This is a genomic window from Flavobacterium dankookense (assembly GCF_004362665.1).
Classification (GTDB): domain Bacteria; phylum Bacteroidota; class Bacteroidia; order Flavobacteriales; family Flavobacteriaceae; genus Flavobacterium; species Flavobacterium dankookense.
On record NZ_SNXR01000012.1, the window covers coordinates 1 to 230,686 of the forward strand.

The following is a 230,686-nucleotide window of genomic DNA, read 5'->3' on the forward strand; positions in this document are numbered from 1 at the left end:
TGGGATGGAAGTTACAACGGTCAACCACTACCATCAACTGATTACTGGTTTAGTGTACAGTATTTAGAACAAAATGTAAGTAAGGAGTTTAAGGCCCATTTCTCAATAAAAAGATAGAAATCCAAATTTTTAATTTTATTTATACAACGAAAACAATATTTTTATAAATTCGTCGTATATTCCTATAAAATTAAAAATAAATGATTGAAAAAATAAACCTCAACAACATTCTTTTTCTCGATATAGAAACTGTTCCGCAAGAAGAACATTTTAATAATTTGGATAGCGAACTAAAAGAACTTTGGGAACAAAAAACCCAATACCAACGTAGAGAAGATTTTACTCCTGAAGAGTTTTATGATCGAGCCGGAATTTGGGCTGAATTTGGAAAAATCATCTGTATTTCAGTGGGTTATTTTGTCAATAAAAGTGATATTCGAAACTTTAGAGTAACTTCATTTTTTGGCGATGAAAAAAAGATTTTAATAGACTTTTCAAATTTATTGGATACACATTTTAATCAACCACAACATATTTTATGCGGTCATAATGCTAAAGAATTTGATATTCCGTTTATTGCCCGAAGAATGATTATCAACCAAATTGCAATTCCACAAAAACTGAATTTATTTGGGAAAAAACCATGGGAAATTCCACATTTGGACACGTTAGAACTATGGAAGTTTGGCGATTACAAACATTTTACTTCTCTAAAACTACTGACTAAAATTCTCGGGATTCCTTCTCCAAAAGGTGATATCGATGGAAGTCAAGTGGGTCACGTTTTTTATGTAGAAAAAGATATTGACCGAATTATTACCTACTGCGAAAAAGATACCATTGCCGTGGCACAAATATTTTTACGTCTTAGAAGAGAAGATTTATTAATTGAAGATGAAATAATTCATGTTTAAATTTTAGACCTGACAGGTTTTTAAAAACCTGTCAGGTCTTTTTATTACTTTTACAAAAAAACAAATCATGGTTCTCAGTAGATTTTGGCTCGTAATTTTCATTTCGTCAATTGTTTTTATCGTTTTTGGTTTTTTTATCGGAAACAGTTATTCCGTTGATTATGTGTTAAACGGGAAAAAAGACGATCCCATTTTAATTTCGGAAAAATACTTAAATGAAATTCCTAAATTCATTCAAGATAGTATTCAAAAAAACGAGGAAAAAACATTTGTCATCAATCGTGATACCATTAATGCCGATACAACTTACGTTTATAAAAATCAAACTGTAAAAATTTATAGCGGCGTTCAAAAAACCGATGGTTTACTACCAACATGCAAAAGCAGTTTGTTTGATTTAATCCTACCGTTAATGGCCTATCTTGCCTTTTTCTGTGGATTAATGGAGTTACTTATTATTTCGGGTGCTGCCGAAAAATTAGCCAAAAAACTAAGTCCTGTTTTTGCTCAAGTATTTCCTTCAGTACCAAAAAATCACGAATCAATCTCGTATATGACGCTGAATTTTGCTGCCAATTTCCTTGGATTGGATTCTGCAGCAACTCCATTTGGATTGAAAGCCATGCAAAGTTTACAAGAAATCAATCCCGAAAAAGACAAAGCGAGTGATGCGCAAATTATGTTTATGTGTTTGCACGCTGCGGGTTTAACTTTAATACCTACATCAATTATTGGTTATCGTGCCGCCGAAAATGCCGCCAATCCAGCTGATGTGATGTTACCATGTATAGTTACTTCGTTCATTGGAACAATTGCTGCAATGATAATTGTTGGCATTCGACAAAAAATCAACTTTTTAAGCGCGACATTACTCGTTGCTTTAATGACGGTAATCGCAGCAATTGTTGGATTATTATTTTATATAAACGGATTAGATTTGGTTGGAAAAAACTTTTTCACTGCCAATCTTTCTGGATTAATGTTAGTAGCCATTATTGGTTTTACATTGGTTTTTTCTTTTATCAATGAGAAGAAATTTAGCGAAAAAAGCACAACTGTCTTTGATGCTTTTGTATCTGGAGCCAATAACGGATTGCAAACCGGAGTTAAAATTTTCCCTTATGTAATGGGAATGTTAGTAGCGATTTCTTTTTTCAGGAATAGTGGTTTATTTGAAATTATGTCCGATGGAATTTCGTTTGCTTTTTCGAACATTGGCGTAAGCAAACAAATTACAGATTCGCTTCCTGTTGCTATGCTTAGACCATTCAGTTCTGGTGGTTCACGTGGATTTATGATTGATGCGATGCGAAATTTTGGTCCCGATTCATTCACTGGAAGATTGAGTTGTATTTTCCAATGTAGTGCTGAAACAACCTTTTATGTAATTGCCGTTTATTTTGGTTCAGTAAATATCAAAAACACTCGCTATACATTAGGAACAATGCTTTTGGTAGATTTAATTTGTGTGATTACAGCGATTTTTGTGGCGAGTTGGTTTTTTTAAAACTTTCCTGCATAATCTTTTTTGACTTTGAGGATATAAATGTTAAAACTACGATAAACTAATTCACTAGGTTTTGGAAACCTTGCAGGTTATACTTAACTTTACATTTCAATAAACAAACAACAAAATGGACTTCATATATCAAGATCCGTATCCGATTTTAAAAGACGATACACAGTACAAAAAACTTACTTCTGACTTCGTTAAAGTTGAAAAACTAGGTGAAAGAGAAATACTTACCGTTGATGCAAAAGGATTAGAACTTTTGGCACAAGAAGCGATGATTGATGTATCGTTCATGTTGCGAACATCGCATTTAAAAAAATTAGAAAATATTCTTCACGATCCAGAAGCAACGGACAACGACAGATTTGTAGCTTATAATTTGTTGCAAAATGCCGCTGTTGCTGTTGAAGGCGAATTACCTTCTTGTCAAGATACTGGAACTGCAATTGTCATGGCAAAAAAAGGCGAAAATATTTTTACAGGAGTTGATGATGCCGAATGGTTATCCAAAGGGATTTTTAATTCCTACCAAATAAAAAACCTTCGTTATTCGCAAATTGTTCCAATTTCGATGTTTGAAGAGAAAAATTCAGGTTCCAATCTTCCAGCACAAATTGATATTTATGCCAAAAAAGGAAACAGCTATGAGTTTTTATTTTTAGCCAAAGGTGGTGGAAGTGCTAATAAAACATTCTTATACCAAAAAACAAAATCACTTTTAAACGAAAAATCATTAGACGAATTCGTTCGTGAAAAAATAAAAGATTTAGGAACATCGGCTTGTCCGCCATATCATTTGGCGTTAGTAATTGGTGGAACATCTGCTGAAGCCAACCTTGCTGCCGTGAAAAAAGCATCTGCAGGATATTTTGACGAACTTCCAACTACAGGAAATATGGCTGGTCAAGCATTTCGTGATTTAGAATGGGAGAAACGAGTATTACAAATTTGTCAAGAAAGTGCCATTGGAGCACAATTTGGCGGAAAATATTTTGCTCATGATGTTCGCGTAATTCGTTTACCGCGACATGCTGCTTCTTGTCCAGTTGGACTAGGCGTTTCGTGTTCGGCAGATAGAAATATCAAAGGAAAAATCACAAAAGACGGTATCTTTTTGGAACAATTAGAAACCAATCCGAAGCAGTTTTTACCCGAAGTTCCTCCACATTTAGAAGAACCAGTTATTGTAGATTTAAATCGTCCGATGGCTGAAATTTTGGCTGAATTATCAAAATATCCCGTTACCACTCGATTGAAATTAAACGGAACGGTTATCGTAGCACGAGATATTGCCCATGCTAAAATTAAAGAATTACTTGATTCAGGAAAACCAATGCCAGAATATTTCAAAAATCATCCAGTATATTATGCTGGACCAGCAAAAACACCAGAAGGAATGCCATCAGGAAGTTTTGGACCAACAACTGCAGGACGAATGGATGTGTATGTGGATGAATTCCAAAGTCATGGTGGAAGCATGATTATGCTTGCTAAAGGTAACAGAACACAAGCGGTAACTGATGCTTGTAAAAAATTCGGAGGCTTTTATCTAGGCTCAATTGGTGGACCAGCAGCTATTCTAGCGAAAGAAAATATACTTTCTGTTGAAGTAGTTGACTTTGAAGATTTAGGAATGGAAGCTGTTAGAAAAATTACTGTGAAAGATTTTCCTGCATTCATTATTACTGACGATAAAGGGAATGATTTCTTTGCTAACTTATAATTTTATCTTAAAACTAGTACATTAGTGGATTATAATTCGTAATTTATAGATTAATAAAAATTTATAAAAATTATGAAATCTATTATTTACTTATTTGTGTCGTTATTTATTCTAACTTCTTGTGCTACAAAAGCAAAATTTCCTGTTTCGAATATTGCTCCAGCTGCTGATATTTCAGCAAAGAAAAAAAAGGATAAAAATAAAAACATCACACTTGAGATTAAAGCAGAAAATTTAGCAAGTCCAGACCGACTTAATCCATCTGGAAATAACTACAGCGTTTGGGTGGTTACAAAAGAATATGGAATTAAAAATGTTGGACAAATAAATGTTAAAAACGGTAAAAAAACTGAATTTAAAACTGTTACTCCATTCGATTTTGATGAAGTATTCATAACTGTTGAAAATCAAGGAGATTTGAAATATCCAGTTGGGAGAGAAATTTCTAGGACAAAAATTTAAACCAAACAGCTTACAAATGATATAGAAAATATCCATTTGTTAGTTAATCAAAAGCAACCGCAAATCGACATACATTTAATTTGCGGTTGTTTTTTTAATAGAATATGATAAACATGCTTTTTACAGAAACATTTTCAGCGTTTTACACTAGAGTAAAAAACAGCTTAGATGATGGAACATTTGCCAAATTAACTTTAGCAAAAACTATTGGAAATACGGATTTAATGAATATTTATGTTCGTCCGATTATAGATGAAAACACTTTAAAATTGGAATTGAAATTCAAATTTCAGCAAGAAGAATTATTTGAAATTCATACAATCGAAAGTGCTTTTCCGAGATTATTGGAGTTTATAAACAATCCTTTTTTATCGGCTATTCTTTTTACAACCGAGTTTGATTTAACTTATAAATTAAATAAGAAAAGAGCCGTTTCAGTAATTGAACAATTTCCGAGTTTTACTCATGCTTCGCCTGTAATTCTGGACTATTTCGAGAGTAAAAATAGTTAGTTAAGATTCATCTCAGGAATTTCTCCTTCTATAATCAAATCCGCTTCTGTAGAATCTATTATATGTTCTACTGAAATTCCTGGCGCACGTTCTAAAAGTTTAAATCCGTTTGGTGTGATTTCTAAAACGGCTAACTCGGTAACTACTTTTTTTACGCAGCCAACTCCTGTTAAAGGTAAACTACATTTTTTTAGAATTTTACTTTCGCCCGCTTTGTTGACATGCATCATTGCAACGATGATGTTTTCAGCAGAAGCTACTAAATCCATTGCTCCACCCATTCCTTTTACCATTTTTCCTGGAATTTTCCAGTTGGCAATATCGCCATTCTCCGAAACTTCCATTGCACCAAGAATGGTTAGATCAACTTTTTGACTTCTAATCATCCCGAAACTAAAAGCAGAATCAAAAAAACTTGCTCCAGCTAAAGTGGTTATCGTTTGCTTTCCAGCATTGATGATGTCTGCGTCTTCTTCGCCTTCAAATGGAAATGGTCCCATTCCTAGAACGCCATTTTCTGATTGAAACTCTACTGAAATATCGGTTCGAACATAATTAGCCACTAAGGTTGGAATACCAATTCCTAAATTTACATAATAACCGTCTTTTACTTCTTTGGCTATACGTTTTGCTATATCGTTTTTGTCTAACATAAAAACATTTTTTAAACCATTAAGTTATTAAAGTTCATTAAGTTTTATTTTAACTGAACACTTAATACTGAATACTGATTACTTTTTTCTAACTGTGCGTTGTTCAATTCGTTTTTCGAATTTTTCCCCTTGAAAAATGCGTTGCACCATAATTCCTGGAATGTGAATTTGGTTTGGATCTAATGAACCAACTGGCAACAACTCTTCTACCTCAGCAATGGTTATTTTTCCTGCTCCAGCCATACAAGCATTAAAATTTCGCGCAGTTCCTTTGAAAATTAAATTCCCAGCTTCGTCACCTTTCCATGCTTTAACTATTGAAAAATCAGCTTTATAGGCTAATTCCATGATGTGCATTTTCCCGTTGAACTCTCTAGTTTCTTTTCCTTCTGCTACTTCGGTTCCAAATCCTGCTGGTGTAAAAAAAGCAGGAATTCCAGCTTGTGCAGCACGGCATTTTTCGGCTAAAGTTCCTTGTGGTGTTAGTTCTACATCAAGTTCGCCAGAAAGCATTTGGCGTTCGAATTCGGCATTTTCTCCCACATAGGATGAAATCATTTTTTTGATTTGCTTTTTTTGAAGAAGTAATCCTAATCCAAAATCGTCAACTCCAGCATTATTAGAAATACAGGTTAGTCCTGTGATATTTTTTGAAACTAGTTCGGCAATACTGTTTTCTGGTATTCCGCAAAGTCCGAAACCGCCAAGCATGATTGTCATGTTGTCTTCAATTCCTTGAAGTGCTTCTTTAACGGAGTTTACTTTTTTGTTAATCATATTTTAGTTTGTTTGTTTTCTATTCCGAAGCGTCGGAACTGATGGAAGCGGCATCCTTTTTTGTTTTTTTCTAGAAAAATGCCCTTCGACTACACTCAGGGTGACAAAAAAAACAAAAAAGATTGCTTCGCCAGTTCGCTGAGCTCGTGTTAGCGGACAGCAGGAATCAGCTCCTAAAAAAATTATAATCCAAATTCTTCTTCGTTTTGTAATTCTTCTTCGGGAGCAACTATTGTTGTATCTATTACTTTTTTAGCTTCCCAACAATCAACTTTTATGGATAAGTCTGATGGTCTTTCGAAAGGATCTTTTGAAACTAATAAATCTTTGTCTTCGTAGCATTTTTTCATAAAATATCCCCAAACAGGTAATGCTGCTGTTGCGCCTTGTCCATAAGTTATGCTTTTAAATCGAGCGGAACGATCTTCGCAACCAACCCAAACACCTGTTACAAGATTTGGTACCATTCCAATAAACCAACCATCGGATTGATTTTGAGATGTACCTGTTTTTCCTGCTATAGGATTTGTAAAGCCATATGGATATCCAGTCCATCTGTTATCGCCACTTCCGCCACCTTCTGTTCTTAGTCTTACACCTGAACCACTTTCGGTTACGCCTTCAAGAAGTTTTACTACTGCATAAGCGATATCTTTATTTAAAACGTCGCGAGAGTCAGGAACTGGTTCGTATAAAACCACGCCATTTTTATCTTCTATTCTTGAAATAAATTGTGGTTTTACATAAACGCCTTGATTAGCAAATGTGCTGTAGGCAGCAACCATATCTTCTACTGTGATTTCTACTGCTCCGAGCGCAATAGATGGTTGAACTGGAATTTCTGAGTTAACTCCTAATTTTTTTGTTAGACTCACTACTGCTTCTGGACCAGTTTTGTCAATTAGTTTTGCAGAAACTGTATTTATGGATAATGCTAAAGCGCGTTTTAGCGTAACCATTCCGCGATATTGTCGGTCAGAATTTTTTGGTTCCCAATCGGCAGTAACGTGATGTCTTCCTTTGTGAATCATAAACGGACTATCTATTATAGAATCACATGGTGACATTCCTAATTGCTCAATAGCTGTGGCATAGACAAACGGTTTAAAGGTTGAACCTACTTGTCTTGCACCTTGACCAACGTGATCGTATTGGAAATATTTGTAATCGATTCCGCCAACCCAAGCTTTGATATGACCTGTTTGTGGTTCGAGTGACATTAAACCTGCTTGAAGAAAATGTTTATAATAGCGAATAGAATCTTTTGGAGTCATTAGCGTATCGATTTCGCCTTTCCAAGAGAAGATTTTCATTTTAGTTTTTACGTCAAAAGAAGCAATGATTTCTTCTTCAGATTTGTCTAATTCTTTCATTACTCGCCAACGCTCAGAATTTTTCATAGCATTGGTCATGATGCGATTTGTTTCGGCATCGGTAATGTTGATAAATGGTGCGTTTTTATTGTCTTTTTGTTGGATAAAAAATTCTTGTTGAAGATTTTTCATGTGAGCTTGAACCGCTTCTTCAGCATGTTCTTGCATTTTGGAATCGATGGTTGTGTAAATTTTAAGTCCATCAGTATAGATGTCGTAATCTTCTCCATCTGGTTTTTTGTTTTCTTTTACCCATTTTTTCATGTATTCGCGAAGGTATTCACGGAAATAGGTTGCGATTCCTTCTTTGTGCGTTTGGAGTTTGAAATCCAATTTTATAGGTAAATTGCTTAAACTTTCTTTTTGAGACTGCGTAATAATTTTAGAACGTAGCATTTGAGAAAGTACAACATTCCTCCTATTCTTCACTCCTTGCGGATTTCTAACTGGATTATAAAGCGAAGAATTTTTGAACATTCCAACTAAAATTGCTGATTCGTCAATGGTTAAATCTTTCGGTTCTTTAGAAAAATAGGTTTTTGATGCGGAACGAATTCCAATAGCATAATTATTGAAATCGTATACGTTGAAATACATAGCAATGATTTCATTTTTAGTATATTGTCTTTCAAGTTTGATGGCAATAATCCATTCTTTTACTTTCTGAATTATTCTAAAAAGTTTAAAACTTGAACCTTCGCCGTGGAATAATTGTTTGGCTAATTGCTGAGAAATTGTACTTGCACCACCGTCAGCACCTAATTTTAAAGCGGCTCCAAAAGTTCTTCGAGCATCAATTCCTGAATGTTCATAAAAACGTTCATCTTCAGTTGCTACTAATGCTTTAACCAAATGTGGCGGAAGATCTTCAAATTTGATAGGTGTTCTGTTTTCGTTGTAAAACTTTCCAATTGTTACACCATCAGAAGAGATGATTTCGGTTGCTAAGTTAGATTCTGGATTTTCTAGGTCTTCAAAAGAAGGCATTTTGCCAAAAAATCCCCATGATGCTAGCAAGAAAAAAAGTACTGCCGCACCAGAACTGTAAAAGAATAATTTCCAAAACTTCTTTTTATAGTATTTGATGTCTTTTACGGTAGTAGTATTATTTTTTTGAGCCATAACTAATTATTCTTTTGATTCTATTCTAAATCCAACATCTGAAATTCCTTCTAACTTTTCAACGCCAGTTATTTTTCCCGTTTGCCTTACGGCTTGTTTGATGCTGATTTTATATATTCCTTTTTGATTGAACTTTTCGTTTTTTTTGTAAACCAATTTATTCTCTTTAATATCGGCAAAACCTTCTCCAAGAAGTGTGCCGTCTGGATTTGCCATTACATATTCAAGTGTATCGACTTTTACTTTTCTATTTGGTTGTTCTAATGAAACAATTAAAAAAAGATTGCTAAACGGATACGCATTATTATCTCTTACATTGACGAACAAATCGTAGCTTTTATTTGCATCTAATTGTGGCAAATCAAAAGAAACTATACTGTCTTTGTGCCAAAATTTTCCAACAGATTTATATTCGTCAAAAACTCTTTTTTTGTCACATGAAAATAAAATAAAGCATACTAAAATAAGTGCTAAACTATTTTTTTTGTTCATTTTTTTTGTTCATTTTTTTTACTAATTATTGGCTTTTTATTTTGTCTGTTTTGATTTGGGTTTGGATTGGGGTTTTGGTTTTGGTTTGAATTCTGGTTCGGATTTGAGTTAGAATTCGTATTTGGTTTTCTTTTTTTGTTATTGTTGTTTTTCTTTTTTCTTGGTTGATCAAAACGCGTTAAACTTTCTTGACCCATTGCGTTATTGAAGTTTGCTTCAGGTTCTGCAACTATTTCTATTGCATAATCTTCTAGCGCAGAAACTCTGATTTTTTGTTTATTTTGCTCAACAATTTCCTTGACTTGGTCAATTTTTAACACATGCCAATTGGCAAAATTATCTGTATAAGCAAACCACATTAATCCTTTAAAAATGTCTTGTTTTTGGCAAATTGCATCACCTTTTTCGGTGTATAACTTGGTTTCAAAATCAGGAAATCCTTTTAATGCGTCGAGATAAGTATCCAATTCGTAGTTTAAACAACATTTCAATTTTCCGCATTGACCAGCTAACTTTTGTGGATTTAAAGAAAGTTGTTGGTAACGAGCTGCTGATGTGTTGACGCTTCTAAAATCGGTTAGCCAAGTAGAACAACATAATTCTCGTCCACAAGAGCCAATTCCTCCAAGACGCGATGCTTCTTGACGAAAACCAACTTGTTTCATCTCAATTCTTGTTTTGAAAACTTGAGCAAATTCTTTGATTAATTGACGAAAATCAACTCTATCTTCGGCAGTATAGTAAAAAATCGCTTTTGAACCGTCACCTTGAAACTCGATGTCGGAAATTTTCATTTGTAACTTTAAAGCAATCGCAATTTCACGTGCTTTTACCTTCATTGGTTCTTCTTTGTCGCGAGAATCACTCCAAATATCAATATCTTTCTGAGAAGCTTTTCGATAGATTTTTTGAATTTCGGCTGAATCAGGATTTACTCCTTTTTTCTTCATTTGGATTTTCACCAATTCACCTGTAAGGGTAACAATACCTATATCGTGTCCTGGCGAAGCTTCAGTAGCTACAATATCGCCAATGCTTAGTGTTAATTTTTCTGTGTTTCGATAAAACTCCTTTCTTCCATTTTTGAAACGAACTTCAATACAGTCAAAAGGTGTTTCACCATTAGCAGGACTCATATTGGAAAGCCAATCAAAAACTGTTAATTTGTTGCAGCTATCGGTGCCGCAAGTCCCATTATTTTTGCATCCTCTAGGCGAACTGCCATCAGACGTTGAACAACTTGTACATGCCATAATTTGAATATATATTGGTCATCTCGATGTATAACCGAGACTACTTATCATAGATAACGTTAAAAGTGTAAAGATAGTATTTTTTAAATTTCAAAAAATGGTTTTATTTTTATTCTTTTATAGTAAAAATCTTTTGTTTTAATATGATTTTCTATATTTGATAATTATTAATTTAAATTAAATTTATGAAAATCTTAAAACTATCCGTTGTGGTTGCATTAATCACATTGTCATTTTCGTGTTCATCAGATGATGGACCAACTACTTCAGGAGAATTAACTGGAAAATGGTATTATAAAGAGTATAAAGTTGCTGGGCAAACTATTCCATATGATGATCATGAAGCTTGTGGAAAAGATTATATTCAATTCAATGCCGATGGAACTGGTGCTAATGTAGATATTTGGGATTGTGAAATTGATGCAGCACCATATACTTATACAAGAACGGGTAACAATATTACCGTTAGTTCGGATGGAGAATCAGATACTGCCCAAATCACTGAGCTTTCATCAACAACATTAAAAATAAAAGTGGTTTATGATTTTTATGATGATGGGAATGATCAAACCGTAATTGAAGTTTATACAAGAAACTAACTTATAAAACGCTGATTTTAAATCGGCGTTTTTTATTCTTGTTAATTTATTTCTACTGAATAATTTAGCATATTTCGATTGGTTTCATCAAGATTTTTTCGAGATTTAAAAACGTTTTTTAGCAGCGTAAAATTCCAATTATTTCGTTTTTTCCAAGTTGCAAAAGTTTCGTTTTTCCAATCGAAATCGTCTTTCCAAAAATATTTTGGCGAAACATAACAATAGGTGTATGGAATAAGATAAGAACTATCGTTTTGCGTTTTTACCTTTAGCGATTGAGTTTCGTTTCTATAAATCGATTGCGGATATAGTAGTGTTATTTTTCTTTTTTGGGTTTCGGTTTTTAGAAAATTAGCCACTTCAAAATAATCGCTTTCAATTTTCTTTAAGCTAAATTCGTTATAGGTTGTTTCTCCAATTTTATCAATTGGTCGTAGCTGAATAATATCGATTGCATACTCATCATAAACTTTGAAAAAATCTTTTAATTCGTGAAAATTATCTTGGTTGAACGTATAATTGATACGTAAACGAAGTTTTGGATTGACCTTTTTTTGATCGGTTATGAACTTCAAAATATCATGAAATTTTTCATAAATTCCTTTGTCCATCAAGTCTTCATAGGTTTCTTTAGTAACGCCATGCATCGACAAAATAAACTCGTCCAAACCTGCATTGGAAAAACTTTCTACATCTTCTTTTTCAAGTAAATTACCATTGGTAATCATACTAATATATGGAACATGATGTTTTTTTGCAACTTCAATTAGCTTTGTGTTGTGTTTAAAAAGTGTCGGTTCAGCGCCGCAACCGATTTGTAATTTCAAAGCATTTTTAAAAATAGCATCGGCAATTTCGTCAATGTTTTCTTCTTTAAAAATGCCTTTCATGTTTTTTCTAACATAGTCATCATCTGTAAAATAACACATTTTACAACGAAGATTGCAAGCTAAAACCGGATCCAATTGAATGGCCAAATACCTTTTGTTCAAAACAGAAAGCAACCAAAGTCCAAGAAATTTAACTCGGTGATTTTTTATGGCGTTATTGAACTTTAGTATTTTGTAAATATCCATTTAAAACTTGATTAGGAATCTAATTTATATAATTTATCTGATAATCTTACTCTAAACGGCACTTCGAATGTTATTTTGTCTCCCACTTTTGCAGATGAATTATCACTTCCGTTGACGAACATTTTTTCTAAAACCAATTCCTGATTTCCAGTTGTTGGTCCAGAAATTAAGATTTTATCACCAAGTTGTACTTCATTTTTTTCTAGAATAAAAAGTGCAACTTGAGCTTTTACAAAGTAATGTTCGGCTTTGCCAAGTAGTGATTTCTTAACTTTTATTTTTTGACGAATGTCTGTAGTGTTTTTTGTTTTTGCTAAAGCAATATCAGAAAGTTCGCCAGAATGTTTGAATTTCAAATTTTCTGATTTTCCTTTTCTGAAAACTTTATTACCCACTTGTTTTCCTCTTCGAAGTTTAACTTGTTCTGCTAATGGCAAATGTGTGATTTCTAAACATTCGGTTGAACAACAATTTTCCATTGCTGCTTTACATTCATCACATTGAATGAATAATATATGACAACCATCATTTAAACAGTTGGTGTGATTATCGCAAGGTTTTCCACATTGATGGCATTGCGAAACGATATCGTCTGTAATTCTTTCCCCTAATCGATGATCAAAAACGAAATTCTTTCCTATAAATTTACTTTCTAAGTTTTCTTCCTTGATTTGTTTAGCATAATTGATAATTCCGCCTTCAAGCTGAAACACATTTTTAAAACCTTGGTGTTTAAAATAGGCTGATGCTTTCTCACATCGAATTCCGCCAGTGCAATACATCACTAAGTTTTTATCTTCTTTAAAGTCTTTTAATTGTTCGTTGATGATTGGTAAACTTTCTCTAAAAGTTTCTACATCTGGCGTAATCGCACCTTTAAAATGACCAATCTCACTTTCGTAATGATTTCTAAAATCTACTACAATGGTGTTTGGATCTTCTAATATTTGGTTGAATTCCTTTGCTTTCAAATGCACTCCAATATTGGTAACATCAAATGTTTCATCATTCAAACCGTCGGCTACAATTTTGTCGCGAACTTTTACAGTCAATTTCAAAAACGAATGATCGTCATGTTCTACGGCAACATTCAAGCGAATGTTTTTCATGAAATCATAGGCTTCTAAAGTTTCTCTAAAAGCTTCGATATTCTCGGCTGGAATACTCATTTGAGCATTGATTCCTTCCTTGGCTACATAGGTTCGACCAAGAGCATCGAGTTTATTCCATTGGACAAATAAATCGTCGCGAAATTTTTTGGGCTCTTCAATTTTGGCGTACGCATAGAAAGATAATGTAAGACGTTGTTGTCCGGCTTCATCAATAAGTTGAGCTCTTTCTTCTGCGCTTAAGGTGTTATACAGTTGCATGCTATAAACGTTTAAGTGAGAAATAGGTATTGAACTCTAAATGGAAGAATTCGAGGCAAATTTACATCTTTTTTCAAATAAAAAAACCCTAACAATTTTTCAATTGAAAGGGTTTCTTTTTCATAGCAATTCTTAATTTTTAATTTATAACCACACAATCACCGTTTACGCATTCTACAGAAGTTGGCGGTAATTCAACAGCACAATCTGATACGGCATTAGTTTGGATGTTGTATTGATGATCCATTTCATTGAACTCTGTAACCATTTGTTGTAATTGAGTAAGATTTACCGAACTTGGAAAAAGCAAATATTCTTTTGGTCCACCACATGGTTTGCTTCCAAAAGCAATGTAGTTACAACTTCCTGAGCAATCAAAACTGTTTATGTAATTGATTATTTCAGCTTTTTTTGCATCCAATATTGGTTGCGTAATTACTTCATCATTTAAGACTGAGTTATCATCAGAGCCAGAACATTGAAATGATAAAAATGCGACTAAAAGTACGAATGTTTTAAAAAGAGTTTTCATCGGTTTTTGGGTTAGGTCAAACAATTTCAAAGCAATTTTTATTATTAGATATAAAAACTACAAAAAGGTTGCGTTAAAAATGAAAAAATCCTTTCAGTTGAAAGGATTTTATTTTTTTAGCAAAATTCTGAGTAAGCATCTTTAAGGTTTTCTGCTATCATTTCAGCAGGACGACCTTCAATATGATGACGTTCTAACATGTGAACCAATTCGCCATTTTTGAACAAAGCCATACTTGGTGATGATGGAGGAAAAGGAAACATTTCTTCTCTTGCAGCATCAACTGCTTCTTTATCAACTCCTGCAAAAACAGTCACTAAATGATCTGGCTTTTTAGCTCCATCCAAACTCATTTTTGCTCCTGGACGAGCATTTCTTGCAGCGCAACCACAAACCGAATTTACAACTACTAGTGTTGTTCCCTCAGCTTTGATAGCGTTTTTCACTTCTTCTGAATTATATAAATTTTGAAAACCTGCATCTGTTAATTCAGCACGCATTGGTTTTACCATTTCTTCTGGATACATAATTTTAATATTAGATTTTAGATATATGATATTAGATTTTAAAAATCTTGTACAAAGGTAATGAGAATTCTAATTTTTCGAATAGTTGTTTTCATAAAGATTTGTTATAGTTTAATCAGATTAACAAATCTACTTATTGATTCTTTGGAAACACCATTTTCATTCAAATGTTTTATAAAAGCACTTCCAATAATTGCGCCTGAACCGAATTCGCAAACCGTTTCAAACGTCTTTTTATCATGAACTCCAAAACCGATTAAGTGTGGATTTTGTAACTTCATGTTCTGAATGCGTTGGTAATAATCCGTTTGAAAAGTAATCGCATTGGTGCTTCCTGTAATGCTATTGGACGAAACCAAATAAATAAATCCAGAGGAATAACTGTCCAATTGTTTAATGCGTTCTTCCGAAGTTTCTGGCGTTATTAACAGCACATTTGAAACTTGGTGTTGTTCACACAATTCTTTAAAATTGGAGAGGTAATAATGCAAAGGCATATCGGGAATTATAATTCCGTCAACACCAACTTGTGCACATTTTTCTATGAATTCTTTTTCTCCAAATTGCAAAACCACATTCAAATAACCCATCAATATAATTGGTTTTTGAGTGATATTTCGTAGCGATTGCAATTGTTCGAATAAAAGATGTAATGTCATTCCGTTTTCAATCGCTTGACCACTACTTTCTTGAATAACTGGTCCATCTGCTAATGGATCAGAATACGGAAATCCAATTTCAATCATATCAACATCACTTTCATCTAAATGTTTTAAAATAGTTAGCGTATCGTTCAAATTTGGAAATCCTGCTGTAAAATAGAGTGACAAAATGTTCTCTTTTTTAGTTTCAAATAAAGATTGAATTCTATTGTTCATCGTTTCTGTAATTTTGTAGTGTTGCCAAATCTTTGTCACCTCTTCCCGATAAATTCACGACCACAACATCGGTAGTTTTCAATTTCATTTTATGCAAATAAGCCAAAGCATGTGCCGATTCAATAGCCGGAATAATTCCTTCTATTCGAGACAAATCGTAAGCAGCTTGCATCGCTTCATCATCAGTAATCGAAACTACTTCTGCTTTATTAGTATCATGCAAATACGAGTGAATCGGACCAATTCCGGGATAATCCAATCCTGCCGAAATCGAATGTGGTTCTACAATTTGTCCATCATCGGTTTGAATTAAATAAGTTTTACTTCCGTGAATGATTCCTTTTTTACCCAAAGCAATTGTTGCTGCAGTTTTTCCAGAATGAATGCCCAAACCTCCAGCTTCAACAGCGATTAATTGAGTTTTTCCATTGTCAATAAAATGATAAAAAGCGCCAATGGCATTACTTCCGCCACCAAGGCAAGCCACAACATAATCCGGATTTTCATCGCCTGTTTTTTCCTTTAATTGGATTTTGATTTCTTCGCTGATAACCGATTGGAATTGCGCCACCAAATCGGGATACGGATGCGGACCAACCACGGAACCAATAATATAATGTGTTCCAACTGGATCATTTATCCAAGCTCTGATAGCTTCATTTGTTGCATCTTTCAAGGTTTTACTTCCGCTCGTTGCAGGTTGAATTTTTGCACCTAAAAGACGCATGCGTTCTACATTTGGTTTTTGGCGTTCGATGTCAATTTCACCCATGTAAATCGTGCAATCCAAACCTAATAATGCACAAGCAGTAGCAGTCGCAACTCCATGTTGTCCAGCGCCAGTTTCAGCAATAATTCGTTTTTTATTGAGTCGTTTGGCTAACAAAACCTGACCAATTGCATTGTTTATTTTGTGTGCGCCTGTGTGATTTAAATCTTCTCTTTTCAAATAAATTTGCGCTTGGAATTGATCGGATAAATTCTTCGAAAAATACAATGGCGTTGGTCGTCCAACATAATCTTTCAATAGTAATTTGAATTCGTTTTGAAAGTCTTCGGTTGCTATGATTTGCAAATAATTTTGTTGCAATTCCAATACATTTGGATACAACATTTCGGGTACAAATGCACCGCCGAATTCGCCATAAAATCCGTTTTCATCTGGTTGTAAAGTCGTTTTCATCATCTTCTTATTTTTTCTATTAATTCGCTCACTTCCTCCGTGATTTTTTTAGTATTTGTATCTTCTAATCTGCTATTGAAATCCAATCCAGCTAACGTCGGATAATTTTTAAATTTAATCTTACCAATATTATGAATACTTAATCCGCCACTCAAAAAAAAGGGTTTTGATAAAGTATATTTTTCTAATAATTCCCAATCAAATGATTGCCCGCTTCCGCCATATTTCGGAGTTTTGGTATCAAATAAAAAATAATCGCAAACAGATTGATACAATTCTAAAACATTAAAATCAAAGTTTTCGTCAACAGAAAATACTTTGATAATTTTGATGTTATTTTCTTTTAAAATTTCACATTCAGCAACCGTTTCATTTCCATGTAATTGAATAAAATCAAACGAAAATTGCTTTTGAATTTCAATAATTCGATTAACATCTTCATTTACAAAAACCGCTACTTTTTGTATCGTTGATGGTAGTTTTTCTATGGCTGTAATCGAAAAATTATCGCCTACAAATCGCTTTGATTTTGGATAAAAAATAAATCCCATAAAATCTGGTTGCAAAGCTCCTATTTCAAGTATGTTTTTTGGAAATTTCATTCCGCAAATTTTAATCTTCATCCCTTCAATTTTTGAATTAGTTCATAACATTTTAAAGCAGGTCGTTCTTCTTTCATAAAATATTCTCCAATCAAAAAACCATCAAATCCATTGGCTTTTAAAAGTTGAATTGTTTCCAAAGATTGAATGCCACTTTCTGCAATTTTAACACTAGATTTTGGAAGTAATTGCGCCAATCTAATGCTGTTTTCAACCGAAACTTCAAACGAATTTAAATTGCGATTGTTGATTCCGATTAAATCAAAATTCAAATCAAGATTATCTAAAATTTCAGCTTCGTTTTGGGTTTCCAGAAATACTTCTAATCCTAGTTCGTGAGCCAAATTGGTATACGACTGCAATTGTTTTTTGGTCAAAATTTTTGCAATCAATAAAATAACATCTGCGCCCATTGCTTTTGATTGAAATAATTGATATTCATCTACAATAAAATCTTTTCTCAAAATAGAAATGGCGTTATTTTGTCGCGCCAATTCAAAATCGGTTGGTTTTGCTCCGAAAAAATTTTCATCGCTCAAAACCGATAAACCCGACACCAATGCTTCGGTATAACCTTGCGTAACTTCAACCACATTGGCATCTAAATTGATGTTTCCTTTGGCAGGTGATTTCCGTTTGAATTCGGCTATAATTCCGCCAGTAACAGAACTTGTAATGGCTTTTTTTAACGAACGTGTAGCAGATTGAAACAAAGGAAATTGCTCTAGTTCAGCTATGGAAATTCTCGATTTTAAGGCAGTAACTTCCTCTAATTTTTTGGCTTTTATAGTATCTAAAATAGTCATCGGATTTCAGTTAAAATGTTTAATGATTGCTTGGCTTTTTGTTCAAATAAGGAGATTTTTGCTAGTTCAAATGCTTCTTGAAAATCTAAATTTTGATGATAGGTTTGAATGGCCAAAGCGGCGTTCGACAACACTACATTATTTTGTGATGTTGTTCCTTTTCCATTAATGATGGTCGTAAAAATTTCTGTAGCTTCGGCAACGGTATTTCCGCCAAATAATTGATCGTAATTTACTTTAGGCAATTGAAAATGGGATGCATTTAAAATGTGTTCACCATCATTTTGAATTATTTTCACGCTATCCGTTAAAGTGATTTCATCAAAACCATCCAAACCATAAATAATACTATAATTGGAATTATTATTTTGCAAAATGTAATGGTACATTCGAGCCAATTCTAAACTAAAAACACCACTCATTTGTACTTTTGGTTCTGCAGGATTAACCAATGGACCTAACATATTGAAGAAGGTTTTTACTCCTAATTCTTTTCGGATTGGTCCAACAGTTTTCATTGCTGGATGAAACAATGGAGCGTGTAAAAAAGTGATATTCGCTTCTTTAATTTGGTTTTCTATTACGGCATTATCGGTTGGAAATGCAACGCCCAAACTTTCTAAAACATTAGACGAACCAGAAACCGATGAAACACCATAATTTCCGTGTTTGGCAACAGGAATTCCTGCTCCAGCAACGACAAAAGAAGTTAAAGTTGAAATGTTAAACGTGTTTTTCCCATCGCCACCAGTACCGCAAACATCCATCGGATTGTAAGTTGATAAATCTACTTTATGACACAACGAAAGTAATGCTTCTCTAAAACCAATTAGTTCGTCAAGCGTGATATTTCGCATGATAAAAACCGTCAAAAAAGAAGCAATTTGACTTGAATTGTATTTTCCTAAAGCTATATTTTCTAGAACTTCTTTGGCTTCTTCTTTAGAAAATGTTTTGTGTGCGTATAAGTAATCTAATATATTTTTCATTTGTTTATAGTATATTTTAATGATGTAACAAATGTAATCGCCGTTTAATTTTTCTCACCAGCATTGGCAATCTGCAGGTAAGAGGCGATTTCATAACTAATTCTTTAACCAATTGTTGATAATTTGCGCTCCGTGTTCTGTCAAAACGGACTCGGGATGAAATTGTACACCACGCCAATTGAATGTTTTGTGTTTGATTGCCATAATATTTTGATTTTCATCTTTGGCTAATACTTCAAAATCGGCGGTGTTTGAAGGTGCTACAACCCATGAATGATAATGACCAACTTTGAAATTTTTCGGAATATTTTCAAACAAATAATCGTCTTTTTCGATAGAAATGGTAGAGGCAATTCCGTGTAAAGGTTCGCTTAAATTGTGTAAAAATCCACCTGAAAATTCGGCAATAGCTTGATGACCTAAACAAACTCCGAGTATAGCAACCGATTTATTTTTTTCTAAAACTTCCATCATTTTTCCAGCATTTACTGGAATTCCTGGACCAGGAGAAAGCACTATTTTATCATACAAATGAAAGGTTTTAAAATTTATTTTATCATTTTTCACCACATCGATTGTGGCATCAACCAAATTATGCATCATACAAACTAAATTGTACACAAACGAGTCGTAATTGTCTATAACTAATACTTTCATAACTTATATTATTTGCGCCAAATCAATTGCTTTTCGCAATGCCGTTAGCTTGTTATTTACTTCATTAAGTTCCGATTGCGCATCCGATTTTGTTACAATTCCACATCCAGCTTGATAAGTCAATTCGTTTTTATAACTCAAAAAAGAGCGAATAAAAATGGCGTGATTGAAGGTTTTATCTAATCCAATAATTCCAATCGCACCACCATAAAAACCGCGACTATCAGGTTCGTTTTCGTCAATAATTTGCATCGCTCTATGTTTTGGCGCACCCGATAAAGTTCCTGCTGGATACGTATCACCAAGAATTTTAATAGGATTAAAATTGTCTTTAAGTTGTGCACTAACTTTAGAAACCATATGAATTACGTGCGAATACAATTCGATTTCCTTAAATCGTTCAACAGTTACTTCAGTACTGTTTTTACTCAAATCGTTTCGTGCCAAATCGACCAACATGATGTGTTCGGCATTTTCTTTTGGATCCATTTGTAAAGCTTCCGACAACATTTTATCATCGTCTGAATTTCCAGTTCTTTTAAACGTTCCTGCAATTGGGTTGATAATGGCTTTTTGATTGTTTATAGTCAATTGTGCTTCGGGCGAAGAACCAAAAATTTTAAAATTTCCATAATCGAAGTAAAATAAATAAGGCGATGGATTTATGGAACGCAAAGCTCTGTAAACATTGAATTCATCGCCTTGAAATTGTTGTTTGAATTTTCGCGAAAGCACTACTTGAAATACGTCACCTTGAAAACAATGTTGCTGACCAATGGCAATTTTTTCTAAAAATTCTTCATCATTGAAATTAGACGTTTCGCCGTTTATTTTCTTAAAATGAAAGGTTGTTACCGCACGATTGGCTACCAAATCAACGAGTTCGGATAAATTTGATTTTTGATCGGGCAAAAGATTTTCTAGGATAAATAACTCGTTATTAAAATGATTAAAAACAATGGTAAATCGGAACAAATGATACTGCATTAACGGTAAATCAAACGATTGATTTTTAAATTCAATGTCTTCAAATAACGGAATAGCATCATAAGAAGTATAGCCAAATAAACCGTTGGTGACAAATCCCAAATTCAAATCTTCCGACTGAAAAGAAGTGGTGAATTGATGTAATTCTGAAGCAATTTCAACAGCATTAGTTGGTTTTACTTGACTAGTTCCATCAGGAAAATCAAGTGTTGCCGTTTCTTTTTTTACCACAAACGAAGCTATTGGTTGAAAACACAAGTAGGAAAAACTGTTTTCTTTGCTTTTATAATCAGAGCTTTCCAGCAAAAAACTTGTTGGAAATTTATCGCGCAACTTCAAGTACAATTCCACTGGTGTGTGTGTATCGCTTAGCGTTTTTTTAAATTTTGTTTGAAAAGAATACATATATTTTAAATTGTTTTGGAAAAATTAGACATAAAAAAAACCCGCTTGGAAAAGCGGGTTTGAAGATATTGTAGAAAATTACAAATAGCAGTTACCAACCGATTCCAAGAACGGAGTTAGTCATGTGCCACCAATTTGTATTTTGTATTTTGTTCATCATAATCGGTACAAACATATTGAATTATTTTATTGCAATTGCATTATTTTTTAAATTTTAACATTTGTTATATGAAATTATTTCTTCATCCTGCGCATCAATTCTTGTTCTATATCATTTAATTTCATGTTTTTAGCTTGAAGTAAAATCAAATAATGAAACAATAAATCGGCAGCTTCACCAATAAACAAATCTTTATTGTCATCTTTGGCTTCGATTACCAATTCAACTGCTTCTTCACCAACTTTTTGGGCCATTTTGTTGATGCCTTTTTGATAAAGTGAAGCAACATACGATGCTGAACTTGGGTTCGAAATGCGGTTTTCAATGACGTTTTCCAATTCGTTTAAAAACTGAATTTTAGGTTCTGTAGCAAAACATGAAGTAGTTCCGTTGTGGCATGTTGGTCCGTTTAGAATGACTTGAATCAGCAATGCATCTTGATCGCAATCTTCTTTTATGGAAACTACTTTTAGAAAATTTCCAGACGTTTCACCTTTGGTCCAAAGTCTCTTTTTACTTCTACTAAAGAACGTTACCACATTTTCAGTTTGTGTTTTTTGTACCGCTTCTTCGTTCATGTAACCCAACATTAATACCTGTTGCGTTTCATTATTTTGGATAATTACTGGAATTAATCCGTTGTTTTTTGAGAAATCTAATTTCATCTGATGGGAATATTTTGAGTTTTTAAAATGTTTTTTAATTCGGAAATCGGCACTTCATTAAAGTGGAAAATACTCGCTGCTAATCCGGCGCTGACTTCGGTTTTGGTAAATAAATCTATAAAATGCTGCGAATTTCCTGCGCCACCAGAAGCGATAACTGGAATAGAAACGGCTTTACTAATTTCATTTGTAATTTCTAGTGCAAATCCGTTTTTCGAACCATCGTTGTTCATTGAAGTAATTAATAATTCGCCTGCACCTAATTTTTCGACTTTTTTTGCCCAATCTATAGCTAAAATTCCAGTTGATTCTGTTCCGCCTTTGATGAAAACAAACCAATCATTTTCCACTTTTTTGATGTCGATAGCAACGACTAAACTCTGACTTCCAAATGCATCTGAAATTTGCGTAATTAACTCAGGATTTAAAACGGCAGCCGAATTAATACTTACTTTATCAGCACCAGATTGTAGCAATAATCGCGCATCATCAACCGATTGAATACCGCCACCAACCGTAAACGGAATATTGATTTCTTTTGATAATTGCGTTACCATTTCAGCCAATGTTTTTCGCTTTTCCAATGTTGCAGAAATGTCTAAAAACACCAATTCGTCCGCACCATTTTTAGAGTAAAACGAAGCCAATTCTACAGGATTTCCTGCGTCTTTTAATTCCAAAAATTGAACGCCTTTTACAACGCGTCCATCTTTAATATCCAAACACGGAATAATTCTTTTCTTTAACATAATTCGCGTAGATTTTCGATTTTGATTGTGCCTTCGTATAATGCTTTTCCGATGATGGCACCTTCACAACCTATCGTTTTTAAAAGTTCTAAATCGGAAATAGTTGTAACGCCACCACTAGCAATTAAATTCACTTTTGTTTTTTCTAAAATATTCTGATACAATTCATTAGACGTTCCTTGAAGCATTCCGTCTTTTGAAATGTCTGTACAAATTACTGTCGAAATTCCTTTTGAAACGTAATCAGAAATATAATCGACGACATCAATTTCGGATGTTTCTAACCAACCATGAGTAGCAATTTTTCTATTCAAACAATCGGCGCCCAAAATGATTTTTTCACTTCCAAATTCAGTTAACCAATCTAAAAATTCGATTGGATTTTTGGCTGCAATGCTTCCGCCAGTAATTTGATTAGCTCCATTTTCAAAAGCGATTTCTAGGTCTTTTCGTTGTTTCAATCCGCCACCAAAATCAATTTTCAAATTAGTTTTTGTTGCAATTTGATACAAGACTTTGTGGTTGACAATTTGGTTTGATTTTGCGCCATCCAAATCCACTAAATGCAAGTATTGTATGCCGTTATCTTCAAAATATTTGGCAACTTCCAACGGATTTTCGTTATATATTTTTTGTGTGGCATAATCGCCTTTGGTCAATCGGACGCATTTTCCGTTGATGATGTCTATGGCTGGAATAATTCTCATAATTTTTTTACCATTTAATTTTTTTTAAAACCATTAAGTGATTTAAGAAAATTAAGTATGAATCTGAAGGAAACTTAATATCTTAATGGTTAAATTTTTTGCGTATTTATAATTTCAAAAAGTTTAATAATAATCGTTCGCCAACACTAGATGATTTTTCAGGATGAAATTGTGTAGCATAGAAATTATCCTTTTGCATCGAAGCACTAAACGGAACGATATAATCGCAAACCGCTGTGGTTTCTTCACTTATTTCGGCATAAAAACTGTGTACAAAATAGAAATTTTCATCGGCTGAAATTCCGTTATACAATTCAGAATTTAACTTTGAAATGTTATTCCAACCCATGTGTGGCACTTTTAATTTGGGTTCAAATTTCTTTACAGTTGCTTCAAAAATTCCTAAACATTCTGTGTTGCCTTCTTCTGAAAATTGGCACATCAACTGTTGCCCAAGGCAAATTCCTAGAACTGGTTGTTTGAGGTTTTTTATGACTTCATCCAAACCTTTTTCTTTAAGATAATTCATCGCCGAACTAGCTTCGCCAACACCAGGAAAAATCACTTTTTCGGCTAACTTCAAAATCGTTTCATCATCGGTAACAATGCACGAATAACCCAATCGTTCGATGGCATTTTTCACCGAAGTGATGTTGCCTGCGTTATATTTTACAATAGCTATCATAATATTCCTTTGGTGCTTGGTATGCCGTTTGTACCGTCTTTTTGAACTGCCATTTTGATCGCTTTCGCAAATGCTTTGAAAATAGCTTCTATTTTGTGGTGCTCGTTTTCGCCCTCACATTTAATATTCAAATTGCATTTGGCACCATCGCAAAACGATTTGAAAAAGTGCGAGAACATTTCGGTGGGCATTTCTCCAATTTTTTCTCTGTTGAATTTGGCATTCCAAACCAACCAAGAACGACCACCAAAATCTAAAGCAACTTGCGACAAACAATCATCCATTGGAAGTAAAAATCCATAACGTGTAATGCCCTTTTTAGAACCCAATGCTTGCGCAAAAACATCACCCAAAGCAATTCCGACATCTTCAATCGTGTGGTGTTCGTCTACATACAAATCACCTTTTACGTTGATGTTCAAATCGATGTTTCCGTGTTTAGCAATTTGGTCTAACATGTGATCAAAAAAACCTAAACCGGTGCTGATGTTGCTTTTTCCGTTACCATCTAAATTGATTTCGACAGCAATTTCGGTTTCTTTAGTTTTTCTAATTAATTCAGCTACTCGTGGTTGTTCCTTTAAAAATTGATATATTTTTTCCCAAGAAGTCGTTGATAAAACCGCTCGTTCATTGGCTGTAGCCGAAATAAAAATCGCCTGACTTCCTAAGTTTTCTGCTAGTTGAATATCGGTAATTCTATCACCAATAACGAACGAGTTTTTCAAATCGTAATTGCCTTTGATGTACTGTTGCAATAATGCCGTTCCAGGTTTTCTAGTTGGCAAATTTTGCTCTGGAAAAGACACATCAATAATCACATCCGAAAATTGAATGCCCTCGTTTTCGAAAGCTTTGATCATCTTATTTTGTGCTGGCCAAAACGTATTTTCCGGAAACGAATTAGTTCCCATTCCGTCTTGATTGGTCACTATAACCAACTCATAATCCAATTCTTTAGCAATGCGTGACAAATACTGAAAAACTTCGGGATAGAACTCCAATTTTTCCAAACTATCAACTTGTAAATCAATTGGCGGTTCGATGATTAACGTGCCATCTCTATCTATAAATAATACTTTTTTCATGATGTAACTAATTGAAGTGCATAAATTAATTGTTGGTTTTCTCTTGGTGTTCCGATGGTAATTCGAATGGTGTTTTCAACTACCGAACTTCGATTGCGTGTGATGATTTGTTGTTCGATTAAACTATTGTAAATGGCAGTGGCATTTTCCATTTCGACTAGTAAAAAATTGGCATCTGAAGGATAAATTTTAGTCACAAAATCCAATGCTAAAAGTGATTGTTTCAATATTTCTCGTTCAGAAATAATAAGTTGTATTTTCGATTTAAAATCATCATCACTAGCTAGTGATTTTACCGCTGCTTCTTGGTTTAACTGACTGACATTATACGGCGGTTTTACTTTATTTATCATCGAAATAATGGTCTCGTTGGCATAAGCAATTCCAATACGAACTGCCGCTAAACCTCGAGCTTTACTAAAAGTTTGTGAAACTATTAAATTTGGAAATTGTTTGATTTTGGAAACCAAAGAAGGTTGTTCACTAAAGTCAATATAAGCTTCGTCTAAAAACACAATTCCGTTGAAATTTTCAATGATGTATTCTAGATTTTCTAATGAATTTCCAGTTGGATTGTTGGGCGAACACAAGTACAAAACTTTGGCATTTTGCGCTAAAATTGCTTCCGAATTCAACTGAAAATCTTCGGTTAGTGGAATGGAAATAATTTCTAGATTATTAATATTTCCGTAAACTTCATACATGCCATACGTTGGCGGACAAATGATTATTTTATCTTCGTTGGGTTCGCAAAAAACACGCTGGACTAAATCAATAATTTCATCACTTCCATTTCCAATTAATATGTTTTCAATTCCGACTTTTTTCTGACTGCTTAAAATTTGCTTCAAGCGCCATTGGTATGGATCAGGATAACGATTTAAATTTCCAAACGGATTTTCATTGGCATCCAAAAAGATACCTTGATTGCTTTTGTACTCGTCGCGCGCACTCGAATAAGGCGTAAGCGAGAGAATATTTTTTCGAATTAAATTGGTGATATTATCCATTTTGTATTTTTTTTAATCGGATGGAAACGGCGTTTTTGTGTGCGTCTAATTGTTCGGCTGCAGCCATAATTTCGATAGTTGGTCCGAGGTTTTGTATGCCTTGCGAAGTCAGTTTTTGAATCGTAATTTTCTTTACAAAACTGTCTAATGAAACGCCGCTGTAATTTTTAGCATAACCATTTGTCGGTAAAGTGTGATTGGTTCCGCTGGCGTAATCTCCGGCACTTTCGCAACTATAATTTCCGATGAAAATCGAACCAGCATTTTCGATTAAATTGATTTTATCTTCAGCATTTTCAATAGCCAAAATCAAATGTTCTGGTGCGTAAAAATTACTGAATTCAATTGCTATTTGAATGTCTTCAAATATTATAGCACGACTGTTTTCTAATGCTTTTTCAACGGTGGCTTGACGTGGTAAAATAGCTTTCTGATTTTCGATTGCTTCACTAACTTTAGATACAATTTCTTGTGAATTTGTAACTAAAATTACTTGACTATCACCACCATGTTCGGCTTGTGAAAGTAAATCGGAAGCTACGAATTCTGGATCACAACTTGAGTCGGCAATTACTAATAACTCACTTGGTCCAGCTGGCATATCGATAGCTAATCCTAATTGTTGCGCATATTGTTTTGCAGCCGTCACGTATTGATTTCCTGGTCCGAATATTTTGGAAACTTTCGGAATTTCATCGGTTCCAAAAGTTAATGCTGCAATTGCTTGAATACCTCCAACTTTATACATTTGCGTTACGCCTGTCAATTGTGCTGCATATAAAATTGCTGGATTGATGTTGCCGTTTTTATCTGGTGGTGAACATAGAATTATGTTCTTGCAACCTGCTAATTTTGCTGGAATTGCCAACATTAAAACGGTTGAAAAAAGTGGCGCCGTTCCGCCAGGAATATAAATTCCGATGGTATCGATGGCACGACTTTCTCTCCAACAAAAAACTCCTGGAGTAGTTTCAATTTTGGTCGGAATTTCTTTTTGAGAACTGTGAAATTTCGAAATATTATCTGCGGCAACTTGAATAGCGTTTTTCAATTCGGATGGAATTTGGGCAACCGCATTTTCAATTTCTGATGCAGTTACTGCGAAATTTTCTATCGATACGCCATCAAAATAACTCGTGTATTTTTTTACGGCTTTGCTTCCGTTTTTTTGAATGTCATTAAAAACAGCTTTCACGGTTTCTTTTAAATCGGCTGTGGCAACGGTTTTGCGTTTTGCTAATTCATTCCATTGTTCTGCATTTGGATTTATGTAAGTTTTCATATTAAATTAAAGTTTAGATTTTTTTGTCATTTCGACGAAGGAGAAATCACATAATGTGAGTAACTAATGTGATTCTTCGTTCCTCAGAATGACAAAAAGCTTCTATTATCGAATCATTTTTTCTATCGGAATAATCAAAATTCCTTCGGCTCCGAGATTTTTGAGTTGTTCAATAATTTCCCAATAATCGTCTTCTTTGATAACCGAATGTAAACTGCTCCAATCTTTGTTGACTAGTGGTAAAATAGTTGGTGATTTCATTCCGGGTAATAACGAACAAATTTTTTCGATGGCTGAATTGGGTGCATTTAGCAAAATATATTTGTTCTGTTTTCCTTGACGAACGGCTTGCATTCGGAACAATAATTTATCTAAAATAGCTTGATTTTCTGGTGTTAGATTTGGATTTGAAATTAAAACGGCTTCGCTTTTAGTAACGGTTGCAACTTCTTTTAAACCATTCATTAAAAGAGTACTTCCGGTGCTAACAATATCAAAAACAGCATCGGCTAGACCAATACTTGTAGCGATTTCTACACTTCCGCTGATTTCTTCGATAAAAACTGAAATGTTGTTTTTTGTGAAAAAGTCAGTTAGAATTTTAGGATAACTTGTGGCAATTCGCTTGCCTTCGAAATAATTTAAATCGGTATAAACCTCATCTTTCGGGATTGCTAATGACATTCGGCAACCAGCAAAACCTAATTGTTGGATGATTTTAACTTCTTTGTCTTTTTCCCACACTTCATTTTCGCCAAGAATTCCGATATCGGCAACGCCTTGTTCTACATATTGTGGAATATCGTCATCACGCAAGAATAAAATTTCGACTGGAAAGTTTTGGGCAACCGCTTTTAGTTTTCGTTCGCCATTAGAAATTTTGATACCGCATTCTTCTAGAAGTTGTAGTGATTTTTCACTCAGTCGGCCACTTTTTTGAACTGCAATTTTTAAAGTACTCATTTTTTAATTTTGGATAAAATCTGAATGTACTGCGAAGGGCTGAAAAACAAAAAACCGTCTAAGTACACTCAGACGGTTTTTAATTATGTTGATTTGATTAGATACAATACATCATTAACTCGCCTGGTTGCAAGAATGATGATGATGTAATTGTGCAATAATCGTGTTCATTGTTTTATTTTGATGGGACAAAACTAGACATAACTTTTTTAAGAAATGGTGTTTTTTATAAAGTTTAACATTTGTAGAAGTATTCATTAACTAAATAATCTTCCCAATAATGCTCTTACAAAAAGTCCTTTCGGGCATTTCCAAATCACTTGTAAATCTTCCCAAAACGAGGTTTCTTCATCTAAAAATTTGAAAATTAAGGTTGGATTTCCTTTTTTAAATAAAGCCGAAAACACGGTTGAACCTAAGTCATTTCTTCGGAATAAAACATCAATAAAGAGTAAATCATACAACCAAAACTTATCTTTTTTATGGAATTTTCTAAAATCGGTTTCTTTCGATAAAAATTGAATTAATGCTTTTGATTTTTTTATGGTATTGGCAAAAGTATATCCAGTGCTGGCTTTTGTCCATCCACCAGCAGAACCAATATTGACAATGTTTTTAGTGTTGTGTTTCCAGAAAGCATAACATGTCATTGGGATGTTTCCTTGTTCTTTTTCGATGATTTTGTAGTTAGTAATTCCTAGTTTTTTGATGTAATCTTGAATTTCGTTTTCGTATGCTGATTTAGTAAGCAAGTCTTTTGAAAACAAAGTATATTCCAATAAAGCTTCAGTTTCGGAAGTTGGCAAGACATACATAAATCGGGTATTTCCTTTTTGTTCCACAGAAAAATCCATAAAAGTTGCCTTGGCTGGAATGAAAACTTTTTCTTCGGATTGTATAAACCAACCGATAAAATGCTGTTGCAACAACGGATATTTCGATTGATTTTTTACAATTTGTGGGTTGTAAATAGAATTAAAAATCTTGTTGCAAGTATAGTTCTGCGTTTCTGTTTTTACCACACAATGATTGCCAAGTTCTTCAAAATCAATTACTTTTTCGTTTGCAAATCGGATATTTTTTTGCTTTGAAATTAAATCGAAAACCAGATTGTAAAAATCCAATCCGCGAATCATTTTATATTTATTCGGATGCAAATCTAAATCTCTTCGAAAGTTTTCATCAGCAAAAAGTGCCACATCCCATTTTTTGGATACTATTTCATCAAAAGATTGTTTCTCATCCCAAAAACACCAAGTTCTGTCGTTGTTTTTTTTTGGGTTTTGATCAAGTATTAGAATGGATTTATCGTTAAATTTTTTTGATAAAATCATTTCATAAACCGTCATCAATGCGGATAAACCTGAACCTGTAAATATGTAATGATAGTGTTGCATGGTTCAAAAATAAGCAATCTAAAGGAATTTGAAATCAAACAAATGTTAATCAATATGATATCGAAATCCTAGAAAAAATCGAATTCCTTGATTTGGTCCATAAGCATAGGTTGGATCAAATGTCAAACCATATGGATTATCAGCAGTTGGAACCGCATTTCCATTCATATCAAATTGTACATTTTGATCAAACGGATCATTGGCACGGGCAATTAAAAACGGATTTCCACGATTGGGTGTCCAATCAAAAAGATTTTTTACACCCGAATAAATTTCTAAATCGTGAATTTTTTTATATGTGATTTGAATATTCTGAATGCTGAACGGAAGCGAATATTCACGTCTTGGATCGAGTTCACCTAGCAAAGGTAAACGCATACTTCCAGTGAGATTTCCTGTGTAATCAAACGATATAAACCAATTTGGAATTTCATAGTTTATTGCCCAATTTAAAGTATATTTTTCGGTGAAAAGCGGCGTGAATTTTCGGTTGTCTTGCCTCGTTTTGGCATCAAAAAAACTGGCGCCAACGATTGCTTTTAACCCAAAAGGCGTAATCCAATCGGCATTAGTGCTTAGTCCGAAAATTTTGGAATAACCGTTCAAATTATCGTAAACAATTTGATTGGGATTGACATCATAATCGGCAAAAATCTTGTTGGTAAAATAGGTATGCCAAGCTGAAAATTCAAGATTGATGATGCCAGAATTATTCAAAACATATTTTTTTAAGTAATTCAAATTCAAATTATAGGATGTTTCAGGCTTTAGATTTTCGGTTAAAATTACTTCTCGCGAACCCGATAAAGCTTGATGATCTTCGGTAAATAAATTTACAATTCTAAAACCGGTTCCAAAGTTCAATCGCAAAATATCATTGGTGGTTGGTTTCCATTTTACAGCCAATCTTGGAGTAAAAATCGAACCGTGAGCCGAATTATAATCGTATCGTGAACCCAATAAAATACTCGATTTTTCAGAAAATTGAATTTCGTCTTGAGCAAACAAGCTATAAATTTCGGACGAATTACTCGAATTGGTTGCTGGCGTATTGTCGTTGTAATATTGATATCGAAACGCTGCGCCAAAAAGCAACGAATGATTTTTCAGGTTTTTATCCCAAAGGTATTGTCCGAATGCAATTTTTTGATTGGCGAGATAAAACGAATTCCCATACACCGAATTTTGGTCGTGACCAATGAATGAAAATTGAAGAAACATTTTTTCAGCTGTTGGCAATTGATATCTTCCTAAAAGTTCCCAACGTGAAGTGTAAATGCTTTCGGCATAAATTTCGCTTCCACCTCGAAAACTTTTATTCCATTGCATTTCGCCGCCCCAACGATCTTCATATAAATAGCGTGAAACTAGACTAAATTCTTTTTCTGATTTTCGGTTGAAGTTCCATTTACTAAAAACAGACACGCGGTTTTGCAGCGACATATCTGTAAAATTATCATTGTTGTTGTCAATTGGATGATTGTAATTGAAATAATTAATGCCGATTAGAGCATCCAAATTTTTACCAAAAGATGCTCTGTAGCCCAAATCGATATTGTTTTCGAGCCAAGAAGTTGAGAAAACATCTGCAGTAAATTGCGGAACAGCTTTTGGTCTTTTGGTAATGATGTTAATCAATCCGCCAACGGCTTCGCTACCGTATAAAGTGGAAGCAGCACCTTTTATGACTTCAATTCTTTCTATCATCGAATTTGGAATTCCAGACAAACCATAAACGCTTCCCAACGCACTAACAATCGGCATTCCGTCAATCGTTACCATTGTATATGGACCATCAAGTCCGTTAATTCTAATGTCGCCAGTATTGCAAACATTGCAGTTGTTTTGTGGACGCAAGCCGTTTACATTTTGCAAAGCATCAAATACATTCGAAGTTGGATTTTGTTTTAAAAAAGTTGCCGTAATAACTTCCACTGGAACAGGATTTTCCAATCTTTTTACCGCTTTCAAAGTGCCAGAAATAACCACTTCTTCGAGTTGGTTTTCAGTTTTATTAGGAATGGTGTCGTTCTCTTGGGAATATCCAAAAAAAGTCAAAAGCAACAGAAATATCCATGTGTTTTTCATCTATCAAAATAAAAATTTAGACAAAACTAAAAATAATATTTATAAATGCAAAAATATAATTCTATATTTGTCTTAAATAAATTTTACGATGACCATTTCAGAAGAGAATTACATTAAAGTTATTTATCATCTATCACAAGTTTCACCAAAAGGAGTGAATACCAATGCTATTGCCGGAATGCTAGATACCAAAGCCTCTTCGGTTACCGATATGTTGAAAAAACTTTCAGACAAAGATTTAGTTTCCTATCAAAAGTATCAAGGTGTTACCTTAACTGAAAATGGTTTTCGTTCTGCCAAAATGATTGTGCGGAAGCACCGTTTGTGGGAAGTTTTTTTGGTAGAAAAATTGGGTTTCGCTTGGGATGAAGTTCATGATATTGCCGAAGAATTGGAACACATAAAATCGGAAACTTTGATTAATAAATTGGATGAATACTTGGATTTTCCTGCGTTTGATCCGCATGGCGATCCAATTCCTGATGTTAATGGAGTGATTAAAAAAGTAAACAAATTGTTGCTCTCAGAAGTAGAATTACGCAAAGAATACCAATGTGTTGGTGTAAAACATTCTTCATCTGAATTTTTGCAATATCTTGACAAACAAAAAATTGCATTAGGTTCAAAAATCATTGTCAAAGAGAAAGAAAGTTTTGATGATACTTTACTTGTCGAAGTCAATTCAAAAGAAATTACGATATCCAATAAAATTGCTAATAACTTATACGTTCACTAATTATGTTTGAAACAATAATAGACTATTTCGAAAGTATAAATCCGGTTTTGGCTGCATTGTATGCTACTTTATTTACATGGTTTTTAACGGCACTTGGAGCGTCATTTGTGTTCTTTTTCAAAAATATGAACCGCGTTGTTCTTGATGGAATGCTTGGTTTTACTGGTGGCGTAATGGTTGCTGCTAGTTTTTGGAGTTTGTTAGCGCCAGCCATTGAAATGAGTAAAGGTGAAGGTTTTGTAAAAGTAATTCCTGCTGCAGTTGGGTTTTTAATGGGCGCACTTTTCATTTTTGCATTAGACAAAACATTACCTCATTTACACATCAATTTCAAAGAAACAGAAGGAATAAAATCGCCTTGGCAACGTACAACTTTACTCGTTTTAGCGATTACTTTACATAATATCCCCGAAGGTTTGGCGGTTGGAGTTTTGTTTGGTGGTGTTGCTGCAGGCATTCCCGAAGCATCGATTGCTGGAGCAGTGACTTTGGCAATTGGAATTGGAATTCAAAATTTTCCAGAAGGAATTGCGGTTTCAATGCCGTTGCGACGAATGGGAATGAGCCGAAGAAAGAGTTTTATGTACGGACAAGCATCAGCTATTGTTGAGCCAATTGCAGGAGTTTTAGGTGCGGTTGCTGTGATGTTCTTTATTCCAATCTTACCTTATGCTTTGGCCTTTGCCGCTGGCGCGATGATATTTGTAGTTGTTGAAGAAGTAATTCCCGAAACGCAACAAGACAAAAATACCGATATTGCAACTCTCGGATTTATCGGCGGATTTATTGTAATGATGACGTTGGATGTAGCTTTGGGTTAGTGACAACCGCAATCGGTATCACATTTTCCTTTTTTGCTTTTAGGTTTAATAACAAATTTTCTAAGTAGAAAAACGATTGCTACTGCCAAAACTATATAAACCAAAATTTCTTGAAAATCCATAATACAAAAGTAAAAAGGTTCTCCTATTTTGAGAACCTTTATTTGTTAAAGTTTAGCACCAACTGAAATGTAAAATGTTCTGCCTTCTCCTGGCAAAATTCCTGGTCCAGGATAACCGCCAGCTCTACGAGTAGCATAATCTTCATTAAATAAATTATTAATTCCAGCTCTAATGTTGTAATTATTTAAGAATTTATATTCTGTTGATAAATCAAATACGCTGTATTTGTCTAGCAAACCTGTAACACCGTTTGCTGAAGGTGCTATAGTATTGTTTGCATCGGTAAAAATTCTTCCAGACATTTTATACTGAGCTGTAGCCGAAATATTGTTATTGCTCCAAGAAATTCCAAAGTTGTGAATGTATCTTGGTGCATTTTCTACTCTATTTCCAGATAAATTGGTTTCAGATATTGTTATGTTTGGTGTCGTTCCCGAAGTAGTATATATTGAAAAATCTGAGTATCTACTATCGATGAAACTTACTGTTGCAAAAGCATCTAAGTTTCCATAAGGCTTTTCTATTTCAAATAATTTGGTAACGTTTACATTGAAAAATCCTTCAATTCCTTTATTTACGGTTTCACCTAGATTTGTTCTATAAATAAATGTTCCCTGTGTTGAATCATTATTTATAAATTGTCTAACTCCTCCAATTCTGTTGTTATAACTTAAATAAAATAAACTAAAATCAAAGTTTAAAAAGTTTTTATAAGTTCCTCTAAAACCTAAATCTGCATTGAACCCATTTGCATCTTCTAATTTTGGATCAATTACATCAGTTACCGCTGGAGGTGTTAAATCTGAAAACAATACTGGTCTGTATGCCTGAGTTATATTAGCATAAATATTCGTCGTTCTGAACTTATATTCTAGTCCAAGTCCAAATAATGGTTGGCTTCTTGAAATGGTTTTGTTTGGAAAAATCACATCATTTCCGCTACTAATTCCAAATCTTCCTTCTCCAGTGTTTTTTATATATTCGTAACGAACCCCAGGAGTTACACTGAATTTTTCGCTAACTTTAAATTGATTTTCAGCGAAAACGGCAATATTCTCTGTGGTAAAATCTAAATCACGAGCAAATTTACCATCGATTGATAAATCAAAATCGGAACCTGTTGTTCCTCGACCTTCTTGAGCACGTCTTGTATCAGCTTTGTATAAACGAACACCGAAGGCAAGATTATTGTCAATTTTACCTAATTTATATTTGAAAATATTCCGATTTTCTATTCCATAATTTTCATAAAAATCCCTGTCAACTCTCCTATTTGCATAATCATTAGTTGCAGGATTAATAATATCTTCTACATTTGGTGTAGCCGTAAAACCAACGCTATTTCGCTCTCCAATAAGTCCAAAAAACTTTGTATTGGAGGTAAAACGTTCACTAATTTTTGTATCAAAATTGACTGAAATCACATTCCAAGGTGTTCCAAACCAATTTCGTTCTCTCGACGATTGTCTTGAGTTATCATTAAATTGCTCATCTGTTAAACCTCCAGCTTGTTGCATAGAATAATCCATATTGGTATATTCTGCGGAAACTTTTGTGTTTTTTGTAAAACGATATTCCACAAAAGCATGTGTGTTTCTTACTGTATATTCACTATTTTTTCTCCAACCATCAGCACTTCTAGAATGATTGTAAACATAATAAGAAAACTTTTCAAAATTTCCACCAATAGCATTGTAGCTACTCATTAATCCATAACTTCCAACGGTGTTTTGTGTTTCAAAAGAAAATTTCTTTTTAGTTTCTCTTTTTAATTTATAGTTTAACATTCCTCCAAATTGTGGACCAAACTGTAAAGATGAACCACCACGAACCAATTCAATCGTTTCAACTGCCTCTAAAGGTGGATTGTAATAGGCTTCTGGATAGCCAAAAACATCAGATGAAATATCGTAACCGTTTTGCCTAGTATTTAACTCCCAACTTCTGTTAGGGCTTAAACCACGTACACCAACGTTGATTTGAATTCCTGAACCTTCGTTTTCCCAAATAGTAACTCCTGGAACTCTTGAAAAAATTTCTCTTGCATTATTAGTGGTGAAATTTCCATTGATATTAGAAAGTTTCAGTACTTCGTTTTTCTTCCCTGAAAATAGAATATTTTCTTTTATTTCAGGCATTCTTTCAGGGCTTTGTTGTTTTGCTGTAACAACTACTTGAGAAAGTTTTTTAATAGTATCATTAAATGCTAAATCATTTTCTTGAGCACAAATAACTAAACTAAAACTGGCGAATAATAGCGATAAAGTAAATTTCATTTTTATTTAGATTAAATCTATGCTGCAAAAATACTATCTAATATTTATTTAGACAAATTATAAATAATAAAAATTTAATCTGTTTTGTAATGAATTGATAATCAAAATAAAATTTAAAATATTTAACTTTTGTTTAGTTATTTCAAAAGCTGATAAGCAACAAAAGCGGTGAAATAAGCAAATCCGCTCATGAAAATAAGTTGAAATATTGGCCATTTCCAAGAATTAGTTTCTTTTTTTACAATAGCTAAAGTTGAAATACATTGCATGGCAAAAGCATAAAAAAGTAGTAACGAAACGCCTGTTGCAAAATTAAAAATTTTGGTTCCATCAGCACGAACCTCAGCATTCATGCGGTTTTTTATAGTAGCCTCTTCTTCACTTTGACTACCTACGCTATATATTGTTGCTAATGTTCCAACAAAAACTTCTCGAGCTGCAAATGATGTTACAACTGCTATTCCAATTTTCCAATCATAACCAAGTGGTTGGATTGTTGGTTCGATAAATTTTCCAGCATAACCAATATAGGAATGCTCCAATTTATACTCTGCTACTCTATCTGAAATTAGCGTTGGATTTATATTGTTTGTGCTAGAATACAACTCTTTTTCAATAATTTTTTCAGCATTCTTAAATTTATCGTTTGGACCATGAGAAGCCAAAAACCAAAGTATTACAGATAATGCTAAAATTATTTTTCCTGCTCCAAAAACAAACGATTTGGTTTTTTCTATTACATTAATTACAATGTTTTTAAATAATGGGATTTTATAGCTTGGCATTTCAACTACAAAATAAGATTTGGTTGAAATTTTCAACGTTTTGTTTAAAACAAAAGCTGAAAAAATAGCCATTCCAAAACCTAAAAGGTACAGTATCATTAAAGTTGCTCCCTGTAAACTAAATATCCCGAACAATCTTTTTTCAGGAATAATTAAAGCAATTAAAATAGCATAAACCGGCAATCGTGCAGAACAAGTTATAAATGGAGTTACTAAAATAGTGATTAGTCTTTCTTTCCAGTTTTCAATGTTTCTAGCACTCATAATGGCTGGAATTGAACAAGCTGTTCCCGAAATTAATGGAACTACACTTTTTCCAGAAAGACCAAATTTTCGCATTATTTTATCCATCAAAAAAACCACTCGACTCATATAACCGCTTTCTTCTAAAATGGAAATGAAAAGAAATAAAATTGCGATTTGTGGAATAAAAATAACAACTCCACCTATTCCGGGAATGATTCCCTCAGCAATTAAATCTGTAAAAATGCCAGCTGGAAGTTGCTCTTTTGTATAAGAGGCGAAATTTGCAAAAGTACTATCAATAAAATCCATTGGAATACTGGACCAATCAAAAATAGATTGAAAAATCAAAAATAATATTCCGAAGAAAATCAGATAACCATATATTTTATGAGTAAGTACTTTATCTAATTTTGCGCGAATATCAGTGGCTTTTTCAGTGTCAATTTTTAAACCAATTTTGAGCGTTTCATTAATAAATTGATACCGTTTTATAGTTTCTTTTTGTTGAAGTTTTTTTAATTCAGCTTGCGTTTTTGTGTATGCATTCCTGATTTCATTTCGGTCTAAGTTAGCAAAATTAACGTCTTGCGTAATAACCAACCATAATTTATACAACAATTGATTTGGAAAAGTATTTCGTAACTTGTTAAAATATTCAACATCAATGCTCGAAGCATTTAAACAAGGTTCAGAAGATATGTTTTTATAATTACTAATCGTTTCTTTCAAAACATCTATTCCAATATTTTTCCTCGCACTTACCAAAACAATTTTAGTTTTAAGTTGTTCTTCTAAATGAGCTATATCAAGAGAAATTCCCTTAATTTTCATTCTATCAGACATATTAATGACTAAAATTGTTGGTATTTCTAAGTCTTTAATTTGAGTAAAAAGTAATAAATTCCGTTTTAGGTTTTCAACATCAGTAACGACAACGGCAACATCAGGATAGAGTTTATCATTTTTGTTTAAAAGCAATTCGATAACTACATTTTCATCCATCGAACTAGCGTTTAAACTATATGTTCCAGGTAAATCTAAAATGTTTGCTTTTATATTATTGGGTAATTTACAAAAACCTAATTTTTTATCCACCGTAATTCCCGGATAGTTTCCTACTTGTTGATTTAACCCAGTAAGGTGATTAAAAACTGAAGTTTTTCCTGTATTTGGATTGCCTATCAAGGCTACATTGATTTGTTGAATACTCATGTAATTTTTGTGGATTAAATTTCAACTTCAATTTCACGAGCGGTTTCAATTCTAATTGCTAAATGACTTCCATTATTTATGTTTAAATAAATTGGATCGCCCAATGGTGCAATTTGCAAAACCTCTACTTCATTGCCAGGCAAACAACCCATTTCTAATAATTTTAATGGGATTTTTTCAACATCCAAATTAATAATGGTTGCTTTTTGTCCTATTTTCAGTAAATCTATGGTAGTCATCAACGCTTATTTAGATTGAATTAAAATTCAAAGGTAGAAAATACAAAAGGAAAAAGAATGATAATTATCAATTTTGGCAAATTAATCTTGTTCCAATAACCAATTGATATCTTCAATCAATCGCTGAACGTCTTCTTTTTTTGTTCCGTCGTAAAAACCGCGAACTCTTCGTTTTGTATCAACTAAAACAAAGTTTTCGGTATGAACCATATCATACATTTCTTCAGGTTTTCCCGTTTTTACTGCTAAATAGGATTTTCTTGCAATGTAATAAATGTCCTTTTTATCGCCAGTAACCATATTCCATTTGCTATCATCAACACCTTGTTTCAAGGCATATTTTTTCAAAACCGGAACACTGTCAATTTCGGGTGTAACGGTATGTGATAAAATCATCACGTTCGGATTGTTGCTAAATGCTTTTTGAACTTCAGTCATGTTTGTCGTCATTATTGGACAAATCGTTTGACAAGTAGTAAAGAAAAAATCAGCCACATAAATCTTCCCTTCATAGTCTTTCTGAGTAACCGTTTTTCCGTTTTGATTGGTGAAAGAAAAATCGGCTATCTTATGATATTTTCCAACATGTTGAACTGTGCTATCAACCAATTCAGGATTTACCTCAGCTGGATTAAAAATAGGCAACTCTTTTTCTGGTTTCAAAGCATTATAAAATAAAGAAATGGTTACTACCGAAAAAAGAAAAAGTCCGAGGAAGAAAAGCCTATATTTTTTAAAAAATGAAAGCATATTATTTTTTTTGCAAAAGTACAAAAGCCTAATTTCAAAATGGAACTTTTACTTGTTTATCAAGTCATATAATTTTGTTAAAAATGATAAAATCGCATTATTATCGGTAAATTTGTGAAAACCTCAATTATTGAATTATGAAAATAACAACTACTAAACTTTCATTAGCATTGTTAATTGCTTTTGGTATTAAGGATGCAAATGCACAGCAAAACCATTCGGGAATTAACACATCGCTTATGGATAAATCTGTAAAACCAAGCGATGATTTTTTCCGTTTTGTAAATGGAACTTGGTTAGACAATACCGAAATTCCTGCCGATAGAACACGTTGGGGAAGTTTTGATGAGCTACGTCAAAAGACCGATATCGATGCATTACGAATTTTGGATGAAGCATCAAAAGATCCAAAATATACTTCGGCTACTGATCAAGGAAAAGCAGTAAATCTATACAAAACTATTATGGATACCATTGCCAGAAATAAAGCGGGAATAAAACCGTTAAAACCTTATTTGGCAAAAATCAATGCAGTAAAAAATGTTGCTGATTTACAAAAATTAATGATCGAAATGGCACCACAAGGAGGAATTGGTTTTTTTGGTGTTGGTGTTGGAACAGATGCAAAAGACAGCAACAAAAATGTGGTAAACGTTGGTCCAGGTTCGGTTGGTCTACCCGATAGAGATTATTATGTTTCTGACGATGCTGATTCTAAAGAAAAACGTGAAAAATATGTAAAACACGTAGCTAGAATGCTAGAATTTATTGGCGATAAACCAGCGGTTGCTCAAAAAAATGCAGAGAAAATTTTGGCTTTAGAAATTGCTATGTCTAAACCACGCTTTGACCGAGTAGAACGTCGTGATAGAAGAAAATCATACAATCCGATGACAATTGCCGATTTACAAAAATTGACAAATTCAGTGAATTGGGAAAAATACATCACCGGAATTGGTTTGCCAAAAGTGGATACGTTAATTGTTGCGCAACCTAAATACATGCAAGCTTTAGAAACTCTTTTTGTAGAAAATAAAGTTGAAGATTGGAAAGCGTATATGCGCTGGACATTGCTAAACAGTTCGTCAAGCCGACTTTCGACTGAAATTGAAAAAGCCAATTGGGATTTCTACAGCAAAACACTAAGCGGAGCAATCAAACAAAGACCAAGAAACGAAAATGCTTTGCAAGTAGTAAATGGTCCAACTGGAGAAGCTTTGGGTAAATTATATGTAGAAAAAATGTTCCCAGCAGAAGCCAAAGCCAAAGCCGAAAAAATGATTAAAAACGTTATTCGAGCATACGAAATCCGTATCAATAATTTGCCTTGGATGTCTGAAGCTACCAAAAAACAAGCCATTGAAAAATTAAATAAAATGACTGTAAAAATTGGTTATCCAGACAAATGGAAAGACTATTCAGCATTAACAATCAAAAGTCCAGCAGAAGGCGGAACTTATTTTGACAATTCAACTGCAATTGCTAACTGGAATTTCAAGAAAAATATAGAAAAATTAGGCAAACCAGTTGACAAAACCGAATGGGGAATGTCGCCACAAACTGTTAACGCTTATTTCAATCCGTCAAACAATGAAATTGTGTTTCCAGCAGCCATTTTACAACCGCCATTTTATGATTACAAAGCTGATGAAGCTGTGAATTATGGTGGAATTGGAGCTGTAATTGGTCACGAAATCTCACACGGATTTGACGATTCAGGTTCACGATACAATGCCGATGGAAACTTGGTCAACTGGTGGACAGACGAAGATTTAAAACAATTCACAGCACTTGGAACTGCTTTAGCTGACCAATATTCTGCTTTAGAACCATTACCGGGAACAAAAGTTGACGGAAAATTTACGTTAGGTGAAAATATTGGTGATTTAGGTGGAATTAATGCTGCTTACGATGGTTTACAACTGTATTTAAAAGAAAACGGAAACCCAGGATTAATCGATGGATTTACTCCAGAACAAAGACTTTTCATTTCATGGGCAACGATTTGGAGAAGCAAAATGCGTGACGAAGCTATCAAAAATCAAGTAAAAACCGATCCGCATTCACCAGGAATGTATCGCGCTTATGTGCCATTGTTGAACTTGGAAACATTCCACCAAACGTTCAATATACAACCTGGCGATGGCATGTATTTAGCTCCAGAAAAACGAGTGAAAATTTGGTAAAAAATTAATTTAGAAGCGAAACGAATGGGTTTTTCAGTTATCGTAATTCCTGCTTTTCGTTTCAATCTGTCATTGCGAGGGACGAAGCAATCTCATAAACTACTTCTACTTTCGCAATGACAGGATTTCCACTACAATCAGGGCTAAATGAACTACGAATTGCCTTTTTTGGAAACAAATTAAACCTGACAGATTTTAAAAACCTGTCAGGTTTTTTTATTACAATTCAGGTTTCTGAAATGCATATTCTAAAACCGACGACACTTTTTCCGAAGAAATAATTTTTCCAACCGAAGGTTTACTTTCGTCAAATTTTGGCAATGGTAAATCAAGTTCTTGTGCTATTTTAGAATAATACACTTTTCGTGAAGGATGAAATGGTGCAACAGCATTAAAAATTTCGTCAAAACAATTTTTTTCCAAAACATCTTCAATAATTCCGATGCAATCCACTTGATGAATTAAATTAATTGGTGCTTCAGGATTTTCAAGATTTTCTCTCCCAGCTAAAAACTTTATTGGATGTCTATCTTCTCCAATCAATCCTCCAAAACGAATGACAGTAGTTGTAAAATTGGAATTATTTTGCAATACTTTTTCGGCTTCCAAAAGTTGTTTTCCGCTTTCTGTATCAGGATTTGGAATGGTCTTTTCAGTTATTAAATCTATTGAAATAGCATCGGAATAAACCGAAGTCGAACTCACAAAAATCACTTTTTCAACCGATGATTTTTCTATAAACGGTATGAGATTTTGAATTTTAGCAACAAACGTCATGCTGAGCGCAGTCGAAGTATCATTAGAATTTCCTCTTAATTTCGGTGGAATATCAATAATTAAAATTTGGGAATTGGAAAGAAAATTATCAATATCATTTGAATTATTTTGCCCTTCGACAGCGCTCAGGGTGACAAAATGTGGAAAAATTCCAGCATTTTCCAAAACCGACATTTTCTCCAAAGTTGTCGTTGAACCTTTTACCAAAAACCCTTTTTTCAAAAGTGATTTTGCCAAAGGAAAACCCAACCAACCGCAACCTAAAATTGAAATTTGTTTCATTATTGTAAACTGTCAACATTTACCGTTGTTGTTATACCATTTTTATCAATTTTTCTCCAAACTAAAACACGTTTTTCCTCAATTGTTTTTAGTGTTGGTTTTATTTTTTGACGAATAACAATCGCGTTATTTAAAACAAAAGGCGTTGAAATCATCCAATCTTTTCTTTTAGTAACCGTAAACTGCGGATTGGTTAGCAAATCAAACGAACTTTCTACCAAATTCAAATCGAGTTTGTCTTCTTTTGAAATGGAAAAACTCAAAACCAAAGGTTCATTATTAACCACATAATAACTCAAAATTTTACCTGAATTACTTCCGCTGATGTTGCTTTTGAAATCAATTGCTTTTGCACCATTAGCAACTAAATTATGAAGCGTTACTTCATTAGCATTGAAAATATCATAACGGTTAACAGCACGATTTGGCGTAATTTTTATTTGATACAAACGTTGGTTTCCTTTCAACGTATCACGAAGAAATTCAATCGTTGGTTGTGCAATATTTTTGTTTGGTGCTTCGCTCATGAATGTGAATTCCGAACCATATTTACTGTACAATTTATTGGTATTCAAAATTTTGGCGTTTTTAGGATTTTCGCCTAAATAACCTTTTGTCCATTCGTCTAAATTCAAATCATACGTTGTCCAATAGGATTTTTTGGTATCAGCATCGTGAAGATAAACCAAGCTGTTTGGTTTTGGTCGTTCAATTGTATAATCCGAAGCTTGATGTGCTTTCACAAATAAACCAATGCTCACCAAAAAGAAAACCGCTGACCAAATTCCTTTTCGTGGAAACGAACCCACTATCGGAATCAATAATCCGAAAGTTAAAACAGTTAAAATAGCACTTCCATAAAGGATTTTTAAACCCAAACCAACAGGAAACATTTGAATAAATGGCGAAAGAATTACTAAAGTTGGAATGGCTAAAATGCAATTGATTAACCCATTTGATTTTTGTGTTAAAACATAAACTCCTAGCATCAATGCGCTAGAAATTACTGGAATGATTAAAAATCCTGCACCTTTTAAGAAAATTGCAATTCCAACATTTAGAAGCAACCAAAGAAATAATGGTGCGAAAAACTGGTTCATTTCGGCATTTCGTTTTCCTGAATTTTGATAAAAAAGAAAACAAATCGCTATCGATAAACTCGTGAAAGCATGAATATAATCGTGTCCGTTATAAGTAAATTTGTGAAGAATGTCTTGATACTGTGGATAAAATTCAAGTAATAATTTCCATCCGATAAACGTAATTCCACCAGCAACAAAAAGCGATAACAATAGCGGAACGAAACCTTTCAACACTTCATCAATTCGCAAAACGTGTTTTCCTAAACCAATGAATAAAAAGATAAAAATCAATCCGAAAGCAACGATTACCATTGGAATAATCCATGAAAACGGATAGTTTACAAAACCAAATGGAACGTTGAAGTACACATTATCATCCTCCGAATTTAAATTGGACAAATCTGCATTTGAAAAATAATTCAACAACGGAAAAAGATAACTTCCTTGATGTGCTAATGTTTTTGGACTAAGATTTTCAAAATTATCTCTTTCAGTATGGTAGTTAAAATGGCTATCGATAAATGCAAAATTGAAACCTTGAATTTTTCCTTGTTCTCTAAAAACGGTTAAATCGGTATCGTTTGGCAACATTTTGTAAATGCTGTACATCAGTGAATTAGAAACAGGATATTTCGTTTTTCCGTCAGTAAACGCTTTTACCATTGCAGCATTTCCTCTGTTGGTTTCCATCAACATATAACTTGGACCAGAACTGCCACGCGCTTCAAAATTTAAAACTACGCCAACTTCCTTTGCCAATTTATGTTGGGTTACAAAAAGTGCTGCACCATTCAAACCTAATTCTTCCGCATCAGAGAAAAGAATGATAATGTCGTTTTTGTGTTGCGTTTTAGTATTTAAAAAAGCACGAACACTTTCAAGAATTGTTGCAACTCCAGAAGCATCGTCACTTGCGCCTGGCGAAAACGAATGTGGTGCAGAATCATAATGTGAAAGTAAAAGCAAAGCTTTATTGCTTGAACTACCTTTTATCTTGGCAATAATATTTTTAGATTTTACTAATGTTCCACCATCAGAAAGTGTAAAACCTTCTTGAATTGTAGGCGATAAACCTAAATTTTTTAATTCTTTGATGAGGTATTGAGCAACAACTTCGTGATTTTTTGAGCCAACAAAATGAGGTTTTTGGCTGATGGCTTTTACTTTTTCTAAAGCACGTTTGGTAGAAAATTCAGAAAGCGATGCTTCATTTTGGTCATAATCTTGAGGCATCATAAAATAGAAAACACCAAAAATCACTAGTAAAAGAAAAAAGAAAGATAGAATGGGTTTTTGGTTGGTTTTCATATGTTTAAAATTTATTTTTTAGCGGTAACATATGGTATCGCATTTTTTAATCATTGGTGTTTGTTTGCACAAACTTGTTGTTAATTGCGATTTCATAGCAGTGAATTTAATCTTTTTTTACCAACATATAAAAATCGTTGTCTAGAAGCATATATCCTTGGTCGTAAACAAAATAATAGGTATTACCTGTTTTGGTCGTTAGAATATTGGTAAAATACTCAAACGAAAAACCTTTGGATAATAACTTGGCTTTGGTGGCTTTTGCTTTTCCTTCTACATTTATTTCAGAAAGAATACGGTAATTTTTGCGAAGCTTGTTATTGATATTTCGCATAATATTAGTAGAATCTTTGTTCATTCTATTGTTGTAGTTGTTACGACAACCATCGCTGCAAAACTTCTTGTCTTCGCGTCCGAGGATTTTATCGTTACATTCTAAACAATTTCTCATAGGAAAAGTTATGATTTATTGGCTCTATTTGACGAAATTAATAAAAAAAAGTACCCGTTTTGAAAGAAATAAAAAATTAGCTTGTTTTATTAGTTTCCATTACAGATTTGACTGCAATTCAACAGGTTCAAATTCATTCAGTTTGTGATGCTCAACAATGGAACCTTTACCATTTGGATCTTCATAAAAAGCTGGTTTGAACTTGGCACCAAAAATGACTTCTTCATGCGTGTAGCTTGTTCGTTTGACAACTGTGCTCGAAAAATCTTCATCATAAGCACGAACATAAACCAGAATTTCTAAATCTTTATTTGTCATTTCGTCAAAATTCATTTTCCACAACGGACTTTGCTCATCAATTGGGTGAACGATTGTCCAAGTGGTTACAAAAGTATCGAGTGTATTTATTTGAAGTGGTAAGTTGAAAAACTTATTGATTAATTTACCGTTTTCTTTGAGCATCAAACTAACGGTAACTCTAACCATCATGTTGCTAAGCGATGCGTTTTTGATTGGTGCTAACCGAAACATTAGTGCGGTATTTTCTTTGAATGGTGCAATGATGGCATTGTGACTAAATTTCAAATGTGCTTTTGGTTTTACAAATCTTCCATAAAGCAAACCCGTATTAATAGCTAACGTTAAAATACCAATTAGTGCTTCAGATGCTGCAATGGTATTGGTAAAAATGCCGACTGGACTTATTCTTCCATAGCCAACTGTGGTGAGTGTTTGTGCGCTAAAAAAATAGACTTCTTGAAAATTTTGCCAATTAGAACCCTGAATTAACCCCATCAAATTTGGGATGCAAAAGAAATAGTAAATCAATGCGAAAACAAAATTGATAAAAAAGTAAAATATGAATACAAGTGCCAAAAATTTCCACCATGAAATATTGATTAACTTGCTGTATAAACTGTTTCGTTCTTTTAGTGGTCGACCAACGTGAATTACATTGTGAGAACCGTCTTTGTTGATAAACCGAGCGTATTTTTCAGTAACGGAAGTGCCAAACCCCGAATTGTCTATATTTTTATCCATTGGCTTTATTTGGTTTTTGGGTAAAATAAATTATTTGGAAAACACAATGTATTATATCAAATATACGAATTGTAGGTTTTAGGAAGATTTTATTTTGTGGTTTGAGTGAAAATTAAAATTACAAAACGTTTGGCGGCTTTAAGAAGTGGCAATGATCCAAGACCAAGCCTTTACAAATATAACAAAACATTCCATTGAGCAGCGGATTTTCAGTAGGAAAAACAAGAAGTAGCCATTGAAGCAAACCACTGCTAACAGTAGGTTTAATGTAAAGTTACAGTTTCATATTTTGATTGACACCAATCAATAATTTCTCCAGCTTTATTTAATTCAACAGTGTAATATTTTCCGCTGTTTTGATATTTTTCGTGTACAATAACAAAAATTCTGTTTTCATATACTTTTGGATAATGAACAAATAGCTTTGGAAAATTTCCACGATTAAATTTTCGGATTTTAAATTTCTTTTTATCAACATTTGTTAAATCGAGTTCCAATCTCATATCTTCAAATCTCATCCAATATTTTGAATATTCTAACTTTTCAATATTTTTCCCATAATTTGGAAGCTTTGTCTTTAAGCAATCAGATGGAACATAATAAATTTCTTCACCAGAATCATAGTTAAGAGATTTAAACACAATTATTTTCCTTTCAACAGGATATATTTCAAGGATAGTGTCTTTGTAGAAATTAAAAGCTAATTGTTCGTAGAAAGGATATTCTGATTGTGAAAAACAATTCACATTTATTATCAAGAAAAAAATAATTGTATTTAAAATTCTATTGTTCATTTTATGCAGATTTTCAAAATTTACCGCTAACGTTCCGCCGCTTCTCGTCAGTTGCGAACTTCGGAACTTAATATTTTCCGTTAAAGATAAAAATTCTTGCGAAACGTGAACGTGAACTTACTACAAAATTCGCAATTGCGAGAAACGGCTGTTAGGCGCAGATTTTTTAGCTATTATAAACTTCCGTTATAATTTTCATTGCTTCATCTTTGGCAACTTCCACATTTTCAAACTTCCGTGAATAAAAGTAAAACAATGCTATGCCAAACTTTGGTAGTTCTAAAAATATGAAATCATTTAGGTGATGAAAAAAGTAAAAACTTTCATTTTTTGTTTTAAATATTACTAAAGAATTTTGATTACTAACTTTAGATTTTTCAGTCACTTTTTTCTGCGCAGTTCTAATTTGAGTTACTGCTTTACTTGGCGAATAATCAATGTTTGCTCGCATTATTGAAACAGGAATATCTCTTAAATATTCAATATATTGAGATGAGTTTGATTTAATGAATTTTCTCCGAATTTCTAATAATTGAAATTTATATTCAATGATTTCTAACCAACGAATTATGTTTTGTAATTGTTCATCATTAAAAAAAGAGGTTGATAAATCAGTATTATTAAAAATAGAAATGATATAACTTTCAATACTTCCTAACAAATTGTTATTACAATTTGCGCAAACTGGGATTGTTGTTTTGTTATATGTTTGTTCACTTCCATTTATGTCAGTAACAAAGGATTTTTTAGTGCAGTTTTCGAATGTCCATTTTGGTAAAACATGCTCTTTTGTCAAATTATCTTTATTTGCACAAAAAACACAAATTTCTTTTTTTGATTTGTCTTTTGAACTTATTCTCGGCACATGCCTTTCCAAAACATCATCCATAATTTCTTTTGAATTTTGTCTCAATTTGACTCGAAGATTTCTTAGTTTAATGTCAATCTCCATAAGATGTATTTTCTGGATTATGCGTTCTGAAATTTGCGCCTAACTCATTTATATCCGCAATATACCAAAAAAATAATCTCATTTTACAAAAATCACAAACAACTGAAAATCAACAATAAAAACAACAACAAACGCTTACAAACGAAAGTAAACGACTAACAACCGAATAACGTTTTACACTTGTCACAACTTTGCATCGTCGGAAGGAAACAATTTCAATAGCAATTTCAAAAATCAAATGCAATGACTTTGTGAATTTCAACAAGACAAAATATTTTAACAATAACATTTAAATTTTAAACGCCATGAATGCAATGAAAAACAAAGTACAATTAATTGGACACGTAGGACAAGAACCAGAAGTAAAAACTTTAGGAGAAGGAAAAAAAGTAGCTAACATCACTATCGCTACGAATGATTATTACATCAATGCCAAAGGTGAGAAAGTAGAAGACACGCAATGGCACAAAGTCAAAGCTTGGGGAAAAGTAGCTGACATTATTGAAAAATATGTTACCAAAGGAAAAGAGATTTGCATTGAAGGAAAACTAACGTACAGCGATTATCTAGACAAAGATGGAGTTAAACGTTATGTTACAGAAATTGTAGCGAATGATATTCTTTTGTTTGGGAAATAGAAAATAAAAAATCCTTAACTAATAAAGCGACAAGGCATTTACTTTGTCGCTTTTTATTTGTGATTTTCATAAAAATTTAACCTAAATATAATAAAGTTGTCAACACGAAAACGTTTTCGAAGAATGAATTATTTTTTAGCTAACCAAAATTTAATAATTTAGCTACATTAGAAATAATAAACCTGTCAATAAAAACCTAAACAATGAATAAATTAAAATTTTTATTGATTTTAGTTGTAGCCTTTTGCGCTACTGATTTTGGTTTTGCGCAAGTTGGTATTAATACGACAACGCCTTTAAGCACTCTAGATATCAATGGGAATTTGAATGTAAAAGAAATTGGTATCATAAATTCCAATGTGTCAGGTTCTGCAGTTTTAAATGGCGGACCATCTGGAGCGGCAACAGCAATTAATGACGGTGTTTATATTTCACTCACACCTACTATGGGTAATGTAGAATTTATTTTGCCCAACGCAGTAAATGTTCCAGGCAGAATTTACATTCTTAGAAATATTTCAGATACAGTAACCGCTCAATTATACACTTTTGGCGGATTATTTTTTTCAAAGGGTTCAAATATGAATACTGCTTCACCATTAACTTTGCCTCCAAACGCAATAGGAAAGTCTATAATAATTATTAGCGATGGTGCTAATTGGACTTTTTTCAACTAAATATAGCACTTGCCACTCGATAGGTATTGGCATGTGCTTCAATAATGGTTTTGATATCTGGAGAATATCCGCCACCCATACTAACTTGTACAGGAATTTGATTTTTAAAACAGTGCGAAAGTACTATTTCGTCCCTTTTTTTACAACCTTCAATAGTACAGGAAAGTTTACCTAATTTATCCGTTTCCAGTATATCTATACCAGCAAGATAAAATATAAAATCAGGTTGCAAAGATTCTATAAGTTGTGGTAAATGATACTTAATACAATTCAAATAATCTACATCGGAAGTGTTATCTTCTAGAGCAATATCCAAATTTGAAATTTCTTTTTTGAACGGATAATTTGATTTTCCATGAACCGAAAATGTATAAACGGAAGCGTTATTTTTAAAAATTTCGGCTGTACCATTTCCTTGATGGACGTCTAAATCTACAATCAATATCTTTTTAAAACGATAGGTATTTAATAAATATTGAGCTCCAATTGCTTGGTCGTTTAATAAACAAAATGCTTCGCCACGATTAGTATAAGCATGATGCGTTCCGCCAGCTATATTAAATGAAATACCATTTTGAAGAGCAAATTCTGTTCCGAGAATAGTACCGTTCGCTATTCGAAGTTCGCGTTCAACCAATGCTGATGACAATGGGAAACCTATTTTTCTAGCTGCTTTTGGATCAAGAGTCAATTGCAATAAATCATCAACATATTCCTTTTTATGAACAGCAAGCACAACATCTAGATTAGGAAGTGATGGTTCGAAAAAATCTTCTTGAAGCGCAGTACCTTCATGAACTAATTGTTGTGGCAATAATTCATATTTTATCATTGGGAAACGATGTCCTTCGGGCAATGGATGTTTATAAAGAGGATGATATGCAATTTTTATCATAAAAAAACCCTCATTTTATTGAGGGATTTAAGGAATTAATTATTTTTTAAAAAGGTCAAACATTGGACAACGCGAACATCGTTTGTTTTCACTTTTCTTATATTTTTCACAACATTTGGACTTGCAATTTTCAGCAACCTTAATTTTTTTTAAGGCTTCTTTCTTGTCCTTTTTCTTCTTATCTTTTTCTTTTTTGCTCAAAACAAACAAATTATATTTCGTTACAAATATAATTATTTTTAAGCAATCTAAATAAAAATATTAAATATTTTGGTTCAAAGAGATAGAACTTGTAACCACAATTTGTTGAATATCTCTATCAAACAAATACAATCCGCCACGATCTTCGCCTATTAAATTGATTTTATCCAAAATGGTTTTTGCTTGCGCTTCTTCTTCTATTTGTTCAGCAACATACCATTGCAAGAAATTGTGTGTTGAATAATCTTTTTCACCCAAAGTAATGTGAACCAATTCGTTTATTGAATTCGAAACAAATAATTCGTGCTGATACAATTCTTCAAACATTTCTTTGAAAGTTCCAAACGTAGTTTTTGGTGCTTTTAGTTCCGTAATTTTTGCATGCGAACCTCTTTCGTTAACATATTTTACTAATTTCAGCATGTGCTGACGTTCTTCATCAGATTGTTTATACATAAATTGAGCAACACCTTCAAGTCCTTGTACTTCAGCCCAACATGCCATTGATAAATAGATTTGAGAAGATTCTGCTTCGATTCGAATTTGATTATTTAGCGCTTGTTCGATACTTTTTTGTAACATAATAATTCTTTTTTTGTAAAGTTAAGAAATTTATTCGTTCATCAATTGTTGAAATAACGTTAAAAATTGCCCAACATGAAATCCGTCCATTAATCCGTGGTGAACATGAATTGCAATAGCCATTGATTTTTTGCCATTTTCATCAGTCATTTTACCGTATGATATTTTCGGACAACTATCAGGCCAAGAAAAACTTCTTGCATGAGAATAAGATGTGAAATCAATCCACGGAACTGCCGAAAAATGTATCAAATTGATATCAAAATCTCGAGTAATTAATCCGGTTGTGTTTTGAATTCGTTCGATTTCTTTTTTAGTGATTTCGGCAAAAACAGTCAAGTTTTCATCATATTCCATCAATGAAAAACCAAATGTTTTGTCTTCTCTAAGAATAGTTGCCGAGGCATTAATTTGATCAAAAATATAAACTTCATCATTAATAATTCGGTAACGAAATGGTTCCAAACTATTTACGGCAACCAGCGTTTTATGAAGATAGTAAGTAAAAAACGAAACGCTGAGTTGCTTTGCTTTTTCATACGCTTTGGTACAATCAATTCGGGTTGTCATACCAAAAAATGGTTCTTCCATTTGTTTAAAAAACTCGAAATGTTCTTTTCTATTCCAAGTGTCGAGGTTTAATTTTTGTTTCATCTTGCAATTTAAAATTTAAACCATTTTTAAGTTTTAAACCATTAAGCGATTAAGAATCATTAAGTGTTAATCTCTTAATGTTAGAAAATTAATTATGTACATTATTTTAATAAAATAGCTAAAACATCAGTAATGTTTTCTAGCGATTTGAAGTTGTCGTGTTCTATTTCAAAATCAATTTTTTCGTATTCCCAAGTGGTATGATAAGCAACATGATAACCGTGTCCGCCAATATTTAAAACTGGTAAAACATCCGATTTTAAAGAGTTTCCAATCATGATAAAATTATCGGGTTTGGTGTCCAAACGACCAAGCATTTTTTCATAATCCAATTCTTTTTTATCGCTCATCACTTCAATATGATGAAAATAATGTCCAATTCCAGAATCGTGTAATTTTCTATGTTGGTCTTTCAAATCTCCTTTGGTTGCGACTACCAACTTGTATTTTCCTTTTAACTGCTGTAAAACATCTTCTACTTCGGATAAAAGTTCAACCGGTTTTTGAAGCAAATCTCTACCAATATCAATAATTTTTTGAATGCCTTGTCCCGATATTTGATGATTGGTTAATTCCAAAGCAGAGTCAATCATAGAAAGTGTAAACGCTTTAATTCCAAACCCATACAACGGAAGATTTTTCACTTGATGACTTAAAATCAATTGTAAAATCTCTTGCTTGGATGCGTAATCAGCAAAAAGTTCACAAAACTTGGCTTGCGCTTCATCAAAATAAGGTTCGTTGTGCCAAAGTGTATCGTCGGCATCGAAAGCGATTATTTTTGGGTTCATATATTTATTTTTTAAACACAAATTTCACAGATTTACACAAATTAAATCTGTGCTAATCTGTGAAATCTGTGTTTTATTTTTCTTTTAAGAAATCAACGCTCCATTTTTTACTCCATCAGCATCTGGATTTACAAAAACCAATTTGCCTTCAGCATTATTCGTCATCAAAATCATTCCTTGACTTTCAACGCCACGCAATGCTCTTGGTGCTAAATTTACCAAAACAGTCACGCGTTTTCCAACTACTTCTTCTGGCGAAAAATGTTCTGCGATTCCAGAAACTATTGTTCTTACATCGATGCCTGTATCAACTTTCAATACTAATAGTTTGTTGGCTTTTGGCATTTTCTCAGCCTCAATAATGGTTCCAACACGTAAATCTAGTTTTGAAAAATCTTCAAATGTTGACGTTTCTTTTTGTGGTTCTACAATTTGACTTTCCATAACATTTGCTTTTTTAGTAGCTTCCAGTTTATCTATCTGTTTTTGAATTTCGGCATCTTCTATTTGAGAGAATAATATTTCTGCTTCACCAATTTTGTGACCCGATTTTAATAATTCTGAAGTTTCGGACATTAATTTCCAATTAAAATGAGATTGCTTCGCCAGTTCGCTATCGCTCGTGTCCTCCTTCGTCGGAATGACAAGAATACGAGATAATTTACTTGCGGTAAAGGGTAAAAATGGTTCGCATAAAATTTGTAGAGCAGCCGCAATTTGCAACGCCACATACATTTGAGTTTTTACTCGTTCTGGATCGGTTTTTACCATTTTCCATGGTTCTTCGTCTGCCAAATATTTGTTTCCTAAACGAGCGACATTCATCATTTCACCTTGCGCTTCTCTAAATCGGTATCGTTCAATTGAAGACGAAATTACCGCTGGATACGCTTTTAATTCGGCCAAAGTTTGATTATCAACATCACTAAATTCGTTTGGAGCAGGTACAATTCCGTCGTAATATTTGTTAGTTAAAACAACCACACGATTGATGAAATTTCCAAAAACAGCCGCTAATTCGTTATTATTTCTCGCCTGAAAATCTTTCCAAGTAAAGTCGTTGTCCTTAGTTTCTGGAGCATTCGATGTCAATGCATAACGCAAAGAATCTTGCTTATCTGGAAAATCTTGTAAATATTCGTGCAACCAAACTGCCCAGTTTTTAGAAGTTGAAAGTTTGTTTCCTTCCAAATTCAAAAATTCATTCGCTGGAACATTATCGGGTAAAATAAAACTTCCTTCGGCTTTCAACATCGCTGGAAAAATGATGCAATGAAAAACAATATTGTCTTTTCCTATAAAGTGAACCAGTTTTGTATCGTCTTTTTTCCAGTAATCTTCCCAGTTTTTTCCTTCTCTTGCAGCCCATTCTTTGGTTGCTGAAATGTATCCAATTGGTGCGTCAAACCATACATATAATTTCTTTCCTTCTGCGCCATCAACCGGAACATCAATTCCCCAATCTAAATCTCGGGTTACTGCACGAGGTTTCAATCCGTCGTCCAACCAAGATTTTACCTGACCTAAAACATTTGTTTTCCAGTCTTTTGCATGATCTACCAAAATCCATTTCTGTAAAAAATCTTGGTATCTATCCAAAGGTAAAAACCAATGTTTTGTAGATTTTAAAATTGGAGTTTCACCAGTAATTGTCGATTTCGGATTAATTAAATCGGTTGCATTCAACGTCGAACCACATTTTTCACACTGATCGCCATACGCTTCTTCGTTGCCGCATTTCGGACAAGTTCCAATCACAAATCTATCTGCTAGAAACTGATCGGCTTTAGCATCATACAATTGCTCGGTAACTTCTTCTATAAAATCGTTATTGTCGAATAATTTTTTGAAAAATTCCTGCGCCGTATCGTGATGAATTTTAGAAGAAGTTCTAGAATAATTATCAAACGAAATTCCGAAATCTATGAATGATTTTCTAATAATTCCATCGTATTTATCAATTACTTCTTGTGGAGTAATGCCTTCTTTTTTGGCCTTCATCGAAATAGCCACGCCATGTTCATCGCTGCCACACATAAACGCAACATCCTTTCCTTGCAAACGCAAATAGCGCGCATAAATATCAGACGGAACATAAACACCAGCCAAATGACCGATGTGAATTGGACCATTTGTATAAGGCAACGCAGCTGTAATTGTATATCTTTTTGGGTTTTCTAACATTGTAAATTCAAAATATGTTTTGCAAAAATAAGCATTACAATCGATTGTTTATAAGTTTTATTAAAAGCAATTTCCAGCTTTCCATTTCAAGATTTTTTCCCAAAAAGCTATTTTTCAAATTTTTTTAAAAAGAGCTTCCGTTGGTCGCTTTTTTAAAAAAGAAAAATGTGCTTGTTGATTCAAAATGCTTTCCATTGCAATCTGGGCTAAAAGGCCAGCAAAATGGAAACGATAGTAATTAGTAAAAACGGTAGTTAGAGTGTTTTGTGGAGAGATAATGTTTTAACTTATTCATAAATGCTAGCTCCAATCAAGATGTCTGAAAAAATTTTCCAATCTGCTTTTTCGGAATTTATTTCCTGTTTTGTATTGTCATAATAACTCTGTATATCTTCAGTATATCTTTCTAAAGCTTCTAAATAATCTGGAATAGTTTTATTTTCCCAATTCTCATTATTCTGTTCGAAATCTATTCTTAATTTTTTTATGCTTTTAATGAATTCATCTTTTGTCATTTTCAATAATTTATGAATTAAATAATTATATTTTATTCAATTTACAATATTCATTAAACTCATCTATTTGGTTGCCAATTAAACTTCTAATTTTTTTGTTTTTCTTTTCAAAGTCATTGATTTTAGATTTAACTGTAAAACAAATTTCAATAGCAGAACAAAAAGTGCGAAATGGAATTTCAATCTCAACTCTGAAATTTTCAAATTCAGTATTTTTGAGTTTAGAATCTATTTCTTCTAATATATCAATGTAATTTCTCATTTCATATTTTCAAGATAGTGAAAAAGGTTGCTACACAAAGTTTTTAATTTAATAAATAAGAGTTCCTGAATACATTTTTTTCGCAAATTCCATGTCTATTATTACAATTGTGTCTATTGTGAAATCAGGAATGGCTTTTCCTTCGACTGTAGCATTGAATATTTTTTCTGCTAATTTATAGTCTGGCGGATATATGATGAGCCCATCAAAGGGATAATTGACATAGAAATCATGATCTAAATCAAAGCGAATGTTTTTATTTACTTTTAACAAATCGCTCATCTTATTGCCAATCCCAAATTCCATAAAAAGTTTTCCTTTATATCCATTTCGGCAAGTCATTGAAACAATTTTACCGGTTAGTAAATCAATATCTACTTCAAATTCTTTTCCTTCAGAACTTAAACTCATATAAATGTTTTTATTATGGATTTCATGCATGATTTTAGTTTTATGATTATCAAACAAACTTGCGGTTATAACTGATTCAAAATCTGTAATAGTATTTTTAAAACTAATATTACCAGCACCATTTCCAGGAACAATGTCGGCTTCAAGATTAAATTCTTGAATTCCTGTAATATCTTTAATATTTATTCTGGCTTTCATACATGTCTTCTACTGCGTTTTAATGCGCAACAGTTTCTACAAATGTATATTTTTTTAATAAATGGTTGTTACATCTAACTTACTTGGTCTTTATAACCAATAAAGTTGGTTTTTTTGGGTAACTTTATTAGTTATTTTAACCAATAAACTTAGTTGTCATACATAATTTAATTGGTCTTTTTACATAACTTACTTGGTTGTTATAACCAATAAAGTTGGTTATTATACATAATTTACTTGGTTATAAAAACCAAGTTACTTGGTCTTTATAACCAACAGATTTATCTAACTCATTGATTTACTGAATAAAAAGCGTTCGTTTGAGTGTTTTTTGCGTAGCGAAACGAAACAAAAAGTGTATCGAGAACTTGATTTTAGTGGAATTTACCATGTTATCAATATGTTTTTTTTCAAAAATCGCTTCAGCGGACGAAAAAATTTCATCAAAAACAAATCACACACAAGGGGTTAATTCTATATTTGTGCTACTATTTTATTAAAACCCAAAAGTGAAAAAGTCTATTCTCTATATTCTATTTTCTTTATTTTTTCATAATCTTCATTCACAAAAAAAGATGATTACACCACCATTTTTGCAACAAGGCGATACCGTTGCCATAGTTTCTACTGCTCGAAAAAACGTTGAAGACAATTTAAAACCAACTATTGACATGCTTGAAGGTTGGGGTTTGAAAGTGAAAATTGGTAAAACAATTGGTTTATTTCACCATCAACTAGCCGGAACCGATGAACAACGTGCGGAAGATTTTCAAGAACAATTGGACAATCCTAATATCAAAGCCATTTGGTGTGTTCGTGGCGGTTATGGAACCGTTCGAATTATAGACAAACTCGATTTTACCAAATTCAAGCAAAATCCAAAATGGATAATTGGTTTTAGCGATGTAACCGTTTTGCACAGTCATTTAAACCGAATGGGTTTTCAATCCATCCACGGAATTATGCCAGTAAGTGTGGCAAGAGCAACCGATGATGCCAAGAATTCACTTTGCACGGCTTTGTTTGGAGATAAATTAGCATACGAATTGGATTGCGATGCTTTAAATCATGTTGGTAAAGCCAAAGGCGAATTAGTTGGCGGCAATTTATCTATTTTATACAGTTTGTTGGGTTCAGATTCTGCTATTGACTGCGAAGACAAAATTCTTTTTATCGAAGATTTAGACGAATACATGTATCATATCGACCGAATGATGATGAACTTAAAACGAAACGGTTGTTTAAGCAGTTTAAAAGGAATCATTGTCGGAGGAATGACCGATATGAAAGACAACGAAATTCCATGGGGAAAAAATGCTCTCGAAATTATTGAAGAAACCATCAAAGGATTAAATATTCCTGTGATTTATAATTTTCCTGCCGGACATATTCGAGACAATCGCGCTTTGATTTTCGGGAAACAAATCACGATGGAAGTAACTGTAGAGAAAAGTAAAGTAACTTTTGAATAGACATTTTAGACTGGCTTAGACATTTTAGATTTTTAGATAATCTAGAAGTCTAACAATCTAACTATCTAAGAAGTCTAACAATCTAAAAATGGCTGAACACAACGAATTAGGAAAACTTGGAGAAGAACTGGCTGTAGAATTTCTGCAAAAAAGTGGCTATGATATTCTAGAAACCAATTGGGTTTTTCAAAAAGCGGAAATCGATATTATTGCCCAAAAAGAAAATATCCTTGCCGTCGTTGAAGTAAAAACGCGTTCAAATATTGATTTTGGATTACCACAAGATTTTGTAAAACCCTCAAAAATCCAATTGTTAGTAAAAGCCGTAAATGAATATGTAATTTCAAATGACTTGGATGTTGAAATTCGATTTGATATTATTGCCATTCACAAAGAAGGAAAAAATTACAAAATCGAACACATAGATGATGCTTTCTATCATTTTTGATTGAACAATTCATAAAAAAATTAATAGAAATCCAATTTTTTAACTATTTTGAATAATTTTACTTAAAGCCTCAAATTCTATGAAAAGAAACCTACTCGTATTACTCTCAATTTTTTCGTTTTCTGTATTTGGTCAAAACCAAGTTGCAAAACAAATTGCAACGCTTCAAAATGTAAAAACCAACTTCAAAAAAGTTTCTGTTTTAACACCAAATGCAACTATTATTTCTTCAGATGTTGAAAAAGTAGTAGATAATGCTACATTAGCAAAAATTAACTTGTCTTCTGTAAATCAAGTTTTTACAACTAAAGAAAATTACATAGAATTAGAAATCCCGTATGAAAATGAATTGATTTCTGTTTTGTTGTATAAAGTAAATCCATTCACTGAAGATTTTCAAATAGACACTGATAAACAAAAAAACATAGCTTATCAAAAAGGGGTTTACTACAGAGGTATTGTTAAAAATGATGTTCATTCGATTTCGTCTTTCAATTTTTTTAATGGTGAATTTAACGGAATTATTTCAAGTGAGTCGCTAGGGAATTTAGTCATTGGGAAATTGGATAAAAAAGACAATCAACTGGATTATATTGTTTATTCTGATGCTAAAATGAAAGTTCTCAATGATTTTAGTTGTTCTACAAAAGACGAAGATATCATAGAACCAAATGATAATTTTCAAAACAGAGAAGCCAATACTTTGAAGTGTGTTACTTTTTATTTTGAAGTTGACAACACTCTATACAATCTTAATAATCAAAATATTACAACCACAACAAATTGGATGACTTCTGTTTTTAATAATGTTCAAACCTTATTTACTAATGACGGAATAACAACTGCTATAAAATCAATTTTTGTATGGACTTCGCCCGATATTTATGAAGGAATTGGTGATAGCTCTGGTGATTATCTTAATGCTTTTGCCCAAAATCGTCCAATATTCAATGGTGATGTTGGTATGTTGGTTGGTATTGATCCCGGAGGTTTGGGTGGTGTTGCGGCTTTAAACTCTATTTGTGGTCAATTTAATTATGCTTATTCTGATGTAAATTTTAATTATTCTTCTGTTCCAACTTATTCTTGGACAGTTAATGTAATCACTCACGAATTTGGTCATTCTTTAGGTTCGCCACATACCCATTCTTGCTCTTGGAACGGAAATGGAACTGCTATTGATGGTTGTGGTCCATCAGCTGGATATCCTGAAGGAAGTTGTGCTCAAGCTCCAATTCCTATTGATGGAACAATCATGAGTTATTGTCACTTAGTTTCTGGTGTTGGCGTTAATTTTGCCAATGGTTTTGGACCTCAACCTGCAGCTTTAATGCAAAATAGGGTAAATAGTAAAAGTTGTCTAAGTTCCGATTGTGTCAATACTTGTATTAGCTCTATTGTCGATATCCAAGGAATTAATGTTACTGAAACTAGTGCAACAATAACATGGACAGATTTAAACACGGAAGCAACTTCTTGGCAAATTTCAGTAACATTGCCTAATGCAAACTCTGTTTGGAATACGGTTACAACAAATAGTTATTCCGTTTCAGGACTTATTGCTAACACTTATTATGAAGCTAGAATTAGACCTATTTGTTCTGGAATAACCCCAATTTCAAGAGAAAATATTTTTGCAACTGCAGGAGATTATTGTGGCGGAATGCTATTTACAGATTCTGGTGGAGAATTTAATCAACATACCAATTTTGAATCGTTTACAAGAACTATGATTCCCAATTTACCTAATCAAAAACTAACCGCAACGTTTACTTCTTTTAGTTTAGAATTGGATTACGATTACTTATACATTTATAATGGTTCAGACGAAACTTTCCCGGAATTTCAAACTGGTGGTTACACTGGAGTAGATTCTCCGGGAACAATAACCTCATCGGCAGTTGATGGTTCGTTGACATTTAGATTTTTTTCAGACCAGTTTGTAACTGATGAAGGATGGACAGCCAACATTTCTTGTTCTCCTTCGCTTGGAATTTCTAATAATGATTTTATTGATTTTAGATACTATCCAAATCCAACAACAGGAACATTGAATATAAAATCAAACACTGCTATTTCTGAAATAACGGTTTTCAATATTGAAGGTCGACGATTGTTTTTTAATAAAACTTTGGATGCGTTAGAGACATCGGTTGATATTTCTCAGTTTGCCACAGGAAGTTATTTCTTTAAACTTAAATTTGGCGAAAAAGAAGCCAATTTCAAAGTGTTAAAAATGTAGTTTTAGCATAAGAATTCAATAAAAACAGCCGTAAATCATTTTATATTTACGGCTTTTTTGAAGTAAATCTATGTTTTCTATTCTAACATTTGCATTAATTCCAATGCTTTATTAATCGATTTTACATTTTCAAAAGTCAACAACAATCGCAAACCGTTTTTAGTTTCTTTCTCTTTCATTTTGCAAAGGTTTCCGTGTTGTTGTACAAACCTTAGAACATTAGTAAATCGTTTTGAAGTATAATAATCCGATTGTTGGTCAGCAATGAAATAACCAATCAATTTACCTTGTTTCATTACAATTCTTTCAATACCAATTTTTGTTGCAATCCATTTGATGCGAATGCTATTTAGCAATGCTTTTGCTTGTTTTGGTAACGGACCAAAACGGTCAATCAATTTGTTTTCATATGAAACAAGTTCTTCTTCTGTTTTGCAAGTACCTAGTTCGTTATAAAGCGCTAATCGTTCCGTAACGTTGTTGATGTATTCATCTGGGAAAAGCAATTCAAAATCAGTATCGATTTGTAAATCTTTTACATATTCTTTGGTTTCAACATCGGTATCGGTTTCATACAAGTCTTTGAACTCGTTTTCTTTAAGTTCTTCTATGGCTTCGTTCATGATTTTTTGATAGGTTTCAAAGCCAATTTCATTGATAAAACCACTTTGTTCTCCACCTAACAAATCACCAGCACCACGAATTTCCAAATCTTTCATAGCGATGTTAAATCCGCTTCCCAGTTCGTTGTATTGTTCCAACGCTTGAATACGTTTTCGAGCATCATCTGTCATAACAGAATAGGGCGGACAAATGAAATAACAAAACGCTTTTTTATTGCTTCGACCAACACGACCTCGCATTTGATGCAAATCGGAAAGTCCAAAATTGTTAGCATTATTAATGAAAATCGTATTGGCATTTGGTACATCCAAACCACTTTCGATAATCGTTGTTGCTACTAAAACATCAAAATCACCATTCATAAAACTCAACATGATTTCTTCGAGTTTGCTTCCTTCCATTTGACCGTGTCCAATTCCAACGCGTGCATCGGGAACCAATCGCTGAATCATTCCTGCAATTTCTTTGATATTTTCAATTCGATTATTGATGAAAAAAACCTGTCCGTTTCGTTGTATTTCATACGAAATAGCATCTCTAATAATTTCTTCGTTAAATCCAACTACTTGTGTTTCTATCGGATAACGATTTGGCGGTGGCGTTGTTATTACCGATAAATCTCTAGCTGCCATCAACGAAAACTGCAATGTCCTCGGAATTGGAGTTGCGGTTAAAGTCAACGTATCCACATTGGCAGCAATTGTTTTCAGTTTATCTTTTACGTTGACACCAAACTTTTGTTCTTCGTCAACGATTAACAATCCTAAATTTTTAAACTTTACATTTTTATTGACCAATTGGTGCGTTCCGATAAGAATATCCAGTTTCCCAGATTCTAAATCTTCCAGCGTTTGGGCTTTTTGTTTGGCGGTTCTAAAACGATTCAAATAGCCAATAGTTACTGGCATTTCTTTTAATCGTTCGCTAAATGTTCGGTAATGCTGATACGCCAAAATGGTTGTTGGCACCAAAACGGCTACTTGTTTACTATTATCAACGGCTTTGAATGCCGCTCGAATAGCGACTTCTGTTTTCCCGAAACCAACATCGCCACAAACCAATCTATCCATCGGACGATCTTTTTCCATATCGGCTTTTACGTCAGCTGTTGCTGTGATTTGGTCTGGCGTATCTTCGTAGATAAACGAACTTTCCAATTCTTTTTGCAAATAACTATCGGGCGCAAATTGAAATCCTTTTTCCAATCTTCGCTTGGCATACAACTGAATTAAATTGAAAGCTATATGTTTTACTCGTGCTTTTGTCTTTTGTTTTAAAACTTTCCAAGCATTAGAACCCAACTTATAAATCTTTGGTGGCGTTCCGTCTTTGCCATTGTATTTGGATATTTTGTGTAGCGAATGAATGCTTACATATACAATGTCGTTATCGGCATAAACCAATTTTATGGCTTCTTGCGTTTTGCCTTCCACCTGAATTTTTTGCAATCCACCAAATTTCCCAATTCCGTGATCGATATGCGTTACATAATCGCCTACAGAGAGTGAATTGAGTTCTTTTAGCGTAATAGTTTGTTTTTTAGAATATCCATTTTTGATGGAAAACTTATGATAACGTTCAAAAATTTGATGGTCAGTATAACAAGCTACTTGATGTTCTTCGTCAATAAAACCTTGGTACAAAGGTTGTACAATGGTATGATATTGTTTACGGATGTCTTCACTGTTTTCTTCGTCTAAACTTTCAAAAATATCATGAAAACGGTTCGCTTGATTTTCATTGGAACAAAACAAATAATTAGTAATTCCGTTGAAATGATTGTCACTCAAATTGTTCAGCAATAAATCAAATTGCTTGTTGAACGACGGTTGTGGTTGTAAGTGAAATTCATATGTTTTTGTGGTCTTGAACAACGGTTTATTCGTCAATTCTACGATAGAAAAATCCAATGCTTTGCGCAAAAACCCTTCCTGATTTAAGAATAAATGTTCTGGCGAAGCATGTTTGATATCTTTCGAAAGTTTGTCAAAAGTTTCAGTAGCCTTTTCGAATAATTTATCCAATTGTGCCAAAACCATTTCAGTGTTTTCTATCCAAAGAATGGTTTTGTCGTTGATATAATCTAAAAAGCTTTCGCGGTTTTCTTTGATAAACTTGTTTTCTAGATTGGGAATAATGGTTATCTTGTTTTGTTTATCAACAGAAAGTTGCGACTCTACGTCAAACGTTCGGATGCTATCGACTTCATTGCCAAAAAACTCAATACGATACGGATTGTCATTGGAAAACGAAAACACATCGACGATTCCGCCACGAACCGAAAACTCTCCAGGTTCAGTGATAAAATCCACGCGTTTGAATTCGTATTCGAACAACACTTCGTTGATGAAATCAATAGAAATGTTATCACCAACAGCAACTTTTAGTGTGTTTTTATCCAATTCTTTTTTGGTCACTACTTTTTCAAAAAGCGCTTCGGGATAGGTAACAATTATCGAAGGTTTTTTTCTGGAATTGATACGGTTCAATACTTCGGAACGCAATAAAACATTGGCGTTGTCGGTTTCTTCAATTTGATATGGACGACGATACGAACTTGGATAAAACAATACATCGTTTTGTCCTAACATCTGCTCCAAATCGTTCAAATAATAAGCTGCTTCTTCTTTTTCGTTAAAAACCAACAGAAAAGGTTGTTCAGCTTTCTTGAACACTGACTGAATGATGATAGAAACGACTGAACCCGAAAGTCCTTTGCAATGGATTTTGTTTTGTGGAATAGCAAGACTTTCCACAATATGCTTTATTTTATTGGAACGTTCGTAAGTAGAAAAAAGCGATGACTGGCTCAAGATTATTTTGTTGGAATATAGGGTTTGCGTTTTATAATTCCTCCTAATCTACTTGAGGAATTTGTGGCAGCTTCTGGTTTTTCAACCGAAATGGCACGAGTTGTATCTAACATTCTAATCATGTCCGCTTCACCATCTTCAATCTTAATTTGGCTCTTTTTATCTATTTCGGCAAACTGAAATTGTAGTGATTGGATTTCTTGATTGATTTCAGGAATGAGTTTTACAATCTTTTGGTCTGGAATTGACTGCAAGTTGATGTATAGATTGAGCGTATTTATTTTAGTAGCAATTGTAGCTATTCTACTTTTCACTTCTGGTTTGTTATACGCCAAAGGAATATTGTTATTAAGCTCTAATGCTTTCTTAGATAATGTTTTTGCCTTTTTTTGAAAAGCACCGATACTGGTTTTAGGCTTCACCGAAATCTCTTTCAAGAAGTTTCTCCATTCAGCCCAACTTTGATTTAAAGACTGCGAACTAGCATTTAGAGGCATACCATTTAAACTCCAGTTTTTATTAATAGTATTGAAGATAACTTCTTGCTTCTTTATTTCTTTTTGTTGTTCAATGAGTAATAGCGATTCGTCCTTTTTACAGGAAATAAAAAGGGACAAACCGATAAGCATTAAAATTAATTTGTTTTTCATAAGTCGAAAAAAAAAGGCTTTGCAAAAATACAAAGGTAATTGTAATAAGTTGTCAAAAATATACTTTAAGATTTGTTTAATTTCTTAATAAACCACTTTGCGAAAACGTTATCTTTGCATCAACAAACACAAACTTCATTATGACTACAAAAATCCTTATCATTGGTGCGTGCGGACAAATTGGCACCGAGTTAACCAAGAAACTAAGAAGCATTTATGGCGCTGACAATGTGATTGCTTCCGATATTAGAAAGCTAAACATTGATGTGGTTAATGATGGAATTTTTGAAGTGGTTAATGCTTTAGATTTTAATCAAATTGAGCACCTAGTAGAACAATATAACATCACGGATGTCTATTTAATGGCAGCCTTACTTTCGGCTACAGCCGAAAAAAACCCAGCCTTTGCATGGGATTTGAATATGAATTCGTTGTTCCACGTGTTGAATTTGGCGAAAGCCGGAAAAATAAAAAAGATATTCTGGCCATCGAGTATAGCTGTTTTTGGACCAACAACACCACGATACAATACACCACAATATACCATCATGGAACCTTCAACGGTTTATGGCATTTCAAAACAATCGGGTGAACGTTGGTGTGAATACTATCATACTATTTATGGTGTTGATATTCGTAGCATACGTTATCCTGGCTTAATTTCTTGGTCTACTGAACCTGGTGGAGGAACAACGGATTATGCTGTAGATATTTATCATAAAGCATTGGAAAAAGGAACTTTTGAGTGTTTCCTTTCTGAAGAAACCGCTTTGCCAATGATGTATATGGACGATGCCATTCGTGCTACGGTCGAAATCATGCAGGCACCAACTGAGCGCATCAAAATACGTTCGTCTTATAATTTAGGTGGTGTTAGTTTTACACCTAAAGAAGTGGCACAATCCATCCAAAAACACATTCCTGATTTCACAATTACCTACAAACCTGACTTCCGTCAAAAGATTGCAGACAGTTGGCCTGCTTCTATTGATGATAGTTGTGCTAACCAAGACTGGAACTGGAAACACGAATTTGATTTGGACTCTATGACGTTAGAAATGCTTGAGAATTTAAAAAGATAAAGCGCTACTAAACTAGTAACGCTTTACCAAAAACAAATAAACAAACCTATTTATCTTAACACTAATTTGGGTCTTGAACAATTGGGTCGCGCAATGATTCTAGCACGGCAACCACTTCATTAATAACCGCTGTATCCGTTACACCGTTTAATCCGGCTGACTGACCAACGTAGCCAATGAATTTAGTATAATCAGCATTAGTAGATTTTACACCCATTCTTGGGTTTTGTGCTGGATCGTGAGCTGCAACCATTCCAAGACCTGTGTACGTATTTGTTGCGCCACCGCCAGTATTCGCTGAGAAGAAGTCGGTTAAGTTTTTACTCAACACAGCTACATTGGTTGTATTTCCTGAAACCACTTCGCCCACAATTGGTGCAAAATGTTCTCCAAGATTCCCATTAGAACCAGCAACAATATCTGCTACGATAAGTACAATGGTACTATCAACTACTGAACGATAACTCAATCGTCCTTTTTCTATCATCTGACCTGGATTATTTGGGTCACTTACCTTTGCGGTTCCACCTAATTTTTGATACAAACTCAATTGTGCAGGTGTATCATTATCATCATCACTGCACGCAACAAAACCTAACGCGGTTGTTGCCAATAATAGGCATATAGCCAGTTTTTCAAACTTTTTCATAGTGTATAGTTATTAGAATTAATTAAATAAGCGTTGAATTCCTCTAGAAAACTTAAAGCTAAAGCTGTCTTCTGCCATAACAGGACAAACTTTCTTTTGTGCTAGTTCGTTGGAGATGATGAACGGTTTGGCTTTGTAGTTTCCTTTAGCCATCAGTTGTTCATACACTCTTTTGGAGTTGGTAATTTTATTGTCATGAAAGTAAACCACAACGCCTTTTTCCATGTTAATGCGGTCGTTCTTTACGCCGGGAATGGATTTTAGGTTGCGGTGGATTTCTTTGGCTTTCGCCGAATCAATAGCTTCTTCGAAGTCTATTCTACTAATTTGAAGCGTTGCATTATCATATACAACTGGTTTTGCGGTGGCGATATGCACAACCAAAACCACGAATAGCAGTACTACTACACCGAGTACACTGCCAACTAGAACTTTAATTTTTTTGATGCTCATAACCAAGATGTTTTTTGTTTTCTCTATCATTTACGAGAACAAAAGCAACTTGGTTTTAAAGAATAGTATATTTTTTTATTTTTTTGCCTTGAGGTCTTTAATCAATTGATCTTCTATTTGGGTTTTGATCTTGATTACGGCATTAGAATCATCATTTGGAATAGTCATCGAAAGAACATAATGTTTGATTTTCCAACCTTCGTTTGTCTTTACTACAACTCCTGAACCACGACAGATTTTCATTTGTGTATCTAATAATTCATCGAACCAAGCGATTTTATTATCGGGATTGAAGTAGATGTTACGTTCAAGGGTTTTGAAGTTCCAGGCTTTTCCTTTGTCGAAATAAGGTTTGGCAAAGGCTTGGAATTCCGTTTTGTTCCAGTTTTCGGTAGCATCGGTGCCAATGAAGATAGCGTCTTCGGTCATGGCTTCAAAGTAGTTGTTGAAGTTGGTTTCGGCTGCTGCTTTGTGCCAATTGTTTAGTAGGAGATTGACTTTGTCGGTTTCTGTTAGTGGTTTGTCTTTTTTGGAACTACAAGATGTTAGGGAAACTATGAAAAGGAGGAATAGGTATTTTTTCATGGTAATGGATTTTTTATAAAGGTATAAAAAAAGAGTAATTGGTTTCTTCTTTTGTCTTGAAACAAAAGAAACAAAAATTCAAGCCTGAATAGTCTTAGCTTGAAAACTACCTTGAATTTCACGTCGCAACCCGAGTCGCTCGTCGTTCCTCCTCGACTATGTGGGTTGCTTTGTTTCAATTCTTCGTTGTTTTCTACGCTAATGCTATTAGTGCGATTGGGATGTGTAGTAAAGAAATAGTTTGGTTTTCTTTTTGGGAATTCTTTTCTTTTGTCTTGAAACAAAAGAAACAAAAATTCAAGCCTGAATAGTCTTAGCTTGAAAACTACCTTGAATTTCACGTCGCAACCCGAGTCGCTCGTCGTACCTCCTCGACTATGTGGGTTGCTTTGTTTCAATTCTTCGTTGTTTTCTATGCTAATGCTATTAGGGCGATTTAACGAATGTCAAAATAGGAATGATGATTATTTTGTATTAACCATTCAAGGTGTTAGATATCATTAAGCAATTTTAGACTTAATGAATCTTAAGTTCTTAATGGTTCAATTTGTTTTTTAAAACTTTTCTCCGTGTTGGGAAAGGTCTAATCCTATGCTTTCTGACTCTTCTGAGACGCGGATTGGGATGATGATGTTGGTTAGTTTGAACAACAAATAGCTACCACCAAAAGTAAACACAGAAACCAAAACCAAAGCCATCATATGATGTCCAAACACCGAAAACCCACCATGCAACAAACTAGCGTTTTCTCCTTGGGCAAAAATAGCGGTTAGTATCATACCCATAATTCCGCCAACGCCGTGACAGGCAAATACGTCTAGCGTATCGTCTATTTGTTTTAGCTTTTTCCAGTACACCATTTTGTTAGAAACTATTGCGCCGATGAACCCAAAGAACATACTTTGTGGAATGGTTACAAATCCTGCGGATGGTGTGATGACTACTAGTCCAACGACTGCTCCAATACAGGCTCCGAGTGCTGAAACTTTTCTACCGTTTAGTCTGTCGAAGAAAACCCAAGTTAGCATGGCAGAAGCGGAAGCTATAGTAGTAGTTGCAAATGCCATCGCTGCGGTAGCATTGGCTGCTAGAGCTGAACCTGCATTGAACCCAAACCACCCGAACCACAACATTCCCGTTCCTAATAATACAAACGGAATATTGGTTGGAATGTGTTCGCTGTTTTTTCTTTTTCCTAAAACGATAACGCCTGCCAAGGCGGCAAAACCAGCACTCATGTGGACTACTGTTCCACCGGCAAAATCTTTTACGCCAAAGTAACTGCCCAACAAACCATTTGGATGCCAAATCATGTGGCACAAAGGTGTATAAATGAATAAGGTGAACAAACAAATGAATAGTAAAAAGGATATGAAACGAATACGTTCTGCCAAAGCACCGGTGATGATGGCTGGCGTGATGATGGCAAACTTCATTTGAAAGAGTGCATAGAGTATAAAAGGAATAGATGAACCAAGCACTTTGTGTGGCTCGGTTTCTACTTGGTCAAAAAACGCAAATTGGAACGGATTGCCGATAATGCCATAGGTTTTTCCATCTATAGTAATGCCTATGCTATCACCGAAGGACAGACTGAAACCTACTACAACCCACAACAAACTGATAACACCCAGACAGATAAAACTCTTGAGCATGGTAGAAATGACGTTTTTCTTGCCGACCATACCACCGTAGAAAAAAGACAATCCTGGTGTCATTAGTAATACCAAGCAGGAAGCGGTTAATAGCCAAGCGACATCAGCAAAGTTGATGCTTTCCTCTGTATTGAAAGCGACGCCAGTGGCAGGTTGGTGTTCCCAAAACAATCCTGTTATGGCAAGTATGGTAATGATGATAAAGGCAACTATCCAGCGTTTTTCGTTTTTCATTGTTGTATCTTTTGATATTAACCCCTGTTTTTATAGGGCAAATATAAATAATATTGAAAATAAACAACAATTACTGATAAAAAAATAGGGGTTGTTTTGTAAAATTTGTAAAAAATGAATTGCTCTTGTTGTTTTTGATGATTGAGTAAAAAACAAGTTGCTTGTTGGGGTTTGTTGCACTATAGAAACCCTTGTGGCAATCTTGCCGCAAGTATATGGCAAGTATACCGCACTTAGATGGCAATCTAACCGCACTCTAGAGGTTTTGGGGAAAGGGGTATTATTTTAGGAAAATTGTATTTTTATGAATTCTTTTTGAAAGATGATTTTTTAAAGATCTGATTAGATCAATAAATTATTTGATACAAGAAATAAATATTGAAAGAGAAAAAGCTTTAAAAAAACTATACTTCCTATATTATCTGTGTTATACCTAATCTACTCGAGTAACTGCTATATTCGACCTGCATTTCAGAAAGTAATTCTTTATTAAAAATTTTCACATTTCTGAACTTATTAATAAATATGTCAAATGGTACTGAAAAGCTATAACGGAAATCAAACAATAAAGTAACGTCGTTATCGTTTTCATCAAAATATAAATGATCATATATTTTTATAGAGTCCATTGGGGTTGGTATATCTAGTTTACCATTAGTTTTTCTCACAGGGTTTTTAATAATTAAACCACTTAATAATTTTAGGTTTTTTCCATACTTTTTTTGAGCAATGTCACAAGGTCTGGAAATCAGAAGAACTATATCTTCAATTTGCCTCCCATCTTCGATTTGCTTTTTTAAAAAAACTTCAATTTTAGAATCATCTTTAATAGAGTATAATTTTTTAAAGAAACTATGGTTGTTAATTGCGATTAATCCCGGAGTTATAAGACTAGGTGAAATTTCATTCCCAAGTTTAAAATGAAACCAGCTATTTAATTCTTTATCCGTTGTACTATCCTCGACATCTTGAAGGTTATAAAGATTTTGATTATTTAATTCACTAATTTCACCATCAATATTTTTCTTAGTATTTGAAATTAACACTGTATCTAAAGCATCAAATAATATGGATCTTTTATAAATATTATCTTCACTTTCTTTAATGGACGTACCTCCGTGTGCAATTATAATTTTTTTTAGTTTATTGACTACGTTATTGGGAGTTTTAGTAAGATTTCCAATAATTTCATTTGATGAATATTTTACTGTTTTTTTCCAATGAAGTATTTCTTCTAAAGAATGAGTAGAGTTTAAATCTGTATTAAGCTGTTCAAATAACTCAGAAAAGTTATATCCTTGCTCAACTTGATAATCTGTTTTACTTTTAATTAAAGTAATGAAAGGAATAACCATATGTGTTCTTAATAATTCGGAAACTTGTTCTGCTTTACTTACATCTTTGGACCACATCACTAAAATGTAAAAAGATCTAGGTTTAACTATATGCCTTATCCAAGTTGAACAAATTTCAGCATCAAATTGTTCTGAATAATGAAGATCTAAAAAAATAATATTTGTATCAGAATATGTTTTTTGCGGATAGTCATCTCCATAAATTAAATCAGGATTAAATACTTTACATCCTATACCTTTCGCAACATAGTAATCGTAAATACCTTGAATTTCCTCTCTTTTATCATCGATAATAATTACATTAGGTTCTAAAAAATTTATCATAATTGATTTTTATTAAAAATTAATTTCACTACTGCTCCTGTATATTTTTCGGGAATACCTAAATCACTTAACTCCGTACTCTCAATAATATCAAATTTCCCGTATTTAAGCATAATAGTATCTACAAGATACAATCCTACACCTATACCATCTGATTTGCGTGAAAAGAAAGGCCTTATTATCTCAGAAATATCATCTTTAAAACCTGGTCCATTATCAGCTATAAATATTATAACACTATTTTCTTCTTTAACAGCTTTCAAATAAATTCCTTTATTTTCTTTATAAACTGTATCAAGCCAGTAAATACTGTTATCAATTAAATTCATTAAAACTGTGATAAAAAATCTTTTGTCACAGTTTATTGTCTCTACATTATTTGCTATATCTACTGTATAATTTATTTTTCTGTCGGATAATTTCAATTTGTAATTGTTGAAGGCTCTATTTACTGCTTCTGTAACATTTACAGGTTTATCTCCACCTTTTCGTAACACAGAAATAATTCCATCGGTATATTGTTTCAATTCTTCTACCTGATCAGTAATAATATCCGTTTTAATAGGTAAGGTTTTGACTGTTTCTTCCATCCTAGGAACCAGTTTTTCTATTTCATGTAAAGCAACAGAAGCTGTCATTCCAACACCTGCCGGAATTAAAAGGATTTTTTTGTCTTCTTCATATTTCTTTTCTATATTTTCGGCTTCTTCGAGAATCTTTTTCTTTTTTTCATCATTGTTAAGGTCAGCGTTTTCTAATAAGCTTTTAAAAAGACTAATTCTATCATCAAAAAGTATTCTAGTCTCTCGTTTATTAAATTTTAGCCATCTTTCCCTATCTTTCAATCTTTCTGATTTAAATTGATACAAGATGTAGTCTAAAAGGTATTTAAACAAAATGAAAGACTGATTTTCTACAAACCCTTCTCTATTGGTCTTTTCTACTAAATTTCCAGATGCCTCAGGATCAAGGTAAACAAACCCCATAACAAGGTTATTAGAAAACCAACTTGTATCCTGAACCCTTTTTAAGTCAATTCCTAACCAATCATTTCCTTTTTCTCCATAATCAAAAACACGTAAATCACCTTTATAAACTTTTATCCCAGAGTTCTCTTTCAGAATTTTTCTAGTTAATGGAGGTTCAACAGAATAATCCTTCAATGACTCAGAATCTAAATCAAAAGTATTTAATTCAAACATAAATCCACCAAAAGGTAACTTATCAGATTCGTCGTAACTTTTTAGCAAACTTTCAATAACTTCTTTAGGATACTCTTTTGATTCTAATTCTCTTCTTATATATGGTCTTATATCACCCTTTATATTTCTTTCATAAAGTTTAGGATTATCGACTGCATCAATTTTCCTTGTTCCAATTTCTTTATTATTTTCCAATGAAAATTTATATTCAAATGTCAAATTATAATTTTCATCAACTATTGCAAAAAGTTTGAATGGAGCTTCATCAATTATTCTATCTACAGTTGGAAAATCAGATAACCACTGGTTATCAAAGTTAAGGTTAATCTTAAAGCTGTTTTCTTTTACTCTAGGAGATAACATAGAAAGAGTGTGACCTTTTAAATCTCTAGCCATTCCTTTTGTCCAAGTTTCTTTTAATCCACTTAGATGTATGTAAGTCCCGCTTTTTTCTTTAAATCGAAAGGCAGATTGGTCTTTTCTTAATTTCCATCTGATAGGGATGTCAGATAAATGTTTAGACTGATTAAAATCTTTCCAATTTATATATAATTCAATCTCATAATCTGCCAAATATTTATCAATTATTTCTGTTTTATCTTCATTATATTTTAATATTAATGGCCGAGAAATCAGTAGTATTTTTGTCCCTAATTTATGTACCGCAAAACGACCAACACCCTTTTCTCCCATAGGAATGCGTTTATAAATAGTGGATTTTATAATCTGTCTTACTCCATTTATAACGGGCTTTCTAAAATCAGAACCTGGTTCCAACCAGACATCTTCAACAATTTCAGAAGTCATTCCTATTCCATCATCTTCAATAACAATAGCTGCCATCTCTATGTTATCAACATCTCTAAAATAAACATCCACTTTGTTAGCATCTGCATCATAGCTGTTTTTTACAAGCTCATAAATAGCCATTACCGGATTTTTAATTAATTCCTCTCCAAGTAATGTTAATATATGTGCTTTTGGCTTAAAGTGTTTTTCTTTTATTTCTTCTGACATAATAATTCTTTCATTTTTTTAGCAATAGCATTCGCCATTAATGGCGGAACAGCATTACCTATTTGTTTAAATGCGGCCGAACGTGAACCTTCAAAATAAAAATCATCAGGAAATGATTGTAATCTAGCGGCTTCACGAACTGAGATAGAACGACATTGTGTTTCATCAGGATGTATGTAGTAATGACCATCTTTAGCAATATGAGCAACGACAGTATGAGCAACACCAAGTCCGTCAACTACCTTGTATCTATCCGTAAAAGAAGTTTCGTTCTTGTGTGTTTTTAGTTCATCTGGTAAATCAGGATATTTTAAACGTTCCTTTCCTTTGTTCCATTTTTGAATTGCCGTTTTGTATATTGCTAAATCTCTTGTGTTATGTGGTCTTGAAATATGTTGCGTTACAAAATCAACACCGTTTCGCAATTCAAATTTTTGCAAATACTCATTTTTACTTTGAGTGTAATCTGTTTTTTTAAACCCTTCTCCAGGTTTCAACTTAGGTAAATCAGCAAAAGCATCATTAACCGTGTATTGTTTAACTATCTTTTCAAATTCAGGAAAACCAAAATCCTTCTCTTTTTTCCAACCTACAATTATAATTCTTTTTCGAGCTTGTACAACTCCATAGTCAGCAGCATTAAGCGTGTCATGATACACTTCATAACCAATTCTTCTGAAATAAGCTTTAAGGTTTTTAAAATGTTGTCCTTTATTTGCGCTCAACATTCCGGGAACGTTTTCAAAAACAAACGCCTTTGGTTTAAATTCATTTAAGAATCTTCCGTACTGGATATAAAGTTTATTTCTTGGGTCATTTTCAATATCTTCTTGATGCCTTCCTAAAAGAGAATAGGCTTGACAAGGCGGACCGCCTATGATTAAATCAATTTTTTTTCCTGATTTTTTTATTTTCTCAAAAATACCAGAAATAGTATCATCGTTTATCTCAATATTAATAACTGAGTCGAGAATTTGACTTGGAATTGCATTAAAAAAAACATCTTGTGATGTTTCTCCTTTGATATATTGGTAATATAAATCTAGATTTTTTTGAGATTTTAGATAGTGGTAGGCAGCTCTTGTTTTAATCGTTTGACATGCTTCAGAGTTCATTTCAATATGAGCTACGGCTTCAAAGCCTTCTCTGATAAAGCCTTCCGACATTCCAGAAGCACCCGCAAAGAGGTCGATATAGTTAAGTTTTTCGGCCATACGGAATTTTAATTATTAACAAAAGTATTGATAAAAACCTGTTAAATTACAAAATTTTAAATAAAAAAATGGGACATCAAAAAAAGTTGTTTTTAAAATACTATTACAAATCAGCTAAATCACACTTATTGTGTGTAATCATTTGATTTAGATCAAATTACACTTGCATAATCAAAATAATGATCTAATATTTGCAACAAATCCAAGTGCATGAATACCTCATTTGAACGTTGCGAGAACACCAAAGTAGAATGGCTTACACCGCCACAATTGGTCAAACAATTGGGCGATTTCGATTTAGATCCTTGTTGTCCAGTAGAGGCGCCATTTTACCACGCAAAAAAACATTACACCATTATAGATGACGGTTTGAGTAAAGAATGGAAAGGAAGAGTCTATCTCAATCCGCCTTATGGCAGAGGAATGGAATTGTGGTTAGAAAAACTAAAACACCACGGCAACGGGATAGCCTTAATTTTTGCGAGAACTGAAACTAAATGTTTCTTTGAACACATCTGGCATGATGCCGATGCAATCCTATTTGTAAAAGGGAGAATTAAATTTTATCATGTTTCGGGTGTTCAAGGCGGAACTCCCGGAGCACCAAGCGTATTTATCGCCTACGGAAAAGAAAATGTAATCGCGTTACAAAACAGCGGTATTGAAGGACGGTTTTTGTCATTGAAGTAATCAATTAGGCTTAGCTAATTTCATAACAAATGAACTCGGCTATATTAAACTCTGCATCAATAATCCATTCGTTTTCTAATAATAATTTTTTCAGGGCTTCGTTTTCATTTGCAACTTCTTCAACAATACCTATAACTTGCATGTTTTCCACCTCGTCACCGTTTGGTGATGTGGTGTTGCCCTCGGGTGTTATGAATATAAACTTTTTCATTATTACATTTTCTTATACGTTCCTCTTCCATTAAACTCAATGATTCCTCTATCTCTTAAAAACTGAAGTTGCTGTCTGATTTTGTCTTTAATAAAGTTATTGTTTGGATACTTTACTTTCAAATCACTTTCAAATTTATAAATTTCATTTAATGTAAAATCTTTATTGGGTATTTTTTCAATACAACTTAATATGTCTAATATCCATCCTTTTGCGTCAGCATTTTTATTTCTTAAAAAGGTAGTTTTAGAAAAAGCCGTTTGAACAACATTAGGTTGAATAATTTTTGACTTTTCAACCAAGAAAATTTTTCCTAATTCAGAGACTTTAGAAATATCAATATTACAACCTGTCCATCCAGCTCTTCTAGCTGTATCCGACAAAGGTTTTCTTTTAATAATGATATCCGGAGTGAAAAACTGCTTTGGTATAATTAAAAAATTATCAACTTTTAACTCTTTACTATACGTTAAAAAGAAAAAATTTGGATTGGTATCAGAGGTAATCCTTTGAATCATGGTATCGTAAGCGCCATCTGTTATAGTAGTGCCTAACTTACCGCCTTTGCTTTTCAATTCAAATTCTTCCTGACACTTTATACAATAAAAATCAGCAACAGGTCTGTTGTTTTCATAATCATTTAATGGGTTTTCTCCACAGTTTGGACAATAGGAGTTTTGCTTCACCCAACCTTCAGTTAAAACCCTAGCAATTTGAGAATTACTTGTATATCCTTTTATTAGCTCTTTATTAAAATGTAAATCCACTGACCTTCTTCATTATATAAGTATTGGGTAAATATAATACTAATTACAATTCATATCTCAAGACTATTTTAAAAATGGTTTTGCTCGCATAAAAATGGTGTGTTTCCGTAAAAATAATAAAATTGGATTTTAAAATTTGGCAAGACAAGAGTACTTATAAACAAAATAAAAGGACCTATCACAATTCACTAACATGTTTAAATTGATTTAAAACTATACAACACTATCAATCCCTTTAGGGATGCTATTTTGGTAGGGATGTATTTTAATGCATCCCAATAAAAACAAATCAAAAAAGAAATCTCATCTCGTGAATTCTAAATTGGTTCGTTGAAAATATAGCGTTCGTCATAATCAATCTCAAACAATTTTAGAAAATCTAAATATTCTTCTCTAAAAGGTTTGGTACTATGATGTTCTTCCTGCTTTTCGATATATTTAATAACCGCGTCAACATGCGATTTTGAATAGGAAAATGCACCATAGCCTTCTTGCCATTCAAATTTTACTTTTAAAAATTGTTTTTCGTTAATCCATTTTGACGAATTTCCTTTGATGTCTTGCATTAAATCGGATATGGTTTGTGTTGGTCGCATTCCTATAAATATATGAACATGGTCTGGCATTCCATTTATGGCTAACAATTTATGGTTGTGATGCTTAATTATACCTGAAATATATTGGTATAACTCTTTTTGAAAAGCTGGATGTATTAATCCGTCGCGGTATTTGACTGCGAAGACGAATTGGATGTGGATTTGTGTGTAGGTATTTGCCATTTTTATTTTTTATGTTCAACGGATTGAAATCCGTTGTTACCGAAATATCATCCCTAACGGGATTTTGATGTTTTTGTTTGTATTAACGGATATAATCCGTATTATTTTGATATCCACGGATTGAAACCCCGTATTATTATTTATAACAACGGGTTGAAACCCGTTGCTACCGAAATATCATCCCTAACGGGATTTTGATGTTTTTATTTGTATTAACGGGTATAATCCGTATTATTTTTGATATCCACGGGTAAAACCCGTTGCTACCGAAATATCATCCCTGACGGGATTAGATAATTTCATGACAGATGAATTCGGCTATATTGAACTCTGTATCAAAAATCCAATCGTTTTCTAGTAGCAATTTTTTTAGGGCTTCGTTTTCATCTGCTACTTCTTCAACAATACCGATTACCTGCATGTTTTCGACTTCATCACCGTTTGGTGCTGTGGTATTGCCTTCTGGTGTTATGAAGATGTATTTTTTCATGCAGATGATTTTTTTCAATTAAAAAGAAAAGGAATTGTACTAGCTTTTCGTAAAAATAATAAAATTGGATTTTAAAATTTGGCAAGACACGAGTACTTATAAACATTTTTTACTAAGGCTTGGTATTCAATTCCATCGTTATCAATGACAATTGTTTTCCATGTATTCGTTAGTTCTTACTTCGAAGACTCGCGTTCAATAATGCTCGTAGAAAGCTCTACTGTTCGAGGCGTGAAAGGTTTACCATCTTTACGGGCATTCATTTCTTCAAGGAGTAGCTCAAAGGATTTGGCACCCATTTCGTAACTTGGTTGATCGACAGTGCTGAGTTTTGGTGTGATGACTTGCGACATGAACCAGTTGCTAAATCCGATGATTTTTATTTGTTGTGGAATGGGAACATTGACTTCGTTGCAATGGGCTAATACGCCAACGGCTACTAAATCAGTAATGGCAAAGATGCCATCCACATCGGGATGGTCGGCAAGGATTTGTTTGGCAAATGTTTTTCCTTCTTCAAAAGTTACGTTTTGGCAGGTGTACACCAATTTGGAATCGAAAGGAATTTGGTTTTGTTCGAGTGCTTTCTTGTAGCCCAAAAAACGGTCAATAGCGTTTTGCGGATTTACTGGTCCGCGAATGTGGGCTATTTTTTTGCATCCTTTTTTTATAAGATGTTCAGTAGCTTCAAAAGCGGCTTTTTGGTCGTTGATGATTACTTTGGAACTTGGAATTAGTTTGGCGATTTTATCAAATTGCACAAAAGGTATTTCGCGGCGCATGATTTCTTTGATATGTTCGTCGCCATTGGACTCGTTGGACAAGGAAATGATGATACCATCCACACGTTTGTTCAACAAGAGTTCTACTTGTTTTTTTTCGAGCTCCATCGACTCATTCGATTGAAGGATGATGACGAGATAGCCTTGCTTTTCCGCTTCGGCTATGATACCGTTAATTACATTGGAAAAAAAATGGTGTACCACTTCGGGAATAATTAATCCGATGGTTCTGGATTCTTTGGTTCTGAGGTTAACGGCAAACGAATTGGGTGTGTATTGAAGATTTTTAGCAAGCTCTAAAACGGCATTACGTGTTTTAGCACTAACATCGGGATAGTTTTTTAAGGCTTTGGAAACCGTTGTAATAGAGATTCCTAATGTTTCGGCTATTTGTTTTAAAGTTGTCTCTTTCATTTAACAAATATGATAAAAATTTCTCAAAAGACAATCGAAAACGTTTTCGGTGTTTTCGAAAACGTTTTCGATATATATTTGATAAAAAATAGTGGTTAAAAAATATAATTTCGGAATTAAATCCATTAAAATTTATTAACCAAACAATTTTACAAAAATGAAAAAAACTACCTTATTACAACGCAAGTTGTCTTTTTTATTGGTCTTTTTTGTCTATCAGTTTGCTTTTTCGCAGTCAGGAAGCTTGACGGGAAAAGTAACCGATGCGAAAGGTCAGCCCATTATTGGCGCCAATATTAGTGTTGACTCTAGTTCAAAAGCTACTATTAGTGATGCCGATGGTAATTATACTATTGGCGGTTTAACCAACGGTGAAGTATCAGTAACAGCTTCAAGCATTGGCTATGCTACTCAAAAAAACAAAGTAACCATTTCAGGAGCAACTACCTTAAACTTCGAATTAGCTGAAGAAGCTAACGCACTAGAAGAAGTAGTAGTAACAGGAGTTGTAAACCCAAGAGCAAAAATCAAATCGAGTGTTTCTATTACAACGCTGGATGTGAAACAAGTAGAGCAATCAGCACCACGCTCAACAGCAGAGATTTTTAGAACTATTCCTGGTATTCGTTCTGAATCATCAGGTGGTGAAGGAAATGCTAATATATCGGTTCGTGGAGTTCCTATTTCATCTGGAGGTTCTAAATATTTACAATTGCAAGAAGACGGATTGCCTGTATTATTATTTGGTGATATTGCTTTTGCTACTGCCGATATCTTTACTCGTTTTGACCGCAATATTGCAAAAGTGGAGGCTATTCGTGGTGGTTCTGCCTCAGTATTATCGTCTAACTCGCCAGGTGGTATCATTAACTTTATCAGCAAAACTGGAAAGACAGAAGGTGGAAGTATGGTGACAAGTTTTGGTTTGGATTATAACGATTTTAGAACCGATATTGAATATGGTGCTCGAATTGGAGACGGATTGTATTTTCACGCTGGTGGATTTTACAGAACTGGTGAAGGCGTTAGAAGTCCTGGTTTTTCAGCCAACAATGGTGGACAATTTAAAATGAATATTACTAAAGAATTTGAAAGTGGTTCGGTAACGGTTTATACTAAATTCTTAAACGACAGAGCAGCAGCTTATATGCCAATGCCTGTTCAAGTAACAGGAACTAATGCTAGTCCAAACTGGAGCAGCGTTAGAGGATATGATGCTACATCGGGTGCTTTGCAATCGGTTTATTTAAAACACAATGTTGGTCTTGGTCCTGATGGAAACGTTAGAAGAGGTGATGTGGCTGATGGTATGAATCCTGTTTCTAAAACCATTGGTGTATCGGCTAATTTTGATTTAGGCGAAGGATGGAAAGTAACTAATAACGGTCGTTTTTCTTCTAACAGTGGACAATTTATTGCTCCATTCCCAGCAGAAGTTGCTTCGGCTAGTACGATTGCCAATTCATTTGGTGCAGGTTCTACTTTGTCTTATGCAAACAATGGTGCTGCGTTTAACACTGCAAACGGATTGGTGGCACGAATTCACATGTTTGACACGCAACTGAATAATTTTAATAACTTTATGAATGATTTGAGAGTTACTAAAAAGTTTGATAAAGTGGGTGTTACAGCAGGTTATTTTAAATCGATTCAAAACATTTCGATGTCGTGGTTGTGGAATTCGTATCTACAAGAAGTATCAGACAACAATCCAAGATTAATTAATGTTACCGATGCTAGTGGTACTTTATTATCTGATAACGGATTGTATGCTTATGGAACACCATTTTGGGGTAACCTTGCTAGAAATTATGACACGCAACATGGCGTATCAGCACCTTATGCTAATATTACTTTTGATGCTACCGATGCTTTATCGCTTGAAGGAGGAATTCGTTATGACATGGGACAAGTAAATGGTTCGTTTGCTGGTGGAACATCAAGTGCGTTTGATATCAACAATGATGGTTCGCTTTCTGCACCAGAACAAAACGTTTTTGCGGTAAATACTACTAGTACAACTGCTGTTGATTATGACTATGATTATGTTTCTTACTCTATTGGTGCTAACTATTTGTTGGATGCTCAACAATCGGTTTTTGCTCGTTATAGTAAAGGTGCTTCTGCTAAAGCCGATAGAATTTTATTCTCAGGATTAGACTATTTGGATGGAGATAAAATCAACTCTCTTGACTTTTTAGCACAAGCTGAGATTGGATACAAAAGAAAATTCGCTAAAGGTTATGTATATGCTACATTCTTTACTTCTACTACTACAGAAGAAGGTGGATATGAAGCTACATCAAACAGCATAATCGAAAACGATTATAAATCATTAGGTTTAGAGGTTGAATCGTCTTATAATGTAAACGAAGATTTAAATTTAAGAGGTGCATTTACGTACACAAAAGCTGAAGTAACATCGGGTGCAAATAATGGAAATGAGCCAAGAAGACAACCAAAAATGATGTATAACTTTATTCCAACGTATAAATTTGGAAAAAGTGATAACACTTTAGGATTGAGCTTTATTGGACAAACCAAATCGTATGCACAAGACAATAATGAGTTGGTTATGAATGGATTTGTTGTTGTAAATGGATTTGTAGAATTCGGAATTACAAAAGGATTATCATTAAATGTTGCCGGAAATAACTTGTTCAACACCTTAGCTATTACTGAGGCAGAAGAAGGAAGTATTACGGATAACACCACCAATATTGTAAGAGCAAGACCATTGCCAGGAAGATCATTATCTATGGCATTGTCTTATAAGTTCTAAGAAAAAGTTTCATGTTAGTTTGAATAATTCCTGTATCATAAATTTATGGTATGGGAATTATTTTTAAAGTAAAGAGTACTATTGCAATAAGTAAAAAGTATCAAAAATGAGTGAAAAGAAAGCATTATCGTTTTGGCAGATTTGGAATATGAATTTTGGATTTTTTGGAATACAATTCAGTTTTGGATTGCAACAAAGCAACATGAGCGCCATCTATAAATATCTTGGTGCTGACGAAAGTAGTTTACCAATGCTTTGGCTTGCTGGACCTATTACGGGATTGATTGTTCAGCCCATAGTAGGTGCAATAAGCGATGGCACTTGGTCACCACGATTTGGCAGAAGAAAACCATTTTTTCTTATTGGTGCTTTAATTTCTAGTCTTTGTTTGTTGCTTATGCCCTATTCTAGTACGCTGTTTATGGCGGCTAGTTTGTTGTGGATATTGGATGCTGCAAACAATATTGCTATGGAACCGTATCGTGCATTTGTTGCTGATAAGTTAAACGAAAAACAAATGTCGCTAGGTTTCTTAATGCAAAGCTTTTTTACCGGTTTTGGAATTACGTTGGCTAATTTTACTCCTGCTATATTAGTATCGCTGAGTTTTTTATCTATTACTGATAAAATGGAAAATGGGATTCCAACTTATACTTATTGGGCATTTTTTATTGGTGCCTTTGCCTCTATTTCTTCCGTTTTACTTTCTGTAATTACCACCAAAGAATATCCACCAACAGTAGAAGAGTTAACGCTTATTGAAGAAAAGAAGAAAGAATCTATTTTTAAAACGGTTAAAAATGACATCGTTGAAGCCTTTCAAACTATGCCGTTGACGATGAAACAATTGATACCTGTGAAATTCTTTACTTGGTATGCTATGTTTTGTTATTGGCAATACATCACTTCTTCGCTTTCCTTATCCTTATTTGGCACTACAGACCAAGCTACTGAAGCATTTTCGAAAGCACAACTGTTGACAGGTAGCTTGAATGGAACGTACAATATCATATGCTTTTTAGTGGCTTTCTTGTTGGTTCCATTAGCGATGAAAATTGGTGCTAAAGGCGTTCATTTTTTTGCTCTAACGCTCGGCGGAATAGGTTTATTGTCCATTCCATTATTGAACAATACGGATATCTTATTTACTATGTATAATCCGTTTGGGGAATCGATACCTGTAACCACTATTTTTCTATACTCTTTTGGATTAGGAATTTCTTGGGCTTCTACTATGGCTATGCCTTATCAGCTTTTAGCAGGTTCTATACCTAAAGAAAAAACAGGCGTTTATATGGGTATTTTTAATATGTTTATTGTAATACCCATGGCGATTCAAATACTAACCATGCAGTATTTTGTTTATGATTTATTGGGCAACAATCCGATGAATGTTATCAAATTAGCTGGTGTGTTTTTGGTTCTTGCTGGAATTTTGACCTTATTTATCACCGTAAAAAATAAAAATCAAATCGTAAAAAGTGAATAAAATAGCCTATCAAAAAGCAATTGATTTATTGCATCGTGTATCCAGTCCAAATGGATTTTTAGCTAGTGCAGAAAACACAACTAACTACAACAGGGTTTGGGCTCGTGATGGTGTTATTTGTGGTTTGGCCGCATTGGCTTCTGGTGATGAAAAGCTAATCGCTACTTTTAAAAACACTTTGGAAACCTTGGCAGAACACCAACACGTGATGGGAACAATTCCTTCTAATGTGTTAGTAAAAGAAACCTCAACCGAGGTGAGTTATGGTGGATTAGCCGGAAGAGTTGATGCCGTTACTTGGTATATCATTGGTGTTTGTCAATATGCCTATTCGCAGGATGAACCATCGTTTATTATTGAACACAACACTGCTATTGAAAAAGTTTTTGAATTATTAGAAGCTTGGGAATTTAATAATAAACACTTATTGTATGTGCCGTTATCTGGAAACTGGGCAGACGAATACATCACCGATGGCTATGTTTTATACGATCAATTATTGCGCATTTGGGCTTTAAAGAGTTATAACTATTTTGCAAAAAGTGACATTATTGCTCAAAAAATTGAAAATTGTACCCAGCAAGTGCTACTCAATTTTATGCCCAATACCGAAGGCGAAAAATTCCATCCACGCGCTTATGAAATGGTAGATTTTAAACCGTATATGCCTTGTTCTTTCTCGCCTGCTGGCTATAAAACGCAATTGGATGCTTTTGCCAATTCACTTGTTTTATTATTAAAAATTGGCAACATTGATTTTCAAAAAAAACTAAGTGATTTCCTTTTTAGTTTGGCTTCAGAAATGCCTTTGGGTTTAATTCCTGCTTTTTGGCCGCCTGTTTTTGAAACCGATGAACATTGGAATTTATTAAAGAATAATTGCAAATACGAGTTCCGAAATCATCCGTATGAATTTCATAACGGTGGCAGTTGGTCTATGGTCAATGGTTTTTTTGGATTGGCACTTTCACAAAGAAAAGAAAACACCAAAGCAGAAACCATTTTAACAAAAATTAATGAAGCTAACGCCTTTGACGATTATTCGTTTTATGAAAATTTCAATACAGCAACAAAAGAACCAAATGGTGTTGCGTATTGTGCTTGGAGTGCGGCAGCAAGCGTTTTAGTTCACCAAACATTACATACTAATTTTAAATTATTACTATAAATTGAAACCTATAGATATTATTTGCATCGGAGAAGTACTCATTGATTTTATTGGTCATGAAGTCAATACCTCCATCAATAGAACCAAAGACTATCATCGTTTTCTTGGCGGTTCGCCTACTAATGTTGCGGTTAATAGTTCGCGACTGGGTTTGCATTCCATTTTAGTGGCTTCGTGTGGTCAAGACGGTTTGGGCGATTATGTCATTAGAAAGTTAAAAGCTAATAATGTCAACACCGATTTTATTGGAAAATCAGATACTGTTCCAACTTCAGTCATATTTGTTTCTAAATCGACCGAAACTCCCGATTTTATTCCTTATCGTCAAGCCGATTGCGAAATCTTTGAAAATCAACTACCCGATGAAATCATAGCCAATGCTAAAATATTTCACACCACTTGTTTTGCTTTGAGCAAAAATCCAGCAAGGCAAACTATTTTAAATAGAGCCAAAAAAGCAGCTGAATTGGGTTTAAAATTAAGCATTGATATTAATTTTTCTGAACGCATTTGGCCTGACAGAGAAGAAGCAAAACAAGTTCTTAGCGAATATCTTTCTAATGATCCTTTAGTGAAATTAAGTGAAGATGATTGTTATCGTCTTTTTGCTAGCGTAAAATCAGAAGAATTTATTTTTGATTATTTTCATAAAATGGGTGTGTCAACTATCTGCTTAACTAAAGGTAAAAACGGTGTTGTTGTTTCTGATATTGAAAAAGGTTTATTTTTTCAAAAAGCCATCCCAATCGAAGAAATAAAAGATACTACTGGTGCAGGCGATGCTTTTTGGACTGGTTTCTTGTTTGCACAACTAAGACAATATGATTTGAATACGAGCATTACTATTGCCCAAAAATTAGCTTCTATCAAACTTCAAAATGTTGGTCGATTACCCGATGATATTAATATAAACGAATTGGTTACTTAATAAAAAACCCAACAGTAGTGTTGGGTTTTTTATTTAAGACAAGAACTGCTTCTACCAGAAAATAGTGTACAACGCCGCTAAGATGGATAAGATAATCAACATCCCGACGGTAAAGCTTGGCGACATCTTGAACATGGTTTTATCTACTTCTAAACCATTGGTTTGAACACCTCTTTTAGTTTCATAGCTACTAATAAAATACATTCCGATAACGCAAATTAAGAACACAAATCCCATACGGTCAATAAACGGAATTTCATAAACGCCATCCGCATTTGGCACTGCAAATCCCATTGGGCTTAAAAATGATAAATCGATAAACGCAGGCAGGAATTTGAAAATAATAGAGAACATAAAACCGCCAATGGTGGCAAACAAAGCTGCATTGGAAGTAGTTTTTTTCCAGAAAAAACCTAGGATGAACATGGCAAAAATTCCTGGACTAACAAATCCTGTATATTCCTGAATGTATTGGAAGCCTCCTTTTTTGTCAATTCCTAAAAATGGTGCAACTACTACCGCAATTAGCATGGCTGCAACAATAGTTAGTTTTCCGATGTTGACTAATTTCTTTTCGGAAGCTTCGGTATTGATTTTTTCTTTATAAACATCGAGCGTGAAAATGGTCGCAATACTGTTGGCTTTTCCAGCTAGTGAAGCTACGATGGCAGCGGTTAGTGCAGCAAAAGACAATCCTTTTAAACCGGTTGGTAATAAATTCAACAGAATTGGGTAAGCTCTATCTGGATTTACTGTTCCGTCTTGAAGCATTTCTGTTTGAAAGTGTCCGTTTTGGTATAAAACGTAAGCCGCAATTCCAGGAAGAACAACTATAATAGGCATTAAAAGTTTTAGAAAAGCGGCAAAAAGAATTCCGCCACGCGCTGTTTTTAAATCAGCACCCAAAGCACGCTGTGTGATGTATTGGTTACAACCCCAATAATTTAGATTGATGATTAACATTCCACCTATTAGCACAGAAAGTCCAGGCAAATCCATATAATTGGGATTTGTAGTGTCGAAAATCATGTGGAAATGGTCATCGGCTTTTTCACGCATGAGGTTAAATCCGCTGATGGCACCTTCGGAACCAAATTCAGTTGCGACTAAATTTAGTGCCAAATAGGTAGTTACTAATCCGCCAAGAATAAGGAAAAACACTTGTATCACATCGGTATATCCAATTACTTTCATTCCGCCAAGGGTAATCATAATGGCAAAAATGGCTAAGAAAATCATACAAAAAGTGATGTTTAAGCCTGAAATACTGCTGATGGCTAAAGCACCTAGATAGAGTATTGACGTTAGGTTTACTAGAACGTAAAGCAACAACCAAAACACCGCCATAATCATAGCTACATTGCCGTTGTACCGTTGTTTTAGGTATTGTGGCATGGTGAAAATCTTGTTCTTCAGATAAACGGGCATGAAAAATACGGCAACGATAATCAGGGTCAATGCTGCCATCCATTCATAGGTGGCAATGGCTAATCCCATTTTGAAACCGCTTCCGCTCATTCCGATAAATTGTTCAGCACTGATGTTACTTGCGATAAGCGAAGCACCAATTGCCCACCAAGTGAGCGAACCTTCAGCCAGAAAATAATCGTTACTATTGGTTTGTGCTTTCTTCTTTCGGTTGTATATCCACAATCCATATCCTACGATAATGATAAAGTAGAGGAAGAAAACGATATAATCGTTGGTGGTTAAAGTTTGCATATTATTGGTTTTTGGTTTTGTAATGTTGGTTTGGTAACTCTCTTAAAATCTTCGCGCTTTGTTCGGGTGAAATGTCGCGTTGTGCTTCGCCTAGCATTTCATAACCTACCATGAATTTCTTTACTGTGGCACTTCGCAATAATGGCGGATAAAAATGCATGTGAAAATGCCACTCTGGATGCGAAACTCTATCAGTTGGTGTTTGATGAATTCCAGACGAATATGGAAAAGAAGTGTTGAAAAGATTATCGTATTTGACGGTTATGGCTTTTATCATTTCGGCGAAAGCCGTTGTTTCTTCTTTACTCATAGCGATGATACTTCCAAAATGTCTTTTGCTAATAATCATCGTTTCATAAGGCCATGTTGCCCAAAAAGGAACCACAACCGCAAAGTGATTGTTTTCGATAACCACTCTGTCGCCTGATTTCAATTCTTGGTCCAAATAGTCTTTTAGTAAACTGGTTTTGTTTTTGTCGTAGTACGCTCGAAGATTTTTTTGTGTTTTCTCTACTTGCGTTGGCAGTGACGATTGCGCCCAAATTTGTCCGTGTGGATGTGGATTGCTACAACCCATAACACTTCCTTTGTTTTCAAATATTTGGACATAATTGATAAAATCTTGATTGCCTAATTCGATGTATTGTTCTGCCCAAGTTTGCACCACTTTTTCAATGTCGGAAACTTCCATTTCGGGTAAGGTTAGGTTGTGTTTTGGTGAAAAACACACTACTTTATTAATACCGCGTTCGGGTTTTAGTTGAAACAATGATTTGTTTTTTGTTTCGTATAAAACATCGTCTTTTAATAGGGCTGAAAAGTCATTTTCAAACACATAGCTATTGGTGTAGTCTTCGTTTTTTATACCATTAGCACGAACATTTCCAGCGCATAAATAACAGGTTTCGTCGTGCTCTGGTCTATTGTCTTCAGGAAGGGTTTCGTTTTGTCCTTGCCATGGTCGTTTGGCGCGATGTGGTGAAACTAATATCCATTCGTCTAGTAAGGGATTGTATCTTCGGTGTGGATGTTCGTTATGGTTGAAGTGTTGCATGTTATTTTTTTATTCAACAGATAGTTTTTATTTTTAAAACATTAAGAAATTAAGATTCATTAAGTATTGATTTCGAAATTGTTTCTGTTTTTAATCCTGACAGGTTTAATTAATTAATATATTCTGATGTTCCTTTGGATATTTTTACTTTGTATGCTTTTAATTCGATTCCAAATTGGGAACGATATTGCGCTGAAATCTTTTCGATTAAGTCTTTTTCTGAACCTTTTTCGACTAAATTTATGGAACAACCACCAAATCCTCCGCCCATCATTCGTGCGCCTAAAACCGAAGTTTCATTAGCTACAGCATCAACTAAAAAATCCAATTCCTCACAACTCACTTCATATTCTTTAGATAAACCGTGATGTGTTTCGGTCATTAACTTTCCTAATTGGACAAAATCATCATTAGATAAGGCTTTAACAGCATCTTGAACTCGTTTTATTTCTTTAACTACAAAACGACATCGCTTGTATAGGATTTCGCCTAATTCTTCTTTTAGACCTAAAACCATGATTTCTGTACAATCACGAAACGTTTTTACTTCAGGGAAATGCGTTTTTATAATTGCCAATCCTTGTTCCACTTCGTTTCTTCTGTCGTTGTATCCCGAAGTTAAGTGCGTGTGTTTTACACAACTATCCAATAAAAGTAAGGAATATTTTTTGAAATCGGCTTTATGATATTCGTAATCTAATGTATTGCAATCGAGTTTAATCACTTTGTTTTTCTTTCCAAAAACCGATGCAAATTGGTCCATGATACCGCAATTGACACCAACAAAAGTATGTTCCGATTTTTGTCCGATGAGTGCAATTTGTTCTTTAGACAATCCTAAATCAAATAGCTTATTCATGATGTATCCGATACCACATTCCAATGCTGCCGATGACGAAAGTCCTGCGCCCATTGGGATTGTACTGCTAAAAACGATGTTGATACCTTGGTTTACTCCTTTGTTTTTTAATTGATGTAAAACGCCAAGTATATAATTTACCCACATTTTATCGACCGGTTGCAAGTTGTCGTTTAAATCAAATTTATAAACTTCGTTTAGGTCTTTGGCAATAATGGCACATTCGGTTGTGGTGTTTTTAGACACAGCAAAACAGATGTATTTGTTTATGGCAGCTGGTAATACGAAACCATCATTATAATCAACGTGTTCGCCAATAATGTTAATTCTTCCTGGTGAAAGGAAAATGTGTTCTGGTGCTTTTTGAAAGGATTTTTCAAAAAAATCGGTGGTATGTTGGATTAATTTTTTCTTCATGTTTTATGTTCCTGCAAGGTTTCCAATACCTTGTAAGTTTTTAAGATTTTATGGTTTTCAATTTATACCTACAAGGTTTTGAAAACCTTGCAGGTAGTCGGGTGTCTTATTTCTTTTGATTTATTTCTACTGCAGCCGAACGCAATCCATTGGATTTTACTTCTAATTTCAAATCGCCAACTGTTTTTCCTGCTTGGATAATTACTTGACATTTTCCATTGAAAGCACTTCTTTGCCAAGCGCCATCAGTACATTTATCAGCTTCGTGCGAACTTGGATCACCATTACCAACGCCAATAATTTTGGCATCGCCAGTTAATTTGAAATAAATCATATTATTTGCATTTGGCACTTCACGACCTTTGTCATCCACTATTGAAATATTGACAACGGTTCCATCTTTACCATCGGCTAAAACTGTGGATTTATCAGCTACAGCATTTACTTTTACAGGATGAGTTGTTGTTTCTACTTTGGCAGTAAGTCGTTTTCCGTTTTTAAAAGCGATTGCTTCCAACGTTCCAGGTTCGTAGTTTACTTGCCATTTTAAATGACTGTTTCTTGGCATGGTTTTCTTCCCTAAAGATTTTCCGTTAAGGAATAATTCTACCTCATCGGCATTGGTGTTTACCCAAACCTCAACAGGTTGACCTATTTTTTCTGACCAATTCCAATGAGGTGAAATGTGCAAAATATCTTCGTTTGTCCACCAACTTTTATAGTAGTAATAAATGTTTTTTGGGAAACCACAAACATCTAAAATTCCAAAATGCGAACTGATGTTTGGCCATTTGTAAGGTGTTGGTTCGCCGCGATAATCAAATCCTGTCCAAACAAAACCTCCAAGCCAGTAATCATTTTCAGCAGCTAATTTCCACCACGTTTCGGCTTTGCTTGCCCACCAAGGATGCGTGATGTCTTGGTCGGGAACATAGGCGCGAATTTCATCTTTTTCATAAATTCCTCTGGTTGTTACTGTACTTCCCATTTCGGTTCCGAGTAAAGGTTGGTTGGGATGATCGCGATGATAATCGGCAACGGCAAATTCGCGATAATTAAATCCACGAATTGGAATGACTTCGTTTACGCCTTTGAATTCGTTAGCCATATCGGCAGCATAGGTTGAAGTTCTCGTTGGATCTAATGCTGACTGAATGGCTAAAAGTGTTTGTGCAATTCGTTTTCCATACTCGTTTCCTTGGATGTTTTGCTCTTCATTTCCGATAGACCATAAAAAAACGGAAGCGTGATTTCTATCGCGTTTAATTAATCGTTTGAATTGGTCAATGTATTCTGGACTGCTGTTGAGTAAACGTTGTTCGTCAACTACTAACATTCCCAAGCTATCGCAAGCTTCCAGAAGTTCTGGTGTTGGTGCGTTGTGACTTGCTCGATAGGAATTGGAACCCATTTCTTTCAATAATTTTACACGATAATATTGCATAAAATCAGGAATGGCACTTCCAATTCCGGCGTGGTCTTGATGGTTGTTTGTTCCTTGAATTTTAAGGTGTTTACCGTTTAAGAAAAATCCTTTTTTAGCATCAAATGTTACCGTTTTTATTCCGAAGCGAGTTTTGGTTTGGTGTACGATTTGATTGTTTTGCTTTACCACTGAAATAACTTTGTACAAATAGGGATTTTCTAATGACCAAAGCATAACGTTACTAAGGTTCACGTTTTGTTTAATTGTCGTTTTTTCGTTTACCGAAAGTGCTACTTTTTGTTCTGAAGTTTTGCCGAGTTGTTTACCGTTTCTATCAGTAATTATGGAATAAACAACTGCGTTGGAAGGTCGTAAATTTTTATTTTCAACTTCGGTTTCTATAGTTACAGTGGCGTTTTTACCTTTTATTTTTGAATGTACAAAAACGCCATCACTAGGGATGAAAACTTTATCGGTTACATTCAACCAAACGTGGCGATAAATTCCGGCGCCTTCATAAAACCAACCTTCATATTGCGTGGCATCTACCCGAATTACAATGACATTATCGCCTTCAAAATTTACATAATCAGAAACATCATAGGAATTGCCAACGTAACCACTAAAATTAGTTCCGACATAAAATCCGTTAAACCAAATTTCGGCATTTCTGTAAATTCCATCAAATTGAAGCTCGAAACGCTTTCCATCGTCTTTTTTATCTACAGAAAAATGTTTGCGATACCAACCAATACTCGTTTCTGGATAAGCTCCGCCAACAGGTTTGTAACCGTGACTGTCCATTTCAACTTGGTCTGATTTTACAAAAGGAAGTTCGACAACCCAATCGTGTGGCACGTTGATTTTCTTCCAAGTAGTATCGACAAATTTTGGATTTACTATGGTCGTTGCAAACACATTTGATTTATGAAGCAAGGCTGTTTTTCCATAATCGAAATCTTTGGAAACATCGGCAGCATTTCCGAAATGAAATCTCCAATCTTCGTCTAAACTGATTTTCTTTTGTGCATTTGCTTGAAATCCAACGAATAAAAAAGAAATTAGAAAAGCGATTTTTGTTGGATGAAATATTGAGATTTTAGTCATAGTTTTTATTTTTTGCCACAGATTTTCACAGATTAAACGGATTTTTATTCTTTAAAAGCATCTAAAGCAGGAGAAGGTTTTCCGTCAGCTTGCCAAGCACTTAATGCGTAATGGCTCCAACTTCTTGCACCTTGTGGTTCCCAATACATTACGCCTAAACCACGATTATTTGGCACTTTTTTAACGGCTTCAATAGTAGCTTTTAATAGTTCGTAGGTGTTTTGAACTTTATCGTCTTCGCCTCCAACTTCTACAATCATCACGTCTTTATTGTAGCGTTTTACCATATCGTTTAAGTTGAATTCTAAATCGGCAATGGTTTCTGAATAATCTTTTTTAATCCAATACGGATAATACGACAATCCGATGATGTCATAACGTACTTTTTGAGCAGTAGCATTATCAAAGAATGTTCTGAATTTTGCGTTGTTGTTTCCTTCATCAACATGAACAATCACTTTGATGTTTTGGTCCACAGCTTTGACTGCATCATAACCTTTATTTAGTAATTGTCCGAGTTGTTTCCAGTTGTCAGTACTTCCATCTGGCCAAAGCATTCCACCAGGAATTTCGTTACCTACTTGAACCCATTCTGGTGTTACGCCTGCTTTTTTTAGAGACGAAATCACATCAAAAGTATGGTTGTAAACATCGTCCAAAAGTTCTGGAAACGAATGTTTTTCCCAAGCTTTTGGTTTGAATTGCTTGGCAGGATCAGCCCAGGAGTCGGAATAATGGAAATTAATCATTACTCGCATTCCCATTTTTTTCGCACGCAATGCCATGATGATGGTTTCTTCTTTACTACAATGTCCGCTAGCTTTGTCGTCATTTGGATTTACCCAAACACGAAGACGAATGGAGTTCATTCCTCTGTCTTTTAGCAATTGTAAACAGTCGGTTTCTTTACCATCTTGGTCATAAAATTTATAACCTGTGGCTTCCATTTGAGGCAACCAACCTACGTCAGCACCTTTTGAAAAAACAGTTTGAGCTTTTGCCAAACTGAAATGGAATATTGAAAGTACTATTGCCCATTTTAATGACAAAACGTATTGATTTGTTCTCATATTTATTCTTTGCTAAATGCTTCCATCGCTGGAAGTGCGTTAAAATTAAAATCCCAAAGCGCTTGGTTTTCCCACGAAGAACCGTTCGTAGACTCGTTTCCACGAAAGGCTACCCATTCTGAACCCCAATAGCAAAAACCAATACCGTTTGTAGTATCTTTTACAAGATTTTTTATAGCCAAAAGATAGCTTTTTTGACCTGCTGGAGTTGCAGGATAAGTAGTAATTAGTTGGCTTTCTAATCCCATAATGTTGTTGGTCCAATCGTTCCAACCCAGTGTAAAAGGATAAGCAGTTTCAGCTAAAATGACTTTTTTATTGTGCGTTGCGCTTAACGAATTGATGGTGTTTTTTACGACATTCAAATCTTTTCCGTGCCAAATTGGATAGTATGACAAGCCGATGTAATCATAATCCACAGAAGCTACTTTATTGAAAAACCAATCAGAACCAGAAGTTCCTGCAAAATGAAGCATTATCTTGGTGGTTGATGATTTGCTTCTAACCGCTGCAACAGCACTTTGAACAAGCTGTACATATTGACTTTCGTTGGTAGTAATTTTGCCTTCTGGCCAAAGCATACCATCGTTAGTTTCGTTCCCAATTTGAATAATGTCTGGATTGATTTCGGTCATGATTTGCGTGGTATAGTTAGCCACTTCCGTTTTTAAATTGGTGAAATTCAAACTAGCCCATTCTGCTGGTTTTTCTTGATTAGCTGGATCAGCCCAAGTATCCGAGTAGTGAACTGTAAGCCAAACTTTCATTCCTGCTTGTTTGATGCGTTGTGCAAACGTTTTCACTTCGTTAAATCCAGAATGTGCATTGATTGGATTTTTCCAAAGACGAACTCTAATGGTATTGCAACCTGCATTTTTTAGCGTTGTTAATGCGTTTTCAGAAATGTTGTTGTTTTTATAAACAGTTCCTTCGCTTTCTATCAAAGGCAAATAAGACATGTCTGCCGCTCGAATGAAGTTGTCTTCAACAATTGGTTCTGTTTCGTCTTTGCTGTCGGAAGAGCAAGAGCAAAAAGTAATTGCAAAAAGTAGTACGATTAAATTTTTCATAGCGTTTCAAATTTAAATAATGTTTGGTGATAATATTTTTCGTCTTTTCTCAAAATTGCATTTGGAAAATGACTGTGGTTTGGCGCATCTGGGAAATTTTGCGTTTCAAAACATATGCCACTTTTGGTGTTGTAATCGATATTGTTTTTCCCTTTGATTTGGTTGAAACAATTTCCACCTATATAAATGTGAACCGAAGGTTGATTGGAAAAAACGGTCATTTTTATATTGGACGTTTCGCTTAACAAACTTCCAACTTCATTTTCTTTGGACACAAAAGTAGTGTCTATAATTTCAGGACAGTTTTTGAACTCTTTGAAATCAAATTCATGATTGTCTAAAGGTGTAAAATTTCCTGTTGGTATGAGTTCGTCGTTGGTCTCAAGAATTAAATTAGAATTTATTTTTAGTTTGTGATTGAGAATATCGCTTGCATTTCCGTTGAGATTAAAATAACTGTGTTGTGTTAAATTGATGATAGTGTCTTCCGTAGTTGTCGCTAAAAAAGTGACTTTTAGTTCATTATTTTCAGTTAAAAGATACGTAACTTGAACGGTCAATTCTCCTGGATAATTATCATCGGTTGATAAACTTACACATTCAAAACAAACTGAATTTTCGTCTTGATTTTTCATTCTCCAGATGACTTTGCTCAATCCTTTTTTTCCACCATGAAGATGATTTTCGCCGTGATTTTTTGCTAACTGGTAGTTGTTTTCAATGATAGAAAAACTTCCTTTGTTAATTCGTCCAGCATATCGTCCAACTACTGTTCCAAAATATGGCGCGCTTGGTAAATCGAAAGAATTTATATAATCTTCGAGTTTTTCAAAACCCAAAACCACATCTATTTTCTCACCTTTTGGCATCGGAATTTTTAAAGATGAAATCGTTGCGCCAAAATCAATTGCGGTCAATTCCATTCCTTTTGAATTGCGAATGGTGTGACTAAATACTTCTTTCACTTCGGTAATAAAACCATAGGATTTCGTATTTATTACCGGTTCAATTTGTGAAAAATGATTTTTTTGCATAGCTATTTTATCAATGTGTTAACAAAAATAGGATTTAATGTTATTTAACCATACTACTACCTACCAGTTTATTCGTATCTTGCCACCAGTTATATCGTTTTCGTAATTGGAATAGTAATTAAAAAGATGAAAATAATTTCGATAAATCAGCAGTCCAATCAGCCGAAGTACAAGCAAATAGTACTTTCGGTAGAAATTGCCATAGCCGAAAAAAGGTTGCAGCGCAACGACAAATTACCATCGGTGAATAAAGTAAGTTTAGAGTTCTCCATTTCGCGAGATACGGTTTTATTGGCGTATGAAGAATTAAAAAAACGCGGTATTATTTATGCCATTTTAGGAAAAGGATATTATGTAAAAAGTGTGGAATTTAGTTTTGAGCAACGCATATTTTTGCTTTTTGATGAGCTGAATGCTTTTAAAGAAGATATTTATAATTCGTTTTTGGAAGTGATGGACAACAAGGCACAAGTTGATATTTTCTTTCATCATTTTAATATCGAAATGTTCAAGAAATTGATTTATGAAAGCAACGGAAACTATTCAAAATATATCATTATGCCTACCAATTTGGTTGGTTCTGCTGCAATTATAAAAATGTTACCTAAACAAGATGTTTATATTTTGGATCAAACCAATGCAGAATTACACGATTTCCCATCTGTGCATCAGCATTTTATAAAAGACATGTATGATGGTTTAATGAAAGGAAAATCGTTATTGGAAAAATATAGTAAACTGGTGTTGATTTTCCCAGGAAATAAAGAACCTATTGGAATGGTTGATGGCTTCAATCAATTTTGTGTTGAACATCATTTTGAACATCAAATCATTACTTCGTTTGAAGAACAACTGATTGCAAAAGGTGATGTTTATATTATTCCAACGGATAGACATTTGGTGAATGTCATCGAACAATCCAAGAGGCAAAATTTAGAAATTGGAAAAGATTTTGGCATCATTTCCTATAATGATACACCTTTGAAAAAGGTGGTTGAAAACGGCATTACAACAATCTCAACCGATTTTAAAGCGATGGGAAAAACATTGGCGAAAATGCTACTTCACTCGAGTAAAGAACAAATCGAAAACCCTTCGGATTTGATTATTAGGAAGTCGTTGTAAATAAAAAAGCGCAACCATAAAGTTGCGCTTTTAGTTTATTCTAAAAATGTATTACCAAATTTTCACTCGTTTCTCTGGAGCCAAATACAATTTGTTAGTTGGTTTTACATCAAATGCTTCGTAAAATTCTGGAATGTTACGAACGGTTCCATTCACACGGAATTTTCCTGGCGAATGTGGATCGGAAGTGATTTGGTTTCGCAATGATTCGTCACGCATTTTTTCTTTCCAAACTTGTCCCCAACCTAAAAATACACGTTGAATTCCAGTATAACCATCTAAAACTTCGGCTTCTTTTCCGTTTAGTGATGCTTTATATGCTTTTATAGCAATACTTAATCCACCTAAATCACCAATATTTTCTCCTAAAGTAAATGCGCCATTTACATTAAGACCAGGCAATGCTTCGAAGCTATTGTATTGTTCAATCAAGGCGCTAGTTTTTGTTTTAAAAGCAGCTAAATCTTTTTCTGTCCACCAATTTCTCATAACACCATCGCCATCAAAAGTACTTCCTTGATCGTCAAAACCGTGACCAATTTCATGACCAATAACCGCTCCAATTCCACCATAATTTACAGCATCATCTGCATTCAAATCAAAAAATGGTGGTTGTAAAATAGCTGCTGGAAATACGATTTCGTTTACGGTTGGATTATAATACGCATTTACGGTTTGAGGAGTCATTCCCCATTCAGTTTTGTCAACAGGTTTTCCCAGTTTGGCTAAATTTCTATTGTATTCAAATTCGCCAGCGCGTCGAAGATTACCAACTAAATCTTTTCTATCAATTTTTACACTGCTGTAATCTTTCCATTTATCAGGATAACCAATTTTTACAATGAATTTATCAACTTTTTTCAACGCTTCTTTTTTGGTAGCTTCACTCATCCAATCTAATGTTTTGATGCTTTCACCATAGGCTTTGAGTAGATTTTTAACCATAACTGTCATGCGTTCTTTAGCTTCTGGTTTGAAATGTTTTTCTACATATAGTTTGCCAATCATTTCGCCTAAACCATTGCTAACCGTTGCTACAGCGCGTTTCCAATCTTCGCGTTGTTTTTCTGTTCCATTGAGGATTTTTCCATTGAATTCAAATTGTTGATTGTCCAATTCCGTTGTTAGATAAGCAGAAGAAGCATTTATAACACTCCATTTTAGGAATGTTTTCCAAGTGTCGATTGGTGTTTTTTGGATAATTCCATCAAGATTTTTTTGATAATTTACTTGAGCAATAATGGCTGATTTCTCTTTTCCAACACCCGCTTTTTCCATCATAGCTGCCCAATTGAAATTTGGCATCAATGTTTTAAAATCTTCCACTTTATACGGATTATAAAGTTTTGTCATGTCGCGGTTGTCTTCTTTGCGTTGGTGAATTGTTGCAATTTCGGTTTCCAAAGCGAAGATTTTTGCTGCACTTTCTGTTGGATTAGCAACTCCCGAAAGTTGTAGCATTTTCTCCAAATGTGTTTTATAAGCCGTTCTAATTTTGACCATTGCTGCATCATTAGAAAGATAATAATCTCTATCTGGTAATGAAATTCCACCTTGCCAAGTTACTAATGAGTATTTGTTTGGATCTTTGAAGTCATTGTACACCGAGAATTGAAAAGGAATGTTGTATCCGTTTCTGTTAGCATAACCAAAATAGCTCGCTAAACTATTATAATCGGTAATCGCATCGATGGCAACGAATTCTTTTTGAAGAGGTTTCAACCCAATGGCGTCACGTTCTTTTCTATCCATATAGGAAGCAAAGAAATCACCAATTTTTTGAGCATCAGAACCTTCAGGGTTATTTCCTTTGGCAGCTTCTTCGATGATGGCTTTTACATCTTTCTCCGATTTATCCAATAGCATGTCGAATGCGCCATAGGAAGATTTATCCGCAGGGATTTTGGTGTTTTTGTTCCAATTCCCGTTTACATAAGCATCGAAATCATCGCCTGGATTGACTAATGTATCCATATCTTTTTTAGATATGCCCGATGCTATTTCTTTTTGGCTACAACTGCTTATTAGTAAGCAAAGTACTGCCGTTGATAGAAGAGATTTTTTCATTGAAGTTTGTTTATTTGAATTAGCTAATTTAGTTCAAAATTATTTGTCTTCAATACTAAAATTATGTTACAGTTATTGTTAAAGTGTATAATTCAAATTAACACTCCATCGATAATTGGCTCTTACTCTATCGTCATTTAGATTTTGATTGATTGGCAACATCGTATTGGCACCAAATGACCATCTGTTTTTGCCGATTTCAAAACCAATTTTACTTAAAAGAATATCGCCTGCTGTTCCTCTTACTTTTTGATTGTATTGATAATTATTGTCATATATTTCGCCTGCAATTCCGAGTTGTGGTACAAAAGTAAATTTGGAAGTTTCTACTAAATAGAAGAAAGTTCCAGCGTAATTGGTTTGATTTCCAAAGCGATAGTTTTTATCATTTTCAGTTTTGATGACATAATTCAGCATGGCGTTCAACCCGAATTGTTTTCTTTTAATTACATATTCCGTTGCTAGAATATAATCCCAACTTCCGGTTCCAACTTGGTAACTAGGATTTATGCTACCGTTATTGGCTTCGTCAAATTTTCCAAATGGAATTTTTAAACCACCACCAAAATGTAAAGTATGACTAAAAACGGCACTGTCCTTTTTGGTCTTAAAAACTTCATACATTCCGAGTAAAGTTGCATCGCCAATTCCGCTGATGTTTTGTTTTCCATTAGCTGATTCTCGATTGTGGAAATGATATGGAAGCAAAGCCGAAATCTGTATTTTTTTAGTAATTGGAATTCTTCCCCAAACTTGAATGGTATTGAAATTTTCTTCATACCAAGGTGAATTGCTATACAAACCATCAGTGCTTTTATACGATTGATTAAAATAGCGAACGCCAATAAAATTTGGATTTAAAATAGAAGCAAAACCCATACTTCCGCCACTAGCCGAACAACCGCAAGCATCGCAAAGAATTTCTTTTGCATCTAAAATATGATTAAACGATGAAAACTTTGGTGGATTGGTTGCATTTCCATTTCCAGAAGCGGTTGCTAATTGGAATGCAATTAAAATAAGGAAACTATATTTTTTCATTTATTTTTTACTTAAAACGAGGATTATTTAAAAATTCCTCATCGGTTAACGTTTTTAGAAAAGCTATTAGATTATTCTTTTCTGTTTGGGATAAAGGAATTCCCAGCGTATTGTTTTGGTTTAATTGTGAAGCCAGTGAAGGTGAGTTTTTTACTCCAAAACGGTAATGGTCTATTACTTCTTCTAATGTTGAAAAACGACCATCGTGCATGTATGGTGCCGTTTTTTCTATATTTCGAAGTGTTGGTGTTTTGAATTTTCCCAAATCATTGATGTCATTCGTTACACGGAATCTACCTTGGAAAATCCCTTCAAAAGCAGTATTTGAAAAATCATCATCCAAACCATTATTATGATATTGGTTATCCGTTAATAAAGGTGTTTGATGACATGAAAAACAAAATTGCTCTGCTAAAGCTAAGCCATCTAATTCTGCATCATTTAAAATTCCATCAGCTTCATTGCGGACAAATTTGTCGTATTTTGAATTTCCAGAAACTAAAGTTCGTTGAAACTGCGCTAATGCTTTAACAATTCCCGTTTGAGATACAGGTTGTCCGAATGCTTTTTGAAATAGTGTTACATATTCTGGTTTTGCTTCAAGTTCTTGAATTAATTGGTTTAAATTTTGAAACATTTCATCAGGATGCGATAACGGTGCAAATGCTTGCGATTCTAAATTGGTTGAACCACCATCCCAAAAAAGACCGTTGGTTGCCCAAGCTAAATTGATTAATGCTGGAGCATTTCTGTGCAATTGATTGCCCGAAACACCAACATTAGAAAGCGCAACACCATCAGAAAAAGCAAGTTCTGGCAAATGACAACTGGCACAAGACACATTGTTATTTCCTGATAATGCTTTGTCATAAAATAATTTTTTACCTAATGCAATACCTGATTCCGACAAAGGATTAGTTTGACTATCAATAAACGAAGGAAAATTATCAGGAACTTCCACCAACGGTTTTGGTTCCTGATAATCATCATCACCAGAGCAACTTATGAATGCAAAAGTCAGTAAACTGAGAAATCCGCATTGTATTTTATTGAACTGGTTATTTTTCATTATTCAACGCTTTTTACACTGAATACTTTATCTCTAAAGTTGTTAGCTACAGCCGTCATAACTGTTGGTGTTGAAGCAGAAACAGTTGGTGTTGCTGCTAAATCAATTCCGTCAACAATTTTAGCCACATCTACATTCAACCCTAAAGTATTTACTTGATTTGCTTTTACTTCAAATGGAGTTGCTAATGTAATTTCAACCGTTCTGTAATTTGCATTTAAACCTGTTTCTACAGTTATAGCTTGGTTAGAAGCCGTATTTTTTCCTTTCAATGAAGAGAAAATATAGCTAGTGTGCCACATCCAAGAAATGTTTGTCATTCCGTTTAATTGAGAAAGTTCTCCAGCTTGTAAACTTAAATTATCGTTATAAACTGCGTCAACTCCAACTGTAAAACGGATTTTTGTATAATTTCCAACAGGAAGATTATTTAAACCAAACGTTTCTCTCTTTTTGGCAGGATAAGTAAAATCACCTTCTTGAACAGCAACTGCTTTGGTTTCTTCCATAAGAAAATAGCTGTCTTCAAATGCTACTGTTTCGTTGTTAGCATTTACAAATTCAACATTTCCAATCCAATATCTTAATCCATCAAATTGGTATGAAGTTCCGTTGATTGTATAAGGTGTGTCTAAAGCGAAATCGGCACTACCAACTCTTGCATCAAAAGTTACATTAGCATTAGCTTTTGCCGTTGAAGTATTGTTATCATCATCGCTTGAACAAGCGAAAAATAAAGTTGAAGATAAAAGAGTTAAAGCGATATTTTTAAATGTTTTCATTTTTGTTATTTTGTTAATTATTAATTTTCTGAAAATTTAGGATTAGTTAAAAAATCCTCGTCTGTTAATGTTTTTAAAAAAGCAATTATTTTTGTTTTTTCGGCAGCTGTTAGTGGAATACCTGTAGAACCATTTTGTTTTAATAATGGATCGAGCGTTGGCATATCAACAACTTGCGATGCATAGTGATCTAAAACGGCTTCAAGGGTAAACAATCTACCATCGTGCATATAAGGTTTTGTTTTTTCTATGTTACGCATACTTGGCACTTTGAATTTGTACTTATCCGTTTCCGATTGTGTTACGTTAAAGCGACCTTTATCATCAATTTGTGGATTAGGTTGTAATCCATTGTTTCTAAAAGTATTATCGGTAAACAAATCGGTAGCATGACAAGAAGCACATTTTTGATTAAAAAGTTGATAACCTTCTAATTCAACTGCTGTTAGATTTCCTCCGGTTTCATTTCTTCTGTATTTATCAAATTTAGAATTGGATGAAACCATAGTTACCATAAATTGTCCCAATGCTTTGAGCATGTGTTCGGTATCAATAGGTTTGTTAGGAAATGCTCTGGCAAACATCGATTTGTATTGCGCATCACTATTCAGCATAGCCACAATGGTATTTAAATTTCCATCCATTTCAATTGGACTACTAATAGGAATTAGTGACAATGCGTTTAAATCATCAGTTGCTCCATCCCACATGAAATTGTTTTGAAAAGCCATGTTTTGAACAGGTGGTGCATTTCTGGTACCAATACCTTCGCCTACGCCATGACTAAATGTATGACCATGATGTGTAAACGCATCATCTTGTATGTGGCAAAAACCACATGAAATTATACCATCACTGGATAATCTACCATCATAGAAGAGTTTTTTACCTAGTTCAACTCCAGCTTTTGACAATGGATAACCGTTTAGGTCATACATTACCTCTGGAAAATTGGATGGTTTTTCAAATACAATTGGCACATCGGTATATTCATCGTCATCGCTATTACAAGCAATAGAGAGAAAACCTATGGCAACCAGTAAGAAAAAGTTCTTGCTGTTCATTTTCATAACTGTTTTAATCGTTATGTACATGATCAACCGTAAACATATTGCTTAGGTTTTGTGTCATTAGCGACATTTTTACACCACCATGAATTGATGCACCTTCTGAAAGATTGATTTTATTAGTTCCATCCAAAATATGTGACAAGTCTGCCATAATATGGATTTGAGGATTGTTGTTTCCTCTAACTAAAGCGTTTTCTCCTTCATGAAAATTCAACGCAATTTCAGTGTAGTTGTAATTCTCTGCTGAACGACCAGTATGCGCTTGAAATTGAGCAGCAGTTGCGTTGCTTGGCGTAGTAAAAGTTCCTTCAAGATTTACGTATTTGTAACCTGCTGTCCAACCCCATTCCATTTCAGTAGCTTGCGCTTCAGCCCAAAAATTAGCTTGTGCTTCAACACCTTGTTGCCAACGCGCTTGGTCAACACCAATGCCAAACTTAATGGATTTATAATCTGCAACAGGAATATTGTTTAAAACTAATTCTGTGCTTTCTGAATTGGATTCATCTACAATAAAGTAACTATCATTTTTTGGGTAAACAAAAGTAGTTCCATCTGTTTTTGTTAAAACGATATTGCTAACAATATATTTTGCTGTGGTAACTTTTACTTTTTCACCATTAGAATTTGTATATTCTGTATTAAAAGCAAAATTGGCAGCTTTGTAAACATTATCAAATTCTACCACGAGTTTTCCTGTTGTTTCTGAGTTACTGTCATCGCTAGAACAAGATGTAAAAGCTATAGCAAAACTCATTACAACAAAAATTCTTTTTAATTGTAATTTCATTTTTTGAATTATTTATAAGTGATACTATGCTTGAAAAATAATTTTCAAACAATCGTTTTGGAAAATAAGAATTCCTGCAATTCATTAAAAATAAATTGCTTATAAAAATTTATGAAACTACAGCTGGTGGATGAAAAATAGAAAAACTAGTCTTATAGCTATAAAGATTAGAATAGTTGTCAATAACCGTATTTAGGTTCTGAACTCTAGTTTGATTGGAAACCAATGATTTGATTTCGGTGTAAAAAAGGACTTCGATGTTTTTGTGATTTTCCTTTTTATCGGATGAATTTGATTTGTCGTTTGCTGATTCTTCTTCGGCGGCTTTTGCCATTTCTTTCATCAACTGACATTTACCATTACACTGAAGTTCTGGTTTTTCTTTGTTTTCACAAAGTTCTTTAACGATGTAATCATAATTAATAATATAATCAATAACCGGAATGATTGGTTTTGATATGAATAGTAAAGCAATTATGATTACAAATTTTTTCACGGTGCAAAAATACAAAAACAATAATAACTTTACCTTTCAAATTTCCTTTTTTCTTTAAACTATTTGCAATAAATACTATATTTACTCTTCAATTTTCAATATGAAAAATCAAAACATCAAAATACTTCATTTAGATAGTAATCATCCGTTACTTTGGGAACAATTGGAACAAGCTGGATTTCAAAACGAGGCGGATTTTACTTCATCTAAAGCAGAAATTGAAGACAAAATTCAAAATTATCATGGAATTGTAATTCGAAGTCGATTTAAAATCGATAAAGCGTTTATTGATAAAGCTGCTAATTTGAAATTTATTGCCCGAGTTGGTGCTGGATTGGAAAGTATCGATTGTGAGTATGCCGAAACCAAACAAATTCAACTTATTGCTGCGCCAGAAGGCAATCGAAATGCGGTTGGCGAACATGCTTTGGGAATGTTATTGTCGTTGATGAATAAATTAAATCGTGCTGATAAATTGGTTCGAGAAGGCAAATGGATTCGAGAAGGAAATCGAGGTTATGAATTGGATGGAAAAACCGTTGGCATTATTGGTTATGGAAATATGGGAAAATCACTTGCCAAAAAACTTAAAGGATTTGATGTGACTGTTTTGTGTTATGACCTTCAAAATGATGTTGCCGATGAAAATGCAAGACAAGTTTCATTAACAGAATTAAAGCAAAAAAGTGATGTGTTGAGTTTGCATATTCCTTGGACACCAGAAACTGACAAGTTACTAAACGCTGATTTTATCAATCAATTTGCAAAACCGTTTTGGTTCATCAATACTTCACGAGGTAAAAATGTAGTGACTGATGATTTAGTAGAAGCCTTACAATCGGGTAAAATTCTTGGCGCAGGATTAGACGTTTTGGAATATGAAAAATTGTCTTTCGAAAATTTATTTATTGACAACGAAAAACCGAGAGCTTTTGAATATTTACTTCAAGCGGAAAATGTTTTATTAACGCCACATATTGCTGGTTGGACATTTGAAAGTCATGAAAAATTAGCGCAAACCATCGTTGATAAAATTATTATGCTATTTGAATAAAATTGTTACTTTTATAAAAACTTAATTAATAAAACCATGGAACAAACACGACCAACCGAAGATTGGAACAAACCTCAACAACAACCACAGCAAGAAAATAAAAAAATTGTTGCTGGAATTTTTGCCTTATTATTAGGTTCTTTAGGTATTCATAAATTTTATTTGGGATATACTCAAGAAGGCGTTATACAAATTGTTATTAGTGTAATAACTTGTGGAATAGGTGGAATTATTCCATTTATTGAAGGAATCTTATATTTAGTTAAAAGCGATGAAGAATTTTATCAAACCTATCAAGTAGGCAAAAAAGGTTGGTTTTAATTCTAAAAAAAGACTTCAATGTATTGGTACAAAAAAGTAGTTTTTGAAAATTATGCTAATTTTAATGGTAGAGCAAGACGAACGGAATATTGGTATTTTACTTTGTTTAATATTATTTTCACTTCAATTTTAAAAATACTAGATAGTTTACTATTTGATGATATTGAAATAATAGGTAGTATTTATGGTTTAGCTATATTTATTCCAGGATTAGCAGTGTCGGTTAGACGATTTCACGATATTGGGAAAAGTGGTTGGCAGTTACTTATTGCTTATGTATTAGTAATCGCAATTGCTGGATTAATGATAATAGGTAGTTTTGCTGGTATTGACGATGGAATTTCAGAATGGATAATAATACCTGCTGGACTAATTCTAGTGATAGCCGTTTGGCTTTTAGTAATGTTTTGCACCGAAGGTGATAATTTTACCAATAAATATGGTCCAAACCCAAAAGCTGATGATGACGAAATCAATCAAATCGGTATGAAAGAATAAAAAAAAGCTCCAAAATTTTGGAGCTTTTTTGTTTTATCTAACTAATGCGGGTTCAACCCATTTGAATATTTTTGTTTCCTCTGGCAAAACCAATCGTTCCGAAATTTTCGCCATTCGTTCTGGCAATTTCATTAAATAGTCTCTTGCTTTTTCGGCTTCGGCAGTAAGATTTGTCATTTTGCCTATTTCCCATTTCTCATTTAATTTTTGAAGAATATCCACGTAATCAAAAGCGGTGTAAACTCCCATTTTTTGTGCTGAATTTGAAAACTCTTCAAATGCGGTACTTATTCTTTCTCCTGACTCTCTCAAAAAGTGAGCTGGCATTGTGATTTTTTGCTTCATCATATATTGAAACGCCAACATCATTTCGCTAGGATCAACTTTAAAAATTTGATTTACAAATTCCGAATACGCATGATGATGACGCATTTCGTCGCCAGCAATCATTTTGCACATTTTTGACAATTTATTATCACCAAATTTTTTAGCAATTTGAGAAACTCTATTGTGCGAAATGTATGTTGCTAATTCTTGAAAACTGGTGTAGACAAAGTTTTTATATGGATCTTTTCCAGTTCCAATATCAAAACCATCGTTGATTAAATGTTGTGTTGTTACCTCAACTTCACGCATGTTCACTCGACCAGATAAATACAAATATTTATTCAATAAATCGCCATGACGATTTTCTTCGCCAGTCCATTGACGAACCCATTTTGACCAACCATTTCTTCCTTCATTGTCAACACCTTCCACTTCCATTAGCCAAGATTCGTAGGTTGGCAAAGCTTCTTCTGTAATGGTATCTCCAACCATCACAACCCAAAAATCATACGGTAAATCTTTGGCTATTTCTCTTAATTCTTTTACTTCATCAAAAAAAGTTTCTTTTTCTGAATTGGGTAAAAAATCTGTTGGTTGCCATATTTTTTCTACTGGAATCAAAAATTGTTCGACAAAACTGTCTACTTTTTTTTCCAATAATTGCATTACTTCTAATCGAATATTATGTGCTGACATAATCTAATTTTTTATTGATTGCACTACTGCCGTTTCTGTTTTCTCCATTATTTCTTCAAATGTATTTTCCTCAACCGAAATTGGTTCGTGAATTATAAATTTGATTTTTGTTCCCAAACCCATCGGAAACGCACCAAATTTAACCATTTTCCACGAATTATTTATAGTAATTGGCACAACATAAGCATTTGGAGCATATTTACATAAGATTTTTAAACCGCTTTGCGCAAATTCTTTTGGTTTTCCATCCTTGCTTCTTGTTCCTTCCGGAAAAATAACAGCCGAACGATTGTTCATTTGAATGTACTCCGACAAACCTTTAATCAGAGGAATGGCTTGCTTTGGATCTTTTCTATCGATCAGAATTGAACCACCATGACGTAAATTATAAGAAACACTCGGAATGCCTTTTCCTAGTTCTTTTTTACTAACAAACTTTGCGTGAAATCGTCTTAAAAACCAAATTATTCCGATAATGTCGTATAAACTTTGATGGTTGGCTACAAAAATTATTGGAACTCCTTTTGGAATGCTTTCTCTATTTTCAAATGAATAAGTAGTTCCGAGAATATTGGTACATTTGGTTAAACAAAAGTTTAAATAATCCACACTTTTTTTATGTGCTTGATAACCAAAAACATTGAAACAAACCCATTGAATGGGATGAAAAATCACCAATGTTAATCCAAAACACAAATAATAAATGACTGATATCGGATAGGATATAATTTTCTCCATTACTAAAAAAATAGAGTGTAAAAGTAAAGAATAAATTTTTCTTAAAGATTGTTTATAATTCTTAAATTTCAAATGCTAAGTCATCAAAAAAACTATTATTTTTATGCCAATTAATTTTATAAAAAAATGAGTTCAGAAAAAGAAGCCAAATTAAAAGCATTACAACTAACATTAGATAAACTAGACAAAGCTTACGGTAAAGGAACTGTTATGAAAATGGGCGATAAAGCCGTTGAAGAAGTAGAAGTTATTTCCTCAGGTTCGCTTGGTCTAGATTTAGCATTAGGTGTAAATGGTTACCCAAAAGGAAGAGTTATTGAAATATATGGTCCGGAATCATCAGGGAAAACAACATTAACATTACATGCTATAGCCGAAGCTCAAAAAGCTGGTGGAATTGCTGCTTTTATTGATGCCGAACATGCATTTGATAGAAATTATGCCGAAAAATTAGGGGTAGATATTGAAAACCTTATCATTTCACAACCTGATAATGGTGAACAAGCATTAGAAATTGCTGAAAATCTTATCCGTTCTGGAGCTATAGATATTGTTGTAATTGACTCGGTTGCTGCCCTAACGCCAAAAAGTGAAATCGAAGGCGAAATGGGCGATTCTAAAATGGGATTACACGCTCGTTTAATGTCACAAGCGCTAAGAAAACTTACTGGAACGATCAGCAAAACACATTGTACTGTTTTCTTTATCAATCAGTTGAGAGAGAAAATTGGCGTTATGTTTGGGAATCCAGAAACAACAACAGGTGGAAATGCATTGAAATTTTATGCTTCCGTTCGTTTGGATATTCGTCGTGCTACACAAATAAAAGAAGGCGACAATGTCATAGGAAATAGAACTAAAGTTAAAGTAGTAAAAAATAAAGTTGCACCACCATTTAAAACTGCTGAATTTGATATTATGTATGGTGAAGGTGTTTCAAAAACAGGAGAAATTTTAGACTTAGCTGTAGAATTTGAAATTATTAAAAAAGCAGGTTCATGGTTTAGTTATGGTGAAACAAAACTAGGTCAAGGTCGAGATGCGGTTAAATCACTAATAAAAGATAATCCAGAATTGGCAGACGAATTAGAACTTAAAATTAAAGAGCTAATCAAAGAGAATAACGCTTAAAAAAAATAAAATCCTGCTAACAGCGGGATTTTTTTATCTAAAACACGCAACCTTTAAATAAAAAAGGCATCTAACAAAAAATGAAAAAATAATGAAACAGGTTATATTTATAGTATTAAGCAGTTTGCTTCTTTTCTCTTGTTCTTTAGATGGAGAAGAGCAACAGTTAAATTTAGAAATTGTTCCTATTAGTCAAGTTGAAATGCCCACTGCATTTAAAGTAGATAGTATTACTGAAATTCCTATAACGTACATAAGACCAACATCTTGTCACAACTTTGCTAATTTCTATTATAATAGCTTAGGAAATGAAAGAACAGTTGCTGTATATTGTACAAAAATAAATTCAACAGAATGTGTTCCTGGTCAAGGAAATGATTATATTTTAACTGTACCGTTGAGTTTTAAACCGAAATCAGTAGGAACATATCATTTTAGATTTTGGACAGGTGTTGACGCTAATGGTGCTGACCAGTACATAGAATATGAAGCTGTAGTAAATAATTAATTATTTTCGCTTGAGTATAGAACAACTCATAGATGATTGCAAAAAGAATAACATAAAAGCACAAGAACAATTATATAGACAGTATGCTCCTAAATTGTTTTCTGTCTGCTTGAAATATTCTCGTAACTATACTGAAGCGCAAGATAATTTACAAGAAGGGTTTTTATTAATTTTTGAAAAAATACATTTATATTCTTTCAAAGGTTCATTTGACGGTTGGATTAGAAGAGTAATGGTTAATTATATTCTTCAACAATATAGAAAAGAAACTTTTTTGAGTTTAGTAAAAGATGATGTTCCTGAGGATATTGATGTTGAAGTTGAAAATGAAGACGAAATATCCGTTGAATATCTAACAAAAATTATTCAAGAATTGCCCGATAGATACAGACTGGTTTTCAATCTTTATGTAGTTGATGGCTATTCTCACCAAGAAATTGCAGATATGCTTTCGATAAATATAGGAACATCAAAATCAAATTTGTCAAGAGCAAAAATGATTTTAAAAGAAAAAATAGAACAAAATACAGGTAATAAAAATATACCTTCAATACAATGAGTGAAAGAAAAAAAATAGATCAACTCTTTCAGGAAAAATTTCAAGATTTTGAAGTTACTCCGCCAGAAATTGTTTGGTCAACTATTGAAGAAAGGCTAAAAGAAAAGAAAAAACGAAGAGTTATTCCTTTTTGGTGGTGGACTTCTGGAGTTGCAGCACTTTTCGTTATTGGCCTTTTTATATGGAATTCCAATGATGACGTAGTTATCAATCCTAACAACAATGTTGTGATTGATAGTAAAAACGATACGTCTAATGAAAAAGACAATACCATTTCGGTAGAAAAAAAGAATTCTGAAATCAATAGTTCACTAGAAAAATCGAAAGAGACACAAGTTACAGAAGATGCCATTGTTGCAACTGATTCTGATTTAAAAACAAAAGAAAATTTAAACTCAGAAAAAGACAAAGAGCAAAATCCAACTGGAAAATCTTCTAGAAAAACGAAAAGATCAATCAATTCATTTGAAAAAAATGTTTCAGATGAAGCGACAGTAGCTAATCATAATAAGCATAAACAAAAAATAAAAAATACTGGTACTGAAGCATTTGTTAATCAAAATTCAGAAAGAAATTCAAATAATAGTCTCGCCGAAAACAAAATAACTGAAGACGAAAAAATTATAAAAAACAATTTCAATTCGCCAGAAAAACAAAACGAATTGAAAACAGAAAACAATATCAGCATTGATAAAATTGCTATGAAAAATCAAGAAGATATTGCTATAAAAGGTGAAAATAATGCTGCCAAAGATTCTACAGCAATTGCTACTGTAGAAACAAACAAATTGGAAGAATTGCTTAATGAAAAAGAAAAACAGATTGCCAAAGAACAAAAATTAAATAGGTGGCAAGTTACACCTAATCTTGCTCCTATTTATTTTGGTTCGTTCTCTGATGGTTCGCCTCTTGATGAAAATCTTGATGAAAACACTAAAGCATACAATACCAATTTAAGTTATGGTGTTGCTGTGAATTATGCTGTGAATAAAAAAATAAAAGTTAGAACAGGTATCAATGCTTTTACCGTTGATTATAACACTAACGATATTGTTTTTTTTCAAAACAGTAATGCAAGGATGATGAAAAATGTTGAGCCAACTTTACAAGGTTCTTTAATTGAAATTATACCAATTAAAAATTTAAATACAACATCATTTAATAAATTACAAACAGAACAAAATGATGGCGTTTTAAATCAAAGAATGGGTTTCATCGAACTGCCTTTGGAACTTTCATATAAAGTAGTTGACAGTAAATTTGGAATAGAAATTCTTGGCGGAATGAGTACAATGTTTCTAAGCAATAATGAAGTTTTTCTTGAAGCTGATGGCATGAGAATGAAACTTGGAGAAGCTACCAACTTAAACACTGTTCATTTTAGTACTAATCTTGGTTTGGGTTTGAATTATAAGTTTTATAAACAATTTCAAGCTAGAATTGAACCGACATTTAAATATCAAATCAATACATTCTCAAGAGATTCTGAGAATTTCAAGCCATACATTATTGGAATTTATTCTGGTATTAGTTACAGTTTTTAGTTTGTTAAAAGTTTAAAAAAATTAGTTAAGTGGTGTTATTGGCTTTCGAGCAATAACTAAAAAGAGTTCCTAATCAAGGAACTCTTTTTTATTTCAAATCGTTTTGTAATTCGGTTAAAATTATTTTTCTAACCTCTTCCTTTACAATTTTTTTATACTCTGGGTTTTGGTTTTTTGTTTCAAAAAAACGATGCACTTTTGCTCTCATTAATCCTGGATTTCCACTTAAAAAAGTATAGGAAAAATGACGTTTGTTATCATAAAAAGTCAAAGGTACAATTGGCAATTGATGCTCAATCGCTAATCGAAATGCACCATCTTTAAAGTCGTCTAAAAGAACACTTTCATCTGGAACGCCACCTTCGGGGAAAATACAAATACTCAATCCTTGATTAATTCTAGTTTGTGCTCTATTAAATACTTCCATTCTGCTTTTAGAACTACTTCTGTCAACCAAAATACATGTTCGTTTGTAGAAAAATCCAAACAAAGGAATTTTCGAAAGTTCTTTTTTCCCAACAAATACAAAAGGATTTTTCACAATTGAAAGCATCAACATAATATCGGTCATCGAAGTATGATTGGCAACAAACATATAGCTTTTCCCTTCTTCGATTTCTTGTTCAAAAGTAACTCTAGTTGGGAAACCCATTCCGAAAAGAATACATTTTGCCCAAATTCTGGCCATCACAAAAAAATAAGGATACCATTTTTCCGAAAGTATCGAAATGAACAAAAACGGAAACATCACTATTATTGGAATCGCCATTAGGATATAAAACCAAACTCGATATAATGTCCAAAAAATAATTTTTACTGCTCTCATGTGGTCAAATGTAATAAAACGTATGCAATTTTTGTAACAAACGATTAACTTTGCGGTAAAATCAATTTCGATACTGAAATAAATTCAGCAAACTATGTCAAGAATATTAACCGGAGTACAAAGTACAGGAACGCCACATTTAGGAAATTTATTAGGAGCAATTATTCCAGCCATTGAGTTATCAAAAGACGAAAAGAACGAAACTTTTCTTTTTATCGCCGATTTGCATTCGATTACTCAAATTAAAGATGGCGAAACGCTTCGAGCAAATACTTACAGTGTTGCGGCAACATGGCTTGCTTGTGGTTTGGATGTAAACAAAGTGGTTTTCTATCGCCAAAGCGACGTAGCACAAACGGCTGAATTATCTTGGTATTTGAGCTGTTTTTTCCCATTTCAACGCTTGACTTTAGCACATTCTTTTAAAGATAAAGCCGATAGATTAGCCGATGTCAATGCGGGATTGTTTTCCTATCCAATGTTGATGGCTGCGGATATTTTGTTGTATGATATCGATTTTGTTCCAGTTGGAAAAGACCAAATGCAACACATTGAAATTACTCGTGATGTTGCTTCAAAATTCAACAATCAAATGGGTGAAACTTTTGTACTTCCCGAAGGAAAAGTACAAGAAGAAACCATGTACATTCCTGGCACAGATGGACACAAAATGAGTAAATCTCGTGGTAATATCATCAACATTTTCCTAGATGACAAAGCATTGCGTAAGCAAATCATGAGCATTGAAACTGATAGTACACCGCTTGAAGAACCGAAAAATCCAGATACGTGCAAAATTTTTGCGATTTATAAATTAGTTGCAACTACTGAACAAATTGCCGAAATGAAGTTAAAATACCAAAATGTTAATCGTGATTTTGGTTATGGTCATGCGAAACAAGCCTTGTTTGAACTTATCGTGGAACGTTTTAAAACCGAAAGAGAAAAATACAATTACTATATTAACAATCTAGATGAAGTGGATCAACTTTTAAAAGAAGGCGCCAAAAAAGCTTCAATTGTAGCTGATGGGGTTTTGAATAAAGTTAGAGAAAAATTGGGGTTTGAAAAAGCTAAATAGCCTCAAATAATTTTCCAGGCAAAGGTCTAATCACACCTTTCAATTCCATATTCAGCAATATTGAAGAAATTTTAAATATTGGAAATTCACAATCGAGAGCAATTACATCCAGTAGTTGCTTTCCGTTTTTTTGGAGATAATCATAAATTTTTTGCTCATCATTATCTAAAGAAACAAAAAGTTGTTTTTGTATTGTTTTGGCATTATTTGAAGTTGTTGATTGCTCCAATTCCCAATTTAAAATATAAGCCAAATCTGCCGCTGAAGTCATTAAGTTGGCTCGTTGAGTTTTTATCAAATCATTACATCCTTGACTTAACTTATCTGTCGTTCTTCCAGGAACAGCAAAAACATCTCGATTATAATCATTTGCCAAGTTAGCCGTAATTAATGAACCTCCTTTTTCAGCACTTTCAATTACGATTGTGGCTTCACTCATTCCGGCAACAATTCTATTACGACGGACAAAATTTTCTTTATCCGGATTAGAACTACTCCAAAATTCGGTTAAAAAACCTCCATTTTGTTCCATTTTAGCTACATACTTTTTATGTGTTTTGGGATAAATTTGATTCAATCCATGTGCTAAAACACCAACCGTTTGAAGGTTGTTTTCCATAGCTGCTTGATGCGCAACAATATCAACACCATAAGCAAATCCACTGACAATGACTGGATTGAAAACGGCTAAATCTTCTATAAGTTTTTTGCAAAATTCAGTACCATAGGAAGTGATTTGTCTTGTTCCAACAATGCTAATCATCCTGCGATTTTGGAAATCCAAATTGCCCGACGCAAATAATACTATTGGACCATCGATACAGTGTTTTAACCTGTCAGGATAGTTGTAATCTTTGTAATAAAGACAATCAATCTTCTCATTTTGGATAAATCCAACTTCTTCTTCCGCTTTTGTGAGTACTGTTTTATCTTTAAGATTTTTAATCAAAATATCACCAACACCATCGATGCTTTTGAGATGTGATGGCTTTGCATCAAATACTTCTTTGGCAGAACCACAGTGATTAATGAGTTTTTTGGCAACAACATCGCCAACACCTTCTACTTTTTGCAAAGCCAACACATAATGTAAATCTTCTAAAACCATCCTTATTATTTGTGGGGCAATTTATACAATTTTTTATTGCGATTGTTAATAAATTCTGTGAATATTTTTTTGCCAAAAGCATTGTTTATCTAAATTTGTTGCCATGAAGATTGAACAATATATTTCCCAATTACTTTACCGTTATCAATGCGTTACCGTTCCGGGTTTTGGTGCTTTTTTGACCGAAAACCAATCGGCACGAATAGATGAAAATACAAATTCGTTTTTTCCTCCTTCCAAATTGATTTCATTCAATCCTTATATTAAAAATAACGACGGATTGCTTGCTAATCATTTGGCGCAAGCAGAAAAAATATCATACGAAGTTGCTATCACTATCATTCAAAACGAAGTGACGGTTTGGAAAGAGAAAATTCAAGAAATTGGACAATTTTCAATCAAAAACATTGGTGGATTTCGTTTAAATTCTGAAAAAAATATTGTTTTCATTCCTGCTGAACAAATCAATTATTTGAAAGAATCGTTCGGATTGAGTAATTATATCTCGCCGTCAGTTCAAAGAGAAACACTTCGTGAAGTGTATAAAGAACAAGCGGAAGCCATAGAAGAAATTGTACCGATTGCTATTACTCCAGAAAGAAGAAATAATAAAAATTGGTTAAAATATGCCGCTGTATTTTTACTAACAGCTGGAATTTCTGGTGTTGTAGGCTTTAAACTTTATGAAAATTACGAAAACCGAATTGCACAAGAAACGCTTTTGGTTGAAACTAATGTTCAGAAAAAGGTAAATCAAAAAATACAAGAAGCAACTTTTTTTATTGAAAATCCTTTACCAAGTGTGACTTTAACAGTTCCATCAAGCGAAGAAAAACAACCTTATCATGTTGTTGCTGGTGCTTTTAGAATTGAAAATAATGCCGAAAACGCTTATAAAACGTTGTTGCGATTAGGATTTAAAGCAAAAAGATTACCGCCTAATAAACATGGTTTACATCCGGTTCTTTATGGAAGTTTTTCGTCTTACTCTGAAGCACATAATGCTATGAAAGACATCAAAAAGCTGGACAACAAAGATGCTTGGTTGCTTATTGAAGAATTATAAAATATATCCTGAGAAATCAGGATTTTTTATTTGCAGTAATTACCTTTGCAAAAAAAGTATGAGCCCAAAACATCCTTCAGAATCGTTGACGATCTTAACCGATTTGGTTTTGCCAAGTGAAACCAATCCTTTGAACAATTTATTTGGTGGCGAATTATTAGCTAGAATGGACAGAGCTGCAAGCATTGCTGCAAGAAGACATTCGCGCAGAATTACGGTTACTGCCTCTGTAAATCACGTGGCGTTTAACAAATCAATTCCTTTGGGAAGTGTGGTTACCGTTGAAGCCAAAGTTTCTCGCGCTTTTACATCATCAATGGAAATCTATCTAGATGTTTGGATAGAAGATAGAGAATCAGGAATTAGAACGAAAGCTAATGAAGCCATTTATACTTTTGTTGCCGTTAACGAAACGGGGAATCCTGTTCCTGTGCCGCAACTTATTCCTGAAACCGAAGAAGAAAAAGCACGATTTGATGCTGCTTTGCGCAGAAAACAATTGAGTTTGGTTTTAGCGGGGAAAATGAATCCTCACGATGCTACTGAATTGAAAGCATTGTTTGTATAATTAAAAAGTCCCAATTAAAATCGGGACTTTTTTTTTATCTAGCAGACAACCAAAGTTTCGGGTTGAAATAGGTTGTGTTTTGAGAAATAATGAATTTCAGAATTGTTCTTCCATCACCATCGGTTCTAATTCTTCCAAGAGTTTGTTTTATAGACACTTTATCACCTGCTTGAACAGAAACGGTACTTAAGTTTTGATATACCGTAAAAAAGTCTCCATGTTTTACAACGACTGCTTTCTTTAGTGGCGTTAATACTTGGACTTGTGTTACTTCTCCAGCAAAAACAGCTCTTGCGTTTGAACCACTATCGGTTGTGATTTCAATTCCACTGTTGTGAACTGTTAGCGATTTGAAAACAGGATGTGGCTGATCACCATAACCAAGGGTAATAGCACCATTTTCAACTGGCCAAGGCAATCTGCCTTTATTGGATTTAAAATTATCTGAAACAATTTTACCTTCTGGAGTTAAGACAATTTTAGTTGAAGATTCTATTGCTTTTTTCTCAGCTGCTGTTGTTTTTGGATTTGATTTCAAGTTGGCAGCAGCAGTTTTCTTGTTCGCTGCAGCAATCGCATCACGTATCAATTTCTTGATTTGTGCATCAATTTTTTTGGTTTCGGCTTGTTTTTTCTTGATTTCTGCCGAAATCTTTCCTTTTTCTTTTTGTATTTGTTTGGCTAATTTTTCTTGTTCTTTTCTTTCTTTCTCTAGTTCTATTTTTTCCTTTTCATTTTCAGCAATTAGCTTTTCTTTTTCACTTTTCTGTGCACCAATTTTCTCGTTGTAAGCAATTAATTGAGTTGACTTTTGCTTGATTTCTTCGCCTTGCATTTTTCGATAACTCGCATATTGCTTCATGTATTGTGCTCGTTTGTAGGCTTGAAGAAAATTTTCTGAAGATAACAAAAACATGGCGCGACTTTGTTCTGAACGGCTTTTGTAGGATTTGCGAATCATCTCGGCATAATCTTCTCTAAGCTGAACTAAATCTCTATTTAACTGGTTTATTTTAAGCTGATTGGTATAAATATCATCACTTAATAACTTGGTTTGTTTTTCAGTAGTTCGGATGAGTTTTTCTTTTAAACCAATTTTTTCTTTTTGAATTAGCAATTGGCTTACTACTGATTTCTCTTTGCTTTTAACAGACTTCAAAAGTTCTTGTTTCTCTTGAATTTCTTGTTGAATTTTTAATTTTCGTTCCTCGAGTTGTTCTTGCGTTGGCGGTTGACTCCACAAAAGTGAAGTGAAACAAAAGAATAATAAACTTAAAACGTATTTTGACATAGTATTGTTTTAAAAAGCAAATCTAATTAATTGAAATTCTCTCATAACCATCAGGAACATTATAAGGGAATGATAATTCCTCATTTACTTTGATGGATTTATATTCAACTTCGATGGCTGTTTTTCCTTTTTTTTGTATTGCAAATATATTCAAACTAGATGGTAAAATCAATGTAGAAATATCTTGAAAACTTGGATAAATTACCGTTAGTGTCCTTTCTTTTTCTGGCTGATTTACTTCTTGTTTTTTTAATAAAAACCGTTCTGATTCAAATGAAAAACTCTTTTCGTTTTTAGAATTAAGCGTTGATAGTTTGTATAATTTTTCTACTATTTCTGCTTTATATTTTTCATTTTCTAAATTATCCATGGCTTGACCTAAAAGCATGTTTTGCACTTTTTGATAATCTAATTCTGTTCCAAGCCATTGACTTAACGACTCGTAATTTCCTTCAAAATAGCTGCCGTTTATGACTTCATAGTACATCACTTCCTCTGGCGTAATTAATGCTTTTGCCATTGTAATTCCCAAAAAACGAATGCTTACTAGAATTTTTTCGTCTTTTTTTATTCGAATATCAGCCGAAACGTTTTGCGTTTGTTTAGCATCTTCATATCTAGCCGATGATTTTATGTATAACGTTTTAAAATCTAATTTATTGTTATAATGACTTTGAATTATTGACTCAGCACTCAAAACATCGTCTGCCTTTCCTTCAGCAAGCACCGCTTTTGACTTACAAGAAATCATAAATAAAAACAGAAGAACAACTGGAGCAATTTTCTTTATCATTATTTTTTTTGCTTTTTTATTAAATCGTTTGCTTTAGAAAAATAGGTTTCTTTTTTCTTCATATCGCCTAATCTGTTGAACGCTTCACCGAGTTGAACATAAAAATTAATTTCAAGTGATTCATCATTTACAACAAAGTCCAAACCGGTTTCTAATGCGTCTTTTGCTTTTTTATAATTTGGTAATTGATTGTTAGCCAAACCTAAGTAATAATAAAATTCTGGTTGCGTTGGATAAAACTGAGTTAATTCTTCTGCTCTTTTAGCAACATTTTCAAATTGCGATAACTCTACATTGGTTTGAAGTAAAAGCACCTGACTTTCAATATCTTCGGATGTAGTTTTTAGATGCATTTCAAAGTATTTTTGGGCTTTATCCCATTGTTTTTTTGAATAATAAAATTTTGCAATTTCTTTTGAAACTCTAACCTCTTTGTCATCACTAAAATAGCTAATTGCTTTATCCAAATCATTCTCAAATTGAGGATTCGTTTTGGTGAAAATCAAAAATTCGTTCAAAATTCTATGTTTTATTCTAGAGTCTATTTTTCTACTCGATAGTACAATGTTCATTGCTTTTACAGCTTTTTCACCTTCATTATTATTCAAATGAAACTTAAATAAACTTACTTGTGCCCAATCGGAAGTTGGAATTTCTTTTTCTAATTTTTGAGCAATTTCCAATGCTTTTTCTTCCTGATTACTTTGCGAATACATATAAATCAGTTCAATATAATTGGACTCTTCTTTTGGGAATTTTTTAATTTGATCTAAAAGATTGTTTTTTTCAGCACTTTGATATTTGGCATCCTTCAGAATATCCGCTTTGTATAAATCTCGCTTGTCTGATTTACCAACTTTTTCGTTTAACTCGTTTATAAGTTCTAACGCTTTGTCATGCTGTTGCGTATTCATATAAAGTGAAACCAAATCTTCTTTATAATCTTCTTTGAATTCTATTAATTTTTCAACGATTATAATTGCTTGATTGTAATCTTTCGTTTCATAGCAAACGTCATACATTCCAACCCAAGCCCAACGATTTTGTGGTTCAATTTTGGTTACTTTTTCGAAATTATCATAGGCTTGTTTATAGTTTCTTTGGGCTAAATAATTTTTGCCTAATTCGAAAAAAACAACCGGATTATTAGGTTCTAAAGTCAAGCATTTTTCTAAAGAAAGAATAGCTTTGTCATAGTTTTCAATTCCTTTTTGTTTTAGCGACTCATAATAATTGTCTTGAAACTCACTAGAAACCGCAGCAACATCTTCGGGTTCGGTTTGAGCCAAAAGCGTGTTTGGAATAAAAATTATTCCTAAAAGAAAACTATAAAAAAGACTTTTTTTCATTAATTATTTTTATTCTAAAACGGAATAATCTCCGATGCTGATGCTTTTGAAACTACCATCAAAAGTAGCGTGATTTCCAATCATAGCATTGTCTAAATTGGCGTTTTTGATGTTAGAATGCGTTTGCACCAAACTGTTTTTTATTGTACTATTAACAACGTGACAACCTTTTCCAAGGGAAACATTTGGTCCAACGGTTGCATTTATTAAAACTACATCTTCTCCAATATAACACGGTGGAATAATCGTTGAATTTTCTAACTTCACATCATAATCTACCAAATGTTCTCCATCATTATGTAAAAAGCCTAACATTCTGTTGTTTGTGTCAACTGTAACGTCTTTGTTTCCGCAATCCATCCATTCATCTACTTTTCCTGGTACAAATTTCATGCCTTTTTGCATCATTTGCTTAATTCCGTCGTTAATTTGGTATTCGCCACCGTGAATAATGTTATTATCCAAAACAGCTTGTAACTCATTTTTCAAAACCGCAACGTCTTTAAAATAGTAAATTCCTATGACAGCTAAATCAGAAACGAATTCTTTTGGTTTTTCAACTAATTCGATTATTTCTCCATTAGCATTTAGGTTTACTACACCAAAAGCTTCGGGTTGATCAACTTGTTTTACCCAAATAACGCTATCGGCTGATGTATCTAAATCGAAATCGGCACGAATTAATGTATCCGCATAAGCGATAACTGCTGAACCGCTTAACGAATCTTTGGCGCACATAATAGCATGACCAGTTCCTAAAGCTTCATTTTGATAATAAATGGTTCCTTTTGCTCCTAATTTTTGAGCGATGGCAACTAATTCTTCTTCCACTTTTTTGCCAAAACTTTCGTGAATGATAAACGCAACTTCTTCAATCGGTTGATTTAAAACACCTGCGATATCTTCAACCAAACGGTGAACGATTGGTTTTCCTGCAATTGGAATTAATGGTTTTGGAATTGTTAATGTGTGTGGTCTTAATCTGGAACCACGACCAGCCATTGGTACTATTATTTTCATTTTTTTGTCATTGCGAGGAACGAAGTAATCTCATCCTCAAATTAGTTTTATTTTTTTACTGTAAAGTTTTTAACCACAAAGTTCACAAAGATTTACGTAAAGTTCACAAGGGTTTTATTTTTTTCTTATCACTCCTCACAAAACTTCGGGATGAAAACTGCTTACTACTTCACTCCTGTGCTTCCAAATCCGCCTTCACCACGAGATGTTTCGGTTAATTCTTGAACTTCTATCCATTCGGCGCGTTCGTGTTTGGCGATGATTAGTTGTGCTATTCGTTCCCCGTTTTCGATAACGAAATCTTCTTGGGATAAATTTACTAAAATCACGCCAATTTCGCCACGATAATCGGCATCGACTGTTCCTGGTGAATTGAGAACGGTAATTCCTTTTTTGGCAGCTAAACCACTTCTTGGACGAACTTGTGCTTCATAACCGATTGGCAATTCAATGAAAAGTCCTGTTTTTACAATGGTTCTTTCTAGTGATTTCAAGGTTATTGGTTCTTGAATATTGGCGCGTAAATCCATTCCTGCTGAGGCAATGGTTTCGTAATTGGGTAAATCGTGGTTTGATTTATTGATGATTTTTATGGTCATTCTTGCAATTGCTAAATTATAAGTTGCTAAGATAATAAGGTTTTTAGTTTTTGGGGAATTTTTTAGCGTTTTAGTATCTAGCCGTGATGGGAATGGAAATCCTTTTTTATGAAAGCTTTTAGATTTTCTTAAGCTAAAAAAGCGACCAAAGGAAGCTCTTTTTAGTATTAGAAAATCTTAGCTTTGAATAAAAAGATTACTTCACAGAAAATAATTTTAATTGGTGTTCAGTGAACCTTGTTTGAAATGTACAGCGCGATTGGCTTCTGAACTATTTTCTTTTTAGAATTCGTAAAAGTGTTGCTTTTTCGTTGTGGTAAATAAAGTATAAAAATAGTGAAAGCAACAGTATTTTAACAACATAATTTTCTCTTAAAATGGGAATGTAGAACGAAATTGCGGAAAAGAAAACTGTAATTCCTAGATATTTCAAAATAACATTCATTTCGTAGGGAATTGGATATTTTTTTTGTCCCATTTGATAGGAAATAATCATCATGGTTCCATAAGCCGCAATGGTTGCAATGGCTGAACCGATATAGCTGTATTTTTGGATTAGGATGAAGTTTAAAGCTAAAGTTACTATGGCGCCAACAATGGAGATGTATGCGCCGATTTTGGTTTTGTCCATCAATTTGTACCAAACGGATAAATTGGTATAAATTCCGAGGAAAAAATTGGCCAAAACGATTAGCGGAACGACTTCTAATGCGTACCAATATTCAGGCTTTGGAACTAAAATATATTTTAATACATCGACAAAAACGATAACAAACAAGCATATGAACGAACCAAAAATGACAAAATATTTGGTTATAGTTGCATAGGTTTGTGGTGCGTTTTCATTGTTAGCATAGCTAAAAAAGAACGGTTCAATGCCCAGTGTATAGGCTGTTCGGAATAAGACCATGAACATTCCAATCTTATAACAAGCCGAATAAGCACCTATATCTGACTTTGAAACGCCTAATTTTTCCAATAGGATTTTATCTAAATGTTCGTTGATGGCAAAAGCAATTCCGGCAATTAAAATTGGGAAAGCATAGCGGAACATTTTTTTCCATAAAACGGAATCAAACTTCCAGCTTATGCTGAAATAATCGGGAGAAAGAATGATAAAGGTTACTAAACTTGAAATTAAACCAGCAACAAAAACATAGCCAACTTCAAAATTTTCGTAGTACAACATTTTTAACCAGGAATAGTTTGGATTTTGAACCCATTTTGGTAAAAAAATCAAAAAGAAAACGTTGAGTAGAAGATTTATGGTGACATTAAATATTTTAATGATGGCATATTGCATTGGTCTTTTTTCGGCTCTTAATCGCGAAAACGGAATAATAACCAACGCATCCAAAACCAATATCCATATCGCATAAGTGATGTTTTCAATGTTGATATTGGTCCAATCGGCTACGGTTTTTCGGAAAAGTAAACCAATGAATAAAAACGCAATCGAAGACCAAAACAACGAAACCATCGCAGTTGAAATGACGGATTTCTTATTTTCTTCTTTGTTGTAAAACCTAAAAAAAGCAGTTTCCATTCCATAAGCAAGAATGACATTGAAAAAAACCAAATAAGCGAAAATCAATGCTACATCGCCATTCGCAGCTCTATCGGGTAAATATTTTACAAATAAAGGATTGAGAATAAAACTAATTATCCTTGGTAAAACCGTTGCTAATCCGTAGATAGCCGTTTGTTTGAAAAGCGATTTAGATAAACTCAAAGTGTGTTATAATAGAAAGAACAAAAATAGGTATTAAATTGAATGAAAGATTAAAAGATTAAAATTGTTGGAGGTTTTTAAATGAGATTATACTTTTTTAAATGCAAGAAAATAAGAACTAGAATAAGAAATATTAACATAAAATAAAATCTCAGCGTTGTCATTTTCTCATAAATGTTGTCATCATAATTCACAAAAGGCTTTTTATATTTTACATGATAGTAAATGAGCCCAATTAATATTAAAACACAAATAATTAATCCTATAGTTGCCATTTAATTTTTAAAATTCTTTTTACATTTTATTATTACAATTATTTAATAGTCTTCAAAGTATTATTTATGGTTCTAATCTCCGCTTCTTACTTTAAAACAAATCTAACAAAAAAAAGAGCCAACAAATGTTGGCTCTTTTTATATTTTTAAAACTACCGTTTTCTTATCCTTTCAAAGCTTCGCATTTTTAGGATTTGAAAAACTACCGTTTTTCTTATCCTTTCAAAGCTTCTGCTCCACCAACGATTTCTAAAATTTCATTAGTAATTGCCGCTTGACGTGCTTTATTATAAGTCAATTTTAATTGGTTTCTCAATTCAGTAGCGTTATCAGTTGCTTTGTGCATAGCAGTCATTCGAGCACCATGTTCAGAAGCAAAAGAATCTCTGATTGATTTATACAACTGTGTTTTTAACGATTTTGGAATTAACGTTAATACAATTTCTTCTTTTGAAGGCTCAAAAATATAATCTCCAGCAGAAACAGGTTTATCTGATTTTACAGGAGCTAAAGGTAAAAACTGCTCAGTTTGAACAATTTGTGTCGCAGCATTTTTGAATTGATTGTAAACAATTTCAATTTTATCGTATTCGCCAGAAGTAAACTTTTTTGTTAATACTTCGGCGATTTCGGCAACATTATCAAAAGTCAAGTTGTCAAATACTTCGCTTTTGTTTTCAATAACCGTATTTGCTTTTCTGAAAGCATCGTTTCCTTTTTTACCAATAGCAAAAAAATCTACTTGTTTCCCAGCATAACTATCAGCAACAATTTTTGATTGTTTGATTACATTTGAATTAAATGCACCACACAAACCACGGTTTGAAGTGATTACCACAACTAAGACTTTATTTACTTCACGCTGTGCTGTAAATTGTCCGCCTGCATCACCTTCAAGAGTTGCGCTAACACTTTGTAATAATTCCGTTAATTTTTCGGCATAAGGACGCATTGCTGTAATCGCATCTTGTGCTTTTTTCAACTTTGCTGCAGAAACCATTTTCATCGCCGATGTAATCTGCATCGTTGACTGAACGGAAGTAATTCTATTACGGATTTCCTTTAAGTTTGCCATTTTTTATAAATTGTATATTGTAAAAATTTGTATAATGTATACTGTATCTGATTTTCACATACTACAGTATACAATTATACAATATACTTTTTTTAGTTATATTTCGCTCCTATTTCTTTAGCTGCTTTTTCTAAAACGTCAGTAATGTTATCGTCTAACTTACCTGCTTTTAAAGCATTTAAAGTATCTCTGTGCTTATTGTTTAAGTAATCGATATAATCTCTTTCGAATTCTTTTACTTTATTTACAGGAACATTTCTCAACAAGTTTTTAGAACCAGCATAGATAATTGCTACTTGGTCTTCTACTGTATAAGGATCGTTTACGGCTTGTTTCAAGATTTCAACGTTTCTCTTTCCTTTTTCGATTACGTTTAAAGTAACGGCATCAAGGTCAGAACCAAATTTAGCAAACGCTTCCAATTCACGGAATTGAGCTTGGTCTAATTTTAATGTTCCAGAAACTTTTTTCATCGATTTAATTTGAGCATTTCCTCCAACACGTGAAACCGAAATACCTACGTTAATTGCTGGACGAACTCCAGAGTTAAACAAATCTCCATCAAGGAAAATCTGTCCGTCAGTAATCGAAATTACGTTAGTTGGAATATATGCAGAAACGTCACCTGCTTGTGTTTCGATAATTGGTAAAGCTGTTAAAGAACCGCCACCTTTTACGATTGGTTTCAATGAATCTGGTAAATCATTCATGTTTCTTGCAATATCGTCATCAGCAATCACTTTACAAGCTCTCTCTAATAAACGAGAGTGAAGATAGAAAACGTCTCCAGGATAAGCTTCACGTCCTGGTGGTCTTCTTAATAAAAGAGAAACCTCACGGTAAGCTACTGCTTGTTTTGATAAATCATCATAGATAATTAAAGCTGGACGACCAGAGTCGCGGAAATATTCTCCAATTGCAGCTCCAGCCATTGGCGCATAAACTTGCATTGGCGCTGGATCCGAGGCATTAGCAGCAACAATTGTTGTATAAGCCATTGCTCCTTTTTCTTCTAATGTTTTTGCAATTCCTGCAACAGTTGACGCTTTTTGTCCAATTGCTACATAGATACAAAATACAGGTTGACCTGCATCGTAGAATTCTTTTTGGTTTAAGATAGTATCGATACAAACTGTTGTTTTACCTGTTTGACGGTCACCAATCACTAACTCACGTTGTCCACGTCCAACAGGAATCATTGCGTCGATTGACTTAATACCTGTTTGTAATGGTTCTGTTACTGGTTGACGGAAGATAACTCCAGGAGCTTTTCTTTCTAATGGCATTTCATATAAATCACCACCAATTGGACCTTTACCGTCGATTGGGTTACCTAATGTATCAACAACACGACCAACAATTCCTTCACCTACTTTTAATGAAGCAATACGTTGTGTTCTTTTTACAGTTGAACCTTCTCTAATTCCAGTTGATGGTCCTAAAAGTACAACACCAACGTTGTCTTCTTCTAAGTTCAATACGATAGCTTCCAATCCGTTTTCGAATTGTACTAACTCACCATATTGTGCATTTGATAAACCATAAACACGAGCGATACCATCACCTACTTGAAGTACTGATCCAACTTCTTCTAAAGTTGCACCAGATTGAAATCCTTCTAATTGTTTTTTTAATATTGCTGAAATTTCAGCAGCTTTAATTTCCGCCATTTTGATATATCTTTAATGGTATTAATTACTAAATTCTCTTCTTAGTTCTTGTAATCTGTTTGCAACAGACGCATTATATTGATTGTCACCGATTCTCAAAATAAATCCACCAATAATTGATGAATCTACTATGTTTTCGATAGTTATCTTTTTGTTTGAAATGGTGGCAATCTTTGCCAATACTTTGCTTTCTAAATCTGCAGTGATTGGGAAAGCCGTTGTTACTTTGGCAACTTGAACACCATTCATTTCGTCAAATAACAAATTGAATTGTGAAGCAATTGCTGCTAAAATTTCAAATCTTTTGTTTTCTTGTAGCAATCTGAAAAGTGATTTCGTTTCTGGTTGAACAGCAGCAAATACTTCTGATAAAGCGCTCATTTTCAATTCTGAAGAAATGATTGGGCTTGACAAAAATTCACTCAATTCAGCACTTCCAGCAACCGAAGCAACGATTGACAACATATCATCGTTTACTTTAACTGTATTTCCGCTTGAAACCGCAGTTTCTAAAATTGCTTTCGCATATCTAATCGCAGCTCTTGACATAACGATTAATTTAATTTTACATCACCCAACATTTTCTCAACCAATTTGGTTTGAGCTTCTTTGTTAGATAATTCATCTTTTAATAATTTTTCAGCAATGTCTAATGATAAAGTCGAAACTTGAGCTTTTAATTCAGCCAAAGCTGCATTTTTCTCACTTTCGATTGAAGCTTTTGCTTGCTCAATCATTTTTTGACCAGCAGTTTGCGCTTCCGTTTTAGCATCGTTAATCATTTTCTCTTTGATTTCACGAGCTTCTTTCATCATAGTATCACGCTCTAATCTTGCTTCAGCTAATAATTTCTCATTATCTGACTTAAGATTTTGCATTTCTTTCTTAGCATTTTCAGCAGAAAGTAATGCGTTTTTAATTCCTTCTTCTCTTTCGTTTACCGCATCAAGAATTGGTTTCCAAGCGAATTTTTTCAATAAGAAAATCAACGCAACGAAGATGACAAGCATCCAGAAAAATAAGCCAAGTGAAAATTGTTCTAATAATTTTTCCATTATATATAAATTCTGTTTTAGAAATTTTTTTTTAAAAACAACAGTTACAACCAACCGTTGCAACTGTTGTTAATTTTTTTAGATTAAGATGCGAATAACGCAGCGAAACCAATACCTTCAATCAAAGCAGCAGCAATAAGCATAGCTGTTTGGATTTTTCCAGATGCTTCTGGTTGACGAGCAATAGCGTCCATAGCTGAACCACCAATTTTACCGATACCTAAACCAGCACCAATAACGATCAAACCTGCTCCTACAATAGTTGGAATTTGCATAATGTATATATATTTAATTAAACATTCAATTTATTAATGATGAGCATCATCGTGATGATGTTCTTCATTAGCTGCACCAAAATATAGTGCTGATAACATAGTGAAAATATAAGCCTGTAAAGCGGCAACTAAAATCTCTAATAATGATAATGCAAAAGCAAGTACGAAAGATAAACTACTTCCTAACCAATTTTTGAAAATAAACATCAATCCTATTATACTCATTAATACAACGTGTCCTGCAACTATGTTTGCATAGAGACGTATCATCAATGAGAAAGGCTTAATGATTGTACCTAGTAATTCAATTGGCGCTAAAACTAATTTCATTGGCGCTGGAACTCCAGGCATCCAGAAAATGTGTCCCCAATAATTTTTATTAGCTGTAAAAGTTGTAATCAAATAAGTTATCAATGCTAAACCTGCTGTAATAGCAATATTTCCTGTAACGTTTACTCCTAGTGGTGTTAATCCGAAAATATTAAGAAACCAAACGAAGAAGAAAATTGTCAACAAATAACTCATGTATTTTTTGTGATTTTTTCCAATGTTTGGAATTGCAATATCATCTCTAATGTAAAGAATGATTGGCTCAAAGAAACGACCAGCACCTTTAGCAATTCCACCGTTTTTTGCATATGATTTTGCCAAACTTGTAAATAATAAGAACATGATTATCGAAACCACCAACATCATGAATACGTTTTTAGTTATAGAAAAATCAAATGGCTTTTCATTTGTTGCATGATGTTTTGCATCAACAGCAACTTGCTCTTCAGCATTGGCAACTTTGTAAATTTTTCCGTGAAATAATCTATAGAAATTTCCGTTACTTTCTGCAGCGCTTTCTCCATGGTGGAATTTTGAAGAAGAAAACAAATGCAAACCATTATCCCAAAGAATAACTGGTAATGGGAAACCAATGTGGTGTTCTACTTCTGCATCATCTTTATAAGAAAACAAATGAAAATCATAAGAGTCTTGTAAGTGATGATTAATAAATTCTTTAATCTCGGTTTTTAAGTCTTTCGATTCTTCTTCGTGATGTACAGTAGTTGTCTCAGTAGTAACAGAAGTGTGCTCAACAATTGTTGAGTCGTTTGTAGGATTTGCAACCGTTACTAATGGCAAAAATGCTACTAATGTTGCAACTATAAAATGGAGTGGTTTTTTTGAAATCACCATATCTGATTTTATCTAAAATTTTATTTCTTCAAATTTGGTGCAAAAGTACAATTTTAATTAATATGAAAAAGTATAACTTTTGTTTTTTTAATTGAATTGTCAATTTTTATTCCATTTATTGCTTATTGTTTAAAATTCTGATGGTTAAAAGTGTTTCTATTGCCAAAAACCAAATGAAAACAATGAAAAAGTTTATTTTTTCAGTTGCATTATCATCGGTTGTTGTGGCTAAAATTGGTCGTAATAAAAAATAAGCCACTCCCATTTTTATCGAGGTTACTATTAAATAGGTATAACCAACGTTATCTAAGTTTTTTGTTCTAACGAATAAAAGCAAACTCATTATTACAACTGAAAATAAAAAAAACAATACATATAAATAGACTATTGAATATGTCCACTTTTTTAATTCCAGCTTTGGAACAACATTTTCTACCAGAAAAAAATTGATTACAAAAGCGATTATTGAAATTATAAAAAGGTGTAAAAAGGTTTTGAAAGCCATTATGAATTTGGGAGCATTATTCGTTTTTATTGATTTCTTTCAATTGTCGATTGATGTTGTAAAAGGCAACGGCTACTCCAAAAATTACAAGGATTTTGACATACCAATCGTTTTTATTTGGATATTTTTCATCGAGCCAATCGCCCAAAGCGGCAAACAGAAATATGATTATTCCCATTTGGATAGGAATATTAATGAGTTGCAACCATTTGTTAGCTTGCTTTTTCTTCTGTTGATTGTCCATCGTGTGGAAGGTTTTTTACTTGTGGTTTCATGACACAAGTGGCACTAAATTCGGCTCCAGGTTCAACAGAAAGTTTTCCGCAAATCACTTCGCCCTTGATATGTGCTTTTGATTTAATATTTAAAATTTCAAGCACTTGTATTTTTCCTTCAAAAACTCCTTCAATATCGGCATTTTTACAAATCACATCGCCTTTTACCATTCCGGCTGGACCAATTACAAGTTTGCCTTTAGATTGAAAATTTCCAATTAAATGTCCATCCAAACGAAAATCAGCAGGTGAAGAAATGTTTCCCTGAATGATTGTTCCTTCGACGATTCTATTGGTTTTTCCCAATAAATCGGTGTATGATTTTGGACTTTTTTCAAACATAATTTATCTTTTCTTTTCTGTTCCCTGCATTCCTGGTGTTGGTGGCAATCCGAAATTTTCTTCTTCCTTTTGTATATTTGATTTGTTACTGCTTTTTTGTTTATCTTTTAACAAATCATTCTTCATGTTTTTTATATCAGCTTTATTTCTAGATTGCTCTTCTTGTTGTGGTTGTGGTTTTTCTTCTTGTTGAACAACAACTCTTTCAATGGTTCCATCCCAATTTGGTTGTTGTGGATTTTCAACAAGTTTTCCCGCTAAATAATCTTCGAGATTTTTCTTGATTTGAACAACCGTATAGTTTTCTGCACACATTATAATAGGTGTGTCTTGTACTTTATATTCCTTAAATTCTTTTAGAATGGATGCAATTCCTTTGGCATATTCTTCCGATTTCATTCCATGAATAACTACAAAATTATCCGTCATCGTATAAATATCTAATGAAACAAACATTTTATCTAATGTTCTTTCTTTAATAAATTTTGCAATTTTGTCGCGAAGTGTTTTTGTGTTTTTATCTTCAAAATCTTTAGTACTGTAAAGAATTTTCCAATTCGTAGAAGGATATTTTCCTAATTGCAGCGCTTCAAGTTTTGGAATACTAACAGCTAATAAATTTTCTGCTTTTTTCCCTTCTTCTACATTTGGATAGTTGAGTGCTACAAAATTGAGTGCTTTTTTATATTCTTCTAATCCGGTTAATTTTCCAATTAAATGAGCTTTCAATAACTCAAATTTTGGCACCATTTCGTCACCTGTAAATCGGTCAATTGCTAAATTTGTCTGTGTTAAAACGGTTTTGAATTCACCATTTTGGTATTGATCATATAAATTTTCATAAACTACATTTGGTGAATCGCTTGCTGCTTCAACTTCAATTGAAGGATTTAATAAAATTTGTGCATATCTCGATTCTGGATATTGTGCAATGATTTTTGCTTTCATTGCTGCGGCTTTTTCTTTGTCAATTATTTCATAAATCTTATAAAGATTATACATTGATGGTAGCACTAATCTTTCTTCTGGATTGTATGTTAATAGTTTTTCTAGTTTGTTTGCCGCTAATTGATATTCTTTGAACTTTTCTTTATAAATAGAACCTAATTGATAATAAGCAAAATTTCTTTCTTTCCCTAAACTATCAATCACAGTTTGCGAAGTTGGCAATTGACTTGTGTAAAACTTCGTATCATATCTTTCTTCTTCGGTTGCTGATTTTGTCTTCTTACTATCCTCATTTTCAGCAACAGTTTTATCATCTTCTTTTGAATTTGAAGCTGAAGTAACTGTTCTCCAATTGTCTTGTAAGCTTCTTCTTCCCCAAATTTTAGTAAACTCAATTTTACCATATTCGAGTGTTGCTGTGTTATAGAAATAAAATTTACTCTCTTTTTGATTTCCTTTTTCAATTGAATTTTTAATTGAAATATTGGATTTTTTTTGCGAATCACTTCCATCTACAGCAGTTGGAGCATTTTGATTTCTTTCTTCGTTTTCTCTAACAATTTCCTGTTTTTCTAATTCTTTTTTTAGCTTTTCGTCTTCAATTTTTAGCTTATCAATGTGTTTTTGAAAAAAAGCAGTTCTGTCGTTTTCAGACATATTTACCAAAGAAAGAATACTATCATTTCGCTGAGCAATTCCTTCATATTTAATTACGTCTTCAAGATTTTCGCGTTTCTTTTTAATGGCAAGAAACTCACGGGTTCTTGGTTTTAAGTTGACCAATGTACTATCAAAATATTTTCCTGCTGTTACATACTTTGCACTATTAAAATAAATATCAGCTAAATTTCTATAATTGGAAGCTGTAAGATAAGTATCAGCAGATTTCTTTTTTAAAGAGACATTATAATATTTTTTTGCTTGCACAAAATTTTTCTTCTTATCATAAAACAAAGCCATTTGGTGATTTAAAACATCAAGATAAGGTCTGTTTTCTCTGTCTTCGAGAAGGTCATTATATTTTTCTAGAAAGGCAATTGTATCTCCTTTTTCATAGTCAAAATACTTGGCTTGTTTTTCGTGAGCATGAATTACATATTGTCTTGCGGCTTTTCTATTCATATCAATAACCGCTTGATAACTAGCGTTTGCACTATCTTTTAATCCCATTTCATCATATAACTGACCTAGTATAAAATGATATCTCGAAACTTCTTCGTTAGATTTTGTGAATTCTTTTGCTATTTTTAATTTAGCAACTGCACTGTCTTTTTCTTCAAGATTTAAAAATGCTTGGGCCAAAGTTGCATTTGCATCAGCAAAAATCTGGTCTTTAAATTTAATTTCTTTTAATAATTTTCGAAGATTATTTACCGCCAAAGCATCATTTTCTAGACGCATATTGGTTTTTTCTCTCCAAATTTTTACTTCATAAATCTTATCACTGCTCGGATATTTGTACAAAACATAATTAAAAGCTTCCAATGCTGGAACAAAACGTTGATCATAGTAACGTGCTTTTCCTAACATCAAATGTGCTTCATCCATTTGTGGATTTTTTTCAGAACCTTGAATGTTCATTGAATGCTTTTGAATGGCTTTGATGGCTTTGGTTTCTGCTCTTTCAAAATTGGCATTTTTGGTTTCGCCAGGAAGAATTTTTTCTTCGGAAATTTGCATTCTTTCAACAGGAAGTCGTTCCCAAAAATTATCTTGATACTGCGTTTTTAAATCAACTAAACCTTTATCAAGTGCTAAACCACCGTTGTATAAAATGTTGTATTTTGTGCTTAGCGCGTGAGAATTTCTGGATAGAAAAGTATTCTTTTTAGTAGAACAAGCTATCAAAAAAAAGAGAAATCCAAGTATGAGTATATATTTTGTTTGCTTTGTTTTCAATGTGAAACGTTTGATTTATAACGTAAAAATGTACTATTTAGTATAACTAACTGGTAAAAATACGTTTCTTTTTGATATGGCAAAAAAATAGCTGTATGTTTTTTACAACAAACAGCTATTATACTTTTTTATCTATTGAATTATACTGCGAAAAACGCCTCTAATTCTTTCAATGTTTCTGGCGATGTTTGAATGTCTTTTACAATTTCACCTTTGTTTAATGCTACAATTCGGTTGCAAACCTCAACCGTGTGAACCAAATCATGACTAGAAACTAGAACAGTTGTATTAGTATCATCGGCTAATTCTTTGATAATTTTTTTTAAACGATTTACAGTTGTTGGATCAAGATTAGCAAATGGTTCGTCAAGAATTACCACTTCTGGATTTCCAATTAAAGCTGCTATAATTCCAACTTTTTTCATGTTTCCTTTTGATAAATCGCGAAGGTATTTTTTGCTTTTTAAAATTTCGCCATTGAAAAACTCTTCATGTTTTGCCAATAAAGTGTCAACATCGGCTTTATTTTGATTGCGTAATTCGCCAATGAAATAAAAATATTCTTCGGCTGTTAAATAACCTATCAAGAAACTTTCATCGATGAAAGCTGCGGTGAAAGGTTTCCATGCTTCGCTGGTGTTTACTTGAACATTGTTGTTGATAATATGGCCAGAACTTGGTTGAATTAAATCTAATAGTAAACTGAAAAAAGTGGTTTTTCCTGCACCATTATTTCCAACCAAACCAAAGCTTTGTCCTTTTGGAATTTCTAGCGATTCAACGTTTAATACTTTAACTCCGTTGTTATATGTTTTTGAAAGATTATGTACTTGTATCATTTTGAAAATAGTTTAAAAGTTTATGGTTTATGAGTTTTTAGGTTTCGATAACTGAATACTAAAAACTGTCCCGACGCTTCGGGACTGAATACTAATTTTTTTGTTTGTAAGCGGCGATGGTTGCATATTTTTCGGATTTGTAGATTTTTTCGATTTTAGAAAATACATAATCTCTAAATAAAAAACCAATAACTCCAGCTAATGCTACGAAAAGTAACCCAATATTTGGTGAAAAAAGATAATAACCTGCTGCATATAAAACCATTGGTAAAGCCATTTTTGGAATAGCAATCAGCATTGTTTTTACGTTAAAAGCTTGTTTGTCTCCAAATGCTTGTTTGCTCGTGGTTAAATCGATTGGTGTTTTTACAAAAGCGCCACCAAGCATTACCAAGTGTGAATTTACTCCGATGTTGAAAATAGCTGCAACGACAACGATTAAATAAGTGTGAATTCCAAAATAAAGATAGAATGATGCTAAAAGTGTTGAAATTACTGTTCCAATAACCATCAACCACCATTTTGATTTGATGTATTCTTTGTAAGGAATGTTTTGGCTCATTAATAGTTGATAATAAGCACTATCCCAACTTGGAATAAATTGTCCAAACGTGAACAAAAATCCACCTGAAACAAAAATTCCTGCAAAGACTTTCATTGCTGGATTATCATAAGCTTCAATCGAACTAGTAAAAAATAATAATCCATAGAAAACAAACACAACACTCATAATCAAAGTCGTTTTTGAGCGTTTATTTCTTCTCAATAATCGGATATCGTTTTTTAAAAAAGTTCCTAATGTTCCAAATTGTTCTAACCAAGTATAATTTTCAGTTTGAGCTACTTCACTTTTCTTAGCCAAACCTTCGTCCAAATTTAGATTGCTTTTGAAAAATTGGAACGAAAAATAATAAGCCGCAATTAAGAAAAGTACTGGAAGTAAAAACAAATAATTGGTGTCATACATTCCTTGAAAAAACGGTTGTGTATAAGCTGTAATATCAAAAATATTGTAATAGTGTGTCAATCCCAATCCAGCAAAAACAGCCAAAACACTATAGAAAACAGCATCTTTATTGTTGATAAGAATATTGATAAAATTATTGAAATACACCAAAGCAAACATGGCAATATTCCACAAAATGGCTTGATAACCATAACCTTTTATCAATAAAACTATCGTAAACGGAATGAAAAACAATGCGTGTGTCCAATTGAAAAAAGACAAAGCTGTTTTTCCTAATGAAAAATGCACAATCGTTCCTTTCTTGATGGGTAAAGTTAGCAATGGACGAATGTTCATTACCGGCATTTTTTGCAGAAAATAACGGATTAGTAAATCTACTGCAAAATAATAAATCATAAATTTATTTACGGTTTGCAGAGGTTCAAAGCCTTCTTTATCTAAAATAAAGTAGACTGTAGTTCCAAGTATTGCAAAACAAGCTAAGAAATACAATGCTACTAATCCCATGATGATTTTCATGGCTAAATTAGTGCCGAATGATGCTGACCGCAGAAAAGATTTCCACTCGAGCCAAATAAAATGTTTGAACATAGATTTTTGTTTTTGGTTGTAAAAGTTAGTTTCTAAAGATAGGAATTTGTTACAAATACTGTAAAAAATTCGTCAATTCGAGTATTTTTTGGTTCGGTTCTCGATACTTTTTCTTCCAGAAAAAACTCGAACTGACGAACCAAAAAGTGTATCGAGAACACGAATTTTAATTTGCAATTTTATATTCAGGATAGGTTTCTTTCAAAAAATCTTCGGCTTTTGACGGAATTAAAACCAGCATGATATATTCGGTTAAACCTAATAAAATCAATAGAAAACTAAACAATAACAGCAATCCATCATGATAATTTTCGCCTTTTAAATGAAGTGCAAATTGTATCGGTAAATTAATCAATCCAGCCGAAGAACTGTAGCCAAACATGATTTCTTTCAGCAACCATTTTTTACCGTTTTGCTTGTTTCTCTTCTTATTTCTTTGCATCAAAATTGCTATTCCTAAAAAATAGAGTACAACCAATATAAAAAATAAGCTTTGCACAACCAATGCGCCCAACGTTATCGATTTTATAAAATAAAATACAATTCCAATAGCAGCGACTGTTCCGATGATTTTTGGAACCGAAAAAAAAGTTTTTAATTCGCTTAAAACCAATTTATTGTACTTTTTATTCAATACTGATTGTCTTTGTTCAACCACATCCATAAACCCAAAAACACCAAATTTTTTGAACTCAATTTGTAACGCTTCTTCAAAAGATAATTTTGGATTTTGTTGCCATTGTTCTTCAATAGCATTGGCTAAATGATCAACCAATTCGGTTTGCAAATCATAGTATTCCACGTAATGTTGACGTGTGAATTTGTATAATCTTTCTATTTGTTCTTGAGATAACTTCATTTATTGTGTCAATTGAAACTGTTTTTGGTTAAATTTTCTAAGTTGTTGGATAAAATAAATAACATATCCAATAATCAAGTAGCTGAATATTGTTAAAGTAACTTCTGAAACATTTTTTCTTCCAAAAATCGGTAAGAAAAAAATCTTAAACCAATAGATAACATTTATTATAACAACACTGCTTTCAATGCTGTAAAATTTCTTTTTTAAATAAAAATCAAAATAACCAATTTGAAATAAAGCAATTGAAATAAAAAGTAAAAAAAATAAATTATTAACTGTAAAATCTTTATTAAAATATGAATTAAAATCTACACTCTTATAAAAAACAAAAAGTAAAAGAGCTATTGTCAATTGATATGGTTTTACTAAAAAAAATAAAAATTGCTTGATGGTATCCCATGAATAATTATATCTGCTTTTATTGTTTTTTAAGATGGCTTTTTTGTGAACTACCATGTAATCTTTAAAAGCATTATAAAAGTCGATGTTGTTTTTCTCCATCATTTCTTCAACGCCAGTGGCAATGTGGTCAATCATTTCATAGCGAATGTCAATATAAACCACATCCGAATTTTCTAAATAAGTGTCAATAAATTGAATGTTTTCTTTAGTAGCTTTCATTCTAAGTCAATTTAGGATTTACAATACTTTGCATATTTCTAATAAATTCTTCTAGTTCTGCTAATCGATTTATGGTTTCAGAAGTTCCTTTTTCAGTGAGTTTATAATATTTACGCAGTCGATTGTCCACGTTTTCAATTTCTACTTCAAGAACGCCTTCGGCTTCCAGTTTATGCAACGCTGGATACAATGCACCTTCTGTGATTTTCAATTCGCCTTTGGTAATTTCTTTTACTTTTTGGGTAATTTCATATCCATACATTCTGCCGTTTTCTTCCAATAGTTTCATCACTATCGTGGTCAAACTTCCTTTATATAATTGCGAGTTTTTCATATCATTGCGGATTTATGAAGCAATCTTACGTTTGCAACAGTACAAATATACATAAGTCTTTTATATACCTAAGATTTCTATGTATAAAATTTTGATTTGAAGATATAGTGTTACAAATTACCCATTGTTAGTCATTCCGAAAGAATCTGACAATATAAATTATCAACAATTGTCAAGTGGGATTCCTACGGAATGAGAATAGCGACGATTAAATTTACATTGAAGTTGAAGTTGATTTTTGAAATTGATTTTTGAACTTGATATTCTTACCTTTGTAAAAAAAAATCTATGTCCTCATTCTATAAATTACATATCAAAGAAGTAAAACGCGAAACTGTCAATTCAATTTCTGTTTCTTTTTCTATCCCTAACGAACTACAATCGGCTTATCAATTTGTTGCTGGTCAATACATTAATTTAAAATTGACGCTTGATGGACAAGAAATTCGTCGTGCTTATTCGATTTGTTCCTCGCCAAATAGTGGTGAACTTCGCATTGCTATTAAATCCGTTCAAAACGGTCATTTTTCGAAATTTGCGAACGACAATTTAAAAGTTGGTGATATTATTGAAGTAAGCCAACCTGAAGGAAGATTTACTTTTGAACCTAGTGCTGATAGACAAAAAAATTATGCAGGTTTCGCTGCCGGAAGCGGAATTACGCCAGTCATGTCTATCTTGAAATCGGTTTTAGAAAGCGAACCTAACAGTACTTTCGTTTTGGTTTATGGAAATAAAAATGCAGAAGAAACTATATTCCACCAAGAACTTCATGACTTACAATTGCAATATGTTGGACGCTTTTTTGTTCATTATGTTTACAGTCAAATTAAAGTAGAAAACGAACTTTTTGGTCGAATAGACAAATCGGCTGTGAATTTTATTCTTAACAATAAGCACAAAGAAAAAGAGTTTGACAAATTCTACCTTTGCGGACCAGAAGAAATGATTAATCTGGTTACCAATGTTTTAAAAGAACATAATGTAGCCGATAAAAATATTAAATTCGAATTGTTTTCTACTTCTTCAGACGAAAATTCGAAAGCAAGTTCACATGAAGGCCATACCAAAATTACGGTAATGGTGGACGATGAAGAAACTACTTTCGAAATGTCACAAAAACAAACCGTTCTTGAAGCGGCTTTAAAACAAGGAATTGATGCGCCTTACTCTTGTCAAGGTGGCATTTGCAGTTCGTGTTTAGCACGAATTACAAACGGTTCAGCCGAAATGAAAAAGAATTCCATTTTAACCGATGGCGAAGTTGCCGAAGGTTTGATTTTAACGTGTCAAGCACATCCAACATCGGCAGAAATTTATGTGGATTTTGATGATGTTTAGTCAGTTGACAGTGTTCAGATTTTAGTGTTCAGTTGAATAGAGTGTTGAAATTAATTAAAATAAAATGAATGACTTGTTATTTTATTTATTTGGATTTGTTTTTCTATTCTTATTTGGATTTTTAGTTTCTAAATTCAATAACAAATATTCTAATAATTTATCTTCGGAATTAGATCCAACTTTAATAAAAATTCTTGGAAAAAAATGTTCCGTAAAGAAGATTAATTCATCTGATATTGTTGACAAACGCTTTACATTTGATAACTGTAACCTATTTGTATCAGATAAGTTCATTGCCTTTCAAGGCATACAAAATATAACATTTAAACAAATACTTGTCAATATTATTTTCTGCGAAAACCAATCAGAAATAAAACTTTTAAAATGGGATGTTGTTAAACCTATTTCAGTAGAATTATCAAAAAATGAGAATGAGATAAAAGTTGTTTTTAAACCTACTAAATCAATTAGTTCTTCAGATTATTCACTGATTATTAAAGACTTAAGCGTTTTAGAGTTTAAAAATTTAAGTAAAATAGTCACTTATTCTATTGTATAAACCATGAAAAACAAACTAGAGATATTTAAAAAAGCTCCTGATCTTTTGGATGAACCCGAAGTTCAGGAGCTTTTGGATTATTGCGAACGATTGGAAGACGAGTTAGTTGACTTAAAATTTGAAAAAGAAAAAAGCAAAGAACTCATTATGCTTGACATGATTAAGGAAGTCATAAATGGTTGTAATGCTATTGAAAAAGAACAGTTGGAACACGAACGATTTGGATATGAAGCACCGAATTATCAAGCTACAATTTCCAATCTAAAAAGCTATATTGTAGAGATTTGCAGAATAAATAAGATTTATTTGTGACTTTTTAAACCATTAAGAAATTAAGAAAAGTTAAGGCAAATCTTAATGAAACTTAATTTCTTAATGGTTCAATTCCAAATTAACTTTTTCCACAACACTTTCCACCGAAATACTTCGCATTATCTCTTCATATCCTGCGACTTTTTTATTTCCATAAACCGAAGTTGGCAATAACGGATATTGATTTCTATCAGCAGTTAGACAATTTTCGAGCGGTTGATTGAATGGTGCAAATCCAGCAAAAGGGTGTGTTGCACCCCAAAGTGTGATGACTTTTATACCTAACATTGAGGCAATATGAGCATTTCCACTATCCATAGAAAGCATTACATCAAGATTAGAAATGAACTGTAATTCTTGATTGAATTTTAGTTTTCCGGCTACAACGATACAGTTTTCTCTTTGCTTTGCTAAAATATTTAGTTTCTCTATTTCTTCATTTCCACCACCAAAAAGGAAGATTTTATATTGAGTATTTTCCGCTAATAAATCAATTACTTTTTGCATCAAATCCAAAGGATATACTTTACTTTCATATTGAGCAAATGGTGCAATTCCAATCCATTTAAAATTATCTTTTTTGCCTGAAATACTCAAAATTTCTTCAGATAAAATAGCTTTTTCAGGGAAATTTGGTAAAGATAAATCAACAGAAAAACCTAGTTTTTTAAACGTTTCAACATGTCTTTCAACCATCGTTTTTACGGGTTGAAAAACTTTATTTTCGGCACGAGTTAGTGCTTTTTTTTCGGCTCTGCCTTTGTCGGTTGCTGCCACTTTTTTTCCTGACAATGAAAATAAGGTTCGTATGATTTGGGAACGTAAAACATTATGCAAATCGGCAACAGCATCGATGTTTAATTGTTGCAAATCAGAATATAATTTCAACAATCCGAAGAAACCTTTGTGTCGTTTTTTTACGTCAACTGCAAAAAATTCTACATTGGGAATCCCGTCAAAAAAAGGTTTGAAAAACGGTCGAGAAACGACTGTGATTTTTACGGTTAAATGCTGTTCAACCATTGCTCGAATAACTGGAACTGTCATAGCAACATCGCCCATTGCTGAGAGACGAATTACGGCGATATGTTGAATTGGTTTTGACAAAATTTAAGAGTAAAATTGTCATTCCGAGGAACGAGGAATCTCATGATGTTGATGTGATTTCTCCTTCATCGAAATGACAAAAAGAAGTTTATTTCTTATTCTGATACAACACAGGATTCAAATCATCATCGTTGTACATTTTCATTTGTTTGTACACTTTCATGAACTTATCACCATTTTCAATATCCGTTAGTAAATCATTGATTGAGGTAAACATGTCGCTTTTTTGATCCAACAAAACGTTTAATTTTTCTTGGCATTTTGCTCTGTGTTCTGCTGTTGCATCAACACGAGTTGCTTCTTCATTCATGTGGTAAATTTTTAGAGCTAAAATCGATAATCTATCAATTGCCCAAGCTGGACTTTCGGTATTGATTTTGGCATTTGGTTTTACTTGAACCGAAGCATATTTTTGAAGAAAATAACTGTCAATATATTCTACCATATCCGTACGAACTTGATTGGAAGCGTCAATTTTTCGTTTTAAATCTAAAGCTGCTAATGGATCAATCTGAGGATCACGAATGATGTCTTCATAATGCCATTGAACGGTATCAACCCAATTCTTTGCATACAAAAGATACTCTATGCTTCCTTTTTCATAAGGATTTACTGTTGGTTGATATACATCATTAATTATGTGATAATCCTTGATGCTTTGTTCAAATATTGGAAAGGCAAACTGTGAAAACATAATAGTAAAATTTTATTGCAAAGATAGTTTTTATACTTTTACCCAAACATACAAATTTTTGGCATTATGCACATTCATTATATTTCGGAACAAAACAGTATTCTAAACCATTTTCTAGCACAAATTCGTGATGTTTCTATCCAAAAAGACAGCATGCGTTTTAGGAAAAACATTGAACGTATTGGCGAAATTATGGCGTATGAACTCAGCAAAACTTTAGATTATAAAGCAATTGATGTGCAAACTCCGCTTGGCATAAAACATACGACAACCGTTGCCGAACCTGTAGTTTTGTGTTCTATTCTTCGTGCTGGATTGGCTTTGCATACTGGTTTTATGAACTTTTTTGACGATGCCGAAAACGGATTTGTTTCAGCCTATCGACATCATTATGACAACGATGATAAATTTGAAATTCTGGTCGAATATCAAGCTGCGCCTTCATTTGAAGGGAAAAATTTAATTCTAATTGATCCAATGTTAGCAACAGGACAATCGATTGTTGCTGTTTTGCATAAATTACATTTGGAACAAAAACCAAAAGAAATTCACATTGCAGTCGTTATTGCTGCGCCAGAAGGAATTGCTTATTTAGAAGAAAATCTTCCGAAAAACTGTCATCTTTGGGTTGCTGCTTTGGATGAAAAACTAAACGAGAAAAATTATATAATTCCTGGTCTTGGCGATGCTGGAGATTTAGCTTATGGAAGTAAATTATAGCTGAAAGAAAAAGCACGTTATTGTTGCAATGGCAACGGTAAATAATACAATTTCTTGATAGGTTTTGTTGTGCGAATACTCTATGTTGTTTGTACACAAAACAGATAATGGTAAAAATGTAAATACTAAAATCGCATTACTTTTTTCGGGAGAAAAAAGGAAAATTACTATCCCAACAAAGAAACTAAAAATCATCTTTTTATAAGAAGCTTGAAGCACTAATGGTTTATTTCCCAATGTAAAAATCATCGAAAAAACGAAATAAATACTAGTTAGAGCAAAAATAGTTAAGGCCACTTTTTTATAATTATTTACAAAATAATCCCATTGAAAATTCATCTGAGTTTGACTAATAATTTGTGAAATCCAAGTAACATCAAACAGTAATGAAAATAGAATAAAAATTACTGCCGAAGCACCAAATGCAATAAATGGAACTAACCAGTTTCTATAATCTCTTGAAACATGAAAAACAATTGAAACATACACAATAAATAAAAAAAGTATACACCAAAAGTGAAACAAACAAGCAAAAAATATCCAAAGTGAAGCGTCAAAAATCTTTTCTTTTGGAGCTTTTAAAGTCTGTAATGAAATAATTCTTCGAGTAGCGAGAAGAATAAAAAAATTAGCTAGAATAAGTTTTAGATTATTTAAAATTGATGGGAATAAAACCAAAAAAAGTAAAAAAAACAAAATCGCATAACTACTGTTTTTGGTCAATCCGTTTTTCTTAACAATAAAATTTACAACAAAAAATGATGCCAACAATAATACCAAAATAATTGATTTTTCTACAATTGAAGAAACTTCTTTACTTGTATTAATCTGATTAATTTGAGCAAAAGAAAAAAAGAAAAGTAGCAGCAATACAACTAATGTATAATTTAAAAAGGTAGATTTTTTAAAAATGCTTGTTATCATAAGGATATTTTATACTTTTGTGACTGTAAATATAATACTTGTTTAAAAATGAAAGCATTTTTCGAAGCAATACAATCACTTTTTGTTGATTTTCTTTTCAAACCACTAGATTGGTTACGATCTCTAGAGATTGATGGTTATTGGGGTTGGTGGTTGGCTAACGCTGTTAGCTGGACTATGATAATTGTTTGTATTAAATATATGGTTTATTGGTGTAAAGAATTACAAAAGCACCAAGACAACAACGAAGAAAACCAAGATACAACGGCACATTCGTTCTTAAAATAAGTCGAAACCGATATCTTTTCTAAAATACATCTTATCAAAATGTAGCTTGTCTATGTTTTGATAAGATTTTTTTATGGCTTCTTGAAAGCTTTCGCCAAATGATGTAACGGCAATTACACGACCACCATTGGTTACCACTTTTCCATTTTCCAATTTTGTACCAGCGTGAAAAGTAATTGAATCTTCGATGTTTTCTAATCCTGTAATTTCAAATCCTTTTCCATAATCTTCAGGATATCCGCCAGAAACTACCATGATTGTTGTGGCACTTCTTTCGTCTATTTCTAAAGAAACTTCGTTTAATGTTTGATTGCCAACCGCTTGAAAAAGTTCTACTAAATCGCTTTTCAACCTCGGAATAACAACTTCAGTTTCAGGATCACCCATTCGAACATTGTATTCAATTACAATTGGTTCGCCTTTTACATTTATCAATCCGATGAAAACAAAACCCTTATATTCAATTCCGTCGCTTTGCAAACCTGTAATTGTTGGTTTTACAATTCGAGTTTCGATTTTTTCTAACAAAGTTGCATCTGCAAATGGAACCGGAGAAACTGCTCCCATTCCGCCAGTGTTTAGACCTGTATCGCCTTCGCCAATTCGTTTATAATCTTTTGCTGTTGGAAGAATTTTGTAATTTTTTCCGTCGGTCAATACAAAACAACTTAATTCAATTCCGTCAAGAAATTCTTCAATCACGACTTTTGCACTTGCCGTTCCAAATTTTTCATGAACCAACATGTTTCGTAATTCCGACTTAGCTTCTTCTAAATCTTGAATGATTAAAACTCCTTTTCCTGCTGCCAATCCATCGGCTTTTAAAACGTATGGAGGTTGTAGCGTTTCTAAAAAATCACATCCTTTTTCAACCGTTTCTTTTGTAAAACTGTCATAAGCTGCGGTTGGAATTTTATGTTTTACCAAAAATTCTTTAGCAAATTCTTTACTTCCTTCTAATTGCGCGCCAACTTTTGACGGACCAATTACAGGAATATGATTTAAATTAGCGTCATTTTTGAAAAAATCATAAATTCCGTGAACTAATGGATCTTCTGGACCAACAACAACCATAGCAACATTTTCAGCTAAAGCAAATGTTTTTATAGCTTCAAAATCTAAAATATTTAATGAAACATTTGTTGCAATTTGTGATGTTCCAGCGTTTCCTGGCGCTACAAAAAGTTTAGAGCATTTGTCTGATTGTATCATTTTCCAAGCCAAAGCATGTTCTCGTCCGCCTGATCCAAGTAGTAAAATTATCATTGTGTGTGTTGTTTAGTTGTGGTGCAAAAATAGTTTGTTTATAAAAGATTCTGAAGCATATCACAAATAAAGTTTGTGTTTTGTTATTTTTGAAGAAAATAAACAACGTTTTGTTCCACCTTTTCAATTTATCGCTCAAGTTAAACGGTTTTCCTATGAAGGAAGCAACGGCTGAATTTGAAAAAATTCAATCGATTTCTGATGCTGATTATAATGAGTATATCCATTCTAAACGAAAAGAAATTGTTGATTATCATTTGAAAAGCAATAAATCATATCAAGAATTCATTGGGAAATCTAGCTTCAATCCTGAAACTTTTAATTGGAATGACCTTCCAATAATGACTAAAAAAGATTTTCAAAAACCTTTATCAGAAAGGCTTTCTAACGGATTTACTACAAAAAATGTTTATGTAAATAAAACTTCAGGTTCTAGTGGTGATCCTTTTATTTTTGCAAAAGATAAATTTTGTCATGCATTGACTTGGGCAAATATCATTAATAGATTTGGATGGTTTGGAATTGATTTTAATACCTCTAAACAAGCTCGATTTTATGGAATTCCGCTTGATTTTATTGGAAATAAAAAAGAACGATTAAAAGATTTTTTTAAGAACAGTTATCGCTTCACCATTTTTGATTTATCGGATGAAATTCTTGAAAAAGTATTACTGAAATTTCAGAATAAAAAATTTGATTACATCAACGGTTATACTTCTTCCATAGTTTTATTTGCTAAATTTCTTCAAAAGAAAAACATTGTTTTAACTTCGGTTTGTCCAACGTTGAAATGTTGTGTTGTTACTTCCGAAATGTTATTTGAAGAAGATAAAAATTTGATGGAAAGACAATTTGGAGTTCCAATTATCAATGAATACGGAGCTTCTGAACTCGATTTAATTGCTTTTCAATCCCGAAGTGTCGGGACAAGTAATGAATGGCAAGTAAATTCGGAAACCTTATTTGTAGAAATTTTAGACGAAAATAATACTGTTCTTCCTTACGGAAAAGAAGGTCGAATTGTGATAACGTCGCTTTACAACAAGGCACATCCATTCATTAGATATGATATTGGCGACATTGGAATTCTTGATGAAAAAAGCACATTAAAAAAACCTATTCTGAAAAAATTAATTGGACGAACTAATGATATTGCTATTCTTCCAAGTGGAAAAAAAGCACCTGGATTGACATTTTACTACGTAACCAAAAGCATTATTGAAGACGATGGAAATGTAAAAGAATTTGTAATTAAACAAACAAAAATTGATACTTTTGAAGTGGAATATGTAAGTGAAAATGCATTAACCGAAAGTCAAATTCTAACTATAGAAAAAGCAATTACCACTTATTTAGAGAGCGGTTTAAACTTTACCTTTATTAGAAAAGAAAATCTACAACGAAGCAAAAGCGGAAAATTGAAGCAGTTTGTTTCATTAATAAAATAAAATGAAAATAACCATAATAGCTGGAGCAAGACCAAATTTTATTAAAATCGCACCTATTATAAAAGCGATTGAAAAACAGCAATCTGGAGGAAAAGCCATTTCCTATAGATTAGTTCATACAGGTCAACATTATGATAAAAACCTCAGCGATACTTTTTTTGAAGAGTTGAATATTCCGCATCCAAACGCTAATTTGGAAGTTAAAAGTGGTTCGCAAGCTGAACAAACTGGAGCAATAATGGTTGCTTTTGAAAAAGAATTACTTCAAAATCCTTGTGATTTGGTTTTGGTTGTTGGCGATGTCAATTCGACTATGGCTTGCGCGATTGTAGCCAAGAAAATGAATATAAAAGTAGCTCATGTTGAAGCAGGAATTCGTTCTGGAGATATGACCATGCCTGAAGAAATCAATAGAATTGTAACCGATAGTATTACCGATTATTTCTTTACAACATCAACCTCAGCCTCAGAAAACTTATTGAAAAATGGAATTTCATCAGCAAATGTTCATTTTGTTGGAAATGTGATGATTGATACTTTACATCAGAATTTAAATCGAATTTCAGCACCAAGTTTTTGGAAGGATTTTGGTCTAGAAACAGGAAATTATGTCATTTTAACTTTGCATCGACCATCCAATGTTGATGAAGAACAATCGTTGATTACTTTATTGGAAGGTATTGATAAAATGGTTGGCGATAAAAAAATAATTTTTCCAATTCATCCTCGAACTAAAGCTATTTTAGGTGAAACCAATTTAGATTTAAAAAATATAATATTCGTAGAACCGCAAGGCTACTTGAATTTTATGTATTTGATAAAAAATAGCTTTGCTGTGATTACCGACTCAGGTGGAATTTCTGAGGAAACTACGGTTTTAGGAATTCCATGTTTTACTATGCGAACCACAACAGAAAGACCAGAAACAATTGAAATTGGAACCAATAATTTAGTTGGAATTTCTATTGAAAATTTGACTTTAGAGTTTACAAAATTTTTAGAAAATGGCTTGTCAAAAAGAGGAATTCCTGAACTTTGGGACGGAAAAGCATCGGAACGAATTGTTGCTATTTTGCTTTCAAAATAATGAAAGAAATCCTAATCATATCCAATTATTATCCGCCAGAAAAAGGTGCTGCTGCTAATAGAATTGAGCAGTTGGCGTTGAAGCTGCATCAAAATAATTATAAAGTTTCTGTCATTTGTCCGTTAGGAAATTATCCAAAAGGCGAATTGTTTCCTGAGTATAAAGGCAAATTTTCGGTTACTGAAAATCGGGATGATATAATTATAAAAAGGCTTTGGATTTACCCAAGTGTAAGTAAAAATTTGGTTATTCGAATTATTTCTGTTTTGTCTTTTTCATTGAGCTTATTTTTTTATTTATTGTTTAAAAAAACACCTGAAAAAGTAGTGGTGCAATCGCCACCATTATTATTATCATATATTTCAGTATTCGTTTTATCGTTAAAGAATAAAAAGATAATTCTCAACATTTCAGACCTATGGCCATTAGCTGCCATTGAATTGAAAGCATTGAAGGAAAACTCGTTTTCACATAAATTCTCTTTGTTTTTAGAACGCTATATTTATAAAAAAGCAACATTAATTTTGGGTCAATCTAATGAAATTATCACGCACGTAAAATCATTGTTTCCAGATAAAAAATGTTTTTTATATCGAAATTTTCCGAATCATAAAATTGAAGAATTTGATTTGACATTGGAGGAAAATCAGCCTATAAAAATCTTTTATGCTGGACTTTTAGGAATTGCTCAAGGCGTTTTAGAGCTGTGTGAAAAAATAGATGTTACATCCTTACAGGATGACAAAATAGAATTACACCTTTTTGGTGATGGTGCCGAAAAAAGTCAAATTGAAACTTTATTGTCCACGAAAAAAGGCAAAAACATTTTCTTTCATGGTATGATGGAACGAAATGAATTGCATGAAAAACTCAAAACTTTTGATGTTGCAATTGTTCCGTTAAAAGTTAGAATTTATGGTTCGGTTCCTTCAAAGATTTTTGAATATGGATCGCTTGGATTTCCTATTTTATATTTTGGTGGTGGCGAAGGTGAAAGTATTGTGGAAGAAAATAATTTGGGTTGGGTTGCAAGTGTAGAAAACTATACTGAATTGAACAACAAAATACAATTAATTTCAAAAATGAGTAAATTGGAATTATTTGAAATGAAAAAAAGAATATTTGAAGAAAGTAAAAAAGTATTCAATCTAGATAATCAAATGAAGTATTTGATAGAAAGAGACGTTTTTTAATAGGCTTTCTCCTCGCCTTTAAAAATGTTCACAACCGTCTGGATAATAATTTTGATATCCATTACAATTGACCAATTTTCGATGTAGAAAACGTCAAATTTGATACGGTTAATCATATCATCATCCGTTTCTATTTCACCTCGAAATCCTTTCACTTGAGCTAATCCAGTTACTCCAGGTTTTACATAATGACGAACCATATATTTTTTAATTCTGTTAGCGTATGCTTTATTTTGAGACCATAAATGAGGTCTTGGTCCAACTACTGACATATCGCCAAATAAAACATTAAAAAATTGAGGTAATTCATCAATACTTGTTTTTCTCATGAATTTACCCATTTTAGTAACTCTTGGGTCGTTTTTTGATGCTTCTTTTTCTGTAAAACCATTAACTTGCATCGAACGAAATTTATAACAAAAAAACTCTTGTTCATCCAATCCTGGTCTTCCTTGCTTGAAAAAAACTGGTCCTTTTGATTCTAATTTTATTAAAATTGCTAAAATTGGAATTAGCCATGATAATAAAAGTGTAATTACTAAAAGAGAAAAGACAATATCGAAAGCTCTTTTAATTCCTTTAATTAATGGGTTGTGAAGTTCTGTTTTTTGAAGTGATAAAACTGGGAATAATTCATAGTAATCTATCTTTAAATTCTTAGAATAAATTTCCTTGGTGTCAGGAATAAATTTTATTGTTTTGCCATTTTCATCAGCAAAATCAACTAAATCCTTGAGCTTTTCATTAGAAATTTCATTTAAAGAACAATATATTTCATCCGTGCGATTTTCAATGACAAAGCTTTTTAAATCTTCTATTTTTCCTAAAACTTCGGGGTTTTGTTTTTTATCTGAAAAATATCCTTGGAAACGATAACCATAATCTTGTCTATTATCAAAAACTTCTTTTAATCGTATAGCTTCAGGTGTATAGCCTATTATTACTGCATTTCTAAAATTATTTTTAGTTAGTATTCTGTATTTTTTAAGGTAAAAAAACATAAAATACTTGAACGCTACAATAATTGCAAAGCTAATTGTCATAAAAATGGCAATAGCCTTTCCGCTAAAAATTGCAGTTTTTGCAAAGGGAAAAAAAGCAATAACAACGAGTAGAAATATACTAAACTGTTTCACTAATTTGGTGATGATTTCAACAGGAGTTGTAAATCTAAAGACCTCATAGTATTTAACGATGATTGCAATTAATATCCATGTAAAAGACTGATAAACAACATAATAACTAAAATTAAGTTTTAACTCTTGAAAAAAGAATAAACTTAATATAGTAATTACCATTAGATCAAATAAAATATTTATTGGTCTAATGTATTTTGAATATCTTCCTTTTTGTCTTGCAACCATGTATTAATGGATGTATCCTTTAAAATCTTTGTGTTCTTCTTTTAATAACTCATCAGAAGATAGTGATTTGAAATAAGCATATGTTAATTTCATTCCTTCTTCCCTTTTCACTTTTGCTTCCCAACCTAGCAATGCTTTTGCTTTTGTAGTATCCGGTTGTCGTTGCATCGGATCATTTATTGGCAAAGGGTGATATACAACTTTTTGATTTGTTCCTGTTAATTTTATAATTTCTTCGGCAAAATCTTTGATAGTAATTTCATCTGGATTTCCAATATTTACTGGGTAAACATAATCAGAATGTAGCAATCTAAAAATTCCCTCTACTTGATCGGTTACATAACAAAACGAGCGTGTTTGACTTCCGTCACCAAAAATGGTTAAATCTTCTCCGCGAAGTGCTTGACCAATAAAAGCAGGAATTACACGACCATCATTCAATCGCATTCTCGGTCCATAGGTGTTAAAAATTCTAACAATTCTAGTTTCTACACCATGAAATGTGTGATAAGCCATTGTTATCGACTCTTGAAAACGCTTTGCTTCATCATAAACTCCGCGTGGACCAATGGTATTTACGTTTCCATAGTATTCTTCTGTTTGTGGATGAACTAATGGATCACCATAAACTTCTGATGTTGAAGCTATGAGAATTCTAGCTTTTTTTACGCGCGCTAAACCTAATAAATTGTGTGTTCCAAGTGAACCTACTTTTAAGGTTTGAATTGGAATTTTCAAATAATCAATAGGACTTGCTGGTGATGCAAAATGAAGAATATAGTCTAGTTTTCCAGGAATGTGAACAAATTTTGTAACATCGTGATGGTAGAATTCAAAATTCTTATCTTTAAATAAATGCTCTATATTTTTTAAATCTCCCGTAATCAAGTTATCCATTCCGATAACAAAATAACCCTCGTTTATAAAGCGGTCACATAAATGTGAACCCAGAAAACCTGCAGCACCAGTTATTAATATTCTTTTCATTTATAGCAATTTATTTTATTCTGTTTTGGAATTGTTTTTTAAACTTCCAAAATTAAAAATACAATACATAATCGTGAAAAACACAACTCCGCGTTGTCTCCATAAAAATGATTCTGTCAAAAATAAACTTATCATTAGAATTGCGAAAGCAAAATGCAGAAAATCTTTCTTTTTTATCGCATTTTTTAAGTTAATAAAAAGTATTGTAATGATTAACAAAAAACCAAAAATTCCTAAATCTGCAAAATTTTGAATGTATTGATTGTGAAAATTCTTTGTTTGATAGCCTTCTTTTTCTCCGTCTCCAAGAAATAAATTATACGATATCGCTTTTTCTTCCACTTTTGAAGTAGAAGCATTTAATCCAAAACCTGAAAGATAGCGGTTGTTTTCAGATAAAATTTCGGTAAAAACTCTAAATTGATATACTCTAAACGCTGTTCCTGGAAAATAATCATTTGGAGTAAATTTTTGATTTGTCCATGCTTCTTTCAAACTAACATAATGCACTCCATCTGGAACACCTTCAATTACATTTGTGCTTATACTTTTTTCTGAATTGCTTTGAAATTCGTGAAGAAATCTGTTTTTAATTCTTCCAAATGAAAATAGTAATCCAATTACAACTGCAAATACTATTAAGTTTCGCAGACGTAATCTGTTGGATGTTTTTGAAAAATAAAAAACTTGAATTAATAATAAAAGAATTACTGCTACGATTATATTTTTGGAAGACAATAGTAATATGAATAAGAAAAGTAGTCCTGAAATAATTATATCAACTTTTGTTTTTACTTCTTTAGATAAAAAATAAAATAACGCAATCGCAACAAAAACCGATACATGAATTGCGTTCAACAGTTTTGGCACTAATCCAAAATCTATTTCATTTTCGCCATGGTAGAAAAATGCTCTCGTGTCGTGATTAATTGTATATCTAATTATAGCTCTGGCTAGAAAATACAATACAAATAAAACAATAGAATAGCTGTAGTATTTCTTTAATTTATCTAATTGTAACGAGCTAAAATCCTTATTTATGAGGAAAACGAACGGAATTAATAGTAGTGAAATTTCTTTTGGAATAGCCTTTAAAGTACTCTCTTTGTCTATACTCCAAAAATAAGATAAAGTCATTAAAACAAATAAACCTATTGGCAAAAGCAAACTAAATTGAATGTTTACTTTTTCTTTTTTAAATTTAATTAAGGCAAATAACACGAATAAAACCAAACAAATATTACTAACTGCAAACGGTAAAGGAATTGTTGTTACTAGTAATAACGCCAGTAGAAATAGGTTGTTTTTACTTGTTTCGGTTTTTATGTCTTGAAAAACATTCTTCAAAAAGTTGTAAATATTCACCATTAATTTTTTCCCAGTTAAATTGGTTTACGATAGCGTCAAAATTATTTTGAACCAATTGCAAGTTATTATTTTTTTTGATTGTATTGAGAATATTTTTCACTTCTTGAGGATTGGAAAAATAATAACTGTTTTGTTTTAGAATTCCCTTGTTAAAATCGTTCTTGTGTGCAACAACTAATGCTTTTGATGCCATTGCTTCTAAAAGTGATGGATTTGTTCCTCCAACGGAATGTCCATGAAAATATAAATTAGAAAAATAGCGCAGATTATTTAAATGCTCTAAATTGTAAAGTCCTCCGATAAATCGGATGTTGGGATGGTTTTTGAACTTATTTTTTAGGTATTCACCATATTTGGTTTGATGTTTTCCTATTACTAAAATTGGTGTTTTATCTTCGTTCATTGCTACTCCTTCAAGAACCATATCTAAGTTGTTTTCTGGTTCAAAACGAGCCATAATCATGTTGTAGTTTTCTTTTTCTACACCATATTCTTTTAAAATTTCTTGATTAGGATTTTCAAATGGATAAGCACCATAAGCAATGTAGGTTGATTCCTTTTTGTATTTTTCTTTTAAAAATTTTTGAATTCCAATTGAGTCTGAAATTAAATAATCGCTACTGATTGCGGCTAACCTTTCGGCAAACTTTAAAAATTGCTGCACTGGACGAGAATATTTAGAACGTTTCCATTCTAATCCATCCATATTTGTAATGATGATTGGTTTTTTAGGCAATAGAAAACACCAAATGGAATTACTAGTATAACCGAGCTGAAGAATGATGTCAAAGTCTCGTTTTCTGGAATCCATTATACAATTGTAATCGTAAATGAATTGACCAAAAGTTCCTAACTTATACTCTGGATCATATTTGTGAATGATGTTTACACCGTGAAAAGTTTTTTCTTGAAACGGGTGATCATGAGAGTTATAGCAATATACTTCATGACCTTGTTGCACTAAATATACCGAAAAAAATTCGGCAAACTGCTCAAAACCGCCATAATAATTTGGCACACCACGAGTTCCTAAAATGGCTATTTTCATTAACCTTTGTTCTTTTTCAAGTGGCAAAAATAGGAATTTATACTAGATTTTAAATTAAATCTTCTCGAAAATAGCTTCAAATTTTTCTACATGCTTTTCAAGTGAAAAATGCTCTATAGTTCTATGATAACCATTTTCTCCAAATTGTTTTCTCTTGCTCTCATCGTTAATTAATTCTTCAAGAGATATAGCTAACGATTCTGCATTATTTGGTTCAAATAATAATCCATTGTGATTGTGAAGTACTGTTTCAGTCAGACCACCATGATTGGCGGCAACAACTGGTTTTTTAGAAAGCATTGCTTCAATGGCAACCATTCCAAATGGTTCTGGTTCCGTTGATGGAACAACAGCTATATCAATAGAGTCCCAAAATGGCCAAATATTTTCTTGAAAAGGTATAATTATGACCCTTTCATTAAGTCCATATTCTGAAATTTTATTTTTCAAATCTATTTCAAAAAATTCTTGATTTGGTGGAGCTGAACCTAAATAAACTAATTTAATATTGTCATATTTTTGAGTAATTTTATTGAATGCCTCAAGTAATAACTGCTGTCCTTTCCAACTATTTATTCTTCCAACTAGTGCTATAACTAGTTCGTTTTGATTTACTTTAAAGTAATCATTCCTTATTTTTAAACTTTTTTCAATGTTAGGTTCCGGTTTTTGTTTTACATCTAAACCATTACAAACAAACTCTGATTTTTTTGCTAATCTTGGGTTATTTTTTATCCAAAATTCCATTGTGGTTCTTGAATCATAGACTGCAACATCATTAGCCTTAATTGATAATAATTTGACGAAACCTTTGTTAAAAATAACTGGTTTTGCAATAATTTCTTGGACATGCCAAAGGTGTTTTATATTATTTTTTTTAGCAAAAACAATCCCTATTAAAGCTGCTAAAGTATGTGAATAAACTATATTAAAATTGTGTTTTTTATGAAGTTTATTTAAAGTTTTCAATCCTTCTTTATATTCTTTGAAAAATTTTAAAATGTTTGTTGGAGTGAACATTTTTCTATACAACTTTAATACTGGAGCAATAACCACTTCGATACCATTTTTTTCAAACTCTCTTTTTAATGGTCCGTCAAAAGGAAGCACAACTATTGATTTATATTTTTGTTTATCCAAACTAGAAATAAACATTAAAATGGTTTTGTCAGAACCATAAAGTTCTGCCGATTGGTGAATAAAGAGTATGCTTTTCATTATTTTAAGAATTTTTGTCGAAAGGCTATTAAAAAGCCAATAAGTATTGATTTGGACTCAGTTAAATTATAGAAACCAAGGAAAACCCAATTGGAAACAAATAAAAATATGCCTGTGCCAAGAAAAAGTAAATTTATTTGATTTATCATATTCAAATCGGAAGGAACTTTTTTAAAGAAATAAATAATAGTAAATAAATAAATGAATATGCCCAACAATCCTGATTTTAAAAAAACAATCATAAAACCATTATGTAAAATAGATATAAATCGGAGTTTCATATCGCCAAGATAAACTTCTTGTTTTAAATCAATTTGTGATCCTAGTCCTTTTCCAAAAAGTGTTGGAACAATTCCATCATTTGTAACTTGTCTTATTGTCGAAATATTTTCGTGTGAGCGATAATTATCATTAAAATCTTTCCAATCATTTAAATTTACTTTTGATTTAAAAGCTTCAATTGGAGCATTTTTAATTTTATATAAAAATCCCTCAAATCCTTCAGCACTTCTTCTTGGATAAGAATAATAAACCATAGTATATCCAACAACCGTGAGAAGAAGTATGCTTCCAATTATTGTGATTGATTTTTTGTTTAAAACAAAATATCCTTTCAAAGCCAAAAATAATATCAAAAACTGTATGAAATTTGTTCTTGCTAAATACATAAATGCCGAAAAACCAATAACAATTGTAAATAACCAAAGACGTTTTTTGGAATAGTTTAATTCGAATTTTTTGTGAAAAAGTAGAATGATAAATGTGTAAATTTCATAGTCACTAAAATATCCTGAATGCAATCGTAAATCGGCAACCGTTCTAGCTTTATGAACAACAATTGCAATTATTATAATTATTACATGGCAAACCGCTATAAAAAATCCTGTCTTGATAATTAAATCTAATGCATTCTTTAAATTTTTTTTACACAACTGGTATCCGAGTAAAAATCCTAGAATAGGTTTAGAAAGATAGGTTATATCTCTGATTATGAAGTAGTTTTTATAATCATAATTCAACATAACCACAAAAGCAATTAGCAGAATTAACAGATAAGGAATTATTAACTTGAATAATGATATGGAATAATTTCTTGAAATTGTGAGTAAAAAAGACAAAGACCAAATTCCAAATGTTAATTCAAAATTGTCTAAATATGTAACGCCTATACAGAGTATAAAAAGCAGTTGATAGAGCCAATTATTTGGAATGATAATCTTCATTATTCAATTGTTTTTATTACTCTAGCCGGAACACCACCAATAACCGAATTATCAGGATAAATTCCATTAACAACTGCTCCAGCAGCAACAACTGAATTATGACCAACTATACAACCATCAAGAAAAGTTACTTTTGCACCAACCCAAATGTTGTTTCCTAATTTTATTCCTTTTGAAGTTACACCTTGTTCTCTAATTAGCTTTGTTGTGTCTGAAAAATTATGGTTTTCTGAGTGGAACGAAATATATGAACCCATAATTACATCGTTTCCGATTTCAATTCCACCTGGTGCGCCAAAATGAGTGTAATCTCCAATAGCTGAATTATTTCCCATTTTTAAGCCTTTTCCATAGGTTGCTAAATGGCTTGTAGAAAGTAGTTTTGAATACATTCCAATCTTAGCATTATCACCTAAAACTATTTTTTCTGATGCATAGCCATCTAAAATTGTATAGCTTTCGATGGTTACATTTTTCCCTAAAACAAAGTTTGATTTATTCAAAACGGTTACATTTTTTCCTAAAAAAACTTTTTTTCTTAGTTTTAGTAAACCTCTCAATAGCATTATTCCTCTGATATAAAAAGACCGAACTATTAATCGTTCAGGAATTCTCGGATCAATTTGGTATGATTTTCCGGCTTTGTTTATTATTTTTTGTAACTGATTTCTAAACATCTTTGGCTAAAAAATGATTTGGTCGCTTTCTGATACAAAATAAGTAAAATATAATGACAATTACCTCAGTTATAATAAGAGAATAAAAAACACCTTGAAGTTTATAAATAGGAAGAAATAAAACAATTAGAATTAAACTTATAATCACAGAAACTGTTGTTATCAATACATATTGTTTTTGAAAATTATAACCAAGAACTAATTGCTTTAAACTTATTGAAATAGCTAATAAAATTGGAATAAAAACAGCTATCTTTAATAAGTTACTTAAATCAAAGACCGTTGTTGCATTAAAAAAAGTTACAATTAATTCTGAATTAAAATATAAAATCAACATTAAAAAAACTATAAATAAAACATTGACAGTGTTTATGATTAGCCAATTTCTTTTTGCTTTAGACGGATTATTATTAATGTCATTACAAACTCTTGGATAAGTAAAGTTGAAGAATAAAAAAATATACGTTTTAAAAGTAACTATTATTTGTTCTACTATCCGATATTGTCCTGCCATAAAGTTGTTCCCAAAAAAACTGACTAAAACTACTGGCGAATAAAGCTGAATGGCAACAAATATTTGTGAAGAGAACATTTTAAAATCTCTTTTTAGAAAATCTTTAATTTCTCTTTTACTTATTTTTTCAAATTTGAAATCATACTTTTTAAAAATTAAATAAGTGAAAATTCCATTGGAAATAATTGTTCCTAAACCGAAAGAAAAATTAACGTAGATGTAATCTTCTTTTTTAACCACCAAGACCAAAACACCAATAACATAAATAATTTTAGAAATAATATTTGATATTGAAATCCAATTGATGTTATCAACACCTTGTAAAAACCAAGATTGGTTTAAATATTGCCCAAGAATAATCAAAAGCGATAACGCAAATAAAATAGTTTCTGATTGCAAAAATGGAAGGCAGAAAATAAGTACCAACGATACAACTAAAACCAAAATCAAAACTAAAAACCTTGAAACAAGATTTGTTAAAAAAATTCGTTGTAATTCCTTCTTGTCATTTCTATTTATTGTAATGTCGCGAACACCTACCAACTCAGAACCATAATCAATAAAAACAATTAGAACGAAACTTATTGCTAAAGCTACTGATACCTTCCCGAAATTTTCTTCACCACATACTTTAACAATGTAAGGAATCAACAGTAATGGTGTAACTAAATTAAAAAACTGCCCAAAACCATATATTGAGAATTTTTTAAAGAAATCACTTTTGATGGCGCTTTGAATCTTCTGTTTCAAACTTTTTTAATTTGTGTAGTATCAAATATAAAAACAAAAAGTTCAAAATACGTGTATTTTGAACTTTGAGATATTTTTGATAAACTATATTATTTCATTAATTTGGCGATTTCAAGCATCATAACTTCATTTGGATAGAAAAACGGCACTGCTTTACTACCTTTCTTTTTCAAAAATTTAATGCTGCCTTTAGCTTGGTCTATTTCTGTTGCAATAGAGTCGTTTTTTAGAAAATAATTAAAAAAATCAGATCCTTTTGCTTCTAAAGATTTGTCGCCATAAGAAAGCTTGAATTTATTTAAAACCACGTCATCTGTTTGAGGATTATTCCCTAAATCAAAACGCACGTGGGTCGGATATGCTGACTCGGGAAAGGAAAAATCTAAAGTTTGAACATTTGGAGAAGGTTTCACTTCATTCCAAATCACATAATCAGGTGTAAAATTAATTGAGTTGTCTTCGGTGTAATAAACCGCATAATTATTTGCAGTTGTTTGAATTACTTCCATTTGAACAAGCATCTTTTTTACTGCATTTGTTTCTGTACTTTCTGCATTTTCTTCCGTTTTTTTATCTTCACTTTTACATGAAAAAACTAAAAAACAAACCGCTAATAGTGATAAAAATTTGTTACTCATTTTGATTATATTAATTAAAAAAAATTTTTGCTAAATTATAAAGATATTTTATTAATATCTATTTTTTTCTTTCTATTATGAATTTTTTAATCGCTGCGTTTCTATCTTCATTATTAACTGAAATATCATTATCAAATTGTATCTTGAATTTTACTTTTTTTGTCTCTAAAACCTCAAAATCAAATTCATTGCTAGTGTTATCTTTTTCGCTCAAAAAAAAGCTTGCAATAGCTTCATCATTCAACTTAATAATTATATGAGCATTTTCATTGTTAATTGGTTTTTGCGGTAAACTCAAACCTTCAATAATCAACTTATATTTTCCTTTTTGCAACTCTGTAAAAGCTGATTCAACAGTTGAATTTTCAAAAATAAATAAAACACCCTGATTGTCTATGTACTGGCTTTTAAAGTCTTTTACAGAAATGTTGTCTTTGATAAATTCTTCTTTATAATCATTAGGCACATAATAATTAGCCCAACAATCAAATCGTTCAATTTTTTGTTTGAGTTTAAAATTATCATTTAAAAAACTTTGATTTTCCTGTGAAATAGCAAATGGTCTAGAATGTCCATCAAGATACCAAAAAGGTGCTTTTGAAAGTGTTCCGTTTCTTAAACCTAATATGTATTCATCCAAAGTGTTAGGATGTATCTTTATTTTAGGAGTTTCTTCAAAATAATAAGGCATTAACCAACTCCAGTAAGTAACAACTTTAGTTTCTGTTTTTGAACGATCTTTAATTATAGTTGTTAGTTCTCCAAATTGGGACTTAGTTATTTTATTATAATAATCTTTCACTAAAACAATATCTGTAACTGTAAAAATGAAAAAAACTACAATAATTAAACCTTGTAAAGTTGTATTTTTTATATAATATAATCCTGAAGCTGCTAATATTAATATTGCTGGCAAAATATTTATAAAATACCTACTTACTATCATTGGTAGATTAACATAAGATGCTACTAATGGAATAAACAGTGTGATAAATATCCAAATAAATGTAATAAAAAAAGTAAAGACTTGTTTTTCCTTAACTGGATCTATATATCCTTGCTTTAAAGTATTTCTTTGAGATAATTTGAAGAAAAACAAAATAATCAATATGACAACTATGAAAATTAATATTTCAGCAAATCCGAAAAACTCTTTAAACATTTTTGTATAAACGTCAATTTCTGGTAACTGAATCCATATTGAACTCATTTCAGAAGTTTTTAGAAAAATTAATATTCCAGGTATATAAAGTAAAAGTGTTAATAATCCTGATATTACTGATAATATTAAAAATTCTTTACTCTTTATTTTATATGGTTTAACAACAAAATAGAGTAAAATAAGATATTGAGAAAAGAGCGTAAAAAGAGAAAAAAACTGAGTATAAATCATTAATGTAGCAAATACTGAATACCAAATCATCGTTTTTTTACTGGGTGATTTAATGTATTTTGCTAAATATAAAAATGAAATTGTTGTCGTAAGAAACATTAGTGAATACATTCTAATTTCTTGCGAATAGTAAATATGGAAATAATTTATAGCTGTTAAAAAAGCTACTAGTAATCCAATCTTTCTGTTTAAAATTTCCTTTGCCAAATAATAGATAGCAATTATTCCAGCTATTCCACAAAAAGCTGAAAAAAATCTCCCAACCCAAACCGTATCACCAAAGAGAATTAAAAATGTATGTAATGAAAAATAATATAATGGCGGATGAGGATCATTTTCCCTCAAATAGCTATATATTTTTCCAATTGGGTTTTCAGGACTAGACTGAACCATTGAAAATATCTCATCAATCCACAAACTCTGATAATCTAATTTATAAAATCTTAAAATTGCTCCAATTAAAACAATAAAAACTAGAATTTTATTCTCTTTAATCCAATTTAGAATTTTCATTATCAATATTTTTTATTTAATAAATAAAGCTCTTTTAAAATTTTAAATCCTGTTTTCCAACCCAATTTTGAACCATCAACATCTTTCCAATTATAAACTGGTGTTTCAATTCCATGAATTAATAAATTTTGCTTTTGTAATCGGATAAAAATTTCTACATCAAATAACCAAGAGGTGTAAAATGGTTTGTCAAAAGCTTTTGGAATTATTGTTTTAGAGAATAATTTTGAACCACATTGCGTGTCGTAAATTCCAAGTTTAAATTTAAAATTGATTAACGTAATTATTATTCTTCCGATGATGTGTCTGTGGTATTTTCTTTTAATTCCTGAGTTTAATAACAATATTCTTGAACCCATTAAAAATTGACATTTTCGCTTTTCCAATTCATCCACTAACCTAATAATTTCAATTGCAGGTGTTGAAAAATCAGCATCAAAATAACCAATAAAATCATATTCTCCTTCTTGATTTATTTGATTAATTGATTTATAAATCGTGTTTGCTTTTCCTGAGTTTTCTTTAAAATCAATTAAAAAACATCGATTAGAATGTTTGGTGATAATAGAATTGATTACTTCAACCGTATTGTCTTTGCTTCCATCATTAGCAAAAAAAATATTCATATCAGAATTCAAAATCAACTGCTCTACATTTTTATAGTCAAGTCGTTTTGCTTCGTTATAACAAGGAATGATAATGGCTACTTTTTGCATAAACAATAACACGAAAGTCCTGGAACTGTTATTCCTATTTTCTTTAACAATAAACTTATTTTAAAATCAACAGTTAGCATGGTATTAATTAAACCGGTTTTAAATTTTCCAGCGTCCCAATTGTCTATCGATTCTTTCTTATCTTTTTTTAACCATTTATCTAAATTTCTAAAAATAAGTAACGAAGTAAAATAATAGCCTTTATCAATAATCTTAAATTGGTTGTGATTGAGTACTGATTTTAATTGGTTTAAAGTATATCGTCTGTAGTGTCCTAGCAAAACATCATGACTAGAAAAAACGGATTGAAATGCCGGAACTGCAAAGAAATAGTAATTGTCATTACTCTCTTTGTTCAAATCATCCAAAATAATTTTTTCATCTTCAAGATGTTCTAAAACATCCATACAAAGAAATAATGTTGGCTTTTCAGAAGTTACTGTACTTAGATATTCTCTCAAATTTTGAAAATAAACTACCTTACTATTATTGTTGTTTTTCTTCAACTGTGCTACAACTTCTGGAGTGTAAGCGGTATCAATAGCGTAATATTCTCTTGCTAAACCTTTTTCAACCAATGTGTGAATTACATAAGCATCACCACTTCCAATATCTACTATTCGGTCTATTGGAAATTTAATTTTTGCTTGTTTTAAAAAGGTATGTAAAACATTTTTTCTAGACGTTTCCCATGGATGTCTTTGATAATTGGCTTTGTCTTCCAGTCTTGAAAACTCTGATAAATCCATAGTTTAATTGTCTTTATGTATTTCAATTGAATTATCCCAATTGTTGATTTCTATTCCAAATACCTTTTTAATCTTCGTTTTATCTAAAACACTAAAACTCGGTCGTTTTGCTGGTGTTGGAAAACTTGATGTAGGTATAGGAAGTAAATTTATACTTATATTATTAATTTCAAATATTTTTTTGGCAAAATCATACCAAGAACATTGTCCTTCGTTAGAGAAATTATAAATTCCATAAAAGTGTTCAGTCCCGAAGCTTCGGGACAGTTTTGAGTGTTCAGTAACTAATTTTATTACTATTTCTGCTAAATCAACTGCATTTGTTGGTGAACCTATTTGGTCGTTTACAACTGAAATTGTATCTTTTTCTGAAGCTAAACGCAACATTGTTTTCATAAAATTATTCCCAAATTGTGAATAAACCCATGATGTTCTAATTATAAAATGTTTCTCCAAAACTTGTTGGATTGCTTTTTCTCCATCCAATTTAGTTTGTCCATAAACTCCAGTTGGATTGGGTAAATCCTGCTCAAGGTATGGAGTTTTTTTATTTCCATCAAACACAAAATCAGTAGAAATATGAAGTAAAATAGTATCGAATTTCTTTGAAACCTCAGCTAAGTTTTTTGCACCCGTTACATTGGTTGCAAAAGCTTTTTCAGGTTCGTTTTCGGCTTTGTCAACCGCAGTATACGCTGCTGCATTAATACAAAAGTCTGGTTTATAATTTGAAAAAATAGTTTCACAATTCTCTAAACTAGTAATATCTAGAGTTTTTGAATCACAAAAAACAAAGTCTATTTGCGGATAATTTGGTGCAATAAACTGCAAACTTTGACCTAATTGTCCCGAACTTCCTGTAACTAAAACTACCATGCTTTTTTGGCGTTTTCTAGATTTGGTTGTACTTTATCTTTCTCGGAAATTATCAAATTTTCAAATGAAAATTGCCAATCAATATTGATAGTTTTATCGTTATAAGCTATTCCGCCTTCACTTTCTTTGTTATAAAAATTATCACATTTATAGAAAAAAGTTGCGGTTTCACTTAAAACCAAAAATCCATGAGCAAAACCTCTTGGAACAAAAAATTGCTTTTTATTTTCATCCGATAAAAGCACAGCTTCATATTGACCAAATGTTGGTGAACCAGGGCGAATATCAACAGCTACATCTAAAACTTCACCTTGTAACACTCGAACTAATTTGGCTTGCGCATGTTCGCCAGTTTGATAATGCAATCCGCGTAAAACGCCCTTTGTTGAAAACGATTGATTGTCTTGAACAAAATGAACCGCTTTTTCTACTCCTTTTTGAAACGTTTTTTCATTGAAACTTTCCATGAAATAACCTCGTTCATCAAGAATAATTTTTGGCTCTATAACATAACAACCTGCTAATTTTGTTGGAACAAAATTCATTTATATTAAACTTAATAAGTGATTTCCATAACCACTTTTTAATAGTGGTTGGGCTAATTTTTTTAATTGTTCGGCATCGATGAAACCCATTTTGAAAGCAGCTTCTTCAATGGCTCCAATTTTTAATCCTTGGCGTTCTTCTATTACTTGAACAAACTGACTGGCTTGCATAAGTGAATTAAATGTTCCAGTGTCAAGCCAAGCTGTTCCTCTATCTAAAATACTTACTTTTAATTTTCCGCGACGAAGGTATTCTTTGTTAATATCGGTAATTTCAAGTTCACCACGATGACTTGGTTTTATATTAGCAGCAATTTCAACTACATCATTATCATAAAAATAGATTCCTGGAACTGCATAATTTGACTTTGGCGTTTCTGGTTTTTCTTCGATAGATAAAACATTTCCATTATCATCAAAATCAACTACACCATATCGTTCAGGATCGTGAACATGATAAGCATAAATAATTCCACCATCAGGATTGTTATTTGCCAATAATAAATCGGATAGTCCTGTTCCGTAAAAAATATTATCGCCTAAAACCAAGGCTACTTTATCATTTCCAATAAATTCTTTACCAATAATAAACGCTTCTGCCAAACCATTTGGAAGTTCTTGAACCGCATATTCAAATCGACAACCTAGGTTAGAACCATCGCCAAGCAATTGTCTAAATAATGGTAAATCATGTGGTGTAGAAATTATCAAAATCTCTCTGATTCCTGACCAAATCAAGGTTGATAATGGATAGTAAATCATTGGTTTGTCATAAATTGGCATCAACTGCTTGCTAACCGCTAAAGTCAACGGATGCAAACGCGTTCCTGAACCGCCAGCTAATATTATTCCTTTCATTAACTATTTAATTTAGCTTGCTGTTTTTTGTAAAAAGATCTAAATAATCCAAACAAAACAAATAAGAAAACGAATAAAACAGGTAAAACTAATTTCATTTTCCCGTTAGTATTTTTGTTGTTTTTTATATTGATTACTTCACCATTACTTTTAACAATTTTATCGAGATTTACTAACTCAATCCTATGGTATCCTTGAGCTCCAACTAATTCTTCTTTAGTTTTAATTACATCATTCAATTGAGAATTTTCGTTATAGTATACTAATTTGTCACTTTTTTGAGAGCCGTTTACTGTGTTTGAAAATGAATTTAAAAAACCATTAATCTGATTAATTATAGAATCATTCTCAACCATTTTAATTTTTATATTATTAACAAACTCTTTTTGTATTAAGGAATAATATTCAGAAGTGTTCAAATAATTTAAAATTGGGTTTACCGTTTTTTCATAATTTGTTTCATTGGACGTTCTGAAATTAATTAAATGATATGGGTAATTTTTACTTGTCATATTTTCATTTAAAATTTTCTTTAAATCTCCATCTTCAGCCATTAATTTTAAAAGCTCAAAATTTTGACTTTTATTTTCAATAAACTTGTAAACATCAGTAATCGGAGTGATTTCAATTTTTTTGAATTTTTTCGAGTCTTTTATCCCAACTACTTCTTTAAGAAAAACAGTATCATTATCAGCAATTTTTGAGTTAATTAATTCAATTTTTGCATACAAATAATCAATGCTCCCAAAATTAGGTTGAACAATTATTTGATGATCATAAACTTTAGTGTTTTTATCCATATAAAAACCAAGTCCTGCACCTAAAATAAATAAAATTGAAACCCAAATAATATTTCTTTTAAAAAAAAGAATTACCTTAAAAATATTGGTTGCAATACCTTCAAAAAAATCGCCAATTTTTTTTGAAACTTGGGATAAATCAATTTCTTGATTATCATTGTTTTGGGTGTTATTACTCATGGTTTATTTGTTATTAAAGATTTGTTCTAAGATTTTAATTGTAATCAAATAGGTAGGTTTTACACCTGTTGTTCCTAAACCTCCAGAAGCCAACGTACTTCCTGTTTCCAACGGATTATCAGATGCATAATACGCATAACGAACTTTAACATCTTGTGGAATACTTTTTCTGATTTTTGACGCTGACTGAATGGCTTTTTGATAATATGCACCTTCCATTTCAAGACCAATAACTTCCCAAGTTGATTCATGGAAAAACTTCAATAAATCTTTATTTTGAAGCGATGTTCCAAGAACTGTAACCATAGGTCCAGCAAAAACGGGTATATCATGTCCTTCAAACATTGCTGCAGTCAATTCATTTTCAAACGGATAATTATCAGCTGTTCCTTCATTGATGTGCGCAGATGGTATCATAATGTCACCTTTTCCACCTTCAAGAATTCCTGCTTTACCCATGATTGAAACCGATTCTACATTTAAAAACGTTCTGTTTTTTCCATCTTTGAAAGGTTTTAACAATTCATCGATAGTTTCAAAAGCTTGTTCTCCAAATGCATAATCCATAACGATTAAAACTGGAGCTAATTTTCCAATTTTTGCTGATGGAAAAGCAGTTTTTTTCCAATCGAATTTTGCTGTGTCAAATATCTGAACATCAATATTTGTTCCCGATTCGTCTGGCATTGAAATCATTCCATGAAGCAAAGCAAAATCTTCTACTTTTTTTCGTAAATCTTTGTTGGCTGAAGCGCTTAAATCTTCATAAATCTGATATTCTTCTTTTCCTTTATATTTTGAAGCTAAAACACTTGGCGCAAAAACTGAATTCATAACACTATGCATATTAGCGCTAATGATATGAATTGGTCTTTCGAGTAAATTGTTGTCTTTTAGCTTATTTTTTATTGAATGCGCCCAAATTTCACCATGAATATGATGTCCTAAACGTTCTCTTAAAATTGGACTAAACGTAATTGTTCGTTTGTTGTTATCTACAATTTCTTCAATAGCAATTTTTCCTAACCAATAAACTACATGTAAAAATCGATCTGGCTTTTCTGCTGTTCCAAATGCGTCATAAATGTCCAAAACTTCCGAAAAACTTCTTCCTAAAACATTAGCAGCATGAGAAATTGCAATTTCTTTTTCTTTTTGTGAAAGCTTTTTATTTTGAAGAACGGCTTGCTCTAATTTTTGCCAATCTCGAGTTACCTCAACTTCAATATCGTCTAATAAAACTCTATCTTTAATTTTGTGCGATTCGATGAAAATAAAAGTCAAATGCGTCAAAATATCATAAATATCCGAACGTCCGCGAGTGATTTCAACATTCATTTGCTCTTCGTCAATTCGATAACAATTACGTCTTCTTTTTGGCGGAACAATTGCTTGAAAATGGGATTTTGAATAACCTTCGTCTGAAGTTAAATTGATGTAACGACATTCTTCAATGCCAACTGGAAGTCGTTCGATAACATAAAGCAAACCGTTAAGTTCTACTTTTTCTTCGGCAATGCTTCCATAAATTTCTGGTCGAAGAGAAAGCAATGCTTCTCTCAAAGTTTCACCCGAAACACCCATTGGTTTATAAAAACCTCTGTTGAATAAATGTCTCATAGTAATGTACAGTCGTTCAATAGCTGCTGACGACTCTTGCGCTCGTGAGCGCGAAATGTTCTTAATTTCCTTCATTAATTTATTTTTTCTAACCTGCAAATATACTGATTTTAGTGTTTAATTGGTTAGGATAAGGTTAATTGCTGGTTGATAAGCATTGATTTTCCTTGGTAATCCTTCCGTTTTTGTTGTTTCTTTTATCCATTTTCCACCCGAAAACGTGTAGATAAAATCTCGGTCAATATAGTTATAAAGCAACAATGGATAATAGGTTCGCTTAGTTGTGGTTACTTTAGTATTTGGATCTGTTGTGGTTTTTTCTTCTTTATTGCTTTCAATCATTAGCTTTTCAAAACCTACAAAAATTCCAGTTTTTGGCATTGCCAAATTGAAGTTGGAAACATTGATTTTATTGTTTCTTCCGCCTTTTTTGATGGAAACGATGAAGTCTTTCTTCAAGAGTTTTTCTCCCGGTAATCCGTTTTCGTCCACGCCATAAAAATGAATTTTTAATGTGGCTGTTTCGAGTTTACTATCGGTTAAAATTCTAACTTGTTTGATATATCGTGTGCTTTTATATTTTGGATTGTAGGGAAAATATTTAACGTCAATTTTCGGTCCGTTTTCAAAAGCTTGTAGTATGGAGTTTTCAACTTGACCAATCTCTTTTTCTTTAGTTTCTTTTTTGTTGACAATAACTATTTCGTTGAGTTCGTTGGTTTGTGATTGTAATATCACTTTTTTAGAATCGGAAAGTTTTAGTATTTTTTTCTCAAAACCCAAAATGGAAAAAATTAAATTCTTGTTTCCATCATTACTATCAATAGTGAATGTTCCGTCTTCTTCGGAAGTTGTTCCAATGTTTTCGCCTTCAACCCAAATGTTAACATAAGGAATTGGTAGGTTATTTTCGTCAACGATAATCCCTTTGGTTTGGGCTATTAATGATGATGAAAATATCAATAAAACCAGAAAAGTCCTCATTAGTTAGTTAGTATTAGATTAATTGCTGGTGTCATTATTTTGTTATCCCAAGGTCTATCATTATTGAGCTTATATTTTCTTGCTCTTCTCCACATTCCACTTGAATAGGTAAAGGAATTTAGCTCATCACTGTAATTAATAACCAAAGATGGTGCATAATTAGGCGCTACTATCATCTTTTTAGTTTTGCCGTCTTTGTATTTAAACTCATAAAAATTCTCTGGAATAATTAGCCATTCTAATCCAACTAGAACTCCATTTTTAGGTATTCTTAATTTGTATTTAGAAATATCTATCACGTTTTTTCTCATTCCTTTTTTGACTGTGACAATAATATCTTCATCCGTTAAATCATTTGTTGGAATAGAATCTTCGAGTTGAAAAAACCTAATCTTTAGTTTGGCGTTATTTTTTTCACTGTTTGAAAAAAAGATAATTTTTTTTATAAAAGGCGTTTCATCATAGATTTCTTCGAATGGAAATAACTTTGCATAAATCCAAGGTTTATTTCCTGATAATTGAGTGTGATGAATTTTTTTAGCACTGCCAATTTCAAGTTCTTTCGAGTTTTTTAAAGTTGTTATAACTACTTCATTTAATGAAAGTGTTTTAGATTTTAAAACGATTTGATTTGTTTTATTTAAAGCTGTTTTTTGATTTTCGTAACCAATTGCTGAAAAAACCAAAATCTTTTCTTCGGTACAATTTATAATGAATGTTCCATCTTCTTGAGATGTTGTTCCAATGTTTTCACCTTCAACCCAAATGTTGACATAAGGAATTGGTAGGTTGTTTTCGTCAACGACAATGCCTTTGGATTGAGCGGAAAGCCAAATTGTTTTTAGAAAAAATAATACTATAAAAATGTTTATTTTCATTCCTTTTGTTTCTTTTTTAGCCCTGATTGAAGCAAGTATCCTTTTTGTCTTTTGACGATTTGCATCTCTCCCGAAACTTCGGGATGCCACGATGTGACAAAAAGATACTGCGAAAAGCGGGAAAATGGTTGGCAAAAATGCCCGAGCTTTTCGCTTCTAATTAGTAAAAAAATCTGCAATTTTTCTGTCGTTGCTCAATCTTGGTAATTTATTTTGTCCGCCGAGTTTACCAATGGATTTCATGTACTCTTGGAAGCCGTTTTTTGTAACTTTAGTAATCACAAGTGTTCGCAACACTTTTCCAACGATTAAATCGTCATAATAAACGTTTTGTTTTCGCATGGCATTGTCGATTTTCAAGGCAAATTCGTCCATATTTTCGGGAGTGTTTTCAAATTCGATAAACCATTCGTGATACGGCAAACCTGAATTTGGTGCAATTTGTGGCGCAACGGTAAATTCGTTTACGCTAATGGTTGTATTTTCCATCGCTTCTTTGAGCGCGGTTTCGACTTCTTTTCCGATAACGTGCTCGCCAAATGCCGAAATGTAATGCTTGATTCTGCCCGAAACAATCACTCTGTAAGGTTTCAAACTCGTGAATTGAACGGTATCGCCGATGTTGTAAGCCCAAAGTCCGGCGTTGGTGGAAAGCAATAAAACGTAGTTTACGCCAAGTTCAACTTCGCCAATGGTATAACGTTTTGGATTTTCGGTGAAAAATTCTTCTGATTTTACAAATTCGTAGAAAATTCCTGAATTTAAAAGCAATAACATTCCTTTTTCTGATTGTAAATCTTGGTAAGCAAAAAATCCTTCGGAAGCTGGAAAAAGTTCTATAGAATCGACTTTTCGCCCGATAAGTTTTTCAAATTTGGCGCGATAAGGTTCATAATTTACGCCACCGTAAATGAACAAATTGAAGTTTTTGAAAATTTCGCCAACAGGTTTTCCTCCTTTTTGTTCTAATTTTTCAAAATACATTTGCACCCAAGACGGAATTCCCGAAATGACGCTCATATCTTCGTTGAACGTTTCTTCAACAATGGCATCGACTTTGGTTTCCCAATCTTCTATGCAGTTGGTTTCCCAGCTTGGCATTCGGTTTTTTTGAAGGTATTTTGGAACAAAATGAGCTACAATTCCCGAAAGTCGCCCGAGTTTAATTCCGTTTTTATCTTCGAGAATTGGACTTCCTTGGAGGAAAATCATTTTACCGTCAACAAAATCGGCTTTTCCTGTTTCGTATATGTAACTTAAAATAGCATTTCGTGCTGCTTGAATATGAAAAGGCATTGATTCTTTGGTCAGCGGAATGTATTTTGCTCCCGATGTTGTTCCTGAGGTTTTGGCAAAATAAATTGGTTTTCCTTTCCAAAGGATATTTTCTTCGCCTTTAACCATTCTATCCACATAAGGTCGAAGTTCTTCGTAATCTCTTATTGGAACTTGCTTTGCAAAGTCTTCAAAGTTTTTGATTTCAGAAAAATGATGGTCTTTTCCAAAAACGGTATCTTTTGCTTGAAAAATTAATTCCTGGAAAACTTTTTGTTGCGTTTCCACAGGATTATTTGCCCAAGCTTGGGTTTTTTTATGAATATGTTTGGCAAATAATTGGGCTGCAAATGACTTAATCGACATAATTTTAAAGATTTGGGAAATTCTTTTTGATGGCTTTTTCGGTAGTGTAAAATATATAAACACAAACTAGAATTGATAATCCAATTCCAACGATTAACTGAACTTTTTCATCAGGATGAAACACCATTCCTAAAAATGAAATAGCAACCAAAAACAGTGCGCTTTGTAGCATTTTAATGGAAGAATATTTTTGGGAGAAATTCCAAACTTGTTGGTTTCTCATTGAATTTCCTGTTCGATAACCATAAAAATCGTTTATTTTTTTGGGTGGAAATCTTAGTGTAATGAAAGCCGTAATGAAAAATACAATACCGATTAAAAAAGGCATAAAAAATAAATTTTCAATTATATAAGTTAAAATTGCTTCCATACTATTCAAATTCTATAAAAATACTTGGGTCAATTGGAAAACCGTCTTTCCACAACTCAAAATGCAAATGAATTCCGGTTGATTCGCTTCCGGTTGAACCAGCAAGCGCAATAACTTCGCCTGTTCTAACTGCATCACCTTGACTAGCGGTTAAAGATGCTGCGTGTTTATAAACCGAAATAAATCCGTTGTTATGACGAATGATAACCACGTTTCCGGTTGTTGGTGTCCAATCGGCAAAAATTACGGTTCCGTTTAGTGTTGCTTTTATCGGTGTGTTTTTTGCTAAAGCTACATCTATAGCAAAATGTTTGTTTTTAGCATTAAATTTTTCGGTAATACTTCCTTTGGCTGGCGGAAACAAAACAGTACTAACCTTTGGCTTTGCTTTTTCGAAAAGATTGTATTTATCTTCTCTTGCTACTGTTTCTCGGAGTTTTAGTTCTTCATCTGATGGTTTTAAATCGTCTTCTGAAACGGGTTCAGATTCTTCAATTAGTAAAGAATCTTTACTAAATTTTGCATACTCTAAATCGCCAGTCAAAATCTTTTTTATTGATGCGATATAAGCTTCGTTTTTCTGCAATGCTTTTGATAGCGAGTCGGATTTTAGCGCTAATTCAGTAGCATCTTTTTTCAATTTTGATGAAGCATATCCTGGAATATATTCGCGAAGTGGTGTAAAAGCAATGATAAACGTGGTTACAAAAATTATCAATAAAGCGCCAACTGTTGCCACTACAAAAACATTCATCAAGGTCAATCGCAACGAAAAAATTTCTTCAAATGTATCTTCATTCAAAATAACCAAACGGTTTTTTGTGAATAATTTTTTCTTGATGATTTTTCGTTTCAGTCTTTTTTCAGACATGTTTTTAGTATTGTTTTACAAATATAGAAAATTAACTTCAGTACTAGTTTTATACTTTAAACGAACTTTAAGCATATTTATTATAGTTTTAAGAGAAAAACATTCATTTTCTTTTTACCTTTGCTTCGTTATTTATAAAAAGAATCAGCGAAAGCTTAAAAATTTATATCATGGGAAGAATTGGCATGACCGAAATACTAATAATCCTAGCAATTGTTTTGTTGCTTTTTGGAGGTAAAAAAATTCCAGAATTAATGAAAGGTTTAGGAACTGGAATTAAAGAATTCAAAGATGCTTCTAAAGGTGAAGACAAACAACCTGCAAATTCTAAAAAAGAAGAAGAAACTAAATAAATAGAAAATTCTAATTTAAAAAATTCCAAATTCCAATAAGTTATTGGGATTTGGAATTTTGTTTTTTTTACCTATTAAAGTATCATTGTCAGCTGAATTCGCTTTCTTTCTTCATCAACCTCAACGACTTTTACTTGAACGTGTTGGTGTAATTTCACCACTTCGTTTACATCGGAAACAAATCCTTCTTTAAGTTGTGAAATGTGTACCAATCCACTTTCTTTAATTCCGATATCGACAAAACAACCAAATGCTGTAATGTTATTGACAATTCCTGGCAAAATCATACCAGAACGAACGTCTTTAATTGTTTTTACGTTAGCATCAAATTCGAAAATTTTGGCGGCTTTTCTTGGATCTAATCCTGGTTTTTCGAGTTCTTTCAGAATGTCTTTTATTCCCAAAATTCCAATATCGTTGGTGATGTAATTTTCGGGTTTTATTAAAGCTATTTTTTCTTTGTTGGCAATTAATTCGTTGTTTTTTAATCCTAAATCTTTTGCCATTTTTTCCACAATTCCATACGCTTCGGGATGAACAGCTGAATTGTCTAACGGATTTTTTCCGTCTTTTATTCGGATGAAAGCTGCGGCTTGCTGAAACGCTTTTTCGCCTAATCTTGGCACTTTTTTGATTTGTTTTCGGTCTTCAAATGGTCCGTTTTCCGAACGATATGCCACGATATTTTCTGCCATCTTCTCGCCTATTCCAGAAACGTAGCTCAACAACGATTTACTCGCAGTATTGATATTTATTCCAACCGAATTCACGCAACGAACAACGGTATTATCTAATTCTTCTTTCAGTTTAGTTTGGTCAACATCGTGCTGATATTGTCCAACTCCGATGGATTTTGGGTCGATTTTTACCAATTCTGCCAAAGGATCAGAAAGTCGTCTTCCAATAGAAACTGAACCACGAACCGTTACGTCATAATTTGGAAATTCATCACGTGCAATTTTACTTGCTGAATACACTGATGCTCCAGCTTCGGAAACTACAAAAACCTGAACTGGCTTATCAAATGCAATTTTTTTGATGAAAAATTCAGTTTCGCGAGAAGCTGTTCCGTTTCCGATAGAAATGGCTTCAATGTTGTATGCGTTGACCATCGATTTTATCTTTTTCATAGCCATCGCAGTTTCATTTTGTGGCTGATGCGGATAAATGGTTTCGTTGTATAACAAATCGCCTTTTTCATCGAGACAAACCACTTTACAACCACTTCGAAAACCTGGATCGATTGCTAAAATTCGCTTTTCGCCTAATGGTAGCGCAAGTAATAATTGACCTAAATTATTGGTAAAAACGTCAATTGCGGTTTTATCGGCTTTGGCTTTAGCTTCTTGTAACGTTTCGTTAGAAATAGCAGGTTCAAGCAATCGTTTATAGCTATCGTTTATAGCCATTTCTAAATGTGGTTTTGATTCGGAACGAGCATTTTTTATAACATTTTCTTCAATGAAATCAATAGCTTCTTCTTTTTCTATTTCAACATTTAGTTTAACAAAACCTTCGGCTTCGGCACGCAACATAGCTAATAATCGATGTGATGGTGCTTTTGAAATTGGTTCAGCCCAATCGAAATATTGTTTGAATTTTTGAGCGTTTTCTTCTTCGGCTTTCTTTTTTACCACTTTAGTTTCAATAACAGCTTTTCGTTGGAAAATTCGTCTCAAATTTTTTCTGATAAAAATATTTTCGTTAATCCATTCAGCAATAATGTCTCTTGCTCCTTGAAGTGCTTCGTCTTCGTTTGCAACGTTTTTATTTAAATATTTTGAGGCAATAAAATCAATATTTTCATTTGATTGTGACATGATAATTTTTGCCAAAGGTTCCAATCCATTCTCGCGAGCAACATCCGCTTTTGTTTTTTTCTTCTTTTTATAAGGCAAATACAAATCTTCAATTTCCTGTAAATCAAAGCTTTTTTCGATTTTAAATTTTAATTCAGCCGATAGTTGTCCTTGTTCTTCTATGGATTTTAAAACGCTTTCTTTTCGTTTTATAATTTCGTCAAATTGTTTTGAAAGCTTAGCAATTTGCTCAATTATAACTTCGTCTAAATTACCCGTTTGGTCTTTTCGGTAACGAGAAATAAACGGAATAGTGCAATCTTCTGATAATAATTTTAGCGTTGCTTCGATGTTTTTATCTGTTGTACTGATTACAGATTTTATATATTGAATGTTAGTCATTTGTACAATTTAAATTAATCCTGAACAATAAAATTTTTTGGGTCTTCTTTTTTATACTCAGGTTGAATATTGATGTGATTGATATGGAATTGTGTGAATAAAACTTGTTCAATTTTATCCAAAAGAACATTGAATTCGCTCATTTTTATGTCTTCGGAACAATCCAGATGCGCTTCGAGATGCAATTCGTCATCGTTTAAATTCCAAATATGAATGTGGTGTAACTTATTTACGCCTTCTATTTTATGAACCTCGCGAACAAGTGCTTTGATATCAATATGATCTGGTGTAAAAAGCATTAAAATTTTGGTGGATGATTTGATTAAATCGATACCAACTACTATCAAATAAATTGCAATTAAAATTGTCATTACACTATCAACCCAAAACCAACCGAAAAATTTCATCAACAATCCTCCGATTAAAACAGCAACAGAAGCCATCATATCGGTAAATAAATGAAAGTAAGCCGATTTCATATTAAGGTTGTGTTCGGCATCTTTTTTTAGTAATAAAGCGGAAAATCCATTTACAATAATTCCTAAAAGTGACAACCAAATTACTAAATTAGATTCGATAATTTTAGGCTCAACAAAACGCTCTATTGCACCATAAATAAGAAACAGCGCCACAATAATCAGCGTTGAAGCGTTTACAAAAGCAGCTATAAGTTCAGCACGTTTGTATCCAAAAGTATGATTTAAAGAAGCTTTTCGTTTGGATAGTTTATTAGCATACAAACTGAAAACTAAAGTCAATACATCACTAAAATTGTGTAAAGCATCTGAAATTAAAGCCAAACTTCCCGATAGAATTCCGCCAATAATTTGAGCTAGAGTAATGACTAAGTTGAGTAAAATGGAATAAACTAAGTTTCTCCCTTTTACTTCGTGTTTATGAATATGAACTTCAGACATTATTGCTTGTAATCAAATTATAAATTGTAAAACCAATATTCATATACACTATACCAACTGGAATATTTAATATCATCAAAAAGAGGGAAACTAAAATTGGTTTTTTAAAGTTTCTTTTTTTATAGAGACCATATAAGAGTAAGTAGGAAAAAAAAGTATTTACAAAAACCGCACATACAAGAAATAATAAGCTTAAATAAATTACACCATGATAGCGTGTAAAATAATATAATAACAAAATTAAACTTCCTGTAATAAAAGTTAGTAAAGCAATTTTTCTGCTTACAATAATTTGTTCTTCAATATTTTTTATAGAAAATTCCATCTAAACACAAGCTATTTTATCAACTCTATTTGCGTGTCTTCCACCTTCAAAATCGGTATTTAAAAAAGTATCAACCATTTCTACCGCTTGAGGAATAGAAGTAAATCGTGCTGGAATACTTATGATATTTGCATTATTGTGCTGACGAGCTAAGGCTGCAATTTCTTTTGTCCAACAAAGTGCTGCTCGAATTCCTTGGTGTTTATTGGCAGTCATAGCAATCCCATTTCCCGAACCACAAATTACAATTCCAAAATCAGCTTTTCTGGTTTCAACGTCAATAGCAACAGGATGTCCAAAATCTGGATAATCAACGCTATCAAAAGTATTAGTTCCGTGATTTAAAATTTCGTATCCTTTAGTTTGTAAATAATCAACAATTGCTTTTTTATAATCTGGTCCAGCGTGATCGTTTCCAATGGAGATTTTCATAGTAAGTTGTATGTAGTTATTGAGTACAAATTTACGGAATCTATTGCTTGATTTTTTAGTTTATTACAACTACTTGATTTTTAAAAGATAAAGAAATTATATCATTATTAAAAATATATAACTATCTGATAATCATTAAAAAAAATACAATATAAATGTTAAAATTATGATATGTTGATAGTGTTTTGCAAATCCTTGATAATCAGTTAACTTTAATTTAACATCAATTGTTAACAACTTTGGATAGAAAATTAGAAGTTTTTTTAGGTTGTATTTCTTTTTTTTCTAATCAAAAATTGGAATCAAAAAATCAAATTTAGTTTCGTTTTTTTTTAGAAAATTTATCAGCATTTAAAACTAAGTTTTCAACAGAAACTAACAATTAAACTTATCAGCAATTTTAGTCGTTTTTTAGATGTTAACAACTGTTAATAAATTCTAAATTTTAATTCATTTTTAGAACTTTACAATTTCTTTACATTGTTAATTTCTCTGTATAAGTATAGAAAACTTTTAAAAAGTGATTTTCAATAAAAAGTTATTGTAACTATTAACACGCTATAATAACCATCATATTTTTTAAAAATTTTAAAATTCTTTTTTGTTGTTTTTAATATATGTTGACAACTTTTAAAATTTAAACGATTTTTAAATTATTATTCAAGTTATCCAAAATAGTTTGAACTATTTCTTTATCGTTTGGATGAACTTTAAGTTTAATCCCGCCAAATGCTAAACTAGCAAATGGATCAACAGAAACAATCGTTTCATTTTCGAAGTAATGAACAATACCTTCGTTTTCTAAAACAGATTTCAGAACTACAATTTCTTGAGGAAAATTAAATATAGCAATCGTTATAAAATCTGTCATTTTATGATTTTTTATAAAGGTAATAAATGTTATTTTTTAATTAAAACTAATCACTAAATACTAATTACTAATTACTATTTCGTAATTTTCAGCATTAATAGAAGAGATACAATGAGTAAGAAACCTAAAAAATTTGGAAAAAATGTAAAAACATTTTCCGAAAAGATATTTAAAATACTATCAAAAAATGCCAATAAGCCATTCAATTATAAACAAATAGCTGCTATTCTTGAATTGGATGATACTAAAAGTAGAAATGAAATAATTAAGGATTTAAAAATTCTTGCAGCTCAAAAACTGATTATTGAGTCCGAGCCAGGAAAATATTTAGTTAAAGCAACAAATCAAAAATACTACGAAGGTAAAATTGATATGACCAGCCGAAAAGCAGGTTATTTTGTTTGTGATGAATTAGAAAACGATGTTTTTGTTCCGTTTGTAAATTTAAATCATGCTTTGGATGGCGATACCGTTAAAGCTTATGTTTATGATAGAAGAAGTTCTAGAAAACCTGAAGCTGAAGTTTTAGAAATTTTAGAGCGTGCCAAAGAAGAATTTGTTGGCGTTATTGATATTCAAAAGAATTTTGGATTTGTCACGACTGCCAATGCTAAAATGTACACAGATATTTTTATTCCAAAAAATAAATTAGCCGATGCTCAACACGGTGATGTTGTATTAGTAAAACTAGAAGATTGGCCAGCAAAAGCCGACTCTCCTTTTGGTTCCGTGATTAAAGTTCTAGGAAAACCAGGAGAACATAACACTGAAATTCATGCAATTTTAGCCGAATATGGTTTACCGTATGATTTTCCGATTGAAGTTGATGCTTATGCCAATAAACTCGATACTTCGATAACCGAACAAGAAATAGCAAAACGTCGAGATATGCGCGATGTTTTGACATTTACCATTGATCCAAAAGATGCAAAAGATTTTGATGATGCATTATCGTTTCAAGTTTTAGACAACGGAAATTTTGAAATTGGTGTTCATATTGCTGATGTTTCTCATTATTTACAAGAAGGAACAATTTTGGATAATGAAGCGTATAACAGAGCAACTTCAGTATATTTAGTGGATAGAGTTGTTCCAATGTTACCGGAAGTTTTATCAAATTTTGCTTGTTCACTTCGTCCACATGAAGAAAAATATACATTTTCAGCTATTTTTGAATTAACTCCAAAAGCAGAAGTTGTCAATCAATGGTTTGGTCGAACAATAATTTATTCTGATCAACGATTTGCTTATGAAGAAGCACAGCAAATTATTGAAACTAAATCCGATATAATTCCGGCTGAAATTTCTCTTACCGGAAAGGAATATCAAGTTCCAAAACCAATCGTTGAAGCAACTTTAAAATTAGACGAATTAGCTAAAATTCTTCGTAGAAAAAGAATGGCAGCTGGCGCAATTTCGTTTGATAAAGTAGAAGTAAAATTCAATTTAAATGAAGAAGCTGAACCTGTTGGCGTTTTCTTTAAAGTTTCCAAAGATGCTAATCATTTGATTGAAGAATTTATGCTTTTAGCCAATCGAAAAGTGGCCGAATTTATAGGGAAACAAAAGAAGACTTTTGTGTATAGAATTCACGATGAACCAAATGAAGATAAATTGATAAACTTGCAAACAGTTATTTCGAAATTTGGTTATTCCATTAATATGAAATCCAAACAAGATATTTCAAAATCATTAAACAATTTATTGAATGAAGTAAATGGTAAAAAAGAACAAAATTTAGTCGATACGTTAACCATTCGAAGTATGAGTAAAGCAAAATATTCAACTGAAAATATTGGTCATTATGGATTAGCTTTTGATTATTACAGTCATTTTACATCGCCAATTCGAAGATATCCAGATGTAATGGTTCATAGATTATTGCAATTTTATTTAGATGGAGGAAAATCTGCCGATGCTGAAATCTTTGAAGAAAAATGTGAACATTCCAGTAATATGGAAGGTTTAGCAGCTCAAGCCGAACGAGATTCTGTAAAATACATGCAAGTAAAATACATGCAAGATCACAAAGACCAGGAATTTTTAGGCGTAATTTCAGGTGTAACCGAATGGGGAATTTATGTAGAAATTATCGAAAACAAATGCGAAGGAATGGTTAGAATTCGTGAAATAAAAGAAGATTATTATGTTTTTGATGAAAAGCAATACGCATTGGTTGGACAAGTTTCTAAAGGTTTACTACAACTTGGAGATGAAGTTTATGTAAAAGTAAAAACTGCTGATTTGGTTAAAAAACAGTTGGATTTTCACTTTATTAGAAGAAATGAATAGGTATATTTTTGTCATACTGAGCGCAGTCGAAGTGTTTTATAAAATTTAAAATTTATGAAAAAAATAATTTATAGTTTATTAGTATTCAGTTCAATAGCATTTGGACAAACAGAAAAAAATGTAGGTGATTTTACTAAAGTAACTTCATTTGATCAGATAGATGTTTTATTGGTTAAAAGCAATGAAAATAAAGCTGTAATCGATGGAAAAGGAGCAAACGAAGTGGAATTTGTAAATAAAAATGGTGAATTAAAAATAAGAATGCCATTGAGTAAAATGCTAAAAGGCGATGATATTTCGGTAACGCTTTATTATAAAAATATCGATGCAGTTGAAGCTAATGAAGGTTCAAGAATTGCCTGTGGCGATGAAATAAAAACCGTAGCATTCGACATAAAAGTAAAAGAAGGTTCAGAAGTAAAATTGAAACTTGATGTTCAAAAATTAACCGCAAGAGTGGCGAACGGTTCAAAAATTGAAGTCACAGGAAATGCTGTAAATCAGGATGTTTTAGCCAATTCTGGAGGAATTTATGAAGGTAAAGATTTAAAGACAAATCAAACTACTATTACCGCAAATGCTGGTGGTGAAGCAGATATTTTTGCAACCGATTTTGTTGATGCAAAAGTTCGAGCAGGTGGCGATATTACGATTTACGGTAAACCAAAACAAATCAATCAAAAAGTTGTTGCCGGCGGAAATATTACAGAAGCAAAATAGAAATAGTTTTAAAAATTAATTCTAAATTGCATTGTCAAAAAAACAAACATGATTTTAAACGATATTTTATCTGCCATTCCACTTGGTTTTTTTCTAAGTTTTATGATTGGACCAGTGTTTTTTGTATTACTTGAAACTAGTGTCATCAAAGGATTTAGAGCTGCTATTTTTTTTGATTTAGGTGTTGTTTTAGCAGATGTTGTTTTTATTCTTATTGCTTTTTTTAGTAGTTATCGATTAATTCAAAGTATAAAAGATGATCCTGCATTATTCATTTTTGGTGGATTAGTTATGCTTACTTATGGAATTATTTCCTTTGTAAAAAACAAAAAGGAATCTAAGAAAAGCTTAGATGAAATTGACCCAAAAGAATTAGCAAAAACCAATTATTTATCACTTTTCATAAAAGGTTTTTTTCTTAATTTTATTAATATCGGTGTATTGGGTTTTTGGCTCGCTATTTTAATTACCATTGGTCCACAATTAGAGTTAAAACCATCTCGAATGATTACTTTTTTCTCTACATTAATTATTGTTTATTTCATAACAGATATTTTTAAAATTATAGCAGCTAAACAATTACGTAATAAACTCAACCCAAAAAATATCCTTTTAATCAAAAAATTTATCAGTATTGTTTTGATTATTTGTGGAGTAGTTTTATTATCACAAGCTTGGTTTCCAAAAGAAAGAAAGATTGTAAATTCTGCTTTTGAACAATTAGAAGAGAAGAAATAAAATAGTTTTTTTCACTGATCTTGTCATTTCGACGTTAGGAGAAATCACATAATATAAAGCAATACAAACTAATGTAATGAGATTCCTCCTTCGTCGGAATGACAAGTTTGCTTTAAATACTAGGTTTTAATTAATTTTTTCCAAAAATTAAAAGCAAAAAATAAACATTTTTTTGTATCTCTTATTGAAGCATCTCCCGAAACTTCAGAACGGATTCTATCTTATCTTTAATTAATTTTTCTAAAAATTTAAAATAAAAAAACTCCTAATTTCTTAGAAGGTTTTTAAGCATCTGCCGAAACTTCAGGACGGATTCGAACATAACTTTAATTAATTTTTTCTAAAAATTTAGAAAAAAAAAAGAGACACATTTCTGTATCTCTTCTTAAGGCATCTCCCGAAGCTTCGGGACGGATTCGAACATATCTTTAATTAATTTTTTCTAAAAATTTAGAACAAAAAAAAAGAGACACATTTCTGTATCTCTTCTTAAGGCATCTCCCGAAGCTTCGGGACGGATTCGAACATATCTTTAATTAATTTTTTCTAAAAATTTAGAACAAAAAAAAAGAGACACATTTCTGTATCTCTTCTTAAGGCATCTCCCGAAGCTTCGGGACGGATTCGAACATCACTTTAATTAATTTTTTCTAAAAATTTAGAACAAAAAAAAGAGACACATTTCTGTATCTCTTTTTGAGGCATCTCCCGAAGCTTCGGGACGGATTCGAACATATCTTTAATTAATTTTTTCTAAAAATTTAGAACAAAAAAAAGAGACACATTTCTGTATCTCTTTTTGAGGCATCGTCCGGATTCGAACCGGAGTATACGGTTTTGCAGACCGGTGCCTAGCCGCTCGGCCACGATGCCGTTTTTATTGGATTGCAAATATAGAAAACAATTGATAATTAATAATTAAAAATTAAAAAATTAATTCCTGTATTCTTCCATTTCAATTGTAACCGCTTCAACATCGCCGCCAATTGGTGGATTTAACTTTGAAACAGCTAACAAAATTCTAGAAACAGATGGAATTTCATCAAAAATCCTTTTTATAATTCGATGTGCAACATGTTCTAATAATTTAGAGCGAATTGCCATTTCTTCTTCCACTATCCTATTTAGAAGCACATAATCAACCGTATCTTTTAACTCATCTGATAAAGAAGATTTCCTCAAATCAGTTTTAATTTCCAAATCAACTCGATAGTCAGAACCTATCTTTGCCTCTTCTACCAAACAACCGTGAAATGAAAAAGTTCTTATATTTTGTAATTTTATTGTTCCCATATTTTTTGTTTTCAGTCTCAGTTTTCAGTCTCAGTTGCAAGTTTATAAAAGAAAACTATAAACTGTAAACCGAAAACTCCAAACTTTTTTATCTTTGCTAAAATTACAAAATATCTATGTCAACAGAAGAAAAATCACTGAATTTCTTAGAACAAATTATCGAGGAAGATTTAAAAAATGGTTTATCAAAAGATAAGCTTCGTTTTCGTTTTCCGCCAGAACCAAACGGTTATTTACACGTTGGTCATGCAAGTGCAATTTGTTTAAATTTTGGATTAGGAATTGATTATCAGTCGCCAGTAAATTTACGTTTTGACGACACCAATCCAGCAAAGGAAGAACAGGAATATGTTGATGCTATCAAAAAAGACATTGAATGGTTGGGTTATCAATGGGCAAACGAATGTTATGCTTCCGACTATTTTCAACAATTATACGATTGGGCTGTTGAGTTTATCAAAAAAGGTAAAGCCTATGTTGATAGTCAATCTTCTGAAGAAATGGCAAAACAAAAAGGAACGCCAACGCAAGTTGGAACTGATTCACCTTACAGAAATCGTTCGGTTGAAGAGAATTTAGACCTTTTTGAACGCATGAAAAATGGCGAATTTGAAGAAGGAACGCATATTCTTCGTGCTAAAATTGACATGTCACATAACAATATGTTGATGCGTGATCCAATCATGTATCGTATTTTGAAAAAACATCATCATCGTACAGGAAATGATTGGTGTATTTATCCAATGTATGATTGGGCTCATGGCGAAAGTGATTATTTGGAACAAATTTCGCACTCGTTTTGTACACTAGAATTTTTGCCTCACAGAGAATTATACGATTGGTTTTTAGACCAAGTTTATGACGAAACAAAAGTGCGTCCAAAGCAAAGAGAATTTGCTCGAAGAAACCTTTCTCATACTGTAGTTTCTAAACGAAAATTATTGCAATTAGTTGAAGAAAAGCATGTTAACGGTTGGGATGATCCGCGAATGAGTACCATTTCAGGAATGCGTCGCCGTGGTTATCCGCCAATGGCAATTCGTAATTTTGCTAAAACTATTGGTATTGCAAAACGAACCAACTTGATTGATGTTTCACTTTTGGAGTTTTGCGTTCGCGAAGAATTGAATAAAACTGCACCACGAGTTATGGCAGTTTTAAATCCAGTGAAATTAGTAATTACCAATTATCCTGATGGAAAAGAAGAATGGCTTGAAGCCGAAAATAATCCGGAAGAAGAAGTAATGACGTATAGAAAAGTGCCTTTTTCTAAGGAATTATATATCGAAAGAGAAGATTTTCAGGAAGAAGCAAACAAGAAATTTTTCCGTTTAACTTTAGGTACAGAAGTACGTTTAAAAAATGCGTATATCATTAAAGGTGAAAGCGTTATAAAAGACGAAAACGGAACGATTACCGAAATTCACTGTACGTATGATACCGATTCTCGCAGCGGAAGTGGAACAGAAGCTTCTCAAAGAAAAGTAAAAGGAACAATTCATTGGGTTTCTATTAATCATGCAATTTCTGCTGAAGTTCGCAGTTATGACCGATTATTTTCTAATGAAAGTCCGGATGGAAATAAAGAAATCGACTTTAAAGAATTTATCAATCCAAATTCTTTAGAAATTATTACTGGTTATGTGGAACCAAGTTTGCAATCGGCTAAAGATTTAGACCAATTTCAATTTCAACGTTTAGGTTATTTTTGTGTTGATAAAGACTCATCTCCTTCCAACTTAGTTTTTAATAAAACGGTTGGTTTGAGAGACACTTGGGCAAAAGTGGAAAGTAAAGAATAAAAATTAAACTATAAGTTTTACTAATCAAAATCCTGAAACACTTCGGTATTTTTCTATTATTATAAAAAGTTATTAATAATTGAAAATTAATTAGTTTTTATTATCAAAAACGACCTTCATATTTTGTTTTTAATTCATTTTTAAAAATTGCTAAAGTGTTTTTACATAAATTATAAAAACTCCTTTTATTTCGCTTTAAAAACGTTTTTTGTTTCTTTAACCTGATATTAACACTAATTGCCATTTTTTTGTCGTATATTTAATAAAATTAAAAATATAGAAATTATGGCAAGTAAAAGTAGTGAAAGTATTTTGGCACTTTTGGCTGGTGCAGCAATTGGGGTTGGAATTGGAATTTTGTTTGCTCCCGATAAAGGTTCAAATACAAGAGATAAAATAAAAAACAGTTTTGACGATTTGAAAGATGGTGTAAAATCTAAGTTTGGTTCTTTTGAAGACGAAGCCAAAGAGAAGTTTTCACAATCTAAAGATGAATTGAAGGAAACGGTAGAAAGTTTGCTTTCGCAATCAAGTTATAAAGCCGAAGAAGCGATTACTTTTTTGGAAGAAAAACTAGCAGAGCTTAAAAAACAAAACGCTAAACTTCAAAAATAATGGCTTTTGAAGAACTAAAAGAAAATGTTGACAGCATTCAAGAAAATGCTAAAGCCTATTTAGAAAGTAGTATTTCATACTATAAACTTTGGGGTTTTAAAGTAGCAATGAAATCAACAACAATGATTCTCAAGTTTTTCTTGATTAGCATTTGTTTGATGATTTTTTTACTCTTTATTTCTATCGCTGGAGCAATTGCATTAGGAGAAATGATGGATAGCTATTCAATTGGTTTTCTGATTATTGCTGGAATATATTTGGTCTTAGCATTACTTTTATTTTTAGTAAAAGACAAAATTGTTGAAGGTCCAATTTTGGAAAAATTCTCTGAAATATTTTTTAACGATTAAATTATGGAAACAAAAAAATATTCTTCTTATGCCGAAATAGAACGCGATTTGGAAATTCTAAACCTCGAAAAAGAACTTTATTATCAAAAAATGAAGTTGAGTTTTGATAAAACTAAAGAGAGTTTGGTTCCTTCAAAATCCGTTTCGTTCGTTGGCGATTTATATCAAAAGGTATTTTCTGGAACGTATGGTACTATTTTCAAGATGTTAATTCCTTATGTAATAAATTGGTTAATAAACAGAAAAAGAGGCAATTAAGCCTCTTTTTTTATTGAAATAAAATGAATTAAACTTCATCTTCAGGGTTTGAAGTATCACTTGGATTAAAATCAGTTGAAGTGTGATCGTTTTTAGATTTAACACGTTTTGGTTGATTTTTCATCGTTTCACCAATTTGGTTACTTGCTGAGAAACTGGCTACCATGTTGTTTAACATATCACTTCCAGCTTGTGGAGAGTTTGGTAATAAAATCAAATTAGAATTTGTATCGGCTCCAATCGCTTGTAATGTATCGTAATGTTGCGTCACTACGATTAATGCCGAAGCTTCTTGAGAATTGATTCCAACTGAATTTAAAACTTCAACACTTTCTACTAATCCACGAGCAATTTCTCTTCTTTGGTCAGCAATACCTTGACCTTGAAGTTTTTTACTTTCCGCTTCCGCTTTCGCTTTGGCAACAATTCTGATTCGTTGTGCTTCACTTTCGAATTCAGCAGCTGTTTTTTCTCTATCGGCAGCATTGATTCTATTCATCGCATTTTTTACTTGAATATCTGGATCAATATCAGTTACCAAAGTATTGATAATATCATAACCATACGATACCATTGCTTCGTTCAATTCGCGTTTTACAGCAACAGCAATATCATCTTTTCTAACAAACACATCATCCAAAATCAATTTAGGAACTTCAGCACGAACTACGTCAAATACATAAGCCGTGATTTGATCATGTGGATATTCTAATTTATAAAAAGCTTCATAAACTTTGTCTTGAATTACTTTAAACTGAACCGAAACTTTCATTTTGATAAAAACGTTATCTTTAGTTTTGGTTTCAATCAATACATCTAGTTGTTGAATTCTAAGGTTCACTCTTCCTGCAATTCTATCAATAACTGGAATTTTTAACTGTAAACCTGAGTTTCGAATACTTGTAAATTTCCCGAAACGTTCTATAACTACAGCAGTTTGTTGCTTTACTGTAAAGAACGAAGAAAAAAGTAAAACCAGTCCGATAAAAAGGAGAATAAAAAAAATTGGCATAATTTCTATAAATTAAGTTGTTAATACTTTTATTATACGAGAATAACTTATGTTTGTTACAAATTATCAGTTATCATTTTATGAAGAAAAAAATTAGCCTTCTTTTATTGTTGATTTCCTCAATAGGATTTGCACAATACGGTTACAGAGATGGAAATAGAATCGGAATTTCGCTTGGAGTTAACCAAACTTCCTTATTTACAGACAATTTTAAGGCAAATCCGGAAATAGGTTTTGCTGGCGGACTTTCTGTTCGTGGAAATTATTATAACAATTGGAGCATGATTTATGGAATGCAGTTTTTTTCTAATAATTTTTCGTTGGAGTCTATAAGTAGCCAAAAAATTAAATACAATCTTCAAGGTGTAAAAGTTCGATTATTATTGAGTTATAATGTCGTTGAAGATCATGTTTCTTTGGATTTTGGTCCAATTTTGCAGATAAATGGAAAAATGAAAATTGCCGAGACTGACGAAAACAGAATTTTAAAAGGAACAACCTTGCAAGCGCAACAAATTACGGATATTTCTACTTTTAGCGGACACTTTTACCTTGGTGTTTCCGCTGGAAGCAAAACGGTTAGAGCTGTTGTTTTCTATGAATATGGATTTACCAACATCTTGAATAAACTTAATAAAGACGAAGCGTTAAAACCATTTTATAATGGAGAACTCAAAGGAAATTTGGGAACAATTAACGGTCAAGTAGTTTTTAATTTATAAAAAAAGCCCTGAATTTCAGGGCTTTTTTGTTTTTATAATTTTTCAATCGCTTTTTCCAATCGCTTAATCGTTTCTTCTTTTCCAATCAATTCTACAATATCAAATAAATGTGGACCTTTTAAAGCACCAACCAAACTCAAACGAAATGGTTGCATTACTTTTCCCATTCCGATTTCATTTTGTGTCATCCAGTCTTTTACAATAGTTTCAATAGTTACGGATGTAAAATCGTCAATAGATGACAAAACGGTAATTAATTGTTGCATTAATACTGGCGTTTCCTCTTTCCAATTTTTCGCCGCTTTTTCATCATAAGATTTTGGTGCAACAAAGAAATAATCAGCTAAATCCCAAAACTCAGAAACAAAATTAGCGCGTTCTTTTATCAATGATGTGATTTTTGTCATTTCAACGAAGGAGAAATCACACTTGCTATTTTTTTCAATTACATTTTTTTCAAACGCTTCTGCCAAACTCTCATCACTTTGCTTTTGCAAATATTGATGATTGAACCATTTATTTTTCTCTGGATCAAATTTTGCTCCAGCTTTATGAACTCTGTTCAAGTCAAATTTTTCAGCTAATTCTTCTAACGAAAAAAGCTCTTGATCGGTTCCATCATTCCATCCTAATAAAGCTAAAAAGTTAACAACAGCTTCTGGGAAAAATCCGTTTTCTCTGTAACCTGATGAAACCCCTTCGTCGGTTTTCCATTCCAAAGGAAATACAGGAAATCCCATTTTATCGCCATCGCGTTTGGATAATTTTCCGTTTCCGATTGGTTTTAAAATCAATGGTAAATGGGCAAATTCTGGCGCATCCCAACCAAAACTGCTGTACAATAAATAATGCAAAGGCAAACTTGGCAACCATTCTTCTCCACGAATAACATGCGACGTTTCCATCAAATGATCATCAACAATATTCGCTAAATGATATGTTGGCATTCCGTCAGATTTGAACAAAACTTTATCGTCCAATAAATTAGTATCAAATTTTATATCGCCACGAATGATGTCTTTTAACTCTAAAATTTCATTCACAGGCGTTTTAAATCGGATGACATAAGCTTCGCCGGATGCAATTCTTTTTTCAGTTTCCTCATTTGAAATTACCAAAGAAGTATCTAATTTTTCACGGTTATGCCAATTGTAAATAAATGTTTTTCCTTGTTCTTCGTGTTGTTTTCTATGAAAATCCAAGCTTTCAGCCGTGTCAAATGCATAATACGCATTTCCCGAAGCAATCAATTGATCAGCATATTGTTTGTACAAATGTTTTCTTTCGCTTTGACGATAAGGTCCAAATTTTTCGTTTTTTCCAATAGTTTCACTTGGAGCAATTCCAAGCCATTCTAATGCTTCCATGATATATTCTTCCGCACCAGGAACAAAACGATTTTGATCGGTATCTTCAATTCTTAGATAGAAGGTACCGTTATGTTTTTTAGCAAATAAATAATTGAATAAAGCGGTTCTAACGCCACCAATATGCAATGGTCCAGTTGGACTTGGAGCAAAACGAACTCTAACAGGTTTTGACATTTTATTAAATTTTTGGCAAAGATAAACAGAAGTTAGAAGTCAGAAGTCAGAAGTTAGAAGTTTTTAAGATTGCTTTTGAAATTGACTTTTGAAATTGACTTTTGAAATTGCTTTTGAATTTGACTTTTTTTTAACGTTTTCATATTCGGGAAAAATTGTACATTTATCGGTTATTAACAAAAGAGTAGCAATTTTGAACAATTCGGGCATTATTTACGACAAACTGGAAGCTTTTATCAAAAAGTTTTATACTAATGAATTACTTCGTGGAACCATTTTCTTCGTTGGAATTGGTTTGCTGTATTTTTTGTTTACACTTTTTGTGGAATATTTCCTTTGGCTAAAACCAACAGCCAGAACCATTTTGTTTTGGACATTTATTACTGTGGAGCTTTTCCTTTTATTGCGATTTATCCTTTTCCCGATTTTTAAATTGTTCAAACTCCAAAAAGGAATTGATTATAACGAAGCGTCAAAAATCATCGGAAGCCATTTTAGTGAAGTAGGTGATAAGCTGACTAATTTTTTGCAACTTTCTGATGATAAAAATAAATCTGAATTGCTTTTAGCATCAATTGACCAAAAAGCAAATACACTTCAGCCTGTTCCTTTTAGTAATGCGGTTAATTTTGGTAAAAACAAAAAGTATTTGCCTTTGGCGATTATCCCGATTTTGTTTTTTGCTTTTTTCTACATTTCTGGGAATAGTAATTTCATAACCCAAAGTTTGAATAGAGTTGTCAATTATAAACAACAATTTCTTCCGCCAGCGCCATTCGAATTTCAGGTTTTGAATACTAATTTACAGACCGAACAGAATAAAGATTTTTTATTAAAAGTTAAAACAATAGGTAAAGTTGTTCCTGAAAATGCCTTGATTTTTATCGGTGATGAAAGCTATTTTATGGAAAAAAATCAAGAAGGCGACTTTGAGTTTATTATTCCAAAACCATCAGAAAACATTCCTTTTCACATTGAAGCTAACGAAGTTTCATCCCAAGAATATGAATTAAAAGTTGTAACCGTTCCATCCATTGCTAATTTTGAAATGGTACTGAATTTTCCAAGTTATTTGAACAAAAAAGCTGAAGTTATAAAAGGAACAGGAAATGCTATCATTCCCGAAGGTACTAGAGTTACATGGCGAATGAACACCTTAGCTACTCAAAAAGTGGATTGGATTAGTGCAAACAATAAACAAGCGTTCATTAAAAACGAAAATCTTTTTTCGCTTTCTAAAAACATTCTTCAAAATACGGATTATCAAATTCTGACATCAAATAATAAAGTTCAGAATTATGAAAAACTAAATTACCAAGTTTCAGTGATTAAAGACCAATTCCCAACTATTTCTGTAAATAATGCTCCAGATAGTCTTAAAGTGAACAAGAATTTTGTCTTAGGTCAAGTTTCCGATGATTATGGACTGTCTAAGCTTCAAATTGTTTATTATCCAAAGGATAAGCCTAATGCTGCAAAACGTGGAACTATTGGCGTTAAAAAGGACGTTTATGATCAATTTGTATTTTCTTTTCCAAGCAATCTTCCTGTAGAAGAAGGTGTAAATTATGAATACTATTTTGAAATTTTTGATAACGATGCAATTCATAATTTCAAGAGTACCAAATCATCTGTTTTTAGTAATAGAATCGCAACTGAAACGGAAAAAGAAGATCAAATTTTGCAACAACAAAATGACAATATTAATTCGCTTGCCAAATCCTTAAAAGCACAAGATAAGCAGCTTTCCGAAATGGATAAGTTGAAAAAAATGGGTAAAGAAAAAGATAATTTAGAATATAAAGACCAACAAAAAGTAAATGATTTTCTTCAACGTCAAAAACAACAAGACGAATTGATGAAGGAGTTTTCAGAAAAAATGAAAGAGAACTTAGAGCAATACAAAACCGATAAAAAGGATGAAAAAAAGGAGTTACTTGAAGAACGTTTAGAAAAAACACAAAAAGAATTGGAAAAAAACCAAAAGCTATTGGAAGAACTTGAAAAACTGAATGAAAAAATTAGCAAGGAAGAATTGTTCGAAAAAATCGAAAAGTTTCAACAAAATAGCAAAAATCAAAAGAAAAGCTTGGAGCAATTAGTGGAGTTAACCAAACGTTATTACGTTGAAAAGAAAGCAGAACAGATTGCGGATAAGTTAGACAAACTAGCTGAAAAGCAAGATAAACTTTCTGAAAAGACAAATGAAAATACAACGGATAAACAAGAGGAAATTAATAAAGAATTTGATGAGCTTCAAAAAGAATTAAACGATATTAAAAAAGAAAATAACGAATTAAAATCTCCAATGGAATTACCAAAAACAGAGGAGAAAGAAAAAAGTATTGATGAAGATTTAAAAAACGCTAAAGAGCAATTGCAAAAACAACAAAAAGATAAAGCCAAACCAAAACAAAAAAGCGCTTCTAAAAAGATGAAGCAAATGAGCCAAGACATGATGGAGATGATGGCTGGTGCTGAAATGGAACAGTTGGAGGAAGATGTTGCCATGTTGCGACAAATTTTAGACAATCTTCTAGCTTATTCGTTTTCACAAGAAGACGTGATGAAACAATTTAAAGGATTGAAAAGAGGTTCACCTTCCTTCAACAAAAATCTTAAAATCCAACAAGATTTAAAACAACAGTTTAAACATGTTGATGATAGTTTATTTGCTATGTCTTTACGTAATCCAAAAATGGCGGAAAACATTACTATTGAGATTGGAAATGTTCAATACAATGTTGATAAAGCTATAGAAAATTTAGTAGAATCTAATATTTCTAAAGGTAATTCACACCAACAATATGCCGTTGCTTCTTCAAATAAACTTGCGGACATGTTAAGTGATATCATGAATAGTATGCAGAATCAGATGCAAATGTCTGGTTCAGGAATGGGTAAACCAAAACCAGGTCAAGGTCAAGGCGAAATGCAACTACCAGATATTATTAAAAAGCAAGAAGGTTTAGGTGAAAAAATGAAAAAGGGAATGAAAAAAGGTGAGAAACCAGGTGAAGGAGAAGAAGGTGAACAAGGTGAAAAAGAAGGAAGTTCTGGTAAAGAAGGAAAGCAAGGACAGAAAGAAGGAAGTTCAGGTAAAGATGGAACTAGCGGAAAAGAAGGTTCTGGTAAGAACGGCAAAAACGGAAAGAACGGTCAAGGTGGTGGAAGCGGAAATTCTCAAGGAAATAAAGATGGTGAAAACGGTGAAGACGGCGAAGGAAATGCTAAGGAAATTATGGAAATTTACAAGGAACAACAACAACTTCGCGAAGCTTTACAAAAAGAATTAAATAAGCAAGGAATTGGTGGAAGCGGTCAAAATGCCTTGAACCAAATGAAGCAAATTGAAAAGCAGTTGTTAAACAAAGGTTTTAACAATGAAGTCATCCAAAAAGCTTTGAACTTGAAATATGAATTACTAAAACTTGAAAAAGCAATTCAAGAACAAGGAGAAGATAAAAAGCGTCAATCTGAAACAAACAAGAAAGAGTTTAATAATCAGACTAATGCATTACCAGCACGTTTGCAAGAATATTTGAATAGTATTGAAATTTTAAATAGACAAAGCTTACCTTTGCGCTCCAATTTTAACCAAAAGGTTCAAGAATATTTCAAAAATGATTAGTTTTAATTACGAGGTTGATTTTATTTTAGACAATGAAGAACAATTTTCAAGTTGGCTTTCAGATGTTATTATTTCTGAAAATAAGCTTGAAGGTGAAATCAATTATATCTTTTGTGATGATGATTATTTACTTGAAATCAACCAACAATATCTTGATCACGACACGTTAACCGATATAATTAGCTTTGATTATTCTATAGGAAACGATTTACACGGCGATATTTTTATTTCTATTGATAGAGTTCGAGAAAATGCTCATGATTTTGATGTTTCTTTTCAAGATGAGTTAAAAAGAGTTATGGTTCATGGTGTTTTGCACTATTGTGGATATAAAGATAAATCGGATGACGATGAAAAGTTAATGCGTCAAAAAGAAGAGGAGAAAATGTTAATGTTCCACGTGAAACAAAATTAAACAATGTTTTTAGAAAAATACGATACTATAGTTGTTGGTGCTGGACATGCAGGTTGCGAAGCTGCCGCTGCATCCGCTAATTTGGGATGTTCGACGCTATTGGTTACAATGAGTTTGCAGAACATTGCTCAAATGTCTTGTAATCCTGCTATGGGTGGAATTGCAAAAGGTCAAATCGTTCGTGAAATTGACGCGCTTGGAGGTTATTCAGGAATTATCTCTGATAAAACCGCTGTTCAGTTTAAGATGTTGAACAAGTCAAAAGGACCAGCAATGTGGTCGCCAAGAGTGCAAAGCGATAGAATGCGATTTTCTGAGGAATGGAGATTGAAACTGGAACAAACACCAAATCTCGATTTTTATCAAGAAATGGTAAAAGGTCTTTTGATAAAGAATAATAAAATTGAAGGCGTAGTAACATCTCTTGGAATTGAAATTAAAGCTAAAACAGTTGTCCTAACGAATGGAACTTTCCTCAACGGACTAATTCATATCGGAGAAAAACAATTCGGTGGAGGAAGAGCTGGTGAAAGTGCTGCATATGGAATTACTGAGGATTTAATAAAAGTTGGTTTTGAAGCAGGAAGAATGAAAACTGGAACACCACCACGAGTTGATGGTCGTTCTCTAGATTATTCAAAGATGCGTGAAGAACCAGGCGACACCATTCCTGATAAATTTTCATATTCTGACAAAACCAAACCTTTGGTTCATCAAAAGTTGTGTCATATGACATATACTTCAAATGAAGTGCATAACATTTTACGAGAAGGTTTTGATAGAAGTCCAATGTTTAATGGCAGGATTAAGAGTATTGGTCCAAGATATTGTCCGTCTATTGAAGATAAAATTAATCGTTTCGCTGATAAAGAAAGACACCAGTTATTTATTGAACCAGAAGGCTGGAATACCGTAGAGGTTTATGTAAATGGTTTTTCAACTTCTTTGCCTGAGGATATTCAGTTCAAAGCGTTACGTTCAGTTGAAGGTTTTGAAAAAGTTAAATTCTTTCGTCCAGGTTATGCGATAGAGTATGATTATTTTCCGCCGACACAATTAAAGCATACTTTGGAAACTAAATTGGTTGAAGGTTTGTATTTTGCTGGTCAAATAAATGGAACTACAGGTTATGAAGAAGCTGCTTCACAAGGAATGATGGCCGGAATTAATGCTGCTTTGAAAGTAAAAGAACAAGAACCAATGATTTTGCGTCGCGATGAAGCCTACATCGGTGTTTTGATTGACGATTTAATAACAAAAGGAACAGAAGAACCATATCGTATGTTTACTTCTCGTGCAGAATACAGAACGTTGTTGCGCCAAGATAATGCTGATTTTAGACTTACACCTAAATCATTTAAAATTGGTTTAGCTTCCGAAAAGCGAATGCGAAGAATGGAACATAAATTCAACGAAAGTGAAAAAATGGTCAATTTCTTCAAAGATACTAGCGTTACTCAAGAAGAAGCAAATCCTATTTTGATTGAAAAGGAAAGTTCGCCAATGGTTCAGTCTGATAAAATGTTTAAGGTTTTTTCTCGACCACAAATAGAGTTGGATGATATTCTAAAATTTGAAAAAGTTCAACAGTATATCCAAGAGAATGATTTAGACAAAGAAATTATTGAGCAAGCTGAAATACAAGTGAAGTATTCTGGCTATATTGAAAAAGAAAGAAATAATGCAGAAAAATTAGTTCGTCTAGAAGATATAAAAATACCTGACAATTTTGATTATCATAAAATCAAATCCATGTCAATAGAAGCAAAGCAAAAATTATCGGCTATTCGTCCGGTTACCATTTCGCAAGCATCAAGAATTAGTGGAGTTTCTCCAGCTGATATATCCGTTTTATTAATCTATATGGGAAGATAGGATTTTAGACTTTAGAATAGCGATAGGTGATTTTAGAATTAAAAATCGACAATCTTAATTCGTTAATCAACAATCTAAAATCGCTTGTTCCACGTGAAACGTACTTTGCCAAACCCAATAAACACAGACATTACATGAGTTTTCAAAACAATATTTTTTACAATAAAGCAATTGATTATTCGGTTTCTAAAGAAACTTTTGATTTACACCATAATCCCGAATACGACATGCTAATCACATTTCCTAAACCAAGTTTGGAAAAATTGCCTAGCTATTATGAAAGCGATGATTATATTTCACACACAGATGGAAAACGTTCTTTGTTCGAAAGATTGTATCAATTTATAAAAGGAATTGCTTTAAAAAACAAATTAAAATTAATCAATGCACAATCTCCAAAAGGCAGACTTTTAGATATTGGAGCAGGAACAGGTGACTTTCTTTCTGTTGCCAAAAAAGACGGTTGGCAAACGGTTGGGATCGAACCAAGTGCTAAAGCCAAAGACATTGCAATAAAAAAAGGAGTAAGCTTTGCAGCAGATTTAGCGTCGCTGGAAGATAATTCTTTTGATATAATTACTATGTGGCATGTTTTGGAACATGTTCCTAATTTAGAAGAATATATTTCCGAATTGAAACGGTTACTAAAACCTAATGGAACAATTGTGATTGCTGTACCTAATTTTAAATCATATGATGCTAAATATTATGGAGAATTTTGGGCAGCGTTTGATGTTCCTAGACATTTGTGGCATTTCTCTAAAACAGCAATTCAAAAGTTATTTGCTACTCAAAATTTACAATTGGTAGCTGTATTACCAATGAAATTTGATAGTTATTATGTAAGCTTATTGTCTGAAAAGTATAAAAACGGAAGTATGAATTTTTTCAATGCTTTTTGGATAGGTTTTAAATCAAATCAATATGGAAAGAAGAAAAAGGAGTATTCTTCACACATTTATCTGCTAAAAAACTAATAAACGCCTTTCTTTTAACGATTGTAATCGATTTTATAATCTCGATTTGGAAAAAAGAAAAAGCTGTTTAAATCGCTTTATTTGAAGCTGTTTTTAATAACAAAATCTTATACTCTTTTTACAAGCTATAAGAAATTACAATATAAAGAAAATCAGTACTTTTTTTATTCCTTGAAATAATTAAAGTTTATTTTTTTACTTTTGAGCCCAAGAATGAAAATTCACAATCAAATTGATTTTTAAATCAAATTATCATAACAAATTAATTATTCATGAAAAAAACAGTTATTCTTTTTGCATTGGCTATTTCAATTTTGTCTTGCAACAAAACAACAGAAACAAAAGAATTTAAAACAGCTTATATCGACACATCAAAATTGATGGAAGAAAGTACAGAAGCTAAAGATATTGAAGCAAAGTTCAAAGACAAATCCAAAGTAATGGGCAATCAATTAGAAGCTGAAGTTACACGTTGGAAATCTGAAGCTGCAAATTTCCAAAAAAATGCGCAAGCTAACGGACAAGCTTGGGCACAACAAAAAGGTGCTGAATTACAAAAAAGAGAGCAAGAATTATCTTATGCTCAAGAAGGAATGTTAAGACAACTTCAGCAAGAAAGTGGAACAGAATTAGACTCTTTAGTATCTAATTATAAAAAAGTAATTAAAGACTTCGGTAAAGAAAAAGGATACGATTATATCTATGGAACTGGAGAACCAGCTTCTATTCTTTATGCAAAAGATAGTTATGATATCACAAAAGACATCATAAAAATCGTTAATGATAAATACAAATCAACAGCTAAAAAAGAAGATACAGCATCTGAAAAGAAATAATTAAACGTTATTTATAACTCAAAACGTCTTCATTTTTGAAGGCGTTTTTTTATTTTGTATATTGAAAAACAATCTGTTATTTTTGTTTTTCTAAAATATAAGCCAATGGAATTCATCTCAGCCGAAGCAAAATACGTTTTGCAATTTATCAATCAGACCAACCGATCTATTTTTCTAACTGGAAAAGCAGGAACAGGAAAAACAACTCTTCTCAAAGAAATTATTCAAACAACTCACAAAAATTGTGTGGTTGTCGCACCAACTGGAATTGCTGCATTAAACGCTGGTGGCGTTACTATTCACTCCATGTTTCAACTGCCTTTTGGCGGTTTTTTACCTGATAATTCTACAGCGCAGTTTAACGATAATTCAAAATTTGAAAGTCGAGCAACCTTGCGTAGACATTTCAGAATGAGTGGATTAAAGAAAGCAGTTATCAAAAACATGGAATTGCTTATCATTGACGAAGTCAGCATGTTGCGTTCCGATTTGTTAGATGCAATGGATTTTATGATGCAATCGGTTCGTAAAAAAAACCAACCTTTTGGTGGTGTTCAAGTGCTTTTTATTGGCGACTTGTTGCAACTTCCACCAATTGTAAAAGACGATGAATGGCGAGTTTTACGCAATTATTACAAAGGTAAATTCTTTTTTCACGCTCATGTCATTTTGCAAAATCCACCACTATATATTGAGTTGTCTAAAATTTTTCGACAAACCGATGATAGATTTATTTCAGTTTTAAATAACCTCAGAAACAATACAATTACAGAAAATGACGTGTTAATTTTAAATGAATTTGTCAAGCCAAATTTTGATCTAAAACAAAACAAAGGCTACATCACTTTGACAACTCATAATGACAAAGCAGATAAAATCAATATCCAGTCTTTGCAAGATTTAGAAGGAAATTCTAGAATTTATAAAGCTGAAATAACCGATGATTTTCCTGATAAAATCTACCCAATCGAAGAAAATTTAGAGTTAAAAGTTGGTGCACAAATTATGTTTATTAAAAATGATTTGTCTTTTGAAAAAAAATTCTTCAACGGCAAAATGGGTATTGTGAAATCCTTGTCTGAAAGAGAAATTTTAGTCCATTTTCCGGATGAAAATAAAACGATTGAAGTTGAAAAATTTGAATGGCAAAACATTCGTTATTCGGTAAACGAAAATACTAAAGAAATTGAAGAGGAAGTTTTAGGTACTTTTGTGCATTATCCAATCAAATTGGCTTGGGCAATCACTGTTCATAAAAGCCAAGGATTAACTTTTGACAAAGCTGCAGTTGATGTCTCGCAAGTTTTTCAACCAGGACAAGCCTATGTTGCACTTTCAAGATTACGTTCGTTAAATGGCTTAATTTTGCTTTCTCCGTTGCGAATGAATGGCATTTCTAGCGATCAAGATGTGATGGAGTATGCCGAGAATAAAGCCACGAACGATTTTCTTGAAAATACGTTACAAACCGATACTAAAAATTTTATACATAACTATTTGATTAACAGTTTTGATTGGGCAGATTTGGCTCAAGAATGGCGAAATCATCAATTTAGTTACAACGAAAAATCGGAAGTTTCAGAAAAATCAAAACATGCAATTTGGGCAAAAAAACAAACTGAAGAAATGGAAAAACTACTTGATCCGTCAAGAAAATTTATTCTTCAATTAAATAAATTATTTTCTTCAAATGCTGATTTACAATTTATTAACCAAAGATTTCAAGCTGCATTTAATTATTTTTTGCAACCAATAGACAATTTGGTTTATGAAATTTTGTGGAAACTAGAGGAAGTAAAGCGAATAAAAAAAGTAAAAGCCTATTACGAAGAATTATTGATTTTAGAAGAGCTTCAGCTGAAAGCAGTTTTACGATTAATGAAAGCCAAGTTGTTGATTGAAACTGTTGTAAAAGGCGAAACAATTTCTAAAGAAAAATTATCATCAGACGAAATTCGATTTTATAAAATCAAAAAACTTGACACGATACGCGAGGAATTTAAAAATCTAAATGTTACGCTAATCGACAATGAAGATGATGTCAATAGATACGCCAAAAAAGAGAAGTCTAAAGAACCAAAAAAATCTACAGTTCAGGAAACGTATGAGTTATGGATTCAAAAAAATTCTATTAAAGAAATTGCCGCCATTAGAAAACTAACAACGCAAACTATTGGCGGTCATTTAGCTAAATTAATAGAATCCGAAACCATCAAATTATCCGATGTTTTACCAGAAGATAAAATAGAAGAATTAGCAGCAGCTTTCAAAGGTTATAAAGAAGAAACTTTAAACCCTTTAAAAGAAAAATATGGCGATAAATTTACTTGGGACGAATTGAAAATGTACAAGGCAAGTTTGTAATTAACTTAACCAAAAAACACCTAAAATTGCAGGAACGAAATATATTGCTATCGTTCTTGCTCCATCATAATCTTTAGCCAATCGCTGACCAAATAACATCATTAACAAAGAAATACACGAATAAACAGCACCATAAAAACCGAATAATCGACCGCCGTTTACATAAAGTTCAACCACACCGATTGAACTACATATTCCAGCAATCAATTCGAACAGTAAAAGAAAACCAACAAGAAAAGGAACATAATTTTTTACAAATGTTTTTTCAAAATGTGGTTTCATCCAAGCCATATTATCGTTCCAATGAAAAATTTTGTCGTGAGCAGACATTAAAAAAGTAATGGCAAGAAAAACTAAAACCAAGACAGAAGCGGTATTGTTCATTGTGTTTTTTATTAATTAAGTTCAACAAAATATTTGCTTAATTAAAGATAACGATTTTAATCGAAATAATGCACTCAAAGTTAATTTTTGTGAATCAATCGAGTTAATTTAATCGATAAATCAGTTAGAATAATTTTCGCATTTCCATTTCTTTCGATATGATAAATAGCATCTGAAAGCGCTTCAAAAATTTCCGAAATATTATTTCCAGTTACAAAAGGAGCAAATTTATCAAGTGTGAAATTTTCCACTTTTGTTTCAACATAAACCAGACTTTTAGCCTCATAATTTTGCATCAATGCTTGACGAAACATAGTGATACAATAATTTAGAAATTGTTTTTGACTTTCTCTTCCAATACCAGCAATGGTTTCGCTCCAGGAAAGTAAACCATTAATAGCTGAAGCATTTCCTTTGGCACGAAAAGCCGTTCGAACCCAATCTACAAACCATTCTTCAAAAGGAAGTTCTTCTTCATCCGTTTCTAAAAGATGCAATGCAGCGTTGTAATTTCCTTGTGCTTGATGCGCCACTTTTTTTGCTATTTTGGCATCAATATTTAATTTAGAAATTAAGTTTTCTTCAATTATTTTTTCGGACAAGGCACCAAAATTAAGCACTTGACAACGCGAACGAATCGTTTGAATGATATCTTCTTCGTTTTCAGAAATTAATAAAAAAACGGTTTTTTCTGGAGGTTCTTCAAGTAGTTTTAACAATTTATTGGAAGCAGCAATATTCATTTTTTCTGCCATCCAAACAATCATAATTTTATATCCACCTTCGTAAGATTTTAATGCCAATGATTTTAAAATATCTTGCGCATCGTCAACACGAATTTCTCCTTGTTTGTTTTTCACACCCAAATGTTTGTACCAATCAAATAAGCTTCCATAAGGATTTTTGGTTACAAACTCTCTCCAATCACTAATGAAATCAGCACTTTTGGGATTTTTTTTAATATCTTCATTTGTTACATTTGGATAAATAAAATGCAAATCAGGATGAGATAAAGCCTGAAACTTTAAATTGCAACTTTCGTTTCCACCCGAATTTTCATTGCCGATATTCGTACAAAGTACAAACTGTGCATAAGCAATAGCCATCGCCAAAGTGCCACAACCTTCTGGACCAACAAAAAGTTGTGCGTGAGGAATTCTTCCTGCCAAAGCACTTTTTGTCAAATGATTTTTAATGTATTCCTGACCTAAAATTTCTGAAAACTGCATAAAGCAAATATAAGTTAAAAAACCATTTTCAAATTGTTTTTTCAAATCAATAATGCGTTGATTTCAGCAGCACTTTTTTTGTTAATTTACTTCAATATTTTGATTTCAAATGGTTTGGCTCTTAAAATTCTCTTAAAAAAAGCCAATTAAAGTTCGAAAAAGACCGATAAAATTTAATTTTATTATATTTGCAAATAGTACTAAACAATTCCACAATTAATGAAAACCATTCAAGATTTCAATTTCAAAGACAAAAAAGCTATAATTAGAGTTGATTTTAATGTTCCTTTAGACGAAAATTTTAACGTAACAGATGCCAACAGAATAGAAGCCGCAAAGCCAACTATAGATAAAATTTTAGCCGATGGAGGAAGTGTAATTTTGATGTCACATCTTGGAAGACCAAAAGGAAAAGAAGATAAATATTCCCTAAAACATATCGTTTCAAAAACAGCAGAAGTTCTGGGAAAACCAGTAAAGTTTGCTGAAGATTGTCGTGGTGAAATTGCAAAACAAGCCGTTCAAAATCTTCAAAATGGAGAAATACTATTGTTGGAAAACCTTCGTTTTTATGCAGAAGAAGAAGCTGGAGATGTTGATTTTGCCAAAGAATTATCTTCTTTAGGCGATATCTATGTAAACGATGCTTTTGGAACAGCACACAGAGCACATGCTTCAACAACTATAATTGCACAGTTTTTTCCAGAAAATAAATGTTTTGGCACGCTTTTAGCAAAAGAAATAGAAAGTTTAAATAAAGTGTTAAGCAATTCTGTGAAACCAGTAACCGCTGTTCTTGGTGGTTCGAAAGTGTCTTCAAAAATTACGGTTATCGAAAACATTTTAGATAAAGTAGATCACATGATTATCGGTGGCGGAATGACTTTTACTTTCGTGAAAGCTTTGGGCGGAAAAATTGGTGATTCTATTTGCGAAGATGATAAACAAGAATTAGCTTTAGAAATATTGCGTTTGGCAAAAGAAAAAAATGTACAAATTCATATTCCTGTTGACGTTGTTGCCGCAGATGCTTTTTCAAACGATGCTAATACCCAAATAGTTGATGTTCGTGAAATTCCTGATGGATGGCAAGGTTTAGATGCTGGACCAAAATCGTTAGATAATTTCAAAAAAGTAATTTTAGAAAGTAAAACCATTCTTTGGAACGGACCTTTGGGTGTTTTTGAAATGGAAAATTTTGCAAACGGAACAATTAAATTAGGAGATTTTATCGCTGAAGCAACAAGAAATGGAGCTTTTTCTCTTGTTGGTGGTGGCGATTCAGTAGCAGCAGTAAAACAATTCGGTCTGGAAGAAAAAATGAGTTACGTTTCAACTGGTGGTGGAGCAATGTTAGAAATGCTTGAAGGAAGAGTTTTACCAGGAATTGCAGCAATAGCAAAATAAATGTTAAAGTTTGTAATAATTTAAATTACAAATCGTTATACATAAAATGAATATTGGTTTATCCAAAAATACGACAGTATGAAAAATAAAATTTATAAAATTACAGTAGCATTACTTTTTAGCGGTTTTGTTTCTTTTGCACAAGAAGATTCCGTTGCGGTTGCTACAACACAAGTAATTACCCCAAAAGTTGTTTTAACCCAAAGACAAGTGCTAGATTCCATAAAATCAACATTTGTTCATGATAACATTGCTACTTGTATTGATAGTATGTGGATGAAAGAACTAGCAAGTTTGGATTTATACGAAACCTTAACCCTTGACATTAAAAACATTAATGTTGACGAAAAAGTAGAGTATGAGTTACCAACAGAATTGCTGAAAGAACGATTAAAGAAGCTTGACGAAAAATCACCTTTTAATATTGAATATAATGTTGGTTTAGAAAATGTAATTAAATCATTTTTAAAAAACAGAAAAAGAGGATTTGAAAGGTTAATGGGAGTTTCTCAATATTATTTTCCATTGTTTGAAGAGTCTTTAGCCGCACAAAATATTCCATTGGAAATTAAGTATTTAGCGGTTGTTGAATCAGCTTTAAACCCAAGAGCAGTTTCAAAAGCTGGAGCAACAGGTTTATGGCAATTCATGTACCAAACAGGAAAACAATACGGGCTAAAAATTGATACTTATGTAGACGAAAGAAGCGATCCTTTAAAAGCGAGCAAAGCTGCTACACAATATATGAAAAACATGTATAGTATTTTTGGCGATTGGGATTTGGTTCTAGCATCTTATAATACTGGACCAGGAAATGTCGCAAAAGCAATTCGTCGTTCGGGAGGAAAACAAAATTATTGGAACATTAGACCTTATCTTCATAAAGAAACTCAAGGGTATGTTCCTGCTTTTTTAGCAACTATGTATATTTTCGAATACCATAAAGAACACGGAATTGCACCTCATAAACCAATTGCTAATAATTTTGCGACGGATACTGTTTTGGTAAAAAGAGCATTATCGTTCAAGCAAATTGCTGATTTATTAGATGTATCAGTGGCAGAATTACAGTTCTTAAATCCTTCATACAAAAGAGAAGTTATTCCATACATTACTGGAAATGATTATTATTTGAGATTGCCGTTAGATAAAATTGCGTTGTTTGCCTCAAATGAAGAAAAAATTTATGCTTACGCAAAATATGAAGAAAATCTTAGAGAAAAACCATTTCAAACAATGCTTGCTTCTAGAGATTCTTCCAATACGAATACCACTTCTAGAGTAAAATATCACAAGGTAAGGCGCGGTGATAATCTCAGCGAAATTTCAGATAGATATGGTGTTACTATCGCAGAATTGAAAAAATGGAATCGTTTAAAAAGTAATAAAGCTCCGCTTGGTCGAAATTTAAAAGTGTACACCAATGAAAGCATTGCTGTTCAAACAAAAAAAGCTATCAAATCGGATACAACTGCTGTAAAAGAATCGTTAGCATCAAATGAAAAGAAAGTTTTCAAAGAGGAAAAAGTGGTTACTTATAAAGACGTCACGAAGTTTTACAAAGTAAAAAAAGGTGATAATCTTGGAGAAATCGCTGATAAACACGGCGTTTCTGTAGCGGAAGTAAAAAAATGGAACAAGCTGAAAAGCAATAACATTATGCTTGGCGCCAATTTAAAAATCGTTAAAAACGAAAGAGTTGTAACAACCGTTAAAAAAGAAATCAAACAACCAAAAATTGTTGAAAATAATGAAAATGAAGCTATTACTTCATCTGAAAATAATGACGATGCTACTCAAAATCCAAAAGATTATTATGAAGTACAAAAAGGAGATAATCTTTTTTACATCGCTAAAAAATTCAATGTTAGCATAGAAGATTTAAAAAAATGGAATAATCTTGAAGACGGAAACATTCAGTTGGGTTCAAAATTAACTTTGATGAACGCAAAAGATGATAAAAATGAAGAAGTATCAGAACCTAAAACAGAGACTAAAATTGTAGAATACACTGTGAAAAGAGGAGATAATCTAGGTGCAATAGCCAAAAAATATAACGCTTCTCTTTCTGATTTAAAAGATTGGAACGAATTAGAAAGTACCGATATTCAAGTTGGTTCAAAACTAATTGTATCTAAAAAATTATTTGTTGTGAACGATGATAAACCTTCCAAAAAAGAAGTTGCAGCTAACAATGAGAAGTCAAAAGAAAAACTTTATCTAGTAAAACATGGCGACTCGCTCTATAGCATTGCTAAAAAATCGGGAGTAACTATTTCTGATATAAAAAAATGGAATGGTAGCAAAGTGGAAAGCCTAAAACCAGGTATGAAACTTAAAATTAACGGTTAATCCGAAAATCTTCAATACATTTGGGTTTTATTTCATTAGTCATGAATAAAACCCTTTTTTTATTTTTAACAATTTCATTTTTTCTTTCCTGTCAAAAGAAAACCGACTCGCTGAATGAAGAAAATTCCAGCGCAATTAATACTATTTCGGTGATTATTGATGACCAATTATGGAACTCTGAAGTTGGTGATAGCATCAGAAATAAATTTGCATCGCCTGTTTTAGGACTACCACAAGAAGAACCACTTTTTACCATCAAGCAATATCCAGTTAAATTATTCGAAGGATTTTCTACAGGAAGTAGAAACATGATTATTGTTAAAAAAAGTGATAAAAATTTATTTGAAATCAGAGTAAATGAATTTTCGAAGCCACAAAACGCCATTCATATCGACGGAAAATCAACAAATGAAATCATCGCAATTCTAGAAAAGCATACGCCAGAAATTATTCAGCGAATGCGAAATACCGAAATTGAAGCAGCTCAAAAAATAATCTTAGACTCGGTTCAAAACACTAAAAAAATAAAAGTAAAATTCAATGTCGATTTAGATATACCATCCAAATATGAATATGTGATGCGACGAAAGAATTTTGTTTGGCTAAAAAAAGAAATCACCAGCGGTAATGCTAGTTTAGTAATTTATCAAGTTCCGTATAAAAACATTCATAACTATAACACCGTGAACGATATTGTTCGCACCAGAGACTCAATAGGAAGATTATACATTCATGCTAAAGGAAATAACGCCAAGATGAAGACAGAAGAAGCCTATTTCCCTTATTTTTCAAAAATAAAATTAAAAGAATATGATGCTTTTGAAACCAAAGGAACATGGCAAATGAATAATGATTTTATGTCCGGACCATTTATAAACTACGCCATAAAAGACAAAGCAAATAATCGAATTCTAATTCTTGAAGGGTTTTGTTATGCGCCATCAAAAGAAAAAAGAGATTTGATGTTTGAATTAGAATCAATCATAAAAACGATACGAATACCTAAAACCAAATAAACGATGTTGCTAGAATGGAAAACAAAGCGATTTGAGACACTTTCTTCGCTTGAACTATATGATTTACTAAAACTACGTAGCGAAGTCTTTGTAGTGGAGCAAAATTGCGTTTATTTGGATATTGACAGCAAAGATGAAAAAGCATTACACCTATTAGGAACTTTTGAAGGGAAAATTGTGGCTTATGCACGATTGTTTAAACCAAAAGATTACTTTGCTGAAGCTTCTATTGGTAGAGTTGTAACGCATCCTGATTTTAGAGAGCGAAAAATTGGCCATATTCTAATGCGAGAAGCCATTGAAAGCATTCGAATTTATTTTGGTGAGAGCAAAATCACAATTTCGGCACAATTGTATTTGAAGAAATTCTATGAAAGTCACGGTTTTATTCAAACCAGCGAAATGTATTTAGAAGATGATATTCCGCATATTGAGATGAAGAAAAATTAAATCTTCGTAATCAATAATTCAACCCTTCTGTCATATTCAGTGCCTTTCCCAAGCGGAACCGTATTGCCATAACCTTTGAAAGTCATTCTGTTTTTTTGAATTTTTTTGAAAACTAAATATTTAAAAACCGATTCGGCTCTGTTGGTTGAAAGTTGTCTTTTTCTTGTGTCTTTATCTATAGCTTCTTTTTGGTATGGCGGTGTGCAGCAAACGTGTCCTTGAATTTCAAACTGCAAATTTTTGTATTTATGCAAAAGTTTTGAAATTTTGTCTAATTCTGTTTTTGCTTTAAAAGTTAGTTTACTACTTCCTCTTTCAAAAAGAATGTTGTCAAGATAAATGTGATCGCCAACAATGTGGTTTTTTTGAATGGAATTATAATACCCAGGAATTATGATTTTTGGTAATGGTTTTAAATTGATTACAACATCAACTCTTCGGTTTTTTGAGCGTTTTTCTGGAAGATTTTCAACAATATCGTCATCAATTAAAATTCTACCCTTTCCTTCAATGGTTACGATAATCTTGTTTTTTATACCGCTTTCAATCATTTTGGTTTGAATAACCGAAGCTCTTTTTGTGGATAATTTAAAGTTGTAAGCTTCTTTTCCAATATCATCAGTATAACCAAAGATTTGAATCGACTCTATACGTGTGGAGTCAATTTTTTTGATAAAAGTAATTAATTCCTCACCCTGTTTTTCATTTAAATTTGATTTATCAAAATCAAAATATACGGAATGAACCGCTTCTTCTTGCGCATGAAGAAAACCGAAAGTGAAAAGCAGTAAAAGTGTTAAAAATCGCATTCTTAAATTTTCAAAATTTTGTTGTACTCTGCAATGTTATTGAATAAAGTGATAGCTTTTTTAATTTCGCTATTGTTTTTTGTATAATACTGATACAAACCTTCTTTATATTGGTATCTTTTGATGATTTCATCCAAAAGTAAATTCTTAATTTCCTTACTATTTTTATCAATCAAAGTTTCTTCGCTTTTTTGCAAAGCGGTTAAAAGTTGTTGGTATTCTGCTGCAATTGTAGCATCAATTTTTTCTTTTTTCGCTTTTTCCAAAGTGTTCTTTAAAGCCAATTCTGTTTCGGTATCAAAGCTAATTTTTTCTTTTTTGATAAACGCTTTAAAATCGGCAATATCAGCATCAGTCAAGGTTGGAATTTTATCGCCAAGAGTTGGATTTTTGTAATAATAATTGGTTACATAGTTAAAAATGGCATCGTTTTTTTGCAACGCTTCGGCAATAGAACTCAATTTAGTTTCTTCTAATTCTACATCAGGTAAAATGCCGCCACCATCATAAACTGTTCTACCGTTTTTGGTTTTGAAAGCAGTATAGTTTTTTTCATCCGTTTTTGTAGCCTTTCCGTTTTTGTCTTTTTTGCCATAATTCAAAGCTTGAATACATCTTCCAGATGGTGTGTAATATCTTGAAATAGTTACTTTTACTTGAGTTCCATAGGTTAAATCGAATGGACGTTGAACTAGTCCTTTTCCAAAACTTCTACTTCCAACAACAACTGCTCTATCTAAATCTTGTAAAGCACCAGCAACAATCTCTGAAGCCGAAGCACTTTTTCCATCTACGATTACTGCAATTGGAATTTGCGTATCAATTGGTTCGCGTGTGGTTTTATAAGTGTTGTTATATTTTTCGTTTTTGGATTTTGTAGTTACAATAATTTCGCCTTTTGGAACAAATAAATTACATATATTCACGGCTTCGTTCAACAAACCACCAGGATTTCCACGAAGGTCAAGAATAATTTGCGTTGCGCCATCATTTTTTAGTTTTTCCAAAGCTTCTCTGGTTTCTGAAGAAGCTTTTTTATTGAATTGAGATAAAACAATATAACCTGTTTTTTCGTCAATTTTTCCAAAAAATGGAACAGCTTTTATCTCCACTTCATCCAGAGTTAGTTGGGTTGACATTGGTTTTCCTTGACGAAGATATTTAATATCGATTTTGGTGTTTTTCGCACCTTTCATCAGCTGTGAAGCATCATCTTTGAAATCAGAAAGTAAAACATCGCCTATTTGAGTGATTTCGTCACCAGCTTTTAGACCTGCTTTATCGGCAGGAAATCCTTTGTAAGGTTCTTTGATGATTAGTTTATCGTCTTTTCGAGTAATCATTGCTCCAATTCCGGTATATTCACCAGTATTGTTGATTTTGTATTTGATTACGTCTTGTTCGTTAAAATAATTGGTGTATGGATCAATATCGGCCAACATGCTTTTTATAGCTTTATCCATCAAATCTGATGGACTTGTTTCATCAACATAGTTTTGATTGACCGTTTTGAAAATATTGGTAAATATCTCTATTTGCTTCGCAATTTCAAAAAAATCTTCTTTGAAACTCACGCCTACAAAGAAGAAGCCACTCAAAATAGCTGTGATGATATATCGTTTTTTAATTTTTGAAAACATTAGTTACGTTTTTTTAAATGCTTATTTCTAACGAAATTAGTTATTCTCTTTGTTCTTTTCTCTTAATGAAAGTACAAATTTTTCGAAAAGCTGTTTCGTTTTTTCATTAATTTGATGATAATCTAATCTATCTGAGGTTTGATAGAAAAACATCATACCATATTTTTGGTCTAAACTATCAATCAAAATATGCTTGTTTAGCCGATAACATTCGCGAAGAACACGTTTGAAATAATTCCTATCTACCGCTTTTTTGAAATGTTTTTTTGAAACGGAAACGCCCATTTTTAGTGGGACATCATCTTCAAAATCAGTTGCAATATAAACCAATCGCAAGGGATATTTCCCAACTGATTTTCCTTCCCTAAAAAGCGAATCTATGGTTTTTTTATTTTTGAGTTTTTCAATCTTCGGATAGTTGAAATCCATTTTTAGTTGTCATTGTAAATGTTGTATACAAATTTCACTTCATTATAATTAATGTAAATCTGCATTCTATTGTTTTCTTTTTTCTTTGTAATAATTACAATGTTGCATTTGGAAAATTTATTGTCCATGCATTCAAAAGGAACAATATTTACTTCGTCATTATCTTCAATTTCGCCGTAAGCTTTTATTTTAAACGATTGAACTTCAGATGAGTTTATCGTTATTAAGTCTTTCTTAGCGTCAAGAGTTACCAACACGTTTGCATCAACAAATTCCGACCATTCGTTCCAGTTTCCTTTAGTGTCTTTCTCAGTAAAACTTACGCTACTGGTTTTAAAACGAATAGGTTGCGCATAACTATTTTGCACAGCAAAACAAAAAGTAAGAAATAGAAATAGAATTTTTATATGCTTCATAACGGATAAATATTTGTGGTAAATCTACAAATTCTATTCCAAAAAAAAAGCGTTCTATTTTTATGAACGCTTTCTAATGATTTCGGATAATTTTCTTTGCAATGGTATTTAGTTCGTCTTGATTTTGTTCTACAAACGCTAATCCAGCTTGAATGAGTTCATAAATGTTTTTTTTAGATGTATCATCCATTTCTGGCGAAGCATTTTTTAATGAAGGCATCAATCGATGGTAGTTTTGCCGATTTCTTGGACCTAAGGTTTCAAACATTTTTTGCAGATTATAATCGACTGTTTCGGCATTGGAAGACAAAAGAATATCAATTAAAGGCGAAATCCATTTTATTTTGCCAGCATTTTCAAAATCTTTAAAAAGATACGGTTTTAAAACCGTTCCGGTTCCTATTGAAACAATAATCATATCGTTTACCGATGGATAATCCACTTTTTTGTCATTATTTAACACTTTGGAAAAAGCAATTTTTCGTGCTTCTGCATAAGCACATAATGCAGGATTGTTGGCATAAACGCCACCATCAATGAGCGTAAATTCTTGATTGTAAAATGATTTTATTCTTGCTGGTTCAAAATAAGTTGGTGCAGCCGAAGTAGCACGACAAACATCTTTCACATAAAAATTTTCTAACGGCGCTTTTGCTTCATGACTAGCGAATAGTTTTGCTCTTCTTTCACGAATATCATAGGAAGTTATTAAACAAGGTTTTATAAAATCCTTAAGTTCTAAGTCGCCAAAGATTTCAGCCAGTTGTTTTTCAATGTTTTTTTCTGAGATTTTTTCGTTGAATAATCCGAATGGATTTACCAAATGTTCCCAAAATTTGACATTGAATATATCGTCACCTTTTTTGGCATAAAGATCCAAAGCTTCTTGAACTGAAAATTTAGCTTTTTTAGTATTATCCGGAAAAAGAATGATAGAAGCGAGTAATCCTCCAGTACTACTTCCTGCAATTAAATCGAAATAATCTCCAATTTTTGCATTAGGATGATCTAATTTTTGAAGTTGCTCTTCAATATATTTTAGGATGACACAGGTAATTATGCCTCGAATGCCACCGCCATCCAAACTTAATATTCTGATTTTCTTTGCCATAAAATGATTATAAACTTCCAATCACTGTTTGAAAAACGGTATTTAGAATTGCTTTTTTAATGTTGTTGATTTTGATTTTTGAAACACCAGCTCGCTGTACTACTTTTAAAGTCAGTAAATCGTTTTGGCTTTTTAAAAGCCATTCAAATTCGTCTTTAGTAATTGAATTTGAAGCCAATAAAAGTGACCAACGTTCAATTTTTTCCTGTGATTTTGAAAGAAAATCGTTGATGTCTTTTTGTAATTCGGGTTTGATGTCTTTATAGGTTTCTTTAGTAAGCAGTAAAAGATTTTCTTTCAATGCTTTCATTACTTTTTCGATATCCATAACTATTTGTTTTTAGTGATTACATCCAAAAGCGTTTGTTGTGAAGCTTTGTCTTTTTTTATTTCAAATTGTATCAGGACATCAAAAGATTCCATGATTTGTTTTTCGGCTTCTTCTTTAAATGTTGTAGAAACCGTCTTTTTTTCTTTCCAGTATTTGAAAAAACCTGCTAGAAGATTTTTTTCCTCGTTTGTTATAAGTTGCCACATTTCATAACTGGTTTCGTTATTGGGTTTGTTTTTTTCATATTCTGTCAATTTTGCAACATTCAACAGCAATTGATTGATTTCTGCTTCGTTTGCTTCATAAGCTTGAGAAGATTTGCCTAATAATTGTTTGGTTTCTACTTTCAGCTCAATGGTTTTTTGATAAGAATATTGATCAAAAATAGCTGTTCTAGTTGATTCGCACGACCATAAAAGTGAGCAAATACTAAAGAGTAATAAGATTTTTGTTTTCATAGTTTTTCGTTTACAGTATTACATATCCTTTGGAATCGCGTTTTAGTTTGGTTAATTTTTTCCAATTATTATAACCGCGTTTGTCAAAATGAGGTAAGTCTTTGAATGTTTTCCAGTTTCCGCCCCAATCCCATCCAAATTTAGCGAAAATTTTTACACATTCATACCAATCGGCAATTTGGTCGTTATCCCAATCTTTTGTGGTATCCCAAGAAGCGGTTTTCCCATCGATAATCAGACAGATGTCCACGGCAAATCCATAGTTGTGAATGGATTGACCGCCTTTGGCATTCGTTATTTTTTTGCCGGGTTTGGTTCGCCCGATTGCATAAAGTGCATCTTGTTCTTCAAAAGTTCGTAAACTTTGTGTGATTCGTATTTTTGCTCTGCCGGTTAATGCTTTGTTGCATTCGGTAATAATGGTTGTCATTTCTTCCCGAACTAATGGATGAAGCAACGTGATTCTTTCTTTGGTATATTTGTCCATGACGTTTGTTTTTTTATATGACAAATATAAGAAAAAAATCTAAGCAACAATATAAAAAACAAAGAAAAAAATCTTATTTAAAAATAAAAAAATTCCGGAAATTGGGAAATATTTGCGGAGTTTTCCAGTAGAACATTTTAATTTGATGAAACACTTTGCGGAGTTAGGATAAATTTTCTAGAGATGTTTTTTACAAAAATACTGCCTTATTGCTAAAGCGGTTCTATAAAATATTAAGAAATAGGATTTTCCTCTTTGTCGAGTTCCTCAAGGATTTTATCCATTACTTCTTGGGTTGTAAAGTATAAAAAACTATGTTTTTCTTTATCAAATTTTTCATCTCTATCTTGCATAAGAACATTTGTAATTTCTGGAATTTTATCTTTAAATTTTAACCGGACACACATCCTCCATATCCACTAGGAATAAAGCCAATATTATCATTTTCTTTTAAAGAGACATAATCTATTTCACAGTCTGTTTTTTGATAATTTTTAGGTTCTTTAATATTAAAAACAATATTAAATTTTTCTCCTAAAATAATATCATAGTAATTACGAATGTTTTTAATATACATATATATTCCTATCAATTGGAGATAATTGATAATGCTTTATATCATTATTAGAAAGCATTATATCTGCACCTAAATAATTTCGTTTTTCAAAAACCCCATCGTGCATTAATTCATTAAATATTTGACCTATTGTTTTCATAACTATTTGTTTTTTAATTTAATAACTTGTCTTTAAAATTCTAATGCTTGATTTGGGGTTAATTTTTCAGTTTCTCATAACCATAAATCTGCGCTATCGGAACTATCTTTTAATAAAGATACAATTCTTACTTTTACAAAAAAAAGCCATAACATAGTGTTATGGCTTTTATTACCAATTAATTCTTTCTCCAACAACTTTTGATCCTTTTCCTTTTATGTAGATACTTAAAATAAGACTATCAGGCTGTTTTCTCATTTCATATAAAAACTGAGGATTGTCTTTTCTATACTGTAAATATGGTGTTAAATAAATAGTATCATTTTTACTTTTTAATGACTCTATCGTTTTGGAAGGATTATATTTCTTTATTAATTCAATAACCTCTTCTTTTGTAATCTTTCTCTTTTCACTAACAATATAAATATTGGTTGGATAATTATATGGTTTATATCTATCAAGTGAAAACATTTTTTTTTTACCTCTCTTGTCTATATAATAGTTATCACCACTAAAACCCCTTTTGTCATCGATTTCAAAATAAGGTATAGCACTAATTATTTTATCATCATTTAAATTTAATTCAAATTCAATCGGTATATTCAAATTATAATAGGTTTCTTCAAATGTTTCCTTTAAAGTAATGCTTATTTTTTCATTTGAAATGACTTCTTTTAAATATTTCTTTTCTGCACAACTCATAAAGAAAAATAGTGTACTAAACAAAAGAGCTGTTTTTTTCATCTTTTTAACTTTTAAAATAAATACAATCTATTACATCTACAAATGTATCTAATTCTTCCTTATTCATGCGGTAACTTATTAAAACATATTTATTTTCTGCTTTTTGTATATTATTAAAATCATTTAATTCATCAATTGTTTTAAAAGTTCCTTTAAATAAAGCATCTAGAGTTTCTTGAGAAACAAAATGTTTTCTGAATGTTTTATCACTTGCCCAGCCGTTGTAATCAACAAAATTTAAAGCTGCATCTAGTCCTTGTTTTTTTTTGTTTTGCCATTTAACCCACAACGATTGATCTATAATTATATCATCTTGCTCTTTTTGAGCTTTCATAGACCATTCTGTCAAGGCCAATGCAAATGCATAAATATTTGCGCTAGGTATTAAACCTACAAATGTTGAAAGTGATGGTGCATTTAATTTACCATTATCACTCAACTCTGGAAACATGTTTATTGTTTGTTTGAAAATATCATAATAATTATAAACTTCTGCTGCATTTTTAATCATTTTTACGCCTTTAAATAAACTATTATAAACCGCTTGTTTACTTCCTTTTTCAACAGGAACATCAATATTTTCCTCTTCTATAAAAATACTCTGTGCATTGTTTTTAATCTTAAAGTAATGATTTAGTTCTTCTACTTGATAGCTTGCTGTCTCCAATGTATTGGTTTCTAAATTTATTTTTTCTGTAAAAATCTCTTTGTAAAATTTATTAATATCTTCAAATGATCTATATTTTATTGTATTCCTAAGTTTCATAGAAACAAATTTTTTAATTGTTCCGTTAGGTAATTGGTCTATAGCAAAGAGTATAATTTCTCCTTTATGAGAGTATATTTCTGGTAACTTATAATTTGAATCTTGTATAAGAGGTCTAACATAAAGTTTATTTTCTGAAGGATATACACTCAGTTGCAATTCTTTTGAACGCCATAAAACATTGTTATAATTCCAAGACCAATACAATTCAATATATCCATTTGAAAACAATCCTTTTTCCTCAAGAATGTTATTTTCCCAAGTAGGATTTAGATAAAGTTCTATTGTAATTCTCTTTTCTTTTTCAACTTTTCTGACTTCCACTTTTTTTATTATTTCTTTGTTATTAAATTTTTTATCATCTGGATTAAAAATTCCATCATAATCAAATAAATTAAATGTTATTATTGTTCCTTCTTTAACTCTATCATTTACAGTAATTTGAAAATAAACAGTTTCTTCAAGACTTGAGCGATAACTATGATGTATGTCTGAATTAACGTATATTTTGCCTTCAAAATCTTTACTCCACCAAGCGTTAATAAAATCATCATTAAGACTTTTTTGAATTTTCCTTAAATTTTTAAAATTAAATAACCCATTAATATTTTCCACATCTTCCTTAAATAAAAAATTATCTTTATTAAAAAACGAAACAATATTTTTAGCTGATAAATTATTATTAATTTTTTGCATTTCTTGGGGAGAAATATCGAATGTTTTGTTTTTCATTTGATTTTCATTTTCAAAGTTTGATAGCTTTAATAACGAATTACCCAAATTAATTTTTGCTTTTATGTTTTCATCTTGCTTGAAGAAAAAAAAAGCAATCTCATCATAATCGATTACTAATTTTTTAGACGTATTTATAATTTCATTTTCATTATCTGCTGAATAGATGGTTACTGGAATTTCTCTTTTTTTATAAAATAAAACTTCATCTTTTAAAACAGATTTAATGAATAAGTTTTGGTTATCAAAAATACTAAATGAGTAAGTGTGATTAACAAAACCATCTGAAAAGAAAGCTCTCCCAATGTCATAAGTATTATATGATGACCAGTCTTTTTTAAGTGGATAGCCTTTTGAAGTATATGGCGATTGATTTTGATTGTTTTTAATTTTTAAACTATTATTTGCACTCATCGTTTTAAATTTTAAAAGTTAAAAAAACAAGAGAGGATTTTTTCCTCTCCTGTTTTGTACTGGTTCATTAGCCTTAATTTTTGGCTAAGGATTCCAGCGTGGATTGAATACTTTCGATATCGGCTTTGATTTCCTCAATGTTTTCGGTAACGGTATCAAGGTTTTCGGTAACGTTGCCCAACAGCACATCTTCAGCTTGTTGTACTAAAGGATTGCTTGATTTAGGAGTTCCGTCAGGATTAAGTATTTGATTTCCATCAGAGTCGAATAGTTTGTAATCGTCACAGTCATCGTCACACGGCAATCCTTGAACATTTAGTCCTATGTTTCCTGCCTGAATAACGGTTAATGAGGTAGGAACACGGCTTTCCCAAGTTTCTTCTACTTCACCGGTTTGTTCGCGAAGTTCATCTACAATTGACTTGAATAGTTCGTCATCCATTGTTGGAACTTGTCCGCCATTCCAAACTTGTCCAGTAGCCATAAACCAGTTTACAGCTTCTTCAAAACCAGGTCTAACCGTTACAATTACTCTTGCCATTCCGCTTTCTAAGAAGGCTTTGAAAGTAGCATCGTCCATTTCATCAATTTGGTACATATCAACCCATTTCGATTTTTCTGCCCAGTAAAAAGGATAGAAATAGTAACTCATTAAATCCCATTCAAATGCTTGCTCAAAGAATTTCACTTTAGCTGAGTAGCTTTCTAAAGCTGGATCGTCAAATTTGGCTCTGATTTCGCTAGGTGTACTTCCTTGTAAAAGAGATGTTTTTCCAAGAACAGCTTGACCAATTAAATATTCGATACAGTTTTTACGCAATACAATGTTTTCTACCTGACGGTTAAACATAGGGTTTATTTTTGCTCTTTCTTTTTGAACGGCTTTTGCATTTGCTACTTTATCGTTGTATTCGGATAATCTAGCTTCGTATGCAGCAATAATGGCATTGAATGTTTCTATTCTCCACTTTTTTTGAGCATTAGGGGTTAAACTACAATCTATAACAACGTTAAAACTTGCCGACAAAACGTCATAAGTTGATGCTGAAACCGCTAGTTTATCGGTAACATTTTCCAAATCACTTATAGTATGACTAAAAGTTGTTTTTGTGTTATTTAATTCCAAGATTGATTTGTTTCCAATTGCAATTGACATTTTTTTATTATTGTCACCATTTCCATGATGGTAAAAGCCACCTTCTAAATATGCTTTATTTACAATATATCCTTCTGGGATTTCTATAGAGTCATTTAAAGCATTTCCTTCTTGACCATTATCCATGAAATCAACTTTAAATGACTTACTAACCTTTATTGTCGTATTTTTAAATTCGTCAACGGCAACATTATATGCTTCAATCCATTTTAGACATCTTAATTCAAAGTTATTGTCAATTTTTAGAGCTATGCTATTTTCAGCTGTTCTCGGGTCAATTGGTTTTTCAAGAATTTCAACTCCAGGAGAAACTTTTTTAGCATCCATTACTGCATTGTGAAAAGATGCTGGTTCTGGTATCATGAATTCATACATCAAACGTTTGCCGTAATTGATGACTTTGTTTCTCATGATTTTGTCTACCCAACGATAGACACCAGAAATGTGTTTGTCGCCCTTTCTGTTGTCATAGCCGTGTTTGCTGTTTTCTTCATATTCTTCAATGATTTTTGTAACACGCTCTTCTTTAACTTTTTGAACTACTCGCTCCAAAACTCTTTCGGTAACTTCCTGTGCTTCGTTTAAAGCTTGGATGTTGGATGTTTCTTTTGTGGTATTGTGAGCAAAATCAGCACTTACATCAAAATGAACATTATAAGCTTTTGAAGACATACCTGAGTGAAACGCTGCAGAATTTTGTTGTGCTAAAACAGAAGCTACTTCTTGATTCATTTCAAAACGTTCAGTTGAGGTTGTATCTGAAAGTTTTTCGGTTTCTTTCTCTTTGCTGGTCGTTAGTGTATCTTCTTGTCTGCGAAGTCTTCGGGTTGATTTTTCTTTGTATTCTCGTGCCATCACATTTTCTATATGTGATACTTCACCTGGAACGTAGCAACATACTTCTTGTTCTACTCGACGATAATCAGCTATACCAAGACGTTTAATTCCATAACCTGTTGGAATATAATCTATCATAGTTGCTGTGCTGTTGTTAATTAAAGTTGTCGAACCTGAATTTTGAAGCGAAGTACCTTTAGGGTTTTCAATTTCTGTAATTACATTTGGGTCTTCATACGTATAAAATCCACTTGCACTGACTGTGTAGCTTTCGTTTCCATTTAATGTTCTATAGGCCATTTGAAGCAATGGTGACAGCATTTGATGGTTAGCTGCTGAATTTGTATTTCCACCTGAAGAATTCGATCCGCTTCCGTTAGAAGTTGTCATGGCATTGATTGATCCTGTTCCACTAAAACTTATTTCTCTTCCTGTATTTGTTACAAAAGTTCCTTCTATTTCAATTGCTCCATCTTCTGTAGTTTGAAAATATTTTCCATTATAATTAAAAATTTCAAAAGATAGATTACCTTGATCCCAAATAGACTCGTTCATGGTGCTAGAATATTCCCCACTCAGAGGTTCGCTATTTGGAAAGTTAACGGTGTAGTGTCCTGAATATATATCCGTTCCTTGTTCTATCCCAAATAATGTCAATAATAACCTTTTTGTAGTTCCTGATCCAGTAAGAGACACAGTAAAACGATTGCTTGTTCTTGCTGCATAACCTGCAGTTCTTGCCGCAATAACTGCTCCACCTGTTACAGCCACTTTTTCTGTTAGTGGTTTTTGATTAAATAATGATTCATTTAATTTTCGAATCATCTCTTTTGCAAATGAATTAAGTTCTTCAAAAGTATCTAGCTCTTTGTTTTCTTTTGCAGTCAAGGCAAATCTTTTCAAATTATCAGTGGCAATTTTGTCATTTTTTATAAACTCAAGCTCAGCAATTGGCAAATAGTCATAGACAGGCAGTACAAGATTTTCATATTCATAGTAGGTTTCTTCAACTTTCGTTACCGGATTGACATATGTTTTTTCTATTTTATTTGCATTTTGATAAGCATTTTGCACCAAAGCATTATAATTTTTGTCATATGCTGCCCTTTGTTTTGACTCACTTTTGTCATAACGGATTTTGATTTCAACAAGTTCTAATACAAGCTCTTCAAATTGCTTTAGTTGTTTTTCAGAGACAATAGATTGGTTGGCAGCTACTAAAATTTTATCGACAGCCATATTTTCTTGTGCAAATTTTCTGAAAACGGTATTGTTTTGGATATTTTCAGGAGAAAAAATTGCCACAGGAACTACAACTCTTGCTTGCGCTCTTCTTCTCAGTGCATCTTTGTTTTCTCCATCAATTTTATAATTTGAAATAAAGAAATCTGCAACAAGAAGAGATAAAATAAAATCTCTTACGGCACCTGATTGGAATGTGAAAATTTGGTAAAAAAGGTTGTCCCACAGCTTTATTCTGATTTCATCGTTGGATAGTTTATCCGTTTCCCCCAGTTGTTCTAGATAACTTTTAACCTGCTCTGGAGTTAAGTTTGCACGATTTTTTGTTAACCATTCAGCTAAAGAAACCAAATTTGGATTCTTAACCAATTCAATTACACTTTTCTTTGTTTTTTTTGCGTTGTTTCCAAAACTATCAACTGCCTCCTGTAAAACTTCTTTTTTTGTTTTTCCTATCGGAATATTATAAACCGATTTTAAAAATGAACTAGTCATTGTCTCGGACTTGTCTAATTGAGCTTCAGGATGCAAAACAAATAATCCATTAGATTTTTCTTGTTCTAGAAGTTCAGGTGCTCTCATTGTAATAAAGCGATAGAGCGTGTTTTTAATTTGTGTACTCATGATAATAAATTTTTTATTAGATTATATTCTTTCTTTTTCATTTGTTTACTTTATTATTTTCCGGACAATAATGTTTTTAACGAAAGGATAAAGATTTTCAATGCAAAAATATATGATTAAAATCTAATAAAAAAATATTAACGATGAAAAAAATCAAATATTTTCTAATTGCTTCAATTGCCTTTCATTATCTTTTTTCATTTCAATTTCTTTTTCGAAAAATTGAATTAAAATATTGTATAGCAGGTAATTGAATTTATTGTATTTGTTTTTATAACGTATTGTAAAGGTTTTTTTTGATAATAAAATCAAAAGGGACTTTTTATTTTTAGATTTTTTTCTTATTTTTGTCAAAAATAATCATAATGGTTTCAGAAAGAGTTGGACAATACATAGAAAAAAAGGGAATTAGCTACTATGCCTTTGAAAATAGTCTTGGTGCAAGTAGAGGAAGTATTTCAAAAGCGGTTAAAGAAGGTAAAAGTATCGGAAGTAATGTTTTGGAGAATATCATAGCTACTTATCCCGATTTAAATCCAGTTTGGTTGCTATCAGGTGTTGGAGAAATGTTTGTGACTAATGAAGAAATAGTTGCTAATAAAAGTATAGAGACTTTTCGTTTAAAAACGGATCGGAATTTAGAAAATCAACAAATTCCTTTGTATGACATTGAAGCTGTTGCTGGATTAGTGCCATTGTTTCAAGATACTAATGCTCAAAAACCTATTGATCATATTTCTATTCCTCATTTACCAAAATGTGATGGAGCTGTTTACATCACTGGAGATAGTATGTATCCTTTGTTAAAAAGTGGTGATATTGTTTTATATAAAGAAGTAAACGATATAAAAAATGAGATTTTTTGGGGAGAAATGTATTTGTTGAGTATTGATATGAGTGATGAAGAGTACGTTACTGTGAAGTACATTCAAAAGTCTGAACAACAGGGTTATGTTAAGTTGGTCAGTCAAAATAAACATCACCAAGATAAAGACGTTGAACTTTCAAAAATAAAAGCTCTCGCTTTAGTTAAAGCAAGCATTAGGATTAATTCAATGAATTAAAGTTTAATTTTCTAAATGGTTCAATATCATTTCAAGTGATTTATTTCACGTCATAAATATTATTTTCTGTTTTAACATCAGCCATTAAACCACTCGGATCAATGGTTATTTTTTTAATTGATGATTGAGTTGAAATGGAGAAATTATATGTTGGTTGTGCCCAAGTCCAATCTTTTAAAACGGTTCTTTTGATGTTAGTATTTGGGTTTTCTTTCACAAAGTGCATCATTTGCAACGGAATGTGAAAAATTTCTTTAGAACCATCGGTATATTCTACTAAAATATCAATTGGCATTGGCATTCTTCCAATTCTTTCAAGTGTAATTGTATTGTTCTCAAACGATTTTATAGCATAATCAATCGTGTTTGTCGTCTTTGTCCAATCGGTTAAATACCAATCGAGTTGCGCACCCGAAACGCGTTCAGCAGTTCGTTTTATGTCATTTGGTGTTGGATGTTTGAATTTGAATTCAGAATAATAGCGTTTTAGCGTTTTCATTGTGTTTTCTTTTCCAATTAAATAGATTAACTGGGTTAAAAACAATTCACCTTTACTATACGAACCAACACTGTAACTTTTATTTTCGTCAAATCGATCAGAATGAGTTGTTAAAGGTTGTTCCTTGCCTGAATTGGCTAACGTTATGTAACCTTTGTAAGAACCTAAAAATGGATTTTCTATTTTTTTTACAGAAAGTTCATTAACCGCTAAATCTTCAATAAAAGAAGCAAATCCTTCATCCATCCATCCGTTTTTGCTTTCGTTGGATGCTATAACATGTTGAAACCAAGAATGTCCCATTTCGTGAGCAATTAGCCCAACGAAACCGTCTAATTTTCCTTCGCCTAAAACAAATGTACACATGGCATATTCCATTCCGCCATCGCCAGCTTGAATTATAGAGTATTGTTTGTAAGGATAATTTCCAACATAGGAATTGAAATAATCCATAATTTTTGAGGTTAAGGGTTGCGCTTTTTTCCAAACATCGAAAATCTTCTGATTGTTTTTGTATAAAAAATGAAGCGTTACACCATCTGGACGAACCAGTTTATCATGGATATATTCTTTATCGGCTGCCCAAGCAAAGTCATGAACATTTGCTGCAATAAAATGCCAAGTTAGTGTTGGATTATTTGGATTTTTCGTCACTTTTTTTCCTTGATCTTCATAGCCAAAACCAATTTCGTTATTGTTTTTAATAATTCCTGTTCCGCCAAGAATATAGGCTGCGTCTATAGTGATTTTTACATCATAATTTCCCCAAACACCATGAAATTCTCTGCCTATATATGGCGATGTGTTCCAACCTTCAAAATCGAATTCGCACATTTTTGGATACCATTGTGACATGGAAAATTCAATACCTTCGCTATTGTTTCTTCCTGAACGACGAATTTGAACTGGAACTTGACCATCAAAATCAAGTGTAAAAGTTGTTTTTTTTCCGGGTAAAATTGGTTTTGAAAGCGTTACTTCTAGTATTGTTCCAACTTCTTTTGTAGTAGCAATTTTTCCATCCTGTTTAAAGTTAGATACTTTTAAATATCCAATTTCATTTGGCTTTAATTTGGCAATTCTACTTTCTTTAATTTCTTTTCCGTCATCGGTTTTTGTTTTAGTAACCATTCTTGCATCGGGATCGACTATGTTTTGGTTTCTAAAATCCATTTCGCTTCCTGGTTGAAAAGCGTTGTTGAACAAGTGATAAAAGACTTTTTTTAATGTATCATTGGAATTATTGGTGTAAACCAACGTTTGTTTTCCTTTGTATTGATAGTTTTTTGCATTAACGGAAACTTCCATTTTGTAATCGGCTTTTTGTTGCCAGTAACCTTTATTTTGTGCGTCACAAAAAAGTGTTCCAATAAGTAAACTAAGTGCAAAGGGTAATCTCATTTTTATTTTTTTATGTTTTTATTTTCTTCTCCAATGTTGGCTGTTTGGAAACTTCTTCCGCCATTTTTAATGCGTTAAAAGCATTTACTATTTTTCCTGAAACTGATGCTTCAGAGAAATTTCTTTTTTCGCCATTTTCACCAACATTTACAACCATGTCAATTGGTGTTCCCGATTGCATTATGATTTCTTTTACTTGTGAAGCTTTCAAATTGGGATAATGCGAACGAATTAAAGCCGCAACTCCAGCTGCATTTGGAGAAGCCATTGATGTTCCTTGCAAGTATTTGTATTTTCCGTTTGGTAAAGTGGCATAAATTTTAACTCCAGGCGCAAAAATATCTACATTTTTGGTTCCATAATTTGAAAAATCTGCGATAATTTTTTCGCCATATTCATAGTTTAAAGCTCCAATTTGCAGAAAATTGGAAACGATTTCGGTGTTTTTATCTTTGGTATCTGTTGGGAAATTTTCTTCTACATCAATATCTTTTCCATCATTTCCAGCGGCATGAACAAACAAAACATCTTTACTTTCGGCATATTTCAATGCTTCCCAAACCCATTCGGCATGAGGCGAAAAATCTTTTCCAAAGCTTCCATTGATAACTTTCGCACCGTTATCAACAGCATAACGAATGGCTAAAGCAATATCTTTGTCATATTCGTCACCATTTGGAACAGCACGAATTGCCATGATTTCTACATTATTTGCAACGCCATCACCGCCAATATTGTTATTTCTTTTTTGAGCAATAATTCCAGCAACATGCGTTCCGTGTTCGGTGTTCTCTTTATTTGAACCGTAAACTTTGTTGTTTCCATATTTTCTGTCGTTGAAATCTTCTGGATTATCGCCAACTACTTTTCTTCCGTCAAACTCTTTGTTCAAATTGTAATTTAACTTGTCATAGACATGGTTTTTAAATGAAGTTAATTCTTCTCTGAATTTTTCTCCATAATCAGCGGCATAAGACAATAAAATCATTTTACTCTGGTACAATTTGTATTTTACTGAAGCAACATTTTTTAATTCTTCCAGAGTATAATCGTCTTTTTTTAATTCTTCGCGAATGGTTTTGTCGGCTTCATACAACATGTCAACAGGTTGTTTGTAGCTCATCATTTTTTTGTATTCTGCGGTATGATCGGCTAATGCTTTTTTATACGTTTCTGAACCATCATCACCTTTTTTCAAAATTCTAGTCATTTCTAACGTTTCATCATAGGAATCGCCAAGAAAATTCCAACCGTGAATATCATCGATATAACCGTTTTTATCGTCATCTTTTTTATTGTTGGCAATTTCTTTTGGATTGGTCCAAATGGCACCTTTTAAATCGGGATGATCAATGTCAGTTCCTGAGTCGATTACGGCAACAATAATTTTTTGTCCTTTTTTGTCTTTCAAAAGTTCGGCATATGCTTTATCAACACTCATTCCTGGAATAGAATCTTTTTCTAAATCAAGATGGCTCCAGCGTTGAAGTTCAGTTTCGGTTAAGGGAATCTTTTTTGTGTATCGAGAAGTTGAATCTTGAGCAACTACTGATATCGAAAAAGTGGCAATTAGGGAACAAAATATAACTTTCATCTTTCTAAAAATTTATTTGAATGGTTGTAAAAATAATTTCTTTTCAATCAACAAATAAAAGCATTAACAATATTTTAGTATCAAATATTGCGAATTAATCAAAAATAGGATAAAGCTACCACATTAGATAATTTATCTCTTTTGATTTTAGTGAATTTTAGAAATGCTTTTTTGGGAATAAATACACACTGGTTTTTAATCACTTTTACAAAATTTCCTGAATTTCAAATTGTTCTTTCATTCGAACACCTTTTTCGGTCATTTCTACCGTAATTATGGGATTGTGAGCGTCGTGTTCCAGCCAAAGAAAGTAGTTGTTTTCCGCAGCAGCAGTTAAAAATTTTGATTTTTCGGGCATTGTTAATAAAGGTCGCGTGTCATAACCCATAACATAAGGCAAAGGTAGATGTCCAGCAGTTGGAATTAAATCCGCGCAAAAAACAATCGTTTTATCTTGATATTGAATATGCGGAATCATCATTTTTTCGGTATGACCATCAACATAAAAAATTCCAAAATTCATTTCTTCCGAAAAATTAAAATCGCCATTTGGTCTTTTGATAAAGTTCAATTGACCACTTTCTTGCATTGGAAGAATATTTTCTGAAAGAAACGATGCTTTCTCGCGATTGTTGGGTTTTGTTGCCCATTCCCAATGGTTTTCATTAGTCCAAAATTTCGCATTTTTAAAAGCGACTTCATATCCAGTTTTGTCTTTGTTCCAATTTACACTTCCGCCACAATGGTCAAAATGCAAATGCGTCATAAAAACATCAGTTATATCATCACGATGAAAACCATATTTTGCCAAAGATTTATCAAGTGTATCATTTCCCCAAAGCGAATAATAACCAAAAAATTTCTCCGATTGTTTGTTTCCCATTCCGGTATCAATCAAAATTAAACGGTTTCCGTTTTCTATCAGCATGCAACGAGCTGCAATATCAATAAGATTATTTTCGTCTGCCGGATTGGTTTTGTTCCAAATGGTTTTTGGCACAACGCCAAACATTGCTCCGCCGTCAAGCTTGAAATTTCCGGCTTCTATAGGGTAGATTTTCATTTGTGTAAACTTTTTATAAAGATATAAATTAAAAAATCAATCAAACGAAGAAAAAAATCTAATCATAAATCCATTTAATGGAAAAAAATCATATATTTGCATTATAAAATCTTTTGGCCAAAAGAAATTGTTCAATTTTTTAAAAGATTTTTATGGAAGAAATTAATGGAATACCGCTTGTTTTCGACGAAAAACAAGACGATGCCTTTTTAGGCAATTTGTTTCCCAATGGATTGTCTTTTCCAACTTTAGAACCAACAGAAAACACGATTTGGAAAGAAGAATGGAAATTAAAAAGTCCCGAGGAAATACAAAAACACTATTTTCCTGAAGCTATTGTTAACCAAAAAAATAATATTGCATTATGTGATACAACCGGTGTTTTTAAAAATGTAAAAATTCAGGAAAACATAAAAGAATGTCCATGTGAAAAGGATGAAAATGGCAATTGTAATTGTGATGAAGTAAAAGTTAATTTGCCCGAAGTTTTGGTAGAAAGTTTTATTCATGGTAGAAAAATTTTAACGCTCAGTGATGAAATTACCATTTGGTTTTTTTCTTCGTCTGATGGTGCAAAATTACTTCGTGCACAAAAAGATTTCAAAGAAAGCAGTAGTCGTTATCCTGATGTATTGGCTGTTTTTATGGAAACAGATGATAGTTTCAACGTGTTAGGAACCGTTATGGATTTTGTGATTGGTGCCAATGTTAAATCATTTTTCAAAGGTGATACACATTGGGAGAAAGTATTGGATTTCATGGAAAAAAATGAAATTCATGTTAGTAAAAAAGATGCCAAAAAGCTATTTGATAACGCTTTGAGTCATTATGGGTTTTTTAAGTTTTGGAGAGATTTGTTTTCTAATGTAAAAGGAAAAGCAGTTGCTGTGGTTTTAGAAGGTATTGCGGAGGCTTCAGATAAAATAGCCAACGGAATAGCCGACTGGAAATTTAAAGAAGAAGATTGGGATACATCGCTTCCCGGATTTTCACATAAGAATGCGCCTTTTATTATTCTTTCAGGAAATAAACATGGAGTAGTTATAAATCAAAAAGTTCGGTCTAAAACTAAAAATGAAATTTTGGAGAGAGCTAAAAAAATGAAAGCTGAACTAGAACAAAACAAGCGTAAAATTCCGGTTTTCATTTATGAACCTTTGCAAAAACTCATTTTGATGGCAACCGATGAAACCTACCTTTTTTATGAAGTGATGCAATCATTTTATAAAGAGTTTGTTACTATTGTTGAAGCCGGACAAGAATGGATGAATGCTTTTTTATGCGGTCTTATTAATGGATTTTTGGACTTTATTAGTGGAATTTTCAGTTTTATTGGTTTTTTCCTCAAAGCCGTAAAAAACTATGCCGATTATAAGCAAAATGAAACGTTCTATCATGCCATTGTACTGGAATATGCCGAAAACTTTATACAAGCCATGGCTAGTTTTGACTGTATTGCTTTTTTTAAGCAAGTGTTGTCCTTGCCACTCGAAATGTTGAGTAAGTTTATTGCATTGACAAAAAGCATCAATATAACATTCAACGGTTCAAAAATTGCCTATTTCACAGGATATATTATATTTGCTATAGTCCAAATTTTGTTGGAAATAATTTTTACCGGAGGTTCTGCAACCGTCGAAAGGCTGTTTGCCAAAGCAGGTTCATCAGTAAAAAACGTTCTTAAAAAAGCAAGCAATCTTGTAGATGATGTTTTTGAAGCATTGTCTCATTTGATAGACCAAATCAAAAAAGGAGCTAATAATTTTGCGGCTTATGTCAAGAAAATCATAGACGATTTTTTCAAGTGGTTGGAGGATTTGTTTAAAAGCGGAAAAGCGGATGAGTTATCTGGAATGGCTGAAAACATTTCCACAAGGATTAAAATATCTGTAGAAGAGTTTGAAGAAGGATTGTTAAAATTGTCCAAGATTAAGCCAAAAGAAGCCTTGGAACATTTAGATGAAGCTCTTATATATTTTAATCATCATGTTGTAGATGGGAAAATTTTACAAGTTTCTAATACTAATTGTGTAAACGTAGTTGAAAGTGTAGAAGGGTTCTTAAAAACAGGAAAGATTGTGTTAGCAAAACCTTCAAGAATTCAATACATAAAAAAACTAGAAGATATATACAAAAATACATTTTTGTCAATGGGTATTCCTTCGATAAAAAAAGTAATGAAAGAAGGTGAAAGAGGAATAATTTATGGTATTAAAAACAATCAGAATGAAATAAATCATGTGTTTAATGTTGTAAAAAAAGACGGAGACTTAATTTTTATTGATGCTCAAAGACATGATGGAAAAGCTAATCTAAGTGCAGGTTATAAATCATTTAAATATCTAAAAACGAATTAAAATTATGTTAACAGAAAAAGAAATAACAGAAGTTGCTAATAAATTTATTAGAGAAATAGAAGAAGAAGCAAAAATGGAGCTTTTAATTCTTCAAAAGCATATAATTAAAAAACCTTATGGGATTATATATTTTTACACTAGCAAAAAATATTATGAAACCAAAGATGACAAATATGCTGTAGCAGGTAATGCTCCTTTTCTTGTAGAAAAAGAAACAGGAAATATTGTTGAGTTTGGTACTGGAGCTTCTGAAGAATATTATATTCTGGAATATGAGGCAGGCAGATGGCCAATAAAATAAACTACTTTAATTATTAAAAGCTACTTTCGGGTAGCTTTTTTACTTTTACAAAACGTTCTTAAAAAAGCAAGCAATCTTGTAGATGATGTTTTTGAAGCATTGTCTCATTTGATAGATCAAATCAAAAAAGGAGCTAAGAATTTTGCGGCTTATGTCAAGAAAATCATCGACGATTTTTTCAAATGGTTGGAGGATTTGTTTAAAAGCGGAAAAGCGGATGAGGTTTTTGATGACAAAAATCTATTTTGGAAAAAAATAAGTGACGATATTATTAGTAAAATTCCAAAAATAGAATTACATCAAATTTCAAATGATTTAGACGAATTATATAGTGCCGCAAGTACTGCCAATAGAGAATTGAAAAATGCGACCAAAGAATTTGCTAAAAAGACAAATGGTAAAGCTGGTTTTAGAAATGGATTAAAAAGTAGAGAACGAGCGTTAGAGAAAATTGATAGTGATTATTTTGGAGATGCATCAAGATTGGTAGATATTGCAGGTAGTAAAGTGGTTTATGAAACAGTAGATGATTTGTACATAGCTTTAAATAAGTTCAATAAAGAATATAAAATTCTAAAAATTAAGGATAGAATACAACAACCACTCAATGGCTACAGAGACATACTGATGAATATTGAAATGAAAAATGGTCATATTGTTGAGTTTCGATTGCATTTAAAAGAAATGGATGAAGTTGCTGAAGGCATTGGTCATAAGTTGTATGAAGAAAGAAGAAATTTAGAAGCTATTTATACTAGAAGAGAATTGACTATTCAAGAACAAATAACAATTAATAAATTAAAAAAACAAGAAAAAATTCTTTACGATGAAGTTTGGAATAAAATAAAAAATAAATAAAAATGGAGAAAAAATTTTATTTGTGTGGATTAAGACCTGTAATTGTTGAGATTTATGAAACATACGAAAACTATTTAGCATTAAACATGCAAACAGGTGTGTTTGAACAAAATTTTAGATATTCTCATCAAGTAACATATGATCCTGATGGAGATGTAGAAGAATTATCGGAACAAAAATTCAACACATATGTTGAAAAGTTAAAAAAAGAAAGAGGTCTTTAATAACAAAACCGTTTCAGAAGTATAAGTATGAAACGGTTTTTTACTTTTATAAAACGTTCTTAAAAAAGCGGGTAATCTTGTAGATGATGTTTTTGAAGCACTGACGCATTTGATAGACCAAATCAAAAAAGGCGCAACACATTTTGCGGCTTATGTCAAGAAAATCATCGACGATTTTTTTAAATGGTTAGAGGATTTGTTTAAAAGTGGTAAAGCCGATGATATTTTTGACAATATTACTGGAAACGGCTTGTATGGAGGCAAAGTTTTATCAAAAGCAGAATTAGATGATTGGGCAAAAATACTTTTGAAAAAGTTTGGTACAAAGTTGAAAAAGGTAGAAAAATTTGACAGTCCTGATATTTTAGCTCAATTTGATCCAAATACAAACACTATTCTTTATAAAAATGATGTTACAGAATATTTTATGGTTCATGAACATTTTCACGCTGAAGAAATGTCAAAAATTGGTTTTGATGAGTATGTAAAAGATGCTGCTTTATTTGGAACAAAATTTCCAAATGAGTATACTGTTGAAAATCTATTGAGAAGTTATAAAAGAGAAAAATATGTGTATGAGCAAATAGAAAAAAATGCAAAACGTTATAATTTAAATCCATTTGAATTGAGGCATAATTATTTGAATCTTGACATATATCAATTTCATTTAGAAAAAAGAAATGTAAAAATACCGAAATAGAAAAGTTATGGAAGAGAAAGCAATTTTAGAAAAAGTATTAAAATACTTAAATCAATTAAATTTCAACATTGTTATTGAAGATTTGACCTATAGTGGCATAAGAGAAAAAAGTCCGTTGTATGAAGGAAATGGGACTAAACCTATGCATATTGTTAATTTTAATAAAGAAGCAATAGAGGGTAATCCTCTCACCAATAATATTTATACTGTTACAATAGATGTTGAAACAAGTGAATTAGAATATATTTTAGGCAAAAACATTTTTAAGAAAATTTCTAATTAATTTTAAAAAAGCTACTTTCGGGAAGCTTTTTTACTTTTACAAAACGTTCTTAAAAAAGCAGGTAATCTTGTAGATGATGTTTTTGAAGCATTGTCTCATTTGATAGACCAAATCAAAAAAGGAGCCAATAATTTTGCAGCTTATGTCAAGAAAATCATCGACGATTTTTTCAAATGGTTGGAGGATTTGTTAAAAAGTGGTAAAGCAGATGAGGTTTTTGAAACAGGCAAAAAGTTTCCAACAAAATTAGTCGTTGGAAAATATAGTAAGCGTACTTTTGATATTAACAACTGTGGTGGAAAAATTTTAAATCTTTCATGGAAAGAAGCTAAAATCACAAAAGAAGGTATAGATGTTGTTAAAAAGCATTTGAGTAGATTTGAAACTGATATTTGGAATGAAAGAATGATAGACCGATTAGAAAGAGTATTTAAAAATGAAATAGAGTTAACAGACTTTGACAAAAGATTTTTTACGCATGAAACTCGTGAATTTGAAAGATATAAAGTATTAGGTCATGAAAAAACTACTTATTTGGACATGTCAGAAAAAGATTTTGCAGAATTATGGGAAAACACTCATTCAGCAACATTAGAAGATTATAAAGTTTTTGAAAAAATAAGATATGATGATAAAACAATACATAGTTTATATCATCCAGATGTTCAATTTTAAATTAAAAGAGATGAATTATAAAATAATTATTTTAAAGATTTTTAAAGAAAACCAAACATTAGGTGTTCATAAGTTGGATAGATTATTCCATGATGTTGTAGATTTTTCAATATCATGGGTTCCTATTCTGCAAGAAATGAGAGAAGAAAATTTAGTCAAAAAAAATGGTTATGAAATTACCAAAAAAGGAATAGAATATCTCCAGAAAAATTCTAACTAATTATTAAAAGCTACTTTCGGGTAGCTTTTTTACTTTTTCAAAGCGTTCTTAAAAAAGCAGGTAATCTTGTAGATGATGTTTTTGAAGCACTGACGCATTTGATAGACCAAATCAAAAAGGAATAGAAAACCTTGCAACTTAGACTTAATATAAACCAAATCATAAACAATTTCTATTTCACCATTCGTTATAAAAATGTTAGATTATGTTGTAAAATAGCCAACATGAAGTATCTTTGCAGTTAATTTAGACAAAATCAAAATAGACCATGATACAAGTTTCTGAATCAGCAAGTAAAAAAATCGTTTCTATGATGGAAGAAGACGGTTTTAATGCTGCTACCGATTATGTTCGTGTTGGCGTAAAAAGTGGCGGTTGCTCAGGTTTGTCATATGAATTAAAATTTGACAAAGAAATAGGAGAAAACGATAAAGTTTTTGAAGATAATAATGTGAAAATAGCCGTTGAAAAAAAATCATTTCTCTATTTAGCTGGAACAATTTTAGAATTTTCTGGTGGATTGAATGGAAAAGGATTTGTTTTTAACAACCCAAATGCGAGTAGAACTTGCGGCTGTGGAGAAAGTTTTTCGTTGTAAAATTTAATTATTTAAGCCATTAAGACAGTAAGTTTTATTAAGTCTTAATTTCCTTAATATTTTAATGGTTTTAAAAAAAATAAAATGTCAAAATACACTGAAGAAGACTTAAAAGTCGAATTAGAAAATAAAGAATACGAATACGGATTCTACACCGAATTAGATTCGGAAACGTTTCCTATTGGATTAAACGAAGACATTGTTCGTGCGATTTCTAAAAAGAAAGACGAACCGCAATGGATGACCGATTGGCGTATTGAAGCTTTTCGTGCATGGCAAGAAATGGTAGAACCAGAATGGGCAAATGTTAATTATGATAAACCTGATTTTCAAGCCATTTCGTACTATTCAGCTCCTAAAAAAGCTGATCCAAATAAAACACTCGATGATGTTGATCCAGACCTTTTGGAAATGTATAAAAAGCTAGGAATTTCTATCGATGAGCAAAAGAAATTGAATAATGTCGCTATGGATATTGTAGTCGATTCGGTTTCGGTGGCAACTACTTTCAAGAAAACATTAGCAGAAAAAGGTATCATTTTCATGAGTATTTCTGAAGCCATTCGCGAGTATCCAGATTTAGTTCAGAAATATTTAGGAACGGTTGTGCCACAAAGAGATAACTTCTACGCGGCTTTGAATTCGGCTGTTTTTTCAGACGGAAGTTTCTGTTATATTCCAAAAGGCGTTCGTTGTCCAATGGAATTATCAACTTATTTCCGTATCAATCAAGCAGGAACAGGTCAATTTGAAAGAACACTTTTAATTGCCGATGAAGGAAGTTATGTATCGTATCTTGAAGGTTGTACAGCGCCAAGTCGTGATGAAAATCAATTGCACGCAGCTGTTGTAGAATTAATCGCTTTGGACAATGCTGAAATAAAATATTCTACCGTACAAAACTGGTATCCAGGAAATAAAGAAGGAAAAGGTGGTGTTTTTAACTTCGTTACAAAAAGAGGAATTTGTGAAAAAAACGCAAAAATCTCATGGACACAAGTAGAAACTGGTTCTGCAGTAACGTGGAAATATCCATCGGTGGTATTGAAAGGTGACAATTCAATTGGAGAATTTTATTCGATTGCAGTGACCAATAATTTTCAACAAGCTGATACAGGAACTAAAATGGTTCATTTAGGTAAAAATACCAAATCAACTATTATTTCTAAAGGAATTTCGGCAGGAAAATCACAAAACAGTTACAGAGGTTTAGTTCGAATTAGCGCTAATGCAGAAAACGCTAGAAACTTCTCGCAATGTGATAGTTTGTTGATGGGAAATAATTGTGGTGCTCACACTTTTCCTTACATCGAAAGCAAAAATTCATCAGCCAAAATCGAACATGAAGCAACGACTTCTAAAATCGGTGAAGATCAAGTTTTTTATTGCAATCAAAGAGGAATTCCAACCGAAAAAGCAATTGCTTTAATCGTAAATGGTTTCAGCAAAGAAGTCTTGAATAAATTACCAATGGAATTTGCTGTTGAAGCACAAAAATTATTAGAAATTTCGTTAGAAGGTTCGGTAGGATAAAACTTAAATGAACTTATATTCCTTAAATGGTTTTAAAATAAAAGAATAAAATGTTAAAAATTAGCAACTTACACGCTTCAGTAGAAGACAAAGAAATATTAAAAGGAATTAATCTTGAGATAAACGCAGGAGAAGTTCACGCCATCATGGGACCAAATGGTGCAGGAAAATCAACACTTTCTTCCATCATTGCTGGTAACGAAAATTACACAGTTACTGATGGAGAAATCCTTTTAGAAGGAGAAGACATTTCAGAATTAGCTCCAGAAGAACGCGCTCACAAAGGTGTTTTCTTATCATTTCAATATCCAGTTGAAATTCCAGGAGTTTCGGTTACCAACTTCATGAAAACGGCCATCAACGAAAGTAGAAAAGCCAACGGAAAAGAGGAAATGCCAGCCAACGAAATGCTGAAATTAATCCGTGAAAAATCGGAATTATTAGAAATCGATCGTAAGTTTCTTTCACGTTCTTTAAACGAAGGTTTTTCAGGCGGAGAAAAGAAACGTAACGAGATTTTCCAAATGGCAATGCTAGAACCAAAACTAGCTATTTTAGACGAAACCGACTCGGGATTGGACATTGATGCGCTTCGAATTGTTGCAAACGGAGTAAACAAACTTAAAAACCAAAACAACGCAGTGTTAGTAATCACGCACTACCAACGTTTGTTAGATTATATTATTCCAGATTTCGTTCACGTTTTAATGGATGGAAAAATCGTAAAATCAGGCGGAAAAGAATTGGCTTACGAGCTAGAAGAAAAAGGATACGATTGGATTAAAGCAGAGTTAGAAGTTTAAAAAAGTTCTCAGTTGTCTGTTATCGGTTTCAAACGGACAACAAAAACAACTGACAACCGACAACAAAAAATATGGAATTAAAAGAAAAACTTATATCCTCATTCATGGCTTTCGAAGAGCAAATCGATGTTCATTCAGAACTTCACGATTTGCGTACTTCTGCCATAAAAAACTTTGAAAACAAAGGTTTCCCAACCAAAAAAGAGGAAGCTTGGAAATATACATCGCTGAATTCAATCCTAAAAAACGATTTTTCAGTGTTTCCAAAACATGAAAATTCAATTGAATTTGCTGCCGTAAAAAAATACTTCTTGCACGAAATCGATACGTATAAAGTGATTTTTGTGGACGGAAAATTCTCTTCGTTTTTATCGTCAACAACTCACGACGGATTGGATGTTTGCTTACTATCATCGGCATTGACTAAGCCAAAATACAAAATGGTAATCGATGAATATTTCAATAAAATTGCCAGTAAAGACGAAACGTTAACCTCGTTAAATACTGCTTTCGCAAACGAAGGTGCATACATCAACATCCCAAAAAGTAAAGTTGTTGAAAAACCAATCGAAATCATTTATTTCTCAACAGGAATTGAAAATGCTTTAATGGTGCAACCTAGAAATTTGGTAATCGTTGGCGAAAATGCGCACGTTCAAATTATTGAAAGACATCAATCTTTAAACGAAAATCCGGTCTTAACCAATGCAGTTACAGAGATTTTTGCTCAAAAACGCGCCATCGTAGATTATTATAAAATTCAAAACGATTTGCAATCGGCAAACCTAATTGATAACACCTATATTTCTCAAAAACAAGAAAGTAGAGTTTCGGTTCACACGTTTTCTTTTGGTGGAAATATCACAAGAAACAACTTGAATTTCTATCATTTTGGAGAGAGAATTGACTCTACATTGAAAGGAATTACCATTATTGGCGACAAGCAACACGTTGATCATTATACACTTGTAAATCACGCAACGCCAA

At 32.5% G+C, this 230,686-nt stretch carries 221 protein-coding genes and 1 tRNA gene (1 of these 222 cut by a window edge); 72 read left to right on the forward strand and 150 right to left on the reverse strand.

Features of this window, described 5'->3' with window-relative positions:
- The 6 genes from BC748_RS04020 to BC748_RS04045 all read left to right on the forward strand — a co-directional run.
- Positions 1-117: T9SS type B sorting domain-containing protein (locus BC748_RS04020; RefSeq protein ID WP_133532187.1), on the forward strand; the 117-nt coding region annotated here is incomplete at its 5' end.
- An 83-nt stretch (positions 118-200) separates the two neighbouring features.
- Positions 201-914, forward strand: a complete 714-nt coding sequence (locus BC748_RS04025; protein WP_133532188.1) for a 3'-5' exonuclease — start codon at positions 201-203, stop codon at positions 912-914.
- Between the two features lie 67 nt (positions 915-981).
- Positions 982-2,421, forward strand: a complete 1,440-nt coding sequence (locus tag BC748_RS04030) for a nucleoside recognition domain-containing protein (protein WP_133532189.1) — start codon at positions 982-984, stop codon at positions 2,419-2,421.
- A 127-nt stretch (positions 2,422-2,548) separates the two neighbouring features.
- Positions 2,549-4,150 carry a fumarate hydratase gene (locus BC748_RS04035; protein ID WP_133532190.1) on the forward strand — a complete coding sequence of 534 codons (1,602 nt, stop codon included), beginning with the start codon at positions 2,549-2,551 and terminating at the stop codon, positions 4,148-4,150.
- 72 nt (positions 4,151-4,222) lie between these two features.
- Positions 4,223-4,612 (forward strand): hypothetical protein, encoded by a 390-nt coding sequence (locus BC748_RS04040; protein WP_133532191.1) that lies wholly within the window; start codon positions 4,223-4,225, stop codon positions 4,610-4,612.
- 113 nt (positions 4,613-4,725) lie between these two features.
- Positions 4,726-5,124, forward strand: a complete 399-nt coding sequence (locus BC748_RS04045) for a hypothetical protein (protein ID WP_133532192.1) — start codon at positions 4,726-4,728, stop codon at positions 5,122-5,124.
- Here the strand turns inward: BC748_RS04045 and BC748_RS04050 are convergent.
- The 5 genes from BC748_RS04050 to BC748_RS04070 form a co-directional block, all read right to left on the reverse strand.
- Positions 5,121-5,777, reverse strand: a complete 657-nt coding sequence (locus BC748_RS04050; protein WP_133532193.1) for a 3-oxoacid CoA-transferase subunit B — start codon at positions 5,775-5,777, stop codon at positions 5,121-5,123. The two genes, BC748_RS04045 and BC748_RS04050, sit on opposite strands and share 4 nt — an antisense overlap.
- Positions 5,778-5,855: 78 nt before the next feature.
- Positions 5,856-6,554: a CoA transferase subunit A gene (locus tag BC748_RS04055; protein ID WP_133532194.1), complete on the reverse strand. Its 699-nt coding sequence runs from the start codon at positions 6,552-6,554 to the stop codon at positions 5,856-5,858.
- 182 nt (positions 6,555-6,736) lie between these two features.
- A complete protein-coding gene (locus BC748_RS04060; protein ID WP_133532195.1) occupies positions 6,737-9,049 on the reverse strand; it encodes a penicillin-binding protein 1A in 2,313 nt (770 codons plus the stop codon).
- A 6-nt stretch (positions 9,050-9,055) separates the two neighbouring features.
- Positions 9,056-9,541 (reverse strand): gliding motility lipoprotein GldH, encoded by a 486-nt coding sequence (locus BC748_RS04065; RefSeq protein ID WP_133532196.1) that lies wholly within the window; start codon positions 9,539-9,541, stop codon positions 9,056-9,058.
- Positions 9,538-10,794: a PSP1 domain-containing protein gene (locus BC748_RS04070; protein ID WP_133532197.1), complete on the reverse strand. Its 1,257-nt coding sequence runs from the start codon at positions 10,792-10,794 to the stop codon at positions 9,538-9,540. Before BC748_RS04070 ends, BC748_RS04065 begins: the two co-directional genes overlap by 4 nt.
- A 185-nt stretch (positions 10,795-10,979) precedes the next feature.
- On the opposite strand from BC748_RS04070, the gene BC748_RS04075 reads away from it, so the two are divergent.
- Positions 10,980-11,393: a lipocalin-like domain-containing protein gene (locus BC748_RS04075; RefSeq protein WP_133532198.1), complete on the forward strand. Its 414-nt coding sequence runs from the start codon at positions 10,980-10,982 to the stop codon at positions 11,391-11,393.
- 41 nt (positions 11,394-11,434) lie between these two features.
- Here BC748_RS04075 and BC748_RS04080 read toward each other — a convergent pair whose 3' ends face one another.
- From BC748_RS04080 to BC748_RS04180, 21 genes are all read right to left on the reverse strand, one after another.
- Positions 11,435-12,469 carry a radical SAM protein gene (locus tag BC748_RS04080; RefSeq protein ID WP_133532199.1) on the reverse strand — a complete coding sequence of 345 codons (1,035 nt, stop codon included), beginning with the start codon at positions 12,467-12,469 and terminating at the stop codon, positions 11,435-11,437.
- 11 nt (positions 12,470-12,480) lie between these two features.
- Positions 12,481-13,839: an oxygen-dependent tRNA uridine(34) hydroxylase TrhO gene (trhO, locus tag BC748_RS04085; RefSeq protein WP_133532200.1), complete on the reverse strand. Its 1,359-nt coding sequence runs from the start codon at positions 13,837-13,839 to the stop codon at positions 12,481-12,483.
- 139 nt (positions 13,840-13,978) lie between these two features.
- The gene (locus tag BC748_RS04090) at positions 13,979-14,371 is read right to left on the reverse strand and encodes a hypothetical protein (protein WP_133532201.1); all 393 of its coding nucleotides are present in this window, start codon (positions 14,369-14,371) and stop codon (positions 13,979-13,981) included.
- A gap of 116 nt (positions 14,372-14,487) precedes the next feature.
- A complete protein-coding gene (locus BC748_RS04095; protein ID WP_133532202.1) occupies positions 14,488-14,898 on the reverse strand; it encodes a BrxA/BrxB family bacilliredoxin in 411 nt (136 codons plus the stop codon).
- Positions 14,899-15,002: 104 nt separating this feature from the next.
- On the reverse strand, positions 15,003-15,776 hold the full coding sequence (gene trpA, locus BC748_RS04100; RefSeq protein ID WP_133532203.1) for a tryptophan synthase subunit alpha: 774 nt from the start codon (positions 15,774-15,776) through the stop codon (positions 15,003-15,005).
- Positions 15,766-16,959 carry a tryptophan synthase subunit beta gene (trpB, locus tag BC748_RS04105; RefSeq protein WP_133532204.1) on the reverse strand — a complete coding sequence of 398 codons (1,194 nt, stop codon included), beginning with the start codon at positions 16,957-16,959 and terminating at the stop codon, positions 15,766-15,768. Before trpB ends, trpA begins: the two co-directional genes overlap by 11 nt.
- On the reverse strand, positions 16,959-17,582 hold the full coding sequence (locus BC748_RS04110; RefSeq protein ID WP_133532205.1) for a phosphoribosylanthranilate isomerase: 624 nt from the start codon (positions 17,580-17,582) through the stop codon (positions 16,959-16,961). Before BC748_RS04110 ends, trpB begins: the two co-directional genes overlap by 1 nt.
- Positions 17,579-18,367 (reverse strand): indole-3-glycerol phosphate synthase TrpC, encoded by a 789-nt coding sequence (locus BC748_RS04115; RefSeq protein ID WP_133532206.1) that lies wholly within the window; start codon positions 18,365-18,367, stop codon positions 17,579-17,581. Before BC748_RS04115 ends, BC748_RS04110 begins: the two co-directional genes overlap by 4 nt.
- Positions 18,364-19,356: an anthranilate phosphoribosyltransferase gene (trpD, locus tag BC748_RS04120; protein WP_133532207.1), complete on the reverse strand. Its 993-nt coding sequence runs from the start codon at positions 19,354-19,356 to the stop codon at positions 18,364-18,366. Before trpD ends, BC748_RS04115 begins: the two co-directional genes overlap by 4 nt.
- A gap of 96 nt (positions 19,357-19,452) precedes the next feature.
- Positions 19,453-20,013, reverse strand: a complete 561-nt coding sequence (locus BC748_RS04125; RefSeq protein WP_133532208.1) for an anthranilate synthase component II — start codon at positions 20,011-20,013, stop codon at positions 19,453-19,455.
- Between the two features lie 3 nt (positions 20,014-20,016).
- Positions 20,017-21,405: an anthranilate synthase component I family protein gene (locus BC748_RS04130; RefSeq protein WP_133532209.1), complete on the reverse strand. Its 1,389-nt coding sequence runs from the start codon at positions 21,403-21,405 to the stop codon at positions 20,017-20,019.
- Positions 21,406-21,639: 234 nt separating this feature from the next.
- Positions 21,640-22,230 carry a bifunctional phosphoribosyl-AMP cyclohydrolase/phosphoribosyl-ATP diphosphatase HisIE gene (gene hisIE / locus BC748_RS04135; RefSeq protein ID WP_133532210.1) on the reverse strand — a complete coding sequence of 197 codons (591 nt, stop codon included), beginning with the start codon at positions 22,228-22,230 and terminating at the stop codon, positions 21,640-21,642.
- Positions 22,227-22,979 (reverse strand): imidazole glycerol phosphate synthase subunit HisF, encoded by a 753-nt coding sequence (gene hisF, locus BC748_RS04140; RefSeq protein ID WP_133532211.1) that lies wholly within the window; start codon positions 22,977-22,979, stop codon positions 22,227-22,229. Before hisF ends, hisIE begins: the two co-directional genes overlap by 4 nt.
- Positions 22,973-23,686: a 1-(5-phosphoribosyl)-5-[(5-phosphoribosylamino)methylideneamino]imidazole-4-carboxamide isomerase gene (gene hisA / locus BC748_RS04145; RefSeq protein WP_133532212.1), complete on the reverse strand. Its 714-nt coding sequence runs from the start codon at positions 23,684-23,686 to the stop codon at positions 22,973-22,975. The genes hisF and hisA overlap by 7 nt, the downstream gene beginning before the upstream one ends.
- Positions 23,687-23,792: 106 nt before the next feature.
- Positions 23,793-24,371, reverse strand: coding sequence for an imidazole glycerol phosphate synthase subunit HisH (gene hisH / locus BC748_RS04150; RefSeq protein ID WP_133532213.1), 579 nt, complete (start codon positions 24,369-24,371; stop codon positions 23,793-23,795).
- Positions 24,368-25,459 carry a bifunctional histidinol-phosphatase/imidazoleglycerol-phosphate dehydratase HisB gene (gene hisB / locus BC748_RS04155; RefSeq protein WP_133532214.1) on the reverse strand — a complete coding sequence of 364 codons (1,092 nt, stop codon included), beginning with the start codon at positions 25,457-25,459 and terminating at the stop codon, positions 24,368-24,370. The genes hisH and hisB overlap by 4 nt, the downstream gene beginning before the upstream one ends.
- Positions 25,456-26,469 carry a histidinol-phosphate transaminase gene (gene hisC / locus BC748_RS04160; protein WP_133532215.1) on the reverse strand — a complete coding sequence of 338 codons (1,014 nt, stop codon included), beginning with the start codon at positions 26,467-26,469 and terminating at the stop codon, positions 25,456-25,458. Before hisC ends, hisB begins: the two co-directional genes overlap by 4 nt.
- Positions 26,462-27,751, reverse strand: a complete 1,290-nt coding sequence (hisD, locus tag BC748_RS04165) for a histidinol dehydrogenase (RefSeq protein ID WP_133532216.1) — start codon at positions 27,749-27,751, stop codon at positions 26,462-26,464. Before hisD ends, hisC begins: the two co-directional genes overlap by 8 nt.
- Before the next feature lie 105 nt (positions 27,752-27,856).
- Positions 27,857-28,714 (reverse strand): ATP phosphoribosyltransferase, encoded by an 858-nt coding sequence (gene hisG, locus BC748_RS04170; protein WP_133532217.1) that lies wholly within the window; start codon positions 28,712-28,714, stop codon positions 27,857-27,859.
- A 257-nt stretch (positions 28,715-28,971) separates the two neighbouring features.
- The gene (locus BC748_RS04175) at positions 28,972-30,111 is read right to left on the reverse strand and encodes a lycopene cyclase family protein (RefSeq protein ID WP_133532218.1); all 1,140 of its coding nucleotides are present in this window, start codon (positions 30,109-30,111) and stop codon (positions 28,972-28,974) included.
- A 45-nt stretch (positions 30,112-30,156) separates the two neighbouring features.
- Entirely contained in the window at positions 30,157-32,199 is a 2,043-nt protein-coding gene (locus tag BC748_RS04180) for a TonB-dependent receptor plug domain-containing protein (protein ID WP_133532219.1), read from the reverse strand.
- A gap of 88 nt (positions 32,200-32,287) precedes the next feature.
- Here BC748_RS04180 and BC748_RS04185 point away from each other — a divergent pair, with 88 nt between their 5' ends.
- Together BC748_RS04185 and BC748_RS04190 are read left to right on the forward strand one after the other, a co-directional pair.
- Positions 32,288-32,935, forward strand: coding sequence for a metal-dependent transcriptional regulator (locus tag BC748_RS04185; protein WP_133532220.1), 648 nt, complete (start codon positions 32,288-32,290; stop codon positions 32,933-32,935).
- A 2-nt stretch (positions 32,936-32,937) separates the two neighbouring features.
- Positions 32,938-33,756, forward strand: coding sequence for a ZIP family metal transporter (locus BC748_RS04190; protein WP_133532221.1), 819 nt, complete (start codon positions 32,938-32,940; stop codon positions 33,754-33,756).
- On the opposite strand, the gene BC748_RS04195 is transcribed toward BC748_RS04190, so the two are convergent.
- From BC748_RS04195 to BC748_RS04215, 5 genes are all read right to left on the reverse strand, one after another.
- Complete coding sequence (locus BC748_RS04195) at positions 33,753-33,878, reverse strand: FeoB-associated Cys-rich membrane protein (protein ID WP_133532222.1); 126 nt, start codon at positions 33,876-33,878, stop codon at positions 33,753-33,755. The genes BC748_RS04190 and BC748_RS04195 overlap by 4 nt on opposite strands.
- 45 nt (positions 33,879-33,923) lie before the next feature.
- Positions 33,924-36,155, reverse strand: a complete 2,232-nt coding sequence (locus BC748_RS04200) for a TonB-dependent receptor family protein (RefSeq protein ID WP_133532223.1) — start codon at positions 36,153-36,155, stop codon at positions 33,924-33,926.
- 137 nt (positions 36,156-36,292) lie between these two features.
- A complete protein-coding gene (gene feoB, locus BC748_RS04205; protein WP_133532224.1) occupies positions 36,293-38,398 on the reverse strand; it encodes a ferrous iron transport protein B in 2,106 nt (701 codons plus the stop codon).
- A 14-nt stretch (positions 38,399-38,412) separates the two neighbouring features.
- Positions 38,413-38,637: a FeoA family protein gene (locus tag BC748_RS04210; protein ID WP_425459545.1), complete on the reverse strand. Its 225-nt coding sequence runs from the start codon at positions 38,635-38,637 to the stop codon at positions 38,413-38,415.
- An 81-nt stretch (positions 38,638-38,718) separates the two neighbouring features.
- Positions 38,719-39,387 carry an SCO family protein gene (locus tag BC748_RS04215; protein ID WP_133532226.1) on the reverse strand — a complete coding sequence of 223 codons (669 nt, stop codon included), beginning with the start codon at positions 39,385-39,387 and terminating at the stop codon, positions 38,719-38,721.
- A 137-nt stretch (positions 39,388-39,524) separates the two neighbouring features.
- Here BC748_RS04215 and BC748_RS04220 point away from each other — a divergent pair, with 137 nt between their 5' ends.
- On the forward strand, positions 39,525-41,573 hold the full coding sequence (locus tag BC748_RS04220; RefSeq protein ID WP_133532227.1) for a M13 family metallopeptidase: 2,049 nt from the start codon (positions 39,525-39,527) through the stop codon (positions 41,571-41,573).
- 219 nt (positions 41,574-41,792) lie between these two features.
- On the opposite strand, the gene BC748_RS04225 is transcribed toward BC748_RS04220, so the two are convergent.
- The 6 genes from BC748_RS04225 to BC748_RS04250 all read right to left on the reverse strand — a co-directional run bounded on the left by BC748_RS04225 (position 41,793) and on the right by BC748_RS04250 (position 48,260).
- Positions 41,793-42,632 (reverse strand): SDR family oxidoreductase, encoded by an 840-nt coding sequence (locus tag BC748_RS04225; protein ID WP_133532228.1) that lies wholly within the window; start codon positions 42,630-42,632, stop codon positions 41,793-41,795.
- Entirely contained in the window at positions 42,632-45,022 is a 2,391-nt protein-coding gene (locus BC748_RS04230; RefSeq protein WP_246014000.1) for a M20/M25/M40 family metallo-hydrolase, read from the reverse strand. The genes BC748_RS04225 and BC748_RS04230 overlap by 1 nt, the downstream gene beginning before the upstream one ends.
- Positions 45,023-45,128: 106 nt before the next feature.
- A complete protein-coding gene (locus tag BC748_RS04235) occupies positions 45,129-45,473 on the reverse strand; it encodes a hypothetical protein (protein WP_133532229.1) in 345 nt (114 codons plus the stop codon).
- Positions 45,474-45,572: 99 nt separating this feature from the next.
- The gene (locus BC748_RS04240) at positions 45,573-46,514 is read right to left on the reverse strand and encodes an ion channel (protein WP_133532230.1); all 942 of its coding nucleotides are present in this window, start codon (positions 46,512-46,514) and stop codon (positions 45,573-45,575) included.
- A 263-nt stretch (positions 46,515-46,777) separates the two neighbouring features.
- A complete protein-coding gene (locus BC748_RS04245; protein ID WP_133532231.1) occupies positions 46,778-47,308 on the reverse strand; it encodes a hypothetical protein in 531 nt (176 codons plus the stop codon).
- 166 nt (positions 47,309-47,474) lie between these two features.
- Positions 47,475-48,260 (reverse strand): hypothetical protein, encoded by a 786-nt coding sequence (locus BC748_RS04250; RefSeq protein WP_133532232.1) that lies wholly within the window; start codon positions 48,258-48,260, stop codon positions 47,475-47,477.
- Between the two features lie 305 nt (positions 48,261-48,565).
- On the opposite strand from BC748_RS04250, the gene BC748_RS04255 reads away from it, so the two are divergent.
- Together BC748_RS04255 and BC748_RS04260 are read left to right on the forward strand one after the other, a co-directional pair.
- Positions 48,566-48,898 (forward strand): single-stranded DNA-binding protein, encoded by a 333-nt coding sequence (locus BC748_RS04255; protein ID WP_133532233.1) that lies wholly within the window; start codon positions 48,566-48,568, stop codon positions 48,896-48,898.
- A gap of 203 nt (positions 48,899-49,101) precedes the next feature.
- Positions 49,102-49,575 (forward strand): hypothetical protein, encoded by a 474-nt coding sequence (locus BC748_RS04260; RefSeq protein ID WP_133532234.1) that lies wholly within the window; start codon positions 49,102-49,104, stop codon positions 49,573-49,575.
- Here BC748_RS04260 and BC748_RS04265 read toward each other — a convergent pair.
- The 8 genes from BC748_RS04265 to BC748_RS04300 all read right to left on the reverse strand — a co-directional run bounded on the left by BC748_RS04265 (position 49,568) and on the right by BC748_RS04300 (position 56,268).
- On the reverse strand, positions 49,568-50,470 hold the full coding sequence (locus tag BC748_RS04265; protein WP_133532235.1) for a histone deacetylase family protein: 903 nt from the start codon (positions 50,468-50,470) through the stop codon (positions 49,568-49,570). The two genes, BC748_RS04260 and BC748_RS04265, sit on opposite strands and share 8 nt — an antisense overlap.
- A 261-nt stretch (positions 50,471-50,731) precedes the next feature.
- Positions 50,732-51,253, reverse strand: a complete 522-nt coding sequence (locus BC748_RS04270) for a ferritin (protein WP_133532236.1) — start codon at positions 51,251-51,253, stop codon at positions 50,732-50,734.
- Positions 51,254-51,283: 30 nt separating this feature from the next.
- The gene (locus BC748_RS04275) at positions 51,284-51,907 is read right to left on the reverse strand and encodes a chloramphenicol acetyltransferase (RefSeq protein ID WP_133532237.1); all 624 of its coding nucleotides are present in this window, start codon (positions 51,905-51,907) and stop codon (positions 51,284-51,286) included.
- 101 nt (positions 51,908-52,008) lie between these two features.
- Positions 52,009-52,698: an HAD family hydrolase gene (locus BC748_RS04280; protein ID WP_133532238.1), complete on the reverse strand. Its 690-nt coding sequence runs from the start codon at positions 52,696-52,698 to the stop codon at positions 52,009-52,011.
- A gap of 84 nt (positions 52,699-52,782) precedes the next feature.
- On the reverse strand, positions 52,783-54,882 hold the full coding sequence (gene metG, locus BC748_RS04285) for a methionine--tRNA ligase (protein ID WP_133532239.1): 2,100 nt from the start codon (positions 54,880-54,882) through the stop codon (positions 52,783-52,785).
- 287 nt (positions 54,883-55,169) lie between these two features.
- Positions 55,170-55,397 carry a DUF7660 family protein gene (locus BC748_RS04290; RefSeq protein WP_133532240.1) on the reverse strand — a complete coding sequence of 76 codons (228 nt, stop codon included), beginning with the start codon at positions 55,395-55,397 and terminating at the stop codon, positions 55,170-55,172.
- Between the two features lie 25 nt (positions 55,398-55,422).
- A complete protein-coding gene (locus BC748_RS04295; RefSeq protein WP_133532241.1) occupies positions 55,423-55,659 on the reverse strand; it encodes a hypothetical protein in 237 nt (78 codons plus the stop codon).
- A gap of 48 nt (positions 55,660-55,707) precedes the next feature.
- Positions 55,708-56,268, reverse strand: a complete 561-nt coding sequence (locus BC748_RS04300) for a hypothetical protein (protein WP_133532242.1) — start codon at positions 56,266-56,268, stop codon at positions 55,708-55,710.
- 575 nt (positions 56,269-56,843) lie between these two features.
- Here BC748_RS04300 and BC748_RS04305 point away from each other — a divergent pair.
- The 3 genes from BC748_RS04305 (at position 56,844) to BC748_RS04315 (ending at position 60,430) form a co-directional block, all read left to right on the forward strand.
- Positions 56,844-57,740 carry a S66 peptidase family protein gene (locus BC748_RS04305; protein ID WP_133532243.1) on the forward strand — a complete coding sequence of 299 codons (897 nt, stop codon included), beginning with the start codon at positions 56,844-56,846 and terminating at the stop codon, positions 57,738-57,740.
- An 88-nt stretch (positions 57,741-57,828) separates the two neighbouring features.
- Positions 57,829-58,188 (forward strand): YraN family protein, encoded by a 360-nt coding sequence (locus BC748_RS04310; protein WP_133532244.1) that lies wholly within the window; start codon positions 57,829-57,831, stop codon positions 58,186-58,188.
- Positions 58,189-58,267: 79 nt separating this feature from the next.
- Positions 58,268-60,430: a M12 family metallo-peptidase gene (locus BC748_RS04315; protein WP_133532245.1), complete on the forward strand. Its 2,163-nt coding sequence runs from the start codon at positions 58,268-58,270 to the stop codon at positions 60,428-60,430.
- 77 nt (positions 60,431-60,507) lie between these two features.
- On the opposite strand, the gene mfd is transcribed toward BC748_RS04315, so the two are convergent.
- On the reverse strand, positions 60,508-63,822 hold the full coding sequence (mfd, locus tag BC748_RS04320) for a transcription-repair coupling factor (RefSeq protein ID WP_425459547.1): 3,315 nt from the start codon (positions 63,820-63,822) through the stop codon (positions 60,508-60,510).
- A gap of 47 nt (positions 63,823-63,869) precedes the next feature.
- Entirely contained in the window at positions 63,870-64,517 is a 648-nt protein-coding gene (locus tag BC748_RS04325; RefSeq protein WP_211338545.1) for a hypothetical protein, read from the reverse strand.
- Positions 64,518-64,657: 140 nt separating this feature from the next.
- On the opposite strand from BC748_RS04325, the gene BC748_RS04330 reads away from it, so the two are divergent.
- Positions 64,658-65,599 (forward strand): L-threonine 3-dehydrogenase, encoded by a 942-nt coding sequence (locus BC748_RS04330; protein WP_133532247.1) that lies wholly within the window; start codon positions 64,658-64,660, stop codon positions 65,597-65,599.
- A 61-nt stretch (positions 65,600-65,660) separates the two neighbouring features.
- On the opposite strand, the gene BC748_RS04335 is transcribed toward BC748_RS04330, so the two are convergent.
- From BC748_RS04335 to BC748_RS04365, 7 genes are all read right to left on the reverse strand, one after another.
- On the reverse strand, positions 65,661-66,248 hold the full coding sequence (locus tag BC748_RS04335; RefSeq protein WP_133532248.1) for a globin family protein: 588 nt from the start codon (positions 66,246-66,248) through the stop codon (positions 65,661-65,663).
- Positions 66,249-66,266: 18 nt separating this feature from the next.
- Positions 66,267-66,731, reverse strand: coding sequence for a hypothetical protein (locus BC748_RS04340; RefSeq protein WP_246014001.1), 465 nt, complete (start codon positions 66,729-66,731; stop codon positions 66,267-66,269).
- A 45-nt stretch (positions 66,732-66,776) separates the two neighbouring features.
- Positions 66,777-67,286, reverse strand: a complete 510-nt coding sequence (locus BC748_RS04345) for a nuclear transport factor 2 family protein (RefSeq protein ID WP_133532249.1) — start codon at positions 67,284-67,286, stop codon at positions 66,777-66,779.
- 554 nt (positions 67,287-67,840) lie between these two features.
- Positions 67,841-69,175, reverse strand: coding sequence for an ammonium transporter (locus BC748_RS04350; RefSeq protein WP_133532250.1), 1,335 nt, complete (start codon positions 69,173-69,175; stop codon positions 67,841-67,843).
- A gap of 413 nt (positions 69,176-69,588) precedes the next feature.
- Complete coding sequence (locus BC748_RS04355; RefSeq protein ID WP_133532251.1) at positions 69,589-70,854, reverse strand: hypothetical protein; 1,266 nt, start codon at positions 70,852-70,854, stop codon at positions 69,589-69,591.
- A complete protein-coding gene (locus BC748_RS04360) occupies positions 70,851-73,073 on the reverse strand; it encodes a sensor histidine kinase (RefSeq protein WP_133532252.1) in 2,223 nt (740 codons plus the stop codon). The genes BC748_RS04355 and BC748_RS04360 overlap by 4 nt, the downstream gene beginning before the upstream one ends.
- The gene (locus tag BC748_RS04365) at positions 73,058-74,287 is read right to left on the reverse strand and encodes a DNA cytosine methyltransferase (protein WP_133532253.1); all 1,230 of its coding nucleotides are present in this window, start codon (positions 74,285-74,287) and stop codon (positions 73,058-73,060) included. The genes BC748_RS04360 and BC748_RS04365 overlap by 16 nt, the downstream gene beginning before the upstream one ends.
- A gap of 210 nt (positions 74,288-74,497) precedes the next feature.
- Between BC748_RS04365 and BC748_RS04370 the strand changes: the two genes are divergently transcribed.
- Complete coding sequence (locus BC748_RS04370; protein WP_133532254.1) at positions 74,498-74,977, forward strand: DNA N-6-adenine-methyltransferase; 480 nt, start codon at positions 74,498-74,500, stop codon at positions 74,975-74,977.
- 10 nt (positions 74,978-74,987) lie between these two features.
- On the opposite strand, the gene BC748_RS04375 is transcribed toward BC748_RS04370, so the two are convergent.
- The 5 genes from BC748_RS04375 to BC748_RS04395 form a co-directional block, all read right to left on the reverse strand.
- Positions 74,988-75,188, reverse strand: a complete 201-nt coding sequence (locus BC748_RS04375; RefSeq protein ID WP_133532255.1) for a hypothetical protein — start codon at positions 75,186-75,188, stop codon at positions 74,988-74,990.
- A gap of 2 nt (positions 75,189-75,190) precedes the next feature.
- Positions 75,191-75,955: a DpnI domain-containing protein gene (locus tag BC748_RS04380; RefSeq protein WP_133532256.1), complete on the reverse strand. Its 765-nt coding sequence runs from the start codon at positions 75,953-75,955 to the stop codon at positions 75,191-75,193.
- Between the two features lie 317 nt (positions 75,956-76,272).
- A complete protein-coding gene (gene tnpA, locus BC748_RS04385) occupies positions 76,273-76,734 on the reverse strand; it encodes an IS200/IS605 family transposase (protein ID WP_133532257.1) in 462 nt (153 codons plus the stop codon).
- A gap of 289 nt (positions 76,735-77,023) precedes the next feature.
- Positions 77,024-77,224 carry a hypothetical protein gene (locus BC748_RS04390; RefSeq protein ID WP_133532258.1) on the reverse strand — a complete coding sequence of 67 codons (201 nt, stop codon included), beginning with the start codon at positions 77,222-77,224 and terminating at the stop codon, positions 77,024-77,026.
- Between the two features lie 176 nt (positions 77,225-77,400).
- Complete coding sequence (locus BC748_RS04395) at positions 77,401-78,420, reverse strand: LacI family DNA-binding transcriptional regulator (RefSeq protein ID WP_133532259.1); 1,020 nt, start codon at positions 78,418-78,420, stop codon at positions 77,401-77,403.
- Positions 78,421-78,577: 157 nt separating this feature from the next.
- Between BC748_RS04395 and BC748_RS04400 the strand changes: the two genes are divergently transcribed.
- The 4 genes from BC748_RS04400 to BC748_RS04415 all read left to right on the forward strand — a co-directional run bounded on the left by BC748_RS04400 (position 78,578) and on the right by BC748_RS04415 (position 84,787).
- Positions 78,578-81,202, forward strand: a complete 2,625-nt coding sequence (locus tag BC748_RS04400; protein ID WP_133532260.1) for a TonB-dependent receptor domain-containing protein — start codon at positions 78,578-78,580, stop codon at positions 81,200-81,202.
- Between the two features lie 106 nt (positions 81,203-81,308).
- Positions 81,309-82,691 (forward strand): MFS transporter, encoded by a 1,383-nt coding sequence (locus BC748_RS04405; protein ID WP_133532261.1) that lies wholly within the window; start codon positions 81,309-81,311, stop codon positions 82,689-82,691.
- Positions 82,684-83,859: a glucosidase family protein gene (locus BC748_RS04410; RefSeq protein ID WP_133532262.1), complete on the forward strand. Its 1,176-nt coding sequence runs from the start codon at positions 82,684-82,686 to the stop codon at positions 83,857-83,859. Before BC748_RS04405 ends, BC748_RS04410 begins: the two co-directional genes overlap by 8 nt.
- A 1-nt stretch (position 83,860) precedes the next feature.
- Positions 83,861-84,787, forward strand: a complete 927-nt coding sequence (locus BC748_RS04415) for a carbohydrate kinase family protein (protein WP_133532263.1) — start codon at positions 83,861-83,863, stop codon at positions 84,785-84,787.
- A 51-nt stretch (positions 84,788-84,838) separates the two neighbouring features.
- Here BC748_RS04415 and BC748_RS04420 read toward each other — a convergent pair whose 3' ends face one another.
- The 7 genes from BC748_RS04420 to BC748_RS04450 all read right to left on the reverse strand — a co-directional run bounded on the left by BC748_RS04420 (position 84,839) and on the right by BC748_RS04450 (position 94,546).
- Complete coding sequence (locus BC748_RS04420; protein ID WP_133532264.1) at positions 84,839-86,509, reverse strand: sodium/sugar symporter; 1,671 nt, start codon at positions 86,507-86,509, stop codon at positions 84,839-84,841.
- 1 nt (position 86,510) lies between these two features.
- Positions 86,511-87,563, reverse strand: coding sequence for a UDP-glucose--hexose-1-phosphate uridylyltransferase (locus BC748_RS04425; RefSeq protein WP_133532265.1), 1,053 nt, complete (start codon positions 87,561-87,563; stop codon positions 86,511-86,513).
- 109 nt (positions 87,564-87,672) lie between these two features.
- Complete coding sequence (galK, locus tag BC748_RS04430; protein WP_133532266.1) at positions 87,673-88,839, reverse strand: galactokinase; 1,167 nt, start codon at positions 88,837-88,839, stop codon at positions 87,673-87,675.
- Positions 88,840-88,945: 106 nt separating this feature from the next.
- On the reverse strand, positions 88,946-91,372 hold the full coding sequence (gene galA, locus BC748_RS04435; protein ID WP_133532267.1) for a beta-galactosidase GalA: 2,427 nt from the start codon (positions 91,370-91,372) through the stop codon (positions 88,946-88,948).
- Between the two features lie 44 nt (positions 91,373-91,416).
- Complete coding sequence (locus BC748_RS04440) at positions 91,417-92,442, reverse strand: glycoside hydrolase family 53 protein (protein ID WP_133532268.1); 1,026 nt, start codon at positions 92,440-92,442, stop codon at positions 91,417-91,419.
- Between the two features lie 2 nt (positions 92,443-92,444).
- On the reverse strand, positions 92,445-93,512 hold the full coding sequence (locus tag BC748_RS04445; protein ID WP_133532269.1) for a glycoside hydrolase family 53 protein: 1,068 nt from the start codon (positions 93,510-93,512) through the stop codon (positions 92,445-92,447).
- On the reverse strand, positions 93,509-94,546 hold the full coding sequence (locus BC748_RS04450) for an aldose epimerase family protein (RefSeq protein ID WP_133532270.1): 1,038 nt from the start codon (positions 94,544-94,546) through the stop codon (positions 93,509-93,511). The genes BC748_RS04445 and BC748_RS04450 overlap by 4 nt, the downstream gene beginning before the upstream one ends.
- A gap of 126 nt (positions 94,547-94,672) precedes the next feature.
- Here BC748_RS04450 and BC748_RS04455 point away from each other — a divergent pair, with 126 nt between their 5' ends.
- Complete coding sequence (locus BC748_RS04455) at positions 94,673-95,671, forward strand: substrate-binding domain-containing protein (protein WP_133532271.1); 999 nt, start codon at positions 94,673-94,675, stop codon at positions 95,669-95,671.
- 51 nt (positions 95,672-95,722) lie between these two features.
- Here BC748_RS04455 and BC748_RS04460 read toward each other — a convergent pair whose 3' ends face one another.
- The 7 genes from BC748_RS04460 to BC748_RS04490 form a co-directional block, all read right to left on the reverse strand.
- Positions 95,723-97,738 (reverse strand): M13 family metallopeptidase, encoded by a 2,016-nt coding sequence (locus BC748_RS04460; RefSeq protein ID WP_133532272.1) that lies wholly within the window; start codon positions 97,736-97,738, stop codon positions 95,723-95,725.
- A 78-nt stretch (positions 97,739-97,816) separates the two neighbouring features.
- Entirely contained in the window at positions 97,817-98,779 is a 963-nt protein-coding gene (locus tag BC748_RS04465) for a transporter (protein ID WP_133532273.1), read from the reverse strand.
- A gap of 7 nt (positions 98,780-98,786) precedes the next feature.
- Entirely contained in the window at positions 98,787-99,848 is a 1,062-nt protein-coding gene (locus BC748_RS04470; protein WP_133532274.1) for a cytochrome-c peroxidase, read from the reverse strand.
- Positions 99,848-100,630, reverse strand: coding sequence for an MbnP family protein (locus BC748_RS04475; RefSeq protein ID WP_133532275.1), 783 nt, complete (start codon positions 100,628-100,630; stop codon positions 99,848-99,850). The genes BC748_RS04470 and BC748_RS04475 overlap by 1 nt, the downstream gene beginning before the upstream one ends.
- A gap of 20 nt (positions 100,631-100,650) precedes the next feature.
- A complete protein-coding gene (locus BC748_RS04480; RefSeq protein ID WP_133532676.1) occupies positions 100,651-101,694 on the reverse strand; it encodes a cytochrome-c peroxidase in 1,044 nt (347 codons plus the stop codon).
- Positions 101,695-101,707: 13 nt separating this feature from the next.
- Positions 101,708-102,490, reverse strand: coding sequence for an MbnP family protein (locus BC748_RS04485; protein ID WP_133532276.1), 783 nt, complete (start codon positions 102,488-102,490; stop codon positions 101,708-101,710).
- 109 nt (positions 102,491-102,599) lie between these two features.
- Positions 102,600-102,986 (reverse strand): hypothetical protein, encoded by a 387-nt coding sequence (locus BC748_RS04490; RefSeq protein ID WP_246014002.1) that lies wholly within the window; start codon positions 102,984-102,986, stop codon positions 102,600-102,602.
- A 100-nt stretch (positions 102,987-103,086) separates the two neighbouring features.
- Between BC748_RS04490 and BC748_RS04495 the strand changes: the two genes are divergently transcribed.
- Genes BC748_RS04495 through BC748_RS04505 form a run of 3 tightly spaced genes read left to right on the forward strand, consistent with a single transcriptional unit; the run spans position 103,087 to position 104,859 of the window.
- Entirely contained in the window at positions 103,087-104,040 is a 954-nt protein-coding gene (locus tag BC748_RS04495) for a 2-hydroxyacid dehydrogenase (RefSeq protein WP_133532277.1), read from the forward strand.
- Positions 104,041-104,076: 36 nt separating this feature from the next.
- Entirely contained in the window at positions 104,077-104,361 is a 285-nt protein-coding gene (locus BC748_RS04500) for a TM2 domain-containing protein (protein WP_133532278.1), read from the forward strand.
- Between the two features lie 18 nt (positions 104,362-104,379).
- Entirely contained in the window at positions 104,380-104,859 is a 480-nt protein-coding gene (locus BC748_RS04505) for a DUF805 domain-containing protein (RefSeq protein ID WP_133532279.1), read from the forward strand.
- 33 nt (positions 104,860-104,892) lie between these two features.
- Here the strand turns inward: BC748_RS04505 and BC748_RS04510 are convergent, their stop codons facing one another.
- Together BC748_RS04510 and BC748_RS04515 are read right to left on the reverse strand one after the other, a co-directional pair.
- The gene (locus BC748_RS04510; protein WP_133532280.1) at positions 104,893-105,882 is read right to left on the reverse strand and encodes an acyl-ACP desaturase; all 990 of its coding nucleotides are present in this window, start codon (positions 105,880-105,882) and stop codon (positions 104,893-104,895) included.
- A 3-nt stretch (positions 105,883-105,885) separates the two neighbouring features.
- Positions 105,886-106,620 (reverse strand): lysophospholipid acyltransferase family protein, encoded by a 735-nt coding sequence (locus tag BC748_RS04515; RefSeq protein ID WP_133532281.1) that lies wholly within the window; start codon positions 106,618-106,620, stop codon positions 105,886-105,888.
- Between the two features lie 126 nt (positions 106,621-106,746).
- Here BC748_RS04515 and recA point away from each other — a divergent pair, with 126 nt between their 5' ends.
- The 4 genes from recA (at position 106,747) to BC748_RS04535 (ending at position 110,362) form a co-directional block, all read left to right on the forward strand.
- Positions 106,747-107,751 carry a recombinase RecA gene (gene recA / locus BC748_RS04520; protein WP_133532282.1) on the forward strand — a complete coding sequence of 335 codons (1,005 nt, stop codon included), beginning with the start codon at positions 106,747-106,749 and terminating at the stop codon, positions 107,749-107,751.
- A 91-nt stretch (positions 107,752-107,842) separates the two neighbouring features.
- Complete coding sequence (locus BC748_RS04525; protein ID WP_133532283.1) at positions 107,843-108,259, forward strand: hypothetical protein; 417 nt, start codon at positions 107,843-107,845, stop codon at positions 108,257-108,259.
- Between the two features lie 10 nt (positions 108,260-108,269).
- Positions 108,270-108,818 (forward strand): RNA polymerase sigma factor, encoded by a 549-nt coding sequence (locus BC748_RS04530; protein WP_133532284.1) that lies wholly within the window; start codon positions 108,270-108,272, stop codon positions 108,816-108,818.
- Entirely contained in the window at positions 108,815-110,362 is a 1,548-nt protein-coding gene (locus BC748_RS04535) for an outer membrane beta-barrel protein (protein WP_133532285.1), read from the forward strand. Before BC748_RS04530 ends, BC748_RS04535 begins: the two co-directional genes overlap by 4 nt.
- A gap of 88 nt (positions 110,363-110,450) precedes the next feature.
- Here BC748_RS04535 and BC748_RS04540 read toward each other — a convergent pair whose 3' ends face one another.
- The gene (locus tag BC748_RS04540; protein ID WP_133532286.1) at positions 110,451-111,188 is read right to left on the reverse strand and encodes a lysophospholipid acyltransferase family protein; all 738 of its coding nucleotides are present in this window, start codon (positions 111,186-111,188) and stop codon (positions 110,451-110,453) included.
- 94 nt (positions 111,189-111,282) lie between these two features.
- On the opposite strand from BC748_RS04540, the gene trpS reads away from it, so the two are divergent.
- Entirely contained in the window at positions 111,283-112,269 is a 987-nt protein-coding gene (gene trpS, locus BC748_RS04545; protein WP_133532287.1) for a tryptophan--tRNA ligase, read from the forward strand.
- On the opposite strand, the gene dprA is transcribed toward trpS, so the two are convergent.
- Entirely contained in the window at positions 112,262-113,377 is a 1,116-nt protein-coding gene (gene dprA / locus BC748_RS04550) for a DNA-processing protein DprA (protein WP_133532288.1), read from the reverse strand. The genes trpS and dprA overlap by 8 nt on opposite strands.
- Positions 113,378-113,480: 103 nt before the next feature.
- Between dprA and BC748_RS04555 the strand changes: the two genes are divergently transcribed.
- A complete protein-coding gene (locus BC748_RS04555) occupies positions 113,481-114,443 on the forward strand; it encodes an HU domain-containing protein (RefSeq protein WP_133532289.1) in 963 nt (320 codons plus the stop codon).
- A 58-nt stretch (positions 114,444-114,501) separates the two neighbouring features.
- The gene (locus BC748_RS04560) at positions 114,502-115,011 is read left to right on the forward strand and encodes an acyl-CoA thioesterase (protein ID WP_133532290.1); all 510 of its coding nucleotides are present in this window, start codon (positions 114,502-114,504) and stop codon (positions 115,009-115,011) included.
- Positions 115,012-115,045: 34 nt separating this feature from the next.
- Here BC748_RS04560 and BC748_RS04565 read toward each other — a convergent pair whose 3' ends face one another.
- The 21 genes from BC748_RS04565 to BC748_RS04665 all read right to left on the reverse strand — a co-directional run bounded on the left by BC748_RS04565 (position 115,046) and on the right by BC748_RS04665 (position 135,513).
- Positions 115,046-116,302: a murein hydrolase activator EnvC family protein gene (locus BC748_RS04565; RefSeq protein WP_133532291.1), complete on the reverse strand. Its 1,257-nt coding sequence runs from the start codon at positions 116,300-116,302 to the stop codon at positions 115,046-115,048.
- Between the two features lie 22 nt (positions 116,303-116,324).
- Entirely contained in the window at positions 116,325-117,095 is a 771-nt protein-coding gene (lolB1, locus tag BC748_RS04570) for a lipoprotein insertase outer membrane protein LolB1 (RefSeq protein WP_342772702.1), read from the reverse strand.
- Positions 117,095-118,444: a tetratricopeptide repeat protein gene (locus BC748_RS04575; RefSeq protein WP_133532292.1), complete on the reverse strand. Its 1,350-nt coding sequence runs from the start codon at positions 118,442-118,444 to the stop codon at positions 117,095-117,097. Before BC748_RS04575 ends, lolB1 begins: the two co-directional genes overlap by 1 nt.
- Before the next feature lie 9 nt (positions 118,445-118,453).
- Positions 118,454-119,464, reverse strand: a complete 1,011-nt coding sequence (locus tag BC748_RS04580; RefSeq protein ID WP_133532293.1) for a sugar phosphate nucleotidyltransferase — start codon at positions 119,462-119,464, stop codon at positions 118,454-118,456.
- Between the two features lie 164 nt (positions 119,465-119,628).
- Complete coding sequence (gene dut / locus BC748_RS04585; protein ID WP_133532294.1) at positions 119,629-120,063, reverse strand: dUTP diphosphatase; 435 nt, start codon at positions 120,061-120,063, stop codon at positions 119,629-119,631.
- A gap of 271 nt (positions 120,064-120,334) precedes the next feature.
- Entirely contained in the window at positions 120,335-121,795 is a 1,461-nt protein-coding gene (locus tag BC748_RS04590) for a lipopolysaccharide biosynthesis protein (RefSeq protein ID WP_133532295.1), read from the reverse strand.
- Positions 121,796-122,284: 489 nt separating this feature from the next.
- Complete coding sequence (gene atpG, locus BC748_RS04595) at positions 122,285-123,145, reverse strand: ATP synthase F1 subunit gamma (protein ID WP_133532296.1); 861 nt, start codon at positions 123,143-123,145, stop codon at positions 122,285-122,287.
- 92 nt (positions 123,146-123,237) lie between these two features.
- Positions 123,238-124,815 (reverse strand): F0F1 ATP synthase subunit alpha, encoded by a 1,578-nt coding sequence (gene atpA / locus BC748_RS04600; RefSeq protein ID WP_133532297.1) that lies wholly within the window; start codon positions 124,813-124,815, stop codon positions 123,238-123,240.
- A 21-nt stretch (positions 124,816-124,836) separates the two neighbouring features.
- Positions 124,837-125,370 (reverse strand): ATP synthase F1 subunit delta, encoded by a 534-nt coding sequence (atpH, locus tag BC748_RS04605; protein ID WP_133532298.1) that lies wholly within the window; start codon positions 125,368-125,370, stop codon positions 124,837-124,839.
- Positions 125,370-125,870, reverse strand: a complete 501-nt coding sequence (locus BC748_RS04610) for a F0F1 ATP synthase subunit B (protein ID WP_133532299.1) — start codon at positions 125,868-125,870, stop codon at positions 125,370-125,372. Before BC748_RS04610 ends, atpH begins: the two co-directional genes overlap by 1 nt.
- Before the next feature lie 83 nt (positions 125,871-125,953).
- Entirely contained in the window at positions 125,954-126,145 is a 192-nt protein-coding gene (atpE, locus tag BC748_RS04615) for an ATP synthase F0 subunit C (RefSeq protein ID WP_078212011.1), read from the reverse strand.
- 33 nt (positions 126,146-126,178) lie between these two features.
- Entirely contained in the window at positions 126,179-127,330 is a 1,152-nt protein-coding gene (atpB, locus tag BC748_RS04620) for a F0F1 ATP synthase subunit A (RefSeq protein ID WP_133532301.1), read from the reverse strand.
- A gap of 115 nt (positions 127,331-127,445) precedes the next feature.
- Complete coding sequence (locus BC748_RS14150) at positions 127,446-127,673, reverse strand: hypothetical protein (RefSeq protein WP_162846410.1); 228 nt, start codon at positions 127,671-127,673, stop codon at positions 127,446-127,448.
- Between the two features lie 178 nt (positions 127,674-127,851).
- Positions 127,852-128,079 (reverse strand): AtpZ/AtpI family protein, encoded by a 228-nt coding sequence (locus BC748_RS04630; protein ID WP_133532303.1) that lies wholly within the window; start codon positions 128,077-128,079, stop codon positions 127,852-127,854.
- Complete coding sequence (locus tag BC748_RS04635) at positions 128,048-128,452, reverse strand: bactofilin family protein (protein WP_133532304.1); 405 nt, start codon at positions 128,450-128,452, stop codon at positions 128,048-128,050. The genes BC748_RS04630 and BC748_RS04635 overlap by 32 nt, the downstream gene beginning before the upstream one ends.
- A gap of 3 nt (positions 128,453-128,455) precedes the next feature.
- Positions 128,456-131,299 (reverse strand): type IX secretion system periplasmic lipoprotein PorW/SprE, encoded by a 2,844-nt coding sequence (gene porW, locus BC748_RS04640; RefSeq protein ID WP_246014003.1) that lies wholly within the window; start codon positions 131,297-131,299, stop codon positions 128,456-128,458.
- A 140-nt stretch (positions 131,300-131,439) separates the two neighbouring features.
- The gene (locus BC748_RS04645; protein ID WP_133532305.1) at positions 131,440-132,138 is read right to left on the reverse strand and encodes an ABC transporter ATP-binding protein; all 699 of its coding nucleotides are present in this window, start codon (positions 132,136-132,138) and stop codon (positions 131,440-131,442) included.
- Positions 132,139-132,229: 91 nt separating this feature from the next.
- Positions 132,230-133,696, reverse strand: coding sequence for a DUF5687 family protein (locus BC748_RS04650; RefSeq protein ID WP_133532306.1), 1,467 nt, complete (start codon positions 133,694-133,696; stop codon positions 132,230-132,232).
- A 166-nt stretch (positions 133,697-133,862) separates the two neighbouring features.
- On the reverse strand, positions 133,863-134,555 hold the full coding sequence (locus tag BC748_RS04655) for a hypothetical protein (RefSeq protein ID WP_133532307.1): 693 nt from the start codon (positions 134,553-134,555) through the stop codon (positions 133,863-133,865).
- Complete coding sequence (locus tag BC748_RS04660; protein ID WP_133532308.1) at positions 134,556-135,179, reverse strand: hypothetical protein; 624 nt, start codon at positions 135,177-135,179, stop codon at positions 134,556-134,558.
- 1 nt (position 135,180) lies between these two features.
- Entirely contained in the window at positions 135,181-135,513 is a 333-nt protein-coding gene (locus tag BC748_RS04665; protein WP_133532309.1) for a PadR family transcriptional regulator, read from the reverse strand.
- Between the two features lie 288 nt (positions 135,514-135,801).
- Between BC748_RS04665 and BC748_RS04670 the strand changes: the two genes are divergently transcribed.
- From BC748_RS04670 to BC748_RS04680, 3 genes are all read left to right on the forward strand, one after another.
- Positions 135,802-136,854 (forward strand): ferredoxin--NADP reductase, encoded by a 1,053-nt coding sequence (locus tag BC748_RS04670; RefSeq protein ID WP_133532310.1) that lies wholly within the window; start codon positions 135,802-135,804, stop codon positions 136,852-136,854.
- A 73-nt stretch (positions 136,855-136,927) separates the two neighbouring features.
- The gene (locus BC748_RS04675; protein ID WP_133532311.1) at positions 136,928-137,413 is read left to right on the forward strand and encodes a hypothetical protein; all 486 of its coding nucleotides are present in this window, start codon (positions 136,928-136,930) and stop codon (positions 137,411-137,413) included.
- A 3-nt stretch (positions 137,414-137,416) separates the two neighbouring features.
- Positions 137,417-137,725: a hypothetical protein gene (locus BC748_RS04680; protein ID WP_133532312.1), complete on the forward strand. Its 309-nt coding sequence runs from the start codon at positions 137,417-137,419 to the stop codon at positions 137,723-137,725.
- A 60-nt stretch (positions 137,726-137,785) separates the two neighbouring features.
- Here BC748_RS04680 and BC748_RS04685 read toward each other — a convergent pair whose 3' ends face one another.
- Positions 137,786-138,787 carry a glycosyltransferase family 9 protein gene (locus BC748_RS04685; protein WP_133532679.1) on the reverse strand — a complete coding sequence of 334 codons (1,002 nt, stop codon included), beginning with the start codon at positions 138,785-138,787 and terminating at the stop codon, positions 137,786-137,788.
- A 133-nt stretch (positions 138,788-138,920) separates the two neighbouring features.
- The gene (locus tag BC748_RS04690) at positions 138,921-139,526 is read right to left on the reverse strand and encodes a DUF4254 domain-containing protein (protein ID WP_133532313.1); all 606 of its coding nucleotides are present in this window, start codon (positions 139,524-139,526) and stop codon (positions 138,921-138,923) included.
- Positions 139,527-139,592: 66 nt separating this feature from the next.
- On the opposite strand from BC748_RS04690, the gene upp reads away from it, so the two are divergent.
- A complete protein-coding gene (gene upp, locus BC748_RS04695) occupies positions 139,593-140,246 on the forward strand; it encodes a uracil phosphoribosyltransferase (RefSeq protein ID WP_133532314.1) in 654 nt (217 codons plus the stop codon).
- Here upp and BC748_RS04700 read toward each other — a convergent pair.
- The gene (locus BC748_RS04700) at positions 140,241-141,170 is read right to left on the reverse strand and encodes a DUF6427 family protein (protein ID WP_133532315.1); all 930 of its coding nucleotides are present in this window, start codon (positions 141,168-141,170) and stop codon (positions 140,241-140,243) included. The two genes, upp and BC748_RS04700, sit on opposite strands and share 6 nt — an antisense overlap.
- Positions 141,171-141,218: 48 nt before the next feature.
- Here BC748_RS04700 and BC748_RS04705 point away from each other — a divergent pair, with 48 nt between their 5' ends.
- The gene (locus BC748_RS04705) at positions 141,219-141,458 is read left to right on the forward strand and encodes a DUF6341 family protein (protein WP_133532316.1); all 240 of its coding nucleotides are present in this window, start codon (positions 141,219-141,221) and stop codon (positions 141,456-141,458) included.
- On the opposite strand, the gene purD is transcribed toward BC748_RS04705, so the two are convergent.
- Entirely contained in the window at positions 141,450-142,724 is a 1,275-nt protein-coding gene (gene purD, locus BC748_RS04710) for a phosphoribosylamine--glycine ligase (RefSeq protein ID WP_133532317.1), read from the reverse strand. The genes BC748_RS04705 and purD overlap by 9 nt on opposite strands.
- Positions 142,725-142,834: 110 nt before the next feature.
- Between purD and BC748_RS04715 the strand changes: the two genes are divergently transcribed.
- Genes BC748_RS04715 through BC748_RS04725 form a run of 3 tightly spaced genes read left to right on the forward strand, consistent with a single transcriptional unit; the run spans position 142,835 to position 146,452 of the window.
- A complete protein-coding gene (locus BC748_RS04715) occupies positions 142,835-144,172 on the forward strand; it encodes a phenylacetate--CoA ligase family protein (RefSeq protein WP_133532318.1) in 1,338 nt (445 codons plus the stop codon).
- A 1-nt stretch (position 144,173) separates the two neighbouring features.
- A complete protein-coding gene (wecB, locus tag BC748_RS04720; RefSeq protein ID WP_133532319.1) occupies positions 144,174-145,259 on the forward strand; it encodes a non-hydrolyzing UDP-N-acetylglucosamine 2-epimerase in 1,086 nt (361 codons plus the stop codon).
- Positions 145,259-146,452, forward strand: coding sequence for a glycosyltransferase family 4 protein (locus tag BC748_RS04725; protein ID WP_133532320.1), 1,194 nt, complete (start codon positions 145,259-145,261; stop codon positions 146,450-146,452). The genes wecB and BC748_RS04725 overlap by 1 nt, the downstream gene beginning before the upstream one ends.
- Here BC748_RS04725 and BC748_RS04730 read toward each other — a convergent pair.
- From BC748_RS04730 to BC748_RS04835, 22 genes are all read right to left on the reverse strand, one after another.
- Positions 146,449-147,816, reverse strand: a complete 1,368-nt coding sequence (locus BC748_RS04730) for an undecaprenyl-phosphate glucose phosphotransferase (protein ID WP_133532321.1) — start codon at positions 147,814-147,816, stop codon at positions 146,449-146,451. The genes BC748_RS04725 and BC748_RS04730 overlap by 4 nt on opposite strands.
- A gap of 3 nt (positions 147,817-147,819) precedes the next feature.
- Complete coding sequence (locus BC748_RS04735) at positions 147,820-148,803, reverse strand: UDP-glucuronic acid decarboxylase family protein (protein ID WP_133532322.1); 984 nt, start codon at positions 148,801-148,803, stop codon at positions 147,820-147,822.
- 15 nt (positions 148,804-148,818) lie between these two features.
- Positions 148,819-150,171 (reverse strand): O-antigen ligase family protein, encoded by a 1,353-nt coding sequence (locus BC748_RS04740; protein WP_133532323.1) that lies wholly within the window; start codon positions 150,169-150,171, stop codon positions 148,819-148,821.
- Positions 150,110-151,219, reverse strand: a complete 1,110-nt coding sequence (locus tag BC748_RS04745; protein WP_133532324.1) for a DUF1972 domain-containing protein — start codon at positions 151,217-151,219, stop codon at positions 150,110-150,112. The genes BC748_RS04740 and BC748_RS04745 overlap by 62 nt, the downstream gene beginning before the upstream one ends.
- A 54-nt stretch (positions 151,220-151,273) precedes the next feature.
- Complete coding sequence (locus BC748_RS04750) at positions 151,274-152,437, reverse strand: glycosyltransferase family 4 protein (protein ID WP_133532325.1); 1,164 nt, start codon at positions 152,435-152,437, stop codon at positions 151,274-151,276.
- On the reverse strand, positions 152,437-153,660 hold the full coding sequence (locus BC748_RS04755) for a hypothetical protein (protein ID WP_133532326.1): 1,224 nt from the start codon (positions 153,658-153,660) through the stop codon (positions 152,437-152,439). Before BC748_RS04755 ends, BC748_RS04750 begins: the two co-directional genes overlap by 1 nt.
- Positions 153,660-154,337 (reverse strand): acyltransferase, encoded by a 678-nt coding sequence (locus BC748_RS14345; RefSeq protein WP_281275070.1) that lies wholly within the window; start codon positions 154,335-154,337, stop codon positions 153,660-153,662. Before BC748_RS14345 ends, BC748_RS04755 begins: the two co-directional genes overlap by 1 nt.
- Positions 154,330-155,601, reverse strand: coding sequence for an oligosaccharide flippase family protein (locus tag BC748_RS04765; protein ID WP_133532327.1), 1,272 nt, complete (start codon positions 155,599-155,601; stop codon positions 154,330-154,332). Before BC748_RS04765 ends, BC748_RS14345 begins: the two co-directional genes overlap by 8 nt.
- A gap of 89 nt (positions 155,602-155,690) precedes the next feature.
- Positions 155,691-156,239: a hypothetical protein gene (locus BC748_RS04770; protein ID WP_133532328.1), complete on the reverse strand. Its 549-nt coding sequence runs from the start codon at positions 156,237-156,239 to the stop codon at positions 155,691-155,693.
- 58 nt (positions 156,240-156,297) lie between these two features.
- Positions 156,298-158,145, reverse strand: coding sequence for a glycosyltransferase family 39 protein (locus BC748_RS04775; protein WP_133532329.1), 1,848 nt, complete (start codon positions 158,143-158,145; stop codon positions 156,298-156,300).
- A 2-nt stretch (positions 158,146-158,147) separates the two neighbouring features.
- On the reverse strand, positions 158,148-158,861 hold the full coding sequence (locus tag BC748_RS04780; protein WP_133532330.1) for a glycosyltransferase: 714 nt from the start codon (positions 158,859-158,861) through the stop codon (positions 158,148-158,150).
- Positions 158,849-159,610, reverse strand: a complete 762-nt coding sequence (locus BC748_RS04785) for a class I SAM-dependent methyltransferase (RefSeq protein WP_133532331.1) — start codon at positions 159,608-159,610, stop codon at positions 158,849-158,851. The genes BC748_RS04780 and BC748_RS04785 overlap by 13 nt, the downstream gene beginning before the upstream one ends.
- Before the next feature lie 3 nt (positions 159,611-159,613).
- Complete coding sequence (rfbD, locus tag BC748_RS04790; protein WP_133532332.1) at positions 159,614-160,486, reverse strand: dTDP-4-dehydrorhamnose reductase; 873 nt, start codon at positions 160,484-160,486, stop codon at positions 159,614-159,616.
- On the reverse strand, positions 160,480-161,031 hold the full coding sequence (gene rfbC, locus BC748_RS04795) for a dTDP-4-dehydrorhamnose 3,5-epimerase (protein ID WP_133532333.1): 552 nt from the start codon (positions 161,029-161,031) through the stop codon (positions 160,480-160,482). Before rfbC ends, rfbD begins: the two co-directional genes overlap by 7 nt.
- Positions 161,032-161,889: a glucose-1-phosphate thymidylyltransferase RfbA gene (gene rfbA / locus BC748_RS04800; RefSeq protein ID WP_133532334.1), complete on the reverse strand. Its 858-nt coding sequence runs from the start codon at positions 161,887-161,889 to the stop codon at positions 161,032-161,034.
- On the reverse strand, positions 161,889-162,869 hold the full coding sequence (locus BC748_RS04805) for a hypothetical protein (protein ID WP_133532335.1): 981 nt from the start codon (positions 162,867-162,869) through the stop codon (positions 161,889-161,891). Before BC748_RS04805 ends, rfbA begins: the two co-directional genes overlap by 1 nt.
- Before the next feature lie 3 nt (positions 162,870-162,872).
- Entirely contained in the window at positions 162,873-164,564 is a 1,692-nt protein-coding gene (locus tag BC748_RS04810) for a DUF6909 family protein (protein ID WP_133532336.1), read from the reverse strand.
- A 42-nt stretch (positions 164,565-164,606) separates the two neighbouring features.
- Positions 164,607-165,473, reverse strand: coding sequence for a carboxypeptidase-like regulatory domain-containing protein (locus BC748_RS04815; protein ID WP_133532337.1), 867 nt, complete (start codon positions 165,471-165,473; stop codon positions 164,607-164,609).
- Positions 165,473-166,351 carry a carboxypeptidase-like regulatory domain-containing protein gene (locus BC748_RS04820; protein ID WP_133532338.1) on the reverse strand — a complete coding sequence of 293 codons (879 nt, stop codon included), beginning with the start codon at positions 166,349-166,351 and terminating at the stop codon, positions 165,473-165,475. Before BC748_RS04820 ends, BC748_RS04815 begins: the two co-directional genes overlap by 1 nt.
- A gap of 156 nt (positions 166,352-166,507) precedes the next feature.
- Entirely contained in the window at positions 166,508-167,992 is a 1,485-nt protein-coding gene (locus BC748_RS04825; RefSeq protein ID WP_133532339.1) for a GH3 auxin-responsive promoter family protein, read from the reverse strand.
- Positions 167,993-167,996: 4 nt separating this feature from the next.
- Positions 167,997-168,362 (reverse strand): SdpI family protein, encoded by a 366-nt coding sequence (locus BC748_RS04830; protein WP_133532340.1) that lies wholly within the window; start codon positions 168,360-168,362, stop codon positions 167,997-167,999.
- 1 nt (position 168,363) lies between these two features.
- Positions 168,364-169,233, reverse strand: a complete 870-nt coding sequence (locus BC748_RS04835) for a M23 family metallopeptidase (RefSeq protein ID WP_133532341.1) — start codon at positions 169,231-169,233, stop codon at positions 168,364-168,366.
- Positions 169,234-169,403: 170 nt separating this feature from the next.
- Here BC748_RS04835 and BC748_RS04840 point away from each other — a divergent pair, with 170 nt between their 5' ends.
- Positions 169,404-169,586, forward strand: a complete 183-nt coding sequence (locus BC748_RS04840; RefSeq protein ID WP_133532342.1) for a Sec-independent protein translocase subunit TatA/TatB — start codon at positions 169,404-169,406, stop codon at positions 169,584-169,586.
- 74 nt (positions 169,587-169,660) lie between these two features.
- On the opposite strand, the gene BC748_RS04845 is transcribed toward BC748_RS04840, so the two are convergent.
- The 4 genes from BC748_RS04845 to BC748_RS04860 all read right to left on the reverse strand — a co-directional run bounded on the left by BC748_RS04845 (position 169,661) and on the right by BC748_RS04860 (position 174,332).
- The gene (locus BC748_RS04845) at positions 169,661-171,787 is read right to left on the reverse strand and encodes a Tex family protein (protein ID WP_133532343.1); all 2,127 of its coding nucleotides are present in this window, start codon (positions 171,785-171,787) and stop codon (positions 169,661-169,663) included.
- A 14-nt stretch (positions 171,788-171,801) separates the two neighbouring features.
- A complete protein-coding gene (locus tag BC748_RS04850) occupies positions 171,802-172,704 on the reverse strand; it encodes a cation diffusion facilitator family transporter (protein ID WP_133532344.1) in 903 nt (300 codons plus the stop codon).
- Between the two features lie 325 nt (positions 172,705-173,029).
- On the reverse strand, positions 173,030-173,461 hold the full coding sequence (rpiB, locus tag BC748_RS04855; protein WP_133532345.1) for a ribose 5-phosphate isomerase B: 432 nt from the start codon (positions 173,459-173,461) through the stop codon (positions 173,030-173,032).
- Positions 173,462-174,098: 637 nt separating this feature from the next.
- Positions 174,099-174,332, reverse strand: coding sequence for a DUF2007 domain-containing protein (locus BC748_RS04860; protein WP_133532346.1), 234 nt, complete (start codon positions 174,330-174,332; stop codon positions 174,099-174,101).
- 111 nt (positions 174,333-174,443) lie between these two features.
- Between BC748_RS04860 and rnr the strand changes: the two genes are divergently transcribed.
- From rnr to BC748_RS04875, 3 genes are read left to right on the forward strand one after another with little or no spacing between them, the layout of a single operon-like run.
- On the forward strand, positions 174,444-176,624 hold the full coding sequence (gene rnr / locus BC748_RS04865; protein ID WP_133532347.1) for a ribonuclease R: 2,181 nt from the start codon (positions 174,444-174,446) through the stop codon (positions 176,622-176,624).
- A 54-nt stretch (positions 176,625-176,678) separates the two neighbouring features.
- The gene (locus tag BC748_RS04870) at positions 176,679-177,344 is read left to right on the forward strand and encodes a head GIN domain-containing protein (protein ID WP_133532348.1); all 666 of its coding nucleotides are present in this window, start codon (positions 176,679-176,681) and stop codon (positions 177,342-177,344) included.
- 51 nt (positions 177,345-177,395) lie between these two features.
- The gene (locus BC748_RS04875) at positions 177,396-178,082 is read left to right on the forward strand and encodes a LysE family translocator (protein ID WP_133532681.1); all 687 of its coding nucleotides are present in this window, start codon (positions 177,396-177,398) and stop codon (positions 178,080-178,082) included.
- An 802-nt stretch (positions 178,083-178,884) separates the two neighbouring features.
- On the opposite strand, the gene BC748_RS04880 is transcribed toward BC748_RS04875, so the two are convergent.
- Positions 178,885-178,955, reverse strand: a tRNA-Cys gene (locus BC748_RS04880).
- A 60-nt stretch (positions 178,956-179,015) separates the two neighbouring features.
- Positions 179,016-179,375 (reverse strand): dihydroneopterin aldolase, encoded by a 360-nt coding sequence (gene folB / locus BC748_RS04885; protein ID WP_133532349.1) that lies wholly within the window; start codon positions 179,373-179,375, stop codon positions 179,016-179,018.
- Positions 179,376-179,491: 116 nt separating this feature from the next.
- Here folB and BC748_RS04890 point away from each other — a divergent pair, with 116 nt between their 5' ends.
- The 4 genes from BC748_RS04890 to BC748_RS04905 all read left to right on the forward strand — a co-directional run bounded on the left by BC748_RS04890 (position 179,492) and on the right by BC748_RS04905 (position 182,400).
- Entirely contained in the window at positions 179,492-181,177 is a 1,686-nt protein-coding gene (locus tag BC748_RS04890) for a glutamine--tRNA ligase/YqeY domain fusion protein (protein WP_133532350.1), read from the forward strand.
- Between the two features lie 285 nt (positions 181,178-181,462).
- Complete coding sequence (locus BC748_RS04895; RefSeq protein ID WP_133532351.1) at positions 181,463-181,792, forward strand: YtxH domain-containing protein; 330 nt, start codon at positions 181,463-181,465, stop codon at positions 181,790-181,792.
- The gene (locus tag BC748_RS04900; RefSeq protein WP_133532352.1) at positions 181,792-182,142 is read left to right on the forward strand and encodes a competence protein; all 351 of its coding nucleotides are present in this window, start codon (positions 181,792-181,794) and stop codon (positions 182,140-182,142) included. Before BC748_RS04895 ends, BC748_RS04900 begins: the two co-directional genes overlap by 1 nt.
- Positions 182,143-182,145: 3 nt before the next feature.
- Positions 182,146-182,400, forward strand: a complete 255-nt coding sequence (locus BC748_RS04905; RefSeq protein ID WP_133532353.1) for a DUF6327 family protein — start codon at positions 182,146-182,148, stop codon at positions 182,398-182,400.
- 28 nt (positions 182,401-182,428) lie between these two features.
- Here the strand turns inward: BC748_RS04905 and BC748_RS04910 are convergent, their stop codons facing one another.
- Positions 182,429-183,412 (reverse strand): SPFH domain-containing protein, encoded by a 984-nt coding sequence (locus BC748_RS04910; RefSeq protein WP_246014004.1) that lies wholly within the window; start codon positions 183,410-183,412, stop codon positions 182,429-182,431.
- An 80-nt stretch (positions 183,413-183,492) separates the two neighbouring features.
- Between BC748_RS04910 and BC748_RS04915 the strand changes: the two genes are divergently transcribed.
- A complete protein-coding gene (locus BC748_RS04915) occupies positions 183,493-184,134 on the forward strand; it encodes a PorT family protein (protein ID WP_133532355.1) in 642 nt (213 codons plus the stop codon).
- Between the two features lie 32 nt (positions 184,135-184,166).
- Here the strand turns inward: BC748_RS04915 and gltX are convergent, their stop codons facing one another.
- Entirely contained in the window at positions 184,167-185,678 is a 1,512-nt protein-coding gene (gene gltX / locus BC748_RS04920; RefSeq protein ID WP_133532356.1) for a glutamate--tRNA ligase, read from the reverse strand.
- Between the two features lie 193 nt (positions 185,679-185,871).
- Here gltX and BC748_RS04925 point away from each other — a divergent pair, with 193 nt between their 5' ends.
- The 6 genes from BC748_RS04925 (at position 185,872) to BC748_RS04950 (ending at position 195,776) form a co-directional block, all read left to right on the forward strand.
- Entirely contained in the window at positions 185,872-189,309 is a 3,438-nt protein-coding gene (locus BC748_RS04925; protein WP_133532682.1) for a DUF4175 family protein, read from the forward strand.
- Positions 189,302-189,724 carry an rRNA maturation RNase YbeY gene (gene ybeY / locus BC748_RS04930; RefSeq protein ID WP_133532357.1) on the forward strand — a complete coding sequence of 141 codons (423 nt, stop codon included), beginning with the start codon at positions 189,302-189,304 and terminating at the stop codon, positions 189,722-189,724. The genes BC748_RS04925 and ybeY overlap by 8 nt, the downstream gene beginning before the upstream one ends.
- Positions 189,725-189,727: 3 nt before the next feature.
- Positions 189,728-191,599, forward strand: a complete 1,872-nt coding sequence (gene mnmG, locus BC748_RS04935) for a tRNA uridine-5-carboxymethylaminomethyl(34) synthesis enzyme MnmG (RefSeq protein WP_133532358.1) — start codon at positions 189,728-189,730, stop codon at positions 191,597-191,599.
- A 134-nt stretch (positions 191,600-191,733) separates the two neighbouring features.
- Positions 191,734-192,576, forward strand: a complete 843-nt coding sequence (locus tag BC748_RS04940; RefSeq protein WP_133532683.1) for a class I SAM-dependent methyltransferase — start codon at positions 191,734-191,736, stop codon at positions 192,574-192,576.
- A 272-nt stretch (positions 192,577-192,848) separates the two neighbouring features.
- On the forward strand, positions 192,849-193,412 hold the full coding sequence (locus BC748_RS04945) for an OmpH/Skp family outer membrane protein (RefSeq protein WP_133532359.1): 564 nt from the start codon (positions 192,849-192,851) through the stop codon (positions 193,410-193,412).
- 105 nt (positions 193,413-193,517) lie between these two features.
- The gene (locus BC748_RS04950) at positions 193,518-195,776 is read left to right on the forward strand and encodes a helix-turn-helix domain-containing protein (protein ID WP_133532360.1); all 2,259 of its coding nucleotides are present in this window, start codon (positions 193,518-193,520) and stop codon (positions 195,774-195,776) included.
- Here BC748_RS04950 and BC748_RS04955 read toward each other — a convergent pair whose 3' ends face one another.
- Together BC748_RS04955 and BC748_RS04960 are read right to left on the reverse strand one after the other, a co-directional pair.
- Positions 195,777-196,160 (reverse strand): DoxX family protein, encoded by a 384-nt coding sequence (locus tag BC748_RS04955; RefSeq protein ID WP_133532361.1) that lies wholly within the window; start codon positions 196,158-196,160, stop codon positions 195,777-195,779.
- 80 nt (positions 196,161-196,240) lie between these two features.
- On the reverse strand, positions 196,241-197,389 hold the full coding sequence (locus BC748_RS04960; RefSeq protein ID WP_133532362.1) for a DNA polymerase III subunit: 1,149 nt from the start codon (positions 197,387-197,389) through the stop codon (positions 196,241-196,243).
- A gap of 219 nt (positions 197,390-197,608) precedes the next feature.
- Here BC748_RS04960 and BC748_RS04965 point away from each other — a divergent pair, with 219 nt between their 5' ends.
- The 4 genes from BC748_RS04965 (at position 197,609) to BC748_RS04980 (ending at position 202,614) form a co-directional block, all read left to right on the forward strand.
- Positions 197,609-198,796: a phosphoglycerate kinase gene (locus BC748_RS04965; RefSeq protein WP_133532363.1), complete on the forward strand. Its 1,188-nt coding sequence runs from the start codon at positions 197,609-197,611 to the stop codon at positions 198,794-198,796.
- A 78-nt stretch (positions 198,797-198,874) separates the two neighbouring features.
- Complete coding sequence (locus BC748_RS04970) at positions 198,875-201,148, forward strand: LysM peptidoglycan-binding domain-containing protein (protein WP_133532364.1); 2,274 nt, start codon at positions 198,875-198,877, stop codon at positions 201,146-201,148.
- Between the two features lie 41 nt (positions 201,149-201,189).
- Positions 201,190-202,164: a DUF4837 family protein gene (locus BC748_RS04975; RefSeq protein WP_133532365.1), complete on the forward strand. Its 975-nt coding sequence runs from the start codon at positions 201,190-201,192 to the stop codon at positions 202,162-202,164.
- A gap of 3 nt (positions 202,165-202,167) precedes the next feature.
- Positions 202,168-202,614 carry a GNAT family N-acetyltransferase gene (locus BC748_RS04980; RefSeq protein WP_133532366.1) on the forward strand — a complete coding sequence of 149 codons (447 nt, stop codon included), beginning with the start codon at positions 202,168-202,170 and terminating at the stop codon, positions 202,612-202,614.
- Here the strand turns inward: BC748_RS04980 and BC748_RS04985 are convergent.
- The 13 genes from BC748_RS04985 to BC748_RS05040 form a co-directional block, all read right to left on the reverse strand.
- Positions 202,611-203,423: an OmpA family protein gene (locus BC748_RS04985; protein WP_133532367.1), complete on the reverse strand. Its 813-nt coding sequence runs from the start codon at positions 203,421-203,423 to the stop codon at positions 202,611-202,613. The two genes, BC748_RS04980 and BC748_RS04985, sit on opposite strands and share 4 nt — an antisense overlap.
- Before the next feature lie 2 nt (positions 203,424-203,425).
- Positions 203,426-205,063 (reverse strand): S41 family peptidase, encoded by a 1,638-nt coding sequence (locus tag BC748_RS04990; protein WP_133532368.1) that lies wholly within the window; start codon positions 205,061-205,063, stop codon positions 203,426-203,428.
- Between the two features lie 36 nt (positions 205,064-205,099).
- A complete protein-coding gene (gene rnpA / locus BC748_RS04995; RefSeq protein WP_133532369.1) occupies positions 205,100-205,492 on the reverse strand; it encodes a ribonuclease P protein component in 393 nt (130 codons plus the stop codon).
- 2 nt (positions 205,493-205,494) lie between these two features.
- On the reverse strand, positions 205,495-205,908 hold the full coding sequence (locus tag BC748_RS05000) for a hypothetical protein (protein WP_133532370.1): 414 nt from the start codon (positions 205,906-205,908) through the stop codon (positions 205,495-205,497).
- Between the two features lie 73 nt (positions 205,909-205,981).
- Positions 205,982-207,019: a patatin-like phospholipase family protein gene (locus BC748_RS05005; RefSeq protein WP_133532371.1), complete on the reverse strand. Its 1,038-nt coding sequence runs from the start codon at positions 207,017-207,019 to the stop codon at positions 205,982-205,984.
- Between the two features lie 7 nt (positions 207,020-207,026).
- Positions 207,027-207,347, reverse strand: a complete 321-nt coding sequence (locus BC748_RS05010) for a hypothetical protein (RefSeq protein ID WP_133532372.1) — start codon at positions 207,345-207,347, stop codon at positions 207,027-207,029.
- Between the two features lie 2 nt (positions 207,348-207,349).
- Positions 207,350-207,808 (reverse strand): hypothetical protein, encoded by a 459-nt coding sequence (locus BC748_RS05015; protein ID WP_133532373.1) that lies wholly within the window; start codon positions 207,806-207,808, stop codon positions 207,350-207,352.
- A 10-nt stretch (positions 207,809-207,818) separates the two neighbouring features.
- Positions 207,819-208,295 (reverse strand): M15 family metallopeptidase, encoded by a 477-nt coding sequence (locus BC748_RS05020; protein WP_133532374.1) that lies wholly within the window; start codon positions 208,293-208,295, stop codon positions 207,819-207,821.
- Between the two features lie 391 nt (positions 208,296-208,686).
- Complete coding sequence (locus tag BC748_RS05025; protein ID WP_162846411.1) at positions 208,687-208,887, reverse strand: hypothetical protein; 201 nt, start codon at positions 208,885-208,887, stop codon at positions 208,687-208,689.
- Positions 208,862-209,011, reverse strand: a complete 150-nt coding sequence (locus BC748_RS14155) for a hypothetical protein (protein ID WP_162846412.1) — start codon at positions 209,009-209,011, stop codon at positions 208,862-208,864. Before BC748_RS14155 ends, BC748_RS05025 begins: the two co-directional genes overlap by 26 nt.
- A 171-nt stretch (positions 209,012-209,182) precedes the next feature.
- Positions 209,183-209,755, reverse strand: a complete 573-nt coding sequence (locus BC748_RS05030; RefSeq protein ID WP_133532376.1) for a hypothetical protein — start codon at positions 209,753-209,755, stop codon at positions 209,183-209,185.
- Between the two features lie 4 nt (positions 209,756-209,759).
- A complete protein-coding gene (locus BC748_RS05035) occupies positions 209,760-211,667 on the reverse strand; it encodes a hypothetical protein (protein WP_133532377.1) in 1,908 nt (635 codons plus the stop codon).
- Between the two features lie 73 nt (positions 211,668-211,740).
- A complete protein-coding gene (locus BC748_RS05040; RefSeq protein WP_133532378.1) occupies positions 211,741-215,526 on the reverse strand; it encodes a hypothetical protein in 3,786 nt (1,261 codons plus the stop codon).
- 365 nt (positions 215,527-215,891) lie between these two features.
- On the opposite strand from BC748_RS05040, the gene BC748_RS05045 reads away from it, so the two are divergent.
- The gene (locus tag BC748_RS05045; RefSeq protein ID WP_133532379.1) at positions 215,892-216,590 is read left to right on the forward strand and encodes a S24 family peptidase; all 699 of its coding nucleotides are present in this window, start codon (positions 215,892-215,894) and stop codon (positions 216,588-216,590) included.
- Positions 216,591-216,630: 40 nt separating this feature from the next.
- Here the strand turns inward: BC748_RS05045 and BC748_RS05050 are convergent, their stop codons facing one another.
- The 3 genes from BC748_RS05050 to BC748_RS05060 all read right to left on the reverse strand — a co-directional run bounded on the left by BC748_RS05050 (position 216,631) and on the right by BC748_RS05060 (position 221,147).
- Positions 216,631-218,490: a M1 family metallopeptidase gene (locus tag BC748_RS05050; RefSeq protein WP_133532380.1), complete on the reverse strand. Its 1,860-nt coding sequence runs from the start codon at positions 218,488-218,490 to the stop codon at positions 216,631-216,633.
- Between the two features lie 10 nt (positions 218,491-218,500).
- Entirely contained in the window at positions 218,501-220,084 is a 1,584-nt protein-coding gene (locus BC748_RS05055; RefSeq protein ID WP_133532381.1) for a S8 family peptidase, read from the reverse strand.
- Between the two features lie 205 nt (positions 220,085-220,289).
- Positions 220,290-221,147 carry an MBL fold metallo-hydrolase gene (locus BC748_RS05060; protein WP_133532382.1) on the reverse strand — a complete coding sequence of 286 codons (858 nt, stop codon included), beginning with the start codon at positions 221,145-221,147 and terminating at the stop codon, positions 220,290-220,292.
- 152 nt (positions 221,148-221,299) lie between these two features.
- On the opposite strand from BC748_RS05060, the gene BC748_RS05065 reads away from it, so the two are divergent.
- The 12 genes from BC748_RS05065 to sufD form a co-directional block, all read left to right on the forward strand.
- Complete coding sequence (locus BC748_RS05065) at positions 221,300-223,504, forward strand: phage tail family protein (RefSeq protein WP_133532383.1); 2,205 nt, start codon at positions 221,300-221,302, stop codon at positions 223,502-223,504.
- A gap of 4 nt (positions 223,505-223,508) precedes the next feature.
- Positions 223,509-223,805, forward strand: coding sequence for a YrhB domain-containing protein (locus BC748_RS05070; protein WP_133532384.1), 297 nt, complete (start codon positions 223,509-223,511; stop codon positions 223,803-223,805).
- A 108-nt stretch (positions 223,806-223,913) separates the two neighbouring features.
- The gene (locus tag BC748_RS05075) at positions 223,914-224,663 is read left to right on the forward strand and encodes a nucleotidyltransferase family protein (protein ID WP_162846413.1); all 750 of its coding nucleotides are present in this window, start codon (positions 223,914-223,916) and stop codon (positions 224,661-224,663) included.
- A 2-nt stretch (positions 224,664-224,665) separates the two neighbouring features.
- A complete protein-coding gene (locus BC748_RS05080; RefSeq protein WP_133532386.1) occupies positions 224,666-224,887 on the forward strand; it encodes a hypothetical protein in 222 nt (73 codons plus the stop codon).
- A 109-nt stretch (positions 224,888-224,996) separates the two neighbouring features.
- A complete protein-coding gene (locus BC748_RS05085; RefSeq protein WP_162846414.1) occupies positions 224,997-225,587 on the forward strand; it encodes a zincin-like metallopeptidase toxin domain-containing protein in 591 nt (196 codons plus the stop codon).
- Between the two features lie 7 nt (positions 225,588-225,594).
- Positions 225,595-225,870 (forward strand): hypothetical protein, encoded by a 276-nt coding sequence (locus BC748_RS05090; RefSeq protein ID WP_133532388.1) that lies wholly within the window; start codon positions 225,595-225,597, stop codon positions 225,868-225,870.
- A gap of 99 nt (positions 225,871-225,969) precedes the next feature.
- Entirely contained in the window at positions 225,970-226,545 is a 576-nt protein-coding gene (locus tag BC748_RS14250) for a hypothetical protein (protein WP_211338546.1), read from the forward strand.
- A 10-nt stretch (positions 226,546-226,555) separates the two neighbouring features.
- Entirely contained in the window at positions 226,556-226,765 is a 210-nt protein-coding gene (locus BC748_RS05100; RefSeq protein WP_133532389.1) for a hypothetical protein, read from the forward strand.
- A 268-nt stretch (positions 226,766-227,033) separates the two neighbouring features.
- Positions 227,034-227,363, forward strand: coding sequence for a HesB/IscA family protein (locus tag BC748_RS05105; RefSeq protein WP_133532390.1), 330 nt, complete (start codon positions 227,034-227,036; stop codon positions 227,361-227,363).
- Between the two features lie 84 nt (positions 227,364-227,447).
- The gene (gene sufB / locus BC748_RS05110) at positions 227,448-228,896 is read left to right on the forward strand and encodes a Fe-S cluster assembly protein SufB (protein ID WP_133532391.1); all 1,449 of its coding nucleotides are present in this window, start codon (positions 227,448-227,450) and stop codon (positions 228,894-228,896) included.
- Positions 228,897-228,946: 50 nt separating this feature from the next.
- Complete coding sequence (sufC, locus tag BC748_RS05115; protein ID WP_133532392.1) at positions 228,947-229,699, forward strand: Fe-S cluster assembly ATPase SufC; 753 nt, start codon at positions 228,947-228,949, stop codon at positions 229,697-229,699.
- Between the two features lie 71 nt (positions 229,700-229,770).
- Positions 229,771-230,686 carry the 5' portion of a Fe-S cluster assembly protein SufD gene (gene sufD, locus BC748_RS05120; protein ID WP_133532393.1) on the forward strand. Its footprint extends 401 nt past the window's final position, so 916 of the gene's 1,317 nt are visible here — the first part of the coding sequence; it begins with the start codon at positions 229,771-229,773; its stop codon lies off the right edge, out of view.

Coding starts and splice junctions, on each gene's coding strand:
- BC748_RS04425 (WP_133532265.1), bottom strand. CDS start 87,563: ATGCAACACTTCAACCATAACGAACATCCACACCGAAGATACAATCCC.
- mnmG (WP_133532358.1), top strand. CDS start 189,728: ATGTTTTTAGAAAAATACGATACTATAGTTGTTGGTGCTGGACATGCA.
- BC748_RS04515 (WP_133532281.1), bottom strand. CDS start 106,620: ATGGAGAAAATTATATCCTATCCGATATCAGTCATTTATTATTTGTGT.
- BC748_RS04785 (WP_133532331.1), bottom strand. CDS start 159,610: ATGGATTTATCAGAGTTTTCAAGACTGGAAGACAAAGCCAATTATCAA.
- BC748_RS04130 (WP_133532209.1), bottom strand. CDS start 21,405: ATGTATTCTTTTCAAACAAAATTTAAAAAAACGCTAAGCGATACACAC.
- hisH (WP_133532213.1), bottom strand. CDS start 24,371: ATGATAGCTATTGTAAAATATAACGCAGGCAACATCACTTCGGTGAAA.
- dut (WP_133532294.1), bottom strand. CDS start 120,063: ATGACCATAAAAATCATCAATAAATCAAACCACGATTTACCCAATTAC.
- BC748_RS04900 (WP_133532352.1), top strand. CDS start 181,792: ATGGCTTTTGAAGAACTAAAAGAAAATGTTGACAGCATTCAAGAAAAT.
- BC748_RS05070 (WP_133532384.1), top strand. CDS start 223,509: ATGTTAACAGAAAAAGAAATAACAGAAGTTGCTAATAAATTTATTAGA.
- rfbA (WP_133532334.1), bottom strand. CDS start 161,889: ATGAAAGGAATAATATTAGCTGGCGGTTCAGGAACGCGTTTGCATCCG.
- BC748_RS04985 (WP_133532367.1), bottom strand. CDS start 203,423: ATGCGATTTTTAACACTTTTACTGCTTTTCACTTTCGGTTTTCTTCAT.
- BC748_RS04210 (WP_425459545.1), bottom strand. CDS start 38,637: ATGACTACCATAGATTTACTGAAAATAGGACAAAAAGCAACCATTATT.
- trpA (WP_133532203.1), bottom strand. CDS start 15,776: ATGAACAATAGAATTCAATCTTTATTTGAAACTAAAAAAGAGAACATT.
- BC748_RS04690 (WP_133532313.1), bottom strand. CDS start 139,526: ATGTTTTCACAGTTTGCCTTTCCAATATTTGAACAAAGCATCAAGGAT.
- BC748_RS04315 (WP_133532245.1), top strand. CDS start 58,268: ATGAAAAGAAACCTACTCGTATTACTCTCAATTTTTTCGTTTTCTGTA.
- BC748_RS04505 (WP_133532279.1), top strand. CDS start 104,380: ATGTATTGGTACAAAAAAGTAGTTTTTGAAAATTATGCTAATTTTAAT.
- BC748_RS04460 (WP_133532272.1), bottom strand. CDS start 97,738: ATGAAAAAATCTCTTCTATCAACGGCAGTACTTTGCTTACTAATAAGC.
- BC748_RS04665 (WP_133532309.1), bottom strand. CDS start 135,513: ATGAAAAACTCGCAATTATATAAAGGAAGTTTGACCACGATAGTGATG.
- sufC (WP_133532392.1), top strand. CDS start 228,947: ATGTTAAAAATTAGCAACTTACACGCTTCAGTAGAAGACAAAGAAATA.
- lolB1 (WP_342772702.1), bottom strand. CDS start 117,095: ATGATAAAGAAAATTGCTCCAGTTGTTCTTCTGTTTTTATTTATGATT.
- BC748_RS04745 (WP_133532324.1), bottom strand. CDS start 151,219: ATGAAAATAGCCATTTTAGGAACTCGTGGTGTGCCAAATTATTATGGC.
- BC748_RS04915 (WP_133532355.1), top strand. CDS start 183,493: ATGAAGAAAAAAATTAGCCTTCTTTTATTGTTGATTTCCTCAATAGGA.
- BC748_RS04740 (WP_133532323.1), bottom strand. CDS start 150,171: ATGGTGAATATTTACAACTTTTTGAAGAATGTTTTTCAAGACATAAAA.
- BC748_RS04840 (WP_133532342.1), top strand. CDS start 169,404: ATGGGAAGAATTGGCATGACCGAAATACTAATAATCCTAGCAATTGTT.
- BC748_RS04960 (WP_133532362.1), bottom strand. CDS start 197,389: ATGCAGTTTTCAGAAATTTTAGGTCAGGAATACATTAAAAATCATTTG.
- rfbC (WP_133532333.1), bottom strand. CDS start 161,031: ATGAATTTTGTTCCAACAAAATTAGCAGGTTGTTATGTTATAGAGCCA.
- BC748_RS04815 (WP_133532337.1), bottom strand. CDS start 165,473: ATGAGGACTTTTCTGGTTTTATTGATATTTTCATCATCATTAATAGCC.
- feoB (WP_133532224.1), bottom strand. CDS start 38,398: ATGAGTATTCAACAAATCAATGTAGCCTTGATAGGCAATCCAAATACA.
- BC748_RS04195 (WP_133532222.1), bottom strand. CDS start 33,878: ATGGATTTTCAAGAAATTTTGGTTTATATAGTTTTGGCAGTAGCAATC.
- BC748_RS05090 (WP_133532388.1), top strand. CDS start 225,595: ATGGAAGAGAAAGCAATTTTAGAAAAAGTATTAAAATACTTAAATCAA.
- BC748_RS04340 (WP_246014001.1), bottom strand. CDS start 66,731: ATGATAGAGAAAACAAAAAACATCTTGGTTATGAGCATCAAAAAAATT.
- BC748_RS04090 (WP_133532201.1), bottom strand. CDS start 14,371: ATGAAAACTCTTTTTAAAACATTCGTACTTTTAGTCGCATTTTTATCA.
- hisF (WP_133532211.1), bottom strand. CDS start 22,979: ATGTTAAAGAAAAGAATTATTCCGTGTTTGGATATTAAAGATGGACGC.
- BC748_RS04255 (WP_133532233.1), top strand. CDS start 48,566: ATGAATGCAATGAAAAACAAAGTACAATTAATTGGACACGTAGGACAA.
- BC748_RS04480 (WP_133532676.1), bottom strand. CDS start 101,694: ATGAACAGCAAGAACTTTTTCTTACTGGTTGCCATAGGTTTTCTCTCT.
- BC748_RS04475 (WP_133532275.1), bottom strand. CDS start 100,630: ATGAAAACATTTAAAAATATCGCTTTAACTCTTTTATCTTCAACTTTA.
- hisB (WP_133532214.1), bottom strand. CDS start 25,459: ATGAAAAAAGTATTATTTATAGATAGAGATGGCACGTTAATCATCGAA.
- BC748_RS04095 (WP_133532202.1), bottom strand. CDS start 14,898: ATGTATCCAGAAGAAATGGTAAAACCAATGCGTGCTGAATTAACAGAT.
- BC748_RS04375 (WP_133532255.1), bottom strand. CDS start 75,188: ATGAAAAAGTTTATATTCATAACACCCGAGGGCAACACCACATCACCA.
- hisD (WP_133532216.1), bottom strand. CDS start 27,751: ATGAAAACTTACATAAATCCAAATGCAGAACAATGGAATGAATTAGCA.
- rfbD (WP_133532332.1), bottom strand. CDS start 160,486: ATGGTAGTTTTAGTTACAGGAAGTTCGGGACAATTAGGTCAAAGTTTG.
- sufB (WP_133532391.1), top strand. CDS start 227,448: ATGTCAAAATACACTGAAGAAGACTTAAAAGTCGAATTAGAAAATAAA.
- rpiB (WP_133532345.1), bottom strand. CDS start 173,461: ATGAAAATCTCCATTGGAAACGATCACGCTGGACCAGATTATAAAAAA.
- BC748_RS04265 (WP_133532235.1), bottom strand. CDS start 50,470: ATGATAAAAATTGCATATCATCCTCTTTATAAACATCCATTGCCCGAA.
- BC748_RS04055 (WP_133532194.1), bottom strand. CDS start 6,554: ATGATTAACAAAAAAGTAAACTCCGTTAAAGAAGCACTTCAAGGAATT.
- BC748_RS04870 (WP_133532348.1), top strand. CDS start 176,679: ATGAAAAAAATAATTTATAGTTTATTAGTATTCAGTTCAATAGCATTT.
- BC748_RS04310 (WP_133532244.1), top strand. CDS start 57,829: ATGGCTGAACACAACGAATTAGGAAAACTTGGAGAAGAACTGGCTGTA.
- BC748_RS04440 (WP_133532268.1), bottom strand. CDS start 92,442: ATGAGAACAAATCAATACGTTTTGTCATTAAAATGGGCAATAGTACTT.
- BC748_RS04050 (WP_133532193.1), bottom strand. CDS start 5,777: ATGTTAGACAAAAACGATATAGCAAAACGTATAGCCAAAGAAGTAAAA.
- BC748_RS04335 (WP_133532248.1), bottom strand. CDS start 66,248: ATGAAAAAGTTTGAAAAACTGGCTATATGCCTATTATTGGCAACAACC.
- rnr (WP_133532347.1), top strand. CDS start 174,444: ATGAGTAAGAAACCTAAAAAATTTGGAAAAAATGTAAAAACATTTTCC.
- BC748_RS04450 (WP_133532270.1), bottom strand. CDS start 94,546: ATGCAAAAAAATCATTTTTCACAAATTGAACCGGTAATAAATACGAAA.
- BC748_RS04190 (WP_133532221.1), top strand. CDS start 32,938: ATGTTTGAAACAATAATAGACTATTTCGAAAGTATAAATCCGGTTTTG.
- ybeY (WP_133532357.1), top strand. CDS start 189,302: ATGATTAGTTTTAATTACGAGGTTGATTTTATTTTAGACAATGAAGAA.
- BC748_RS04485 (WP_133532276.1), bottom strand. CDS start 102,490: ATGAAATTACAATTAAAAAGAATTTTTGTTGTAATGAGTTTTGCTATA.
- BC748_RS05010 (WP_133532372.1), bottom strand. CDS start 207,347: ATGGATATCGAAAAAGTAATGAAAGCATTGAAAGAAAATCTTTTACTG.
- BC748_RS04725 (WP_133532320.1), top strand. CDS start 145,259: ATGAAAGAAATCCTAATCATATCCAATTATTATCCGCCAGAAAAAGGT.
- BC748_RS04290 (WP_133532240.1), bottom strand. CDS start 55,397: ATGACAAAAGATGAATTCATTAAAAGCATAAAAAAATTAAGAATAGAT.
- BC748_RS04685 (WP_133532679.1), bottom strand. CDS start 138,787: ATGGGCGATGTTGCTATGACAGTTCCAGTTATTCGAGCAATGGTTGAA.
- BC748_RS04645 (WP_133532305.1), bottom strand. CDS start 132,138: ATGATACAAGTACATAATCTTTCAAAAACATATAACAACGGAGTTAAA.
- rnpA (WP_133532369.1), bottom strand. CDS start 205,492: ATGGATTTCAACTATCCGAAGATTGAAAAACTCAAAAATAAAAAAACC.
- BC748_RS04560 (WP_133532290.1), top strand. CDS start 114,502: ATGAGCCCAAAACATCCTTCAGAATCGTTGACGATCTTAACCGATTTG.
- BC748_RS04250 (WP_133532232.1), bottom strand. CDS start 48,260: ATGGAGATTGACATTAAACTAAGAAATCTTCGAGTCAAATTGAGACAA.
- BC748_RS04270 (WP_133532236.1), bottom strand. CDS start 51,253: ATGTTACAAAAAAGTATCGAACAAGCGCTAAATAATCAAATTCGAATC.
- BC748_RS04770 (WP_133532328.1), bottom strand. CDS start 156,239: ATGAGTAACAAATTTTTATCACTATTAGCGGTTTGTTTTTTAGTTTTT.
- BC748_RS04300 (WP_133532242.1), bottom strand. CDS start 56,268: ATGAAAGCCAGAATAAATATTAAAGATATTACAGGAATTCAAGAATTT.
- BC748_RS04325 (WP_211338545.1), bottom strand. CDS start 64,517: ATGAAAAACAAATTAATTTTAATGCTTATCGGTTTGTCCCTTTTTATT.
- gltX (WP_133532356.1), bottom strand. CDS start 185,678: ATGTCAAAACCTGTTAGAGTTCGTTTTGCTCCAAGTCCAACTGGACCA.
- hisA (WP_133532212.1), bottom strand. CDS start 23,686: ATGAGAATTATTCCAGCCATAGACATCATCAACGGAAAATGCGTCCGA.
- BC748_RS05030 (WP_133532376.1), bottom strand. CDS start 209,755: ATGAAAAAAACAGCTCTTTTGTTTAGTACACTATTTTTCTTTATGAGT.
- BC748_RS04905 (WP_133532353.1), top strand. CDS start 182,146: ATGGAAACAAAAAAATATTCTTCTTATGCCGAAATAGAACGCGATTTG.
- BC748_RS05035 (WP_133532377.1), bottom strand. CDS start 211,667: ATGAGTGCAAATAATAGTTTAAAAATTAAAAACAATCAAAATCAATCG.
- BC748_RS04635 (WP_133532304.1), bottom strand. CDS start 128,452: ATGTTTGAAAAAAGTCCAAAATCATACACCGATTTATTGGGAAAAACC.
- BC748_RS04850 (WP_133532344.1), bottom strand. CDS start 172,704: ATGTCTGAAGTTCATATTCATAAACACGAAGTAAAAGGGAGAAACTTA.
- BC748_RS05000 (WP_133532370.1), bottom strand. CDS start 205,908: ATGAAGCATATAAAAATTCTATTTCTATTTCTTACTTTTTGTTTTGCT.
- BC748_RS04805 (WP_133532335.1), bottom strand. CDS start 162,869: ATGAGTAATAACACCCAAAACAATGATAATCAAGAAATTGATTTATCC.
- BC748_RS04080 (WP_133532199.1), bottom strand. CDS start 12,469: ATGGATATTTACAAAATACTAAAGTTCAATAACGCCATAAAAAATCAC.
- BC748_RS05050 (WP_133532380.1), bottom strand. CDS start 218,490: ATGAGATTACCCTTTGCACTTAGTTTACTTATTGGAACACTTTTTTGT.
- BC748_RS04235 (WP_133532229.1), bottom strand. CDS start 45,473: ATGAGAAATTGTTTAGAATGTAACGATAAAATCCTCGGACGCGAAGAC.
- BC748_RS14345 (WP_281275070.1), bottom strand. CDS start 154,337: ATGTTTAGAAATCAGTTACAAAAAATAATAAACAAAGCCGGAAAATCA.
- BC748_RS04845 (WP_133532343.1), bottom strand. CDS start 171,787: ATGACTAACATTCAATATATAAAATCTGTAATCAGTACAACAGATAAA.
- BC748_RS04215 (WP_133532226.1), bottom strand. CDS start 39,387: ATGCTTTCATTTTTTAAAAAATATAGGCTTTTCTTCCTCGGACTTTTT.
- BC748_RS04245 (WP_133532231.1), bottom strand. CDS start 47,308: ATGAACAATAGAATTTTAAATACAATTATTTTTTTCTTGATAATAAAT.
- BC748_RS04990 (WP_133532368.1), bottom strand. CDS start 205,063: ATGTTTTCAAAAATTAAAAAACGATATATCATCACAGCTATTTTGAGT.
- BC748_RS04820 (WP_133532338.1), bottom strand. CDS start 166,351: ATGAAAATAAACATTTTTATAGTATTATTTTTTCTAAAAACAATTTGG.
- BC748_RS05040 (WP_133532378.1), bottom strand. CDS start 215,526: ATGAGTACACAAATTAAAAACACGCTCTATCGCTTTATTACAATGAGA.
- atpB (WP_133532301.1), bottom strand. CDS start 127,330: ATGGTGATTTCAAAAAAACCACTCCATTTTATAGTTGCAACATTAGTA.
- BC748_RS04420 (WP_133532264.1), bottom strand. CDS start 86,509: ATGCAAACTTTAACCACCAACGATTATATCGTTTTCTTCCTCTACTTT.
- BC748_RS04535 (WP_133532285.1), top strand. CDS start 108,815: ATGAGTGAAAGAAAAAAAATAGATCAACTCTTTCAGGAAAAATTTCAA.
- BC748_RS04650 (WP_133532306.1), bottom strand. CDS start 133,696: ATGTTCAAACATTTTATTTGGCTCGAGTGGAAATCTTTTCTGCGGTCA.
- BC748_RS04115 (WP_133532206.1), bottom strand. CDS start 18,367: ATGACTATTTTAGATACTATAAAAGCCAAAAAATTAGAGGAAGTTACT.
- BC748_RS04510 (WP_133532280.1), bottom strand. CDS start 105,882: ATGTCAGCACATAATATTCGATTAGAAGTAATGCAATTATTGGAAAAA.
- BC748_RS05060 (WP_133532382.1), bottom strand. CDS start 221,147: ATGAAAATCTACCCTATAGAAGCCGGAAATTTCAAGCTTGACGGCGGA.
- BC748_RS04660 (WP_133532308.1), bottom strand. CDS start 135,179: ATGAAAGCTACTAAAGAAAACATTCAATTTATTGACACTTATTTAGAA.
- BC748_RS04355 (WP_133532251.1), bottom strand. CDS start 70,854: ATGATAAATTTTTTAGAACCTAATGTAATTATTATCGATGATAAAAGA.
- BC748_RS04030 (WP_133532189.1), top strand. CDS start 982: ATGGTTCTCAGTAGATTTTGGCTCGTAATTTTCATTTCGTCAATTGTT.
- BC748_RS04895 (WP_133532351.1), top strand. CDS start 181,463: ATGGCAAGTAAAAGTAGTGAAAGTATTTTGGCACTTTTGGCTGGTGCA.
- BC748_RS04365 (WP_133532253.1), bottom strand. CDS start 74,287: ATGGCCGAAAAACTTAACTATATCGACCTCTTTGCGGGTGCTTCTGGA.
- BC748_RS04670 (WP_133532310.1), top strand. CDS start 135,802: ATGTCCTCATTCTATAAATTACATATCAAAGAAGTAAAACGCGAAACT.
- BC748_RS14150 (WP_162846410.1), bottom strand. CDS start 127,673: ATGAGTTTGCTTTTATTCGTTAGAACAAAAAACTTAGATAACGTTGGT.
- BC748_RS05020 (WP_133532374.1), bottom strand. CDS start 208,295: ATGGACAAATATACCAAAGAAAGAATCACGTTGCTTCATCCATTAGTT.
- BC748_RS04525 (WP_133532283.1), top strand. CDS start 107,843: ATGAAACAGGTTATATTTATAGTATTAAGCAGTTTGCTTCTTTTCTCT.
- BC748_RS14155 (WP_162846412.1), bottom strand. CDS start 209,011: ATGAAAACAATAGGTCAAATATTTAATGAATTAATGCACGATGGGGTT.
- BC748_RS04890 (WP_133532350.1), top strand. CDS start 179,492: ATGTCAACAGAAGAAAAATCACTGAATTTCTTAGAACAAATTATCGAG.
- BC748_RS04965 (WP_133532363.1), top strand. CDS start 197,609: ATGAAAACCATTCAAGATTTCAATTTCAAAGACAAAAAAGCTATAATT.
- BC748_RS04500 (WP_133532278.1), top strand. CDS start 104,077: ATGGAACAAACACGACCAACCGAAGATTGGAACAAACCTCAACAACAA.
- atpA (WP_133532297.1), bottom strand. CDS start 124,815: ATGGCGGAAATTAAAGCTGCTGAAATTTCAGCAATATTAAAAAAACAA.
- BC748_RS04580 (WP_133532293.1), bottom strand. CDS start 119,464: ATGAAAATAATAGTACCAATGGCTGGTCGTGGTTCCAGATTAAGACCA.
- BC748_RS04295 (WP_133532241.1), bottom strand. CDS start 55,659: ATGAGAAATTACATTGATATATTAGAAGAAATAGATTCTAAACTCAAA.
- BC748_RS05105 (WP_133532390.1), top strand. CDS start 227,034: ATGATACAAGTTTCTGAATCAGCAAGTAAAAAAATCGTTTCTATGATG.
- tnpA (WP_133532257.1), bottom strand. CDS start 76,734: ATGGCAAATACCTACACACAAATCCACATCCAATTCGTCTTCGCAGTC.
- BC748_RS04735 (WP_133532322.1), bottom strand. CDS start 148,803: ATGAAAAGAATATTAATAACTGGTGCTGCAGGTTTTCTGGGTTCACAT.
- BC748_RS04125 (WP_133532208.1), bottom strand. CDS start 20,013: ATGAAAGTATTAGTTATAGACAATTACGACTCGTTTGTGTACAATTTA.
- BC748_RS04700 (WP_133532315.1), bottom strand. CDS start 141,170: ATGATAACAAGCATTTTTAAAAAATCTACCTTTTTAAATTATACATTA.
- BC748_RS04970 (WP_133532364.1), top strand. CDS start 198,875: ATGAAAAATAAAATTTATAAAATTACAGTAGCATTACTTTTTAGCGGT.
- BC748_RS04185 (WP_133532220.1), top strand. CDS start 32,288: ATGACCATTTCAGAAGAGAATTACATTAAAGTTATTTATCATCTATCA.
- upp (WP_133532314.1), top strand. CDS start 139,593: ATGCACATTCATTATATTTCGGAACAAAACAGTATTCTAAACCATTTT.
- BC748_RS04260 (WP_133532234.1), top strand. CDS start 49,102: ATGAATAAATTAAAATTTTTATTGATTTTAGTTGTAGCCTTTTGCGCT.
- BC748_RS05055 (WP_133532381.1), bottom strand. CDS start 220,084: ATGAAAGTTATATTTTGTTCCCTAATTGCCACTTTTTCGATATCAGTA.
- BC748_RS04495 (WP_133532277.1), top strand. CDS start 103,087: ATGAAAAATCAAAACATCAAAATACTTCATTTAGATAGTAATCATCCG.
- BC748_RS04240 (WP_133532230.1), bottom strand. CDS start 46,514: ATGGATAAAAATATAGACAATTCGGGGTTTGGCACTTCCGTTACTGAA.
- trpD (WP_133532207.1), bottom strand. CDS start 19,356: ATGAAAAATATATTAGATTACTTATACGCACACAAAACATTTTCTAAA.
- BC748_RS04575 (WP_133532292.1), bottom strand. CDS start 118,444: ATGAAAAAAAGTCTTTTTTATAGTTTTCTTTTAGGAATAATTTTTATT.
- BC748_RS04455 (WP_133532271.1), top strand. CDS start 94,673: ATGAAAATAATTTCGATAAATCAGCAGTCCAATCAGCCGAAGTACAAG.
- BC748_RS05045 (WP_133532379.1), top strand. CDS start 215,892: ATGGTTTCAGAAAGAGTTGGACAATACATAGAAAAAAAGGGAATTAGC.
- BC748_RS04070 (WP_133532197.1), bottom strand. CDS start 10,794: ATGGCATGTACAAGTTGTTCAACGTCTGATGGCAGTTCGCCTAGAGGA.
- BC748_RS04305 (WP_133532243.1), top strand. CDS start 56,844: ATGATTACACCACCATTTTTGCAACAAGGCGATACCGTTGCCATAGTT.
- BC748_RS04730 (WP_133532321.1), bottom strand. CDS start 147,816: ATGGTTGCAAGACAAAAAGGAAGATATTCAAAATACATTAGACCAATA.
- BC748_RS04110 (WP_133532205.1), bottom strand. CDS start 17,582: ATGAAGATTAAAATTTGCGGAATGAAATTTCCAAAAAACATACTTGAA.
- BC748_RS04200 (WP_133532223.1), bottom strand. CDS start 36,155: ATGAAATTTACTTTATCGCTATTATTCGCCAGTTTTAGTTTAGTTATT.
- BC748_RS05080 (WP_133532386.1), top strand. CDS start 224,666: ATGGAGAAAAAATTTTATTTGTGTGGATTAAGACCTGTAATTGTTGAG.
- BC748_RS04330 (WP_133532247.1), top strand. CDS start 64,658: ATGACTACAAAAATCCTTATCATTGGTGCGTGCGGACAAATTGGCACC.
- BC748_RS04610 (WP_133532299.1), bottom strand. CDS start 125,870: ATGGAAAAATTATTAGAACAATTTTCACTTGGCTTATTTTTCTGGATG.
- BC748_RS04860 (WP_133532346.1), bottom strand. CDS start 174,332: ATGACAGATTTTATAACGATTGCTATATTTAATTTTCCTCAAGAAATT.
- BC748_RS04940 (WP_133532683.1), top strand. CDS start 191,734: ATGAGTTTTCAAAACAATATTTTTTACAATAAAGCAATTGATTATTCG.
- BC748_RS04830 (WP_133532340.1), bottom strand. CDS start 168,362: ATGGAAGCAATTTTAACTTATATAATTGAAAATTTATTTTTTATGCCT.
- galK (WP_133532266.1), bottom strand. CDS start 88,839: ATGAAGAAAAAATTAATCCAACATACCACCGATTTTTTTGAAAAATCC.
- BC748_RS04395 (WP_133532259.1), bottom strand. CDS start 78,420: ATGAAAGAGACAACTTTAAAACAAATAGCCGAAACATTAGGAATCTCT.
- BC748_RS04630 (WP_133532303.1), bottom strand. CDS start 128,079: ATGGACAATCAACAGAAGAAAAAGCAAGCTAACAAATGGTTGCAACTC.
- BC748_RS04705 (WP_133532316.1), top strand. CDS start 141,219: ATGAAAGCATTTTTCGAAGCAATACAATCACTTTTTGTTGATTTTCTT.
- BC748_RS04180 (WP_133532219.1), bottom strand. CDS start 32,199: ATGAAAAACACATGGATATTTCTGTTGCTTTTGACTTTTTTTGGATAT.
- BC748_RS04775 (WP_133532329.1), bottom strand. CDS start 158,145: ATGAAAATTCTAAATTGGATTAAAGAGAATAAAATTCTAGTTTTTATT.
- BC748_RS04810 (WP_133532336.1), bottom strand. CDS start 164,564: ATGAAGGAAATTAAGAACATTTCGCGCTCACGAGCGCAAGAGTCGTCA.
- BC748_RS04980 (WP_133532366.1), top strand. CDS start 202,168: ATGTTGCTAGAATGGAAAACAAAGCGATTTGAGACACTTTCTTCGCTT.
- BC748_RS04405 (WP_133532261.1), top strand. CDS start 81,309: ATGAGTGAAAAGAAAGCATTATCGTTTTGGCAGATTTGGAATATGAAT.
- BC748_RS04230 (WP_246014000.1), bottom strand. CDS start 45,022: ATGAAAACCAACCAAAAACCCATTCTATCTTTCTTTTTTCTTTTACTA.
- trpB (WP_133532204.1), bottom strand. CDS start 16,959: ATGAAAACGACTTTACAACCAGATGAAAACGGATTTTATGGCGAATTC.
- BC748_RS04350 (WP_133532250.1), bottom strand. CDS start 69,175: ATGAAAAACGAAAAACGCTGGATAGTTGCCTTTATCATCATTACCATA.
- BC748_RS04755 (WP_133532326.1), bottom strand. CDS start 153,660: ATGAAGATTATCATTCCAAATAATTGGCTCTATCAACTGCTTTTTATA.
- BC748_RS04370 (WP_133532254.1), top strand. CDS start 74,498: ATGAATACCTCATTTGAACGTTGCGAGAACACCAAAGTAGAATGGCTT.
- trhO (WP_133532200.1), bottom strand. CDS start 13,839: ATGCAACTGTATAACACCTTAAGCGCAGAAGAAAGAGCTCAACTTATT.
- BC748_RS04065 (WP_133532196.1), bottom strand. CDS start 9,541: ATGAACAAAAAAAATAGTTTAGCACTTATTTTAGTATGCTTTATTTTA.
- recA (WP_133532282.1), top strand. CDS start 106,747: ATGAGTTCAGAAAAAGAAGCCAAATTAAAAGCATTACAACTAACATTA.
- BC748_RS04955 (WP_133532361.1), bottom strand. CDS start 196,160: ATGAACAATACCGCTTCTGTCTTGGTTTTAGTTTTTCTTGCCATTACT.
- BC748_RS04345 (WP_133532249.1), bottom strand. CDS start 67,286: ATGAAAAAATACCTATTCCTCCTTTTCATAGTTTCCCTAACATCTTGT.
- wecB (WP_133532319.1), top strand. CDS start 144,174: ATGAAAATAACCATAATAGCTGGAGCAAGACCAAATTTTATTAAAATC.
- galA (WP_133532267.1), bottom strand. CDS start 91,372: ATGACTAAAATCTCAATATTTCATCCAACAAAAATCGCTTTTCTAATT.
- BC748_RS04175 (WP_133532218.1), bottom strand. CDS start 30,111: ATGCAACACTATCATTACATATTTACAGGTTCAGGTTTATCCGCATTG.
- BC748_RS04945 (WP_133532359.1), top strand. CDS start 192,849: ATGAAAAAAACAGTTATTCTTTTTGCATTGGCTATTTCAATTTTGTCT.
- BC748_RS04465 (WP_133532273.1), bottom strand. CDS start 98,779: ATGAAAAAATATAGTTTCCTTATTTTAATTGCATTCCAATTAGCAACC.
- BC748_RS04035 (WP_133532190.1), top strand. CDS start 2,549: ATGGACTTCATATATCAAGATCCGTATCCGATTTTAAAAGACGATACA.
- BC748_RS04225 (WP_133532228.1), bottom strand. CDS start 42,632: ATGAAACAAATTTCAATTTTAGGTTGCGGTTGGTTGGGTTTTCCTTTG.
- BC748_RS04910 (WP_246014004.1), bottom strand. CDS start 183,412: ATGCCAATTTTTTTTATTCTCCTTTTTATCGGACTGGTTTTACTTTTT.
- BC748_RS04780 (WP_133532330.1), bottom strand. CDS start 158,861: ATGCAAAAAGTAGCCATTATCATTCCTTGTTATAACGAAGCAAAACGA.
- atpG (WP_133532296.1), bottom strand. CDS start 123,145: ATGGCAAACTTAAAGGAAATCCGTAATAGAATTACTTCCGTTCAGTCA.
- atpE (WP_078212011.1), bottom strand. CDS start 126,145: ATGCAAATTCCAACTATTGTAGGAGCAGGTTTGATCGTTATTGGTGCT.
- BC748_RS04750 (WP_133532325.1), bottom strand. CDS start 152,437: ATGAAAAGCATACTCTTTATTCACCAATCGGCAGAACTTTATGGTTCT.
- hisIE (WP_133532210.1), bottom strand. CDS start 22,230: ATGAAATTAGATTTCTCAAAAAACAACGGATTAATTCCAGTAATTATC.
- BC748_RS05100 (WP_133532389.1), top strand. CDS start 226,556: ATGAATTATAAAATAATTATTTTAAAGATTTTTAAAGAAAACCAAACA.
- BC748_RS04220 (WP_133532227.1), top strand. CDS start 39,525: ATGAAAATAACAACTACTAAACTTTCATTAGCATTGTTAATTGCTTTT.
- BC748_RS04360 (WP_133532252.1), bottom strand. CDS start 73,073: ATGTCAGAAGAAATAAAAGAAAAACACTTTAAGCCAAAAGCACATATA.
- BC748_RS05065 (WP_133532383.1), top strand. CDS start 221,300: ATGGAAGAAATTAATGGAATACCGCTTGTTTTCGACGAAAAACAAGAC.
- BC748_RS04400 (WP_133532260.1), top strand. CDS start 78,578: ATGAAAAAAACTACCTTATTACAACGCAAGTTGTCTTTTTTATTGGTC.
- BC748_RS04275 (WP_133532237.1), bottom strand. CDS start 51,907: ATGAAACAAAAATTAAACCTCGACACTTGGAATAGAAAAGAACATTTC.
- BC748_RS04280 (WP_133532238.1), bottom strand. CDS start 52,698: ATGAACCCAAAAATAATCGCTTTCGATGCCGACGATACACTTTGGCAC.
- dprA (WP_133532288.1), bottom strand. CDS start 113,377: ATGGTTTTAGAAGATTTACATTATGTGTTGGCTTTGCAAAAAGTAGAA.
- trpS (WP_133532287.1), top strand. CDS start 111,283: ATGTCAAGAATATTAACCGGAGTACAAAGTACAGGAACGCCACATTTA.
- BC748_RS04680 (WP_133532312.1), top strand. CDS start 137,417: ATGAAAAACAAACTAGAGATATTTAAAAAAGCTCCTGATCTTTTGGAT.
- hisC (WP_133532215.1), bottom strand. CDS start 26,469: ATGGATAATATCACCAATTTAATTCGAAAAAATATTCTCTCGCTTACG.
- BC748_RS04825 (WP_133532339.1), bottom strand. CDS start 167,992: ATGTCGATTAAGTCATTTGCAGCCCAATTATTTGCCAAACATATTCAT.
- BC748_RS04445 (WP_133532269.1), bottom strand. CDS start 93,512: ATGAAAAATTTAATCGTACTACTTTTTGCAATTACTTTTTGCTCTTGC.
- BC748_RS04045 (WP_133532192.1), top strand. CDS start 4,726: ATGCTTTTTACAGAAACATTTTCAGCGTTTTACACTAGAGTAAAAAAC.
- metG (WP_133532239.1), bottom strand. CDS start 54,882: ATGTTAGAAAACCCAAAAAGATATACAATTACAGCTGCGTTGCCTTAT.
- BC748_RS04390 (WP_133532258.1), bottom strand. CDS start 77,224: ATGAAAAAATACATCTTCATAACACCAGAAGGCAATACCACAGCACCA.
- BC748_RS04565 (WP_133532291.1), bottom strand. CDS start 116,302: ATGTCAAAATACGTTTTAAGTTTATTATTCTTTTGTTTCACTTCACTT.
- BC748_RS04950 (WP_133532360.1), top strand. CDS start 193,518: ATGGAATTCATCTCAGCCGAAGCAAAATACGTTTTGCAATTTATCAAT.
- hisG (WP_133532217.1), bottom strand. CDS start 28,714: ATGAGTACTTTAAAAATTGCAGTTCAAAAAAGTGGCCGACTGAGTGAA.
- BC748_RS04655 (WP_133532307.1), bottom strand. CDS start 134,555: ATGAAGTTATCTCAAGAACAAATAGAAAGATTATACAAATTCACACGT.
- BC748_RS04060 (WP_133532195.1), bottom strand. CDS start 9,049: ATGGCTCAAAAAAATAATACTACTACCGTAAAAGACATCAAATACTAT.
- BC748_RS04025 (WP_133532188.1), top strand. CDS start 201: ATGATTGAAAAAATAAACCTCAACAACATTCTTTTTCTCGATATAGAA.
- BC748_RS05015 (WP_133532373.1), bottom strand. CDS start 207,808: ATGAAAACAAAAATCTTATTACTCTTTAGTATTTGCTCACTTTTATGG.
- BC748_RS04470 (WP_133532274.1), bottom strand. CDS start 99,848: ATGAAAAATAACCAGTTCAATAAAATACAATGCGGATTTCTCAGTTTA.
- BC748_RS04975 (WP_133532365.1), top strand. CDS start 201,190: ATGAATAAAACCCTTTTTTTATTTTTAACAATTTCATTTTTTCTTTCC.
- BC748_RS05005 (WP_133532371.1), bottom strand. CDS start 207,019: ATGGCAAAGAAAATCAGAATATTAAGTTTGGATGGCGGTGGCATTCGA.
- BC748_RS04540 (WP_133532286.1), bottom strand. CDS start 111,188: ATGAGAGCAGTAAAAATTATTTTTTGGACATTATATCGAGTTTGGTTT.
- BC748_RS04835 (WP_133532341.1), bottom strand. CDS start 169,233: ATGTCTGAAAAAAGACTGAAACGAAAAATCATCAAGAAAAAATTATTC.
- folB (WP_133532349.1), bottom strand. CDS start 179,375: ATGGGAACAATAAAATTACAAAATATAAGAACTTTTTCATTTCACGGT.
- purD (WP_133532317.1), bottom strand. CDS start 142,724: ATGATAATTTTACTACTTGGATCAGGCGGACGAGAACATGCTTTGGCT.
- BC748_RS04040 (WP_133532191.1), top strand. CDS start 4,223: ATGAAATCTATTATTTACTTATTTGTGTCGTTATTTATTCTAACTTCT.
- BC748_RS04075 (WP_133532198.1), top strand. CDS start 10,980: ATGAAAATCTTAAAACTATCCGTTGTGGTTGCATTAATCACATTGTCA.
- BC748_RS04555 (WP_133532289.1), top strand. CDS start 113,481: ATGAAGATTGAACAATATATTTCCCAATTACTTTACCGTTATCAATGC.